Below are 230,686 nucleotides of genomic sequence, written 5' to 3'. Positions count from 1 at the left end.
GAAATAACGCTGAACCACAGCGAAAATGTGTTCACCATTGAATTTGCCGCCATAAATTTCTTTAACCCCAATAAAATAACGCATCAGTATATGATGGAAGGTTTTGATAAAGGGTGGCTTACTGCAAATAATGCTACCCGGAAAGCTACCTATACTAACCTTGACGGAGGCTATTATACTTTTAAGGTACGGGCTATTGGCCAGGAGGGAAAATGGAAACCCAGCTATATAAAATTAAAAATTAAAGTATTGCCCCCGTTCTGGAAATCTACTTTAGCTTATGTTATTTACCTGTTGCTGATAACCGGGACTCTCTTTTTTATACGCCGGCGCGGAATACAAAAAATAAGAAGACAATTCATAGCAGAGAAAGAGAAACAGGAAGCAAAATTGATAATTGAACAGGAGCGGCAGGAGATTAAGCGAATGCAAGATCTTGATCAACTGAAAACTAAATTTTTGACCAACGTAAGTCACGAGTTCAGGACACCGATTTCGCTGATCATGGCACCGGTCGAAAAAATGCTTATCCGCGCTGATCAGGAACAGAAACAACAGTTGGGCATGATTGGAAAAAACGCCAGACGATTGTTGAACATGGTAAACCAGTTGCTTGATTTTAGGAAGATGGAAGTTCAGGAGTTGAAACTACATAGCCAGCCGGGAGATATTGTGAAGTTCATCAACGAGATATACCTTTCATTTACTGATATCGCTGTACAAAAAGAGATTAATTTTATTTTTGATACAACGATTGATTCGCTGTTTACTGATTTTGACCATGATAAGATAGAAAGGATATTGTTTAACCTGTTATCAAATGCCTTTAAATTTACACTGCCTGGCGGCCAGGTAAGCGTTTTGCTTAATGCAGATAGCGAAACTGGAGACACCCCACTTGAAATTAAGGTGATTGATACCGGTATTGGTATTCCGCATGAAAAACAAGATAAAATTTTCGAACGTTTTTTTCAACACGATATTCCGGAGTCGATGATTAACCAGGGCAGTGGCATCGGCCTTGCAATTACGCATGAGTTTGTGAAGATGCATGGGGGAGAAATAACGGTTGAGAGTGAGCCTGATCACGGCAGTTGTTTTATCATTAAACTGCCGTTTGTTATCTATAATGATCGGGATATGAAACTGCCATCAGACGATGATATTGATTACGATAGCGCAAACGAAATTACTAATAATGTGGATAAAACTATCGTCAAACATCCGCTATCAAATAAAAGGCAGGTAGTTCTTTTAGTGGAGGATAACGATGACTTTCGCTTTTACCTGAAAGACAATTTAAAAGATGTATTTTTTTTAATCGAAGCTTCGAACGGGAGGGAAGGCTGGCAAAAGGCGTTATCGCAACACCCGGATATTATTGTAAGTGATATCAGCATGCCTGAAATGACAGGAATTGAATTGTGCAAAAAACTAAAGAATGACAAACGTACCTCGCACATTCCCGTTGTACTGTTAACCGCGTTAACGGGTGACGAAGACCAGATAAAGGGCCTGGAAATTGGCGCGAATGATTACATGACAAAACCATTTAATTTTGAAATATTGATTTCAAAAATCAAAAATATCTTAACCCTTCGGGACACCTATAAACGCACGTACAAAAAGCAGATAGATGTGCAATTGCAGGAAACTCCTTTACAAAATGAAGATGAAAAACTGTTAAGGTGTATTGTTGAATATATAGAATCCAATATAATAAACGAAAGCCTTTCGGTAAAAGAATTAAGCCGCAAGATGAATATGAGCCGGGTATCGCTTTATAAAAAAGTTTTAATGCTTACGGGGAAGTCGCCTGTTGACTTTATCCGTTCTATAAGACTTAAAAAAGCCGTGTATTTGCTTGAAACCAGCCAAATGACGATCAGTCAGATTGGCTATGAAGTTGGCTTTAATTCGCCCAAATATTTTACAAAAGCATTTAAGGATGAGTATAACATCCCTCCCTCCACCTATGTCAGTTCAATTCGTCAACAGAAACTGGAAGAAAAGAACAGTTAATCAAATTTAACCAATTATTGCCAACCCCTTCTTGTCCGCGTTATGACAGCCAATTAGTCCCGATTGTTGTCACTGAAGTCAAAATTTTGCGAAAAAATAAAAGAATCATGAAAGTGGGGTGATTTTTAATAGTTTAAAATACTGATTTTGAGATTGTTGTAAAGTGGTTAACATTTTGGGCTGTATTCATTATCAAATTCGGTATTCCTTTCTTTTTAACAATCATAGTTTCATTCCCCAGAATATAAGTTCAAAGTAATGTGTTTAAAGATGTTGCTTTTAAACAATGTTCCACCAATAACCAATTGGACCAACAGCTAACTTTTTTGAATTAATAAACATGTGTCTGACTGCAACTGAAGTTTTTTAACTGATTGTTCGGGCAGTCGTTTCATGTGAAGAAACTAACAGTAAGTATTTTCCAAAGGTTGTTTTTGGGTATCGGGCTATCTAAAAAGATATGATAACAAAATAAATTATGAATGAGAGAAAAACCAATTAATAACTAACCAAACCAATGAACCAATTATCAAACCTTAAAATCCTTTTAAAAGATGGATAAAAATTTACAAAGAAGAATGAAATACCAGATTTCATTATTTATCACAGGCATGTTTCTTTATTTTTCTGCCCATGCACAAACCGTAAATATTACGGGCAAAATAATAAGCTCCGACGATGGTGTGCCAATACCCGGAGCAAGCATTAAAATTAAAGGGACGGGCCTCGGGTCTATATCCAGTATTGACGGTAGTTATTCCATAGCGGCTGAACCTGGCAAGGTGCTCGTTTTTAACTTTTTAGGCTATTCGCCACAGGAAATAACTGTTAAGCAAGCTGGCGCAATTAATGTCACCCTCAAATCAACATCCAGCAACTTAGACGAGGTTGTTGTTGTTGGCTTTGCTAAGCGAGCAAGAAAAGATATTACTGGCTCCATAAGTTCCATATCGGGTAAAGAATTGAACAAAACCCAACCAACCACGTTTGACCAGGCCCTGCAGGGTAAAGTTGCAGGTGTAGTGGTTCAACAGGTATCGGGCCAGCCCGGTGGCGGCGTATCTATCCAGATACGTGGCGTGTCTTCAATAAGCGGCTCAAATTCGCCATTGTACGTCATAGATGGTGTCATTATTCCACCAGTGAGTGATCCCGGTAGTGGTTCTAATCCATTAAATGCTATCAATCCTGCCGAAATTGAATCGATAGATGTATTGAAAGATGCTTCGGCAACAGCCATATACGGTTCGCAGGCAACCAATGGCGTAGTTGTTATCACTACAAAAAGGGGGAAAGCCGGGGCGCCGCAGATAACTTATGATTTCTATACCGGTTACCAGGAAATACTAAAGCGGTTGCCTGTGGTGAATTTGCAGCAGTTTGCTACTATCATTAATGCCCGGGGCATTGTCTGGGGCTTTGATACCAGGCCCCAATTTGCCAACCCTCAATACCTGGGCTCCGGTACCGACTGGCAAAAAGAATTATTCAGGAAGGCTCCGATGATGAATCACACGATTACAATAAGCGGCGGGGATGCCAGAACCCAATATTTACTATCAACCTCGTATTTTGACCAGGAAGGGATAGCCCTTGGATCTGATTTTAAAAGATACTCGGTAAGGCTGAATTTAGATAACAAAACCACTAATTGGCTAAAAATAGGGACCAGCCTTCAATTGGCGCATGTTAATGAAAGTGTAAATACAACCTCTGGTAATGTAATTGCCACCGCGCTAAGCATTTCCCCTGATGTTCCGGTAAAAAACCCTGATGGTTCCTATGGCGGCGTTACCGACCCCGCTGGTTGGGTAGCACCTATTGCCAACCCGGTGGCATTAGCCCAAATTGTAAAAGACCAAAGAAAGAACGATCAGATATTCGGCAATCTGTACGCCGAAATACAGTTTACTAAAGACCTGACGCTGCGAAATGAACTATCCGGTAATTTCGATTTTAATACGGAAAATAGGTATTCACCAACTTATAGTTTTGGCAAAGGTAGTATCAGCCGTAATTTCGGTTCCTCAAATGCCGGCCAAAATTTTTATATAGCAATACGCAATTTTTTAACTTATAACCATAATTTCAAAAAGCTTCATGTTGATGCCTTAGCGGGGCATGAATCGCAGGAGAGAACTTTTGAATATCTTTACGGCGCACGAAGGAATTTTGCTTCAGACAATGTGCAGGCCATTAATGGCGGAGATGCTACTACGGCCACAAACTCGGGCGATAATTCACAATCAACCCCCACTGGCGGCAATGCACAGGAATCCTGGTTCGGCCGTATCAATTTTTCATGGGATGACAGATACCTGCTCACCGGCAATGTAAGGAACGATGGTTCTTCAAATTTTCCGTCAGATCATCGTTGGGTTACTACCTATTCGGGTGGATTTGCCTGGAAAATTAATAACGAGGCGTTTTTAAAAGGCGTAAAATCTATAAATGAGTTGAAACTGAGGCTTGGTTATGGGCTAACTAATAATCAAGGCATACCGGGCAATACTTTTGTAACCCAACTTACATCGGTGCCTAACAGCTTGTCAGGTACAGCGCAGTTTCAAAACAATTTGGCAAATCCAGATGTGAAGTGGGAAAAAACTGATTATTACAATGCCGGGATCGACGGATCATTCTGGAATGGGCGGTTAGGTTTTTCATTAGATGTTTATGATCGCGAAACAAACGGCCTTTTATTACAGGTGCCGCTTCCGGAATACTCTGGTACCGTAGCGGGTTGGGGGCCGGGGGCTATGCAAGCGCCTTATGCCAACGTCGGCTCGCTAAGCAACAAAGGGGTTGATTTCCAAATCAATTCTACCAATATTATTTCTAAAAATTTCAGTTGGAAATCTACTTTTACCATATCGCGGAATAACAACAAAGTGACCAGTTTAGGTGCAGGTGGAGACCAGGCCAACTTAAGCCAAAAATCGTATACAATTAATGATATCATCGAAAAAACAGTAGTGGGCCAGCCCATTGGCGAATTTTACGGCTATGTATTTGATGGGATATTTTCAAAGCCAAGTGATTTTCAAAACCATGCCCGGCCTACCGACGCTAATGGTAACCCTTATCCAATTTCTTCGGCAGGTGGGGGGATCTGGTACGGCGACCGTATGTTCAAGGATTTGAACGGCGACGGTGTTATCGACTCAAAAGATCAAACCTTTTTGGGCTCCCCGATCCCGAAATTCCAGTATGGTATCAATAATACATTTAACTACAAAAATTTTGACCTGAATATTTTCTTCAGCGGCAGTTATGGCAACAAGGTATTCAATCAAATAGCCATACAGGAAACCGATCCGAGAGGTCAGGCCACTTTTTTCACATCGATGTTGAATTATGCGAAATTGGCCCTGGTAGATCCTAAGGGCTCTGCAACCGATGTTAACAATGTATATGTTACCAACCCCAATACAACGGTTGTAGGACTGAGAAATGATAATACCAATACCAATAACCGACCTAATAGTTTAATGATTGAGGATGGTTCATTCCTGCGATGCAAAAATATCACCTTAGGTTATCGGATACCAGAAAGCCTTTTATCCAAAATATCTGTGCGGTCTGTTAGGGTATATGCCAATGTATCCAACTTATTTATAATTACAAAATATAAAGGCATGGATCCTGAGATAGGTTCGTGGAACCCGCTCCAGGCAGGTTGGGACGTCGGTAATTATCCGCTGCCAAGGGTATTTACTTTTGGTGCAAACATAACCTTGAAATAATAAAACGATCACCGATTAAAAATATTTGTTTATGAAATCAATTAACAAGATTATCACCATCCTGCTATGTGTTGCTGCAATAGCAGGATGTAAAAAGAGTTTTTTGGACCGTCCGTCCAACTCGCAGATCAGTGCTAATACTTTTTACAAAACCACTTCCGAATTACGGCTGGCTACGGCAAGCCTGTACGCCGGTTCAGAGTGGTTTCAATGGAACACACAGGGCTACATACCACTTGGCGACGTATTGGCCGGTTCCGCCAGCTTTCCTTATAATGGCGATTTGATACAGCTTTTTACACGCACTATTACCGCCCAAAATGGCCTTGTGACAAATGGTTGGGTTGGCTTGTACAATGTTATAGCGCAATGTAATGGCGTTATCAACGCCATACAGACCCAGGCTGATCCGTCCATTTCGTCGGCAGACAAAAATGCTGCCATAGCTGAGACAAAATTTATTCGTGCCGTTGCTTATTATCACCTGGCGGTGTATTGGGGGGCTGTGCCCATTGTTGAAGATAACAGCAAACTGATAAAAGATCCGCTGCTTCCTCGCAACATTGTTTCGGATGTGTATAAATTTGTTACTAAAGACCTGACTTACGCAGTGCAATATCTTCCCAAAACAGATGAAAAAGGTCGGGTAACTACCTGGTCGGCGCAGGGAATGCTGGGCAAAGTATATTTAACGATGGCAGGTTTAGGCAAAAGTGGCAGCCGCGACCAGGCCTTGCTGGACAGTGCCAAAAAATATGCGGGCAATGTGTGTAAAAATAGCGGGCTAAATTTGTTTCCCAGCTATTATGATCTTTTCAAGGTGCAAAACAACGATAGCCCTGAATCATTGTTCGCGCTCCAGTGGGCCGGAGGTGTGGGTTATGGTATTGGCAATGCCCTGCAACAATATTTTGCGCCAGATAATATCGTTACTCCTCAACAACAAGGAGGATGGGAGGGCATAGCGCCAAGTTACGATTTATACCGGATGTATTCGGCTAAGGATACGGTAAGGCGTAAAGCCACTATTGTGCTTACCGGAGATTTTTATCCCGAATTGAATCAAGCCGGTGGTGGTTATACGGCAAAAAATACAGGCCTGAAAAAACACATTGTTGGCACCGAAAAAGATAACAACTTGCCCACAATGGATTCTTGGTCATCTCCCGAACATAATGCAATTCTTAGATTGGCCGATGTGTATTTGGTATATGCCGAAGCTATTTTGGGTAACGATGGTACTACAAGCAATGGTGATGCTCTAAAGTATTTCAATGCTGTGCGGGCAAGGGCCGGCGTGGATATTGTGACTGCAATAACCCCGGCTTTACTGCGCACGGAAAGAAGGGTTGAACTTGCTTTTGAAGGACAATATTGGATAGACCTGGTTAGGTATTCTTATTACGATCCTACTAACGCGGTGAAGTTTCTTAATGACCAGGATGCCACTCACGGTCGGATTTCGTTTACTTATGATCCTAAAACGAAGATAGCTAAAAGGGATACTATTGCTCCGCCAGTTACGCTTCCGGCAACTATCGCTTCATTTACGTTGCCAATTCCATCATCAGAGTTGACCACTGACCCTAAATTGGCGCAGCCGCCGGTACCCTATTATTAATTAAAATATTAAAAATATATTGTTATGAAAAAGAAATCATACTTAAGCTTGTATTTTTTGTCACTTCTCTGTATGATAGTGGCCTTACTGCCAGCTTGTAAAAAGAATGCAGATGTTGGCAGCAGTGCTCCTCCGGTTATTACGTCTATTAAAAGTTATGTAGCCTCACCAAATGACACGGTTTTACACAGCGCCGTAGCAATGGGCCAATGGATAGTAATAACCGGGCAAAATTTGCAAAATGCAACACAAATTTATTTTGACGGAGTTTCCGCCCCTTTTAATGGTGCTTTATTTGCCCCCGGCAGTGCTGTTGTGCAAATACCTAACATACAGTATGCAAAAATTGATACTGCCAAACTGTATACAGTGAAATATGTTACAACAGCCGGATCAACAACGTTTTCTTTTAAATTAGGTCCGGCGGCACCTGCAGTTTGGACAATTTCCAATATATATGCCAACCCGGGTGATTCTGTTTATGTTTATGGTGCAAATCTGTTTTTCGTTCGAAGCTTTTCATATAGGGGTACCGCAATCCCCTCGTTTAAATTAGACACTAACGGGACTTCTATCGGATTTTTGATGCCGGCTGCAACGAACAATGATCGGGTATTGGTAACCACCAAAATCGGTGCGGTGAATTTTAAACTAATTGCGACCCCGGTCATAGCAGGTATTTCCAATGAAAATGCCAACCCGGGTGATTCGGTTTATATTTATGGTAGCTATCTTAAAAATATTCAAAAGCTAACTTTTGCCGGTACACCAGTTACTTCTTATAGTTCATCAAAAGATGGGAGTTATGTTGGCTTCGTTTTGCCAACGCTAACGCAAAGCGGGCCGGTATCTGTTACTACAGAGTTTGGCACGGGTACTACGGTGTACAATGTGCACGATCTTGTGCATGGTATAATTGCCAATATGGAAAATGATAAGTGGGGTATGATAGGCTGGGATGGGGGAAGCCAGGTTACTGGCAACCCTGCTAATGCTCAATCGTGGCTGCCATACAATCCTGATTTTCCAGGAAATACTTCAAACTTTGCTGTGCTAAAAACCAATATTTTGCAGCCGGGAGAAGGTTATGGTAATGGTTGGCCGCCTGATTATCAACTTGCCTTTGATAAGGAGCAATGGATACCACAAGCTAATTTGGGCGATTCTATTCAGAACTATGCATTAAAATTTGAAATAAGTATTCCGAAAGCATGGAATGGAGGAGCACTTAATATTGAAGTTAACGGTAATAACACATTTATTTATCGTTGGGAACCATGGAAAAAATCCGGGACTACTACGGTAGCGTATACTACAAAAGGTTGGATGACACTGACGGTTCCTTTTACGGAGTTCCGTAAAACAGATCTTGATCTGGGCGATGGCAAAGGTGTTCCAATGACAAAATTTTCAGATATCCTGGATAGTTCAGGAAATGGTACGTGCTATATATGGTTACATAACTATGGCGGTTTCGCTACAGCAACCGGCTTTTATGGCGCTTTTGATAACTTGAGAGTTGTAAAAATTAAATAAGCTAAAGCCCCGCGGCAGCATATCGCCGTGGGGCTTTTTAACTAATTAAAAAATGAAGAAAAAAATGAAGATTAAGCATTCTTTTAAAATATTGATATCTCTTATTACAGTTATATCTTTACTCTCCTGTAAAAAAGCTAATAATCCCGACCCGCAATTAACAGTTAATGCATCCGCCATAGCCTTTACGGCAGATGGAAGTACCCAGGATATATCCGTTACATCTAATGCAGACTGGAGTATCAGCAATCCTGTTTATTCGTGGTTGCAATTAAACACAACATCAGGCAAAAGCGGCAGCACTGTTATTCATTTAACAACATTATCGCAAAATGCTACTGGGGCAAGCCGCTCTGGTGTTTTATATATAGATTGTTCCAACGGCCAGGCAAGAAGGGTGACGGTTACCCAGGCCCCCTCCTTATACCCCGGTTATAATACATCGCCCATAGCGCCAGACATGACTGGAATGACCAGTAATGCCGTGCAACTGGCTGCAAAAATGGGAACGGGAATGGGCCTAAATTTGGGCAATACCATGGACTCGCCAAACGATGGTGATTGGGTGTCTGGTAAAATTACCGACGCGCAGGTGAAATTTGTAAAAAAATTAGGTTTCAATGCTGTACGGATTCCCTTAAATTGGGTTTGGACTCATTTAAGCGATCGGAAAAAGGCAACAATTGATCCTGCATGGCTTGCGCGGGTGAAACAAGTGGTTGGATATTGTGTGGCTAATGATGTGTATGTGATAATAAATGCTCACGCGGATCTTGGCTGGCTGGAAGATAATGTCAATGCGTTAAAGAAAGATTCCGTTAATGCAATGCAAAAGGCGATCTGGGAGCAGATTGCTACAACCATGCGTGATTTTGATGAGCACCTTATATTTGCCGGCACGAATGAACCTAAGGCTGATAATGCCGAGCAGATGACCATACTCAATGGTTATCACGAAACATTCATCAAAGCAGTTCGCTCTACAGGAGGCAGGAACAGTTACCGGGTGCTGGTTGTGCAGGGGCCTCACGCTGATCCTACAAAAACTGCTAGTTTGATGACTACTATGCCTCACGACCCGGTACCTAACAAGTTGATACTCGAGGTGCACGACTATACGCCTTTTCAATTTACTCTAATGGATGCAGATGCAAGCTGGGGCAAGATGGTTTACTACTGGGGGGCTGGGAATCTTTCTACTATAGAGCCAGACCGCAATGCCCCCCCTGGAACAGACGAGAGTCAGATCACCACTGAGTTCCAAGGGATAAAACAGAATTTTGTTGACAAAGGTATCCCTGTGGTGCTGGGTGAATATTCAACCGCGAGGAGAACTGACCCCAACAAGCCTATGCCTAAGGATACGTTGATGCACAACAGGTCTGTGGATTACTGGACAAAATATGTGACCAAAACGGCTAAAACGAATGGTATGCTGCCATTTTTTTGGGAGGTAGGGCAAATGTTAGACAGGGCTAATAATGTGGTAAAGGACCAGCGAATGTTTAATGCCCTCGTAGCTGGATATAAAAATTAATGTTGGATTAAAAGCATTACTGGAACTGCGGTACTGTGAACGGGTTAGACAGTACCGCTTTCTGCTTGACGTATGTGATTGGTATTGATTGTGAAAAGATAAAATAAAATAACAAAAATGAACAATATAATAATATGAAAAAGGGTCACGGTATATTTTTAGGCCTATTATTCTTGTTTCCATTGCTTTCTTTTTCCTGTAAGAAGAAAGGGATTGAGCCTCAATTCACTGTTTCTTCTGTGCAAATTGTTTTTGAGTCGGAAGGAAGTAATTCTGATGTTTCTATCACTACAAATGGTAATTGGACAGCGACAGCCAACGTCTCATCTCCATGGTTCACCATAAGTCAGTCATCGGGAGGCCCGGGCAATGTTACGCTTAAATTAATTGCGAACGCTAACAACACGGGGGCTGGCCGCGAGGCGATTGTGACTATCATATCCTCGAATGGTGATGCCAGGCAAATTCAAGTTTCACAGCCAGATAATCAAGATCTGGAAGCAAAATTCGCAAAAGTTTCGCCGAAACTTCTCACCAATAATGCGAATCCTTTATTAGATTTTATGTTTACGGCCGACCCAACAGCTATAGTATACAATGGAAGAGTTTATGTGTATGCCACAAATGATCAGCAACAGTATGAGAAGGTAGGAAAAGATGGGAAAAATAGTGCCGAGTCCATCCGTTCACTGGTCATGATGTCTTCCGCTGATATGGTTAACTGGACTTATCATGGCGTCATAAATACAGCAAAGCTGGCGCCATGGACTGCTTCGTCCTGGGCGCCTTCCATTACATCCAGACTGGAAGTAGATGGTAAGACGCACTTCTATTTGTATTACTCCAATAACGCTTTTGGCTCAGCCGTGCTTACTTCCACCTCTCCCGTTGGCCCCTGGAAAGACCCATTAGGAAAGAACATAGTCGACCGCTCTGTCCCCGGTGTGGATGTCAATGTTCCATTCGATCCCGGAGTTGTGATTGACGGCCAAGGTACAGGCTGGCTGGTTTTTGGAGCCGGAACGCCTAAAACAACATATATGCCGGATAATGCCAGAATCGTCAAATTAGGAGCAGATATGATCAGTTTGGCCGGCAATATTTCTAAGATACCCGCTCCTTATTTTAATGAGGCCAGCGACCTTAACTTTATCAATGGAACCTGGGTTTATAGCTATTGTACAAATTGGGATGCACGCACTGTATGGCCTTATAGCAATATTGCTAAACCAACCGCATGCAACATATCTTATATGACGAGTAAAACACCCTTAGATCCGAATAGTTGGCAATATCGCGATAATTACTTTAAGAATCCTGGCGAAAACGTAGGTGATAACGTGGGTCCTTTGACAAACAATCACTCTCACTTATTCAAGTTTAACCAGAAATATTATTTTGCTTACCATGCCATGTATTTACAGGATTATTTTAACACTACGGGTGGTTTTCGTAATGTGGGTATCGAAGAAGCACCGGTGAAGGAAGGCAATGGTGTGAATATCCCCATGGTCAACGCAACTTTTAAAGGTCCGTCACAAACTAACCTATTAAATCCATTCGTTCTGCAGCAAGCAGAAACCACGGCAGGCACTTCGGGGCACATCCAGTTCGATACTGTTGGTATTGTGGGTAATATGGTTGCCAAAGGACAAATAGATAAACAATGTCTTATGGTCCGGGGAGCCGATTTCAGCAAACAGATTCCTGCCAAATTCGAAGCCCGGGTGAAAGGAACAGGTACAATTGATGTTTATGTAAATAATCTTAAAGGCCCGGCTCTTGTTTCCCTTAAATGTGATGCGAAGGACTGGACTACGCTCTCAAAGAAAATAGAACTGAACATACCTAAGGGAGTGGGGAATATCTATTTTGTATTTAATGGGGAGGGGTTTTTGTTTGATGAATGGAAATTTTATTAAGTCCGGTTGCTGGTTTATTGATACTATTTAATTTATAAGTAGATGTTCGATCAAAACGGGCTGTTACTGCCGATTCGTTGAAACCGTTAACCCTTTCTTAAAGCAGGATATAAACAGTAATGTTGGATTAAAGCTTTTTCTGGAATAGTGGTGCTGTGAACATATTAGACAATACCTTTTTCTGGTGAGCTAAACTTCAAAAATTAAATAGGAGAGAGTTTAGTTGTTTATAAGTAGATGCCTGGGGCCTTTACCGAGAGGTCCCGGCACTTTTTTAACTCTGACAATTCTGTTTTCAACATGACGGAAATCAACAGTGATCTATTTGAACGCATGACGATTGCCGCGACAAATGATACCTGGTTAAAAAAAGAGAATATGGAAGATCAAATTATTTCAAAAGCGCCAGAATTAGATGAAAGTGAAATTAAAGCTTTGATAGAGAATTTTGATACGATTGGTATTTTGCTTAAGGAGCACATAACTTTCCTCAGTAACCCTATCGTAACGTCGGAATCGAAAAAAATGTGTAACGAGGGCCTGGTTCTTATTAAGAAGTTCACTCAAAAATGTTTAGAGCATTATGGGATGCGTTACCTTTCAAAATAAGATTTCAACTACAGGTTATGTGGATATGTGTTGAAAATTACGGCCGCAGATAAATAGCATCGACAAAAAGAAAAGAAATAATAATTTATGAAATATACCATTGCCTGTTTTATGGCATTTTTCGTGGCCGGAGGAGTTTCGGCACAAAATAAAAGTGAGCTTGCGCTTAAGACAAAAATCAACAGCATCATCAAAAAAATGACACTCGAAGAAAAAATAGGAATGCTGCATGGCAACGCATTGTTTTCTTCGGCAGGCATGCCACGTTTAGGTATTCCGGAACTCACATGCGATGATGGCCCCTTAGGCGTGCGTGAAGAAATAAAGCGTTTTGATTGGGCTTCAGCTAACTGGACAACTGATTCTGCCATGTTCCTACCCAATGGTTCGGCAATAGCGGCTACCTGGAACCCGGTTATGGCTAACAAATATGGAGTTGTAATAGGGGAGGAAGCTAACGCTCGTAAAAAGAATGTGATGCTTGCGCCTGCTTTTAATATTTGCAGGATGCCCCTTTGTGGCCGTACTTATGAATATTACTCCGAAGATCCTTATTTAAATAGCCAATTGGCTATTCAATCAGTAAAAGGAATTCAAAGCCAGCATGTGGCTGCTTGTATAAAACATTTTGCTGCTAATAACCAGGAACTTGACCGCGACAGCGTAAATACGATTGTTGATGAAAGGGCTTTACGTGAAATCTATCTCCCGGCATTTAAAGCAGCCGTACAGCAGGGGAATGCTTATACTGTTATGTCGGCCTATAATAAGGTGAATGGTTATTGGTGCTCCGAAAATGATTTTTTATTAAATAAGGTACTGAAAAATGAATGGGGCTTTAAAGGCGTGGTCATGTCTGACTGGGCTGGGACACATCATACGGTTGCGGCCGCAAATAATGGGCTGGATATTGAAATGGGATCAAGCGGGCCGTATGATCAATGGTATTTTGCCCAGCCCTTGCTTGCCGCTGTTAAAGCGGGCCAGGTTTCGGTAAAAACGATTGATGATAAAGTGAGCAGGATTTTATGGCTCATGTACCATACCTCCATGAGTACCCATCATCCCAAAGGATCTATTGTTACTCCGGAACACGCGAAAGCCGCTTATGATATCGCCTCAGAATCTATCGTTCTGCTAAAAAACGACAATCATTTATTGCCTTTAAAAACAAGCGCAATCAAACGCATTGCTGTTATCGGAGATAATGCTGTACGGACATTTGCCTTGGGTGGTTACGGCGCGGGTGTAAAGGCCAAATATGAGGTTACCGCATTAGAGGGCATAAAATCAAGATTCGGCAAAACAGCCAGTATCAGTTTTGCGCAAGGTTACAGAGCCAATTACCAGGCCAGTAAAACGGACGAACAAAACCGCGGCTATGATAAACCCGATCAGCACCTGATTGATGAGGCTGTAGCGCTGGCAAAGGCCAGCGATGTGGCTATTTTGTGTATCGGCTCAAATCGTGAATATGAGAGTGAGGGCCATGATCGTAAAAGCCTGGAACTGCCTTTTGGAGAGCAGGCCCTGGTTAATTCGGTAAGCGCCGTTAATCCTAACACCATTATCGTCATTATGGCCGGCGCGCCATATAATCTGAATGAAATTAAAAAATCAAATCATACCGTTGTTTGGTCGTGGTTTAACGGATCAGAAGCCGGTAACGCGCTGGCCGATGTATTAAAGGGTGTTATCAATCCGTCAGGCAAGCTGCCGTTTACCTTCCCGGTTTCGTTACATGATTCACCTGCATTTAACCTGGATACCTATCCGGGTAAAGGCCTGACGGCTGACTATAAAGAAGGTATACTGGTTGGGTATCGCTGGTATGATACTAAAAACATAGAACCGCAATTCCCCTTCGGTTACGGTCTTTCCTACACTGATTTTTCTTTCAGCAATTTTTCGGCAGACAAATCAATCTATAAAAAAGATGAAACAATCCAGGCAAAGGTTACGATTAAAAATACAGGTGACAGATATGGCGCCGAAGTTGTGCAATTGTACGTAAGCGACCCGGTTTGTTCGGTATTGCGCCCTGAAAAAGAGCTTAAAGGTTTTAAAAAGATATTTTTAAAGCCCGGCGAAATAAAGACAGTAGAAATACGAGTGAAAGTTGCTGATCTGGCATTTTACGACGAATTAAAAAAGGCATGGAAAGTTGAAGCCGGTGAATTTGTTCTTCAATTAGGTAATTCATCACGCCATATTTCAAAAACAGTAAAAATCTTGGTTAAATAAAGTCATTTCAGAAGCCGTATGAGGTTTATGGAAAATCTGTGAACCGGACATACAGGCTATCCGGAATACCGATAAACTCCAAAATAATTTTCAATGGAAATGCCCCGTTGATCTTATAAAATAAGTGTAAAGAACACAATAAATAATATTAAATTTCACGATGAAAAAGTTATTACCCATTTCAATTTTATGCCTGTTACTTTTCGCTGCAACAAGCTTAAAAGCGCAAAACCCTAAGCTTACGCTTGATTTAACTAAACCCGGCGCAAATGTAAGTCCACAACTGTATGGTTTGATGACCGAAGAGATCAACCATTCGTACGATGGGGGTTTGTATGCCGAGCTGATCAAAAACAGGATATTTAAAGACAACCCCAATACGCCGGAAGCATGGAGCGTAATCAAGGAAGGTGGGGCGAAGGCTACAATGCAATTAGTTGCCGCAAACCCCAACTATATACCTGCAGATGAGCGGCGCCATGCAATTAATGGCGCGTTAACCACTTGTTTAAGATTATTGGTGGATACCGGCGGTGGCCGGGCCGGTATTGCAAATGAAGGTTATTGGGGCATACCTGTTTTGCCTAATACAACTTATAATGCCTCTTTTTATATTAAAGGTATGGAAAGTAAGCCATTGACCGAGCAATGGGCTCCCGCACCTAAAACTGCAGTTCCGGTAATTGCTGATAACACTGCCGGGCCTATAACCGTAAGTATAGAAAGCAATGACGGTAAAACGGTATATGCTTCGGGGGTTATTAATTTGATAAAAAGCGCCTTTTGGAAAAAATATGAGCTTAAATTAATAACCGGTGCTGATGTTAAACCAACAACTGACGCCCGTTTTGTTATTTCAACAAACCGTACCGGGGTTTACTATTTTAACCTCGTCTCGTTATTTCCGCCAACTTATCATAACCGCCCGAATGGGAACCGGATAGACATAATGAAATTATTGGCTGATATGAAACCCCGTTTTTTACGTTTCCCCGGTGGTAATTTCCTTGAAGGCCCAAAATTGACCGATGCATTTCCGTGGAAGACTACTTTGGGACCGCTTGAGGGGCGGCCCGGTCATACCGGCTCATGGGGTTACCGCCCGACTGACGGAATGGGCTTACTTGAATTTTTAGAATGGTGCGAAGACCTGAAAATGGAACCGCTGCTTGCCGTTTATGCCGGCTATTCACTCGATGGCGACCATGTAGACGCAGGTCCGCTTTTAAAGCCATATGTAGACGATGCGCTTGATGAAATTGAATATGTTACGGGCGATGTACACACGTACTGGGGCGCTAAGCGTGCGGCAGATGGGCACCCGGCGCCTTTTAAACTCAGCTATGTGGAGATTGGTAACGAAGACGGGTTTGACACATCTGGCAGTTACGATGGACGTTTTGCCCAGTTTGTTGATGGTATTAAAGCCGAATACCCCAACCTTCATTGTATTGCAAGCATCGGCGGTAAGGACTGGCTTGGGACCAGGGGTAAATTAACAATTCGCAAGCCCGAAATTGTAGATGAACATTATTATCGCAATGCCTGGGGAATGGAAGAGGATGCGGCACATTATGATAACTACGATCGCAATGGATATAAAGTGTTTGTAGGTGAATGGGCAACAACGGAAGGCAAGCCCACCACCAATTTGAATGCTGCCCTGGGTGATGCCGCCTGGATGACCGGTATGGAACGTAACTCAGACCTCGTTATCCGCTCATGCTACGCGCCTTTATTTGCAAATGTAAATAAGACTACCGCAACCGCGCCGAAAGCATGGCAATGGGAGTCAAACCTGATAGGTTATGATGCATTGACAAGTTTTGGTTCGCCCTCGTACTATGTACAAGTAATGTTTAATAGCTATATCGGCAATAAAGTGGTGCCTATAGCGGGCGCCAATATACCAACCCAAACGCGGCCTGCCACCAAACAGGACAGTGCCGCCAATAAAATGCCCCAACCTATACCAGCCATGTTTTATGTAGCTACCCAGGACACCAAAACGGGAAAACTGTTTCTTAAAGTAGTAAATGCAACAGGAAAGCCGCAAAAGGTTGATATTGATTTGAAGGGGGCCGGAAAGTTTTCTCCCGAAGGTATTATCGTGGTAATAAAAGGTGATAACCCCGAAGATACGAACACGATCAGCGATCCGGTAAAAATAGTTCCGGTTACCTCCAAAATAAAAGTGGCCGGCGCTAAATTTACAAGGACTTTCGATCCATATTCAGTAAGCGTGCTTCAAATAAATACGTTAACTAAGTAATTAAAACCAGGTAAGAATACCAGGATAAAAAAACAAATGTCAATATGAGAAATGCGATTTACAGGTTATGGATGACGGCCTTAATTATCATGCTTATAGCGCCGTGTTTATATGCACAAAAAGCCACTAATCCTATTATTTATGCAGATGTACCAGACATATCAATAGAACGTGTAGGCAATAGCTATTACATGAGCAGCACAACGATGCACATGAGTCCCGGTGTACCGATTATGAAGTCGAACGACCTGGTGACCTGGAAGACGGTGGGTTATGCATATGATACTTTAGGAAACGTTGATGCATTAAATCTCACAAATGGCAAAAACGCATATGGGCAGGGGTCGTGGGCAAGTTCTATTCGTTTCCATAATGGCACCTATTATGTAAGCACATTTTCTGCAAATACCAATAAAACGCACATTTACAGTACTAAAAATATCGAAAAAGGTCCGTGGAAAGCCAGGTCATTTGCCCCCGACCTGGGTGATCACTCCTTGTTTTTTGATGATGATGGAAAAGCGTATATGATTAGCGGGAGCGGAGATTTAAGGTTAGTTGAATTAAAGAACGATCTTTCCGGTATAAAACTCGGCGGAACGGACAAAATTATAATTAAAAAGGCAGGCGAGCCTTCGGGCGGTACCGGCCTCGGTCCCGAGGACTCTCAGCTGTTCAAGATAAACGGCAAATATTACCTTTTCAATATTACATGGCCAAAGGGCAGCATGCGCACTGTTATCATACACCGGGCAGATAAAATCACCGGCCCGTACGAAGGACGAATTGGCCTCCAGGATCTGGGTGTGGCGCAAGGCGGATTGGTCGAAGCGCCAAATGGGGCCTGGTATGCTTATTTGTTTCGCGATTATGGCTCAGTGGGCCGTATTCCCTATTTGGTCCCTGTAAAGTGGGTGGATGGATGGCCCGTTTTGGGTATCAACGGCAAAGTGCCTGAAACACTCGATCTGCCGGCCGGTAAAGGTTTGATCCCGGGCATCGCCGCTTCAGACGAGTTTGCCCGTAAAAAAGGTGAACGTGCATTACCACTGATTTGGCAATGGAACCATAACCCGGATAATAGCTTGTGGTCTGTTACCGCGCGGAAAGGGTATTTACGACTCACCACCGGCAGGATCGATGCCGATTTCCTGACGGCTCGAAATTCATTGACACAACGCACTATCGGCCCGGTATGCTCCGGGACTGTTTCGCTCGACGTTTCTAATATGAAAGATGGTGATTTTGCGGGTTTGGGCCTTTTGCAAAAAAATTACGGGTTGGTAGGTGTCAAAATAACCGGGGATAGCAAAGCTGTCGTGATGATCAATGCAAGCACCGGAAAACCCTTAGAAGCACAGAAAATCCCCTTAAACCAAAAGGTAGTATACTTTAAGGCGGAATGCAATTTTACGAACAGAAAAGACGTGGCAAACTTTTTTTATAGCCTGGACGGGAAAACGTGGATCCCATTGGGTACACAATTAAAAATGGCCTATACCTTCCCGCATTTCATGGGCTATCGTTTTGCTTTGTTTAATTATGCTACAAAAAATATAGGGGGAGCGGCTGACTTTGACTTTTTTCATATAACAGATTCCATTTCCCCGGAAAAATAAGGCGCATTAAATTAACACTTAACCATTTTTTATGAAAAAAACTCTAAATTATATATTAGGCATCCTGACATTAACAGGATGCAGTAAGCAAGAAATTAATGATTTAAGCGTAAAACCAGTTATCACAAACACTAATAAGTCGTTCGATGCAACCAGTTACGTGTTATTTATAATATAAATCTCCGATAGATGACCACAACTTGGAAAATCTTAACTTTTTTAATAGTATTTAGTTTTTGTACATCTGTAAAGGCGCAAAATACGAATGTTGCGCTAACCCCCCCCCCTATGGGATGGAACAGTTACAATTGTTACGGTATGACGGTTCATGAGGATGAGGTAAAAGCAAATGCTGATTACGTTGCGCAAAACCTGAAGGCGCATGGCTGGCAATATATAGTGGTGGATTTTTTATGGTCCTTTGATAGCCGAAGTGGCGACCCGTTTCAAAAAAGACTTAAAGATGGCTCATATAGCCCCTGGCTAACAATGGACCAATGGGGGCGTCTAACCCCTGATACAAATAAGTTTCCGTCGGCATTTGGAGGTAAGGGGTTTAAGCCATTGGCTGACTATGTCCATTCGCTGGGGTTGAAATTTGGTATTCATGTAATGCGTGGCATCCCACGCCAGGCGGTATGGGCAAAATCACCCGTAATGGGCACCAATGGCATAACTGCTGATATGATAGCCGATACTAATTCAAAATGCACCTGGAATAACCACATGTATGGCCTGGATATGGCTAAACCCGGTGCGCAGGCATACCTGAATTCAATATTGAACTTATATGCCGGTTGGGGCGTTGATTTTATTAAGGTCGATGACTTATCAAGGCCTTATAGCACTGCGGAGGTTGAGGGCTACCGCAAAGCAATTGATAATTGCGGCAGGGCCATCGTGTTCAGTACATCACCGGGGGCTACGCCTGTTGATAAAGCTGATAACGTAAAACAAAATGCTAATATGTGGCGGGTGGCCGATGACTTTTGGGACGAGTGGAATGCAGTATTGGAAATGTTTAATTATGGCAAACAATGGGAAGGCGTTGGCGGGCCCGGCCATTGGCCCGATTGTGATATGATACAGATAGGCAAGTTGTCAAAACGGGGCCCTGTAGGTGCCGAACGTTATAGCCGTTTTACAAAAGACGAGGAGTATTCGCACATGACATTTTGGACCATCTTCCGCTCACCATTAATTTTGGGCGGCAACCTGCCCGAAAACAGGGAACAGGAATTGAAACTGTTTACAAACGATGAGGTGATAGCAGTTAACCAATATGGGACTGAACCGCGCCAGTTATACAAAACTAATGATGCAATGGTTTGGTATTCGCACGTGCCCAATAGCAAGGATATTTATGTCGCTTTATTCAACCTGGCGGCACAGCCGCAGGATGTGGAGGTAAACTTTGCCCAACTTGGCCTGAACGGAAGGGTAGCCGTTCGGAACCTTTGGGAAAAAGAAGATGTAGGTGCCTTTAAAAAAGGATATAAAAAAATAATCAATACACACGGGGCCGCTTTGTTAAAACTATCGTTGCTTAATTAAAATTATCTTAGTGGTAATACATGCTCTTGCATTGGGTGCTGGTATTATGATACAGGGTTGTATGAGCACAATGGGCTATCGTTTTGCTTTGTTTAATTATGGTACAAAAAATATAGGGGGAGCGGCTGACTTTGACTTTTTTCCTATAACATATTCCATTTCCCGGGAAAATAAAGCCTAAGGAATTAACGAACAACAATATCAGAGTCACGCTATTCGAATAAAACAATGAAAATAATCAAACGGATATTATTAGTGTTTTTTACACTGTTTCACTTTTTTCAAACATCCGGTTATACCCAGGTAATTTTGCCAAAAGTATTTGGCGATAATATGGTTTTGCAAAGAGGCATAAAAATTCCTGTTTGGGGTAGCGCAACTCCAGGTTCCTTGATTGTTGCAACGCTTGGTAAAGTAGGTGCAAAAGCAAAAACCGATAAAGACGGCAAATGGATGTTGCATTTTTCGAAGTTCAAGGCAGGCGGCCCTTATGATCTCAAGATTTCTGAATCAGGAAAGCCGGAATCCACGATCAAACTAAAGGGGCTCCTTATCGGAGATGTCTGGCTGGCTTCTGGTCAATCTAATATGGAATGGCAGGTACAGCAGGCGCGGGATGCTCCGAATGAAATTGCCAAAGCAGATTTTCCGCAAATTCGCTTTCTTTTGGTAGAACATGATATTAAGTTTACTCCTCAATCTGATTTTTTAGGGGGTAAATGGAAACTATGCGACACAAATAATGTAAAGCAGTTCTCTGCCGTGGCCTATTATTTTGCCCGCAAAATACATAAAGAACAAAACGTTCCAATCGGGATCATTCAAAGTACCTGGGGTGGAACGCCGGTACAGACATGGACAAGCCGGGAAATGCAGCTTACATCGTCTGCTACCAGGGCAAAAATGCTTGCAGGTGATACGCTGACTCAAAATGATGTTGTAAAAGACAGCTTAAATATGATACGGTTTTGGGACATCGTTTATCATCCCCAGGGCAATACCGATAAGACCGTTCCCTTACCGGAATATGATGATTCTGGCTGGACCGCGGTTGAGATGCCCCGCTTGGTTAAGGATTTTGGGATCGGAAAATATGAAGGGATGATTTGGTTACGCAAAAAAATTGTGCTACCCACATCTTTTGCAGGAAAAGAGTTAGTGCTGAATGTTGGTCACCCTGAAATGAATTACTCCCTTTATTTTAATGGTACCGAAATATGTAAAACAATTTGGAATAGCAATTCAAAGCAATCCTATACCATTAGGGCCGGTCTGGTTAAAAACGGGGAAAATACCATTGCCATAAGAATGGCTATGCTGTGGGGCGGCGGCGGATTGAACCCTCCGGCCGAAGATATTTATATTACTGATGGTTATTCTAAGATCTCTTTAGCAGGGAAATGGTTGTATAAAATAAATGTTGAACCGGCCATTCCTAAAATCCACAATTACCAAAATTACCCAGCGGTGCTGTTTAACGCCATGATTAATCCGTTAATTCCTTTTGGGGTCAAAGGGGTTATCTGGTACCAGGGAGAGGCGAATGATTCGGAGGCTTACCGCTATAGGGAATTATTTCCAATGTTGATCAACGACTGGCGACAACGCTGGCATCGGGGTAATCTTCCTTTTTTATATGTTCAGTTGGCAAACTTCAAAAAAGAAGATCCGCTTCCTGCTGAAAGTGAATGGGCTGAATTGAGAGAAGCGCAAACACTAACACTGTTACAACCCAATACAGGTATGGCTTGCATAATAGATATCGGCGATGCAGGCAGTATTCATCCGACAAATAAACAGGAGGTAGGACGCAGGCTGGCGCTGATAGCGAAAAAAAAAGTATATGGGAAAGATGTTATCTCCTCGGGGCCTATGTATAAAAACTTCGTTATCAAAGGGAAAGATATAATTATAAGGTTTACCGATACAGGTTCGGGACTTGCAACCCGCGATGCAGCTTCACTAAAAGGATTTGTGATTGCCGGAGATGATAAAAAATTCTATTGGGCATCGGCCAGGATCGAAGGAGGTAAGGTGATAGTTAGTTCGGATAAGGTAAATATACCCGTAGCCGTACGTTACGCTTGGGCCGACAATCCCGTTTGTAACCTTGTTAACAAAGAAGGCCTGCCGGCCGTGCCCTTCAGAACAGATGAATGGAAGGGAATTACCCAAAAGTGATTTGGTTTACAAACCCCAAAATAGCGGGTTGAGGAAAACAGCAAAGCATTCAATAACATAACAGTAAAAATGCGTGAATGAACAAAATAATGAATTTCATGGCAGTAATGCCATTTATAATGTTGAGTTTTCTGGCATTTGCACAAACTACCCGCGGTAAAAAAGGGGATAGTTATTTTACTAATCCCATCTTTAAGGGAGATTATCCGGATCCAAGTATTTTAAGCGACGGTAGAGGGATATACGAGGAAGGCAGCGATCAGTATAATTATCAACGACGCGGATAAAAGCGGCCTGTAAGCTATGCTGGATGCAGGCGAAGTTGAGGCGATTGAAAAATGTCGTTGATGGGTTACATTTAAACTGGCCATCTGGTCTATTTATTATCGGTATAATACCTGTTACTAAATTTGCAATATGAAAAAAAAAACAATACTTAAAACTATCGTAATCGCCGGCCATTTTATTGCCATTATGCTCATTTGCAAGCCGGCTTTTTCACAATATATCGGCCAGTATCAAATAGAAATGACCAAACGGTCTGAAATTACCGCAAAGGCACAAAGCTTTAATTTACAGGATGTAAGGTTATTAGACAGCCGTTTCAAGCAAAACATGGAACGCGATGCCAAATGGATGTTGAGCATTAGTAACGCAAGCTTATTGCATACCTGGCGGTTAAATGCGGGTATCGCATCTAATGCCAAACCCCTGGGTGGATGGGAATCACCAAATTGTGAGTTACGTGGACATACTATGGGTCATATACTTTCGGGGCTTGCGTTGATGTATGCTTCAACAGGAGAGATAGTTTACAAACAAAAAGCCGATTCGTTGGTGACAGCACTTGCCGAATGCCAGCAGGTTTTGGATGAAGGTGGTTACCTAAGTGCTTTCCCAAAACAATTTGTCAACCGGGCAATTAAGGGTGAGTGGGTGTGGGCACCCTGGTATACGATCCACAAAGTGATGGCAGGGTTGATCGATATGTATCTGTATACAGGCAACAAGCAGGCTTTGGATATTGCAGAAAAGATGAGTGGATGGGCTTTTCATAAACTTGAGCCTTTAACTCCTCAACAATTGGCTACAATGGAAAAAACTGAGTTTGGCGGAATGAGTGAAGTTGCCTATAATTTGTATGCCATAACAGGAAACAAGAACGACAAAAGATTGGCAGAACTTTTTTATCATCACGCTATTCTGGACCCATTGGCAAATAAGGAAGATAAACTCGCGGGGGTTCACGCTAATACCCAAATCCCTAAAATAATAGGTGCGGCGCGCGGATATGAACTTACACACGATGACACGCTAAAAACGATTGCTGAATTTTTTTGGCAGACGGTTATCGATCACCATACGTTTGCAACCGGCGGTAACAGCGATCAGGAATTTTTCTTTACGCCCGATCAAATCTCGAAACATATTACAGCCACCACCACCGAAACCTGCAACACCTACAATATGCTAAAACTGACACGTCACTTGTTTGCCTGGACAGCAGACGTAAAGTATGCAGATTATTATGAGCGCGCTTTATATAACCATATATTGCCATCACAGGAAGCGGAGTCTGGTATGGTAACATATTTACAATCATTAAAGCCTGGTTTGTTCAAGACCTATAGTTCACACGACGACTCCTTTTGGTGTTGTGTTGGCACAAGTTTTGAAAATCATGCTAAATATGCTGAAAGTATTTATTACCATACGGATAATGGTATTTATGTTAACCTGTTTATCCCATCGGAATTGAACTGGGGCGAGAAAGGCTTTAAAATTGTTCAACAAACCCGCTATCCCGAAGAAAGTGTAACTAACCTTACCGTAAAGGAAGCGCCGTCACATATCCCGTTTTCGTTATATATCCGATATCCGCATTGGGCGACGTCTGGTGCGAAGATTACAATAAATGGTAAAGCAGTTAAAATATCAGAAAAACCCGGCAGTTATATTGAGTTAAAAAGAGTATGGAAAACCGGTGATGAAGTGGCTGTTAGTTTTCCTATGTCATTGCGATTGATTCCAGCAAACGATAATGCAAAGGTGGCCGCAATCGCTTACGGCCCATTGTTGCTGGCTGGAGATATGGGTACCGGCGGAATAAACCCGCCTGCACCTTTTGCCAGGGACCAGCTGGAATTTGTAAAATATAATATCCCTGAAGATGTTATCAGTTCGCTAACTGTAAAAAAACGGAAATTGACTGAGTGGCTAACACCATTGGTGGGGAAGCAGCTTACATTCGAAACGAAAGACGTGGCAGCCAGGCCCATTACCCTGATTCCTTATTACCAGATTGATAAACAGCGTTACGTACTCTATTGGAATTTGAAATGACCGAACTACAATTATGAAATGCCGGTCTCCCACTTCTACATTCGCTTGCAATGACAACCAGAAAGAGCTACCATATCATCTATTTACATTCCTCATTCGCCAGTAAAGCAAAGATAGGGCATGGTGGTCGCCAATGCTTTTCTTAACGTGAAAATTCATTAACGGCCGAATTTTTAAACCAGCCCATCCATTGTTATAGCCGCTTTCCCAATAAATTTACCGTTCGGAACCTCGGCGTAAGCTTTTTTAAATGAATTGAAAGGATAAACCTTACTCACCACAATTGCAATCCCGCTTTCTGCATAATCTGCAAGTTCGGCGAGGTATTCTGGAGAGGGTTTAAGCATGAGTAGTTTATATTTTTTACCAGAAATCAAGTTGATGAAAAAAGAGCTGATGATCTCTTTCGGTCCGGGCGCGGTATGTATATAAGCTGACGAATGCTTCATGATTTGTTTTGCTTTACTAAAAGGCATTTTACCTGATAGGTCAATGACAACATCATATTGTTTGTTCCCTTTTAAAACATCTTCGTTACGATAATTGATCACAAAGTCTGCACCCCAATCTTTGCCTGCTTGAATACCACTATCGCCTACTACAGTAGTAACTATGGCACCACCCATTTTTGCGATTTGGGTAGCAAACATCCCGATACCGCCTGAAGCGCCATTGATCAAAACTTCGGTACCTTTTTTCAGATCTACTAAAGTTTTAAATATCTGCAAAGCGGCAGAACCTACAACGGCCATGGTCGCAGCCTGTTCGAAAGAAATACTTTGAGGTTTGACGGTTATATCTTTTTCCTTAACTGTAATATATTCTGATAAGGCTTCGCCCTTAAAAACATCCATTATACCGAATACCTCATCACCTTTAGTGTATTTAGTAGCTGCCGTTCCGGTTTCTTCGACAATGCCTGAAAAATCAATGCCGATGCCTCTTGGGAATTTACTTCCGGACATTAATTTCATTTCCCCATTGCGTATTTTCCAGTCCAGCGGGTTAATGGATACCGCCTTAACTTTGATCAGCAAGCTTGTTTCCTGAACGGCAGGAATAGGGACTTCCGCTATTTGCAATACTTCCGGTCCCCCGAATTTCGAATACATTATCTTTTTCATTTTGTTCTGTTTATGTTGCCGCTGTACATGCCTTCTTTAAATACCCTTGCATTACGATCTGTTACAAATAGTACGATATTGCAGTCCCCGGCAGCTTTAATACGACTTGAATTTAAAGGTTAACATAAAAAAAACGTCTAAAAATAGAAGCCCAAAGCTTCCTTATACACCATAAATTTCGCTGCCAGTATGTGGGAAGTGAGCCATTTTTAGTTTCCGGTATATAACGCCCTGATAATTGCCAATATTACGGAAGTTGGAATCAGCTCCACTTATTTTATATCCTTATATAAATATACATCCGACACTATGTATTAGCTCGGATACAATACGCCAACCGAGATTAAGCATTTGGGAAAGATATTAATCGTCAGATTATTCGTTATAGCCTTTCGTCATATGCGGCAAATAACTGGTAGCAGAGTTCCGCATCTTTATTTTTCGCATCCAATAGGATGCGCACAACCTCATCAGGGCCGTTTTGCGCTTTACTAAGCCCTCGCATCGTTCATTGAAATTTCAATCTGGTTTCATACTGAAACAGATGGTCTTTATTTCTAAAAATTAATAATAAACCAGTTGTAGCTCACTAATTGCAGAAGCATCAATGTAATCGCATAAATTGCAAAAAGGCAGCAAATTACCAAAGATATGAGATGATCGTAAAGAATCAGTGCCTAAGATATCTTTAAAGATTAATTCTTCACAATCACTTTTATTTAAGATCTCAGGAAAGTATTGGTTAGTAAGGGAATAAATTTTAAGCTGTGGAATGATCAGGTTTATATTGGTTGATGACATATATTTCACGGAATTTAACAACTTTATATGATTTCTTGCCTGCTCCTGCCAATACTGGTGAGCGTGATTTTTGCCTGCTATAAAATAGCAGACGGCTAAAAATTCAAAATCGCCTGTTTCCCTTTTTTTAAAATTCTGTTCACCGGCTTTTAATATTTCAGAAACGACTTTAATTGTTTCATACAGTATCGTTTCAACTGTAGGTTCGTTAATTTTCGAGTTTAAGAAATCGCTCAAAAAAGCAATGAGGTGGCCTAAAAACCGGAAATCAATGGGTATTGAATTTTCTTTAAGTTTTTTCAATAAACCATTATCTCCCATTAACTTATCACGAAGCTCATCAGTTAAAACAATCAGGCAGGTTTCATGTGTAATAGTTTTAAACCGGTTGACGTTGGCATTAATACTTTGCATCCTTTTAAAAAAGTACAGCAATTTGCCAAGAGTCCCGTTCCCTAAGGACAAATTATTGTCCGGGGCAAACATTAATGCTTTATATATGGCGTTGTCGACATCTTCCAATATTTCATCGGTATTGGCTTCAAAAAAATTATTTTGCACTAACCATTCAATTACCCATCCAATACCGGCTAACCCATTTGAGAAATTTATCTCATTGATATGAGCAATATTTTCTGTGACGGCATCGAACATATCAAAACCTTTATCAGCAAACGCTTGATCCTTTGTATATTTTGATAGTATAAAATAGGCGAGTCCTAATCCTGTTTTTCCGTTTGTTAGGCCTAAATCATCTGGGGAATGATCATTGTCTTTATAGTTCTTAATTAGTTCAACTAATATTTTTTCCATAGATTTTACTCGGTTAGCGATTTTTTCCAGGGCCAGTTATTAACATAACCCTGCAGATCGTTCTTATGCATACGGCAGACTTTTAAATACTCCTCCATGTAATTCATATAAACAGCGCTATTTAAATAGCTGGAGTTTTCTTTTCTGGTATGATGTAAATGGAATAATGGCCCTTTTATCCTTTTTACTTTATACCCCAAATTTTCCATTCGTTTAACGCGTTCAATATCCTCTGGTCCCCAGCTTTTGAAAAATTCGTTATCTCCTCCAGATGCCGTGTACAAATCTTTTTTTGTAAAAATGGCACCACCCCAGGAACGTTTGGTTGCTGTGTGGAATTTATAACAGTTCTGATAAAATAAATCTGCATCAGTGAGTTTGTTAAAAGCGATCTTAAAAAGATTGTCAACACCCATAAAAGTTCCGTCATAAGGAGAAACCATATCTGCCTCATTATCTCTCAATAATGCAACGCTGTCAATAATTTGTTGTGTGGGTAATACTATATCTGTATCATAAATGGCAATTATATTGGTTCTGGCTCTCTTAATTAATTGATTATTAAGCCATGCATGGTTAAAAAATGTGTTTTCATCTGGAAAGAAAAATAATTGACAATCTTTTGGTAATTTATCTTGTGGTATTTTTTCGACGTTGCCAAATTCGCCAACAATGATATTGGTATCGAAAAATTTATCAAGCCAGCGGGTAACTAATAGTAAATTTTCCAGTCGGTCATCTGAATCTATGCTTACAGGAATCAGGAAGCTGGTGTCTCGTAAATTAATTCTGTCTTTTCGCTGATGTTGTTTGTAATCATTAATTAGTTCCACCATGAACTTACTGCATGTTTGGTCATTTATAGAGCTCAAATCTTCATCATAAGGAGGATATTGCGTGTATTCTACCTTACAAAATGACCTCGGCTTGGCAGATATTGAACCTCCTGTATAATGTAAAATTTTACAATCATGCCATTTTTTTATTCCCTCATCCGGCCAGCAAAAATCTAGTTCATGATCAATTTTAACTTCATACCCATGTAGCAAAGCATTCCATAAAACTGCCCACATATCGGCGCACCATGCTTGTATTCCTTTATGCTCACTTCGTTTTTTACCGGCGGTTGTATACTCTTTTTCAGCATTAGCATTGTTAAAAATGGTTAGTATGGCGAACAACGCCTCACAATCTTTTTCTACTTTACACCAATAATCGTAGGTGACATTTTTTAACAAATATTGCGCTCCCCCCGCATTTGCATTATTTTCCAGGACTGTCTGCGGACTTATGTTTACCGCATTACACATTTCCAAAAACAACTTGCGGCTACCTGAAGAAATGATATAACCGGTATTAATGTAGCTTTTGGTGTCTGAAACAAACCAGCATTGGCCTTCCGTAAGTTTTTGAAAATCGGGTAGTGTCCTGAAAATAATATCTGAATCATGATAAAAAATAACCTCATTTTCCAATTCCGGAAACGCCTGAAAGTGCTGCTTAATGAGATTAGGACGAATGGAGGAGGCATACTTTTTCTCGATTCTTTCATCCGGGTAGGCAAATATTTTAATGTCCGGGTTTTTGAGTATGATGTCTTTGAAGGACTTTCTCAATCCTCTTTTTTGATCATATCCGACCAGGATATGTATGTTTCCAGGCTCAATACCACAACTTTTAAAGTTGAATATTTGCAATTCAATTTGCCAGCTAAAATAAAAATCATCGGGTTGCGCAGAAAGAAAAATCATTTGAAATGGGTTATATCTATAAACAGGACTTTTAAATAAACCTACGCTACCTGATTGTTAATTGGTCTGCATTTCATTTAATGCCTGGATCAACTGTAAACTTTGTTGTAATTGTATTTGCAACAGCTTTAGTTTATCAGTAGGTAGTGAAACCAAATCGGTTATTTGAACCTCATGGTTATTTCCCTTAATGATCGTGACACCATTTATTTCCATCATTAATTCATTTACTTTCACATCTAATTTTTTTGCAAGGCGGAAAAGAAGGTCTGCGCTAGGATGAGATTTTCCGTTTTCTAATTTATTATAAGTAGCCTGCTCAATACAAAGGGCGTCTGCAAGATTTTGTTGTGATAACTGTTTTTGTTTACGTAGCTCTTTAACTCTGCTGGTGTTTACAATAAACATAAATTCTAATCATTTTGATGCGTAAATCATATCTGCTTATATCAAAAATAGATATTAAAAATATGTATACGCTATTTTTAAATTACACAAACGTTTGCGTAAGAAATTATTTAAGTAATTGTTAATCAGAAGATAGGAATAGATCGCTGTTTTTATGTTGGTGTGTTCCGATAATTATTATCTGGAATCATAATATAGGTGATGATCAGTTAAATTGATGGGTAGAAAAGATGCTATGAGTTGATATTCAATTTTTTGCTATGCCAATTAGGAATAAGTTTATGTAAAACGAGAATACTTATATTGTTTTAGACATCATTACTAAAATAAAAAGTAGCAGCGCCTGTCATCAAGTCTGATAATCATTTTTTGAAATACTTATTTCATAAAGTATAATGGTAATTGTAGCATTGCACATGAATTACCTAATCGTGTGCCTTACAGTAAATCTGCAATATGTCAAATCGGAATAAAATATGAGAAATTGTAATAACTTATTAGCCTTATATCGTATTTTAAAATAATAGTTTTAAAGAAAAATATTTTCAACCTTAACTCTAAAATAATGAGAACACTAAAAAAGCTGAATCTACAGCAGTTAGAAACAGAGGCGCAAGTTGTACGTCAACTAGATCAAAGATCAATTTTAGGCGGTACAGGGGTCATGACTACCCTTCCCCATTGTTATTTTGATAATATGCTTTACTACAGCGGCCAGTACGGTACTAATTACACGTTAACTGGTCTTGAAGCACAGTTCGATCAAGCATACGGAGCCGGGGCTCATAATAATGTTTCAGCTGCGCAGGCAACGGCTTTTACAAGCACTTTATTTAATGCCAGCCATATTGATAATAGCCAAATAGGAAGCATGGTTCAGAGTGGCGTATCTGTATCTACTGACTATCAAACCTCCCCGGGGATTAGTCATGCAATTACCTTAACTTATTATGATTCCAATACAGGGAACTACATCGGGATAGACACCTCTAACCATAACTCCACAATAGTTTTATCATCTTCTCAAGTTGGTTACGGAGGATATGCTGAAGCCATATATGGTAAAATTCCAGATTGATAATATTAATGGCAGGCAAAAATTTATTTATGCCTGCCATTTACCATCCAACTCAAATGAAAAAAACACTTCTTTGCTTATTGTTATTTTTTTTAGTCCACACAATATCTTTCTGTCAAAATATAAAGAATTTTCCTGGCTATGCAAAAAGCCTTAAAATTAACTTCACCCCGCCTAAAGGTTTTACTGTGGTGGATTGCGATAGCTATTATCGCCCCGGTAATTCAATGTTACTTAATTCTTTTTTTTATGAACTACAATCCACCAGTGACAGCATGGTTATCAATTTTACTATACTGGATTTATCACATGTAAACGATTCTCTTAAACAACGTGTTTCTCCTTCAAATACTTTTAGTAAAAACCTTGATTTTTTACAAGCCGCTCAGACCGAAGCAGATGTGAAGGAAAATAAGCTTGAATTTTACGCTGACGCGGAGTCGAAAAAAATATTTAATGCCGATAATGCTTTGTCTTTTAAGCTCAGAAATAATAACCCGTATAAAAACAAGTATCCATATTGCCAGGTAATTTTATTGCACAAAAAAGATCGGGCAGACATTTGGATATATTACTGGTATAACGATGGCAATAAACCCAAATTGGAAAGCGCAATAAGGCAAACCAAGGGTATTTTAAAGTTTGTGGAGTAAGATTCTATATAAAGTAAAAGTTTATCGTTTAAACTCAATCGCCAGCAAGTTTAATGAAAAAAATAACCCTAATTCTTATATGTATTTTCACGATTTTTAAAGCCGAGGGGCAGGACACCTTTTCAAGGGCATTTAATGATCGGTTAATGAAGGCAAATATGCTATTTAATCGCCCCGATAGTTTTGTCGCCATACCTGTTATTTCCAATAAACAGGTACTTTATGAGTATGCTGTTAAACATGTTAATAAAAACGTAGAGGTTAGATATATTGTCAATCCATTGGACACGCAATTGAAATCCTATAATGAACTCGTGAAAAACAAAAAGCCAGGTGATGTATTTATTGATCCCAATACATCGTACTTAGCCTATTTCTACTCGCTGTTGAAGAATATATCGAGTAGCCCTCCCGCAAATTTTACTACGATCAATGAGGAACAGACAAAAAATAATTTTCAGGCAGATTGGGCTGCGTTTACTTTTATTAATTTAAATAAAGAATTCGGTCAAAATTATAAGTATTGTTTAGTCGTGGCTTTACATAAAAATAATTTTGGAGATGCTTATTGCATTTATCTTTCGGATGAGAGAAATGGTTTAATTCATTCCGCTTATGCGAATAATTTAAGCTCCCTGAAGTTTAAATAATGATCGTCATTTATCCCCTTTATCATTAATAATATGCTAAAAGCTTTCCCCAATGAGCGTCAGCTTGATATAATGGATTGTGGACCGGCCTGCTTAAAGATTATAGCCAAGCATTATGGTAAGTTTTACAGTTTGCAATATCTGCGGGATAAATGTGGTATTACAAGAGAAGGAGTGTCAATTCTGGACCTTAGCCATGCCGCTGAACAAATTGGTCTGCGCACCCTTTCTGTAAAGGCAGACATCAATTTACTGCAACGTGTGCCCCTGCCCTGTATCATACATTGGGATGATAGTCATTTTATTGTGGTATACAAAACCACATCAAAAAACATTTTTGTTTCTGACCCGGCAAAAGGGCTTTTAAAATATGCTCATCAGCAATTTATCAATGGATGGTATAAAGCAAATGAGCAATTAGGCGTAGTACTTGCCATTGAACCCCAGGCTGATTTTAAACAACGGGAAGCTGACGAGAAATTAGAAAGAGGAAAAACGTTACAGAATATTCTCGGTTATTTCCGTCCTTACAAAAAAAGCCTGATTACACTTTTTTCGGTCATGCTGCTAGTTACGGTGCTTCAAGGTTTTTTACCTTTTATTTCAAAAGCAGTTATTGACGTTGGTATTCAAACACATGATATAAATTTTATCAATTTGGTTTTAATAGCCAATGTGGCCATTGTCGTCAGCGTAATGCTTTGTAATGTTGTCAGAGACTGGATTTTGATGCATATAACCTCAAGATTAAATATTGCTCTGATATCAGATTACCTGATAAAAATAATGAAACTGCCTATTTCATTTTTTGAAACAAAATCGACCGGAGATATTTTGCAGCGGGCCAATGACCATGAACGCATCAGGAGTTTTATCATGAATAACTCCATAAACCTCATCTTTTCTTTGCTCACATTCGGGATTTTCGCTGCTATTTTACTCGTCTATAATACTGCAATATTTTTTATATTTCTAATTGGGAGTATTCTATATGTCGGCTGGGTCTTTTTATTCCTTAATATAAGGAAAAAATTGGATTGGGAATACTTTGAATTGAACAGTAAGAATCAAAGCTATTGGGTCGAGACTATAGAAGGCATTCAGGATATAAAGATCAATAATTATGAGAAGAGTAAACGCTGGAAATGGGAAAATATACAAGCGCGGCTTTATAAGGTAAATTCGTCCGTTTTATCGATTAATAATTTCCAAACCCAGGGTGCTCAGTTTATCGATAATTTAAAAAACCTTCTGATTACTTTTTATTGTGCAAAAGCAGTGATAAATGGGGAGATCACATTTGGTGTGATGATATCAACACAATTTATTATTGGCATGCTCACTGCTCCTGTTATGCAATTTATTCAATTTATTATATCTGCACAATTTGCCAAAATAAGTTTCTTAAGACTAAATGAAATTCATCAATTGAAAGATGAAGATGAAGGGACCGGGGATAATAATATTGATTACCCGGAAGATAAAAGTTTGATTTTAAAAAATGTTTCTTTCCAATATGCTCCCAATGGATCGATGATATTAAAAAATATTCATTTAAAAATTCCTAGCGGGAAAGTGACCGCAATTGTTGGTGATAGTGGTGGCGGGAAATCTACATTACTTAAACTATTACTTAGATTATACAAGCCCAGCTTCGGAGAAATTATGATGGGTAATATGAATATCAACAATATCAGTCTGAAACAATGGCGGGATAACTGTGGGGCGGTAATGCAGGATGGGAAAATATTTAATGATACGATCATCAACAATATTGTATTAGGTGATGAAAAAATAAATCACGAAAGATTAAAAAATGCTATTGTGACAGCAAATATTGCGCAGGAGATTGAACAGCTTCCCTTGGGCTATCAGACAAAGATGGGCGAGCAGGGCAGAGGATTGAGTGGAGGACAGAAGCAGCGGGTTTTAATAGCAAGAGCATTATATAAAAACCCGGATTATCTATTCTTTGATGAGGCAACAAATGCGCTTGACAGTATCAATGAACAAAAAATAGTGAGTGCCCTTGAAAATATTTTTAAAAATAAAACAGTGATAGTAGTAGCCCATAGGCTCAGCACTATTCGTAAAGCCGACCAGATTATAGTTTTACGGAACGGCATGATTGTAGAGTTAGGCGATCATGATACATTATTGAAAAATGAAAACGGACATTATCATCAGTTGGTAAAAACCCAAATGGGAGAAAATATGTATGCCTGATACTTCAATAGATAAAACACTAAACAGCGAACGTACAGAAGAAGTGACAGCTATTATTGAACGCATGCCTACTCGATTTGGTTTTTACGTTCTTCTGATTGTTTTGGGTTTAACATGCTTATTGTTTGCATTTGGCTTTTTGATAAAATATCCCGAAGTACTTTCTGGACAAGTTACGGTTACAACACGTCAGGCACCTATACGTTTAACTTCACCCGGTTCCGGGCGCATACAATTATTGCATGACAATGATGGAACAATAAATGCAGATGAATATATCGCGGTATTGCATAATGCGGCAGACACAAAAGATGTGATATTGATAGATAAATTGTTAAAAAAAATAGAAATTCATGCTCCTGATTATAATGCATATCGTCATTTTTTCCCAGAGAATGTCTCATTGGGTGAAATGAGTAATGTTTATTATACCTTTTTAAATAACTTATACCAGTACCTTGACTATTACCACGAAAAGCTTTTTGATAAACAAAAAGATATCTTGAAAAAACTTACGGTAAGTCAAAGACAATCCTACAATGAATTATGTGAAGAATATGCACGGTTAAAAAATAAATATGATCTCGCGCTCAAGTCATATAAAAGAGATTCGATTTTGTTTGGAGAAAAAGTAACCACAATTGCAGAGTTTGAGAAATCCAAAATGTCTTTAATAAACAGTGAACAAGAGTTTAAATCCTTAAATGTTCAATTGTCAAATAATCGATATGGTATTGAAGATGCAGACAATAAAATTCAGCAGCTTGTTATTCAGCGATTCGAAAAGGATAGGCAACTACAGGTTGATTTATTAAATTCTTATTATGAGATACGGGAAAGTATACGTCAATGGGAACATAAATATGTTTTTATCTCTCCTGTTAATGGAAAAATAGAATTCTTGAGTTTTTGGAAAAATGGGGATTACATACAAACCGGACAAGAAATCTTTTCTGTCATACCAAAAGGGAGTAGTATAATAGGACAAATGCTCTTACCTAACCAAGGGGCTGGTAAAGTGCATGTAGGGCAAGAGGTTATTGTAAAATTGGATGATTATCCATACGAAGAATATGGATCAATTCATGGGGTTGTGAGACGTATATCTGCCGTCACAAATAAACAGACTCCTCCGCTAAACAGTCTGCAACAGATGAATACGTATATGGTAACGCTTGAATTTCCTAACGGGTTGAAAACAAATTATGGATCAATTCTGAATTTTCACTTTGAAGCAAAGGGAACAGCCGAAATTATCACTCATAAAAAGAAGTTAATTGAACGGTTATTTGGAAACCTTAAATATAATGTAAAATAATGCCATACAGGAATGTTAAGGATACCCCGGTTTAGGTAGGGCAAAGAGATTGGATAGCGGTAAAGGGATCTTTTAAAGTAGAGGCTAAGTGAAGTATGGAGATTGTAGTGAACGATAGAAAATGGAGAGAAGGGGGATTTGACAACTTGAAATACGTTGTAAGTAATTAGCTACAACATTATTAAGTTTATGTGAGGCGCTTAACCCTGCATGTTATATTAATTAATTTTGACCGTTTTTCTTTGTGCTTTCATACTGAAGCGACTTTTTGAAGCGGTTTTGAAGGTGAGATTACTTTTTACAGCAATAAGTAACCTGTTTCTCGCACTAGTATTGGAAAGCTGGCTTAAATTATTTTCACTGACTTAATTGATCATTAAACCGCCGACATGGTTAGAAGATTGGCGTTGATAGAATTATTTATTATAGCATGATACAACGTTTGGTTTTTTTACCATGAATTTTCATAGTGTAATGGCCCAATTATCGATAGAGACTTCGGGTTGTTCCTGTAAAAGCGGTCAAAGTAAAAGGGAGTATTGGTTGAATGGGAAAAGAATTTTAATTTGCGGTTATAGCCGATTCGATCCCGTCATCAAGGACTCTCTATTTTCGGAATATGCTATTCGCAATTGTCGCTTTAAACACCCGATAACTTCCTTTGGGGCGACGGAAGAAGCCAAAATAATCGATGATAAAAATTAGATTATTCTGATACACTATGTGCGATTACCAAGCCTGGACACCACCTTTACTTCGCGTCCCGTGGCTTTGTATGAGGACACCATTTATGCCGATCAAACGCATTATTATACCAAATCCGATGTAGACCATGCGTTTAAAACTAATAGTGAAAAAATATAACCGTTGTCGAAAAGGAATATACACGTTATAACACATTGAGCGGTACAGAGCAAAGGCAAGGTGCTGAACAGATGATGGGTTTGTTGTTCGAGGTAGCTTTAAGCAAGAATACCATAACCTTGGAACGACTCAAATATTTCAAAGAAGATTTTCAGACTATCAGTGCGGCCGATCAAGAAATACTGAGCCGATATTTGACCTTATTGTATAAATTATCGAAACCCACATTTACCATTACACGGCTTCCGGTACCCCAAAAATAGACGGCTTTAAATAGATACGGCGTGGTTTAACCGAAAGCGTGTAAAAACATCGCTGTCATGAAATGGCAATTGCAAGATGATTGGTATAGACAAAATATAACCCGCTTGTTGCCCTGCGCCCGCTGAAGGTGTGATGGCGTCTACGACACTTACGAAAATAAAGCTGAGTATACGAACTCCTAATTTAAAATACATCGAAATCTGAGCATGGGATACATGACTGAGCAGAAAAAAATCGCTGACCCGATATTAATATTTCTTTAGGCATCATCTCGATCAAGAATTTTTGCAAAACCGCCTATTTCAACCAATTCATCAACAAAACGGTGCGGATTTTGCACCGTTATCCACCCCAAGCGCCTTTCATGAAAATGAAAGGCGCTTTTTGTTTGTGGTAGTCTGAAGACTACATGCATAGTCGTTCGAAGTTACAAACTTCGAACAGCGGGGCAGAAACAGATTTTTAGTTACATTTTTGGGATTACGATCAGACTCTATGCATGGGTACTGATCGTTTGGATCCGTTAAAAGCCCTGAGAAGTTTAACTTTCTAACAAAGCAAAAAAGACTTTATAGCAAAGCTAAGGAGTATGAATGCAGCTAACTTTGTTTAAAGTCTGGCATCAGGATCTTTCCTGATTAAACCAGTCATTAGCAATGTTATACGACAAGTATCAACTCTATGAAAAAACAGGACGAATGGACAATAGCGGATATCACTCCGCAAATGGGAAAGTATGCCGTTGTTACCGGGGCCTCCGGTGGGCTCGGTTTTGAAATGTCTCTTCAATTGGCAAAGGCAGGTGCTGAAGTCGTTCTGGCAGCCCGGGATCAGTTCAAAGGCGAAGAAGCAATTAAACGTATTTTACAGGAAGTTCCAGGGGCTAAACTTCATTTTGAAAAACTTGACCTGGCAAGTTTGTCTTCAGTGAAGGATTTTACAGACAGGTTAATTGAATATGGTAAACAAATCAGCATTCTGATCAATAATGCCGGCGTTAGTTATGCGGAAAGACAAGTTACCAGCGACGGATTCGAAGCGGACCTTGGAATAAATCACTTGGGGCACTTTGCATTAACAGGCCGTTTGCTGCCTTTACTCAAAGGCGGGGCGCGTGTAGTGGTGGTGACCAGTGGGGCTAATAGAAGAGGGAAGATTAATTTTGATGACCTTCAAAGTGAAAAGAAATTTACATCAATTGGTACTTATGCTCAGTCTAAACTGGCCAATTTGATGTTCGCCATTGAATTGCAACGGAGGAGTGCGGAATATGGCTATGGGTTGCAAGTCATTGCTGCGCATCCGGGCTATGCCCGGACAGAACTGGTCAAAAACAGTTCCGAAAAAATAGCACTTCTTGCACGTCTGGCAATAACCATTCTTAGTTGGTTGGGCCAGTCTGCGGCAGAAGGCGCATGGCCGGCGTTGTTCGCGGCAACCTCACCTAAAGCTTTGGCAGGGGGATATTATGGTCCGGGCGGTTTTGCTCATTTGAGTGGGCCTGTAACAGAAGCGACAATTCCAGACAATGCACAGGATACACAGGTGTCACATAAGTTATGGCAGGTGTCAGAAGAGTTGACTAAGGTAAAATGGCCAATATCTTCCATTTAAAAGCATCTTTTGAATGATCGCGGATACGGAAATGGGTAAAGCCTTAATATATCAGCAATCAGATTAGCAATCAGAATAAGAAAACAATCAAAGCTTACCTAGAAAAATCGCTGCATAACTTTCTTTCCTTTTGGAAGATATTTCTTAGTTTTAAATATGGAACTTCCTACTTTACAGCACTTCGATGGTTTGAAACACAACAAAAATTGGGCGAACGAAGACTTCATACCCGAGCACATATTTGGCTATCAGATCTTTGGATCGACTATAATTGACGATGGGAAAAAGGTATATGAAATCAATGAAGGAACATATTTTTTCAGTAATCGCAACAGTCTGGCCAAAGGGACAAAAAAGTTTTCCCCAACAGAAGGGTATAGTTCAATTTGCATTTGTCTGAGTCAAAAGTTTTTGAAAACCTTTAGCATGACCTGTTTACCGGCAGATGGGCCGGTCCCCGGCAAAGACATGGTCATTGTTTTTCCTGAAACGACATTGTTAACCAACTATTTTCAGTCACTCACACCTTACATTAACAGATCGGAAGAAGATTTTAAAGATTTGATTGATGCAAAGCTAAGGGAAGCAACTCTCATTCTGTTAAAACTCCATCCTGAAATGCGCACAAGGCTTTTCGATTTTGGGAACCCCGGAAAGATTGATTTGAAATCTTATATGGAATCAAACTTTAGATTTAATCTCAGTGTGGAGCGTTTTTCTTACCTCACCGGAAGGAGTCTTTCGAGCTTTAAAAAGGATTTTGAGGAACAGTTTCATGATACTCCAAGCAAATGGCTGGTCAGACGGAGGCTGAAAGAAGCTTACATGCTGATCAAAAGAAACGTAATGCGACCTTCCGAGGTTTATCTCAAAGTTGGCTTTGAGAATTTGTCTCACTTTTCACATGCTTTCAAAAAAGTTTACGGAGTATCACCTTCGGGGATCGTCGAGAGGGTTTCTGGCCCTTGATTTTCAAATATGACGGAATGACATTTATTTTTTATTTGCCTTGAATGTAAACCGGGTCGAAATTAGTATCATAAACGTCGTCAAATCTGTGCTATTTTCTGTAAATCCGCTATAAATTGGTTCGAAACTAGACCCATGATTGCCCCATTAATTTGAAAGCAGTCTGAAATGACTGCTTTTTTTGTTTATAACGGCGACTAATAAGTGATTGTAATTTAAATCAGGCGGGGTTCGATGTTTTTGGTAATAAGACTATGGTTTTATATGAAAAATGTAATTTCAGGTAACCAGTGCTGTTTTGGGAATTCAAGCTCTGCCATGTTTCGTTTTACCAACTGATACCTCAAAATGCTTTTTAGAATTTTTGAGGTATCAATCAATAGTTTCGGTTCAACTTTTTGAAATATAAATTTATTTTTATTTAGATAGAAAAATAATACCATATATCCTGCTGTTTACCCTCCAAAATATTCTGCAGAGTTATTTTCTGTTTCATACAGCCTCACGGAGTGTAGAAAAACACCTTTATTGATTTCTATTGGCGTTTTTAGCTGGTTAAATATCTCCATACAAAGCAGTTCTGTTGTAGCCATTTTTCCTTGCATAAAATCAACGTCCAGGTTCAGGTTCTTGTGGTCGAGCTTTTCAATCGCATTTTCCTGTATAATCGCTTTAAGCTGTTTCAGGTCGATCAGGTAACCATTTGTATAACTAACTTCCCCCTTAACGGTTACAAAAAGATTGTAGTTATGACCGTGCCAATTGGGGTTGGCACATTTACCAAATATTTCTTCATTCTTCTCTGCGCTCCATTCTTCGCGGTACATTCTGTGCGCTGCATTAAATGTTTCCCTGCGCGTAATATGTATGATCATTAATAGCTTTCCTGTTTTAAACAAGAAAGCGGGCACTGAAGCCCGCTTTCCTATAATTAAATTACGCTTTCTGTACTGATCTGCTCTCGTGCTTGTTTGGCGGCGGCCACCATGTTTTCCAAGGCAGCTTTTGTTTCCGGCCATTTACGTGTTTTCAAACCGCAATCCGGATTTACCCATAAGTGTCTGGCCGGTAGCAGGTCAGCTGCTTTAGCCAAAAGAGATACCATTTCTTCGGTGCTTGGCACACGTGGTGAATGGATATCATACACACCGGGGCCAATTTCATTCGGATATTCAAAATGAGCAAATGCCTGTAGCAACTCCATTTGTGAGCGTGATGTTTCGATAGTGATCACATCAGCATCCATGGCGGCAATATGTTCAATGATATCATTAAATTCACTATAGCACATATGGGTATGGATCTGCGTGCGGTCCTGAACACCACCTGCCGTAATTCTGAATGCACCCACTGCCCAATCTAAATAATGTGGACGCTTGGCTTTCCGCAATGGCAAACCTTCACGGATGGCAGCCTCATCTATTTGAACTATGCCGATACCGGCCTGCTCCAGGGCTACTACTTCATCGCGAATAGCAAAAGCGATCTGGTTGGTAGTCACCTCACGTGGCTGATCGTCGCGTACAAATGACCATTGCAAAATAGTTACAGGACCGGTTAACATTCCTTTCATTTGCTTTTGGGTTTGTGCAGCAGCAAATTTGCTCCAACGTACCGTCATATCTTCCGGACGACTTACGTCACCATAAATAACCGGTGGTTTTACGCAACGGCTGCCATAGCTTTGTACCCAACCATTTTTGGTAAATAGAAACCCTTCCAGTTGTTCGCCAAAGTATTCCACCATGTCATTACGCTCAAATTCGCCATGTACCAATACATCGAGGCCTATTTCTTCCTGCCAGCGGATCGCGTCGATAGTGGCTTGTTCGATAGCTTGTTCGTACTGTTCAAGGGTTAGCTCGCCTTTTTTGAATTTAGCGCGTAACTGACGGATATCATCTGTTTGCGGGAACGAACCGATGGTAGTAGTTGGGAATGATGGCAAATTAAAGCGCTCATGCTGTAATTGCTGCCGTACCAGGAAAGCACTCTGACGGGAGCCATCAGCTTCGGTGATCCCCGCAACACGATCCTTCACCGCCTGCTTGTGCACCTTCTGTGATAAACGTCTGCCTTCAATTGCTTTTTTGTTGGCTTCCAACAAATCGCTATTTCCTTCGACTATCTGTTTTAATTCACTTACCTCATTCAATTTTTGCTTAGCAAATGCCATCCAGTTTTTAATTTCCGAATCAATAGCAATTTCTCCGTCAAGATCAATAGGGCTATGCAGCAGTGAACATGACGGAGCAATAATCACTCTGTCTGTTCCTAGTTTTTCAATCGCCTTATTGATCAGATTCAATGATTTTTCGTAATCGTTCTTCCAAACGTTACGTCCGTCAACTACACCCAACGAAAGTTGAAGATGGTCAGGGATCAGCGCAAGTACTTCATCCAGTTGCTCCGGAGCGCGAACCAGGTCAATGTGCAATGCCTTGATAGGAAGGTTTACGGCTAATTCTGTATTATCCAATAACGCTTCAAAATATGTAGCTACTAAAAGCTTAACGCCACTCACCCGGTTGGCAATATAGCGGTACGCAAAGTCAAATGCTTCTTTCTCCTTTTTTGTGAGATCAAGTGCGAGACAAGGCTCATCCAATTGAACCCACTCAGTACCCTGTTGTTTCAGACGGTTGATGATCTCTACATAAACCGGTACGAGCTTTTTAATTAGGTCTATGCGTTCAAATCCCTGCTCTTTCTCTTTGCCCAGCAGCAAATAACTTACCGGACCAACCAGCACTGGTTTGGCTTTTTGCCCGAGCAGTTGTTTGGCGCTGTTGTACTCACCAAATACGTTTTCATGAAAAATACGGAACTCCTGACCAGCTGTAAATTCCGGTACTATATAGTGATAATTGGTATCCAGCCATTTGGTCATTTCCATAGCTGTAATATCCAGACCATCTTTCTGATAGCCACGAGCCATCGCAAAGTAAAGGTCAATTTCGCTATTAGCTTTAACTTGTGACAGCACCGGTGAGTAACGTTGAGGGATAACACCCAGCATCAAACTTGTGTCCAATACCTGATCATAAAAGCTAAAATCGTTACAGGGGATAAGATCGATACCAGCATCAAGCTGGGTTTGCCAGTTGTCTTCCTTAATCTTACGGGCAACCTCTTTCAATTCTTTCTGGTCGATCTTGCCTGCCCAATATTGTTCGCAGGCTTTTTTAAGTTGTCTTTGGCTACCGATTCGCGGATAGCCCAGGTTTTGAGTTAGCATTTCTTTAAAAGATTTAATTAGAAAATGTTAAAAAGCGTTTTTGACAAACTTTACAATGCTTCTCGAAAAAATAGGGCGTACTGAGGGTGTGCAGGCAAACAGATTGTGAGCCAGTAAAACCATCAGATGAAACCATTTGCTTTATTTCGCGAAAGCATTGTCCTTCCAGAACAGGCAGGTATCCTGACTTATAACATTTCAGCCGTCCTTCCCAATCGTCGGTTGGCGATCAGTGGACATTGCTGGCTAAAACTTTTTGTGTTATTTACAGTTGCGCGACAGCCCGTGATTTACACACGGTTCCCTTTTAATTCCCCGTCGGCTGACGGGAAAACCTTTTCCGGTTGATAAAGTAAAGAAAAGAACTATTGTTTATGATCCAGCCTTACAATAGGGCTAAATTCTGAACAAATCTACCAAGAAAGATTTAATCACTGCATTAATGAATTTATTTCAGCATAAAAATCTAAATTTGCCAATTATTAAAGTATATAACACTTTGCGCAGGTCATAATTATTACGATAAAAGAAATTTATTCTATGGAAGACTTAGGTGAGACAGATATCCAGCTATTAAAGTTATTGGGGGAGGATTCCGAGGTAACTATAAAAGAATTAGCAGCTAGGGTGAACCTTTCTCCCTCGCCGGTTTTTGAACGGGTGAAAAGATTGAAGACAAATGGTTATATCAAAAAATATATCGCGTTGATTGATGCCGAAAAGCTCAATTATGGATTAATTGTTTTTTGCAATATCAAGCTTAAACAACATGATAAAAGTATAGGATATCAATTTGTAACTGATATCCTGGCGTTGAAAGAAGTTGTTGAATGCTATAATATCTCCGGAGATTTTGATTTTTTGCTGAAAGTTTATGCGAAGGACATGAAGCATTACCAGGATTTTGTATTTAACAAATTAGGATCAGTAACCAGTATTGGAAGCACGCATAGCACGTTTGTTATGTCCGAGAATAAAAACTCCTATAATATTAATCTTTAGTCTGTTAATCCAACAGGGAAATGCTAAAAACCACGAGCACGGTTTTGGCACCGTGCTCGCAAATATATCAGGCAGTATACTTTGGGCTTATATCACCATCAGATCTACAAATTCATTAACCGGGGTATTTACCAGCGTTTGATAATCCAATGCAATATTTAAAATGTTTCGCTGCTGCTTTTCGGCAAATACTCTGGCCAGGTTAATCTTAAATTTATTCAGCAATTCCGGTATGCCTTCTTCGCGCCTGCGTTTGTGCCCGATAGGGTATTCAACCACTACTTCGTCCAATATCCTGCCGTCATTCAATTCTATGGTTAAGGCATTGGCAATGGAGCGCTTTTCCGGGTCGTGATAATCTTTAGTGAACTGCGGGTCTTCCACACAAGTCATTTTATCCCGCAGTACATCAATCCGTGTATCGGCAGCAATGTTATCTTCATAATCAGCAGCCGTTAATCTTCCATAGATCAAAGGAACAGCAATCATATATTGGATACAATGATCCCTGTCGGCGGGATTGTTTAATGCTCCCTTTTTATCAATAATGCGTATAGCTGCTTCGTGGGTACGGATGATTATTTTCTTGATGTGGTTCGTTGCTATACCGGCATCTTTTAGCTTAGCATGTAAAGTCATTGCGGCTTCTACCGCGGTTTGCGAGTGAAATTCGGCAGGGAATGAAATTTTAAACAATACATGTTCCATGACATAAGAACCATAATCACGCTGGAACTTAAATTCGTTCCCTTTGAACGAAACATCATAGAACCCCCATGTTTTGGCCGTAAGTACAGAAGGATATCCCATTTCGCCAGTTTTGGCAATCAAGGCCAATCGTACAGCTCTTGAAGTAGCATCGCCAGCAGCCCATGATTTACGGCTGCCTGTATTAGGAGAGTGGCGATAGGTACGCAATGCCTGTCCATCAACAAAAGCCAATGATACCGCATTAATTAACTCGTCGCGGGTAAGGCCGATCAGTTTTCCGACTACGGCAACAGAGGCTACTTTTACTAAAAATACGTGATCGAGCCCTACTTTGTTAAATGAGTTTTCTAATGCCAGTACCCCCTGGATCTCGTGCGCTTTAATCATGGCCTCCAGCACATCTTTCATTAACAATGCAGGTTTTCCACTGGCAACAGCTGTTCTGGAAAGCCAATCGGCTGTAGCCAAAATACCACCCAGGTTATCCGATGGATGCCCCCATTCTGCAGCTAACCAAGTATCATTAAAATCCAACCAACGGATAATCGCACCTATATTAAAAGCAGCCTGCACAGGATCAAGCTGAAATGGTGTTCCCGGAACTTTTGCGCCATTAGGCACTATGGTGCCTGGTATAATAGGACCTAATAATTTGGTACAGGCAGGATAGGTTAAGGCTTCCAAACCGCACCCTAAAGTATCCAGCAGGCAATACTGGGCCGTTTTCCAGGCCAGGTCATTTTTAATTTCGTAGTTTAATACATAGTCCACAATGTCTGTTAGCACTTTGTCTGGTTGTGGTCTTTCGTTTGATATATGGGATGACATTATTATTTCAGGTTTTTTGATTATATTATTTAAACTTTCCCTCTGGGATTAATTCCCTTTTTCAGGAGAAAAGTGGGTTTACATGGTTTACACTTTTTATGGTTAACATCGATGTATTTAATTGATTATCAATTTTTTAGTATAAAATACGGCAAATTTATGTAAACCATCTTAATCTGCAAATATTGGCAATATTTGCAGATTATTAGCCTAATTGCTTATCTGATTATTTAAGCTTCTCTACCAGGATTAATTTCTTTTTTCCAGCGGAACAAACTCTTTATTCTCGGGTCCAATGTAATTAGCACTTGGGCGGATGATCTTTCCGTCTTGTCGTTGTTCGATGATATGCGCGCTCCATCCGGTGACCCGTGATACCACAAAAAGAGGGGTAAACATCAAAGTGGGTACCCCCATTAAGTGGTAAGATACCGCAGAGAACCAATCCAGGTTAGGAAACATTTTCTTTTCATCCCACATCAGGGTTTCCAGGCGATCTGCAATGTCATATAGCAACATATCGCCAGATTCTTCCGAAAGTTCTTTTGCAACCTTTTTGATCACCACATTTCTCGGATCGGAGATAGTGTAAACCGGATGCCCGAAACCGATGATCACCTCTTTGTTGGCTAAGCGTTTACGAATGTCCTCTTCTGCATCATCCGGAGAATTATAACGGCTTTGGATATCATAGGCCACCTCATTGGCGCCTCCGTGTTTAGGCCCCCTCAACGCGCCAATGGCTCCGGTAACAGCCGAATAAATATCAGAACCGGTTCCCGCGATTACCCTGCTGGTGAAGGTGGACGCGTTGAATTCATGCTCTGCATATAAGTTCAAAGAGATCTGCATCGCCCGTTCCCAGGATGCTGATGGTTTCTTCCCGTGCAACAGGTGAAGGAAATGTGCGCCAACGGTGTCGTCGTCGGTCTCTACTTCAATGATCCTGCCGTTATGGGCATAATGATACCAGTATAATAATGCCGAACTGAAACATGCCAATAACTTATCTGCAATATCCCGGGCACCTGAAGCATTATGGTCGTCTTTTTCGGGCTGGATACTCCCGAGCACTGAAACCGTAGTGCGCATCACATCCATAGGGTGCGCCGCCGCGGGTATCTGCTGAAGAATGTTTTTTACGGCATTGGGTAAGCCGCGTAATGATTTCAATTTTGTTTTATAATTGACCAGCTGTGACTTGCTGGGCAGCGAGCCATAAATAAGTAAATAGGCTACTTCTTCAAATTCTGCTTTCTCGGCCAAATCAAGAATATTGTAGCCCCGGTAATGCAGGTCATTGCCGCTTTTCCCCACACTGCATAAGGCCGTATTTCCGGCAATAACCCCGGAAAGTGCCACACTTTTTTTAGGTTTGAAGGTACTTTCGGTATTAGTTTCCATTTGGGTTCTTCTTAAAAAGATCGTCTAATTTTTGTTCATAATCGTGATAGCTGATGCTTTTATATAGCTCATCACGGGTTTGCATCGTATCCAAAATGTTTTTCTGCGTACCGTCTTTACGGATATGATTATATACGTTTTGGGCAGCCTTATTGGCCGCACGGAATGCCGACAGCGGGTAAAGAATCAATTCAACACCCGCCTGGGCAAGTTCTTCAACAGTGTACATCGGTATCATGCCAAACTCCGTAATATTAGCCAAAACGGGGATCCCCGTTGCTTCTACAAACTTCCGGTAATAGCTTAGGTCTGGAACGGCTTCGGCAAAAATAAAATCAGCGCCTGCTTCTTTATAAGCCACTGCCCGTTCCAGCGTTTTTTCTAATCCTTCACTGGCAAAAGCATCTGTCCTGGCACCAATCACAAACTGCTCATCCGTTCTGGCATCCACCGCTGCTTTTAAACGATCGGCCATTTCATCTTTGCTTACCAATTCTTTACCCGGACGGTGACCGCAGCGCTTGGCGCCTACCTGATCTTCGATATGAAGCGCGGCCGCACCGGCTTTAATTAAGGATTTTACGGTACGGGCAATATTAAAAGCAGAGGGGCCAAAGCCGGTGTCCACATCTACCAACAGCGGCAGGTCGCATACATTGGTGATTCGTTGAATATCGATCAGTACATCCTCCAGGGTTGTAATACCCAGATCCGGGATTCCTAATGACCCGGCAGCCACTCCGCCGCCCGATAGATAGATGGCGTTAAAACCTGCCTGTTGTGCCAATAAAGCATGATTGGCATTAATAGCACCCACAATTTGTAGTGGTTTCTCATTTCGCTGGGCCTCACGGAACTTTTGACCCGGAGATTTAAGGTTATTTGTTTGCATGGTAAATTGGTCGAAAAATGATCTCTTCTTTAAAAATTCTTCCTAATACAGTACCCGGTAAAAGAAAGTATCCAGCATGAGAGATAAATAAACATCTGTCAAACTAAATACTTCAAGTGCAAAAGCATTGTCCAATCGGAATAGGCAAATCTACTGGTTTATAACAGTTTTATAGCCCCCCTGTTCTGGTGGTAGAACAAAATTTTCTGTTAATTTAAAATTAGTAATGCCTTTTTCGGTTGATGGTATATGTAAAGAACGGTAGGCAAGTTAGAAAATAAATTTTAACAAATATGCTACTTACTTACCCTTGCAGATATCCCTGTATAAAACGTACACCTATAAGCAACCCACACCAATAACCCATAGTATGATCTTAAGAGGGGCGGTTTAACAAGGTAATCAGTCAACCTGATCAGCTTTTTCCATCTATAAATTTTTTAAAATCGATTTATAAGTTATATTAGCCTTTAAAGAATAGCATGATATAGAACCTTGAACGATACTGAATTAATCACCTTACTTAGATCAGGAGATCGGGGAGCTTATACCGAAATTTATCGTCGCTATAAAGGCATCTTACTTATACATGCTTATAAAAAGCTTGGAGATTTTGAAGAGGCGAAAGATATAGTACAGGAAACCTTCTCTTTTTTATGGAAAGACCGAGATGAAATCCCTGATACAAAGAATCTCGCCGGGTTTTTGTATACCGTTGTTCGTAATAAAATATTAAATTACATTGAACATAAAAAGGTTGAATCGAAATATGCTTCTTCGTTTATACAATTTATTGCAGACGAAAATCATTTAACCGACTTTTTAATACGGGAAAAAGAGCTGGTAGCTCTTATAGATAAAGAGATTAATGCTCTTCCTGAAAAAATGAAGGAAGTTTTTGTTTTAAGCAGAAAAGGGAACCTTTCCCATAAAGAAATTGCGGATAAATTAAATATTTCTGTTTTTACCGTAAAAAATCATATCAAAAGCGCCTTGAAAACGCTACGGCCTAAGTTTGAACTGTTAATTATGGTTAGTATTTTGTTGAATTTATACTAAATGTTAAATTTTTATTAAATCCACTAGCCCCTGGGTGGGGATATAACTGTCTTACAGTTATATTTTACACCAATAGGGAATGAATATCGAGGATTTTAAAAAATTATTACACCGATACAACGCCGGAAAATGTACTGAAGCTGAAAAAACCTTGCTTGAATCCTGGTACAGCGAATTTGAATTCCAAAAATTGCCCGAACTGACTAATGATCAATTAGCCGAGATACTTTCTATTCAAACAGCCTTACCTCAACGAAAAATCAAATCCTTGATCCCCTGGATTTCTTCGGCAGCTGCTGTTTTATTACTTTGTTTATCAGTAGGGGGCTATTTTTTATGGCATAAACACTACTTACCACAGGCTGCAGAAAAATATACGTATAATGTTCCGCCAGGAAGTGATAAAGCGATTTTAACGCTTGCAAATGGAAAAAAGATGGTTCTGTCGGCCAATCAGGTTGGGAAGTTGGCAGAGCAAGGTGGCGTAGCCGTGGACAGAACAGCAGATGGAAAAGTGCTTTACACCGCTTCTGAAAAACAAGACCCAACGGTTGCTATGTTATACAACACGCTCAGTACACCGCGGGGTGGTCAATACAGTTTGGTACTGGCTGATGGCACCAAAGTTTGGCTTAACGCGGCTTCTTCCATAAAATACCCTGTAGCTTTTAATGGCGACGAAAGGAAAGTTGAAATTACCGGCGAAGCTTATTTCGAAGTAGTGCACAACGCTGCTAAACCCTTTAGAATTGTAGCCGGAAATCAGGTTATCGAAGATTTAGGCACACAGTTTAATGTAAATAGTTATGTTGATGAACCGCTTACCAAAGTAACTCTGATTGCAGGAAGTGTTAAGATCAGTGGAAATAAAGAAAACATCATCCTCAAACCGGGTCAGCAGTCACAATTTCCAAGTCAGCCAACAAGCCAGGGTTTCAGAATTACAGATAATGCCGATGTGGCGGAGGCCGTAGCCTGGAAAAATGGATTGTTTAAATTTCATAAAGCCAGTTTACAGACTGTGATGCGCCAACTTTCCAGATGGTATAATGTAAATGTGAATTATGAGGGCAAGATACCTGACGTTGAATTTTCTGGTGAAATTACCAGGAATGTTAATATGTCGGAAGTGCTTGACATATTAAGTTATTTAAAGGTGCACTTCAAAATGAAACAGAATAACCAGGATACAACCATAACGGTTACAGAATGATCAATTAATTTATTAAAAACTAAAAAACAGATTATGGAAAAATAACTACCCAAACCTCCTAAAAGGTGATCAAAAAAAACGCAGAAGTGTTAGAGCACTCCTGCGCAATATTTGGATTAACCCTCCCTTACGGGAAAAAGAATTGTTTCGCTATTCCATGTATTAACCCAAACTAAACAAATGTAATGAATTTTTATTCGTTTATTCTTGCTGTGCCGAAGGCATGGTATTTTCGCAAATTTTTAAAAGTTATGAAATTAACCACCTTCATGATGGTTATTACCCTTCTTCAGACGAGCGCCAAGGGATTCAGCCAGATCAACCTGCGGGAAATCAATACCCCGCTCGAAAAGGTCCTGAGATTGGTCAGTGACCAATCGGGTTATCATTTTTTTTATAATGAAAAGGAACTGGCAGATAAAACTATCAGTATCCGTTTAAAAGACGCTACTATTGAAAAGGCTTTACATGACTGCTTCGATAAATTTTCCCTCACCTTTAAAGTTATTGGTAAAAATATTATAGTCACATCCAATACTCCTTTAGTCCAGGATGAGCTAATTACGGTGAAGGGTACAGTGCTTTTGCGACGGCAAAATGGTAAAGATGAGAAAAGTACGGGCGTAACCATCACAGAAAAAGGTTTAAATAACGGAACCCAAACCGATGGTAACGGACAGTTTACACTCCGGGTACACAAGGGGGCCAAACTGCTGTTTTCGATGCTGGGTTATAAGCGGTTAGAAATAGAGGTTTCGACAGAAAATCCAGTACTGTATGTCAGGCTGGAAGAAGATGCTGCCAGCTTAAAAGAGGTAGTAGTAACAGGATATCAAACGCTTGATAAAAATAAATTTACTGGTGCCGCGGCCAGGTTAAAGGCTGAGGATATAAAAATGAACGGTACAACTGATGTGAGCCGTTTGCTGGAGGGTAAAGTGGCGGGTGTTTCCGTGCAAAACGTATCAGGTACATTCGGGTCGGCTCCTAAAATCAGGATCAGAGGGGTTACTTCACTTACCGGAGCCAATAAACCTTTATGGGTTGTAGATGGCGTTGTGCTGGAGGATGTAATCAATGTTACCAATGATCAACTATCCAGTGGTGATGCTTCTACGCTTCTCGGTTCATCTGTTGCCGGTTTAAACGTTAACGATATTGATGATATTTATATTTTAAAGGACGTGGCAGCAGCCTCGCTGTATGGCGCCAGGGCCATGAACGGGGTAGTGGTTATTAATACCAAAAAAGGCAAGGCAGGCCCTCTGCAGGTAAGCTATACTGGTAACTTTAGCTCTTCGTTGCGCCCTAGTTACAGCAACTTTAACATTATGAACTCGGCCGAACAGATGAGCGTTTACTCAGAAATGTATGGAAAAGGGTTGCTCAATGTAGGTGATATCGGCAATAATCCTGATCGGGGTATTTATGGCAAAATGTATGATGCGTTACAGTATGATCCTGCCACAAAAACCTTTGGTTTATTAAATACCCCCGATGCCCGCAACGCTTTTTTAAAACGTTATGCAGAAGCCAATACCAATTGGTTCAAGGTGCTGTTCCGTAATTCTTTAGTGCAAGAGCACGCGCTCAGTTTTTCGGGCGGCTCTGATAAGGCGCAATCCTATACCTCCGTAAGTTTTTTAAATGACAACGGATGGACCATAGCCGATAGGGTAAAGCGGTACACGGTTAACTCGCAAAATAATTACACCATTTCAGATAAGGTTAAAGTGGGCATCATAACCACGGCGTCATTAAGGCAACAGGATGCACCTGGCACAATTAACCGTGCATCTGATCCGGTTTTTGGTCAGTTAACCCGAAGCTTTGATATTAATCCATATAATTTCGCATTAACTACCAGCCGGGCTATCACCCCATACGATAGCCAGGGGAACCTGGAGTATTTTACACGCAATTACGCCCCTTTTAATATTATTAATGAATTGCAGAACAACAAGATCAGGCTTACTGCTTTGGATGTTAAACTGCAAACCAATTTGTCATATCAGATAAGCAAATATTTAAGATATGATCTTTTAGGAGCGTTCAGATACGTAAAAACTACCCAGGAAAACCTGGTAAATGAAAACTCTAATCAGGCCAATGCCTACCGGGCTTATATCAACCCAACTATAGCCCAGGGTAATAGTTTTCTATATAGAGATCCCGATTTTCCTAATAATGAGCCTGTTGTGGTATTGCCGTCAGGCGGTCTTTATAACCGTACAGAAAATTCATTATCAAGTTATGATGTAAGGAATCATTTATCCTATGTCAGAGATTTGGGAAAGAGTAACATTAATATCCTGTTAGGTCAGGAAATAAAATATGCCGAACGACAAAATGCCTTTAACAATGGCTATGGCTATCAGTATGATTATGGAGGCACTGTTTTGGTGGACTCACGCATTATTAAGAAAGGGACCGAGCAAAATGATCCATATTTTGGCATGAGCTATACCTATGATCGTTTTGCATCGTATTATTCAAATATAAATTACACCTATAATGACCGTTACACGCTAACCGGTTCGATACGGTACGACGGTTCCAACCAGTTTGGAATAGGAAGTAACTTGCACTGGCTGCCTACCTGGAGCTTGAGCGGTGCCTGGAATATAGATAAGGAAGACTTTATGCAAAATGTATCCAGCATCAGTCTCCTTAAATTACGGGCAAGTTATGGCTTGTCTGCTGCTCCGGGAGTGGCAACAAATTCTTCGGTTGTTTTGCAAACTCAGAATACACTCAGACAATATACTTCGGATATTGAATCGGGTATTTATATCAAAGATCTCCAAAACTCCGATCTTACCTTCGAAAAACAATATTCGGGCAATATTGGTGTAGATGCCAGCTTTTTTAACGGAAGGCTTACGCTTACCGCCGATGTGTATCGCAAGAGGGGATTTGACCTTATCGGGTTCATCCGTACAAGTGGGATAGGTGGCCAGGAAATAAAACAGGGAAACTATGGCAACCTTAGCTCGCATGGGTATGAGTTTACCATTGGTGGCGATATTATTAAGCAGAAAAAATGGGGATGGAAATCAACTTTTATATTTAGCTACAACACCAATAAAATAACAAATTATAAAAATACCCCTATTATTTTTGATCAACTGGCACCTGCAGGGGCTAATCAGTTAGGCTACCCGGTAAGCTCCCTGTTCTCACTTGATTTTAAGGGGCTCGATCACTACACCGGTATCCCGAAGTTTGTGAACGAAGCCGGACAAACAGGCTACGCTGTTAATTTACAATCAAACGTAACTAAGTACCTGAAATACGAAGGCCCGGTTGATCCGCCTTATACGGGTGGTTTTACCAATAACTTCCGCTACGGCCCTGTTTCGTTAACAGTACAGCTCACCTACCAGGCGGGTAATAAAATACGGTTAAACCCCGCATTTAAATCCAAGTACAGCGATCTGGATGCTTTTCCAAGAGAATTTAACAACAGATGGGAAGTGCCTGGCGATGAAACAAAAACCAATGTACCATCTATACTTGATGCCGAAACTTATTACACTGTAAATCAGGATGCGCACCCTTATAATAATTATAATTTTTCATCAGCAAGGGTAGCAAATGGCGGTTTTGTCAGGGTAAAATATGTGGCTTTCACCTACCAGCTTCCTGTTGATTTTGCCAAACGGATAGGCATGAGTAACGCTTCGGTTACCGCCTCGGGTACAAACCTGTGGCTGCTTTTTGCTGATAAAAATCTTTACGGACAGGATCCTGAATTTTTTAACGCCGGCGGGGTAGCACAGCCATTGCAAAAACAATTGGTACTTTCTTTAAAAGTTGGATTTTAAAAAGACACATCAAACATTATGAAATTAGTTTTAAAACAATATATAACAGCTCATAGAACCGCCGCTGCTGCGTTATCAAAAGCAAGTGGCAATATGTCGATGAGAAGTTTGCCTGTGCTCATTGTTGCATTGGTAAGCACCATGATATTAGCATCATGTAATAAATACCTGGATAAACAACCCGATAACCGTACCACATTGGATAACCCAACCAAAGTGTCGCAGTTACTTACCTCTGCATATCCTGCAGCTGACTACATCAGTTTTTGCGAATCGCTGTCTGATAATAGCGGCGACAGAGGCTATGCCACCCAGGGTTCACTTGATCCGCTTATAAATGAAAATGCCTACAAGTACATTGATTATCCTTCAAATATTTCAGGATCATCAGATAATTACTGGTTGGGGTGTTATAATGCGATAGCTGCTGCTAACCAGGCGCTAGAAGCCTGTAATAAAGCGGCAAACCCGCTGCCCTATCAAGCCTATAAAGGCGAGGCTCTGCTGGCCCGGGCTTACGCGCATTTTATGCTGGTATCGCTTTATGCCAAAACTTATAACCCTGCTACTGCGGCTACCGACCCGGGAATACCTTATGTAACGGAGCCAGAAACCCAATTACTTAAAAAATATGATCGTAAAACGGTAGCCTATGTTTACGACATGATTGAGAAGGATATACTGGCAGGTATACCATTACTGGACGATAATGCTTACCAGGTACCAGCTTTCCGGTTTACAACAACGGCAGCCCATGCCTTTGCCGCCAGGTTTTACCTGTTTAAACAACAGTATGATAAAGTGGTTCAGCAAGCAGACCTGGCTTTTCCGGGTAGTACGACCATTAATTATTTAAGGCCCTGGAACACAGTTTACAAACCTATTACCGACCTGGATTTTCGGGCCATATACACAAAATCAACCCAAAAGGCAAACCTGTTGCTGGCTACTACAGGCTCTACCTGGGCCAGGGATTGGACTGGTTTCAGGTATGGTCTTAACGCAAATATCAGAATTGCAATTGTTAAAATACCAGGAATTGTAAATGGCTCCCTGGCTGTAGATATAAGAAGTTATGGAGCATCCGGACAAATGAAAGGGCTTAATAAATTCTTGGAAAACTTTATCTATGTACAAGGCAGTACCCAAATAGGTAACGCCTATATATATATTCCTTTATTGAGCAGCGGCGAGGTTTTATTTAACAGGGCCGAGGCTTTGGTTATGCAAGGTAATTATGACGCAGCCGTTAGCAGTCTGAATACTTATTTAAGTACAATTATTAATAATTATAACCCTGGTACTAATAATCTTACCATAGCAAAAGCCCTGGCATATTATAATACAAGTTCTACCAAAGATGCCTTGATCAACACCATTCTTGACTTAAAAAGATATGAATATGTAGATGAAGGAATGCGCTGGTTTGATATTTTGAGATACCACCTGCCGGTAACACATACTATACTTGATAATTCGGGCAATGTAGTAGAACACTACGACCTTAAAGCTGACGACCCGCGCAAGGTAATGCAAATTCCGCAAACCTCGCAGAGTCAGGCCGGTCTTGCACCTAACCCGCGTTAATGTTAGGTAATAGGAGTAATCTAATGATGACGCTTAGAACATTAAACAATATTTAATTCTAATAAACAATAGTATTAAGATGAAAGACAGAAAATACTTAGTCCTTTTTTTGCTCGCGATATTTCTCTTTTCGTGTAAAAAGGATAATAAACTGGTATTGCAAGATAATTATTTAGGAAACGAAACTGCCGGTAAAACAGCTATTGACACTTATTTAAATGATCAGTTTGTAAAGCCCTATAACATTGAAGTTAAATACAAATGGGATCAATCATTATTTGACCAGCAATATATTTTGGTACCACCCCAGGAAACTAACATCATGCCTTTTATGGAGGGCGTTAAAAAAGCATGGCTTGATCCATACAATGCCGAAACCGGCAGCGATGTATTCATGAAAATATATACACCCAAACAAATGATCCTGTCCGGAAGTGCCGAAATAAATACCGATGGTACCGAGGTACTGGGTGAAGCTTCAGGAGGGCTCACTATTTTATTGACCAATGTTAATGGTACAGATTTAACAGATGAGGGCGCAGTAACACAATTGGTGCATGTTATTAACCATGAATTTACCCATATCCTTAACCAGAAAAAGGTGATACCTGTTGAGTATGCCAAGGTATCTGCCGGGGATTACAGCGGAAACTGGGCCACCGCCAAGGAGATTCCATTGCAATTGGGCTTTATTTCGGCATATGCAAGGGATAAATATACAGAGGATATTGCCGAAATGGTTTCATGGATGCTTACTTGGGGTAAGGATGGATACGAGGCTTATTTGAACAAAACCATTATTGATCCAACAGATCCGGCTAAGAAACGGCTTATCCCCGATCCGGCTTATGCTGCGGGCATTGCCAAAATGAGGCAAAAAGAAGCCATTGTGGTAGATTATTTTAAGAAGAATTTCAACATTGATTTTTACAGTTTACAAACACGGGTACATGCCTCTATTGCCACCATAAGCAATAATTAGATGATAACCGGTTTAATGACGCGCAAAGCGTTGAGTATAATGTAAAATAAACTAATTAAGACATACAATGAAAAGATATATTTACCCGGCATATTTATTATTACTGCTGATAACAAGTTTATCGGCATGTAAAAAAAATGATCCCGACTATTTTGGCAAAACACCTACCGAGCGAAGCACAGCAGCGCTCAGCAAGTACCAGACGCAATTAACCAGTGCCCCAAATGGCTGGAAAGCTATTTTATATCCCAATGGTGGCGGCATATATTTATTTTCCATAAAGTTTGGAGCCGACAACAGAACAACCATGCTTTCTGATATAGATGCTGAAACATCAACTACCGCAGTGCAAAGCGCCTATAGTATAAAACAACTACTAGCGCCATCATTAGTGTTTGATACTTACTCCTATATACATCTGCTTTCAGACCCTACACCAGCTTTACCTGGCGGTAATCAGGGTTCGGGCTATTCTTCCGATTTTGAGTTTTCGTTTGATAAAATGAGCGGTGATACCATAACCCTGATAGGCAATAAAAATGGAAGCAAACTGACCTTGGTAAAAGCTGCGACAGCAGCCGAATACACCTCTTTTACAACAGGTACCTCAATTGTGTTTGATAAACTGAGCGTACTACGAACTTATTTTAAAAGAATAACAATAGGTGGCATAGATTGCGAACTCAATATTGATAAAGTAAATAAAATACTAAGTCTTTCTTATCTGGATGGTAACACAAATTTTAAAACAGTTTCCAGTAACTTTTATATTGACGGTACAACTAATAACATTGTACTGAGTACCCCTCTTTTAGTCGGCAAAACGTCAATAACAACCATAGAAAAAATAACTGGTGATGCAGTTAATCATACGGTCAATCTAACGGTAAATAGTAATGCTATACAAATAAAAGAGGCTATTGCACCTTTGAAATATGATTTAACTGCTGCTGCTACATTTTTCAATAAACCATCAAATGGAGCATATTGGTCTTCAAATACCGGCTTTACTGTGGATAATGTTTCAGATGCCTATAAGGTAAGCACTATACCAAATTTTGGTTTTTTATTATTTTATCCTGCCTATCGGCCGACATATAGCAGGCTTGGGTTTATTTCTAATAATGCTTATGGGGCCTACGGGCCTGCTCCTGTTGCATCGTTTCCTGCCAATGGAAAAATAGTATTTAACAATTTTGGATCATTCGGAACCGCACCAGCTGCTATAGCGCCAATTGTAAAGGCAACTTCTGATAAGTTTTTTGATCCAAATGGTTACTATGTTATCGCAACTGGCCCCAAAACTTATGACTTAGTTAATGCTACTGATGCCCGGGCATGGATTAGTTTTTATTAGTACCGACAAGCCGTATAATCACTAAGGCTCTATCCTGTAAATGGGGTATCCTTAGTGATATGTATGGTTTAGAGGTTTATTATAAAGTATGCAAACAAGTCCCGCTAATTAGCGGGACTTGTTTGCATTAAAGAGATGATCTAATCCTTTTGCTAATATTTTACATTCATCCCTTACATCAAATTTACATTACCCTGGCGGCATGAAATAACCTGCGTTATGATGGTTTACATAAATTAGTACAAAATAAAATTATATAATTGATTTTCAACTATATAAATCAATGTAAACCATGAAATGTGTAAACCATGTAAACCCACTTTTGTAACGAAATGACCCGCCTGTTCAGCGTAATAGATATTTGTCCAAAAAGATAGCATGAAGAAGGGAATTCGACCGGGAGTTAGTAGCCAAAGAGTTTTACAGTTATCCAGACAAGCCTATTCTCACTAAAAATTAGCGTTTGAACACCAACTCCAGGCGTGTTCATCAGCAAAAAAAAGAAAATCCCGATAATCTTTACTATCATTGGTTACAAATCAGTTTTACCTAAATGATCAACAACCTTTATAAAAACCTACATGCCGAAGCCTTAATAAGTGATGAATCCCTCGAAAGGCTTCGACAAAAAGAAGAAAAGCCTGTATTGTTTTCTGTCCACTGGGAAATCAAAACCTTATTATATGTAGGTGTACTACTGCTTACTGCCGGTTTAGGTGTTTTGATCTATGAAAACATTGACAGCATTGGCCATCAGTTTGTTTTGCTGCTAATAGCGCTCATCTGTATTGGTTGCTTTGCTTATTGCCAAAAAAAGGCTCTACCATTTAATACCGAAAAAGTAAATTCACCTAACGCTTATTTTGATTATATTTTGCTGTTGGGTAGTCTCAGCTTTGTAACCTTTGTCGGTTATCTACAATTCGCTTATGGAGTGTTTGGTACCAATTATGGCATGGCCACATTTGTTCCTATGCTGGTATTATTCTTCATTGCTTATTATTTTGATCATTTGGGTATCCTTAATATGGCCATTGCCAATTTAGCTGTGTGGATGGGTGTATCAGTTACCCCTAAACAACTATTGGCAGATAATAATTTTAACAGTGGAACTATCATTTATACCTACTTGCTTTTAAGCATTTTGCTGCTTACAGGCGCCTGGTTAACACAACATTTCAATTTTAAAAAGCATTTCAAATTCAGCTATCAGCATTACGGCATCCATGTTGCTTACATCACACTGTTAGCCGGTTACTTTCATTATTATGATTCAGGCCTTGCCATGGTATTTATGTTGGGCATATTACTATTATCATTACTGATGTACAGAGATGCCTATAAATCCAAATCATTCTATTTTTTACTCCTGGTGATACTGTACTCTTATATTGCTGTAAGCTCTTTAGCTGTAAGAGTTTTCCTTTCAATGGGTGATACCGCCGGGGCAGTGTATTCGATGCTGATTTACGTTATCGGATCAGGCATTGGCCTTATACTCCTGCTAATCAATCTTAACAAAAAACTTAAAACGGCATGATCATCTATAATAAAACCTGGTTGGCTAATTTGCGATTGCAGGCAACTTTAAAAAAAGACTTGCTGCATGGCTATATCACTCCCGTTGAATTTAAATCAATTACAGAAAAATACCCGGTGGGCTTTTACACGCCTAATTTGTTTGCACGGATTGGGTTATTTATACTAACCTGTATTATTGTTTCATTTGGCGATGGCCTTATAAGTTTGCTGTTTTCAAGCTCAGGATTGATTGATAGTTTTGGATGGTTCTTTTTCTTAGGGCTGGTCAGTTATGTTGGCCTGGAGTTGATGGTGAGCAGCAACCATCATTTCAGATCAGGGGTTGATGACGCTCTTTTATTTATATCAGGATGCTTATTTGTAACAGGGTTTGTTCTGATGTTCTCCCGTCTGGATGATGGCACCCATTACTGGCCCTTGTCAGGAATTGTTTCCTTATTGATGCTTTACCTGAGCATTCGCTTCGCCGATATGTTAACGAGCATTATTTGTTGTATTTCTTTTTTGGCGTTTATGTTTTTCGGGTGGATAAAAATTGTACCTGCTGGTTTATCAACCGCTCCGTTTGCAATGATGCTGGTTTCAGGTGGCATTTATTGGCTTTCCCGTATCAATAGTAAAAAGGAAAAATTCATTAATTATGACAACGTTTTTGTTATTACACAGGTTGTAGGCCTGGTAGCCTTATATGCGGCGGGCAATTATTACGCGATCCAAAAATTGAGCAGTGAAATGGCAAACCATACGGGGCCAATTCCGTTTGGAGCATTCTTCTGGGCATGGACAGTACTATTGCCATTTATTTACATAGTGTTGGGCATCAAGAAAAAAGATGTGATACTGCTGCGTACCGGCTTGCTGCTGATAACTGCTGCTGCGGTGACTTTTCGTAACTATTATCACGTACTGCCCGTTGATATTACCCTTACTATTATAGGAGCGCTGGTACTTGGTATTGTTTATGCCATCACGAAATACCTTAAAATACCAAAGCACGGATTTACCTGTGCCGAAACAGAGGATGGACATCTAATGGATCACCTGAAAATAGAGTCGCTGGTTATTGCCGAAACATTTTCACACGCTCCATCGGCCCCGACAGACGAAGGCGTGAAATTTGGAGGAGGTGATTTTGGCGGAGGCGGATCTGGTGGTGGCTTTTAAAAGTTGAAACAACTTTATAAAGAGAATGTCAGTATTAAAAAACACGCTAAGTGACCCGGGTATTTAAAATATCTTTGCAACCTAAAGGATGAAAAAGGGGGATTACATAAGTAAGATGGGGTTGTGATAATAGCTGATAAGTGTAAACCACGTAAACCCACTTTTGTAATAAAATGGCCGCCCATTTAGCGTAATAGTTTATCAATAGACATTAAATTTCAGATTCGGCATATCTTTTAAAGCCATCTAATACGGCCTGGCAAAAATCTTTTTGCATATCAAGGGGCTGGGTGTTTTCAGGTTCAAAAGTTTCTGTTATTCTTACTCCGTTATCTGTAGTAAAAGTTATTGTTGACTTACGGCCATCGTCAAGTGTATAAGTGATTAGTTCATGGATTTTGATCTCATCATAAGTTCCTTTAAAGTCGAAATGAAAGCTCCCACCTTTTAATTCCATCACAAAAAGGAACCTGCCAGCCGCCTGCAAATCATTTTCCACCTTAGGAGTTCTCCACTCGTCAGTTGGATTATTCCATTGCATAATGTGCTCCGGCTTCGTCCATCGGGCCCAAACTGTTTCAATTGTGGCATCTATTTCTACTTCTGCGGTAATGGTCGTTTTGTTGTTGCTATTCATGATACAAAAGTAACGTGCATACCATGCGCGTAAAACAGGTAGAAACGACAAATTAGGGGTGATTTGCGACAGATTGCATATCGTAGTCTTGAACTGTAAAATTTGTTCGTTAAGTAAAGCAAACGTTTGCGCTGTATTTGTGTATCCCAGGATGCCGAAAATGGGAGGCTGATAACTTAACTTTCGGGTATAATTTATTCTTGTAATAGCAAGGGATAAAACGATCACCAGCGATGAAAAGAAATTTATTGATCATAATTGTTTTGTTGAGTTGCTCTTATGCCAGGCAGACATTTGCCCAGCAGACAGCCACGACAGCGAAAAAGGAAATATCGTTACAGCACGGAGCGCATAGGTTGGGCCGCAGAAATGATGCAGATATGGCCCGATGGAGGGCGTATGGCTTAGGACAGTTTATTCACTGGGGATTGTATTCCATACCTGGGGGCGAATGGAATGGTAAAATCTATAACGGCGCTGCCGAATGGATCAGAACCTGGAAAGAAGTGTCTCCCCAAGCCTATGATTCATTAATTTACCGGTTTAACCCAATAAAGTTTAACCCCGATTCATGGGCTGCTGTGGCTGGCCGGATGGGTGTTAAGTATGTTACTATTACCACTAAGCACCATGATGGTTTTTGTTTGTGGCCTAGTAAGTACACTAATTTCACGGTCGCTCATTCGCCTTACAAAAAGGATATTATAGGCCCGCTGGTAAAAGCTTATAATAAGCAGGGAATAGATGTGATCCTATATTTTTCCATAATGGACTGGCACAATCCCGATTGGCGTTACGACATTAAGACCCGCGATGATAGTATAGCCTTTAACCGGTTTAAGCAATTTACCCGTAACCAGTTGCTTGAATTGCTAACACGCTACCCAACCGCCAAGGGGCTTTGGTTTGATGGTACCTGGGATAATTCATGGGTTAAACAAGCAGCCTTTGCCGATTCGCTTGAAACAGAGATGCGAAAATTGCGCCCAGGCCTTATTATCGGCAGCCGGTTTCGCGCTGATGAATATGGTAAGCGGCATTTCGATTCGAACGGTAACCTCATGGGCGACTATGAACAAGGCTGGGAACGTAAGATTCCCGAAAAAATAGAGGATGTTCACGGAAACGATTGGGATTGCGTGATGACCATTCCGGAAAACCAGTGGGGCTATGCTAAAACATGGAGTGGACATATTAAAACCGCCGATGAACTATTAGAGATGTTGGCGAAATGCGTTTCACTCGATGGTAATTTTGTACTCAATTTTGGCCCCAAACCAGATGGAACCCTCAGGACAGAAGAACAAACCCTGGCCAAAGCCATAGGCGACTGGATGACCGTAAATAAAGAGGCTATCTATAACGGCGAATACGCAGGTTTCGCCAAACAAGATTGGGGATATTTTATAAAAAACACCGGTACTAATAAAACCTATATGGTGATATTTAATGTACCGGTATCGGGCTTATTACGTGTAACTACCCCTTTACATACCGTGATTAATAAGGCTTATGATCTGGGTAACTTAACGCAAACTTATACGCCGGAAGAAATAGGAACATCCACTTATTTTATCCATCTCCATCAACAAACGCCTAAAAAACCTTTTGTTATTGTTTTGGAAACTGGTGAAACAGGTAAAAGCCACGGAACCGGATATGAAAAAGCAAAAACCTAAGTTGGTACTACAAATGAATATGAAATATATGATCCACGTGAGATACACTTTGTTGCTCATGATAGTTGTTTGCGTTAAGGTACAGAGCGGCAACGCGCAACAAGTTCGTTCTGCATCCTCAAGACAAGTTATACCTTTTAATAGCGACTGGCAGTTTAAAAAAGCGGCATATAAAACCAACATTGCATTGGCAACCGCCGATTGGCAAACTGTTTCTGTTCCCCATACCTGGAATAATAAGGATATTCAAAAAGGAAAAGGTTTTTACATGGGCGATGCTTTTTATAAAAAAAATCTTAGAGCAAGCGATTCATGGAAAGGGAAGCGTATTTTTATTCGTTTTGAAGGTGTAGGTACGGTGGCCGATGTCTATGTCAATAATAAATTGATCGGGGAGCATAAAGGCGCTTATGCTGCATTCTGCCTTGATATCAGTAATTCGCTGCGTTACGATACGGTTAATACTATACTGGTAAAAGTTAATAACGAGGAACGCCCGGATGTTATCCCCATCAATAATAAATTGTTTGGGGTATATGGGGGCATCTATCGCCCGGTAAGTTTAATTGTTACGAGTAAGATCAATATCAGTACTACTGATTACGCCTCATCGGGAATTTATATTAAACAGGATGTAAGTGCAAAAAAAGCCAACATAAGCGTAACCGCTAAAGTTGAGAATAAGGAAACACAGATACAGGAGATAACTGTAAAAACGATTATCAGAGATAGGGCTGGCAAAATAGTGAAAGAGGCACAGCAACTGGAAAAAGTAAGACCGCAAGGTATAAATATAATTGCTCAGCAGTTATCGTTAGTCAACCCGCATTTATTGAACGGCAGAAAAGACCCTTATTTATATTCGCTTACTACATCTATTATTAAACAAGGTAAAACCATTGACGAAGTTACCCAGCCTCTTGGGCTCAGGTATTTTTCAATTGTGCCGGGTAAAGGATTTTACCTCAATGGACAACCTTATCGCCTATATGGGGTTTGCCGCCACCAGGAATGGCAGGATTATGGAAGCGCCCTGAGCAATGAACAACACAGGTCTGACCTCGATATGATCTACGAGATAGGGGCAACTTCCATCCGCTTTGCACACTATCAGCAGGCCGACTATATTTATGCCAAATGTGATAGCATGGGTTTTGTAATTTGGGCCGAAATTCCGTTTGTAAATGCGGTGTCGACACAGGAAGGGGACAATGCCAAACAACAGCTTGCCGAATTGATCAGGCAAAATTATAATCATCCTTCTATTTACAATTGGGGGTTACATAATGAAGTTTATTCCAGCTCGGCAGATGGATTCGTGCCGGTTTTAACGCGCGAACTTAATGATATTGCCAAAACGGAAGACTCCGGTAGGTCTACTGCAAGTGTAAGCGGATATGGTGAAATTGACCGTCCGTCAAACCTGGCTGCCGATATACAAGGCATCAACAGGTATTATGGTTGGTATGAAGGGAAAATATCAGATCTGAAAGATTGGGTTACCGGGTTGGAAAAAAACTATCCCGATTATAAAGTGGTACTTTCTGAGTATGGGACTGAGGCCAATATAAATCAGCAGCAGGAAAATGTTGGTGAAACCGGCGATCCGGGCGCGCAGTTTTGGCCGGAAACTTATCAAACCAAATTTCATGAAATACAATGGGGCATTATCGAGAAGCATCCTTACCTGGTTGCCTCATATGTATGGAATATGTTCGATTTTTCGGTGCCGTCTGCCAATGGAGGCGGCGTACCTGCCCGTAACATGAAGGGGTTGGTTACCTATGACCGTAAAGTGAAAAAAGATGCTTTTTACTGGTATAAAGCCAACTGGAGTCAGGATCCTGTACTTCACATTAGTGGCCGCAGAGACTCAGTTCGGGTTGAAGCAATAACAGTGGTAAAAGTGTTCTCCAATTTGCAAAATGTTACCTTGTACCTCAATAATAATAAATTGGGTCAACCTGAAACTGGTACTACTTCGCATGATTTTGTTTTTAAAAACGTGCACCTGCAACAAGGTACCAACGAGTTAAGAGCAGAAGGGAACAGGGATGGTAAAATAATAACAGATCGTATTACCTGGTATTTAAAGAATTAAGTACAAAAAAAGGATATTCATTAATGAATATCCTTTTTTAATTATATAGAAATGAATTGAGCTATCGTCTCATATACTTGCGTGACGTTATTTAACCACGAATATATTATCTGAAATATTGGCGTCCAGAAATACTCCTGTATTTATTTCAACGGCTTTTACGACCCTATCCGTTTTAAAAGTAAAACAGATAAGTTGTGGATTTTGCTCCCATATAGCAGGTGTTTGGTGAATAATTTTGCAGGTTCCATCCAGGCAGGTAATTTTAACATCAAACGGAATATAAAATCCACCGGTATTTTTAATGGTGATGGAATAGCCGTCTTTGCTTTTGTTTACTTTTTGGAGTGACAGATCGATATAACTATTACTGAAGAACCAGTTATTAAAGAACCAATTGAGGTTTCGGCCAGATTTGTCACTCATAGAATTAAAATAATCCCAGGGAACCGGATGTTTATCATGCCAATTGTCCATATAGCCCTTCAATGATTTTTTAAACAGTTCATCGCCCAGTAAATCTTTCAAAGCAAAATGACTTAATGCAGGTTTGCCATATTCATTATTAGAAAGTCCATCTCTCAATTCGCTGGATGGCGTAATGATTGGCAGGTCTTCGGGAGCCGACGGATCACTTATCCATGGCTTCACCCTGAGTTCTGTCCATAGGGCATCCGTGTTTTCCTGGCCTATCTCTGTTGCGCCTATAAGCCGTTCAAATGTTGTTGCCCATCCTTCATCCATAAAACCATAGCGGCTTTCGTTAGTACCCATATAAAAAGGAAACCAGGTATGCGAAATTTCATGATCCAATAAAAGTTGAGCAAAGCTCAGGTCATCTTTGTGGCTGGCGTTAACCATCATAGGGTATTCCATATCGGCATAGCCCTGAAAAATCGTCATTTTGGGGTATGGATAGGGTACACCCGGTAAATTGTTTGAAAACCACTTTAATGCATATTGCCCAAACTTAACCGCTGAGTGAAAATCGGCGGCATTATCCAGGTAAGCCGCCTGGATACTTGCTCTTCTGTGGGTTGAATGATCAACCATTATACTTGCGGCGTCCCAAACATATTGATCGCTTACCCCCACTGCCATGTCGCTGATATTATCTGCTTTCCAGACCCAGGTATTGAGCTTGTTTTTTGTAGTAATGTTCTTTTGGCTAAGATCAGTTGGCGTAACTATATGTATGATAGAGTCGCTGTTTATGGAGCGTTCCAAGCGTTTGGCGTACTCCGGCTGTAATACCTCTTTTGGGTTTTGTAAGGTGCCTGTTGCCCATACTAAAAAATCAGCTGGTGCTTTAACCCGCAGGGTGTAATCATTAAAGTCGTTATAAAATTCCTGAACGTCTAAAAAAGGGAGTTTATCCCAACCGTTATAATCATCATAAACGGCCACCCTCGGATAAAAATAGCCTAAATAAAAGGAGGTGGAATCAATAGCCCCTTCACGACCAGCACCCAGAGCGAGTTCAAAATGCCAGGTAATATCCAATTTTACAGATTGATGTGGCAATAATGGTTTTGGCAAGGCGATAGGTTGATTAGTTGTAGCATCCTCATTATTTACTGCTACAGACTGGCCATCTATTGAAAAACTATCCATTTGAACACCCTGGGTTAAATAGTTGGATTGCGCATTAGCAAAACGGGCAGCTCCTGGTTTGTGTATATTCATGATCAGTTTCATGTTCAACTCCTTCAGCGTATCAGGGCTGTTATTGCTGTAGACGATCTGTTCGGTTCCCCGGATATTTCTGTTTGGGGGCAATACGGTTAAGGTAATGTTGTAACTGCCGTGATTTTGCCAGTAGTTTTTTCCGGGTTTACCATCTATCGACCTGGTTTTGTTTTTGAAGGCTTGTTTCAGATCGCGAGGGTAGTAGAAACATTGCGCACGTAATGGTGCATGTTCAATATGCAGGAGGGCGATTATTAAGGATAGGAGTGATAGGCTCTTTTTGATGAATTTTAAATCTGCTGTTAAATATTTCATGGTAGATGTTTGGAACCATGACACATTTAACAGCAGATTACCCTGACTACAATCTGAAAAATATTATACTTTTATGAAAAGCATAGTCAAATTCAGTGCTTGTTTTTTGTCAGGTTTTGCATTATCGCTTCAGCTACTTCAAAAAAAGTATCCAGTTTTTCTTCGCTGATGCCGGTATTGGCCAATTCATTTACCTCTTTTACTTTTTTTTCGATATAAGGAATTGACAGTAAGGCATGAGGAGATAAAGAGATATAATGCTGACGCCTGTCGGCAGGGTTTGTTTTTACGGTCAGCATTTTTCTTTGTTCCAATGAAAAAACAATGCTCACCACTCTTGATTTATCAACATGTAATAATTCGGCTAATTTATTCTGGGTGATCGGTCCTTTTTGTTGGGCCAAAATTAACAATACCTCAAAATGATGATTTACCTTAATTGATGATAATTCTTTGGCAAGGTTCTTATTGTATAAATAATTGATCAGTCTTAAATTTTCTGATATCAGCTGTGTATTTTTCATAGATCGCTACGCTATTTGTTATGGTCGTTTGCTGCCTGCTTTTCGGAATTGTGTTTTTCATTAGCTTCGGCAATATCGTATTCCAGTTCGGGATCAATATTCTGGGCCTCTACTTTTCGGGCCTTTTCCATTAATTCTTCATGATGCTCCTGCAAATAAGCCAGTTGTTTTTTGCCGTAAGAGAAACGGGTAAATAACACAAAGAGCACAGGCACAATAAATATGGAAATGGTTGACGATGCTATCATCCCCCCTAAAACGGTAATCCCGATAGTATTCCTTGATTCGGCGCCGGCGCCTGTTGCCAAAACAAGCGGTAATACACCTAAAATAAATGCCAGAGAGGTCATAATGATGGGACGCAAACGCAGACGTACAGCTTCCAGTGTCGATTTGATCAATTCCTCTCCACGGTCGACCCTTATTTTAGCAAATTCAACGATGAGGATCGCGTTTTTTGCCGAAAGACCAATCAATGTGATCAATCCTATTTGGGCATATACGTTATTGGTGACCGTAGGCACAACAGTAAGCGCCAGGATGGCACCAAAGGCACTGATGGGAACCGCAAGCATTACCGAAAAAGGTACCGACCAGCTTTCGTACAACGCGGCCAGGAACAGAAATACAAAAACGATAGAAAAGAGAAAGATATAAATGGTGGTTGAACCCGCCTTGATCTCCTCATAACTTAAGCCCGAAAATTCATAGGTATAACCGCGCGGTAACGTTTTTGTCGCTAATGCTTTTAACGCTTCAATAGCCTGACCGCTGCTGTAGCCCGGAGGTATAGAACCATCAACTTCGGCCGAGCGGAAGATATTAAAGTGCGTTATAAGCGGGGCTGCCACTATAGGTTTGTAGCTGATCACGGTACTTAATGGCAGCATTTGTCCAACAGAATTACGCACATAGTATTTGTTCATGTTGGATATAAGTGCACGATAAGCAGTATCCGCTTGCACAACTACGTGGTAGGTTCGGTTATATAAGGTAAAGTTGTTGACAAATAAACTACCCATATAGGCCTGCATGGTTGAGAAAACATCCGAAATATTGATGCCCAGCTTTTCGCATTTCTCGCGGTCAACGTTAAGCTCGTAGCTTGGCGTATGTGCCGAAAAGTAGCTATAAGCGCCTGCTGTGGCAGGATTGGCCTTTGCTGCTGCCACAAACTTTTTAACCACTTTTTCAAAAGCATAAATATCGTCGGTGGTATTTCCCTGCTCAATTTGCATACTGAAGCCGGCCGCCTGACCTATACCCCTGATGGGCGGGGGTTGTGCTACCACTACGTTAGCATTTTTGATGCCCGCTTTGGCGATCTTTTGTTTGATCACATTCATGAGCCCAGGTACCCGCGTATTCGGGGTAGTACGATCATCCCAGGGGGTAAGCATACAAAACATGGATCCGTTATTGGAGTTGGCCCCACCATTAAGTATATTAAAACCAGATATGGCCGTATAATGCAATATACCAGGTGTTGACGCTACTATTTTCATCAGCTTCTCCATCACATTAACTGATTGAATAGTTGATGAAGCCTCTGGTAGTTGGTAGGTTACATATAAACGCCCACCGTCTTCTGCCGGCACAAATCCAGATGGTTTAATCCTGAACATGAGATAGGTACCTACGCAAATACACACCAGTATGATCACAATATACCGGGCCCCTTTAATACTGCGGTGAACACCGTTGGTATATTTCAGGGTGATTTTTTCAAATCTCTTGTTAAAAGCATCAAAGAATTTGGTGAGCCAGTTTGATTTTTCGGTTACTGGGGGAGTTGGCCTTAACAGCAAAGTACAAAGGGCAGGTGTTAATGATAATGCAACAAATGCCGAAAGCATAACCGATATGGCGATGGTGATGGCAAATTGCTGATATAAACGGCCAACAATACCCGGAATAAAGCCCACCGGTACAAATACCGATGCCAGGATCAATGCTATCGCAATTACCGGTGCCGCGATCTCCTTCATGGCCTGATAGGTAGCTTCCTTAGGAGACAACCCCTTTTCATCTATATAATGCTGTACCGCCTCTACCACAATAATGGCGTCATCCACCACAATACCAATGGCCAGCACAAAACCGAACATGGTTAGGGTGTTTATGGTAAATCCTAACGGTATGAAGAATATAAACGTTGCCAGAATGGATACCGGGATGGCCAGTATAGGGATCAACGTTGAGCGCCAGTTTTGAAGGAACAAGAATACCACAATGGCCACTAAAGCTAAGGCTTTAATCAAAGTGCCTATTACCTCCTGCATGGATACCTTAATGATGGTTATCGATTCAAAAGGCACCACATAATCCACATCTTTTGGGAAGGATTTTTTTAGTTTGGCAAGCGCCGCGTAAACATTCTCGGCGGTTTGTAACGCGTTACTTCCCGGCGATTGATATACCTGTATGGTTGATGCCCGGTTTCCGTCAACAAACGCGTTGCTGGAGAAAGTGAATTTACCCAATTCAACCCTGGCCACATCTTTGAGGTAAACTAGTTGCCCGGTTCCGGGGATGCTTTTCACTACAATTTTTTCGTAGTCCGAAACTTTACTCAGCATCCCATTCACCAAAATTCCTGTTTCAAAAGTTTGTGACGATTGTTGAGGCGGAGCTCCGGCAGAACCTGCGGCAACATAAACATTCTGAGCATCCAGTGCAGCTGTAACATCTGCGGGCGTTAAACTGTAAGATGCCATTTTATCCGGATTGAGCCAAATGCGCATACTGAAATTATCAGTACGTGCACTAACATCGCCCACACCAGGAACACGGAGTATGGCATCCTGAATAAAGGTATTCGTATAGTTATCCAGGAAGGTAATGCTGTGCGTATGTTTAGGTGAGTAAATCGCGACCAACATTAATTGATCGGGGTTACTTGCACGTACCGTTAGGCCCAGTTTACTTACAACCGAAGGTAATAAGGGCGTGGCTATGCCAACCCTGTTCTGAACGTTAAGTGCTGCGATGTGTACGTTGGTGCCTATTTTAAAGGTTACTCTTATACCCATGCTGCCACTGTTGGTGTTGGTACTGGTCATATATTCCATGCCCGGTGTGCCATTTACCTGTTCCTCAATGGGGGTAGCTAAATTTTGCTCAACTGTTTGAGCATCCGCGCCGGTATACGATCCGTTTACCGACACGCTTGGCGGTGATATATTAGGATATTGGTCAACCGCCAGATTGAAAAGGCAGATCAATCCCGCTATCATTAGTACCAATGATATAACAATAGCGGTTACCGGCCTTTTTATAAATGTATTTGAAACCATCCTTGTTAGCTTTTATGTAATTCACGGGATTTGGCAATCTCATATTCCAGTTCCGGATCAATGTTCTGAGCTTCAACTTTCCTTGCTTTTTCACGCAGGTTTTCTTTGTGGGCCTGTAAATATTCCAACTTTTCTTTACCGTAGGAGAAGCGGGTTATGAGAACAAAAAGTACAGGGACAATAAATATGGCCAGTGTTGAGGCCGCGATCATGCCACCTAAAACGGTAAAACCGATAGTCCTTCGTGCTACCGCGCCAGCACCTGTTGCCAATACTAAAGGCAATACCCCCAAAACAAAAGCAAGTGAGGTCATGATGATGGGGCGTAAACGAAGGCTCACTGCTTCCAATGTTGATTTGATCAGCTCTTCACCCATATCTACCCTTACTTTGGCAAACTCCACAATCAGGATCGCGTTTTTGGCGGCAAGACCGATTAAGGTGATGAGACCAATTTGAGCGTATACGTTATTGGTTAAACTCGGCACCATTATTAGGGCCAGAATTGCACCCATGGCACCTACCGGTACTGCCAGCAGCACGGAAAAAGGAACTGACCAGCTTTCATACAACGCTGCCAGGAACAAGAATACAAAGGTGATAGAAAACATGAATATATAAATAGTGGTTGAACCAGCCTTTATTTCCTCATAACTCAAACCCGAAAACTCGTACTCATAACCTTGTGGTAAAATCCTTTTGGCCAGATCCTGCATGGCGGCAATAGCTTCGCCACTGCTATGTCCCGGGGCCGAAGATCCATCGACCTCCGCAGTGCGGAAAATGTTAAAGTGCGATATCAGCGGCGGCGCGTCAACAGGTTTATAACTGATGAGTGTACCTAATGGAACCATGTCACCTGCTTGATTACGCACATAGTATTTATCCATATTAGATACTACTTTTCTAAAGGCTGTATCAGCCTGTACCACCACGTGAAATGTTCTGTTGTAGGTAGTAAAATCATTGATGTAAAGGCTACCCATATAAGCCTGGATAGTGGTGAACACATCAGCCACATTTACACCTAATTTTTCGCATTTCTCCCGATCTACCGTTAAACTATAGTTGGGTGTATGTGCGGTGTAAAAGCTGAATGCCTTGCTTATTACTGGGTTTTTATTAGCCTCGGCCACAAAGTTTTTCACTACTTTTTCAAAATCCTGTAGGTTATCGCTGGTGTTACGCTGCTCAATCTGGAGACTAAAGCCTACAGTTGTGCCAATACCCGGAAGAGGCGATGGTTGTATAACTTCTACGTTGGCATCTCTTATACCGGCATCGGCAATACGTTTTTGCAACTCACCAATAATTCCGGGTACCTGCTCGGTAGTTTTGCTACGCTCATCCCAGGGGGCAAGCTGGCAATAAATAGTACCGTTGTTGGAGTTACTGGCGTTAGTTACCACGTTGAGACCCGAGAGGGCAGCATAGTGGGCTACACCCGGCGTAGATCCGATAACTTTCATGAGTTTAGACATCACATCAACGGAGGCAGCCGTAGAAGACGCCGGCGGCAACTGGAAAGTCACATACAGGTTGCCATCATCCTCGGACGGAATAAAGCCCGATGGTTTATTCTGAAATAAGAAGTAAGTGCCAACACAAATACACACCAAAATGATCACCACAAAGCGGGATGCTTTAATACTTTTTCTTACCCCTTCGGTATAACTGGCTGTTACGCGTTCAAACCAACTGTTGAACTTAAAGAACAATTTGTTAATGCCTTTTGCTTCTTTATCAATATGCGATGGTTTTAATAGCAGGGTACACAGCGCTGGGGTTAAAGAAAGCGCTATAAAAGCTGATATGATCACCGATATGGCGATGGTAATAGCAAATTGCTGGTATAAACGCCCCACAATACCCGGAATAAAACCTACCGGAACAAACACCGCAGCTAATATCAACGCGATGGCAATTACCGGCGCCGAGATATCTTTCATGGCCTGGTAGGTAGCCTCTTTAGCCGACATGCCATCATGGTCAATATAATGCTGCACGGCTTCCACCACGATAATGGCATCATCCACTACAATACCTATGGCCAGTACAAAACCAAACATGGTCAGGGTATTGATGGTAAAGCCTAAGGGAATAAAAAAGCAAAATGTACCAAAAATAGATACGGGGATTGCCAACACCGGGATCAATGTTGATCGCCAGTTTTGTAGGAAAACGTATACTACAACAGCAACTAATGCCAGGGTTTTTAATAGCGTTCCTACCACATCTTCCATAGAAACTTTAACTACAGTAACTGACTCAAAAGGTACGCGGTATTCTACATCTGAAGGGAAGTTGGTTTTTAATTTGGCCAGAGCTGCGTATACACCATTGGCTGTTTCCAAAGCGTTACTGCCTGGCGCCTGGTAAATTTGCAGATAGGATGCTTTATGCCCATCGACAAAGGAGTTACTTGAAAAAGTAAATTTTCCTAATTCAACTCGGGCAACATCTTTCAAATAAACCAGTTGACCTGTTGCCGGTACCGTTTTTACAATAACTTTTTCAAATTCAGATACTTTGCTTAGCCGCCCGTTCACCAGGATACCCAACTCATAGGTCTGACTTGATGCCTGTGGCGGCACACCGGCTGTACCGGCTGCTACCTGCACATTTTGTGCATTCAGGGCGGTGATCACGTCCTGCGGTGTTAAGCTATAAGCCGCCATTTTATCCGGATTCATCCAGATACGCATACTGAAATCATCCGTAAAACGGTTGATACTGCCTACACCGGGTACGCGTAATAAAGCGTCCTGTATAAAAATGTTGGTATAGTTATCCAGAAAGGTGATGTTATGCGTTCCTTTTGGAGCATAAATGGCTACCATCATCAGCATACTGGGGTTAACCGCACGTACGGTAAGCCCAAGCCGGCTTACTACGGCCGGTAATAGGGGAGTAGCAATACTCACCCTGTTTTGAACATCAAGTGCGGCAACGTCAATGTCTGTTCCCATTTTAAAGGTCACATTCATGCTCATTTGCCCGTTATTGGTGTTATTACTTTGCATATATTCCATGCCTGGAGTTCCGTTTACCTGTTCTTCAATAGGGGTGGCTACGGTTTGTTCAACGGTTTGCGCATCGGCACCGGTAAACTGACCGTTCACCTGTACAATAGGCGGCGTAATATCCGGATATTGATCTATCGGTAAAAGCAGTATACTCACTGTACCGGTAATAATCAGTACAATAGATATAACTATAGCAGTTACAGGTCTTTTAATGAAGGTATTAGCAATCATACAATACTTTTTCTAAAAATTTCAGATTGTGTTTTTTAGCGACGCTGTTAACGTCCGCCCTTACCACCTGCTGATGGTGCAATCTTATTAGCAGTTGTGATCCGCGCGCCATCATGTAATAGCTGCACACCGTCAACCACAATCCGTTCACCGCTATTAATACCGCTTTTAATGATCATGTTAGGCCCAATGGTCTGACCAACCATAACCTTTTTCTGTACGGCTACCAGTTTCTTTACCTTTTTTATAGCGGAATCGGCGCCGGCTTTAGGATTATTCATCAAGCTATCCTTCGCGGTATACACAAAGTATTCGCCCATTTGCTCAACCACAGCTTTGCCAGGAACCAACAACTGCGGACCTTTCTCCTGGTTGTGAACCCGTACCACGCAGCTCATGCCCACCCTAAGCATACCTTTGGGATTTGGAAACACCAACCTGATAGTAATTGAGCCTGTTTGCGAATTAACCGCACGATCTATAACCGAAATTTTTCCGTTTACCGGGTAAAGTGAGTTGTCGGCCAGTAAAATGGTGAAAAGCGAATCGGTAGTTTGATGTTTGTTTTGCTGTAGCAATTCAAAACGGGGTAGTTGTTTTTCGTTGATCACAAAATCAACAGCCATCGGATCATCGGTAGATATAGTATTCAATATTGTTGATCCGCTTGTAACCACATTACCCAGTTTTACCTGGCTAAAACCTATGGTGCCGTCAAAAGGCGCATATACCGTAGCGTAGTTTAAGTTTGTTTTGGCTGTTTTTACAGCTTGGTCTGCCGATTTAACCTGGCTTTGTGAATTTTGCAGCGTAATTACCGCGTGATCGTAAAGCTGTTTGGCAACCGCGTTATACTTATTTAAATATTCATAACGGTCGGCATCTTGCTGCGACTGTACCAAAGTACCTTCGGTTACCTTGCGGTTTGCTACCGCGGCATCATAGCTGTCCTGGTATATACGTCTGTCGATTTCGTATAACTTCTGACCTTTTTTTACATGAGTACCTTCAGTAAAAAATATACCTGTTACGGCACCCTGAACCTGCGGAAGCAGTGTAACCTGGCTCAGCGCGGCGGTGGTTGAAGGGTATTGATCGTAATACAACACATGCTTCTCCTTAACCTTAAATAGGTTAACTGGAATTTCAGAATTAACGGGTGGTTGCTTTTTATTGCACGCTGCCAGAATAATAAGGCTTATAAAAATGGCATTTAAAAATACTCTTTTCATTGAGTTTGTTTTTTATATTAATAAGTAATATCTCCCATTGCTTTTTCCAGATCAATTTTGCTCGAAAGCAGCTGGAACAGCGCGTTGGTGTAATTTATTTCTGCGGTAATTAAGTTCGTTTCGGCGGTTATAACATTCAGGTAAGCCACAATGCCCTGTTTGTATTGGAGGTCGACCACAAAGTAAACCCGTTTGGCCATGGCCACATTTTTTTGCTGAATATTAAAGTTGTAAAGGTTACTTCTGTAATCGGCTAATCCGGTGGCGTACTCTTTATGTAATTGCAGTTTCAAATCTGCTTCGTCCCAACCAATCAGTTGCTCTTGTAAATGCGATTTGTGCAAATTATGCAAACGGGCAAAACCGGTAAATATGGGTATGCTGATCGATAGGCCCACCAACGAACTTGGGTAGGCTTTGGATAAGAGACTCGGAAAATTATTGTTCGCGAACTGAGCGCTGTAGTTAAAAAATCCGGATACAGTGGGTAAAAACTGATACCTGTAATAGCTGCTTAATTGAAGTTGCAGATCTTTCCGGGTTTTGATCTGTTGATACTCTATACGTTTTTCATATTCTAATTGCCGTGTAGTATCGATCTGGATGTCATTCATCATTTGTACCGTGTCGATACTTACATTGAAATCCTTGGCGGGCTCGTAACCCATGAGCTGTTTTAATGCTGCATATTGAGGGACAATGTTCTCGTTGGCCTGTTTGAGCTGAGCCCTGGAATTGTTGAGGGTAATAGTGGCCTGCAGATAATCTGTTTCGTCTACAATCCCTCCTTTGTATTGATGATAGGTATCACGAAGATTTTTACCCAGGCGGGTGGTGTCTTCTTTTAAAACGTTGATCTGCTGCAAGGTAAGCAATACGTTATAGAACGACTTGCTCACTGCCGATACCAGGTATATTTTAGTACTATCGGTTATTTGCTGGGCCTGTTTAACCAGCAGGGGGGCAGTTTTAGCCGCATATAATAAATTAGGACTTACTATGGCCTGTGTAATGGCCAGTTCAGGGATAAATGTATTGGAATAACTTGACCGGACATTACTGGTTGAGCCGGTGCTTGTACCTGTACTGCCTGTGGTGCTACCGCCAGTACCTACACCTGTTGAAATATTGGCATTGGACTGCTGTATATAATGGATGAGATTGCCATTGGCATTGGCCTGCGGCAACCAAGCCGATAAATTAATAGCGTTGGTTGTTTTGGCGATATCGACATTGATCAGCGATTTATTCAGCGCTGGCTGATGGATCAAAGCGTAATCGATACACTGTTTCAATGTTAGATACTGATCGCCACCGTTGCCTGGGTTTGTAGCATTGGGCATAACAGGAAAGCCAACTTTATTGGTATCCGGGATATTATCCGGAACGGGGAACGATTTGGGTTTCCGTTTACCATTTTGCGCATGGGCGCTTAAAGATAAAAATAACATACCCGCGATTACAACGGAAAGGTTGCGTTTTATATTAAAATGTATTTTATTCATTTTAAAACATATTGTTTGTGCATTTACTAAATGCTTTATTCAGCTATATTTAGTTTTATCAGGAGATGTTTCGGTTGATAATTTTTCCTGCTTGTTTTATGAGCAACAAATTTTAAAAACCAAATGAATGAGTTGAGACAGACACGTTATTTTCCAAAAATGAAAATACGGGCATATCATAAATTGAAATTTCTATCAATCAGATGTTTCAATTAATTATGGGAAGAAATAGCAGGAGTGGATCAAATTCTAAGCGTACACAGTCTCAGATAAGAACTTGGCGATAGAATACCCGGCTGACTTAAATAAGTGTCGCGCTTTTTAATTATGGCCAGCGAGATGAGGCCGCCTAAAAAAAATGATAAAATAAAAACAAAAATCTTATCCGGAGGAGTTATTAAAGCTTTGCGATTGTTTTCGATGCCTCGTTGAAATAGTATCCTTGCATTACCCGCGCTTTGATTTTTATGAAGAAGATCTATACTTGAAGATGACAGGGATTTGTTGATCTGGGTATAGAATCTAGGCATAGACGCGATATGGATCAAAGATGCAGCCTGGTATATCACTAAAAGTGATAAAACAATGTATTGCCTTATGATTTGTTTCCGCGATTTCAAAATACAATTTTAATTGTTGTAAAAATACAGTTTTAACTATAAACTATTTTGTAAATATTTAGATACAAAAAATAATAACTGAAATACAAACAGATTATCCCAATTTCCTGATCAATTCGCCCAGTATCTCAAAACTTCGTCCTACCTCGTCGTCAAAAGGTATCCCAAAGCTGATGCGTATAAAATTGGTGAACCGGGCGTCCGTAGTAAATATTTGCCCCGGGGCAATACTGATGTTTTGAGTTATGGCTGCCTGATAAAGTTCCAATGCGTTAATTTTTTTATTAAGCTCAATCCATAAAGTATAACCTCCCTGGGGCTGGCTTATTTTAATGTCTGCCGGAAAATATGTAGTAATGGCTTGGGTGTACCTTAGGCATTGTGTATGCAGGGCTTTACGAAGTTTGCGCATGTGTAAATCATACCGCCCGGTTTCAAAGAATAAGGCAATAGCTGCCTGTGTAGGCGTGGTTGATGTTACGGTATGCATCATTTTGATATTAATGACCTGATCTTTAAAGCGGCCGGGTATACACCACCCAACCCGGTAACCCGGAGCAATTGACTTGGAAACAGAAGAACAAAGCATTACCCAGCCTTCGGTATCAAAGCTTTTGCAAGTACGGGGTCTGCTCTTACCAAAATAAATCTCTCCGTAAATGTCATCTTCTATCAAAGGTATTTGTTTATTGCTCAGTAGAGTAACCAATTGTTGCTTACGATGGTCGGGTATGCAGCTACCTACCGGATTACTAAAGTTGGGTATAAAAAGGCAGGCTTTAATAGCTACTTTATCTATAGCCTGAGCTAAATAATCTATATCCACACCATTACGCGGATCAACAGGAATCTCCAGTACATGAAGGCCCAGGCTTAGCATCACATTGAATATACCAAAATAAGTAGGGCTTTCTATCGCCACGGTATCGCCCGGCTGGGTAACAGCCCGCAAACAAAATAGCAGGGCTTCCATGCAACCATGAGTGGTTACCACATCATTTTCGGTAACATGGCTACCCCAGTTAAAGGCATTCTTAGCTATCTGTTTACGTAAAGAAATATTTCCCTGACCATACTCATAATTGGTACCGGCAGATGGGTTTTTACGCAGAGCTTCCATCATAGAGCGGCTAAGTTTTGATACAGGTATCAAACTTAAATGAGGTGCAGATTGAGATAAGCGTAAAACACTTTCTTTGGTCATATTGGTATGAACCATGGATATCAGCTCACTTACATTAGTCTGCTCCAGACTTTTTATAGGCGGTTTACTTTCCGGAGCTCTGGTTAATTGCGATGGAGAAAACCGGACATAATAGCCAGATTTTGGCCGGGCCTCAATCATGCCCATGTTTTCCAGTTCAACATAGGCTTTAAAGGCCGTGCTTATACTGATATTTTGTCCCTGGCTTAATGCGCGTACCGAGGGCAGCTTGTCGCCGGTTTTGAGCAGGCCTTCTCTAATCTGTTTTTCAATACGACCGGAGATCCTGGCATATAAAAATTCATTATCGGTAAAAACGGTTGTTGTTCCCATTTAATATAATCTGTTATGTCCAAAATTAATAATTCTGCATCTGTTTTGTTATTAATCTGAGCCATTACTTTGTATGATAAAAATTATTCAATTACTTGCTATGGAAATTACACCATTAAGTCCACAGGAAATACAGCAGTTAAGGGCTGAAACTAAAGGAACTGCCGAAAGAATACACTTCAACAATGCAGGTTCTTCTTTACCACCCGACGTAGTTGTTGAAACAGTGATCAATTACTTACAGGAAGAGGCAACTCATGGCGGTTATGAAACCGAAGATAAGTATGAAAAAGAAATGGAGCATACTTATGATCTGATTGCAAAACTCATCAATGCCAACAGGGATGAAGTTGCGGTTATGGAGAATGCAAGTATGGCCTGGGGTGTGGTATTTAATGGCATTACTTTTAATGCGGGCGATGAGATCATTACTTCGGAGATGGAATATTTGAGCAATTTAATGGGGTTTATAAATGCGCAGAAAACCCATGGTGTAAAGATAATTGTGATACCAACCGATGAGCAGGGTAATTTCCCGGTACAGGCGTTGGAGTACGCTATTTCGCCCAGGACTAAATTGATCGCTATTACACATATAGCATCAACAGCGGGTACCATTATCCCGGTTGTTGAAATAGGGAAGATAGCGCGCAAGCACCAGATATTATATCTGGTTGATGCTTGTCAGAGTATTGGGCAGCTTCCGGTAGATGTACAGGAAATAGATTGTGATATGCTTGCGGTAACCGGGCGAAAATACTTGCGCGCACCCCGTGGAACCGGTTTTTTGTACGTCAGAAAAGAAGTTCAGAATAAATTGAAATTAATACTGATGGATGGTTTCACCGCAGAATGGGTTTCAGAAAATGATTACGAAATAAGAAACGATTGCAGGCGCTTTGAGCTTACAGAAAAGAATAAAGCTGTTTTTTTAGGCTTTAGTAAAGCCATCGAATATATACTAAATATTGGTGTACAGCGTACCTGGCCCCGTATACAGCAGTTGGCCGCCTCCATGCGCAAACAATTAGAGGGAATTGACGGTATAAGAGTTCACGATAAAGGCGATCAGCAATGTGGTATTGTAACCTTTTTAGTACTGGGAATGGATAGCGCAACCGTAAAAAACAAAATGGCCGAAAAGCGGATCAACGTATCAGTAGGTAAAGCCAAATCAACACTTATTTATATGAACAGGTATCAATTAAGCAGTGTAGTAAGAGCTTCGGTACATTATTACAATACAGAAGAAGAGATCGATGCTATGTGCCGGGTATTAATAAATATCATGATAACCGAGGCAGAGAAGAACGAATTATTAAAAGGAGTATTATAGCAGTATAATACTAAAAATAGATATCTGCCCGCCATTCAATATCTGCCTGGTTACTAGTCAATAGTTTCCGGGCTTTTTTGTTGTAATTAACTTTAAGTGATGTTGTTACAGTGTATTTTACGAAAACGATTGCGCAAATAAAATCGGCAAATTGTTGCAATATTATCTTTTAGTTAAATAGTTTTGATAGGATGTTACAGTGCTTATTGCCTGTACTATAATCAATTAACCAAATGGAAGTCAGTACTCATTTGGAGCTTAAACCGCAATAAATACATCAATAAATTATTAATTAAAAATTTAACGGAATTGAAAAAGTAACACATTTCGCAGGGCATTGCCATGCTTGTACATTTCATTTATATCCGCTTTAACCTTACAAAAGCAGATAAATGAGCTTGAGTTTTACAGTTGAAAACCGCTGCAGCAAATCATCAACTTTTAACTATAACCAATTTATCATTTAAAACCTGTATTATGAAAAAGAACGTTTTAAGATCGGGAGCAGCAGCTATCATGCTTATCGGTCTCTCGCTTACCTCCTGCAAAAAGGGAGCGAATGCACCAAACAATGTTAATGACAAACCAGTTGTAAACGGCCCAAACCTGGCTGTAGACGCGGTCAATAGCACCTTTGCGATGGACTGGAACAACCGTACCAACGGCGCTACTTACACTCAGGCGCAAGCCAATGCCGATTTGGGGAACACCAGTTCATGGAATGATCGTGCTTACACTACCAACGGTAAGGATAACACGGTAGGCAGCCGCATTACGCTACTGCCTGGTCAGCTTTCCGGCGCTGGCGGCCTGGTGACTAATACCAGCATTGGTGCAGGTTCAGCCTATGAAATGGACTACGATGTAAAATTCCATAGCCAGTTTAATTGGAGCCGTGGCGGTAAAGTAGGCTTTGGTTTTGGTATTGGCGAACATAACACGGGCGGCGACGCTGCCTGGGACGGTAACGGCGGAACCTTGCGGTTAATGTGGTATTCGCCTGATTCCAATCCAAACCGGGTTTATTTTCAGCCATATCTTTATTATAAGGATATGAATGGTGGCCCGTCATCAGGAAACAACTTTGGCGATACCTTTGGTAAATCATATCCATCAAGCGGCGCCCTGGTTAAAGGCCAATGGTATCATGTACATTTATACATTAAAAGTAATACGGGCAGTAATACCAATGGCCACGCACAGATCGTGATTGACGGTACTGTTGTGCTCGACCAGGATATCCGGTGGACAACCAACGACTCTAAACGAATGATAGACCAGTTAACCTGGCACACATTCAGAGGCGGGAGTCAGGACTATTGGACAGCCAGTACTACTGATTATATCTATTATGATAACCTTAGTGTGCACCGCATAAGCACAAACTAAATTTGAACATTTGGCCCTGCTCCGCTAATTAGTGGGGTAGGGCTATTTTTATAAGAAGATAGTATTACTTCGGCTAGATGTTCCCAGTTGTTGATGACCATATCCAACCCCAGTATCCCTGCTATCATGGTATAAATTTGAGCTGGGGTTTTTCCGATTTGGCGCAGGTAAAGTACAGAAGTTGCCCCAGCCGATTTGGAAAGTTTTTGGCTCAGCTCATCTGTAAGTAAAGGATGATGATAAAAAGTAATATCCAGAAACTCGTTTTTACCCAAAGCCAGTGCTAGTTCGTGCTGGGCCAAAGTAGACGACCAAAGATCCTGCCCGCGGATGATCAGATCAACCCCATAATGCAGATCGTCTATGACTGAAGTAAGCTGATAGGCCGGAAACCCGTCTTTTTTCCGGATCACGAAATTTTGCATATCCGCCGGTAAAATGGTAGTAATGGTTTGTCCGTCGTAGCCTCGAATGCTTAACTCCCGGGTTTTATGAGTATGGAAGCGCCATGCTGCGTCTTTGGTATCCAGGGGGATTTTACGGTCGAAACAAGTGCAGGCTTCTTTTGCAAGCTGTTTGCGGGAGCATGTGCAGGCAAACACTACTCCATTATCCTTTAATTGTTCAATAGCCTCCAGGTAGAGCGACAGCCTGTGTATTTGCGAGTAGCTATCCTTAAACTCTTCGGCATTACGAGGCCCTTCATCCCATGGTATTTCTAAAAAGTGCAGTGTGTCAAAAATGTCCTGTATGTATTTTTCATCAGTTCGGGTCTGATCGATATCGTCAATTCTTAACAACACTTTGGCCCCGTGCTGCTTTGCCAGTGCAGCGGTAAGGGCAAATGACATTATATTACCCAAATGCAAAAAGCCACTTGGCGTAGGTGCTATACGGGTTTTATTAAAATGGATAAGCTGGCCTGACATTTATTTTCTGAACTTTATATACTAACTTCATCCAAAATAATACAAAAACCTGTTCCGGAAAGAAAATATCCATCCCTTATTATTTATTGCAACTATTTGCCAAAATATAACGTCTTCTAAAAAACAATCGAATTATGAAAAGAAAAATCTTTATCCTGTTTGTATCAGCCATGACCATGCTGACTTTAAATAGCTTCGCCCAAAGCGGGCAAACCAGATCCGTATCAGGCTTTAGCAGCATTGAATCGGGTGGCCCTTTTAATGTACATATTAAAATTACCGGTACCGAAAGCGTTCGTCTGGACATTGATGACGATGTAATAAATGACGTTAAAACCGAGGTTGAAGGCGGTGTTTTAAAAATAGGCTTCCGTAATAACTTCTCGTTACGCAATCATAACATTAAACGGGGTGATATTTATGTTACTGCCAAATCGCTCAGCGCATTAGCTAATAGTGGCTCTGGCAACCTGGATCTGGATGGTGTATTAACCGGTCAAAATGTTAAAGTAATACTCAGCGGGTCAGGTAATATGCGTGTTGCCGTAAAAGCATCCACTTTAGAAACGCGCATTAGCGGTTCAGGAGGTATTCACCTTAAAGGCAGTACCAACGAGGCTGAATTTCGTATTAGCGGTTCGGGCGAGATCAATGGCAGGGACTTAACTGCAGAAACCCTTGCGGCTACTATCAGTGGCTCAGGTAGTATTTCTATCATCGCTAACAAAACCGTATCCGCACGTATTACCGGTTCTGGAGGTGTAACCTACTCCGGAAACGCTACCATAGCCGATACCAAATACACCGGCTCGGGCAGGGTGAATAAAGTAAATTAATATCCCTTATTTTATAGAAACAGAAAGACCGTTGGCATGGCGCTAACGGTTTTTCTGTTTTGGGTAAGTCTGCCAAATTAACGGTATGGTTAGTGATTGGCAATTGTCCTAACCTCAACGGTATTTCCTTCTCCCTGTAAAACAGGACAGCCTTTTGCAAATTCAACGGCCTCGTCAACGGTATCAGCTTTTACAATAATGTAGCCCCCTATGGTTTCTTTGATTTCGCCGAAAGGTCCATTGGTAACTGTTTTGTTGGCATGCACAACCCGGGCGTCATCAAAGGGTAACCCGGTGCCGCTTACAAATTTGTTTTTGGCTGCAATGGTGGTTATCCAATCCATGGTTTGTTTCATCCAGATTTGTATTTGCTCCGGTGAGGCCACTTTTTGGCCGTCTTCATGTCTGAAAATTAATGCGTACTCTTTCATTTTTTTTAATTTTTAATGGTTTTCTGATTAATGAATTATACCACCATATCAAGCGGACTTTCACCAATTGGACACCCATTTAGAAAAAAAATAAATTATGAAAATGCAGTACGCTGGGGGCTGTATGATCTCTGGATACAACTTATTTGACCCTGCCCATCGGAAATTTGATGGCGCGTTGTTTCCCTTTGTATGTCCCAGAAATTTCGGCCGCCACGCTGTCTTTGCTCATGCGGTTATACGTGATCTTTTGAGGGAAGTCGTGTTCTGGATTCTCAAAAACAAAACCATCGGCCGATACTGTGGTCATGGTGAAAATTACCGGCTTGCCATCATTTTGATTTTTAACGGTAGGGATATAATACAGGTTACCATGATGCTCTTCCAGGCGGACGTCTTCGGCGGATAAGGTATCCAGCCCACTTAATTGGTAACTTTTACCCAGATAGGTAGAGTCGTTCAGTTTTTTCCAACTCTCCATAGTTATACCCCTTCGTGTTTTGTTTTACCAGTTACCTAATAGCCAGGCAGCTTTTTTAAGCTGAGAATGAGGCGTACCAGTATGCTGTGCGAAGCATAGGTAGGCAGATGATACGTTTGAAATGATGAGGATCAGCAGGAACTTCTTCATATACAGGATGACTTAGGTTATTTCATTTATAAAGATAAGGCGTAATAAGCAATTGTTTAGTCCTTAGTTTATATCAATGATCGTAGCTGATTATCCGGGTAATTTTCCACTCATTGTTTTTGTATTGCCAAACGTGTAAAAATTTCATCAGGCCAACTACTTCTTTTCCATTTTCCATATGGGTGAATCTGTGCATACCCACCTCAATGGCACCATAGTCTTTAATCGGATAAACTTCCAGGCTGCCTTTCACCAGCTCTCTTTTCATACCTGAGACTTTATTTTGAACGAAGATTCTTTCAAAAGCCTGGATGTTTTGCTCATAATTGGTGAGGCCGCCTAAGTCATGATAAAACTCTAAGTTTTCAGAAAATACTTTTTTTAACGTTTGTATATCATGGTTATTATAGGCATCAAAACAAACGCTATCCATATGTAAAATGGTATTGTACAACTGTTGGTCCACATGTTTTTGTGTGGCCTGGGCTTGTACATTATTGCCCCAAAATATGCAGGATAGTAAAAATGCTATAGCTATCAGGAAACGGTATGTCGGTGTTTTCATGGTTTTTATTTTATTGACGCTTGTAGCTGCTTCCCCGTTACAAAAAATCATTGACTGATGAGCAATTTCCGGAAAGCGGTGCTATCACCCCTGAATATATTAAAATCAACTTTTTGATTGATACCATTGATGCGCGCTTTATCAGAATGTTGCCAAAACTGCCAGTTGGTTTTGTTGCTGATATTTAACACCGGCTGATAATAGTGCGCTATCCAAAGTGTATAATCATCAAAATAGCCTTGCAGATAATCCTGGTAAAAGCTGATGTTAGTATAAATAATGGGCTTGACACCTGTTTTATTTTCAATATGATTGATAAAGGACGTCAGTTGCTCGCGCATTTTGGCGGGAGCTGTTCTGTAAAGCTGTTCTACATCAACCACCATGGGCAGATCGCCTTTTTCTATCTTTACGGTTTGCAGAAAGAACCTGGCCTGCCAGACACCACTTTTCTGCGGCAGAAAGTAATGATAGGCTCCGCATATGATCCCGGCTTTAGGTGCTTCGCGCCAGTTACGTTGAAAATAGGGGTCCACACTTAAAACGCCCTCTGTAGCCTTAATAAAGGCAAAAGTGACGTGTACATCATCATCATTCATGGCTTTTACCTTTTGCCAGTTTATTTTGCCCTGGTACGATGATACATCAATACCGTGAACCGTAAAACCTGCCGGGATACGTACATTAAAATTTTTATAGGTGCGATAGCGGGTATCCTGCCCAATATCCAATACCCAGCGCCAGGTGGCGCTAAAACTCCGCAATACATAACCGTAGTAAAAGGGCGAAAGCAGGATGAGCAGTAATCCGGCTATGGCTATTCGCCAGTATATGACATTTTTTTGCTCCTTTTTCTTTTGAGTTGCGGTTTTTCTTTTAGCAGGAGCTTTTTTTTTCACCGGGACAAAGGGGTTTGGGATTTCGGTAACTTTTTTCTCGGTAGGTGACACGCTGCAAATTTACAAAAATGCCCCGATAAGCCCATCACTCCGCTATAATATATTGCGCGGGTTATTTTTGATATGGGCTATTTTGAGCTGAAACATCTGAGCCATTTTACCTGCGCGCCACTTGGCCTCATCTGCTTTTGGTCCCAGAAACAGGCTATCTGCCGTGGCCGAGAACAGGTTAAGCCATGCCTCAAAGTGCTGCTCATCCACCGGTAAGTTGGCATGAGGCGGAAAAGGAGCCCCATTGTAAGTGTATTGCTCCAGCAATACGGTTTGCCAAAAGGTGTACATTTTTTGTAGATGCGGCAGCCAGTGCCCGCCCAGGCGCTCGGTAAATATGGGAGCCAGCAGGGCATCAGCAGCTACCCGGGTATAAAAAGTATCTACCAGTAGTTTGATATCATCCAGGGTGGTTATATCGTGCTTGGGCTTCATGTTTTACGCGCTACAAAAATGTGGTTTTGTGTCGACAAATATTTAACGTCGAAGTAATTTTTGATAGATCTGTTTTTCTGATAATAGGACCGAAAGCCACTTCAAAAACTTTTTAAACCTTAAATTTTAACACTTTTCTGCTCAAAAACGGGGTAAAAGACGTCGAAAACTGCTCGAAAACCCTCATTTTAACACTTTTTAACAAATTTTAACACGATTTTAATACGTTTTGAAAACTTTAAAAAGTATTAAGTATTTGATTGTTAATTTAATACACGAAAAGCGGTCGGTTTTTGGCCTGCTTTTGTCCTTAATAAAACAGCCCGCTGCTCTGGGTAAAAGAGCAGCGGGCTGTGATTTATACAATGTACGAAAATTTATTGGGACACCGGGTGGCGAAGTTTGGTATAGTTAAATGCAGCTATGACCGGGTGAGGTGATAGCCGCTTACTTCAAATACTTATCCAGATACCCACTTTTTTTCAGGAAAACGGTGTAATTCTTAATATTCAGGATGTCATAAATGGCCTGTTTTTTATCCGTAGCCTTAGCGTAATAGTGGGCGGTGATCTGGTAGCCCATCCAGTAGCCCAGGTCGTTGGGGCGGTCGTCTTTTTTGGAAGTTCCGTAAAGCCAATCGTTACGCTCGGTGCCGTTCATGATGGACACAAACTCTTTGCAAAGCCGGTCGGTATGCGCATTCCCATAATTGTTCGCGGCATCGTCGCCACGTGTTCCGGATATCAGTTCGCCTATAAAATCGGCGCTGCCTTCTATTATACTTTGCTGTAACAGGGTTGGGTTTTCGCCAGTTAAATTTTGTTGAAAGTGAATTAGCTCATGGGCTACAATCCCCGGCAGGCCATCAATATTGTTTTGCATTTCGGCACCAATAAATAAACCCTGATCACCGGAAGTTCCGCCCGAATTATATGCCCCGATCACAAAATAAACCGGAGGAAATTTTGCCAGGGGATACAGATATTTTAAAGCATAAAAGGTACTGCGGCATTGTTTTTCCTTTTCTTTTATGCGCAGGGTGCTGGTCCTTACTTTCTCATAATCAGCTTGCCGTTTTTTGACCATTTTGTATAAGTTATCGGCACTTCGGATACGGTAAGGGGTAAAACCCTTTACGCCATCGCTACCGATGTCGATATATTCTTTGCCAAAAGTGTTAATGGAGGTGTCTTTTTTAAAATGATCAAAAGCTTTCCAAAAATTGTCGATATCGCCGGTTACAAAGCGGGCGCTGTCGGGCGAGTTGGAGAAGCCGCTTTGTGCAAAGCTATGTATGTAAAAACCGAGTAGGAGGGAGCTGAGGATAATGGGTTTAAGGTGTTGATGCATGGTGAGATAATAGTTTTGTATGCAAGACGCAACGGAAAAGGGAATGGTTGCATTTTTTGATTGAATTATTTAAGGCTTTTTTTTTCTCAACGCGTCATTGCGAGGAACGAAGCAATGACGCGTTTATTATAGAACTAATTGGGGAAGTTGTCCGTTTCTTTATGACTTTAAGCAGATAAAACAATTTCTACCTTTGTAAGGTAAACTTATAAGTTTACTTAATGAATTATGACAGAGCAAAAAGATACCCTGCTGGCCTCTGAGCTGCGTACCGTGGTAACGCGGCTGATCAAGAAATTGCGGAAACAATCATCCTCGGCCGATAAGCTGTCGCTCACCGAGCGTTCCATCATCGCCCTTTTGGATAAGCACCAGGAATTGCTGCCCAATGAACTGGCTACCATGGAAAAGATCACCACGCAAAGCATGTCGCAAATATTGAGCAAGCTGCAGCAGATGAATCTCATTAAAAGGCGTATTTCTGAAACAGATAAGCGCAAGGTTATTATCAGCCTGTCAGATTCTGGCCGCGACTTGTTATATCAGGTACGCAACGAGCGCAACGAATGGCTCAACAAAGCATTGGATGCTACCTGTACCGCCGAGGAAAAAGAACTGTTAAAACTGGCCATTGCCCCCCTAACCAAATTAGTTGATTTTGATTAAGAGTAGCAAGAAATCACTAATTCACTAATTAGATACCCGATGAATATAAGCACATTTAATGCCTTTAAGAGTCGTAATTACCGGTTGTATTTTGCCGGGCAGTCTATATCATTAGTAGGTACCTGGATGCAGAAAACCGCGGTGAGCTGGGTTATTTACTCGCTTACCCACTCAGAGTTTATGCTGGGACTTACTTTGTTTGCCAGCTTGTTCCCGTCGTTTTTATTCTCGTTTTTGGGTGGTGTAACTGCCGACCGTTATAACCGTTACCGTTTACTGCTGGCTACCCAGGCGGCATCCATGATACAGGCTTTGTTACTTACCGCGTTGATATTCTGGGGGCATTATGTGGTATGGGAGATTATCGCCCTGAGTGCTGTACTGGGTCTTATCAACGCGTTTGATGTACCCGCCCGGCAATCATTGGTGTATGAAATGGTGGATAACAAAGCCGATTTGCCCAATGCCCTGGCACTTAATTCGTCCATGGTTAACCTGTCCAGACTTATTGGTCCGGGGATAGCCGGACTGGTGCTGGAAAAGTTTGGCGATACGGTATGCTTTGGGGCCAATGCCATCAGCTTTATAGCTGTAATAGGTTCCTTACTGATGATGCGCTTACCTAAAATGGAAAGCAAGAAGCACGATAAAAATATCTTTTCGGAGCTCAAGGAGGGTTTTGTATATATCAGCAATACGCCATCCATCAAATCTATACTCATTATGCTGGCCGCTATTAGTTTACTGGTATTGCCCTTTAGTACACTGATACCGGTGTACGCCAAGGATATTTTTAAAGGTACAGCATCCACATTTGGGGTTTTGGATAGTTTGATAGGTTTGGGTGCTTTCTCGGGAGCTATTTACCTGGCCTCGCTTAAACCTGGCCATAACCTTAAAAAGATACTGGCAGTTAACACCCTGATATTTGGCGCCGGACTGGTCATCTTTTCGCATATGCCCAGTTACCCGCTGGCTTTGCTGTTTGCTGCGGTTACCGGTTTCGGGATGATGTCGCAGATCACCATCAGCAATACGCTGATACAAACTACGGTAGCGCCGGATATGCGCGGCCGGGTGATCAGCTTTTACGCCATGGCATTTTTTGGGATGCAGCCGCTAGGTGGTTTGCTGGTAGGTTCCGTATCGCAATGGATAGGTACGGCCGATACCGTAATGCTGGAAGGTATAGTAGCGCTCATCATCGGCCTGCTGCACTTCCGTTTCCTGCGCAAAACCCAGCTTCAGAAAGATACCGTACATACGCTGGAACAACAACCTATTAATACGCTTAGTTGAGTTAGAATCAAGAGTTAAGAATCAAGATATAAGACAAACTTTTGCTACCGCAAGCGTCCCGTTTATGGTATTTAAGATAGTCTAATGTACAGTTACCATCACGATGACCACAAGCGGGACGCTTGCGGCAGCGGGGGGGACTTTAAATACCCATTTTATGCTTCTTTAAATGCTATATAGACGTCAGATCCTCCGTAGAAGGTCATTTTTGCTGCAGTACCGAATTCATCTGGCTCACCAAACTGATATTTGAACACATCAGGATTTTCTCCTTTTATTTCCCAATTTACCGATTGCAAGTCGAATATTTTCTTTATTTTAGCTTTGTCTGTTTCGTAGTTAGCATTAAAATCATTAACAAAGTCAATAACAATTATATAATTGCCAATAAATGACTTTTTGTACTCGTGATAATATAGTCCAAATGCAATATGTTTAAAGCAGTTTTCCAAACGATGATTATCCACCAAACCTAAAAACACCTCGTGAGTTTTTCCATCTGAAAGTTTGATTGCAGCTTTTTGAGGTGCAGTAAGTACCAAATCTTCATAAATAATCCCGCTTTTATCAAGTCCTCTTTTGACTTTGGTTCTTGTATGGTGTAACGCTAAATAATTATTTCCAACAACACCGGCTAAACTGGCCATCAAATATTCATCCTCTTGTGACTTTTTTCCGTTGTGCTTATCACAAGAAGGAATCGTAATCAGATTCTTTCTAAAGTTTAAATTAGGAGTGTCTTTTTCTTCAGGAAATAAACATAACGGAGGAACATGTTCCTTTGAAGTAGCTGGTTCATTGCACATGTAACACGTCTGTTTAGGTTTCATAACTTAGGTTTCATCTGACTCAATAAAGATAATATATTTATAAAAAAATGATGAATAAATTTCCCTCGCCGCGGCAAGCATCCCGCTTGTGGTATTTAAGATAGACTGATTTGCACTTACCATCACGATGACCATAATCGGGACGCTTGCGGTAGCGGATAACACCAGCCACCGGCCAATACCTTAAAAACCGGTACAAATAAATACCAGAATGTAGGTATGGATGCATTGTAGGAACATGTATAATTTTGAACTCCTCCCTAGGACATTTAAATATTATACATCATCCTCATTCATTTACCTATGAAAAATTTCTTAGCTCTATTGTGTTTGCTATCTGCAATGATGGTAATCTCCTGTTCAAAAAGTGATAAAGTAAATCCAAGTCCTCAAGATATTTTAAATAAAAAAATATCGGATATCCTGCCTCAGAAATACATTGATACCTTGGCAAAATTAGGCTTGGTCGTAAACCAGGGTACAACCCCGCCTAATGTAGAGGGCGCTTTTCGTATTGCACCATTAATATTGAAAAATAGTAATATCAAAACCGACTATACCGGTCAGGTTTTTCATGATGCCAGCGTTAAGTTTTTTGAGCAAAGTACCAGCGACTTTGGGATAAAATTAGTTGGGAAATTCTTTCTCAATGCTGCGGATACCAGCATTACAACGGCTATTTCGGGAAGCGGAAATAATTTTACCGTTTACGGAAAGGTAAAGTCAGTTTCTGCCGATAAAAGCAAGTATGCCTATTTTGGGATCCTGCTATCCGGAACAAAAGATGGTACGAGTTTAAAAAACGTTACCTACGGCATCATCAATATCGACAATACAAATGGAACAGGCGTATTTATCAATGAAGGGCAGGGCAGGGTTGCTTATGACCAAGACGGGGTTTCAGAATCCATCAACTTTGATGCTGTTTCGTCCTTTAAAAATGGAGAAAGGGTGTTTCTGACTACACCATCCAAACCGTAATTATTCACCTGTTGTCGAAAGGGTTTATGAACATATTTATTATCCATCAATTAAAAATCAATCAAACCATGAAAAAAATTGCATTAATCACAGCAATATGCTTATTTGTATTTAGCGTATTTTCTTGTAGTAAAAAAAAGGATACCACCCCAGTTACCAACAGCGACAGCAATTGGAAATTTGGAGCCTATACCTATAACAGAGGGGCCTCTTCGCAAACCAGTAACAGTGCTTTTAATGTAATGGTAGTTACCACCACCGATGGCGCGGATAAAGGCGCCTATTCGGGCAGCGCTTTAATTTTTACCTGGAACCCCCTTGGTGCCGGTAAATATACCATAACAACTTCCACCCTTGTATTAAACAGCCCAGGTACTAAACTAATAAATGTGCAATGCCAAATTGGTACAGCAGTTAACACGGGTTCTACCAGATATGATTCAGGCAGCACTACTGCTACAGCAGATGTAACCGTAGACGCAAGCGGGAAATATCATGTCACCATAACCCAACCGGTTGTTTTAACCAAAACATTGACTACAGGAACCGGCGTACAAGGTGCCGCTGATACCTATCCGTTAACGGTGAATAATGGCTATTAAACCTATGTTTATTTCTGTTACGAAGACCTGAAGCAGGATGTTTAAGGTATTCGTAACAGCATTTTTTATCATCTAACGTACTTCTGCTCCTGCCAATTAATTTTTTATATTTATCATACAAAGTTTAACCCCTTAAAAAATGATAAACGGTAAAAAAAATTGGCATCAAAGACATACAGAGTCCATGACCTTCGGCCAGCGCCTGGCTGATTCTGTAGCAACCGGCATGGGTTCATGGCGATTCATCATCATTCAAACCATCATTGTTGTCGTGTGGATGGCGCTCAACGTGGTGGCTATTGTGTCGCACTGGGATCCATATCCCTATATTTTATTAAACTTATTATTCTCTACCCAGGCCGCATACGCTGCTCCGATTATTATGATGGCCCAAAACCGCCAGAATGAACGCGACCGGGTGCAGGCCAATGAAGATTTCAATACCAATGTGGAAGCCAAAAAAGAAATTGAAGAACTACAACTGCGCTTAAACGCTATTGAAGCGGATAAGCTTGATAAAATTCTGGCATTGCTCGAAAAAATGGATAAAAAATAATTGAGTAATCTGCACAGGCTACGGCCGAACCGCCCAGGCCAGGCCATCAGCACCGCGTATATCAATATGGCCGGTTACGGTTAAGGTTTTGAGGTCTATCACGGCTACATAGTTGTCGCCGGTGCAGCCAATAAAGGCGCGTGATCCGTCAGCGTCTACCAGGATACCTGCAGCACCATGCCCGGTGTTCACACGCTTTAATTCCTGGTGCGATGCCGCATCGTAAATAAACAGATCGCCGGTTCTGAGGCTGGTAATCAGTACGCGCTTGCCGTCCGGGGTAAACTGAAGCCGGTTGGCGCCTACGGCTTTCGCGTCGATTTTCCCGATTAATTTTTTGGCGGCGATATCAATGATGGAAATGATTCCGTCGTCGGCACCTGCTGTCCACAATTCACGGCCATCGGGCGATACGTCAAAACCCTCAGAGCCTTTAGCCACCGGAATAATGGTTTGTACCCAGTCACGATGTGCAGGAGGTGTAAATCCTGCCGGATGGGCTGCGGGTTTGAGCAGACTATCTTCCAAAATACTCACCGTTGCTGACGAAACGTTGGTAGTATAAACCTTTTTTCCATTAGGGGTTACATAGATCATGTGCGTTCTGTTCTGGCCGGTTCCCATGGCCCAGTCGAATTTAGCAGTCGCCGGATCATAAGTCCCAACGGCTTTAGAACCCTCTGCGGTGAACCATACTTTACCGTTGGCAAACGTTAATCCATGCGGCCCCATAAGCGGCCTGGTATCCAAAGAGGGCAGGGGCTTTTGAGCAACCAAATCAATCACACTGAGTTCATGCAGGCTCCCGCCGCCATAGATCGAAACATAGGCCGTTTTTCCATCAGCCGAGGCAACAACCTCATGCGGATCGGAACCTACCGGTACGCGTGCGATAACTTTCAGACTAACTGGGTCAATGATGGCCAGGATATGATCGCCTTTGGAAAGCGCAAGCAGCGAGCGTATTGGCGTTGATTGTGCGGCACATCTATTTGCAGCAAAAACTAAGGGTATACATAAAAAGCTTACCGTAAGTAATTTGGTTATGTTGAGTTTTACAATTTTAGAGATCGGGTTGTGCACTGCTTTGTTCATAGGATTCACAGATTGAAGAAACAGGTGATGATTTGTTAATTTATATTAATACTTTCCATTTTATATTTCAAGTTTGAGGGAGTCGCCCTCTACAAACTGTCCCTTTGAAAAGGTAATAGCTATTTTTTGCTCGGGGGTACTGCCAATTGTTTCGCCATCTTTCAAAGTAACATTATGATCAATAACATAGGATGTGATATTCAACATAAAGTTATATAATTCCTCCAAGCCTTGGGCCGAATCAATGATCTCCATTTCCTGTTTCTGGAAATCTTTTAAACCGTAGGTGTAGGCGCAATTTCCTGTATTTAACTTTCTGAGCCCAATGTAAACCCATAACATAACAGGTATATCATTTTTTTCAAGCAGCTCGCTGTAGGATAGGTATTGTGTTCGGGGAATAAGTAACGATTGGCTGCCCTTATATACTGCAACAGCGTTGGATGTATGGAGTATAGAACATAGTACTTTACTTAAAATGCTGAATCTTTCTAAAGAGTTTCCTGATCCTGCCAGGATGGATACTATGGCATGCCCTGTGTGTTCTTTAAGCTCTTCTGTTGCTTTTGACCAGTTGTAGGCATATTGAGCGGTAGCTTCGATATCGGCCCAGGGAATTGGTATAGGCATATGGGCAATGATTACTTTTTCTCCATTGATCCTGAAACTGATAACATTGTCATCACCCTCAATATCCGCGGCATCTAAAGCCCAGTGAGATGCAAGGTCTGCTATTATTTTATTAACATCATAGCCATCGCCATTGTTAAACATGGGCATGGCCAGTAAAATATTACTTTCCTGTTCAGGAAGGTTAGGTTCTTTGGGGCTTTTCTTGAAAAAGTTAAACAGGCTCATTGTCGATATTCGCTGATTGGTATTTACCCGAAAGTTACCAATATTATATGATTTTTAATACCCGTTTTCGTGTAGTGACCAAGCCTATAGTAACGGTTTTGGTATATTAGCTACCTGATTAGTATCGTTTTTATGGATAAAGAAACACTCCTCACGTTTTTGCTGAATACCAACCTGGTTTCGTTATCCTCGGCCCAAGGAATTGCCCAGCAATTTAGCCACAAAGCCATTCCTAAAAATCAATTTCACTTAGCAGCCGGGAAAATAAGTGACCAATACCTGTTCCTTGAAAAAGGCTATATGCGGACATTTGCACACGATACCGAAGGCAATGAGGTTACCACAGGTTTTTGTTCGCCGGGTCAGATCATATTAGAGATTTCCTCTTTTTTTAGCCGTACCCGGTCAAAAGAAAATATCCAGGCGTTAACAGATTGCGAGGGCTGGTATATTACTTACGAGCAGCTCAATCAGCTTTTTCATGCACTGCCAGAGTTTAGGGAATTTGGCAGATGGGTACTGGTGAAAGGGTTTTCGGAGCTGAAAAACCGGATGCTGTTTATGATCACCGAAACAGCCGAAGAACGCTACGTGCATCTGCTAAAAAATAATCCCGAGATATTTCAGCAGGCACCTTTAAAAAGCATAGCCTCGTACCTGGGTATTACCGATACATCGCTCAGCAGGATTCGGAAAGAATTTTCAAAGAAATAGCAAGATGTTCATTTCTTGCCAATTGGCAAGATGGGGCGGTTTTTATTTAGTTTCCTTTGTTTCATAAAATAAATAAACAATGGAACACTTACCAATTGATATCTATATAGTATTCGCGCTTGGCGCTATTACTACTTTGTGGCTGTTATACAAAGCTACTCATTATTCAAAATGGGTAATGATCATTACGCTGTTATGGCTGGCACTACAGGCCGTTGTCAGTTTATCCGGTTTTTATACGGTAACCAGCGGGGTGCCGCCTAGGTTTGCCCTTTTACTGATGCCACCGGCGGTGTTTGTGATTGTGCTGTTTTTTATAAAAAAGAGCCTGAGGGCAATAGACAGCTTTGATGTAAAAATATTAACCCTGCTCCATGTGGTCAGGATACTGGTTGAGCTGGTTTTATATGGGCTGTACCTACACAAAGTGATACCGCAAGTGATGACATTTGAGGGCCGGAACTTTGATATACTTTGCGGATTAACCGCGCCCCTGATTTGGTATTTTGGTTACGTTAAGCTAATGCTCAGCCCAAAAGTACTCCTGGCCTGGAATGTTATCTGTTTATTATTGCTGGCCAATATTGTGGTTACCGCGGTATTATCGGCACCTCTTCCTTTTCAGCAGTTTGCATTTGATCAGCCTAGTGTTGCATTGTTCTATTTCCCTTTTGTATGGCTGCCCGGCTTTATAGTTCCGACTGTGTTTTTCGCTCATTTAGTTACGATAAGACGATTGTTGCAGACTAAAAGTAATTAATTGCAAATTAGTGCAGGATAAAAATAGCCCCTTCGCTACTGTAGACGTTTCGTTTGTAGTAGCGAGGGGCTGCATTAACAACAGGAGTGTACTTAGTTAACCGGTACAACCAAAGGTTTCCCCTTTTCAACTACATAAGTGGCGAGTTCTTTGGCATTGCCAGTGCCTACGTTTTTGGCTGAGTGAACAGTGCCAGCCGGAATGAACAGTACCTCACCAGCCTTCAATGTTACAGGTGGTTTGTCGGCTACCTGATATTCCAGTAAACCTTCCAGTACATAAATGATCTCTTCGCCGGGGTGTTTGTGTTTGATGGCCAGTGCTCCGGGTTCAAAGTCGATACGTGCCTGTACGGTTTCGTACCCGGGGATGCTGAGATCATGACGCTGCAGATCGTTACGTTTAACGCCCTGCTGTTGAGCTGAGGCGGAAGTTGAGATGGTTAATAAGGTCAGTGCAGCTATAATAATGATGCCGGCAAGTATTTCTTTTTTTGTTTCCATGATTTTGTGTTGTTTTATAGTACAAAGTTGTGTTTAATGTGGCCTCCATTCAACCACTAAGTTGGGTAAATGGACAATCAGGAAGCCGAATTGGTCGTTTCCTTGTTTGAATCTGCTCTGTTTCTCTGCAATTGATTCTGTGCCTTAAATTGCAGTTAATTGCAAATAATTGCACATTAATGCAATAATTTGCTTTATATTGCATAATATTGCAATGTAAAATTCAATCACCTTTAAAAACTGAATAATGAGCGATCTTAGAAAAGCCAGAATAGCCAATTCTTTAATGTTTTTAGTTTGCGGTTTGGGTGTGGCCAGTTGGGCGCCGCTGGTACCCTTAGCCAAAGCAAGGCTCGGACTGGATAATGGAAGCCTGGGGCTTTTACTATTGTTTTTTGGTGTAGGTGCTATGATCACCATGCCGCTTACAGGTAAACTGGTTACCCGGTTCGGGAGTAAACGGGTTATCGTGGTTTCGGGCACTTTGATCGCGGCAATACTGCCCTTGTTGTTGATTCTGGATCATACCTATCAAATGAGTATTTGCCTGCTCATCTTCGGGGCATCAACCGGGGGAATTAACGTGGCCATGAATGCGCAGGCCATCAAAGTGCAGCGAGCGTATGGAAAACATATCATGTCGTCTTTTCATGGTTTATATAGTATAGGCGGTTTGGTAGGTTCGCTGGGTTTCGGGCTACTGCTCAAAGCCGGCTTAGATGCTATGAGTACCATCATTTTTATATCTGTTTTACTCGTGCTGATTACTTACTCGCAATTCACCGGGCTAATGAGCGATGACGCAGTAGAAACACAAGATAAGACCCGCAAAAGGTTTACGTTACCCTCGGCTGCCTTATTAATCCTGGGTGCTATCTGTTTTATATCGGCCCTGGCCGAAGGGGCGATGCTGGATTGGAGTGCTGTTTTTTTAACCAATAATCGGCATTTAAGTATCGAATTTGCCGGTGTAGGGTACGCCATGTTCTCGGTATCCATGGCTATCATGCGTTTAACAGGCGATAGTGTAATTGCTGCTGTAGGGCGATTGAAAGTGGTGATATGGGGCAGCATCGTCGCTTCGGTGGGGTTAATTATCGCTGTTTGTTTTCCTTACGTGAGTTTAGCCTTGGTAGGTTTCCTGATGGTGGGACTGGGTTGTGCTAATATCATCCCCATTCTGTTTTCAACGGCGGGTAATATGCCGGGGCTTTCGCCTGCCTACGCGCTCCCGGTGGTTACATCTATGGCTTATGCCGGTATACTGGCAGGGCCAGCACTTATCGGTTTTATAGCCCAGTTACTCACACTGCCGGTGGCCTTGGGTGTTATTGGAGTGTGTATTTTGTTTGCCGGGCTGATCTTTAAAATAAATGATAGCAGGATTAAAAATAGCCCGGTATCCGAAGAGTTCGTGGAAGTATTTTAATGACTAAAACCCGTATATTTATGTTATATAAATAAACCGAATGGATACGCAAGCCATCGCCCTGGATTGGATAGATGCCTGGAACAAACGGGACATTGACCGGATCATGACGCACTACACAGATGATGTTGTGTTTTACTCCCTCACGGTTACCAAACGATGGGGTATTGCTGATGGAAAGATCATCGGGAAAGAAAAGCTAAGGGCGCATTTTTTAAAAGGCCTGGAGCTGGCCCCTAATCTGTATTTTGAGTTTGTAGATATGTTGAGCGGAACCGACGGCATCACCATTATTTACAAACGGGAAACCGGGGCACTGGTGGCCGATGTAGCCGTTCTTGACGAAAATGGCAAGGCTACGCTGGTAAAAGCCTATTACGGGCAGGCGAAGTAAGTGTTGGTTTGTAAAATACCTGTAGCGCTTACACCACCTTCTCATAAAAATTCTCTACCTGCTGCATGGATTGCTTTTGATATTGCAGGGGCGAACAGCCGGCAAATTCTTTGAAGGAGCGTATAAAGTGCGACTGATCGGCATAGTCGTTCGCATAGGCCAGATCGGTAAGGCGGTTATGTTGGCCAAAGCGGATCTGATTTAAGGTAGCCTGGAAACGTGAGATCCTGGAAAATAGCTTGGGCGAAATACCTACATACTGTTTAAACTTACGCTCAAAGCTCCGCTCCGAAAGCTGCAGATATTCCTGTAATTCCTTAAGAGAAATATTTCCTTTGGTTTGAACAATGCGGGTTATGGCAAATTGCATAGCCTCATCTTCAAATCGGGTGTTTTTTTGCAGTTTGAAAAGCAGGTAAGCGCATAATACTTCCATCTGGTGATCTAACGAACCGGCTTCGAGTAATTGTTCTGACAGTAAAAAGCCGTCTTCGCGGGCTACCAGGTCCAGGCAGGTACAATCATCAGTAAGTTCATGGGCATCAAAGCCAAATATGGTTTTGAGCGCGTTGGGGAAAAAACAAATGCCAATGGTGCTGAAAACGTTACCAAACTGGATTTCGGCATGGCGGGTTGATTGTCCGTATATAAAAATATGGGGCAGTTTTTTATCAAACTGGTACATGGGCCCTTTATCGGGCGACTGAAAGATCAACCCAGGGCAACCCTCCGCTATCGTTCTGAATGACCGGGAAAACACATCCGCATCGTCGCTTTCCAGCGTCCAGAAATAGCGGATATAGCTTTTTAGGTAATCGGGCGGTGATAACTGGCGGTAATTCATTATTGTTTTAAGCAGCTGATATACAAATATAAGTAGATTCTTTATCAGAAGCTTATGTGGAGATCTTCTTTTTAGGGAGGAATGGCATCATTACAAATCAATCTTGTCATCCTGAGCGGAGCGAAGGATCTGTTCTTCGGCTGATATGGCGTACACCCGCTCTTGGCCGCGGGAGGGCCAGTCACTTTGTAGTCACAAAGTAACCAAGACCGAGCATAGCGAGATAATGAGCACCAAAAAACAAACAACAGCGAATAACGCTTGTCACCAGAAATGCTTCTTGCGCATAAGGCCTTTGCCCTGCAAAGCTGACAGAACCACGGGCTGCTAAACCTTACCTCTACTTCGTTCGCTCATTCCCCCTGCTTCGGCAAGGTTTGCTAATGCCCTTGCAACCGCACAGTCCACCATTGTTCTGCCCGCTTTCGGCCGAAGCATTGCTGACGGGGAAGAAGAAATCACTAAATCAGTAATTTAATAATTAAAAAGCGCCCTCCGGGAAACCGGAAAGGCGCTTTTAGTTTAGTTAGTAGTTAATCAATTACAAAGTTGCCATATCAATTACAAAGCGATAACGTACGTCGCCTTTCAGCATGCGCTCGTAGGAGGCCGTGATGTCTTTGATATCTATTAGTTCAATATCCGAAACGATATTGTGTTCGGCGCAGAAATCAAGCATTTCCTGAGTTTCAGGAATGCCGCCTATACCAGAACCGGCCATACTTTTACGTCCAGCCAAAAGTGCAAATGGTCTAACAGAATAAGGCTCTGATGGTACACCTACGCCAATCAGCGTGCCATTTGTTCTTAATAACGACAGGTACATGTTCATGTCATGCTCAGCTGAAACGGTATCCAAAATAAAATCAAAGGATCCTTTAACGGCTTTTACCTGCTCCGGATCGGAGGTAACTACAAAGTGATGTGCACCTAAAGCTTTTGCTTCTGCTTCTTTTGATGGTGATGTACTCAGTACAGTTACTTCGGCGCCAAAGGCTGCACCAAATTTAACCCCCATGTGGCCCAGGCCACCTAAGCCTAAAATGGCTAATTTATGGCCTTTGCCTACTTTCCAGTGTTTAAGCGGCGAGTAGGTAGTGATACCTGCGCAAAGCAAAGGAGCGGTTGCGGCCAGTGGTAATTTGTCTGACACGTGCAGCACAAATTCCTCACGAACCACAATAGAATTGGAGTAGCCGCCATAAGTTGGCACTCCGCTTCTGTCCTTATTGTTATAAGTTTGGGTGTTACCTTCCAGGCAATATTGCTCCAGGCCGTCTTTACAGTTCTCGCAAACCTGGCAGGAGTCAACCATACAGCCAACACCGGCAAGCTCGTCTACTTTGAATTTTTTAACGTGATCACCTACTTTAACAATTCTACCCACAATTTCGTGGCCCGGTATCATCGGGAATATACCCGGGAACCAGTCGTTTTTAATTTGGTGAAGATCGGAGTGACATACACCACAGAAAAGTATTTCTATCTGTACATCATGGGCCCCTACCTCACGGCGTTCAAAATCCCATGGCGCCAGATCGGTTTCAGGCGTTTGAGCAGCATACGCTTTTGCTTGTATCATAATACTGTTGATTTTATGTTTTCGTTAAACAAAGTTATGACGGATGGCCCGAACGCCTGCTAAACGTTTCAAAGTAATAATTATACTTTTCAAAGAGTTTTGCGCAAAGCCATAGGGGTAAGTCCTGTATGTTTTTTAAAAAAGTTATTAAAGTATGATGCGTAATCAAAACCGAGACTGCGGGCAATTTCAGCAACGCTCCAGTCGGTATGCGTTAACAGCGATTTTGCTTCGGCCAGTATCCTATCGTTAATATGGGTGGTGGTCGACCGGCCTGTTATTTCGCGTACCGCGGCATTTAGATGATTCACATGTACGGATAGTTTATCGGCATAGTCGCCGGCTTTTTTCAATGCCAGCATGTATCTTGGCGAATCTACCGGGAATTGTTTTTCGAGCAAACTCAAAAATAGTTTAGCTATGCGCGATGCGGCATTCTGCGGTGTGAAGTAAGCAATGGCCGGCTGCATTTTAATGGCCTCGTGAATGATGAGGTTGAGGTGGTTACGCAGTAGTTCGTACCGGTAAGTATACTCACTGTCAAACTCCTGCAGCATACGGTTAAAGATGCCGCGGATGTATTGTATCTGCATTTCGTCCAGGAAATACACCGGGTCGCCGCCTGGTTTAAACAGGGTTGATTCTTCGAGGCTTTCCATCCGGTTGCCGGGTTGTAAAAATTCATCCGTAAAAAGGCAGAAATATCCAACGCTGTGTGCATGGTCGCAATCCCAGGAATATGGCACCAGCGGATTGGTAAATATCAGTGCGGGTTTATCAATGTTGATAGCTCTTTTGGCATAGTTTAATTGGCTGCTGCCGCCCAGCCACAGCGTAATTTTGTAGAAATCGCGACGATTATAAGAACTTAATTCGCAGCTGCTTTGGCAAATTTCTGCAACCCTGAACTGAACAGCCTCGCTGGTAATGGTGTCGTGACTATAAATGATGTTTTGAATTAACTCAGACGTTGACATGTGCAAAGTTAAACATTTCAAAGAAAAAAGCTGGGCGGGCGGGTAACGCACTTCTGCTGGGGCGGCTGCTTCGTATTACGATTGATTTTGCAGTTCCCGTACTTCGGCATAACCGCCAAATTCATAAATAGGGCAGGAGGCTGCTATCTGTGTAGCCTCATCCAAATCATCTGCTTTAAGCAGCAGGTAACCGCCTACTATTTCGGTGCCTATCCGGTGAATATCTGTTATAACACTGCCGTTTTCTTTGATGATGCGGCCTTCCAGGGTTAATCCGCTGCCACCTGCCAGCTTACCTGCTGCACCCCATTGTTTGAACCAGGCGGCCCAATTTTCCTGATGTGCTTTAACAGCTTCGGCCGGATGTTCATCAACACGACCATCAGGCTCCCTGAACAATACGATATAATTTTTCATGACTGTTTTTTAATATTTTACAATTATAAAACGAAATCGATATAAATGCAACGATTTTATAATTAATTGTATATTTGTCCATGCAACCTTTAGTACAACTCATTACCGCCTGGCAGCAATACACCGAGCAGGTACCGAATGCCCGGGTAGAAGGCTTTTGTTATCATTATCTGTCGGCTAATAAAGGACAGGCTTCAAATAATAATCAGGCCGATCTGCAGTTGGCCAAACAGCTGGGCAAAACTAACAGCATCCTGAAAACTTATTATAAACTGGCCCTGCGGCAAATACCCGGATTTGAACTGGAATGGTATTACCTTTTGGAAGCCATAGCGGCGGGACACGAACTCCGTAAAACCGAAATTGTGAGTTTTAACCTCTTGCTGGAGCCTACCACCGGTATCGATATTTTAAACCGGATGCTTAAAGTGGGCATCATCAGCGAACGGGTAGACCCTGCAGATAAAAGGGTACGCTTAATAAAACTAACCAATGAGGGCATTGATCTCCTGAACCATTTAAACGCTTTGTTGGATAAAGTAACTTGGATGGTGCTGGCTCAGGTTGATACAGATGACAAAGTGGTGATTACGCGAGCTTTATCCGGGATAGTCGATAAGCATACCGCTATGTTTCATGAAGGAAAAACTAAAGCGATTGAAAATATGGAACTAGCCATAAAACAGCTGATAGATAAAGGCTGAATAATGACACAGGACAGATCGTTAAATGATGTTTTACTGACTTTTTATCCCATCGGGTTAAAAGATTATTTTTCAAAACGCTTGCATATTTTGTATCATACTTGTTACATTTATGAAAATTATAAACCAAAATGCAAGAACACATCCTGATTGTTTATCTATTGGTTGCCTGTAGTGTTGCTGGTATCCTGTTCACGTCCTTTATTAAAAGCAGATATTTTAAAAAGGGCTAATTTAAAACCTGCAAATGTGCATGCTATCACACATGCACATTTGCAAAAAGATTTTCCTCCTTCTGTTTTTAAGCGCTGTTTTCTGATTATTGTACAGTATAATGTGAGGATAATCCCTGTCTTTCTTTAAGTGTTGGTTGCTCAAAGTAATCAGTCAATTCTAATGAATAAATCACACTGGTAATCTTCCACTTCCCATCCCGTTTTATTAGGCCCAGGTATTTGCCGCCCCAGTTGGTCATTTTATTATCGGCCCAGAAACTGTAATCCATAGTTACCGAGGCAACGGTTCCGTCCTCAACTATTCGTATATTATCAAACTTATCCTGGGTTGATTTATAGCTGAATAAGGCCCGTAAAAAGCCCTTGTAACTTGCCGCGAAATAATTACTCTTTCCCACTTTTGCTCCCTTTTTTTCTGTTTCTTTGGCTTGAGATCTGTCCTTAACGACCCCGCACCAGATAACGGGTCCGTCATTAAACAAACTGTAAAACGTAATGGAATCCTTTGTAATTACGCTTTGTGTGTACTTGGTGATGATGTTGTTTATTTCTTTTTTATTATCTGCTGCCTGCTGTGCATGTGATTGCTGAATAGTTATCAGCAGTATAATGGATAGCAATTTTATAGGTTTCATTACTTTTTTTGATTGTTAATGTATTTATACTCAATAGTTAATCCCTCATAGCCATAAGCATCTGCTTTCATCTCCTGAATGGCGGTATAACTTACCGGGTGGATATTGCCGAGAATAGAGGCTAATGAACAGTGTACGGCATCAATATACTTAGCCTTATTAGCTTTGAGGTTGGTAGAGTCGGAGATTTTGATGTCGAGATGAAAGCTTTTTGTTTTTAATTGAGCTAGTGATACAGAATTAACAAACCAGAGATAATCCGGTACAAATGTTACGGTGACTACTGTAACTTCAGGCTTTTTGTTTAAAATATCTTTTGTAAGACGACTTATAGTTTTGGCGAGTTCTTGCGCTAAAGCGGGATCTTCCTGACCGCTTACTTTTAAATTAATGATGGGCATGCTTCAATATTTAATGAAGTATAAAGCTGCGCCTAAAAAATTCTTTATTTATTGATGTATGTTAAGAGTTTGATCCGGCTCAGGGATTCGGGTTTTACACCCAGGTAAGAAGCGATATGATATTGGGAAACCCGCTGCTCTATGCCCGGATACAGGGAGGATAGCGCTTCGAGCCGTTCTGCTGCTGAATGTTTTAAAAAGGAGGTTTCCCGCTTACATTTCCTGATAAAATAGGTATCAGAAATATATTTAGCCAGCTTCAGAAAGGCGTTGTCTTGGGCAATTAATTTGTTGAGTTTCTCATAACTGATGTAATGCATAGTGCTGTTAGTTAATGCTTCTATATTGCAATTGGTAGGCATCTGCGTTAAAAAGCTGGTGTAAGCACTCACAAAGTCATTCTCAAAATAAAAATCATTGTTAAATTCTTCTTCGTTGTTACGCACATATGACCGGAGCGTTCCGGAAGATACCAATCCGATAAAATTACAAACAGAGCCTTCGCAAATCAGATGCTCTTTCTTTTTTAGGTCTTTTGTCTTCAACTCGCCATAAAATGTTTCAAAATGGTTTCTATCCAGCCCTAGCTTTTCGGTAAATAAGGAAATTAGTGAGTCCATTGTTTCAACTGATTAGTGACACATATCAAAGATAAGTTTTATTTAACGGTGGCTATCGGGATCAAAACACGGGTCTGTAAAGATTTTAAGCGGTTACGGTGTTCATGATTTTAATGAATTTAAAAATAATCGAAAAAAAATCATACAAAAAATTGCGTAGTTAAATAACTACATATATATTTGTAGTCAAATGACTACGCAATGAATTTAAGACGAGACGTATTCCAGGCCATAGCCGACCCAACCCGAAGGGCTATATTGCTGCTGGTAGCTTCGCAAGCCTTAACAGCTGGTGCCATAGCTGCCAACTTTGACACCGCCAGACCAACAGTTTCTAAACACTTGCAAATACTTACTGAGTGCGAATTATTAGAACAAAAACAAAACGGCAGGGAAATTTACTATCATATTAACGCGAAAAAAATGAAAACTGTAGCCGACTTTATTGAACCATTCCGCCAAATGTGGGATGAACGATTTAACAAACTGGAAGCCATTATGAAAAACTATCAAACCAAAAAATAAACCGATATGGAACAAAAAACAAAGATCCATGCCGAAGACGGCAAACAGGAATTAGTGATTACCCGGGAATTTGATTTACCGCTGGAATTGCTTTTTAAAGCCTATGAAGAACCCGAGATTGTAGAACAATGGATGGGGACAAAGGTGCTTAAGCTGGACAATAAAAAGCACGGCGGTTATCAATTTGAAACATCTGATGCTCATGGCAACGTGGTTTTTCGGGCCAATGGAACAATCCACGAGTTTGTTCCTAACCAGAAGATCACCCGGACATTTGAAATGGAGAACACGCCATTTGCCGTTCAGCTGGAGTTTCTGGAATTTGAACAACTCACGGGTGATACTAGTAAACTCACCATGCATATTGTATATAAATCAATAGCGCAAAGAGATCAGGTATTGCAAATGCCATTTGCTCAAGGCATCAATATGGCGCATAACCGCTTACAAAACATCGTAAACAAATTAAAATAATTCAAAATGGAAAAGAAAAAAACGCTTTGGTATTGGATAATTACGGTAGCATTATCCTTCTTTATTTTTTCGGGTGGCTTGGCGCAGGCTCTGCAGGTAGAAGGGGTGGTGAAGGGTTTTAAGCCCCTGGGATATCCTACTTACTTTATTTCGATTATAGGTGTTTGGAAAATGCTGGGTGTAATTGCGATATTGATCCCACGATTTAAATTGCTAAAGGAATGGGCCTATGCAGGTATATTTTTTACAATGACGGGTGCCATAATTTCGCACATAGCCAGTAATGATATCTCTGCCCAAATTGTTGCTCCATTCATGCTGGCTGTTTTTGCTGTTTTATCGTGGTATTTAAGACCTGCGGATAGAAAGATCATTTCGGTTAATTAATAAATTCTAAAAATGGCAGGAAGAGAATGAGAAGACAAAACGGGTATTTGAAATATTTAATTTAACAATGGAGAAATACAAATTAGAAATTACAGGGCATTTGGACATTTTTGTTGCGGATAATGAAGATGAATTTGAAGGTGAAAAAGTGAAATGGCAAAACATATTAATTCACGGTGACCCCGAAGGGCTGAAATCCTTTGCGGAGCTTTTAATAAAAATAGCAGACCTAAATCAAGATGCCGTAAAAGACCTTCCAATTGGAGCGAGAGAACATATTCATTTACGGCCGAATTTGGACATAAGTAAAAGTTCTGTAGAAGTAATTGTAGGTAGAATCGATGCAAAAGGGACAAGTGTTTTTTATGATCGATACATTGAGAAAAATAATGAACATTGACTTTGCTAATTGAAATGTTTTAAAAATCAACATTTTGATCACTGCATTTTTCTTCTATCCGAAAGATTTGCAAAACATAAAGTACAAACAACATGAAAAATAATAAAAAGCAATTGTCGCCAGAACAATATACCGAACTGATCGGCACACTAAAAATACGTTTTGAGAAAAATATGAACCGGCATAAAGGTATAGAGTGGGCCAAAGTGCAGACCAGGCTGGAAGCAAATCCTGAAAAATTATGGATTCTTGATGAAATGGAAATAACCGGTGGTGAACCCGATGTGGTTGACTATGATAAAAAGACCGGCGAATACATATTTTATGATTGCGCGGCCGAAAGTCCTAAAGGTCGGAGAAGTGTTTGTTATGACCATGAAGCCCTGGAGGCCCGCAAAGAACATAAACCAGAAAACAGTGCGGTGCAGATGGCTTATGATATGGGTGTTGAATTATTAACAGAAGAAGAATACCGGACACTGCAGCAGCTTGGACAGTTTGATACCAAAACATCCAGCTGGATAAAAACTCCGGCCGATATCAGGAAATTGGGTGGTGCAGTTTTTTGTGATCGCCGGTATGATACTGTTTTTGTGTACCATAACGGGGCCGAATCTTACTACGCTGCCAGGGGCTTCCGGGGCTCGTTAAAGGTTTGAGTTTCATAAACACATAATTAAAACAATAGCATGAATCCTAAAGTTGATTTTTATTTTAATAAGGCCAAAAAGTGGCAGGAAGAAATGGATCAGTTAAGAATGATCGTATTAGACTGCGGGCTTACGGAAGAATTAAAGTGGGGCTGCCCTTGCTATACCTTTCAGGAAAACAATATCGTTTTAATACATGTGTTTAAAGAGTACTGCGCGCTTTTGTTTTTTAAAGGGGCCTTGTTAAATAATGCGGATGGTCTTTTGATCCAGCAAACGGAAAATGTGCAGGCGGCACGCCAGATGAGGTTTACCAATGTTCTGGAAATTATAGAGCAGAAATCCATTCTGAAGGCCCATGTTTATGAAGCCATAGAAGTGGAAAAAGCCGGTTTAAAGGTAGAACTGAAAAAAACGGAGGAATTCCCCATTCCCGAAGAGTTTCAAAGTAAACTGGCTAAGATCCCTGCCTTGAAAACCGCCTTTGAGGCATTAACGCCGGGACGCCAAAGAGCCTACATCCTCCATTTTTCTCAACCCAAACAATCCAAAACCCGGGAGGCAAGGATCGAAAAATATATGCTGCAAATTCTCAATGGAAAAGGGTTGAATGATTTGTAACTGTTAAATATTATTTCCCCGTTTCTTTTCGCCTTGCATAAACCTCAGCCATATTTTTCGATATGGGGTTTGGTTTGCTCTATAGTCTAGTCTGTATGAAAAGCCACAGATCCGTCAAACCTGTGTAAATAAACCAAACATATATTTTAAACAAATGTTTTAATCAATCGTTTGATTAATTTGTCGAGAAGTTTTATCATTAACTTTTTAGCATTAATCAAATGGCTGAAACCGGATTTAAAAAATGGATCATTACCATTACAGTTATCACAGCATCATTGCTGGAACTGATCGACACCACTATCGTTAACGTTTCTATCCCCCAGATCCAGGGCAACCTGGGTGCCACCATTACCGATGCTGCCTGGGTGGTAACCGGTTACAGTGTGGCCAACGTGATCATCCTGCCCATGTCTGGCTGGCTGGGGAGTTTCTTCGGACGAAAAAATTACTTTTTAGCCTCCATCATTGTATTTACCATAGCTTCCTTTTTATGCGGCAACGCGCAAAGTTTGTCCGAGCTGGTGATGTTCAGGATATTGCAGGGGCTGGCCGGAGCTGGTCTTATTTCTACAGCGCAGGCTATCCTGTTGGAAACCTGGCCGCCTAACCAGGTAGGTACAGCTACCGCCTTATTTGGTTTGGGTGCTATTGTGGGCCCAACCATCGGGCCAACTATAGGTGGTTATATTACCGATCATGCCGCCTGGCGTTGGATATTTTATGTAAATATACCCGTGGGTATCCTGGCAGCGGTGTGCACCTATATGTTTGTGAGGGCTACGCCAAGTGATGGCAAAGGAAAACCCATTGACTGGTGGGGGATAGCTTTACTGGCCATAGCGGTAGGAAGCCTGCAAACCATATTGGAAAAAGGGGAGGATGAAGATTGGTTTGCCACGCCTTACATCACCGTATTAACCGTAACTGCTATTTTTGGTACGTTATTGTTTATTTGGCGCGAGTTGAGTACCGAATACCCCATTATCAATTTTAAGATCATGCGGCACCGGAGTTTCTCGGCCGGTATGGTCACTTCCTTTGTGTTGGGTGTGGGTTTGTATGGTTCCACGTTTGTGTTCCCGGTATTTTGCCAGGGCTTGTTAGGTTTTTCGGCACAGCAAACCGGCGAAATATTATTTCCGGGTGGGATGTTTACCATTATAATGATGCCTTTTGTGGGCATCATGCTCAATAAAGGCGTACCCGCCCAGTTTATGGCCACCATAGGGATGCTATTGTTCTTTGTGTTTTCGGCCATGCTCAGCCACTCTACTTTATCATCCGGTATCGGCGATTTTTTCTGGCCCCTGGCTATACGCGGTGTTGGGTTGTCCCTGCTTTTTGTGCCGCTTACTACAATGGCTATTGGTGGCTTAAAAGGGGCGGAAATTGGGCAGGGTACGGGCTTAAACAATATGATGCGGCAATTGGGCGGTTCATTTGGGATAGCCGGTTTAAATACCATGATCCACATACGGCAGGCGGTACACCGCAATAACCTGCTGGTAAACATTAATAATTACAATCCTTTTTATAACGAGAGGTTTAATGGATATGTACAGGCTTTTGTAGCCAAAGGCAAATCCATTAGCGATGCCACACGCATGGCCTACGGAGCCATAGAAGGCGCGGTACAAAAGCAAAGCACGCTTTTAAGTTATAATGATGCTTATTGGATAGTAGGTATTGTGATGTTATGTGCCATTCCATTGGTTTATTTGGCGCCGTTTGTAAAAGGACAAAAAGCCGTATCCGAGTCGCATTAAGCATTTAATTGTGGCGGTTAATTTGTTGGCTAATGGTTAGCTTTACAACCATTAATGCCAACTATGACGCTAACAGCCGAACTTTCGACAGAAGAAAAAATAAAAGATGCAGCCAGGAGAATTTTCACCAAGAAAGGTTTCCTGGCTACTACCATTAGGGATATTGCCACCGAAGCGGATATCAACGTGGCCTCTATCAATTACTACTTCCGTAGTAAAGAAAACCTGTTTGCCTTTATTATGGACGAAACCATTAAAAAGCTTTTTGATAAGATAGAACCAGTATTGAATAACGAAGATACAGGCATTAATGAAAAAATAGAGATTTGTGTAGGTTACTACATCGATCAGGTACTGGAAAACCCCGACTTTATTTTTTTTATGGTGAGCGAGGTAATGGGTGGTTTAACCAAACTACCCATGATCAATAACATGAGGCTATTGGTTAACTCTCATTTTGCCCAACAACTGCGTGCGTTGAAAACCAACGGCGATATCAATTATCACCCGGTAAACCTGTTTTGGAATATCTCCGGCATGATCATGTCGCCGTTCCTGAGTCGCCCGCACATGCTGCAATCGAATTATTTTACTTCCGATGAGTTTTTTCAGTTGATGCAGGAGCGTAAAAAATTGATCCCGCTTTGGATGAAGCTGATCATCAATGGCTGATGTTATGCACATAGGTATTAATTCTCTACACGTTTTTTTGCGGAAACAATTTACCGGTATTAGCGATGTTAAACATATTGCGGATGGCTGGTGGTCGCAGGTTTTCTCTTTTAAAACAGATGAAGGCTCACGGGTTATCAGAATAAGTAAACATCTTACCGATTTTAGGAAAGATATTTTTGCCTACACCCACTTTAACAGCGCCCAAATACCTGTTCCGGAAATTATAGCTGCCGGGAAATACGATACGCAATTTTTTTACTGTGTTTCCAAATATGTAGATGGCATCCCTTCAGACCAAATTATAGATGCACAAGGATCTAAACCCGATTTACTGTTGACCCAAACCATAGTATGCCAGCTGTCGGCTATTCACCGGCTCAATACCGGTAACCTTAAGGGCTGGGGATATACCAACGAAAACGGGGACGGAATTTTCGGGAGTTGGCAAGAATATCTCCTGGCTATTCACAACGGTAAATACACCATCGCCTGGCAGGAGCTAGCTAAAACCACCTGGCTTAACGGCGAGCTGTTTGCCCGCTTAACAGAGCGTATGCGAACCTATTTTCCGTACCTGCCCAAAGAGAAACACGTATTACATGGCGACTATGGGTACGATAATTTACTGCTGACCGCCGATCATAAAATTGCCGCGGTTATTGACTGGGCAGAAATGCTGCTCGGCGACCCGATGTACGATCTGATCCATATGAATGAACCCTGGGCCGAATCCGCGCAGTTAAATTACATGGATATATGGAAACAGGATATAAAAAATGATCCGAAGGCACTGATCCATTTTGAGCAACGCCTGCAATGCTACACTATTCACTACACTTTATTTCATTTACATATCCACACCATTAGGGGCGAACGGGAGGATTATGAATATATTGAGCATTGGGCAAATCAAAATTTATAATTAGTTAAGCCAAACACGCACAAGTTGATCCTGTTTGGATGAAATTGATCGTCAATGGATAAAATGATGTTTGTATCATTCTGTCACCCAAGTAAACCCCTCATTGTGCTTTTCAATATACCCAAATCCGGGCCAGGGCAAATGATACCCGAAAACGCGTTGTTTAGACAAGGCAAATTTTTCAAGGATCCTTTGGCGGGTACGAACTGCTAAATCAAAATCAATGTCGAAGATGGTACCCCATTCTGGTTTGGCGAACAGCACGATCTCATCATGAAAAATATCGGCCATATGAACAAATTTTTCGTTGCCAGAGGTTATAGTGAACATGCAATGGCCGGGTGTGTGCCCTGGCGTAAGTATAGGCTGCAAAAAATCAAATAGCGGCTCATCAGTATGGAATAGCTGTAGCTTTCCGCTTATCTGCGAGAAGAAAAATTTAACCTCTTGCTGGAGTGACTGAAGTGAAGCTCGTGAATTTTTACTTTTAGAGAAATCAGCGTCATCATCCTGCCAAAAATCAAATTCTTTTTGATGCATATGGATCTTTGCATTTGGAAAAACCAGTTGGCCACTATCGCTCATCAAGCCGTTGAAATGATCGGGGTGAGCATGGCTCAATACAATGTCGGTCAGGTCATCGGGTTTAATCCCTGCTGCGTGTAGATTGCTTACCAATTTGCCTGCACCAGGTCTGGCTTTGTGTCCATTGCCGGCATCAATCATTACTATACGATCTGCTGAAATAATCACCAGGATATTATGAGTGAGCATAAAGTGCGGTGATAAGATATGGTGATTCTCCCTGATTTGTTTCAACTTGGTTTGATGTATATCAGGAGCAAAGCAGCTACTGTCATATTCAACATTGCCATCGGTAATAGCCAATAGGTTAAAGGTTTCAAAATGATAGTTTACAACACCGGGAGCCTGGTTTAATTTTATAGCTCCTGTATCTGGATTATTGATCATATTATTAGTTTTTTTTCATTGGTAAATGTCTCCTGTTTTTGCCAATCCTTTACAAAAGACTATATTTATATACTTAGGCAATAATTTTAGACTAATGGCAAAATCAATAGCCCGGAAGACAAAAGATTTTAATCCTACCAATTGCGCGGTAACCTATTGTATGAACATTATAGGGGGCAAATGGAAACCGGTGATTATACATCTGATCAGGAATGGAACCAACAGGTACAGTTTAATGCAAAAAGCTATCACCGAAATAAGCAAACAAACGCTCACCAACCAATTGCGGGAGCTGGAGGTGGATGGCGTATTGGAAAGAATAGTTTTTGCCGAAGTACCACCCAGGGTGGAATATCAAATAACCCAGCATGGCCAAACTTTATTGCCCATCATTGATGCCATGAAAGCATGGGGGCGTGAGAATATGCCGAAATAGGCATACATTACAGATTAACCCAGGCTGCGTTTTGAAGCCCAGAAAATAACCTGAAACACAGGCGGTACTGGTGGATATGAAACAGGTTGTAAAACAACTTCGTCAGTTAGTTGTAGAAACAACAGTTTCCTGACCATTAAAAACAGGCAATTTCCGTATAATTGCCTGTTTTTTGAAGAATTTTAGTATTTATGAAGTTAAAGAGCAGCGCAGTTATTACGGGTATTGGTGGTTATGTTCCAGATAGTATCCTGAGTAACAGTGATTTAGAAAAAATGGTTGATACTAACAGCGAATGGATAGTATCAAGAACCGGGATAAAGGAACGAAGAATTTTAACCGATAAAACGCTCGCTACTTCTGATATGGCCACCTGGGCCATCAAAAATTTATTAGATAGTACTAAAGTTTCTGCCGATGAAATTGACTGTGTGATCATCGCCACATCAACTCCCGATCATTTGCTGTTATCAACCGCCAGTATTGTTTGTGATAAAGTAGGTATGACCAACGCCTGGGCAACGGATGTTAACGCGGCCTGTAGCGGATTTTTATATGCTTACACCCTCGGATCAAGCTTGGTTGAAGGTGGCCGTTATAAAAAAGTGATCGTGGTAGGTGCCGATCAAAACAGCGCTATCATCAATTATAAAGACAGGAATACCTGTATACTTTTTGGCGATGGTGCAGGAGCAGTTTTAATTGAACCCACTACTGATGGCACCGGCCTAATTGACAGTGTTTTTAAAACCGAAGGTAAAGGCCGGGAGCATTTACTGGTACCGGGCGGGGGCTCCAAAGTTCCGGCAACGGCGGAAAGTGTTGCTGCCAACAAACATTTTATACACCAGGATGGCCGGGTAGTTTTTAAAGCTGCTATTAACGGTATGACCGATACTTGTAAAGCGGTGCTGGAGCGTAACCATATGACCATTAATGATATCAATTGGTTGATACCACATCAGGCCAATTACCGGATCATACATGCCGTTGGTGACCATTTAGGTTTACCAGCCGATCGTGTAAAGGTGAATATTGAAAGATACGGAAACACAACTGCTGCTACTATACCACTTTGTCTTTGGGATTTTAAAAATGATTTTAAACATAACGACAACATGATACTAACCGCCTTCGGGGCCGGTTTTTCATGGGGCGCCACCCTGCTAAAATGGGGTAAGCTGAGAACTGCGTAAAACGCCTCCGTTAAATACCCCGCTTATGTAGTGCTTCCACACAGGCTATAAAATTACTATTAAACGCGTCATTGCTGTAAGGTATGAAGCAAAAGCCTCTCTCAACCCTCCCCGGAAGGGGGGGCTCTAAAACATTTTCCAAAAGTCTCCCCTACCGGGGGAGATTTAGAGGGCGCTTTTGTTGTTTTAGTCTTTAATGCAGTCCCTTACGTTTGAGTAAGCCGCCCGTAGTATCATCAATACTTTGCTGCACAATAAAAGCCTTAGGATCGATACCCAAAATGGTTTGTTTAAGCGAGGGAATCTCGAGGCGGGTGGCTACTGTAAAAACGATATCCCGTGCATCATTGATGTACCCATCTTTACCATAACCGCTTTTGCCCTGGTAAATGGTAACGCCACGACCCAGGGTTTCGGTAATGGCCTTACGGATAGCTTCGCTATGGGTAGATATCACGGTAATGCCCGAGTATTGCTCAATACCATTCAAAATAAAATCGATCATTTTGGCAGCAGCCATGTAGGTGAGTATAGAATACATAGCGGGTTCCACACCTAAGAAAAAGGCGGCCATACTAAATATCAATACATTGAGCAACAGAATAAAATCGCTCACTTTGAGTAGTTGCGTTTTCTTGCTCACTAGTACGGCAGCAATTTCGGTACCATCAAGTACAGCTCCTCCACGCATAGCCAAACCACTGCCAGTGCCTATAAAAACACCGCCAAAAACAGCAGTAAGTAACTTATCGTGTGTAACATCCGGAAACTGCACAATGGCGACAACTATGGAAAGTAAACCAATGGCGAGTGTGCTTTTGATAGCAAACTGCAAGCCCAGCTTTTTATAGCCTAACCACAAAAACGGTACATTGATAATAAAGATAAGGAGTGAGATAGAGACGTGTGAGATGTCAGATATCAACATGGCTATACCGGTAGCTCCTCCATCAATAAAATGACTCGATAATAAAAAGCCTTTTAAGCCAAATCCGGCAGATAATATTCCAAGTCCGATCGTTATTGCATCTTTTACTGTCTTTATAGCGTCCATGGCCAAATATAGCCGTTTGAGGCTAAAGGGAGGCATATTTGCGGGAACAGATTTCGGATTTCGGATGTTCGATTTCGGAATTGACAAACAAGTGATAAAAAAGCGAAGCTTTCCTAAAGCATATTTCGGATTCGAATATCCGAAATCCGAAATAATTTTAACTACTTCACCACCACTTGCGCGGTGTTCCTGCTTACTTGTTCCAGTAATACAGTTTTTCCTTGGGTTAGTTCCTTCAGCGCGTTTTCTGCATGATGCCTGATGGTGATGAGCGTTAAGCCGGTATTGTATTTTACCTTAAAATTCTGCTGCAAACTGTTGAGCAGCTTTTCAAAGCGCTCTTCATAAAAGTCAAAACAAACAGAAAAGCTCAGTGCCGATGTTTGCATTACATTTACTTTGACCTGATTTTGGGCAAACAGACCAAAAATATCGCTCAGGTGATCTTCGGTAACGAAGGAATAATCTTTAGATGATACCGACAGCAGTACCTGGTTTTGTTTCAAGATGATGACCGGTTTTACAAATGTATTTACACCATCTTCCTTAATAACAGTGCCTGGTGCCGAAGGATCGGTAAAGGGTTTAACCAGCAGGGGGATATGTGCGTTTTGCAGCGGTTTGATAGTTTTTGGGTGGATAACGCTTGCCCCGTAATAAGTCATTTCGATAGCTTCGGAATAGGAAAGCTCATCAAACTTTACAGTATCGGTAAAAAACTTAGGATCGGCGTTCAGGATGCCCGGTACATCTTTCCAGGTGGTTACCGATTGGGCATTGAGGCAAGCCGCAAAAATGGATGCGGTGTAGTCAGATCCTTCACGTCCCAGCGTGGTGGTGAAATTTTCGGATGTGCCGCCTAGAAATCCCTGGGTTACTACGATACCTTTATCCAGTAAGGCAGGGATATCCCGGGTAATACTTTCGCAGGTTTTGTCCCATTGCACAACACCTTCACGGTAAGTGTTATCGGTATGGATATAACCACGCACATCCAGCCACTGATTTTTTAAATCTTCTTTATTTAAATAAGCGCTAATGATGCGGGTTGATACCAGTTCACCGATAGATACCAGCTGGTCATAAATGAAATCGTAATCATCCTGTGGCTCATCCTCAATCATCCAGTCAATTTCCACAAAGGTGTTCGCTATCTCGTCAAATACGGAGTGCTTGGGTTCAAACAGCTCGTGCAGGATATCAAAATGATATTGTTTAATGCCCTCGTAAATGAGGTGCATATTGTCTGACTGATCAACATAAGCACGGGTAAGGCTTTCCAGTGCGTTGGTGGTTTTGCCCATGGCCGATACCACTATAAGTAACTGATTTCCTGTGTATTTTTTAACAACGCTGGCCAGGTTAATAATGCCACCGGCATCCTTAACAGACGCACCTCCGAATTTAAAAACAAGCATTTATTTGATGTATTTGGACACAACCGAACCCGGTCGTAATAATGATTTAATGGATGAATAGGGGATGATGAGGGTTGTTGTACCAGCCGCGTAAGGTTTGATCTCGTAGGAATTGTAAAAGAATTTTAATCCGACAGGGCTGATCAGGAAGTTATCATTCAGCGCGAATTTATTATCCTTGAAAAAATAATCATTGGCCAGCGAAGCGGTAGGGCTCAGTTTTTCGTCTTTTCTGAAAATGCCTTCGGCAATAAGCCTTAGCTTATCTTCATAACCAGCTGCGAAAATATCATCCAGCGAAAGGTCTTTATTAGCTTTAGTATCCCAATTGATAAAGAATGTAGCAGCCGCGCCGTGCGCGCCGCCCTGATAAGTGTCGCCTCCAACCTCCAATGTTGTTAAACTTGAATCCTGGATTATCACCTTGGCATAGCTGCTCAGCTTATAATACATAGCTAGTTTGGGCTCTGTTTTCTTCAAATCATTGTACGATTTAAAGAAAGCCTTATTCATGAGCTCGATGGTGCTATCAGGGTGGCCATCCATGGCAAACAGGTTTCTTATCTTTCGGGTAATTGAGTCATTTAGCTTTTTCTGACCGGTAAAAACAGGATATTTGATAGTTATAACCGCACAAGCGCTATCGGGTTTGTTGCCGCAATCTGCCGCCCGTTCATGTATATTTTTAAAGGTATAGGAAAGGGTGTCAATACTGGTAGTATCCTTTTGCTTTGCCGGAACACCCCACTGGCATGATCCGAAAGCGAAACTAACGGCGATAAAACAAAACAGGTAGCTGGTTTTCATGGCTTAATAGTTTAAAAACTGTTCTTTTGACAACGAGGCATTAAGCCACCCGGCTTCCATACTGGCCTCGTATTTTTTATAAAAATTGATAGCGGGTTCGTTCCAGTCGAGCACCTGCCATACCATACCGCTAAAGCCTAATTCTTTAGCTTCGGCAATCAGCACGTTAAACAACAATTTACCAACACCTTTACCGCGGTATTGTTCTGTAACTATCAGATCTTCCAGGTACAGGCGACAGCCTTTCCAGGTAGAGTAGCGTACATAATAAACCGCGAAGCCAACTATTTGCCCTTCCGCTTCGGCAACAAAGGCTTTCCATATTGGTTTAGGGCCAAAGCCGGCATCCTCAAACTCCTGTAAGCTCACGGTCACTTCTTCGGGCGCTTTTTCAAAAAGGGCCAGTTCATGTACCAGCTCCATTAAACGTGGGCAATCTTCGCGTTGGGCAACTCTTATATTTATGCTCATTTTTTTATTGTCATTAATCATTCGCTGTGGGTCATTAAGTCATTGGAATTTAAATCCGATATCGAATATCCGATATCCGAAATCAAAAATCAATTATTTTTCCAGTGTTTAATAACGCGGTTGCCAAAAATAGTGCTGCCTACCCGTACCATGTTGCTGCCCTGTTCAATGGCCAGTTTATAGTCAGACGACATACCCATCGACAGCGTATCAAAAGTATCTATCTTGCGGAAATAGCTTTGCTTAATACCATCAAAAAATGTCTTCAGCTCGTAATATTCATCCCTGATTTGTTTTTCGTTATCAGTATTGGTGGCAATACCCATCAGTCCGCGAATGTGTACATTGTTTAAGGTTGCAAATTCATCTGAACGCAGTAGTTCAATGGCTTCGTCAAAACCCAATCCGTATTTGGTTTCTTCGTCGGCAATATATATTTGCAGCAGGCAATCTATGATACGGCCTGTTTTTTCGGCATGTTTGTTAATTTCATGCAGCAGTTTCAGGCTATCGACAGATTGTATCATGCTCACAAAAGGGGCAATATATTTAACCTTGTTAGTTTGCAGGTGCCCTATCAGGTGCCATTCAATGTCTTTAGGTAGTTGTTCATATTTCTCTACCATTTCCTGCACGGTGTTTTCGCCAAACAGGCGCTGACCGGCGTCATAGGCCTCCTGCAGGTCTGCGGCAGGTTTAGTTTTCGACACCGCCAATAAAGTTACCCCTGACCCCGTTTCTTTTTTTAAGCTTTTGATGTTATCTGCAATGCTCATTTATCCGTAAATTTGCTTAATTAATTAGCCGCTAAATTACAGAATGCATAAATATTTAACCTTGTTTTTTTCAGTATCACTATTTTTATGTGCCTGTAAAAACAATAAAGTCCCTGCTGGACTCATAAAACCCGATGCCATGGCCGGCTTACTAACCGAAATTCACATCATCGACGGACGCTTATATACCGGTTTACAAACTCCCGATAGCTTGTATAAATACGGTATGGGTAATTACCTGGCCGCTTTTGAACGGTTCCATACCGATTCTGGCACGTTTAAAAAGAGCCTGAATTACTATGCCAAATACCCGGATAAGTTGACGGATATATATGATAAGGTTGATGACCGGATTAAAGCCCTGGCCGATTCGGTTAACAAGATATCGGCCCAAAAACGCAAGGACGATTTAAAAGCCGATTCTATTAAAATGGCCCACAAGGCCGATTCTATTAAAAAAGCTGCGCAAAAGCCTGCAAAGGCCATCAACAAGGCTGATTCTCTAAAAAAGTTAAAACAAAAACATCCTGATGCTTTACCCAAAAAATAGTGTTGATAAGCTGGGGTTTACCGAGGTAAAAGAATTAATAAAAGCACATTGCCTGAGCGAAATGGGTCAACAAATGGTTGACAAGATACAGGTGATGAGTAATTACGATCTGATATACAAGTTCCTGAACCAGGCCAACGAGTTTAAGAATATCCTGGTTAATGATGCTGCCTTACCCATTCATCACTTTTTCGATATAAAAACCTTAGCCAATAAAGCCCGTATCGAGGGTGTATTTTTATCTGAGGAAGAATTTTACCAGGTGCAGGCCTCCCTGCAAACTGTATTCGCGGTGATCGCTTATTTCAGCGAACGTGAAGGGCTATATCCCAATCTTGAAGCTTTATTTGAACACCTGCCTATTGAAAAGGCTATCCTCAAAAAGATAGATGCCGTTATTGATGCCAAGGGCAAGATGAGGCCCAACGCCTCGCGCGAGCTGAATGAAATTACCATGGGTATTGCCAAAGCCGAGCAGGAAGCCCGCAAAAAGATAGACCAGATATTTAAAGCGGCATCCGGCAGCGGTTGGACAGCTGATGGCTCCCTCACGGTGCGTGATGGGCGCTTGTGTATCCCGTTACTGGCCGAAAATAAGCGCAAGCTCAAAGGCTTTATTCATGATGAATCCGCATCGGGTCAAACCGTTTATATGGAGCCCGAGGAGGTATTTACCTTAAATAACCGTGTACGCGACCTTGAATTTGAACGCCGCCGCGAGGTAGTTAAAATACTGACCGCCCTTACGGATGAATTGCGGCCTTATACGCCGCTTTTGCTATCGTACCACAGCTTATTAACCAAGCTTGATTTTGTACGCGCCAAGGCTCTGTTTGCCATTGATATAGAGGCTGAAATGCCACAGGTAGTTAACGAAGCCCGTTTAAAACTATACAATGCACGTCATCCGCTGTTGTTCCTGAATTTTAAGGCCGAACAAAAAACCGTGGTTCCACTTAATGTACATATTGATGAAGGTACTCGCATCATTGTGGTATCGGGGCCAAATGCCGGCGGTAAGTCGGTTTGTATGAAAACCGTAGGCTTGCTGCAAATGATGGTGCAGGCCGGTTTGCTGATCCCTGCTGCCGAAGCGAGTGTGGTTGGGGTGTTTAAGCAGCTTTTTGTTGATATTGGCGATGACCAGTCGATCGAGAGTGACTTGAGTACCTACAGCGCGCATTTATCCAAAATGAAAACTTTTGTGGAGGACGCCAACGGAAAAACGCTGATCCTGATTGATGAGTTTGGTACAGGAACCGATCCTCAGTTTGGCGGCCCTATTGCCGAGGCTGTGCTGGAGTCGTTGAACCAAAAAAAGGTGAGGGGTATGGTCACCACACACTACTCCAACCTAAAAATATTTGCCAGTAATACCGAGGGAATCGAAAATGCTTCGATGCTGTTTAACAACGTGGAGATGAAACCGCTTTACCAATTGGAAATTGGTAAGCCCGGCAGTTCTTACGCGTTTGAGATTGCTCAAAAAATAGGTTTACCCGTTAATGTGCTCAACCTGGCCAAAAATAAAATAAGCGAAGGGCAGAAAAAAGTAGATACGCTCCTGGTTGACCTGGAACGCGAAAAACGCGAGATATTTGAAACCAAACAAAAGCTGGACAAGCAGCAGCGCCGGGTAAACGAGCTGCAAACAGAAAATGAAAAGCTGAAAAGCTACCTGGATGAAAATAAAAAAGTGCTGATCAAAGAGGCTAAAGATCAGGCGAAAAATATCATCCTGAATGCCAATAAGCTGGTAGAGAATACCATATCCGAAATAAAAAGCAGTAATGCCGATAAAGAAGTTACTCGTAATCTGCGCGAAAACCTAAACATCGAACTTAAAAAGAATACCGTTAAGGTTGAACCAGTAAAACCCAGCCCTACAGCTGACGAGGAGTTAAAACCCGGCGATTGGGTAAAACTAACTGACTCGGAAACTACCGGGCAGGTGATCGAGCTGATCAAGGACAATGTAGTAATTGCTATTGGCGACCTGCGCACCGTGGCCAAAAGGAAACGGGTGATCAAAGTTTCTAAATCGTCGGTGCCGAAAGATATCCGCAGGAACTTTAACTCGCATACCAATGATCTGGCCAGTTTTAGTCCGGAGATTGACGTGCGTGGTATGCGCACCGAAGATGCCCTGCATGCTATTGAAAAACTGTTTGACCGTGCCCTGATGATGGGCTTCAATAACCTCAAGATCATCCACGGCAAGGGCGATGGTATCCTGCGTAAAATGATCAGGCAATACCTTAAAAAATACGACCAGGTTGACCGTTTGGAAGATGAACACGCTGACCGGGGTGGAGATGGTATAACATATGCATATTTAAAGTAAATTAGCTGTTTGGATCAAGAATTAGGGGACTATGGGACTTTGAGATTATGGGACTATTGGATTAGGGATTAAAACCCAAATCTTTTATTCAATTATCTTTGCTCTCTGGTCTCAAAGTCCCCTAATCCAATAGTCCCATAATCTAAAAATCACATAGTCCAAAAAAGATGGCATTAAAAAGTATCACTCCTATGTTATATACGCTTCGTGTTAAGGAAAGCGTTGATTTTTATGTTAGTAATCTGGGTTTTACCTGCGTTGGTTTTGATGAGGACTGGGGCTGGGCAACCGTGAACAGGGATGATATTGAAATCATGATAGCACTCCCCAATGAGCACGAAACTTTTACTGTGCCTAAATTCACAGGCTCGTTTTACATCCGCACCAATAATGTAGACGAGATTTGGAACGAGTTGAAGGAAAAAGCCGTGATCTGCTATCCCATAGAAAATTTTAGCTATGGTATGCGGGAGTTCGCGGTTTTTGATAACAATGCCTATATATTGCAGTTCGGTACCCCTTTGGACTGATGCTGTGGTCATTGATGAATTGACGTTTAGCTAATGATATTTATACCCCAAAAACATGGTTTACACTTTTTGGGGGAATTAAGATGTAAGTATTTAATTATCATGTATTTATATGAATGTTAACCATGAAAAGTGTAAACCATGTAAACCATCTTTTTGTTAATTGAGTCAACCCATGTGTAAGATCTGCTCTGTAATTCTGTTCTTCATTTTTGCTGCCGGTTTAAGCTGCTCTAATGCTCAAATCGCGGTATTTAAAAGTAAAGATTCACATATCCGTTATACCGGTCGTATCAACATGACCGACGAGGCTGCAGAGCTTTACTGGACTGGCTCATCGGTTAAAATTAACTTTACAGGTACCGGCGCATCGGCTTTGCTACAGGATGAACGCGGCGAAAACTATTTTACCGTAATTGTTGATGGTAAGGTGATCAACACCATCCACCTGGATAATACTAAAAGAATTTATACACTTGCCGAAGGTTTACCAGCAGGTTCGCACAGCCTGGAATTATTTAAACGTACAGAGTGGGAAATGGGCAAAACCATTTTTTGCCAATTTATATTGGCTAAAGAGGCTACAGTTTTACCTGCGCCATCCGCTAAAAAACGGCACATAGAGTTTTTTGGCAATTCCATTACCTGCGGTTACGCGGTTGAGGATACCACCGGGAAGGACAGGGGCACAGCTCCTTATGAAAATGGCTATATCAGCTATGCTGCTATTACCGCCCGCCACTTTGATGCAGATTATGTGTGTACCTCCAAAAGTGGCATCGGTGTTCTGGTAAGCTGGTTCCCGCTTATCATGCCCGAAATGTATAACCGGCTCGATCCTACGGATCCGACCAGTTTGTGGAGTTTTTCGAAATATACGCCGGAGTTGGTGGTTATCAATCTGTTTCAGAACGACTCCTGGATAGTTCAGCAGCCCAACAACCAGCAGTTTAAAGAACGTTTTGGTACCAAAGCTCCCGAACCCGAGCAAATCATCAAAGCCTACCGGGAGTTTGTGAAAAATATTCGAAAAAAATACCCCAAGACGCAGATTATTTGCGCCCTGGGCAGTATGGATGCTACCAAAGCTGGTTCGCCATGGCCGGGTTATATCGAAAAGGCGGTAGCCTCACTGAACGATAAAGCTATCTATACGCATTTTTTCCCTTTCAAAAATACCCCGGGACATCCCAGTGCCAAAGAACAGCAGGCCATGGCCGATGATCTGATCGGCTTTATTGATAAGCAGGTGAAGTGGTAAAATACGATTAACAGGATTGGGATTTAAAACTATGCCATTGCGAGTTGGAGCCCCACCCAACCCTCCCCGGAGGGGAGGGCTTTTAAATATTTTCCAAAAGTCTCCCCTTCCGGGGGAGATTTAGAGGGGGCCTATTGCCGCGTTATCGCTCGCAATGGCATGTTCGTTTTGTGGCCTAAAAATTATCTTAATTCTTACCTCTTATATCCTTACTCTCGACTCTTATATCTAAATTTGACCAACCAATTATTGAACATGAATAAAGTAGTTAGTGGTGCCGATGAGGCCATCCGCGATATTCAGGATGGCATGACTTTAATGCTGGGTGGCTTTGGCCTTTGCGGGCTGCCCGAAAATTGTATAACCGCACTGGTGAAACAGGGACGGAAAGAATTAACCTGTATCTCCAACAATGCCGGGGTTGATGATTTTGGTATCGGACTGATGTTGAAACAGCGCCAGGTAAAAAAAATGATCTCTTCCTACGTTGGCGAAAATGCTGAATTTGAACGTCAATTACTCAGCGGCGAGCTGGAAGTAGAGCTGTTGCCCCAGGGCACGCTGGCTACCCGCTGTATGGCTGCCGGTTATGGTATGCCAGCCATTTTTACCCCAGCCGGTGTAGGCACTGAGGTGGCTGAGGGTAAGGAAACCCGCAATTTTGATGGTAAGGATTACCTGATGGAAATGGCCTTTGATGCTGATTTTGCCATTGTAAAAGCCTGGAAGGGGGATACCATGGGCAACCTCGTATACCGGTCGACCGCGCGTAACTTTAACCCTGTTATGGCTATGGCCGGCAAAATAACCATTGCCGAGGTAGAAGAGTTAGTACAACCCGGCGAACTTGATCCCGATCATGTACACACTCCCGGTATATATGTACACCGTATTTTTCAGGGGAAAGATTATGAGAAAAGGATAGAGCAAAGGACGGTGAGGGCGAAGGAATAAGGATAAAGGGAGTAAGAATGGGAAGGAGCAAGGATAGAAGGAGTAAAGAACAAAGAACCTGAACTAAAACCGCGCGTCATTGCGAGGAACGAAGCAGGAGCGAATTATACACCCATTTGTCATCCTGAGGAACGAAGGATCTATTCGGCGATTAGATTCTTCGCTACGCTCAGAATGACAAGGGGAAATAAATAAGAAATTATGTTGGATAAAACAGGAATAGCAAAGCGAATAGCTAAAGAAATAAAAGACGGTTATTATGTTAACCTGGGTATTGGTATCCCAACATTAGTAGCCAATTATATACCCGAAACCATGGATGTGGTGTTACAGTCAGAAAATGGACTGCTGGGGATGGGGCCATTTCCGTTTGAAGGGGAGGAAGACCCGGATGTGATCAACGCGGGTAAGCAAACCATTACCATGCTGCCGGGCTCGGCCATATTTGATTCGGCAATGAGCTTTGGGATGATCCGTGCCAAAAAGGTAAACCTCACCATATTGGGTGCCATGGAAGTATCCGAAAACGGCGACATAGCCAACTGGAAGATTCCCGGTAAAATGGTAAAAGGCATGGGCGGCGCGATGGACCTGGTGGCATCAGCCGAAAATATCATCGTAGCTATGCAGCATGTAAACAAAGCCGGCGAATCAAAACTATTACCTAAATGTACCCTGCCACTTACCGGTGTTCATTGCGTAAAAAAAATAGTGACGGAACTGGGTGTATTTGATGTATTACCCGAAGGCGGCTTTAAACTTTTGGAACGTGCTCCGGGTGTAAGCGTTGAGGAAATAAAAAATGCTACTGCCGGTAAGTTGATAGTTGAGGGAGAGATTCCGGAGATAGTTATTTGATCATAGTTAACGGTTCATAGATCATAGATCATAGTAGTGCCATTAACCATTAACTATGATCTATGAACCGTTAAAATAACTTCTCCCGCAAGCCTTCCGATATTTCTTTGGTTACGGCAATAATATCTTTGGCAACGTGGCTGTTGTTGGTGATCACCCGGTCACATTCGTCTTTGTATGGTAACAGGAATTCTTTATAGGCTGGTACCACATGGTTTACCCATTTATACATAGCATCATCGCGCGAATAGCCGCGCTCTATCAGATCGCGTTTCAGGCGACGTTCCATGGCAACTTCTTCGTCGGCTTCAATAAAAATTTTCATGTCCAGCATATCGGCAATATCCCTGAAATGCAGGATAAACAAACCCTCCACAATTAAAATAGGTGCTGGTTTTATTTCCAGCATTTTGGGCACCACATTAGGGTTGTTAAAAGTATACTCGGGCTTAATAACGGTTTCATTATTAAGAAGTCTACTGATATCCTGCTGAAAATGCTCATGGTCAATGGTGGATGGCAGATCAAAATTATAAACTTTATTTTCTTCTGACGTCATCTTATGAGCCACGCGAAAATAATAGTCATCCTGCGATACCAGGCACACCTCGTCGGCAGTAAAATGCTCCAGGAAACTTTTCAAGAAAAAGGTTTTGCCAGATCCACTACCACCGGCAATTCCAATAATATAAGGTTTATTCATTCGGGTTCGGACTGCCGTAGCTGATGTTTACGTGAATGCGTTTATCTAAAGCACCTAATGCGTCGGCTGTGTTTTTGGTCATTACAATAAGTACGTCCTTGGTAGCCTCGCTGTCAGTAAATCTGCCTACAACTTTAGCGTAGGTGGTATGGTTGTTCATGGGATTGGTGATCTTAATCACGGTACCGATAGGGGCGGTACGGTGTAATACCAATTCTTTTTTAGGGTCAAGGCTGGTATCATCAATCCAGGTGGCTACGCCGGTTTCATTTTTTTCATATAGGCCAAAACGATTGGCTTTTAACTTATTGCTCGCGCTGTCAATAGCCGCAACGGTCGAATCCTGGGTAGTTACTACAGCATCTTGTTTAGCTACAGGTCTTTCTTCCGGTGGCATGCCCGAACGTACTTTGACGATCTGGTTAGGGGTAAGCGTGCTGGAGGTTAATCCGTTTAATTTGGTGATATCTTCAACAGAAGTACCAAAACGTTTAGCTATAGAATAAAGCGTTTCGCCTGCAGATACTTTGTACTGCTGTATATTATCCATGTTCAATGGTTTGGCAGGTGTGGTATCGGCTGGTGGGGTCGTTGTAGCTACTGTTGTTGCCGGTGCCTGTTGTTGAACTACCGGTTGCTGTGTTTGTGGTTTTGGCTGTTGAACAACTGGTTGTTGTACCTGTGGTTTTGGTTGCTGAACCGGTGGCTGCACTTGTGGCTTGTTTTGTTGAACAGATGCAGGTGTAGTTGCTGCAGTTTGGGTAAACGACTGCTCAGTAGGTACTTTTATAATGCCGCCAATTTTAAGTGCTGCATTGTTATTGAATTGTATAATAGCCTTTGGGCTTACATTATAACGGCGACCGATAGAGTAGTAATTATCTTTAGGATCAAGTTTGTGTAGTACAACTTTTTTTCCGTTCAGGTTTTCTACTCCAATAGAGTCTACAACCGGGTTTGCAAAAATGGATATGGACAGGGTAAGTAGGGGAGCGATGACTAATAAAATCTTTACTTTCATAATGAATTATAATACAGTAACTTATAAGTTTAAAACTATTAATGCTGATCGTTCTTTTAAATAGATCAGGTTATTCTTATGTATTACAAACGCCTCGGGTTGCAATTTTTGTATGTTGCTGTTTAATAAATCGCGGTAAACAATTACACCTTCGCTGTTAATAATATATAAGTGCTGTTTTATTTTTTCCTGAAAAAACGTGTGCAAAGATACAATTCTGCAGCTATTGTGCTCCAAATAATGCAGGGTATTTGCATATGGTTCGGCAGGTAAGGGTAATTCTTTTAAAAGCTCTGCCGGGAGCATCTGTGGCACAACAATATGGTTGTATAATGGGGTATCTATCACCGGTTGATGGGCCCGTAAAAGCTCTCCGGTTTTCATATCAACTAAAAATAATTTCTTAGGTTGTATCTGACTATTATAAACCATCGGGCCGTTTGCAGACAGATGATCAAATGCCAAAGTATAATTGCTCCACAAGGCTTGCCCGCTTATGCCCTCAATAGCTATCAAGCCTTTATGGATAGGGCCATTTGCCGATTGGTAGTTGTGCACCAATAGTACGCCATCATAAGCGGCTTCAATACCTGTGAGCCATCGTTCGGGTGTGGTTACATCCTTAAAATAGACCTTGCCGTTAAGTAGGCTAACCGCGCCAAAAGCTACTTTTTTGTCTTCGCTGTTACGTAATTCAACAAACAAAGTGGAGTTGATATTATCAATTTCCATACGCCAGATGGGCCAGTCAAATTGCTCGTTAATAAAAGGTAGCATCTGTGTCATAAAGTGTGTAAATATGGGCAATAAAATCAAATCTGTTTATATTTACCAAACATTGCTGCCAAGCAAATGTTAAACATAAAAATCACTATTTATATATGAACGCAAAAGAAATTAGTCTGGAAGAAGGTAAAGTAAAACCTGTTGTTGACCACTTAAATGACCTTTTGGCCAACTATCATATCTACTACCAAAAAGTACGCGGCTGCCACTGGAACATCAAAGGGCAAAACTTTTTTACCCTACACTTAAAGTTCGAAGAGCTATACACCGCCGCGTTAACCACCATTGACGAGCTTGCCGAAAGGATACTAACCCTGGGTAAATCACCATACAGCACTTTTCATGATTACATCGAAAAATCGGCCATCAAAGAGATCCAAACTATTGGCTTAAAAGATACCAAAATGGTAAAGGCCGTTATTGAAGACCTTGCTGTTTTAATTTCTAAAGAAAGAGAGATCCTGGACATTACCGCCGAGGCTGGCGACGATGGCTCAAACGATATGGTAAACCGCTTTATGCAGTTTAACGAAAAAAATACCTGGATGCTGCGTTCATTTGTGAACGAGGACTAATATACACCGGTCAAGTATCATTTTTAAGGCCGCTGATATTTTATGTCAGCGGCTTTTTTGTTGCTTTTATGTTAACAAAGATCCTCAGCGCAAACGTTTGAGTAGAATAAAGGGCCGAATACTTTTGATTTAAAAAAGATACGTTGTAGAATTGCCCTACCAAATCATAAAGCCTTGAAAGTAATACATAGCGTACACCCCGAAGATTTTAAAAGTTATCAAACCGCACAAATAAGAGAACGTTTTTTAATTGACCAATTGGTACAGGCCGATAAACTGAATTGTACTTATACCCATTACGATCGCATGATCGTTGGTGCCGCACATCCGGTAACTCAGTCGGTAGAGCTGGAAAATTACCCTAACCTGCGTGCCGATTATTTTTTAGAGCGTCGCGAGATAGGTGTCATTAACGTGGCCGGCGATGGCGAGGTTACAGCCGATGGACAAACCTTCCAGGTAAATAAGCTCGATTGCCTTTATATAGGTAAGGGTGTTAAAAGTGTAAAATTTACCAGTAAAAATAGCGCGCAGCCAGCGGTATTCTATCTGCTTTCGGCTCCGGCACATGCAGTATATCCTACTACATTAATGACTAATGAGGATGCGGCCAAAGTACACACTGGTTCTATCGAAACAGCCAACAAACGTACCATCAATAAATACATTCACCTGGAGGGTATCAAAAGCTGCCAGCTGGTAATGGGCTTAACCATACTGCATGATGGTAGTGTGTGGAATACTATGCCGGCGCACGTGCATGATCGCCGTATGGAGGCATACTTTTATTTTGATGTACCTGCAGGACAAAGAGTATTTCATTATATGGGTGAGGGGCAGGAAACCCGTCATATCCTGATGGGTAATTATGATGCTGTAGTGTCGCCACCATGGAGCATACACTCGGGCAGCGGCACAGCCAGCTATAGTTTTATATGGGGTATGGCAGGTGAAAACCTCGATTATACCGATATGGATGCTATTGCTATACCTGATATCAGATAAAGATCAATTGATTAATAAAATATAAAAGACATTGGAAAATTCATTTTCATTAGCCGGTAAAGTTATTGTAGTAACCGGCGGTACCGGCATCCTGGGCGATGCGTTTGTAAACGCTATTGTGGAAGCCGGAGGTGCGGTAGGCATACTGGGTCGTAAAAAAGAAGTGGCCGAAGAGCGTGCCGAAGCCATCAGCAAAAATGGCGGCAAAGCCATAGCACTAGTAGCCGATGTGCTGAACGAGGAAGAACTGATAGCCGCTAAAAATAAAATTGTAGCTGCTTTTGGTAAAGTTGATGGCCTGGTGAACGGAGCCGGTGGTAACATGCCCGAAGGCGTACTGGCCCCCGAAGAGGATATTTTTAAAATGAACATTGCAGGAATGAAAAGAGTAATGGACCTGAATACCTGGGGGACTATCATTCCAACACAGATATTTGGCGAGGCCATTGCTACAACCGCCGGTAAAGGAAGTATCGTGAATGTATCATCTATGAACTCTAAGCGTGCTATCACCAAAGTATTGGGTTACAATATAGGTAAGGCCGCGGTTGATTGCTACAACCAATGGTTTGCGGTTGAGCTGGCTAACCGTTATGGCGATAAGATCAGGATGAACGCTTTAGCACCCGGCTTTTTCCTGACCGAGCAAAACCGTAACCTGCTAACCAAACCCGAAGGTGGCTATACCCAACGTGGTGAACTGGTGATCAAGCAAACGCCATTTAAACGTTTCGGCCATGCCGATGAGTTGAAAGGCGCATTGACCTGGCTGCTGAGCGATGCTTCGGCATTTGTAACCGGTTCGATGATCTGCGTTGATGGCGGTTTCTCGATATTTGGTGGGGTATAAGAACAAAGAATAAGCTCGCCTGTTGGTAAACAGATAATATCGAACATCGAATGCTGAATGTCCAATAATGATTGATTTTACTGTTCGAAATTCATTATTGGATGTTCGGTGTTCAATATTAACAAGTGTTCAATAAATTATAAATACATTTTTATGAAACTGAAATTAACTATAGTAGCCTTGTTGATGAGTGCCGGCTTAGCAGCCAGCGCACAAACCGTTACGCTCGATTATTATTTTAACCACGAAGTACATAAAAATAAGGCCGGGCAGCAGGAGCGTTTCCATTATTTGTGGGGAGAGAAACAAAATTCAGGCTTTTCTACATTCGGCGCTTCTTTTACAACTGCCGGGGCACAGTTGGATTCGCTCGATCAGGCACCTACTGCGGATAATCTCAAAAACACGGCTATCTATATCATAGTTGATCCGGATACAAAAAAAGAAAACCCTAATCCCAACTACATTCAGCCAAAGGATGTGGAGGAAATTACCAAATGGGTAAAAAAAGGTGGTGTACTTTTAATGATGGCTAATGACAGCGCTAATGTAGAGTTGCCTCATTTTAACACGCTGGCGGCCAAATTTGGTATGCACTTTAATGACGATCTGCAAAATCATGTGATTGATGATAATCATTTTGAAGATGGAGCTGTAAAAACCACCGGCAACCCGGTATTTGCCACGTCCAATAAAATATTTATGAAGGATGTATGTTCCATCGGTCTTACAGGACCGGCAACGTCTGTTTTGAAAAACAGCAATGGCGCTACCATTATAGCCAGCGCTAAATATGGTAAAGGTACAGTGGTTGCCGTAGGCGACCCCTGGTTGTATAACGAATACGTAAATGGCAGGCTACCAGCTGGCTTTGAAAACGACAAGGCAGCTAATGATCTGGTACATTGGTTGTTGCAATTAGCTATCGGTAAATAAACTAACTGGCAATAACAGATATAACGCAAGGCTGACAAGTACCTGTTGGTTAATGGAGCGGTATGTATTATATTTGCCTATATTTTCCTGTGGTGTAATGGTAACACTTCTGATTCTGGTTCAGACGATCGTGGTTCGAGCCCATGCGGGAAAACAAAAGGTCTTAGCAATTTGCTAAGACCTTTTGTTTTAGGCCCCCTCAGGGTCTCCTGAAAGGGACCCTGAGGGGATTACAAATGGTGCTTTTTGAAATTTCTGCATTTAATAGAATGTGTCCTTTCATTCTAACAAAATTCCAACAATATCAATGACAACACTTTCAGGGACAAAATGCCCGATTACACCGTACAACTTTAAGAGCGTCTTTCAACTTTAACGTGCTAAAATAGGGGCATGCCGTGCGCTGTTATAGGATAGAAAAAGGTGTAGATTTGAGTAATTAAACTAAATCACCATGTTTAACTGGCTTAAGGAAAACATTCAAATAAGCGTTAGCGGCTTTTTTCAAATTATAGCATTGCTGTTAGCTGGCATATTAAGTACGCTTGCCCTAGCTGCGGGTTTTAAGGCAAAGAGATTATATATTAAAAAGAATGCTAAACGAAGTCGACTTGTAATAGTTTTTATGACTTTAATATCAATTATAGGCGTTCTTTTTTCGGGGTTTGAAAGTAAAAAAGCTACTCTCGCATTAAATGATAGCTTAAGAAGTGCCCACGGTAGAATTGACACCTTGAAACGAAAACTGGATAGTTCCCGTAGCGAAAACGTAATTGGTTTCAAAAGTCAAAGCAATTTGATAATAAAGAAGCAAAGAGAGTCTTCAGACCAACTAGCATTATCAGCAACTAAGTTGAGTGATCTAATAGGCGGAACCGATAGTGTGCCAATTTTTCGATTTATTGTTTTTTCTCCTAAAAAAATCATCGGAGGGTTGATAAACCTTAATTCTAAGCCAGCTTTCAATGTAGAAGGTTATATAGCAAATTATGATAGCCTAATAGCTTGTAAGCAGAGTCGGATATTATTGCGTGATAAAAAGTTGTATAATGCCATAGATCAAGATTGTTGGAAGCGCAGCCTCTTGCCTATCGGCGCTACAGTATTACGCCCTGGTGAAAAAGGCACGATTGATCCTCTTCCCCTAGCACCGAGCTACCCTTGCTCGCATCGATATATCGTTATGTTAACTTTTAAAGACAAAGTTTATGAAGAAGAGTGTTATTTTGATTATGTCAATGGTGCATTCTTTCAATCCGTCAGAATAATCGAAACCAAGAATAACAAATTACTAAGATCTTGGATATATCAGGTAAATGATGATTTTCCCGAAAAGAACCTTAAAGTGGACTGGGATAAAGAGTTTCCTTTAAAAATCTACAACACGTTCCGATGGCAGTTTTAGTATGCTCATTTAAGCGCTTTTAGAAGCCTTTTTTCGACTCAGTGTCCATGTATGTCTTTAATTTATGATAAATTTACGTCCCCTCAGGGTCTCCTGAAAGGGGCCCTTGGGTTGCTTCTGCCCCAATTTTATACCTCAGGGTCCTCTATGAGAGACCCTGAGGGGACTGTAAATTGCTTGGGCCTTTTTTATTTTTATTAAATTAATATTACTGTAATAATTGAATCGCAGTTTTACGGCCGCTGCCAACATTTTCAGAAGACGCAGCGGTTAATTGAAATGATATATGATAAGTTCTGGAAGAGGTTTTACTATTGCTTTATTTGCAACCCTGGCTACACAAACGGTGAGTGCGCAAAAAACGACTAGAATTGACAGTCTGGTTAATCAGTTGCACAATCCATCAGATAAACACGTCATGGTTACCGCTCACCGGGGCGACTGGCGCAACGCGCCGGAAAACTCCTTACAGGGTTTTAAAAATGCTATCGCTTTGGGGGTGGATGTTATCGAACTCGATTTGAACAAAACCAAGGATGGCGTTATCGTGATTATGCACGACCAAACCATTGACAGAACCACCAACGGAAAAGGTAAACCCAGTGATTTTACGCTGAACGAACTCAAGCAATTTCATTTGCGCAATGGCCTGGGCCGGGTTACCAACCATACCATACCCACATTGGAAGAAGTCATGTTATTGGTAAAAGGCAAAGTGCTCATTAATCTGGATAAGAGCTACCCTTATTATAATGAAGCCTACCAGGTATTAAAAAATACCGGAACCCTTAGGCAGGCTATTTTTAAAACAGATGCGGTTTATGATGCAGTAAAAAGTAAATACCCCGAAATTTTGGATAGCATTACTTTTATGGCGGTAGTTGATCTGGATAAACCTGATGCCAAACAAATTATCAAGGATTACCAGCAAAATATGAAGCCGGTGGCATTTGAACTTAATTTTAAAACGGACACTTCTGCTGTTTTATCTGATAATCATTTTATCAATCAGCACGGATCAAAAATATGGATCAACTCCCTGTGGGCAAGCCTCAATGCCGGGCATGATGATGATACAGCCGTAGATGACGGAAATACAAAAGACAGCTGGGACTGGCTGATTGCACATGGAGCAACCATTATACAAACAGACCGGCCCAAAGAGCTTTTAAATTATTTGCGTAAAAGATCATTACATCGTTAACACGCTTTACTGATTTGAAGATTCTTCAATCTTTTTGATGCCACGCCTTGGTCATGAGGGAGTTATCTGTTTGAGGAAATCCTGAATGGCTTAGGTATTGTTTTTTCTTGGCCGGAAAGTACATCATAAAATAAATCTTCGATGTATTACTCGCTTAACAGTAAGGTAATATTTTAATCCGTATTTTGTGCTTGGATGGCAGCAGTACATACGCTTACGGATCTGGAACTGGTAGCTTTATTAAAGCAAGACCATGAGGCGGCTTTTACAGAAATTTACCTGAGATACTGGAGTTTATTGTATACCACCGCGAATAACATACTCGGGGATACCGAATTGGCGAAAGATACCATTCAAACGGTTTTTATAAGCATCTGGCAGCGCCGGTCCGAATTGGACATCCAAAATTTAAAGGCTTATCTGCACCAGGCGGTACGTTTTGCAGTTTTTAAAGTGATCAGGGAGCAGAAAGTAAATGACGCGTTTTATGAGCGCCTGGCGCAAGTTACTGTAGAGATCATTCATGACCACCCTTTGTTATACAAGGAGCAGCAAGAATTGCTCAATAAGCTGATAAATACACTGCCACAGGATTGCCGGGAAGCTTACCATTTAAGCCGGGAAGAAAATCTGACTTACAAACAAATCGCTTTTCAATTAAGCATCTCCGAAAAGACCGTCGAAAAACGGCTATCCAAATCCTTGAATCATATTCGAAACGGCTTAAGTGTAGGTACCTGTGTAGCCGTAATTATGCTCACTTTTTAATTGATTTAACTTTTTTACAAAAAAAACTCTTTTAGCGTAGGGTATACCGCTGCTTTTGGTACTTAGTATTAAAGCAGCATGGAACAACATTCTTTTTTTGAACTTATTGATAAATATCTTGCCGGAAAAGCTACCCGGGAAGAACAGAGCCTCCTGGAAGAATATTATAAAAGACTGGATAAAAACAATCAATCCACATTAACTCCCGAACAAGAACAGGCGTTACGACAATTGATGTTGCAAAACATACGCAGGGAAATACATCATATCCCATCCATTACCCCTGTTAAACGAATCAATTATTTTACTCGTTATGCTGCTGCCGCAGTTGTTTTGATTGCTTTTGGCATTAGTGCCTATTTGTATTTCGGGGCGGCGAAACCCGAAACAGTAGCATCTGTTAAAAAAGATATTGCTCCGGGTGGTAATAAAGCGGTACTTACATTAGGTAATGGCCGTCAGATTACTTTGGAAGGCGCTAAAAATGGCGATCTGGCTCAACAAGGAGCCACCACGGTTCATAAAACGGATAACAGTCTTGTTGCCTATCAGGTTGATAAATCGGATAATGATGCAGTAGCAAATGAATTCAATACTATTACTACACCCCGTGGTGGTCAATATCAGGTAATCCTTCCCGATGGTACGCATGCATGGCTTAATGCCGCTTCGTCTATTCGTTTTCCGGTGACTTTTAGCGGCAAGGTGCGTAACGTGGAAACGACCGGCGAAGTTTATTTTGAAGTAGCCAAAGATGCCCATAAGCCATTTAATGTTATTAGTGCCGGGCAAACTATAACGGTTTTAGGTACGCATTTCAATATTATGGCCTATCCGGAAGAAAGCAGCGTTATTACCACTTTACTGGAAGGCTCTGTAAAAATTACCAAAAACAATGTAAGTAAAATATTAAAGCCCGGAGAGCAGGCTCTTGTTAATCAGGATATAAAAATTATGCCAGCTGATGTAGATGATGCGGTGGCCTGGAAAAATGGAATTACTTCTTTTAATGATGCTGATATTAAAAGTATTATGCGGAAGGTTTCCAGATGGTATGATGTTGATGTGGAGTACCAGGGACAGATTTCCAGTCGGCTGTTTACTGGGTCTATCTCCAGAAAATCAAACCTTTCCGGTCTGTTGAAAATATTAGCCCTGAACCATATCCAGTTTTCTGTTGAAGGAAAACGACTAATAGTAAAGCAATAACTAAATCTTTAACTCCCTAATTAATTAATTGACATGAAGCAACAATAACCTTTTCAGGTAACTCATAAAAAAGCCGGAAGTGGTACGAACACTGCCGGCAAATGTTGGGTTAACCTCTCGCCAAAGCGAAAAAAAAATCTTGTAACGGACTTATTGCATTAAACCCAAACTCAACAAAAGTATGAATTTTTATACGCTCCCCGGTCTTCTGCGTATTAATCGAAGACAATTAATTAAAACTTTCCTGATTATGAAAATCACGATATTTTTAATAATCCTTTTTTGCCTGCGCGCATCGGCCAATACAGATGCTCAAACTATCAGTTTATCAGAAAAAAATGTATCTATTGAAAAAGTAATCACTAAGATAAAGCACCAAAGCGGTTACGTATTTTGGTACGAGAGTAAACTGTTAAAAAATGTTCCTGCTGTAAGTATCAATCTTCAGAACGCAACCATTCAGCAGGCGCTGGACATGCTTTTTAAAGATCAGCCGCTGGTTTATACCATTGTGGATAACACGATAGTTATCGATGAAAAACCAAAATCATCAAACCAGTTACCACTGCTTCAAAATATAACCGGTAAGGTAACAGATGATAAAGGTGTTCCTGTTCCTGGTGTAAATGTTACCGTAAAAGGCGCCCAAAAAGGTACCATTACGGATATCAATGGCCTTTACAGGCTGCCAGTAGAGCGCGGCGAGATTATCGTTTTCTCCTTTGTTGGTTTTAAAAAGCAGGAGGTTGTTGTTAAAGAACAAAAAGAAATTAATGTAACTCTTGAACAGGATCAATCCAAATTAAATGACGTTGTGGTGGTTGGTTATGGCAGTCAGAAAAAAGTAAATCTAACTGGTGCGGTTGGTACCATAAGCGGAAGCGTGTTAGAAGATAGGCCGCTCTCTACCGTTGGCCGAGGTTTGCAGGGGCAACTGCCTGGGTTGAACATTAATTCTGATAACGGGCAGCCTGGCAGAGGGGCTACTTTTAATATCCGGGGTTTTACATCTATTAATGGTGGCAGCCCTTTGATATTGGTTGACGGTATCACCACCGACATTAATAATATCAATCCGGATGATATTGCAAGCGCTACGATATTGAAAGATGCCGCTGCAGCGGCGGTTTATGGTTCAAGAGCGGCTTTTGGGGTGATATTGATTACTACTAAAACCGGGCAAACAGGTAGCAGTCCAAAAGTAAGCTACAATATGAATTATGCGATACACAAGATTGCTAATTTACCCGATGTAGTAACAGACCCGGCTACGGTGGTTGATTATAAGAACCAGGCCTATTCTGGTTATTATGGCGTAAATTTATACAATACAACCTTTGTTGACTATGCCAAAAAGCGGTCGCAAAACCCCAGTTTGCCTGCTGCTATTCCTAATCCTGCAGATCCTACTTCTTATATGTATGTAGGCAATACCAATTGGTTCGATGAGTTATATAAGCCTGATAATGCCAGCCAAAACCACAACCTGAGTGTGAGTGGCGGAAGCGACAGAATCACTTATTATTTTTCGGCCGATTATAATACACAAACAGGGGTGTTTCGATATAATCCGGATAAGTACGACAGGATCAACATGCGTGCGAAACTGGATTTTAAAGTAACCGACTGGCTGCATATTTATACCAATACATCCTATAATCGTACGGTTTACAATGAGCCTTCGCTATGGACCTCTGATTATACCTCTGGCGATTTATACCACGAGGTTGGACGTATTGGAACTTTAGGTATACCTAAAAATCCTGATGGCTCCTGGACGTCATCCGGTGTTGATATAGGGTTTTTGCAACAAGGTGGTCGTGCAAATACGGTAACCAATCAGCCACAAAATACGGTTGGGTTCAGTACTTCATTCTTTAATAATACCTGGAGAATAAAAGGAGATTATACCTTTCGTGCCACTAATGATTATTACCAGAGTTATCGGGTAGCCATCCCCTATGAAGTGGGACCTAATCAGCAAATATCCTATGCCGGTCATAGTGAGGCTTCTGCACATGCCGATGATAATTCATACCAGGCTATCAATATATACTCGGAGTATGAGCGAACCTTTGGCAAACATTATTTCAAAGGGATGATTGGCTTTAACCAGGAGCTGAACAAATACAATTACTTTGAAGCGCAAAATAATGATCTGATCAGTAGTAACGTAGGGTATCTGGATCAAACAACCGGCACCACACCTTCGGTAGGAGGTAATGGTTATCAATGGGCTGTAAGGGGTATATTTTCCCGTTTAAACTACTCTTATAATAATAAATACCTGGTAGAGGTAGATGCGCGGTACGATGGGTCTTCCCGTTTCCCACTGAATAATCATTACGGATTTTTTCCATCAGCTTCGGCAGGTTGGCGGGTATCCGAAGAACCTTTCTTTAAAAGTCTAAGCAGTGTAGTAACAAACTTTAAACTTCGTGCTTCGTATGGTTCTTTGGGGAATGATCAGAGTTTGGGTAATTATGATTTTATACCTAAACTACCTTCCGGGAAGATCAGTAATATATTAGGTGGTACACAGCCGACCATCGTATATCCGGCCACATTGGTATCTCCAAATATTACCTGGGAAAAGGTATATAGCAGGGATGGTGGTGTGGATATCACGCTGTTTGGTAAGTTAGATGCCACTTTCGACTGGTATCAGCGAGATACTAAAGACATGATCACCAAAGGTTTTCAATTACCGGCTGTATTAGGGGCTATTCAACCAAAAGAAAACGCTGCTGACCTTCGGACACGTGGTTGGGAGTTAAATCTTTCTTATAATGATCAGTTTCAGCTAGCCGGCAAACCCTTTAAATATAGTGTACGGGCAAACCTTTGGGATAGCAAAACAATCATTACCCGTTACAATAACCCTAATAAATACTGGTTTGGAGGCGATTATTATGAAGGCGAGCAAATAGGTGATATCTGGGGACTAACCACAATGGGCATATTTCAATCAGACGCTGCCGCAAAAGGCAAGCCTGATCAATCCAAACTACAAGGATATTATGCCTGGAACAAAGCAGGCGAAATACAATATGCCGATAGGAATGGCGATGGTAAAATTGACTATGGCGACGGTACAGTGGGTAACCCTGGCGACGCTCATGTGATTGGTAATACTTCACCTCGTTATAATTTTGGTTTCGGCGGAAATTTTGCCTGGAATAATTTTGATTTCAGTATTTTTTTTCAGGGGATAGGGAAGGCCACTTTTAACCCTCAAACAACCGGATATTATTGGAGCATGTTTTTTGCTCCCTGGGAAAATGTATATAAAAATATAGTGGGCAATACCTGGACACCGGAAAATCCCAATGCCTTTTTTCCTAGTCTGAAAGGCTGGAGGGCGGGAGATGCCGGAGCCTGGAAAGATCTAGCCGTTCCTCAAACCAGGTATATGTACAGTGCGGCCTATATACGATTGAAAAATTTAAGCGTAGGATATTCCTTTAACCTGTCGTTCCTGCGTAAGATAGGGGTTGACCGCCTGCGGATTTACTTCAGCGGCGAAGATCTTTGGGAATCAGACCACCTGCCGCAGGGATTTGACCCCGAAGGCTTAAACCATGTGCCCGGTTCAGTGGTAGGCCAATTTGGTGCCGGTAAAATATACCCTTTCCAGCGCGGATACTCATTCGGACTTAATGTGAAGTTTTAATGTTCAAACAAAATTTATAACAATGAAAAAGATATATATAATGATGCTGTCTTGTTTAACGATAAGCGCATTATTACTAAGCTCCTGCAAAAAGGATAGCTTTTTAACCCGCTTACCGGTATCGGATCTTACCCAGCAAAACTTTTTTGCTAATGCCAATGACCTCAATACTTACTGCAATGGTTTTTACCCTTCTCTTCCGGGTGTTACTTCGGTAGCTTTAGATGATCAGCAAAGTGATAATTACGAAAACAACCCTTTTAATAAAATAGTAGCCGGTCAGCTTATCGCCCCTACCGCGGCCACGGATAATAATGGTCAACCAAAATGGCAATGGGATTCTTTACGTCATGTAAACTATTTTTTAGAGAATTATCAAAAAGCAAACGCTCCGCAGACTGTAAAAAACCATTATGTGGGCGTGGCCCGGTTTTTCAGGGCTTGGTTTTATTTTCGCATGGTAAAGGCCTATGGCGATGTCCCCTGGTATGGTAAAACTATTCAGCCCAATGATGTAGCTTCTTTAAACAAGGCAAGGGATCCGCGGCAATTGGTGATGGATTCTGTTATGGCCGATCTGAATTTTGCAGTTAATAATATCAACCCGACCGGCCCGACCGGTACCATTACCAAATGGGTGGCGCTGGCTTTTCAGGCGAGGGTGGCCCTGCACGAAGGTACATTCAGAAAATACCATGGCATTGCAGGCTGGGAACCTTTTTTACAAACTGCCAGTACCGCCGCTCTTGCGGTGATGCAAAGCGGGAACTTTAAATTGTATACTACGGGAAACCCTAACAAAGATTATCTGAATTTATTCCTGTTCTACGCGCCTTCTGACCTACAGAATACCGAAGTAATCTTAGGCTATTATTATAGCAGCACGCTTCATGTTACCACACCGCTTGATGGTTATATGACGGCATACGGATACAGTTTAACAAAGGGCTTAATGAATACCTATTTGACCAAAGCAGGTACTCCTTTTACCGCTTTGCCGGGTTATGATACCCAAATGATCAAGGATGAATTAGCCAACCGTGATCCGAGGTTGACGCAGACCGTTTTAGCTCCTGCGGTAACTTATGGCAACCTCATCGGTTCCAAGAGATTAGGAACAACACCTACTGGATATCAGCAGATAAAATATTATGATCCTGCTACACCTACCTGGAATACTAATTATAATGCCGGTATTATATTTCGTTACGGTGAAATGCTATTAGATTATGCCGAGTCAAAAGCCGAATTAGCAAGCTCCGGGACAGGCAGCTTTTCACAGGGCGACCTGGATATGTCTGTTAATTTACTTCGCGACAGGGTAGGCATGCCGCATCTGTTAATGAGCGTGCCGCTAGATCCGGTATTGGCTGCAACCTATCCTAATGTATCTGGTTCATTGCAAAATGTATTGCTGGAGATCCGTCGGGAACGTAGGGTAGAATTAGCCTGCGAAGGTTTTCGTTATGATGACCTGATGAGGTGGAAAAGCGGTCCGCTGCTGGTACAGCGTTTTCTGGGTATGTATTTTCCTGGCTTAGGAACTTATGACCTGGATGGTGACGGGCAGCCGGATGTTGCACTGGTAACAGCCAAACCGGCTAGCCCTTTAGCAAACGTTTCCTATTTTGTAGTAGGTCAAGATATTTATTTAAGTAATGGCAACAGTGGCAATGTAGTGGTTAATCCCACACTGGTTAAAACCTTTACCGATCCTAAAAACTATTATTTTCCTATACCAACTACGGAGTTGTTACTCAATAAAAATTTAACACAAAACCCGGGTTGGTAAAAAGAAACTACAACCTAAATTAAACAATATGAAAAGAAGAGATGTGTTAAAAAAAGCAGGCATACTGGCAGCGGCGGGTTTAATAACACGTGGCAATAATGCGGTGGCTGCAGAAGAAAGTTCAAAAAATAAGCTGGTATTAAAAATTGCCCATATAACCGATGTACACATCCGGCCCGATATTGATGCGCCTCAAAAGTTCAAAAGATGCCTGGAAACTATTAAAAGCGAAAAGGTAGACTTTTTTCTGAATGGTGGCGATTCCATTTTTGATGCTTCTTATGATAGCGTAAAACGGGAAAGGGTTACCGAACTATGGAATTTATGGGATGATTGCCTTAAAGGTTTAAAAGGTTATGAAGTATACAGCTGTATCGGTAATCACGATACCTGGTGGGCCGCCCCTAGTAAAACTGACGAAATGTACGGCAAAGATTATGTAGTAAAACGCCTGGGGATACCTAATCGTTACTATAGCTTTAGCAAAGCCGGCTGGCATTTTATCATTTTAGATGGTAATAATCCTTCTATTACTTTAGATGATCAGCAATTTGATTGGTTAAAAAAGGAGCTGGAGCAATTACCGGCAAATCAGCCCGTTTTAATAATGTCGCATTACCCGATATTGGGTGTAACACCATTTTGGGAAGGAGGGATGCACTCAGATTATAAAAAACTGAAAGCGTTATTCTATCAACACCGGGATAAAGTAAAAGTATGCTTAAGCGGGCATAACCATTTGCTGGATACTGCTTCTTACAACGGCACACAATATTTTTGTAATGGCGCTATGAGCGGTTTTTGGTGGGGTAAGGGGGATGATAAATCAGCCGGTGATGGCTATTACGAAGAAACACCTCCGGGTTATGCTATATTGGAATTATACCAGGATGGTACTGTTAAAAACACATACAAGCCGCACGCGTTTTAAGCTGCTGATTATTTTATCAGCATAATTTAAAAGCCTTATGAACAAAGTTCATAAGGCTTTTTCGTGCCAGGGCTACTATATGCTAAGTACTTAAGCCTGCAACCTCACCTATAATAATAATTGCGGGATGCGTTAGCTGTTGCGAGTCTGTCATTTGGCGCAGGTCCTTAACCAGACCGCGGGCTACTTTTTGCTGGGGCAGCGAGGCATGCTGTATAATGGCCGCAGGTGTATTGCCCCTGCCTTCGGATATATAGGTTTCGGCAATGGCATCTACTTGTTTCATCCCCATATAAATGGCCACGGTGGCATTGCTTTGCATGGCCAGTTTTAAATCGGCAGATAAAGAGCCATCTTTTTTAGTACCGGTAATGATCCATACCCCTTCGCTTATAGCCCGGTGAGTTAATGGTATGTCTAAAAAACCGGAAGCTTGTACACTGGTAATACCAGGAATGTAATGTGTTTTAATGCCTTGTTCCCGCGCGTACATAATCTCTTCAAAGCCACGGCCAAATATAAAAGGATCGCCGCCTTTTAGTCTTACAACACTCCCTTTGGTAAAGGCATAGTGCTTTATCATCTCCAGGATGGTTTCCTGTGGGGTATAACTTCCATAGGGATGTTTGCCTACATAAATTTTTTCGCAGTCGGGTTTAGCTATATCCAATAAAGCTTTGTTGGCCAGGTTGTCATATAATATCACATCGGCCTGTTGTAAAATTTTATATCCCTTTACAGTGATCAGTTCCGGATCGCCGGGACCGGCACCCAGTATAAATAGCTCGGGAATGGGGGTACTTTGTGACATGCTTTGATGAAGAAATTCATCAATTATAGTCTATTTTATTCGTAATTGATGCAGGGTATAAAATAGTTTAAAAGTTTATAGGATTAGCAGATGATTTAAACAAAAACGATGTCTTGTGCCAGTTTCAAAAGTTCAGCGCGGTTAATAAGACGGATGCTTTTACCCGACAGGCTGATCAGCTTGTCATTTACCAATTCGTTCATCATCCGGAACACAGTTTCGTAAGTAGCGCCGGCATAAGAGGCCAGATCCTGCCGGCTCAGGTCGATATTGATAAAACCATCTGCAGTAGTGCCAAATTGGTTTTGCAGGGATATTAATGCCTCAGCAACGCGTCCTTTAACGGGCATGTGCGCCAGGTTACGCATTTTTCTTTCAGATTGCTTTAATTCTTCTGTCATAAACGTTAGCAACTGGTAGGTAAAATTGGGGTTTACTTTCAATGTGGCTTCAAAAAAGGCTGTGTCTACGTAACAAACAACAGTTGGCTGCAGTGCTGTTGCAGATATGGGATAAAAACCTTCATTACCTGAACCCCTGTGACCGAACAGAGAACCTTCCCGGGCAAAGCGTACAATGAGCTCTTTATCCTTATCCCATTTTTTATAAACCTTTACACTGCCGGAGTTTACAAAATAAATACCCGTTGCAGGATCGCCTTCTTTGAAAATGATTTCGCCTTTTTTTACTTTGTAGATTGTTTTATGTGCAGAAATTGCCGGCTTCCACTCGTCAAGGCAATTTATGTGTAAAAAACAACTCTTTGAATCGTATATATTTTGACTTTTTTTCATTTTAATCTATTTTATCTGTTTTTAAAACAGTATTTACAATGCTAATTAATAATTATCATAATTTATGCATGTAAAAAACATTATAAATGTCATTATTTTTAATGTTTTTATAAAATTTAATAAAAATAAAATTATAAATCAAAATTTAAATGTAATAAAATTTAAATAGTATAATTTAAAAATTAAAAACTACTTTAATTTTATTTTATAATAGCTTTTAGTGATTTTTAGATGCGATAATGGTTTATTAGTGGTTGTTTTTGTTTGATTTATAGTGTTTTTGATGTTTTTTTGGTGTTAATTGATGTGTTTGTGAAAGTAAAAAATCATAAATTGAATAATTTTAATTAATTACCCATGGGTTCGTTCATTTAAATGCAAGAAAAGGCTATTAAAGAAGTTGTATTTGTTTATTAATGCAAAACATTAAATTCGCGCCTTTATTAAGCAATAGAATATACTATGGAAAAGTTTAAAGCATTACAGGATTTAGTAGCCGCTACAGAAAAAGAAGCTGCCGCATTTTATGAAAAAGGAAACAAGGCAGCCGGAACACGTTTAAGAAACGCAATGCAACAATTGAAAGTTGTGGCTACCGATATCCGTAAAGAAGTAACCGAAAAGAAAAACGCATAATTCTTTTAATTAAAGCTACTTTGGATAGAAAGCCTGATCTCCGGATCAGGCTTTCTTGTTTTAAAGGGTAAGCTCCCTAGGCATGTTCCTGCCTTCTCTTCTAGCGGTCAGGCCCTGGCAAATTGCTCCCTGAGAATACTTTGATTGCTTATCCCCCAATTATTACCCCTTTAGTACCCCTTGATAAAGGCTGTTATCACCCTGTTTAAAAATACCCCCTCCCTATAGCTTTGACTATCGGAAAATGAATATTCGGACAGTAGATCAGGATAGGTAACACTAACCTGAATTTGCATCCTCCTTTTATTTATTGGCCGGATCAGTTATAAAAGCTTAGTCAAAAACAACCTAAACAAATCAAAAATGGAAAACACCTTAATTTTTAATCAGTACGATATGGTTATCTCCTTTACAGAAGATGCCATTAATGCAGAGCTGAAAAAGCTGGCATATGAAGGAACTATCAAACAGGAAATAGTTCTTTACCGGGTATTAAATGCCCAAGGTATTTATGATTACACCATTGCAAATTCCAACAGCGATGTTCCACAGGGAGCGGAGTATATTGACGGTATGGTTATTCCGGGTATACGGATAGATCACTCTGGCAGTAATGTGGTATTAGTGCTCAATTTCATATCGGGCAAAGGCTATTTTGCCGATAAGAATGGCTTTGGTCCCCTGGCCAAACTGCAGGAATATAATATGAGCAACTGGAAGTATGGCTTTAATGTAAATCTTGACCTTACCTCCTATAAAGATGATGGTACACATAAGCCATCGCCGGCAGTGGAACAGCAATTGAAAAACTTTAATGCCGGCAATTTGTCTATCGACTGCCTTTTTCTGGATTTTGTATCATCTGATCTGAAAACCACTATTCCGGCAGAAACTTCCTGCCCTGCAGAGATGATCGAGTTCATGAGCTTTTACTTTATGCACTTGAACAGCACCGGTAACCCTTACATTTTGGGTTATAGCGCAAATGCAAGTGGCAGCAGTTCATTTTCGCAAGATGTTCCGCCACAGCTTAAACCTGTTGGTACAGATTATACCATGTTTTCGGATCCTAACTATCCGGGTTTAAGCAACCTGAACTATACGCTGGTTACCCAGGGCGGTCATGGTGCAATTTCGGGTTCTCCGGCTACACTGGATAGTAACTGGTTTAACCAAAATAGCGCACCGGCTGGCAAAATGATCATCTCGAGCCAATGTTTACTGGAAGCTTTAATCCTGCGACCTTTTTATAATAACCTTCAGCAGCAAACCATTGCGCAGGTATCTCAGCATGTTAATGTTGGGGCAGGCAACTCATACGATGCGGCTAAATCTGTACAGGGTAATGCCTGGTCATTTAATATATCCAATGTTAGTGATGGCGACGATCAGTACGTGAATAATTTTGCCGTGGTATTACAAAATGCGGGCGGCGTTATAAGCCTGGAATTTAACGGGGGAGTACACATCTACAAAGAGGTCTCTAAAAATTGTTTTTTCTGCACTGCCAGGGCTCATGCCAGTGCCGATATCCAGTGGAAGGGTGTAGTTAACATCAGCATTGCTAACGGACAACTGCAACTTAATAAATCTTTTAACATAACCGGTCAAAATTCAGATCATGATACCAACAGTTGTGCGGATGCATTTAGCTGGATGGGCGCCATCATCGGCGGAATTTTAGATGTGTTTACCTTTTGGACAGATAATGGCATGTTCTCCAATCTCTTGTCCGATGCCTTAAGCATCAACCTGCCAGGTATTGGCGATTTGACTATCGGGTTGGATAATTTTTCGAACTCCATCAACAACATGGTTTTAACCCCAACAGGGTCAAAGTATAACTTAAGCACCTCAGGTAACTCGCCGGCTATTGATCAAAAGGGCGATATATACCTTGATCTTTCCCTTAATTAATCAATAATCAATTTCATATCACCTTAATTCCTAAATCTTATTTTTATGAAAAATACCTTCATTTTTAATCAGTTTGACATGGTTGTTTCCATGAGCCAGCAAACTATTAATGACCAGCTTACCCATTTATTAAGAACGGGTACCATCCATTCCTCATTTATCCTTGCACAGGTTATTGAGAACAATAATTACGTGTACAAGGTATTGGATGATGAAAGCCAAATTCCACCCAACTCGGCTTATATCAATGCCAGTATTTTACCGCAGGTAAATATTTCAAGCAGTGGTTTGGATATCACTTTTGTATTGAACATGCTTTCTGGCACCGCGGCGTTCTGGATTGGAAACGGGCCACTGTCAAGACTAACCACTTTTGATATCGATAACTGGAGCTATGGTATCGATGTGAACATGGATCTTTTTAAACTGGAACAGGACGATATCGGTAAAAAAATAACCGTTCCGCCATTAGTGGAAGACCAATTGAAAAACTTTACCGACAAGATGTTTTCGGTGAACTCGCTTTTAATGGACTTTGAATCGGTTGATCTGATCCAGTTTAACCCTACGCATACCAATGCCGGAAAATCTGGCGATGTGGGAATTGAGCAAATGGTGCTCTTTATGCAGTTTTACCTCAAATGGCTCATTGCTTCGGGTAACCCTTATGTATTGGGTTACGCCATCAATCAGACCGATCAAAGCGAGGTGCCGACCAATGAAGTGGTACCCGATCCGCTTAAACCGGTAGGCACAACTTACTCCATGTATTCCGATGCCGTGAACCCGGCAAAAAGTAATCTGAATTTTGTTTTGGCTACCAAGGGTGGTTTCGGGCACATCTCCGGCTCACCGGGTACATTTGATACCAACTGGATAGGCGATAATGAAGATATCAATGCCAAAATGATCATTTCGCACACCGACCTGGTAGAGTCGCTGATCCTTAAACCCCTTTATGAGAGTCTGCAAACCAGTGTGTTCAGTCAGATTAACGGTAATATTGATGTATCCAGCGGTAATAGTTATGAAAACGGTAAAGCTTTAACTGCAACTGGTATTTCCTATACCATCTCTAACGTGAACAGCGGTGACGATCAATATGTAAACACGATGAATGTTACCCTCAATAACCAGGCAACCAGTGTAGATATTGTTGTTAAAGGGCATATTCAGCTTTATAAAGAGGTGGATAAAAATATGGGCTTTTGCACCGCTAAAGCACACGCCGGAGGTACGGTTGATTGGACAGGTAAATTTAGTATTGAATCGACCAAGGACGAACTGGGGAATCCTACTTTAAAACTTACCCAAAGTACCACCATAGATAATTGCACCTCCGATTCGGATAAGAATGATTGCGCCAAGGCATTTGAATGGATAGGTAAAATCCTGGGAACTATCCTTGACCTCATTACCCTTGGCCTGGATCAGGGATTCTTCACCAAACTGTTTGATGATCTGATGGATCTGCATATACCTAACATAGGTAATATCGGGGCCGCGTTCGGAAACATCTCTAATGCCGTTCGTACTACCATTTTGCTGCCGGGTGGCCAGGTGTTTTATTTCAAAACGCCATCTATTGATACCGAAGGTAACTTCTACCTGCAGCTTACCTACAAATCAGAGAATTAACGGCTTACGGCCCTTTTAGTTTAACCAGTATTTAAAAGAAAATATTTTATGGAAAATCATTTAAATGATGTGCTTTCCCTGCCGGCTGCGGGTTTACCCAATGTAAATTCAGTTCAGCTGCTGGTATCATGCGAGTTGATGAAAAATCAGCTTAAAGCCTCACCTATTGAACCTAATGATAATATCCTGGTGGCCCAGGATAATAATGGACAGCCGCTGATATTTACCATCGGTACCGATGGCGTTTTCAGATTGCTCCGCTTTACCAACGGATCTGCCGATGGATATACTTCCCTGGATCTGCTTGCCAGTCTTACCGACTATGTACAGACTGTAACTTTTGATCTGTCTGAAGATATTAAGGGAAGGGTGTCTATTGCTTTTGCTCTGAAACGCAAAGACAATGGTTTTACTGATCTCTTTGTGGCCGAAAACCTCCCGGGCGATTTTGACTGGACAACGTTTGTCGCTTCCTGCAAAAAAGTGCAGGGCATTGATGCTGCTTTTACCGCCGATCATATCCGCTTGGGTACAACAGATATCAACAATAACGCGCTGATCCTGGTTTCGGGCAGCATTAACAGCAATGAGTATTATTACCAGATCAACGGTACGGACTATACTGCTGTGAAATTAGAGCTACCCGAAAATGTACACCAGCCTACAGAAATAGAAACCGGTTTTGCGTATGGCCAAAAAGGCAAATTTTTCCTGTATAACATCGGCGGTTCGCAAACGCTGGAATGTACCACTATTGCCGATAAATTTCAGGGCAGTATAACGTATGATTTTAGTCCGGGTAATACCAATATACCTCAAAAATATAGGCAGCTCACCTATAATTGCATGGCTACAGCTCAGGGTATGCAAACAAACCCGATGCTTATTTCATCCGACCTGTATGTGGGTACAGACCAGGGTATTATCCTGTTCAACGGGTGCAAGATATCAAACGGTGGTTTTCAGGTAGTTACCGATCAAATTAAAGATGTTCATCAGTTGTATATAACTGAGGATGCCGGTAATATTTCGGTATGGGCTATGGCCAGCCCCAGCAGGCTATATTATATATACGGTAAAAGGGCAAAAGGTGGCTACACCTGGAATGATGCTATTCTTTTTAATTCGGGAATTATACACATTGCACCTATAAGGAATAAGGTCTCGCTGGCTAATGAACTGTTCCTGGTTGATCAGAGCGAAAACCTGATCCATTGCTGGCAGGATCCTACTTCAACTGTATGGAGCCAGCGCACGCTGAATACCAAGAGTGATGCATTCCTGCTTAATTTTGATTCCTTTACTACCCAAATCAGTATGACTGATCAGGATGGCAAGATCCTGCCTGCGCAAAATGTGTCCATTACTTCTTCTGAGTGGTTATTTGCTACCATCAATGGTAAAGTATATAGTCTTGACAAGGATAACCCAGCTATTGTGCCCACAGACTCCCGCGGGATGATCAACATCATCCAGATGACGGATCATATCGCGGCTCCCATTTTTCACCTGGAAGCCGACTTTTTGGATAAAACCATCAACATCTATCCAAACGGAAAAATTCAAAAAGGACTTTCGGAGATCAGTTCGGGCGATGATATTAAAAATGCCAAAGATGCTGACGGAAAACCGGTATTAACCACCGATCAATCCGCAGATACATTGGATGGAGTGGCCGGGGATTTAGGGCAGCTTACAACAGCCACCGCCGCGCATAAAATAGGTGTGGTGCAGGACGGGCATTTGTTTATTTCGCTTACCGATAAAGGAACTAAAGAAACGGGTAGACTTAGCCTGGACCATATAGCCGACAATTTAATGATAGGCATGAAGCTGGAGAATGGGGCCTGGGTACCACATACAGATACAACAGGCTTTATCAAAGCGGGTGGTGTGTTTGATGACTTCCTGATTTTTGCCGGCGACGCATTTCAATGGTTGGAAAACGCTTTTGTTGATGGTATTAAATTGATAGATAAAGGCATAACTTATTTGAAAGATGGCGTAAGCTTTATAGTTAAAAAAGTAGGTGATGTGCTGCATTTTGTGCTTACGCTGGCCGATAGGATACTGACCATTGTACTGGATACTATGTTAACGGTTTTTAAAGCCATTAACTGGGTGTTAAAATTAATCGGGATTGATCTGCAGGCTATTTTACGCTGGTTGGGGCATTTATTGGGGCTTGATGCTGTATGGGAAACCCATAAGGTTATTGCCGAATTAATGAAAAATGCGGTTATCTACGGTACCAATCAGTTAGAAGATAAGCTGGATGATCTGCAGGCATTTTTGAGTAAAACCTTCAATAATGCCGAGGATATGATATTGAAGCAGGTTTTACCAGCCAATATCGGCAGTCAGAGCCTTAGCCAGGGTGGATCGTTTGATAATCCCTTAAGTTCATCAGCTGGAAGTTGGATCTTTTCGCAGATCTTTAATAATGATCTGTTTGGTGGCGGCTCGTCGGGTTCTGTAAGTCATAACCCGTTTGAGCAGTTTGTAAATGATATTATCGAGCCCACGGTATTGGGTCTGGCTGCCGATCTGGAAAATGTGTTTAAAGATTTTACGGGTATTTTATCCGGAAATATCAGCGATGCCTATAAAATGATCGGCGATCTGATCAAACTGGTTATCGATCCTATAAAAACCATCATTTTAGGGGTCATCAAATTTTTGAAAGACCTCACCGGCGATTTTCAGGTATTACTTACCGAGAGTTTGGATATTCCTTTCCTCACCACCATGTACAAATTCTTTTGCGCACTGATGGGCGAGGATGAGGATCTGACCATTGTAAATGCCATAGCCTTTATTATAGCTATCCCTTACACATTTGTAAGTAAGATAATTACTGGTTCGGCTCCTTTTGCTGATAGTGATTATGGAATGAAAGATGCCGGTTATTATGCCAATTTGTTTGGTAACCAGGTCTCGCCATTTACCCTGGCAGGCAGTTCCTCCGGGGCCCTGGCCTATTCTAAAATTGGTGGTTCCATTGCGTCGGTATCAGCCATACCTGCAAGTGTTTTAAGCCTGATCGCTTTTGCTGAAGATGGCGATGAGCCGGGCCTGAGTACATTGGATAAAATATCTTTAGGGTTTTCGCTGGTCACAGCAGCGCTGAGCTTTCCGATAAAAAAGGATGATCAAAATGATGATTCTTATATCTTAAAAACCACCACCTGGGTATTGGCCGTTATTAAGGATATCGCCTTTAAATTTATTCCTGTTAAAAAGATATCCGCAGGGGCCGAGTCTATTGTTGATATTATCATTTTCTGCATGGCGATGCCTGCCGATTCGCTTAATAACGAAAGTGGATGGGCATATACCCAGGATACACTATCCAACATCGGCGGCTCGGCAGCGGCGGGAGGTATGGCGTTTAAAGATACCGAGGCCGGCCCAGTAATAGGCGCGATAGGTGCTGGTATAGCCTATATCGGAGCTATTATTGGTATGCTCAATTGTCTGCGGTCGGATGATATTGTTCATGTGGTTAACCCTGGTGGTTGATTCCGCAACGGTTACCGTTAACAAAAGAACAGGCTGTACGCAGCCTGTTCTTTTAATTAAAACTCTATGCAAGCCAGTATTCTATTTTCAGTAGAAAAAAACTTTACAGATCATATCCGGGATTTATCATTAGGGCCTCAACAAACTGATGAAAAATTGCCGGAAGGATATCGTTTTAATTCTCCGGAATCATTTATCCGCTTTACTTTTCGTCCGGCAGTTAAAAAAACAATGTACCTGTTATTGCGCTACCAAGCCATAGCCAAAAAGAATGGCAGGAACGGCGCTTTGAACATCTTGCTCAACCAACAATGGTTAGGGCAGATGGAGATTAGTCATGACGGAAATAATAATTTAAATATGCTGGCCATCGATCCCAATAAATTACAATCAGGCAGTAACGAATTGCTGATTCGCATGGCCGGCAATCATTGGATAGTATCTATACAAGAGCTATGGATAAGTGATTATATGATCGACAGGCAATTGCAAAGTAATTGGTGCTGGGCGGCAGTAACAGCCAGTTTGGCCCGTTTTTACCAAAAGGATCATTTCGGAGATCAGGCTAAATTGGTTTCCGGGATTTTTAACAAAGAATATTGTTGTAATGGCAAAGGGTGCGGTACGTGCAATCGCCCCTGGTACGTAGGCGAGGCGCTTGACCATGCGGGTATATTACAAAGGGCGATACCTAATCCCGTTTCCCAGGAAGCGTTGATGACAGAACTGACCTGTAACCGGCCGGTGGTTGTTGTTATAAAGTGGCGGCAATCAGCTACCGGGCATATATTGGTTGTGAGTGGTTTTACCCATAGCCGTCAATTTTTAACCTGGGATTCCCGTGGGCAGCGCATGCGTTTGCTATCGTTTAATGATCTGAGTAAAGGATATGAAGGTAAATCGGTATGGGTAAATACCTTTTTTACGGGTCTGTCATAAAATCAGGTAGAAAGGGTGAAATCACCCTTAAAATAACCCCCTAATTCCCTGTTTGCATTGCGCGGTTGCTGTTAATTTTGAATAGTTAAGTTATCGTATAAATAGTTTAATCAAATCAACAAAACGAGACGGTTTTCGTCAGTTTTATTTAATATTTTAGTAAAAACTCTAAATCACTATTCACATGAAAATTACCAGATCCCTACTTGGTTTAATGCTATTAATTATTTGTTTTAACGCATGTAAACAAAAATCAGACTCCCCCGTAAATGTTGCTTTAAATGATACTATTCCCAGTCAGGATACCATCAGTATTGAGGTTGCTAAACAATACGTACATAATTACGCCAAATATGCAACCGCGGATAGCGTGCAGGATAAGGCGATCAAGAAAAAACAACCCAATACGCGCTGTATATGGTTCAGTTTAAAAAGGCTGCAAATGCTTATCAATAAAGTGAATAAAGAAGGCGGCGACGGTGTACGGTTTTATCTGGCCGCTTATGATACTACTTACAAAAAGAATTTTCCAAACACGCCTGATAGTTTATACTGGGGGCATAACACGTTATTGATGGTTTCTACCTATCGTATAAATGCCAAGATCCATCAGGATTATTATTTCAACGGACCTGCGCCTGATCCCAAATTTAACATAGGCTCCATTTTGATGGTAAACCCCGAGAATAGAGGAGAATTATGCCCGCCACCCAACCCATGTACAGGAGCCACATTACTTAGCGTGCAGTAGGCAATGTTAAAATACTTCACCATTAATACAGTAAGTGAGCTCATTTGCTTCGGTGTAGCGCTGTTTTGCTTGTTTAAGGACAAAAGCAATGCATGGCGGTTTTTCATCGTATACCTGCTGGTTACTTGTATAGTAGAAATATTAGGCATCCAATGCCGTAAAGTATGGCATACTTCCAATTTTATGTTGTACAATATTTTTGTGGTGTTGGAGTGTACTACCATAAGTTGTTTTTTTTATTACCTGTATAAACAATATCAATACAAACCCATATGGCTGATTATCTGGTTGGTCGTCTTTTTTGTTTGTTACGGAACAGAAATGATTGCGGAGAAGTTTAGCAATTTTGTTTTTGAAACAACTACGCTGATGTCCATCATATTTGTATTGGCCAGTCTGAATTTTTATTATCTGATATTGAAGGACGAACAATTTAGGCAGCTGAGTAATTATGCTCCCTTTTGGTGGGTTAATGGCGTTTTGTTTTTTTATTTTGGCAGTACCGCATGCAATATATTTTTTGATTATTTTATGGAAGATAAAAGTCTGATATCAGGATCTGTTCGATACATGATTTTTAACATCATAGATATCATCTTATATTGTTGCTGGTCATATAGTTTTATATGCAGATATCGACAAAGGACGTTGCAACGCTTATCATACTGACCTCAATAGTCTTTCTGATTGCGCCCCTGTTTTTAATCATTTACATTGGTTGGTATAACCGGCGTAAAAAGAAACATGCGGAGGAGAAAATATGGTTGCGTAAGACGTTTGACAGCGAACTGTTAAAAACGCAAATGGAGGTGCAGGAACAAACGCTGCAGACCGTTGCTTATGATCTGCACGACAATATTGGGCAAATACTGAGTCTTACGGCTATTACGCTCACTTCTATAGATATTGATGACCGGCCGATGCTTTCCCATAAAATAGAAGATGCCGGAGAGCTGATCAAACGATCGATCGCCGAGCTGCGGCAGTTGTCGCGTTTATTGCATGGCGAGGAGCTGGTGAAAAAAGGGTTGGTAAGCGCGGTTGAATTTGAGTTGGAATGGCTCAATAAGTCCGAGCGGTATCAGCTTTCTTTTGTAAATGATGGTTTTGTTTCCGTAGCTGGTCAGCGCGATAACGAGACCATCATTTTTCGCCTTTTTCAGGAGATCATCAATAATGCTATTCGGCATGCTAATGCTACGGTAATTCATGTGGCTATTGTTCAGATAGAGAAATCATTGACCTTAACCATTACAGATAATGGTAAAGGGTTTGACGTAGCGGAGGCCTTAAAACAACAAGGTGGAATGGGTTTGCATAATATACAAAAAAGAACAGCCATGTTAAATGGTTCGGCACAATTTGATTCGACCCCGGGAACGGGCACTGCGGTTCAGATCATTATACCTTATCCAATATATGTTAAGTGAAAAAATAAATATTGCTATTGTGGACGATCATACCCTGTTTAGGCAGGGGGTATCCCGCTTGCTTTCGGAGTTTGAAGATATTCATATTGTTTTTGATGCCGGGAATGGGGCAGAAATGATAGAAAGAATAAAGGCAAATACGCTTCCCCAGGTGGTTATTATGGATATTACCATGCCTGTGATGGATGGTTATGAAGCAACCCTATGGCTAAAAACGCATTACCCGGATGTTCATGTGCTGGCACTCAGTATGTTTGAAGACGAAAAGCCTATTATAAAAATGCTAAGGAACGGAGCCGGTGGTTACATGTTGAAGGAATCCAAAACTACCGACCTGGTGAATGCCATCAAAACCATTGCTCAACAGGGTTTTTTTATCAATGATAATGTTACCGGTAAATTGCTGCGTGCTATTCAAAGTAATAATTTGTCCCGCGACCCGGTGATGAACATCAGCGCCAATGAACAGCGGTTCCTGGAACTTTGTTGTTTAGAACTCACCTATAAAGAAATTGCCGATAAGATGAATTTAAGTCCGCATACCATTGATAATTACCGGGAAGCTTTGTTCCAAAGGTTTGATATTAAGTCGCGGACGGGATTAGTTCTTTTTGCGATAAAGCATGAACTGATCAAAATTTGAGCTGTCGCGTGGTTGGTTTCAGGTCAATAATAAATGAATACCTGTTTAATTATTAAGGTATTAAGAGCGGCTAATCAGGATAAGAGCACTCACCTGGAGAGCTAAAAATGGACAAGCGTGGATGAATTTCATGGGTTGTCCATTTTTATTTTACCCGTATTTTATCCGGTTGCCCGGTAGGTGTTTACACCCATTAGGTCTGGAGTTGTATTTTCTGTAAAAACTATCTTGAGTTAATTTAAATGAACTATAACGTTGATTTTTTATAGTTATTATACGGGTATATTTTTTTGCTAAATTTTAATTTTAATGATAATATTTGCTTTTGTATTTATCAAATCAAAAATTAATGTCGTTGTATTTTAATATATTTATAATCATAAACAACAAGCTGGCCGGCTGTTAACATGTTTGTTTTAAATTATTTCTAACTATTAACAAAATTAGAGTACCGACAAATGAAAAAACAACTCTTGCTAAAAATGGGGGTATGCATTGTATGTGCATCTTCATTACTAACTGCTTGTACTAAAAACAACCAAGGCGCCGACAAAAAAGCCACTCCTAAAACTGCTATCTCCGCAGATGTTGCGCAAAAAATTAAAAACCTGGGTTTTAGTGCAGATAATGTGCGTAAAATGGGCAGCAATTACATCGTAGAAGGTGATATTATGCTCACTCCGGCCAATCTTTCTGAAGCCAACACTACCAGTCCTGTTCTTAGGGTTGCCGAAACAGAGCAGTACCAAACACACAACCTGGTAAAAAACCTGCCAAGAACCATTACCGTTTCAGTTTCCAATTTGCCAACTGTTTATGCTACAGCTACAGCTAACGCGGTTGCACGCTACAACGCGTTAAACCTTACACTTCAATTTCAGGTAGTAAGCAGCGGTGGTGATATGGTTATTACCGGTTTTGATGAAGGTGTTGATTCTGATGGCTTTATCACTTTAGGCTATTCAGGCTTCCCAACCGCGTCTGGCGATCCATATAACGCCATTGGTATGAACACTAATGCCGATGCATATGGAAGCAACCCTGATGTAGGGTACCTTACTTCTGTTATCCAGCATGAAATGGGGCATTGTATAGGTATGCGCCACACAGATTATTTTAACAGGAATCTGAGCTGCGGCGTAAACGGAGGGGGTAATGAAGGAAGTACTTACAGCAGCAGCGATCCTCAGGATTATCCAGGTGCTGTACATATTCCGGGTACACCTACCAAAACATTTGATGCCGGCTCATGGATGTTAGCCTGCTCAAGTGGTACCGACCGTACATTTAATGCCAATGATAAAATAGCATTGAATTATTTGTACTAAAAAACTTTATCGCGTTTATCGTATTGCTCCTTATTGATCAATGAAGTAATGTTATTGATAAAGGGGAATGTATGAATTCTCCTTTATTCTTTAATATGCAGTATGAAAAAAATACGTGGATTATAGCTATTGGAGCTATAACACGGATGTGCATGGTCCGCGAGCGATAAAATAATTGTTGATTTATGATATAATATATATAGTTATTACATGTATTGATACAATTTTATATTATATGTGTAATATGAATTAATTATTGGCAAAATATTTTTTAATGTTTAGTTAATTTTTTAATATAATTTAATATTTTTATCATATAAACAACGGGCTGGCCAGCTGTACATTGTTTTAAATATAATTAACTATTAACACAATTAAAGTACCGACAAATGAAAAAACAACTCTTGCTAAAAATGGGGTTATGCATTGTATGTGCATCATCCTTACTAACCGCTTGTACCAAAAACAACAACCAAGGCGCCGACAAAAAGGTTGATCAATCTGCACAAATCTCTGCAGATGTAAGCAGTAAAATTACAGCACTTGGTTTTAGTACTGATAATGCACGTAAAGTGGGCGATAATTACCTGGTAGAAGGTGATATTATGCTAACCCCGGCTAATCTTTCTGAAACCAGCACCAGCCCAACACTTAGAATTGCTGAAGTTGAGCAATACCGGACAACCAACTTGGTAAAAAATTTACCAAGAACTGTTACTGTTTCAGTTTCGAACCTGCCAACAGTTTACGCAACAGCTACAGCTAATGCCGTGGCACGTTACAATGCGTTAAACCTTACGCTTAAATTTCAGGTAGTAAGCAGTGGCGGTGCTATCCAGATCATTGGTTTTAACCAAGGTCCAAGCGGTGGCTACATTACCTTAGGCTCTTCAGGTTTTCCAACTTCGGCAGGAAACCCTTATAGCCAGATCCAGATGAATACCAATGCAGCTGCTTACGGAAGTAATCCTGACCTGGGTTATGTTACTTCGGTTATTCAGCATGAAATGGGTCACTGTATCGGTATGCGTCATACCGATTACTTTAACCGTGCTTTCAGCTGCGGCGGAACTGCAACTAACGAAGGCACTGCAGGTGTTGGGGCGATTAACATTCCGGGTACACCAACAACTGCTGATGCAGCTTCATGGATGCTGGCCTGCTCAAATGGGTCTGATCGTACCTTCAACGCAAATGATAAAATAGCGCTGAACTATTTGTACTAAAAAACTTTATCATATTGCTTCTTATTGATCAATCAAGTAGTTTTACAAATAAAGGGGAGCATAACTCCCCTTTATTTTTTTAATATACAGTATGGTTAAAAAATTACCCTGTTTTATACTGATATTTTTATGTTTTAAATGCTCCTGGGGCCAAAATCCAACGAGCGATAAAACCATGACCGTGCTTTACAAAGCAGCGCCTACTTCCCGGCCATTGAACGGGAACAACACGCTTAAATATTACCTGGTTAAATTTAAAGAACCGGATAAAGTCGACATTAAAAAACTTCGCCCGGTAAAACGGGTATCCTATAATTTTTACGTAGTAGCTACTGCTGCAGATATATCAACCGACGCCAATATTCAGGAGGTTACACCAGCAAACGCCTTGTGGAAGGCCACTGATAATTTAGTGCAGCTTTTGCAAAAACATCCTTCTGGTAAGCAATCGGTAGACCTGTCAATCACTTCCCATAGCGATTCGGTGATCAGTGATATAAAAAAATACGGTGAAATAACCGCTCAAACCGAAAATACGGTCACCCTGAATATTTCGTTACAACGCCTTACCGATCTGTTACAACAACCTTATGTTACTTTTGCCAATGTTACCCGGAAAGCACATGCCGAACTGGTGATCAATGATATTGACTTGGGTATTAACCAGATTTCGGCTATTGCCGATAATTTTCCGGGCATCGATGGTAGTGGCATCAATGTGGCTATTAAAGAAGAGCGTTATGACAATGACCTCGATCTGCTGGGGCGCACCTTTACTTCGTTCCCGGCGGCAACTATTACCTCGGGGCATGCTACCATTATGGCTACTTTGATAGGTGGCAATGGTAATTCATTTATCAGGGGATTGGGGAGTGCACCAAAAGTGAGGTTCACTTCTTCAGATTTTGCCCGTTTACTGCCCGATAGTACCGCCATTTTTAAAGCTTTTGATATTGGCGTTGAAAATCACTCCTACGGTACCGGCATCGAAAACTATTATGGGGTTGAAGCGGTAGCCTACGATCAACAGGTGATGGCGAACGATTCCATTATCCATGTGTTCTCCTCGGGTAATATTGGTACTACGGCACCCACAACAGGTTTATATAATGGTATAGCGAATGTGGCCAACCTTTCGGGAACTTTTAAGCAGGCCAAAAATGTATTGGTTATTGGCGGTACAGACCAAACCGGCGTGCCGGCAGGTTTGAGCTCGGCCGGGCCGGCTTATGATGGCCGGGTAAAACCGGAGCTGGTATCCAATGGCGAAGATGGTACATCCGGCGCTGCGGCCCTGGTTTCGGGAACGGTGGCCCTGTTACAACAGGCCTACAAAAAGCAATTTAGTCAGTTACCTTCGGCCGCGTTAATCAAAAGTATACTCATCAATTCGGCAGATGATATTGGTTTGCCCAATGTAGATCATAAAACAGGCTATGGGCAGCTGAATGCCCTGGAAGCTTTGCGGGCACTTACTGATAACCGCTTTAAAAAAGGAACCGTAAGTAACCAGCAACAAGTCGACTATGCCATCAACGTTCCGGCAGGCAGCAGCCTGTTTAAAGTATCATTAGCCTGGAACGATCTGCCGGCGGCGCTGAATGCCCCCAAGGCGCTTATAAACGATCTTGACCTGTCGGTTACCACGCCCGATGGCCAAAACCTGCTGCCATGGAGCTTGAGCGCTTATCCCTCCACAGATTCTTTAACAAAACCTGCTGTTCGCCGTAAGGATACCCTGAATAATACCGAACAGGTTACTTTGCAAAATCCGGTAGCGGGTAATTATATTATTCATGTAAAGGGAAGTAAAATAGCCTCCGGCACGCAAACTTTTTATATAGCACATGGAGCTACAGTAGCAAATCGTTTTGAATGGACTTATCCATCGGGACAGAACCAGCTTTTTGCAGCTGGTGAAAACTACCTGCGCTGGCAAAGTTCGTTCAGTGCTACATCCGGCCAGCTGAGTGTAAGCTATGACCATGGTGCCACCTGGAAAGCCATCAGCAGTGTTACCCTGAAAGACAGGTATTACGACTGGACAGCCCCTGATGTTTTTACTACCGCCATGCTTAAAATGGATATTGGCAGCCAGTCATTCATCAGCAAGGGCTTTGTGCTTTCCCAACCTCTTAGTCTGCAGGTTGGCTACAATTGTACCGATGGCACACTGCTGCACTGGAAAGCGCAGCCAGGTAGTAAAGGTTACGTTGTTTATACCGTAAAGGATAATTTACTGCAAAAGCTAAGTACCGTTACCGATACCACCATTATAATACCTGCCGCGCTACAAACCTCCTCTTATTTTGCGGTAAGCGCGCAAGGCGATGGTTTTGAAGGGTTAAAAAGCCTTACTATCGATGTTAATAACCAGGGAGTAGGATGTTATGTGAAAACCCTGCTAGCCAATGTGGTGAATAGTACAATTGTGCTTAATCTGCAAATAGGTAGTGTAGTCAATCTTAAATCCATCACCTGGCAAAAACAAACCGGCTCCAATGCTTATGCTAACCTGGGCACAACCACGGTAGGCTCAGCTTTGGCTTACCAGTTTACAGATGCCAATCCCAAAAACGGTATTCAATATTACCGGGTAGAGCTCCAGACTAACGACGGCAAGATCACTTACTCCAATCTGGCCAGTGCCACGTTTTTACAGGCCAGCCAATTTACGCTTTATCCTAACCCGGTAAGTACCCAACTTAATATTCTTAGTGGTGATATCAATACGTATGATTTTAAGCTGTATGACGCCGTTGGGCATGTACGCCTGGAGCAGACCATTACTCAGTTGCAAAACACTTTTCAATTGAACCTTAGTCCCGGGGTATATATTTATGTGATCATGTTTAAAGGGAAGATTCTTACACGGGGTAAGCTGATCAAGGTTTAAGCCACTTGGACGCGGGTGTCATGAGGAACCCGTCGAAGCATGGTGAGTAGGCCTCTACACGCGCCTTTCGACAGGCTCAGGATGGCAGGCCACCCACCAACAAAAAAGCATTACCTCGTTAAAGGTAATGCTTGTATTGAGGCCGGTCAGGACCATTTAACTAAGCATATCACCAACAATATACTTAATCTTTTTTGCACTTTCTCAGGGTGCTTTTCATAGGTGGTATTCTTGATATACTCCCCTAAGGAAGTATGATATATTCGTAAACAACGCGATGAATGATTTAAGGTGTGGTACCAACCCCCAATTGGGATGTAAACCACTCACCATGGCATTCATCATTTGATAATCTGGGCGTTGCACTAAAATTGCCATCAGCAGGATAAAAAAAATAAGTACTTTATCAGTTAACCTTAGTTTCATTATCAGCGGTTTTAGTAAAACCCGTTAATACAAATGTAAGTAGAGTTATAAGTCGCCGCAATCCGTGAAAACACCGTATTTTCAAAAATAAAATTAGCGGTGTTTTAGCTTGTTATAAACCTGTTTTCCGAAGTAAGATGTCTGTATTTCAGGGCTTAAGCTAGTATAAAGATGAGAAAGTTGAGATAGATTGCCTCCGAAGGATGCGAGTGCGAAGGCGCTAATGTATGAGTGTGGATGTTTAAGGGTGTAGACGCTGGCTAATTCCCCAAGCTTGGCGTTGGTTGCGGCTTCTGAATCATGTGCCCCATATATCTGTCCGGTTAATTTTTGAAACTGCTGAAACTCTGTTGCTATCCGGCTGCCTTTAAATAGAACGCCGACATCAGTGAGGGAATCTTTAGACGCTTGAAGCGTTAACCGGCCTTTCATCAGGAAAAACCCGAAGTAATAATTTTTAACCCCATTTGCCGATAGCCCAAAATTGCAAAACTCCGGCGCACTTGCTTTACCTCGAATAGTGAAGGTGCTGTTTACTATCTGGCCTGAATCCGTAACTCCCGTTTGCCGATGCAAAACAAAGACCCAACCTTGATCAACTCCTTTAATTTTGCCGTTTAACGAATAAGTCTGCGCAAAGGTTTGCGTAGATAAAGTGCCAAACACAAATACTACTAAAAAGATAAGGATTACTCTGAAATTGCTCACCGGATTGGAATTTTAATGAAGATAAGCAAAAAAGGCACTCTCCGTCAGTTCAAACGTCCACGCTCATGTTAAATGCTGACCGTGTGAGCGTGGACGATCACCTGCTATACATTTAAGCGCAGGCGCTTAAATAGGCAAAAGGGGGCAGTATACCAAGCTGATTAATGGGTTTACATAAATTGACTCTGATTATTTTTAACTGTTTGATTATAAGTTTATTGTGCCTGTGTTAACCATAAAATGTGTAAACCATGTAAACCCACTTTTTATCCCTCTGTTGTTCAAATGCCCTCACTTGAAGGGTCGAAAATAAAAAAGCCACCCCGAGTACAGGGATGGCCTATAAAAATGCAAACTCTTTTATCTTACTTCCTGACTCTCTTACTTCTACAGTTTAATCTTCACAAAGTAAATGCGGTTATGATCAACTGTATTGGTAGCCGGTAGTGTTTTGGCTGCGAAACCGCCTTTGCTATTATCAACTACTCCAAAATCGTCGTCGTTAGAGATAGCCAGGATATTACCCGGTAACAGGGCCAGACCTTCGGCTTTATCATGCGGATAAACGGTTGGTAGATCTTTCAATAAATCGAGTACTAGCGTTTTTGATACCGGGATAATACCAGCGCCCTGCAGGCCAGCCTGGTTGTTCAGTTCTTCTACGGTTTTATCACCGTAAAGCTTGCCGTTAGCACCATTTGCGGGGTCAGATATGTCGGTGGCGTTGTCAAGACTTATCTTGAATACTTTTTTAAACGCAGCAGTGTTGGTTGGCGCACCGCCGTATAGACCATCGCGCTCAACGGTTAAAAATGTAGTAGCGTTAACGGCTACAATATCACTTACTCCGGTAAGTGATTTATCTTCCATTACATATGCGTACTGTTTGGTAGCACCCGATGCAATATCAAAAGTTAAGATACGCAGTATAGTTGAATTGCTAACAGCCGATTTGCTGCGGTTAAGCATGGGTGATTGCATCATGCCTACCAGTGTTTTGCCATCGGGGGTAATGGCCAAACCTTCCATACCGCGGTTGGGTTTGCGTTTGGCAAACACCAACGGTATTTTACGACCACCGGTGCCTGTTCCAAAGGGATTAATGCGTTCAATAGTACGACCTGTAGCATCAAAATGCACAATGTGAGGGCCGTACTCATCGCTGATCCAAAAGGTACCGTCGGAGGCTAAAACCATGCCTTCTGAGTCAATGCCATCGGCGCTTGGTGCAATTTGCTTGCCACTCAAATCAAAAGCAATTTCCCCGGTAGAGCCTTGTCCGTCAGGGTTGGGTAAACCGTTTAAGTTTTGCCCCGCGGCATTTTTAAGCTGAATAGTTTGCTCCAATACCAGCTTGCCATCTTTCAACCGGAATTTACCTATCTCAGGGGTAAAGTCGGCTTTGCCAAATATGATGGCATTATCAACAGAACCTGCAGCATTGGGTCCACGATCAGTAAGCAGGTAAAATACATTAGGGTCGTTATGGTCGGCAGCTATAGCCGAACCAAAGCCGCCATTGTATACTTTTACACCATCGGCAGTGGTCATCAAAATGGCAGGATCAGCCGCTTCGGCCATATCCGGGTACGAGGGAGCTATAGTTACTTTGTGGTCTTTGTGGCAGGCACTAAGTACTATAGCACTAAAAGTGAACAGGGTTAATAAAGTTTTTTTCATGGATAACAGGATTGGTGTAATAATTTGCCACAAAGTAAACCCCGGCCTGTAAAGGAATTGTTAACTTAAAAATAATTGATTGGGTAGTGGGGTTTGAGCAAAAGTTTTAGAGACGTTTAGGACCTCACTGCTAAGCAATACATAATTATCTTATAGACTTCCACCGAATTAAAGTTTTAAAGTAAAACACCGCGATAGATTTTGGCGAACTGTTTTTTAACGCCTGTTTTAATGCCGTTTTATTTCGAATATATAAATCATTTAAATAGTCGGATAGCTTTTGCTCGTCGTAAAGCTTAAATTTTTTGTTTGCGTTGATTAACTTATCAATCCAGGTCTTCATTTTGGGCAGGTAGTCATAGGACAGTATTGCGGATGCGAAAAACATGTGATCATGTATCCGCATTTCCGCTTCCGTTGGCGTAATACCGAGCCAGCTAAGCTGATCTTTAATTACCTCAAATTTCCGCTCTCTTTGAACTTGATTTTTTGTATTTGAGATTTGATTATCACTAAGCCTGTATTTCAAAACCTGATCTTGAATATTTGCGATCAGGTGATTCTTTGATAGAGACACCCACAGTTTATAATCTTCTGCCGGGTCAAAATAGGATTCATACTTTAATCCGGTTTCCTTTAACGTGCTGCTTCTTATCATAACGGTAGGCTGGCAAATAGCACCATCAAACAACAAATTAATTTTAACCATTTCCGGATCGGTTTCCGTTACCCAGTTAAAATTTAATACAGAGTTTTTATTGCCAAATGGTGTAAAAAAGCCCCCACACATAACTATGTCCCTGTTGCTTTCCAGGTAGTCAAACTGCTTTTGCAACCTATCGGGAGTTGCAATATCATCGCTATCCATAATAGCTAAATACTTGCCCTGCGAAATCTCTATACCTTTGTTACGAATATGGGCTAAGCCTACATTTATTTTGCCATCGTAAAATATTATTCGTGGGTCATTATAGCTCAATATAATTTCTTTGGAGTTATCGGTTGAGCCATCATTTAAGATAACAAATTCAAAATCAGTAAATGATTGGGTTAAAATGCTGTCCATAGCCTCTCTTAAAAACGAAGCACTATTATAAACAGGCATTGTAACGGAGATAGCAGGAGTCATTGAGCTGTATTTAAGCGATTGGAAAAATCGTAAAAAAAAGTTACAAATAGTTCTATTTTTAGGATATGTTTTATGCGCCAATTTTTAGGCAGACAAGCGTTAATATTTTACCTTAAAGTTTTACTTCTATCCACTTCAAAATGAATACAAAACTTACCTTATTATTATCCGCCGGATTACTGATGGCCTCTGCAGGTTACGCGCAGCAAAGCAATCCCGACACCGGGAAAAATAAACCGACTGTCGTTGCCAAAGAAGATCTACGTGATGATTGGGCCGCCTTGTCGCACTATGCAAGGGAAAATAAACAGGTAGGTGACCCCAAACCCGGCGAAAATCGGGTGGTTTTTTTAGGAAGCTCTATTTTTGAAAGATGGAAAACCACTGTACCTGAGTTTTTTAAAGACAGACCTTACCTGGACCGGGGTGTGAGCGGACAAATCTCGGGACAACTGTTGATCCGTTTTCGCCAGGATGTGATCGACCTGAAACCTAAGGCGGTTATTATACTTGCGGGTAGTAATGATATCGCATCTAATTATGGTCATTTAACCAATGAGTACATCATGAATAACATCCGCTCCATGGTGGAGTTGGCTAAACTTCATCATATCAAGGTGATACTGTGCGCCTATCTACCCGTGTTCGATTATCCATGGCGTAAAGGCATTGAGCCTGCCGGTAAGATCATGGCGCTCAATAAATTGATCAAAGCCTACGCTGCCGAAAATAACCTGATCCTGCTGGACTATTTTACCCCCCTGGTTGATGAACGCAATGGCCAAAAGCCAGAACTCACTACCGATGGGGTTCACCCCAACGCGGCCGGTTATCGGATTATGGCAACAGTTACGGAACAGGCTATTGCCAAAGCTTTAAAATAGTTACGACTGTACTGGCTGATAGGCCGCGTTGTTCTGTTTTCGAAAGGATGAAGGGTTAATGCCCTTGTGCTTTTTGAACATACGGTTCAGGTGGCTTTCGTCCGTAAAGCCCAGCTCTCGTACAATCTCGTTAATACGCATATCGCTGTGCTGCAGGCGGGTTTCAACCAGTTTAAGTTTGTAGTTAGAAATGTACTGCTGCAAACTTTCGCCGGTATGTTTTTTAAAGTAACGGCCCAGGTAGGCCTGCGCTATCCCAAAATGATCGCTGATAAGTTCGGTGCGTAGTTTTTCGGGCTCGTAGATGTTTTCTTGTATGTAGCGGATAATATCTACAGCGGGCTCGTTGCTCAGACCTGTGATCTGGCAAGAGGTGGAAGGCATCATGGTCATGTTGCGAGCTACAATGGTAAGCATAGTATTCACCAGCTGTTTAATCAATTCAGTATAATGAGCTTCGCGGTTTACCTGTTCGCGGATAATGCTTTCAACCAGCATTTTTACCAATGGCCTGTCACCATTATTGCACAATAAACAACCCGGCTGGTGGCTGGCATGCTGCAAAATAAATTCCATTTGCTGCAGCCAATCGTTCTTGGCTTTACGGTCCTGCTGCTGGTTGCGGATATAGATATCATTAAACCGGATAAAGAAAAAACGGGTAGTGGTTTTAACCTCAAAGGAATGGCAGTCTTGCGGGGTTATTAAAAATAGATGCTCCCCGTGATAATCGAAACTGTTTTTGTTAATGCATTGTGTACCCGTGCCGCTTATAATATAGATCAATTCAAAAAAACTATGCTGATGCGCTTTTAGAGGGCTTTCGTTGAGCTCTTTATAAACTATCTCAAATTCCTGGTGTAAGTTTTCCTGGTACATGTACACAAATGTACAGCATTTGGTGTTATTTGTACAAATATTAACCTGTATGATCTGTATAATTTTGTATCATGAAATTTAAAAAGATCATGAAAGCGATAATATTAAAAGGATTTGGAGGTGCTGATGATTTACAGACCATCGAACTGCCGGTTCCCGAAATAGCAGATAACGAAGTATTGGTACAGGTAAAAGCCATCAGCATAAACCCTGTGGATGTAAAAACAACTATCGGTAAAGGTATGTCGGGCCGCTTAAAAGATGAAGACCCCCTTATTCTGGGTTGGGACATATCTGGTGTGGTAACCAAAAAAGGGAGAGCGGTTACGGAGTTTGAGGTAGGCGATGCTGTATTTGGCATGGTGAATTTTCCGGGCCACGGTAAAGCTTATGCAGAATATGTAGCCGCCCCGGCCAATCATCTGGCACTAAAACCAGCCAATATCAGTCACGAAGAAGCCGCTGCCGCAACCCTGGCTGCGCTTACAGCTTTACAGGGTTTAACCCATAAAGCCAATGTACAACGAGGTCAAAAAGTACTGGTGCATGCGGCAGCTGGCGGGGTTGGAAATTATGTGGTGCAGATAGCCAAACACCTGGGTGCTTATGTCATCGGTACTTCGTCTGCCGGCAATAAAGATTTTGTGCTGAGCCTGGGCGCCGATGAACATGTAGACTATAAAGCGGTACGTTTTGAAGAGGTACTGCATGATATCGACCTGGTATTTGATACCATTGGCGGTGATAATATCGATCGTTCTCTCGAGGTAACCAAAAAAGGGGGTACAGTGATCAGTATACCATCGGGTATAGGCGAAACCGTAACGGAAAAAGCGAAGGCAAAAGGGGTACATGGCTATTTTTTCCTGGTAGAATCCAATGGCCATGATATGAAACAATTGGCCCAATGGCTGGAGCAGGGTGTCATTAAATCGCATGTATCACAGGTATTTCCGTTTGATCAGATGGCAGCGGCCCATCAGCAAATTGCCAGCGGTAAAACCCGGGGTAAAGTGGTGGTGACCGTTTAATGGAAATGTTTTAAATCAAATAAATGAAAATTTTAGTACTCATAACCGTGCTGTTTGGCAGCGCGGTTATGGCTCAAACCAAACCACAGCTGATATCTGTAGCCAGTTCATCTACGCAAGTATGGAACGGGGTAACCACAACCAGCAATGGCAGAATATTTGTATGTTTCCCGCGCCTGGAAGGCGAAAGTGGTGTGAGTATTGGCGAAGTAGTTAAAAATGGAAACATTATACCTTACCCATCCAAAAGCTGGAACAACTGGGCAAAAGGCGAAGCCACGGCGCAAAAATTTATCCGTACCAACTCCCTGAGAATAGGACCCGATGGCAACCTTTGGGTGATGGATACCGGCTCGCCAAAGCTGGGAGAACAAGCTCTGCCGGGAGGCACTAAAATTGTGGTGATCAGTGTGAAAAGCAATCAGGTTATCCGTATCATCCCACTGGATGGCGTCATGAAACCCAATAGTTTTATGGATGATCTGCGTATTTACGGCTCACATATTTACATTACTGATGCCGGCGAACCTGGCTTGGTAATATTAGATAAACAAACCGGCAAGGGCAGGAGGGTACTGGAAAAGCACTGGTCCACCACCGATAGTAAAGCCCTTGTGGCAGAGGGTAAAGTGATACACCTGAAAAATGGCAGGGAGTTAAGGGTAAATGCCGATCAGTTAGGGATATCGCCAGATGGTAAATATTTCTATTTTCAACCGGTGTCTGGTCCGCTGGCCAGAGTGGAGACAACATATCTCAACGATGCCAAATTAAGCGCAGCTCAATTGGCTGGTCATGTAACTAAATACTATACTTCGCCTACAACCGGCGGTACCGCAATGGATGCTGATGGTAATATCTATCTATCAGATGTTGACCACCTGCGCATCATCAAAATAAAGCCCAATGGTACAAGCGAGCTTATTATAGAGGACAAAAGGCTGTTATGGGCCGATGCGCTTTGGATAGATGACAAAGGTTTTTTATGGATACCCGCGGGGCAGGTTAACCGGCTGGCAGCTTTTCAAAACGGTCAATCGCGGGTTAAATTCCCTGTTTATATTTATAAGCTCCAGGTTCATGCCCGGGCTTTTAAAAGCTAACTTATACCACTTAAGGGATCGGAAGTTTGAAACCTCAATTTACAATGGCTATTAACCGACCGGAAACGAACAATACGTTGTATCAAAAAAGCACATGTTGAATTGTTGTTTATTTTAATATATTGATAGTCAAGTAAATATAACGATGGCACTTGCTTTGATATCAATATTGCAGCAGGTAGATTATTATGAAACAGCGCAAATATTTGGAGCGGCGTACGTTTAACCAGGATCGTTTTGATATTTTAATAAAACGACAAAAAAGCGGTAAAGCCACCTTTAGCGAGCTTACGGAACTGGACGCGATTGTGAACCGTGATCCTACCATACGTGAAAGTATTTTGGAGGAAATGCAAGGGGGCAACGATCTTCCGGATGAACCCACACAAGAGGATATATTATTAATCACTCCCGTAAAAACTCAAACCCTGCTGGATAAAATAGCGTCCTTTTTTAGGCGTTTGTTTACTCATACATGCGATCCAAACCCTGCCTTAATGGTTTAAAATAATGATTTATGGTGTGGAACGAATCTTTTTGCGGTACTCATTAGGCGAGCTTCCCATCAACTTGGTAAACATTCTGGAAAAATAATACTGATCTTCGATGCCCAGGCTAATAGCTATGCTTTTGATTGACATAGCTGTAAACGAAATATACTGACACGCTTTCTGTACCTTGAGCTGATTAAAATATTCAATAGGGGCATAACCTGTTTTAGCTCTGAAAAGCGCAGAAAAATGCGAGGTTGATAAATTGGCAAAGGCCGCAAAATCATCAAGGCGGAGGATCTTGCTCATGTTATCCTGCATAAAGCTAATGGTTTTCTCCACTACATTGCTATCCGTTTTTTCTTCCAGGTGATTAAATTTATCTTCATAAATCAATGAGGATAAAAAATGCGAAAATATCATGTTTACATAGCGTAAGGTATCATCGCTGTAACCTTTTTCAAGGTTGTAGCAAATGTCCTCGAATAGTTTTATACGGTCTTCATTATAAGATAAATAGGGTTTGTAATTTTCTGAGTTTTGAAGGATAAGGTCGATAACAAAAGCCGATATCTCGCCCTTAAAGTGTATCCAGTAAATAGTCCAGGGTTTGTTTGTGTTGGCGGCATACTTGTGAGGGGTATTGGCCGGTATAGCTATAAACTGTGATGGTGAAACCCCTACCTTTTTTTTATTGATCTCCAACCAACCATAACCCTCTGTGCAATAAATGATAATATGCTGGTTGATACCATTGGGGCGTTCGGCATAATGATGGCTGGCTTTGGGATAATATCCTATATCAGTTATGTATGTCTGTTTGGTAACCGGATCCTTACTTAAAAAGTTGATAATGATCTTTTTTGGTAATACAATAAGCTTTTGTCCTTCAAAACCTTCCCGCCGTCTTAACGTTGTGCTTTTTGTCATTTTTTACGGGGGAATATGTGTGTTATAATTGGTTTGAAATATGGTGCACAACGTTACTCAAAAAAATAAAAATAGCATAAAATATTTCATTTTACAATAGTTGCGATTGTGCGAATAATAAATGATGAGAGCTATTTTATATATCAAAAAGCAGGAAATTAGTGAAATAAAGGATAAATGGTTATTCCATGTTAATTATAATAGTTGTCGTAAAAAAATCCATCATTATCATAACATTCACTATTTTTTAATCTATTTTAATCCTTGAGATTTACATCGTAACCAATTGAACGTATTATTCATATTTAAGAGTAACTGTACTGCCGTATTATAAATTACGGCTTGCCTGCTCATGATTGATAATATGATTTACCGGTATTAAACTATGATGAAAATATTAATCGGCCCGTTTACTGTTGCTGTTTTATTATTAGCTGGTCAGCGAACATTTGCACAAAAAGTTATTACCACGGTGGATAAGTTGGAAGTGACCACCAGTCATATTACTATTAAACTGGATGCACATACCGGTATGGTGAATTATGTGTTCCCGAACGGAATCAGGATTGAAAATACAGTTGCCTACATTAATGACTTAAAATCAGGCATTACCTCAACGGCCGATTTTACCGATCATCAATATACTACGGTTAAGATTCACGACAATATTGGCATAGGTCGGCAGTTGATCATTACGCACAGCGACCATAAGCATCGGTTTATATTAGAACAGCGTTTTACCAATTATGAAGGGCGTCCTTATATCCTAATCAGTTTAACCGCGAAAAATAAAGACTCAAAAGCGGCGCCTTTAGAAACCCGTGATATTAGCCCGATAGCCATATTGCCCCAATATAAAGGCCGGTTATACATTCCCGGTACCGAACCCCGCATACTGGATGTGCCCTTTGATAATGACGATTGGACACCTACATTAGAAAGGAGTTGGCCCAAAGCAGGTTCACCTAAAACTACGGGGATCACTTATGAGTTCGCGGCTATTTATGATATGCTGAAAAATTCGGGACTGGTTATCGGCAGTGTAAAGCACGATTTCTGGAAAACTGGCCTGGCTTATCAAACCTCCACCGAATTGGGTTATGTGGATTCCCTCAAAGTTTTTGGTGGTGCATCTACCCCCGATGACTCTAAACTCCCCCCGGCCTATGGCGGTAACGACGGTACGCATGACCTGGTGGCGCATGGTACCGCAATAGGACAGTCAGTAAGTTCGCCCCCTATATTTTTATGCGCGATGGACGATCTGCACGAGGCTTTTACACAATATGGATTGGTAAACTCGGCCATCAATGGTAAACGTATATGGAGTGGTTATGCCCCTGTATACTGGAACAGCTTTGGGGTAGAAGGGGTGTTGGGTTACGAGGGTGTGATGATGCCACCCGCGGTTGAAAAGATTTCCGATTTTGTGCATACACTTCATAATTTCAGCGGCTACTCCAAACCAGTCATGAGTATCGACTCTTATGATCAGGGTATTTATTCAAACGAAGTACTGGCCAGTTTGGGTAAATATTTTGCTAAGAACGATCAGCAAATGGGCTTTTATTTTATCCCTTTTGCTATGTGGAGCTGGAAAGACGATATCGACAATAAAAAAATACCGGGATCAAATTATGCTTTAAAAGATGTACTGCTGCATGATAACGAGGGTAAACCCATTATGTATAAAGATGGCAAGTGGGGAGCCTATGCGATGGATCCCACACATCCTGCCGTTCGCCTGTATGTCATTCAGCAATTAAAAAAAGCCAAAGCTATTAACGCTAAATTCCTGAAGATCGACTTTCTGACCGGCGGGGCGCTGGAAAGTACAACCCGCTACAACAAAAATATACGCACAGGCATGCAGGCCTATGATTATGGTATGCGGACACTGCGCCACCTGGTTGATTCTATCATTGGTAAAGATATTTTTATTACACAGGCCATTTCGCCTATGTTTCCGCATCAGTATGCCCACACCCGTTTTATATCAACCGATGTGTATTCGCACTTGCGGGATGATCAGCCGGGTTTTCCGCATTATGGCAGTACCGGGGCTTCGCTGGCTACCGGTTCGCATATGGGCTGGATGCAGGGTACACTGTTCCCGTATACCAATCTGGACGTGACCATCATGAAAAACTTTCAGAAAAATCCCGACCTGAGTGAGCAGGATGTCAAAGTACGTTTATACGCGTTGATGGTGATGGGGAGCATACTGGGCGACGGGTCTGATTTCAGGCAGCCACTGGCGGCATCCCGTGCGCAGACGTTTTTAAACAATAGGCAGATAGCCGCGTTTTTTAGTCACCCTAAGGCCTTTATCCCGTTGAAAGCTGCCGATGGCGAAACGTTCGATCAGCAGATGTCATTTTACCTGCCGGGGGACAATACCTTACTGGCCCTGTTCAATTTCGACAGGCAAAAGAAATTTGAACAGGTTTTAAGCCGCACGGCCCTGCACCTGGATGCAGGCAAAACTTATCAGTTTAAAGATATGTTGACCGATGCTGTAGTGGGCGAATTAAAAAAGGGCGATATGAAATTTAAATTGATTACCGCGCCTGCCGACGCGGTAATGATAAAATTAGTCGCTGTGAAGGAATAAGCGACCAAATACCGATATTATGCTTAAACCAATAAAACATATCCTGAAAAATGAGTAGTTCAAAAACTTTTAACAGCCGGTATATTATCGGGATTTCCTTTATTTCGGCCCTGGGCGGATACCTTTTCGGGTTCGACTTTGCGGTGATATCGGGCGCTTTACCATTTCTGCGTACTCAATTTGGGCTCGACCCGGTGTGGGAAGGCTTTTTGACCGGCTCATTAGCTTTAGGATGTATCGTTGGCTGCCTCATTGCCGGTAACCTGGCCGATAAATATGGCCGTAAACCCGGGCTGATGGTGGCCGCTTTGATCTTCGCGGTATCATCCATCGGTATCGCCTTTGCGCAAACGCTTACTTATTTCATTGTACTGCGTTTTGCAGCGGGTATTGGCGTAGGCATGGCTTCCATGCTTTGCCCCATGTATATTGCCGAAGTTTCCCCGGCCGAAGTGCGTGGGCGTAATGTAGCTATCAACCAGCTTACGGTGGTTATTGGCATATTGATCACCAACCTGGTCAATTATTTTCTGGCCGATCATGGCCATGATGCCTGGCGCTGGATGTTTGGTTTGGGTGCTGTGCCCTCTGCCGTGTTCCTGATCGGGGTTACCTGGCTGCCAGAGAGCCCAAGATGGTTGATGAAATCGGGCCAGGTAGCTAAAGCCCAGCAGGTACTTAACAAAATAGGATCGGTAGATTTTGTTGATACTACGATGAAGGCCATTGAAAAATCATTGGCAGGAAGCACAGCCAAACAATCCTACAAAATGGTATTTGAGAAAGCCGTTCGCCCGGCAGTTGTGGTGGGTATCACGCTGGCTGTGTTTCAGCAGTTTTGCGGTATCAATGTGGTATTTAACTATACCTCAACCATATTTGAGTCGGTAGGGGCCAACCTGAACCGTCAGCTTTTGGAAACGGTTTCCATTGGCGTGGTGAACCTGGTATTTACCTTATTGGCCATGTGGCAGGTAGATAAGCTGGGCCGCCGCCCATTGATGCTGGTGGGCTCGCTCGGTTTATCCATTATGTATATTGTACTGGCTGTAGCCTTACAAAACCATTTCCCTGCCGGACTGGTATCCATATTTGTGTTGCTGGCTATCAGTACCTATGCCATTTCGCTGGCCCCGGTTACCTGGGTGCTTATTTCAGAGATATTTCCAAATAAGATCAGGGGTGTAGCCTCGTCGGTAGCCATTGTATCGCTATGGGGTGCTTATTTCATATTGGTTTTTACGTTCCCCATACTGGCCAAAAAATTAGGTACCTACGGACCTTTTTACCTGTACGCGGCTATCTGTTTCCTGGGTTTTCTGTTTGTGAAAGCGCGTGTTAAAGAAACCAAGGGACAAACCCTGGAAGAACTTGAAGAGAATTTAATCAGACATTAATCATCAGCAGAAGAATTAATATATTATGAATCAGTCTAATGTATCCGTTTGGGAAGAGAAAGTTGTGATCCCTACGTATGGTGTGGGCAAGCCCGATAAAAACCCCATGTTTTTTGAAAAGCGTGTTTACCAGGGCAGCAGCGGTGTAGTATACCCCAACCCGGTGATCGAAAAAATTGCCGACGAAAAAGAAGATAAAGAATACACTGGTTTATTCCTGGAGAACAAGTACCTGAAAATAATGATCCTGCCAGAGTTGGGCGGTCGCATCCAGATGGCTTTTGACAAGATCAAACAACGTCATTTTATATATTATAACCAGGTGATCAAACCGGCACTGGTAGGTTTAACCGGTCCTTGGATCTCGGGCGGTATCGAGTTTAACTGGCCGCAGCACCATCGCCCAAGCACATTTGATCCGGTTGACTATACCTTAGAAGAGCACGCCGATGGCAGTAAAACCGTTTGGGTGAACGAGGTAGAGCGCATGTTTCATACTAAGGGGATGGCTGGTTTTACGCTTAGGCCTGATGCGGCTTACATCGAGATCAAAGCCAAATTGTTTAACCGTTCCTCGTTGCCGCAAACTTTCCTGTGGTGGGCAAACCCGGCGGTAAAGGTTAATGATTATTACCAGTCGGTTTTTCCGCCTGATGTGAACGCTGTATTTGATCATGGCAAACGCGATGTATCTGATTTCCCTATTGCTACGGGCACTTATTACAAGGTAGATTATTCGCCGGGTACCGATATTTCGATGTATAAGAATATTCCTGTACCAACCTCCTACATGGCTATCAACTCCGATTATGATTTTGTGGGTGGTTATGAACATGACTCACAGGGCGGTTTGCTGCATGTGGCCAATCATCATGTATCGCCCGGTAAAAAACAGTGGACCTGGGGCCACAGCGATTTCGGCCAGGCCTGGGACAGAAATTTGACCGACGAGGACGGTCCGTACATAGAACTGATGACCGGTGTGTTCACCGATAATCAGCCCGATTTTAGCTGGCTGATGCCTTACGAGGAGAAAACTTTTACGCAATACTTTTTACCCTACCGTGAATTAGGCATGGTGAAAAATGCTACGAAAGATATCCTGCTGGCGCTAAGCAAGCACGGCGATAAAGTAACCATCAAAGTGCAGGTAACATCGGTACAAAATGGTTTGAATATCGGGCTGAACTACAAAGGAGAAATATTATTTACCCAGACGACGGATATTAATCCTGAACAAGTTTTTATACAGGAAGTAGCTGTTAAACCCAATCTGAGCGAAAATGAATTATTGCTGATCATCACCAACAGCAGCAAGCAGGAAGTACTGCGTTACGAACCCGCAAAAAACAAAAAAAACGAGATGCCTCTACCGGCAAAACCGGCCCTGGCCCCAGCTGATGTAGAAAGTGTGGAGCAGCTGTTTTTAACTGCTCAGCACCTGGAACAATATCGCCACGCTACGTATAGTCCTGTTCAGTATTACGAAGAAGCACTGCGTCGTGAGCCTACCGATGTACGTAACAATAACGCGCTGGGTAAATGGTATATTCGTAAAGGGCAGTTTACCAAGGCAGAATCTTATTTACGCCAGGCGGTAGACACCAGTATCCAACGCAACCCAAATCCGTATGATAGCGAGCCTTATTACAACCTGGGCTTGTGCTTAAAGTATTTAGGTCGGGCCGATGAGGCGTACACCGTATTTTACAAAGCCACCTGGAGCAATGCCTGGAAAGATACCGGCTTTTTCTGCGTGGCGCAGCTGGATATGGCCCGCGGCCATTATGCGCTGGCGCTGGATCATATTAATCAATCGTTGGATAGGAACGCCAGCAACAGCAAATCGTACGTGATCAAGGCGGCGGCTTACCGTAAATTGAACCAGGTAGATAAAGCGTTGGCTACTGTTGAGACTGCTTTGGAACGTGATGGCTTTAACCTGGGGGCACTATTTGAAAAAGTATTGGCTTACCGGATAAGCAATGATACAGATAGGATAGAGGAGAGCCTGAATCGCCTGTTAACGCTTTCACGTTATGACGACCAGAATTTTATAGAGTATGCCCTGGATTACGCCGCTGCAGGTTTGTATGACGAAGCATCGCAATTACTGCAATTGGTTGTAAAAACTGCTGAATCAAACCCGATAGTTTATTATACATTAGGTTGGCTGAGCCATCAAAGCGGCCGTAAAGTGGAGGCTGCCGAATGGCTGGCTAAAGCTGCCAAAGCAGATCCATACCTGTGTTTCCCTAACCGTTTGGATGAGATCGGTATTCTTGAATTAGCTATTGAACTTAACCCAACCGATGCCAAAGCACCTTATTATTTAGGTAACCTGTTTTATGATAAGCGCCAGTATACCGATGCGGTAAGTTACTGGGAAAGCTCAGCAAAGCTGGATGATAAATTCCCGACTGTTTTCCGTAATCTCGCCATTGCGTATTTCAATAAACAACATAACGAGCAAAAAGCGCTGGAGTATTTTGAAAAAGCTTTTGCGCTCGATAAAACCGATGCCCGCGTACTCATGGAGCTTGACCAGTTGTATAAAAGACTAAACAGGTCGCCGGAGGAACGTTTGAAACTCCTGGAAGATAATCTGGAGGTGGCCAACCAGCGCGATGATGTTTACCTGGAAAGGGTAACACTATACAATCTTTTGGGCGATCATGAAATAGCTTTGAACCTGTTGAATGCACGCCAGTTCCATCCATGGGAAGGGGGCGAAGGTAAGGCATCCGGTCAGTATGTATTTAGTCTGATTGCACTGGCTAAGAAATATATAGAAGAAGATCTGCACGAAAAAGCTATTACTTACCTCCGTAATGGCAAAACTTACCCGCATAATTTGGGTGAGGGCAAACTGTATGGAACCCAGGAAAACGATATCGATTACTGGATAGGTTGTGCTTACGAAGCAGCCGGTGAGCCCGAACAGGCCAAAAAATACTTTGAGCAGGCTACTGTTGGGTTAGATGAGCCATCGGCCGCGGTGTTTTATAACGATCAGCAGCCCGATAAGATCTTTTACCAGGGACTGGCCTGGAAAAAGCTGGGCAACACAGAGCGGGCCAACAGCATATTTAAAAAGTTGGTTAACTACGGGGCACTGCACGCCAATGATGAAGTGAAGATTGATTATTTCGCTGTATCGCTACCCAATCTGCTCATATTTGATGACGATCTGAACCTGCGCAACCGAATTCATACCAGCTTCTTACAGGGCCTGGGCGCATTAGGCTTGCAGGAGCTCGATGCCGCGCAAAAAATGTTAAACCATGTGCTGGGACTCGATGCTACGCATGCAGCAAGCAAGATTCATCTGGATATGGCAAAGCATTCCCTAAATATCCAGGACTGAGTAATGAATAAAAGTACTACTCAAATAACCCATCAGGAATGGGGCCAGCATGCCGGTGAGCCAGTATATCTATTTAAAATGGAGAACACTCATGGCGCCTATGTGGAGTTAACTAATTACGGAGCAACATTGGTTTCGGTCGTAGTACCCGATGCTCGTGGCGTTTATAGTAACGTGGTTTTGGGTTTCCCATCATTACAAGGCTATTTGGATGACAGCTGTTATATCGGTTCAACCATTGGTCGTTACGCTAACAGGATAGGAGGGGCCAGTTTTAAGCTCGACAGCGCTACATGGCAACTGGAAAATAACGATGGTGAAAATACTAACCATGGTGGTAACCATGGTTTTAATACCCGGGTTTTTAAATATGCCATCACAGCTGAGGGTTTATTTTTTATCCTCCAAAGCCCCGATGGAGAGGGGGGATATCCCGGTAACCTCGAACTTACGGTACATTATCAGTGGAGGGATCTGAATGAGCTTGCCATCACTTATTACGCGTCTACAGATAAACGAACCATCGCCAATTTTACTAATCATGCCTACTTTAACTTGTCAAATAACGGGGCTAAAATATTCGACCATACACTTACTGTGCATGCAGGTAGTATGCTGCAAAATGGCACGGGCTATATTCCCACAGGACTTATTGAGCCCGTGGGGAGCAGAAAGTTTTCGAATACTGCCATCCGAAGTAAAATGCTGGTAAACGAAACCTATATTACCGGTTTAAATGATTGTTATATATTAGACGAACAGCCCGGCACTTACCATAAACTGGCGGCCGAGCTAACCGAAAAAAAGTCGGGGCGTAAACTGGAAATATTTACGACCTGTCCCTCCCTCATAGTTTATACAGGCGATTATTTACTAAGCGAACATTCGGGCCATAGGGGTGAGCGGTATAGCCCCTTTGATGGCATGTGTTTGGAATGTCAGTATTATCCGGACAGCCCTACTCATCCCAACTTCCCTTCAACAGTATTAAATCCCGGCGATACTTACCGGGAAAGTATCATTTATAAGTTTGGGACTATAGTTGTTTAAGGGGCGCATTTATACGAGCTGGTATACCAGAAATATTTACTTTAGGTCCGTTAAACTAATCCACCATGAAAACTGATAACCCAAATAACAATCTACCAACAGACAACGAAAAACTTGCCCTGGCCAATATTTTTGTTACCTCGCTAAAGAGTAATGACTGGGATACCATGCGATCCATATTGGCCGCCGATGCCAGCTGGACATTGCCGGGAACAAGTTTGCTATCCGGTCCGGCAAATGGTGCCGAAGCCATTATCAAACGGGCACAGGGCCTGAAACATTTCGGGGTTAATTTTGATCTGAAATATATCCTGATTGGCCTTACCGGTTTCACCTTGTCATTGCATAACACGGCCAGCAGGGGGGAACTGATACTGGACGAACAGGTAGCCATTGTTTTTGAAGTAAACGGTGGCAAAATAGTAAGTATGGCTACTTATCTTTCTGATGTACCAGGTATCAATGCTTTTTTTATTGCGGGGATATAAAGTATCTTGCCGCAAAATTAAAACACATGGCTGATTATAAACTGGAGGCTGCCAAAGCCGCGTTTAAATTTATAAAAACAGGACAAACAATTGGCCTGGGTGCAGGCACAACGGTTTTGCACCTGGCTAATATGATTGGACAGGATGTGGATCTGGCCCGGTCTGTTGTTTTGGTATCATCGTCATTCAAAACTAACAGCTACCTGCAGGAGCAGGGTTTAAATGTAAAGTCCGCATCTGCTGTAAAACACCTGGACATCTACTTTGATGGTTGCGATCAGTTCGACCAGCAATTGAATGCTCTTAAAAGTGGCGGCGGTATCCACACTACCGAAAAAATACTGGCCTCCATGGCTGCCGAATTCATTTTAATAGGTGATGACACTAAATTTGTACCGCGGCTGAATACTACCTATCCGCTGGTGATCGAGATTTTGCCCCAGGCTTTACAGATTGTGTTGGCTAAGCTCCGGTCGGCCGCCTATCCTGATGCCGAGATCAAATTACGCATGGGCGATCAGAAAGATGGAACTGTTATTTCTGATAACGGTAACCTGCTGGCTGATATTCGCTTTGACCATACGCCGCAATGGCAGCAACTTAACATCGATGTAAAAATGATTCCCGGAATTGTGGAGCATTCCCTGTTTTATGGCATGGCTACCAAAGCTATTATTGCCGGCGAAAATGGGATAAGGTTCATCACACCCGAACAATAGTACTTGCTTATACTATGCAGGAAATATTAAGGAGACATATAGAAAAAATAGTACCGCTCAGCGATGAAGAGTTTGCATTTGTATGGGCGCATTTTACAGCCAAAAAATATAAGAAACACCAATTCCTGATACAGGAAGGCGAAGCAGTAAAGTATCACTATTTTGTACTCTCCGGGCTTTTAAAATTGGTGTATACCGATGAGGCGGGAAAAGAGCACATTGTTTCTTTTGCGATGGAAGACTGGTGGGAAAGCGATTTTTATGCCTTTTACACGCAAACTAAAGCTACCATGTCCTTGGAGTGCCTGGAAGATACCAAAGTGCTCTGCCTTTCGCTCGATGACTACAAAAAGCTGTGCGATGGTCTCCAAAAAATGGTGCGTTTTTTCCTGGAAAAAGCCAATTTTGGTTTTATCGGATCACAGCGCCGCATCATATCCTGGCTAACCTTAAGCTCCAAAGAACGCTATGAACAGCTGCTTAAACAATACCCTTCCCTTATTCAGCGGGTGCCCAAAAGCCTGCTGGCCGCCTATCTGGGTGTTTCCCGCGAAACACTGAGCAGGTTATCTTCATAGCGTGACATTCCTCACAGAATAATCGTGAGGTTTGTCAACAGTCCATCCCGGGTGTTATGCGCAGTTTTGCCTTATGAATTTTTGACAGAGATCATGAAAAAAATAGCAAAACTTTTAGCATTACTATCAATAACTACGGTGCCTGCTTTGGCACAAACTCAAACCCCCAATAAGATGGAAAAAAGAATCATTAACCCCTGGCAATGGCAGGATAAGCGAAGCTATGTACAGGCCGTTGAAGTAAAACACGTGGAAAGTACTTTATACATTTCGGGGCAAACAGCTATCAGCGCCGATGGCATATCCAGTAACGACGACATGAAAACTCAATTAGTTAAAGCCCTGCAAAACCTGGAACAAGTGATCGGTGAGGCCGGGTACAAACCAGAAGGTATCGTGAGGTTAAATATCTACACAACCTCTACCGCGGAGCTTTGGCCCAATTTCCAAATTTTTCAGGATTGGGTGGCTAAACATGGTATTAAACAATCGCTTACCCTGTTAGAAGTGAAAAGTCTTTTTGAAACACTAAAAGTAGAACTGGAAGCTACAGTGGTAAAGTAAATAGGAGGCAAAGCTTTCAGGCAAAATATTTTATCTTTAAAGCCTAACCTAAAAATACCTGAAATGATTACCCAGTTAAAATCCAAACGCTCCTGGTTACTGTTATTGTTTTTGATGCCCGGTATAAAAACCTATGCCACGGGGCCGGTGGTTAAACCTGATTCCCTGCTGCAAAAAGCATATATCTTAAATATCATGCACCGGGTGGCCGACTGGCAGATCAATGACTGGAATACCAATGGTTTTAAACACGCCAAGGTCGATTGGACAAACGCCGCCTGTTATACCGGTATTTATGCGCTGGGATCTATCAAAAACAACGAGAAATATTTAACCACGCTGGTGAACATAGGTAATGACCTGGGCTGGAATACCGGGCGCGATCGTTTTATGGCCGATGATTATTGTATAGGGCAAACCTACTCCTTGTTATATACCAAATACAAGGACAAGAAAATGATAGCGCCCTTTACTTTACTGGCCGATAGCATTGTGAATAAGCAGCATGACGAACCATTGGAATGGAAAAATCATATAGCTTCGAGAGAATGGGCCTGGTGCGATGCCCTGTTTATGGGCCCTACGGCTTTAAGCTATTTGAGTACAGCTACCAGCAATCCTCAATATCTAGATACCGCTGCCAAACTCTGGTGGAAAACAACCGACTATCTGTACGACCCAGCCGAACACCTATACTTTAGAGACGGCAGTTACCTGGATAAAAAAGAAAAGAACGGCAAAAAGGTATTCTGGGCAAGAGGCAACGGATGGGTGCTGGCAGGTTTAGTAAGGGTGATGGAAAACATGCCAGCCAATTATCCCGACAAAAAGAAGTTTGAAAAATTATATCGTGATATGGCCGCCAGGGTAGCCTCGCTGCAACAGCCGGATGGCAGTTGGCACGCTTCCCTGCTCGATCCGGAAAGCTACCCGGTTAAAGAAACAAGCGGTACCGGCTTTTATTGTTATGCCTTGCTATGGGGCCTTAACCATGGTCTGCTGGATAACAAAACCTACTGGCCTGTTGTAAAAAAGGCCTGGGCAGCACTGGCAACTTCGGTTCATGCTGATGGGATGCTGGGTTATGTTCAGCGTATAGGTGCCAGTCCCGATGCGGTTACTGAAAATAGTACCGAAGTGTACGGGGTAGGTGCGTTCCTGCTTACAGGAACCCAGCTATATCAGTATTTGAATACCCATCCGGTGGCTGCAAAAAACTAAAACGAAATATTCTTATAAAACGCAAAAGGGAGACATTAGTCTCCTTTTTGCGTTTTATTCCCCGCTATCATCTACACCTATCATCAGGTATTTAGTCTGTTTGGCGGCCTACGATCATCTATTGAAAAATCACTGTTTTCTGCGATTGTCCGGTCTGTTTGATTTGAGGAATATTGCAAATGAAATATTACTTGAAAAATTATTAATACTAACGACAATTTTTTAAGCGCTGTTTTTTACAAAGTTTCTGGATATATGGATATGAAGAAAATTAATTACGCATTACTAATATTAACAGCAGCTATCATGCTGTTTACGATCTCTTGCGGCAAGGACGGTGCTGCAGGGCCTAAAGGTGATACCGGCGATAAAGGCTCAACTGGGGCAGTTGGGCCCGCCGGTCCAGCCGGGGCAAATGGCACAGCAGGCAGTATGATTTACAGCGGCACTACCGCCCCTGTAGCTACTAAAGGCGCTGTTGGCGATTATTATTTAAATACCACTATAGGCTTATTATATGGCCCAAAAACTAGTGCAGGCTGGGGAAGTGGACTCTCATTAAAAGGTGCTACCGGTGCAACGGGTGCTGCCGGAAGCACTACCTTAAGCGGGGCAGGTACGCCTGCCCCAAGCTTGGGTAACAATGGCGATTATTACCTGGATAAAATCAACTACCTATTATACGGCCCTAAATCTGGCTCGGGGTGGGGGGCTCCCGTAAACTTACGGGGCCCCGCAGGGCCGCAGGGGCCTGAAGGGAATGCCAATGTTAAGGTAGATACTTTTACAGTAAAAAGCGAAGACTGGAGATATACAGACGACAGCAATAATAATTATTATTATGAGATTGACGCCAATAGCTATTATAAAGTTAAATGTGTTGAGCATTCTAACTCGTTGATTACTGCTAGTTTATTAAATACAGGGCTGGTATTGGTGTATTTTCAAACAGATACAAATGCCAATGGGTTTCAATGGCAGCCTCTTCCGTATTCGTATATTTCGGCATTTTCTTATAATTGGGTTTATGAAACTTACGAAGGTAAAGTAAGACTGTATTTTTACATTGGTCAGGTAAATCCAAATTCAGTTCCTCCAGATCTTGAGACCTACCAGGTCTCTACAAAAAAATATAAGATAGTGATGATATCAGGGTCTATTGCCAGCTCATTACAGCAAAACCACATTAACGTTAACAAATATGATGAGGTAAGCAAGTTTCTGAATATCAAATAACGAGACTTCAAATTTTGAAATACCGGTTTTTAATACCCTGTAAAATCTATTTACATGAAGAATTTTAATAGTGCATTGCTATTATTAGCAGCAGTGACCATGCTGTTCACGGCCTCATGCAGTAAAGACGGCACTGCAGGTCCCAAGGGCGACACCGGCGATAAGGGCTCAATTGGTGCTGTTGGGCCTGCCGGTCCAGCCGGGACAAATGGTGCAGCAGGCAGTATGATCTACAGTGGTACTACCGTTCCGCCAGCTACTAAAGGTATTGCGGGCGACTATTACCTGGATACCACTACCGGCTTATTGTATGGCCCCAAAACCGCTGCAGGTTGGGGAAGCGGACTGTCATTAAAAGGTGCTACCGGTGCAACGGGTGCTGCCGGAAGCGCTACCTTAAGCGGGGCAGGTACGCCTGCCCCAAGCTTGGGTAACAACGGCGATTATTATCTGGACAAAACCAACTACCTGTTATATGGGCCTAAAACAAGTGGAGGATGGGGGACACCTGTAAATTTACGGGGTCCATCAGGTAATTCCGATCTTAATTCAGTTGTTTTTACCGTAAATACCGCGGACTGGAACCAAAACATTTATAACGTTAATTTTAATATAGCAGGTGATAGTGTTATAACTCGTTATGCAAAAGGAGTGGAGTATAATAGCCCATTACTTACAGCCGGTATGTTAGAAAGGGGGCTGGTATTAGTATATTTTCAACCCAACCCAAACGTAACACAATGGCAGCCCTTGCCATATTCGTTCCCAAGTGTTTATGATGAATATAACTATAATTACGCGTACGAAACTTTTGTAGGTAAAGTACGTCTGTACTTTTACTTTACCAGAATAACCACAGATGGCCCATTCCTTGATAGCTATCAGGTACCTGCAACAAAATTCAGGATAGTAGTAGCATCAGGGAACATGGCTAATTCTATACACCAAAACCATATTAATATTAATAAATACGAGGAGGTAAGCCGATTTTTGAACATAAAGTAAGCGTAGCAATTCGCGTAAAAACCACATAGTAATACCGTAGTATCACTGCTGACATTGTTAACCAGGCCATATATCTTTGACATTATAAAACCTCTAAGAAATAAATAGTGGTTGCAAATAGATACGCTGATGAATTCAATGCGCAAAAACCATACTAATGTAAACAATCACCGGGAGGTAAGTATAATCCCTTAAAAGGGATAAAGATAATAAGTTATAAATTAGGGATAATAACTTAGAGACAGCCGTCTACAGCAATGTAGCGGCTGTTGTTGGTTTATGGCTGATTTTTTTAAAGCGTTGACTGGTGCGATTCCCTCCGAACGGGAGGGGTTTATTCGTTGTGTCTATTGTATAAACCCCTCCCTGCCACAAGTCACGCCATCGCATCCCTCCCGTGAGGAGTGAACCTTGTTCACTCTGGGGCTTTTACGGAGACAAAATAAAAAAGGCAAGTGATACCCCGAGCTTCGTCGAAAGGTGTAAATTCTCTGTAATCTGTACCAGAATAATATTTATAATACTCTCCATTTAAATATTCCTTATAAAATAATTGCATATTTTTCTAATAATATAAAAACGTATAATTATTTTATTAATTTGGTATTTATAATCCAGATTATAGATTAATTATTGATAGTATTAAAAAATATGAACTAATGATTCATAAAGCTATGGATCATGTATGGATCAATTTTCTTCAAAAACTAACGATTTATGGATCAATACACGAATTTCTTATAACCCTGTCTTATGAATATTTGAAATATCTTAAATAATAAATCATAATTAATCTATCACCCATGAAAACAACAAACCTCCTGCTCATCTCCCTGGCCCTGCTGGCTGTCTCGGGATGTAAAAAAAACAACAATGAAGAAACTGTGCCGCAAAAAAGCGCCGTAGCAAAAGAAACGCTTTACGCCGATTTTAGCTGTCAAATGAAAACCGTAACGGGAGGCCCTGTTACCGAAAGCTGGGGGCCTAACAACAAATTATGGACAAACGGCCGTACCATCAAAGTGCGCTTTATTAGTGGCGAAGGAACATCATTTGTACGCGGAAAAGTGCAGCAATATGCCAAGAGCTGGGAAAGCAGCGCTAACCTGGTATTTCAGTTTGTGGCTGATAATGCGGCTGCCGATTTGACCGTTGGCTTTAAACACAATGGCGACGCGGGCTCATGGGCCTATGTAGGTACCGATGGCCGTGGCCAAACCCAATCGGTTAACTTTGGATGGTTTGACAACAATACTTCTGACGAAGAATTCAGAAGAACCACCACCCATGAGTTTGGTCACGTGTTGGGTTTACAGCATGAGCAGGCACACCCCGATGCCAACATCCCATGGAACACAGATGCCGTGTATGCTTATTATGAAGGCTCCCCTAACTTCTGGACTAAAGATCAAATAGATTTTAATGTATTGTGGGTTGGCCCCAGAGCCGGAAGCAACCTGCTGGCCTATGATAAATCATCCATTATGCACTACCCGGTTCCGGCCAGGTTTACAACAAATAATGTAGCCATAGCTGCTAATAATACCACCATTACGGCTACCGATGCCGCCTATATGAAAAAGTATTATCCGGGTAAATAGTATAAAGGCTTTTACTAAGAAACGCGTCATTGCGAGGTACGAAGCAATGACGCGTTTCTTATATCTGATAAATCCACTTTTATTCTCCTCAATAACAATAATTTAACAAAAAAATGGCATAGGGGTTGTATATTAGTTGCTAAAAATATTAGTATTTTAGCGCTGTATTTACAGCAATCAACATGACAACCCTGGCCGACCGTCGTTTTATATCGCATCTGGATCTGGATACTTTTTTTGTGAGCGTGGCCCGGTTGGATAACAGCAAGCTGATAGGCAGGCCTGTTATTGTCGGTGGATTGAGCGACAGGGGCATTGTGGCTTCCTGTAGTTATGAAACCCGTGCCTTCGGCGTACACACCGCCATGCCCATGAAAATAGCCCGGCGCCTTTGTCCGGCTGCCGAAATTGTAAGCGGTGATTTTGATCGCTATAGTCAGCTCTCCCGCGATGTTACTGAGGTCATCCGCGAGCAGGTCCCTTTATATGAGAAAACAGGTATCGATGAGTTTTATGCCGACCTCACCGGGATGGACCGCTACTTTGGCTGTAGCCTGTTTATGAGCGAACTGAAACAACGAATCAACAAGCAGATAGGTTTACCTATATCGTATGCTCTGGCTTCCAATAAACTGATATCAAAAGTAGCCACTAACGAAAACAAGCCCAACGGCCATAAAGAAGTGCCTTTTGGTACCGAGCGGGAATACCTGGCCCCGCTGGTGGTACAGAAACTGCCGGGTGTGGGCGAAAAAACATCGTCGCTGCTGAGGCAGATGGGGGTAACCACCATTAAAATTTTAAGTGAGATACCACAGCCCATGATGCAGAGCCGTTTTGGTAAGCCGGGTATCGAAATGCATCGCCGCTCGCATGGTATTGATGAAAGTCCGGTGATACCTTATTCCGAGCAAAAAAGTATCGGCACCGAAGAGATCTTTGAGAACGATACCATCGATATCCAGTTTTTACACCGCGAATTGGTACGGATGACGGAGAAAGTAAGCTTTCAGCTCCGGCAGCAAAAAAAGCTGTGTGGCTGCGTTACCATCAAGCTGCGTTACTCGGATTTTAATACCGAAACCAAACAGGCGGTGATCAGTTATACCTCGTCTGATGATGTGCTGCTGCAAACCGCCAAAGAGCTTTTTAAAAAAGTGTACGACCGCCGCCAGCTGGTTCGCTTGCTGGGGGTGCGCTTAAGTCACCTGGTGCAGGGGCAATACCAGATTAACCTGTTTAATGATACGGTAGAAAATATCCGGCTTTACCAGGCCATGGATCATATCCGCAACCGCTTTGGCGAGGATGCTGTGCACCGCTCCATAGCCCAGCAGCTCAACGCCATAGAAAAGGAGCGTTATGTACGTTAATTGCAAAACATGGTTCAGCTACCGCTATGGCACCTACAAAACACGGGAGCTCATAGCGCAGGCACAGGCAATGGGTATTGGCTCGCTGGCCCTCACCAATATTAACGGCAACCCCGATGCCTGGGACTTTGTACATTACTGCCGCGAAGCGGGTATCAAACCCATTTTAGGCTGCGAAATTCATAACGATAAGCGCTTCTGTTACCTGCTGATAGCCCGTAATGACCAGGGACTAATGCAGATTAACCGTTTTGTTTCCCGGTATAAAATGGCCGATCAACCCTTTCCTGCACGGCCTGTTTTTGATGAGGATGTTTTTATTATTTATGCCCTGGGCACATTGCAGCCCTATGAATTGAAGGATAATGAATTGATTGGTGTGCGGGCAAACGAGGTGAACAAGTTGTTTAGTGTACGGGTAAAAGATCATCCCGGAAAATTCATCATTCGCCAGCCGGTAACTTTTCAGGATAAAAAGAACTTTAACCTGCACCGGCTTTTAAGGGCCATCGATGAGAATACGCTGCTATCAAAATTATCACCGGATGAGGTAGCATCGCCCGATGAAATGCTGATGGCTGAAGAGGAACTGATGGACAAATTTAGCAGCTACCCGGCTATCATCAACCGCACATTACAGTTAATAGCAGCCTGCGGTACAGCGATGGTCATCGACCCAAAATCCGACAAAAACAAACAAACCTATACCCCGTCGTTAGAAGAAGATCGCCTGCTTTTGGAGCACCTGGCTTTAACCGGGATGAAAGAGCGCTACCCCGATGATCCGGTAATTGAAGCCAGGGTGCAAAAGGAATTAAAAGTGGTTAACGACCTCCGGTTTAACGCCTACTTTTTAATTGTGTGGGATGTGGTGAATTTTGCCCGCGAAAAAGGTTTTTACTATGTAGGCCGGGGGAGCGGCGCCAATTCCATCATCGCCTATAATTTAAAAATAACCGATGTCGATCCCATCAAACTGGATCTCTACTTTGAGCGTTTCCTGAATAAATTCCGCACCTCACCGCCCGATTTTGATATGGATTTTAGTCATAAGGACAGGAACGAGATCATCAGTTATATTTTTGAAAAATACGGTGAAAATCATGTGGCTTTGCTGGGCATGCACGGTACTTTTCAACGGCGGGCCGCCATCCGCGAATTGGGTAAAGTGCTGGGGCTGCCTAAAGAAGAAATAGATACCCTGGTAAAAAACCGGAATGCCACTTTGAAGGAAGATAGCATACAAAAAGTTATCCTGAAATATGCCGCCCTCATGCAGGATTTTCCGAACCACCTGAGCATACATGCCGGGGGGATGCTGATATCCGAAGAACCCATCTACCAATATACCGCGTTGGAAATGCCGCCAAAAGGTTTTGCGACCTCGCAGATCGATATGTTTGGTGCCGAGCGGGTGGGGCTTATTAAGTTGGATATATTGAGTCAGCGGGGATTGGGACACATTAAGGATACCATACAACTGGTTAAACAAAATAAAGGTATCGATATAGATATTACCCGGGTTGATGATTTTATGAAAGACCCGCTGGTGGCCGACAGGATTCGCCGGGCCGATACCATAGGCTGCTTTTATATCGAAAGCCCGGCCATGCGCCAGTTGCTCATGAAGCTGGAGTGTGGTGATTATCTCACGCTGGTGGCAGCCAGTTCTATCATCAGGCCGGGTGTGTCGCAATCGGGTATGATGAAGGCCTATATTTACAATTACCACAACCAGGATAAAGTACAATACCTGCATCCCAAAATGGAAGAGCTGCTGAAAGAAACCTTTGGCATTATGGTGTACCAGGAAGATGTGATCAAGATAGCGCACCACTTTGGCGGTCTGGATATGGCCGAAGCGGATATCCTGCGCAGGGCCATGTCGGGCAAGTACCGGGGTAATGAAGAAATGATCAGGATCGAGGGTAAGTTCTTTAGTAACTGTAAAGAGAAAGGTTATCCGGCTCACATCAGCAGGGAGGTTTGGCGGCAGATAGCCAGCTTTAGCGGTTATTCGTTCAGCAAGGCGCATTCGGCTAGTTTCGCGGTGGAGAGCTACCAGAGCCTTTACCTCAAAACCTATTTCCCGATGGAGTTTATGGTAGGGGTGATCAATAACTTTGGTGGCTTTTACCGTACCCCCTTCTATTTTCACGAGTTAAAACGAACCGGCGCGCACCTGCATGCACCCTGCGTAAACCAAAGCGATACTTATACCAATATTAAAGGTACAGATGTGTATGTTGGCCTGGTGCATATTGAACGACTAACCGCCAGCTTGCTGGAGGCCATTATTACCGAACGCCAACATCATGGCCCATACCTCACGATGGAAGATTTTATGGAACGCACCCAACCCGGCATGGAGCAGCTGAATATCCTGATCCGGATTGGAGCGCTGCGTTTTACCGGCACCAGCAAACAGGAATTGCTGTGGCGTGCCAACTTTTTTCAGAAACAACAGGAAGAGCAGCCCGTTACCGTGGCCCTGTTTCATGAGCCTGTGGCTGATTTTAAATTGCCTGCGTTGAGCAGTCGCCCGCTGCAGGATGCTTTTGACGAGATAGAAATCCTGGGTTTTGCGCTTACAGATATCTTTCCGATGGTTGATGACGATCAGCAGGGCCTCACTTATGTAAAAGACTTGCCCAACAAGCTAGGGCAAACGGTGAAGATACTGGGGCAACTGGTGGCTATCAAAGAATCAAACACCATTAAGCACGAGATCATGAATTTTGGTACTTTCCTTGACCCCCACGGTGATTGGCTCGACACCGTACACTGGCCCGAATCATTAAAGCGCTATACTTTCCAGGGCGACGGATTTTACCGGATGACCGGCAAAGTAGTGGAAGAATTTGGCGTGTACGCCGTTGAGGTATGGGAAATGCACAAAATAGGCTTCAAAATGGAAATGCTACAATGGGGGTAGGGGGAAAGAGGTTAGAATCAAGAGATAAGAGTCAGGAATCAAGAAAAAAGAAAAAGACCGGTCATGCCGAACTTGTTTCGGCATCCCATATGCTAAGTATGCAACATGATAGTTAACCTGTCCTATGGGATCCTGAAACAAGTTCAGGATGACTTCTTATTGCTCTGCATTGCTGCCGCGAGTTTAGCGCAGCGTAACTCGTGGTGTAGCATGGAGTAAGCTTCCAGCTTACGAAACCAAATCAGCCCATTAAAACAATGTCAATCAACCCTCTGCCTCCGGCATAATCCCTTGCACTGCTATAAAGGTAATGCTCAGACTCCTCAACCCAGCCCGCAGTTACGGGATTATTATGCAGATAATCAAGTTTTTGATTAATGGCCTCATTACTCCATAACTCAATAGGATGATTGCCTTGTTGCCAAAATTGATATTGTTCATTATTTGAATTCGCTTTACCTGCCCGTCCAAAAAGCCAAAGCATCCATTCGCGTCTGCTTTCCTGAATATTTTCGTCGATGGCTTTTATGAGGGTTTTTGAGGTGTGCCTTTTTATATCTCTTAAAATATCCTGCATCGGTTTATCATTTGTACCGATGATCAAGTGAATATGATTGCTCATGATCACCCATGCGTATAATTGAAGTCCTTTATGTGCGATGCAGTATTTGAGGCTGTCGATAATGATCTCTTTATATTCTCGTCTTGTAAATCGTCTATCCATCTTATTACAGTAAAAGTCACAAAATAAGGTCGTTCCTGATCGTGGAATTTATAATTGCTGCTCATTGGGGAGTTAAGATAGTAAAGTTGGGGTAAAGCTGAAAGCTTTACCATGTTATACCACGAGTTACACTGCGTTAAACTCGCGGTAGCTCTGTTAGTTCCGAAAGATTAGAGCAAATACTTCGCATTTAAGCAAATGTGAAATTAAATTCAGCTTATTTTTTAATTTTTCGCAATCGATTGTTAAAAATAATTATCTTGGCATTACCAGTATAAGTCGGGTACCATTATACCCCATAGTCAATAAACCATATTATATTAAAAATCGATGGATTGCTTTAATCAATTTCCTAAACTATCCGGCCGGAAAAAGTTTTGGATAGTGTGTTTTTGCCTGTTGGGTTACCAGCAACTCAGGGCGCAAAACGTGGTATCTCTTAATGATCTTTCTTTTTTCGATAACCCCTCATCAAATTGGAAAGTTGCAGCCGGTGCACAGGCCGATATGGTGCAGGATGAAGTTTTAACTGTTAAAGATGGTACCGGAATCTTGGTGAACCTGCCAGGCAAAAAGGGCGCGAAAGACCTGTTTACCAAAACTGTTTATGGTGATGCCGATCTGGAGCTTGATTATATGATGGCCAAAGGATCAAACTCCGGCATCTATTTGCAGGGCCGTTATGAAATTCAGCTTTTGGATAGCTGGGGAACAGTAAATCCTAAATCGGGTGATAACGGTGGTATTTATGAGCGCTGGGATGATAGCAAACCAGATGGGCAGCAAGGTTATGATGGCCATGCGCCAAGGCAAAATGCCAGTCGCGCACCGGGTTTGTGGCAACATATGAAAATTTCGTTCCAGGCACCGCGCTTTGACGGCAAGGGGCAAAAGATTGCCAATGCCAAAGTGCTTTACGTTTGGCTGAATGGTGTTTTGATCCAGGACAATGTAGAACTGAGCGGGCCAACCCGGGGTGCTTTTGATAAGGGGGAAACTGCAACTGGTCCGCTGCGTTTGCAGGGTGATCACGGCGCGGTGGCTTTCCGTAATATCAGGATAATCAATTATGATAAACCGCAGCCTATGCTTTCGAACCTGAAATATTGGGTTTACAAAGGCGGGGATATTACCATGGATGAATATAAGAAGCTAAAGCCCGAGTCGGAAGGCACTTCGCCTGTACTGTCATCAAATCAGAGTAAACTGAATAATGATTTTTTACTGCGGTACACTGGTAATATCCAGGTTAAGGAAGCTGGTGTGTATGCTTTTAAATTGAGTGTGCCGGGGGGAAAGGGTATATTTCGTATCAACGGTACCGATGTTGTCGCATTGAGCGAAAACGCGGGACAAGGTAAAGTACAACTGCAAGCCGGGGATCATCCGTTTGAGTTATTCTATTCAAAAACTGTGGATTGGGCTAAACCAGCCCTGGGACTTACTATAGCTGGCCCGGGCGTACGCGAGTATTTGCTAAGCGATGCCAACGTAAGTAACAATGACCCGGTTGATCCTATTATAATAAGCGCTGCTTCAAACACTATAGTTCGCAGTTTCTCTGATCTGCCGGGAGGTATCAGGGTTACCCATGGCGTAAATGTAGGCAGCCCAGGATTGCTGCATTATACTTACGACCTGGATAAAGGGATGATCGTACAGATATGGCGCGGCGGCTTTTTGGATGCGACACCGATGTGGCATGACAGGGGCGATGGCTCATCCCGTCCGGCCGGTTCTGTTCAATATCTTGGTAAGCCGGTACCCGCTATCGAAAAACTCCATGATGCCAATGCCGCCTGGGGTTTGGATACCGCGGGCACAGGTTATAAACCTAAAGGCTATGTATTAAACGCCGACGATGTGCCTGCCTTTAAATACCTAATTTATGGAATACCAGTAAATGATGCGAGTACATTGATGGATAAGGGACAGGGCATCCACCGGGAAATAACGCTGGCAAATGGTGTAGATGGCCTGTTTTATCACCTGGCTTCGGGTAATATCGAAACACTTGGAAACGGATTATATGCTATTGATGACAAATCTTACTACATCCGTATTGATGACGCGGGCGGGGCTAAACCCCTTGTTCGTGATGCCAACGGCAAGCAGGAACTCATCATTCCTATTCAAAAAAAATTAACCTATTCTATCATCCTTTAAGCTGCCTTGATCATGGATAATACTTTAAAACAAATGATAAAAAGGAGCGCGTTTTTATGTACGCTTGTCATTATCGCGCTGTTAAGCGATATCAAAAATACCTTTGCCCAGGCCGAATCGCCTAAAGAGGATGATTTTTTTAAGATCATGAAAGTGCCCGCGCCCGAAGGTACCATATTGGAGGTTGGCGGTTTGTGTACCCTGCCTAATGGTACTTTGGCGGTAACCACGCGTCGCGGGGATATTTTCATGGTCGAAAATCCTACTGGCCAGCATCCTTTTTTTCGCAAGTTTGCTTCTGATTTGCATGAGGTGTTGGGTGCTGCCTGGAAAGATGGCGCTTTATACGTTGTGCAACGCGGTGAATTGACCAAACTGGTGGATACCAATATGGATGGCAAGGCCGATGTTTTTGAAACTATTTATGCGTGGCCCTTATCGGGCAATTACCACGAATACAGTTTCGGACCTAAAATTGCTCCTGATGGTTCATTTTTTGTAACCCTGAACCTGGGTTTCCCTCCCGATTGGTGGCACCCTAAAAGTTTTGTACCATGGCGTGGCTGGGCCTTAAATATTAAGGAGGATGGTACGGTTACACCATGGGCGGCCGGATTTCGTTCGCCCTGTGGTATCAGTATGATCGATGGCGAACTTTGGTATGCCGATAACCAAGGCGATTGGGTTGGATCGGGCAGTATTATGCCCATCAAAAAAGGGGCTTTCATGGGGCACCCTTCCAGTCTGGTTTGGACAGGCCTACCTAATTCACCGCTAAAATTGACGCCCGATCAATTCTTCGCCAAAAACAATCCGCGAATTGAAGTTGATAAAAACGGACAACCTGTAAAACCGCAGGATGTAGTTAATGAAAAGTTCAAAACCGAGTTTGAGGCTAAAAAAGAATTTCCGGAGTTGCAACTGCCTGCGGTTTGGTTACCTCATGGTATCTTAGGGATCTCCAACTCCGAAATTGTTAAGATACCGGAAGGTGCATTTGGCCCGTTTTCGGGGCAACTACTCATCTGCGACCAGGGGCAAAGTATGATCGACCGGATCTTTTTGGAAAAAGTTAACGGCGAATACCAGGGCGCGGCCTGGGCTTTCCGAAGCGGTTTTCAATCGGGCATAGTAAGACTGGCCTGGCTGCCCGACGGTTCATTGGCTGCCGGCGAAACTAACCGCGGCTGGGGATCGGCAGGAGAGGCCACCATGGGCTTGCAGCGTTTGGTATGGAATAACCGGGTACCATTTGAGATGCGTGCCATCAGAGCCATGCCCGATGGTTTTGAAATAGAATTTACCAAACCGGTTGATAAAAAGGTAGCGGCCGACATTGCATCCTACTCCATAGAAAGCTTTATTTATAAATATCATGGCGTATATGGAAGTCCGCCGGTGAATACCGAAAAATGCCCGATAGCAGGTGTTAAGGTATCTGAAGATGGCTTAAAAGCAAGGCTTATCGTTAATAATTTACGCAGGTATTATATCCATACCATTACGCTTGCCGCCGTCCGCGATAAGGAGAGTTATTTTAACCTGGTGCATCCCACCGCCTATTACACCTTGAACAATATCCCCGAAGGGCAAAAGCTTTCCATGAGTGAAGTGAGTACGGTAAACTCGGCTAAGACAGCGGCTTCGGCAGGTGTTAAAAAAGTGGGGGGCGTTAAAAAAGCTGCAGCGGTAAAATCCGGAACATTGGTAAACGCTATTCCTACCTATGCCGATGTGCAGCCCCTTTTACTGAAAAACACCTGTCTATCGTGCCATAATGCTACAAAAAGGCAGGTTGGCCCGGCATATATGGATGTAGCTAAACGGAAATACAGTGTGGCTGAATTGATACAGCTGATCCATAACCCTAAACCCGAGCATTGGCCCGATTATTCCACACCGATGCCGCCGATGCCACAGGTACCTAAAGAAGATGCGCGCAAGATAGCCCTGTGGATCAAATCGCTGGCTAAATAAATGTTTGGTCCCGCACTCCGTGCTTAAACTGCCGACTTAAATGCGTATATTTGTATATACAAACAGCCCGGTTTTCCTGATCAAAAAAGGAGAACCGGGCTGTTTGGTTAAGGGAAAATACCACCCCAAAACCGACCGTTTGGTATGCAGTTATTTGATAGCCAATAAATTAATACTTTTTAAAGTTTTAAAAACATGCTAAAACCGCGTTGAAATTTGTTAAAAAGTGTTAAAATCGATTTTTTTCAATCATTTTTCAGCTGTTTTTAGCCCGTTTTGAGCAGAAAAGTGTTAAAATTTAAGGTTTAAAAAGTTTTTTGGGATGGAGATCAGACCCGGGCATGCCCCAAAGTAAATTGTAAAGGTCTTATGTCTTGATTCTCATCTCTTGATTCTACCTCCCGCCCCTACATCACCTCTCATGTCCGGTTTTGATGCACGCGGTATATAAAAATCATTTAGTTTTATGGCTCTAACCAAAACCAATTTTTAAACCATGATCAGCCGTACAGATCTCCGGAAAATTGCAGCACTGGCCATTGCTACATGTGCTGTATGTTTTAGTTTGTATAGTGCCAAGGCGCAAGGCACCAAGCCGAAATTTAAGGTAATAGCCTTTTATACAGGTCGTAACGATAAGGCGCATATCAGCTTTATGCACGAGGCTAACCGGTGGTTCCCGGCTATGGCCAAAAAGTACAATTTCGCCTATGACTCTACCAATAACTGGAGCAACATGAATCCGGAGTTTCTGGCCAAATACCAGGTAGTGATATTTTTAGATACCCGTGCCGATGACCCTGCACAAAGGGCTGCCTTTGAGCAATATATGAAAAAGGGGGGCGGCTGGATGGGTTTTCACTTCTCTGCATTCGCGCTTACGCCATCAGATTATCCTCAAAACTGGGACTGGTACCATAATGAGTTCCTGGGATCGGGCCAATATAAAAGCAATACCTGGCACCCCACCTCGGCTATTTTACGGGTAGAGGATAGTAAACATTCGGTTACTAAAGGTTTACCCGTTACCTTCAAAGCATCGCCAAATGAGTGGTACCGCTGGGAAAAGGATCTCCGCACCAACCCGGATATTAAAATATTGCTGTCTATCGATTCTACCAGCTTTCCGCTGGGCACAGGGCCAAAACCGTATGAAATATGGCACAGCGGCTATTACCCGGTAGTATGGACAAACAAAAACTACCGCATGGTCTACTTTAATATGGGGCACAATGCTATTGATTATGATGGCGGTACCAACAAGGAGCAATCACAAACCTTTGATAACGATATTCAAAACAAGCTGATCCTGAATACGCTGCTATGGCTGGGAAGCGGTAAAAAATAGAGTTCTTTAATTTTCGTAATGGTGTCATATTTTTAGAAAGTCGCCTTTTACAGGGCGACTTTTTGCGGCCGGTTTATACCTTTGGGATACCAATCTGTACCTATGAAGAAAATAAAAGAAATTTTTACCCGGGTAAAGGAACTGCAACATGGTGATAACGAAGATGTAACTGATCTGATTTGGCAGTTGATCTGTTATTCACCTAAATTCCCGCTAAGGTTACAGCAGCAACAACTAATCGATGAGGCAGCGCCATTTACACTGGAGGTTGACGACCCTCATTTTAGTCAATCCATATTAAAATTTAATGGTTTTATATGGGGGAACGGTAACCGTAAAGTGCTGATCACCCATGGCTGGAGTTCTAAAGGAGCCGATTTTATTGACCTGATTACCGCGCTCCGAACTATTGATAATCTACAGATTATTGCTTTTGATGCGCCGGGGAATGGCAGTTCAGAAGGTGAATTATCCAACCTGATACTGTTTGCCAAGTCAACGGAAGCAGTGATTAAAACTTATGGCGCGCCTGATGTAATGATTGGTCATTCTCTGGGTGTAATGGCCAATATTATAGCTATTCAGCAAACAGGTATTAAACCTTCGTTACTGATCAGTATAACGCCAATGGTAAAACTAAGGGAAAACTTTATAACTACTATGAACAGTGCCGATGTGCCGAAAGCTGCACAGGATAGGTTCTTTGAGCGTTTTAATGAAATATTTAATGTGCCTACATCTTATTTTAACCTGGCTGATATGTATCAGGACGAAATCGCGGTAAAACATTGGCTTGCTTATGATCAGGAGGATAAAATGGCGCCTTTCCCTTACACGCAGGAGCTTTTAAATAGGCATCCCATTATTGGATTTAAGGAATATCCGGATGCCACCCATGAAAGGATCATCAAGGATCCCAGGCTGATAGAGGATGTTTTGGAGTTGATTAGGAACCAGATAAACTAATTTGTCATTCTGAGCGCAGCGAAGAATCTATTGTGCGATAGATATTGCGAAGAAGATGCTTCCCTCCGTTCAGCATGACAAAATTTCCTCTATTTTAAAGTCGCGTCACTCTGCACCCCCGAATAATATTTCAATTCGATAAGGTCATGTGGCAATGGTTTGGTGTTCCAGGCCTGGTGGATGGCCAGCGCGGTACCTACAGCTGTGGCTTGTGCCATGGATGCGGCATAAACTTCCTGATTTGGAAAGGCGAATGCCAGCAGGTGCATAAATACGGTGTTTTTACTAAAGCCGCCATCTACAAATATTCGTTGTACTTTGCAGCCCTGTAATACATATCCGGTTGAGATGGCTTGCTGTTGTATAATATCCATCATCAGCTGATGATACGCTTCGATATCTGTTTTAAAATCATGCAGATCGCGCTGTTCAAAAACTGATTTTTGTAGTTCGCCGTCCTGGGGGTGAACCTGTAAAGCTGTTTGAGTTTGTAGTTGTGTAACAATAGCCGGTTCAAAAGTCATAGTGCGGTACCTGATCGCATCCTGGTTAAAATGGATGGCGATGCGTTTTACCTGCTGTTCATAATCGTAACCACTAAATAAACGCGACGCTTTAACCGGGCTGCCTTTGTATTGCAGATAGTTGAGACAATCGTGCTTCAGTTCATCTTCAGTAAGTGGTGTTTGATTAAAAGGGTTCAGGCTGATAGACCAGGTGCCGGTTGATATCAGCACAAAGGGCATATTGAAGTTCACCAGGTAGGGGATAAGTGCTGCGGAGCTATCATGCAGCCCGATACCCACGCTGTAGGTACTCCCCGGAAATATCGCCGGAAGCGCCGCATCTGAAGGTTTAAGGGGCGCCATTTTAGGCAGGATGCCTTCCTTTTCAACCCAGTTGTGATAGTTGTTTTTGCTGAAATCCCAAAGGGCTGTATGGCAGCCGATACTGGTGAGGTCGGTTATCATCTGGCCACTGAGCAGGTAGCTCATGTACTGCGGCAGATGCAGCGCGTATTTTATCTTTTTAAACACCTCTGGCTGTTGGTATTTAAGCCGGTAAAGCTGCAAGCCTGAGTTCAGATTGCCTAAAACAGGTGAGGCGGTTTCACGCGCAAACCGGACTTCATCACCGTAGGTCTCATAAAACTGCCTGCCTAATTCAGGCGGATATGGTTTAAGATAATTATACAAAGGGGTAAGCGGGTTGCCGCTGTCATCAACATATACAAAACTGGCTCCGTAGGTGGAGAAATTGACTGCTTTGAGGTCAAATTCTTTATGCTTGAATATCTCGCGCAAGGAATCAAATACCGATAACCGTAGGCTGTCCAGGTTTTCGCAGGCATCTCCATCCTCGTCATGTGTTTCGGTAAAGCGGGCCGTTCTTTCAAAAACTATTTTATAGTTCTCGTCAAAAAGGAATAACTTTTTATTGGTTTTACCCACATCAAAAACAGCTATAACGGGTATCGGCGCCATATTATAAACCTGTTGATACGGCTAACGCGCCACGTTCGTTGATCAGCTGTTTACGTACTGCTTGTTGCCGGTATACGTCAAGTGGTTGCAACGCACCACCAGCCCTTAAGCGCGATTCGGCCAGCAGCGGGCGTACATCCGTGCGGTAGGCATGTTGTAAAATTTCCTGGGCCAGTACCACATCATTTTGTTGCTGAGCCTGTTTTAATGCTTGCTGATCAACTAATAATGCCTGCGTATAGGCTATTTTAATGGCTTCAACAGATTGCAGCAGGTCCTCCACCGGATCTTTGATATTGTGCGAAGCGTCAATCATCCAGCCAATGCCGGTAGCGTGGTTCATGCCGCGCGCATCCATACCTTCTACCAATTCATTAAATATCAGGAACAATTGGTATGGGTTTATGCTGCCCACGGTAAGGTCGTCATCACCGTATTTAGAGTCATTGAAATGAAAACCTGCCAGTTTGCCTTCCATCAGTAAAAGGGATACAATTTGCTCGATATTGGCGCCTTGTAAATGATGACCCAGATCAACCAGCGTTTGCGCTTGATTGCCCAATTTGGATGCCAAAAGATATGATTGTCCCCAATCGCCAATGGTGGTCGAGTAAAAATTAGGCTCATATGGTTTATATTCTATCCAAAGCTTCCAGTCGGCAGGCAGGGCCTCATAAATTTCCTGTAGGCTCTTTAGGGTACGTTCAAACGCTCCGCGCATATTGAGTTGTCCCGGGAAGTTTGATCCGTCTGACAGCCAAAGCGATAAAGCTTTAGAATGCAGTTCGATACCATAGTTGATTACCTCTATATTATGCTCAACGGCTTGCTTGCGCACTGCTTTATCTACATGGTGCAAGGAACCGTATTTATAACTATGTTGCTGGGAGGATTGATCCTGGAAAGTATTGGAGTTTACGGCATCAAAATGTAAACCAAGCTGGGCGGCCAGCGCTTTGACGGAAGTTGCATTGTCGGGTATGTCCCAGGGGATATGCAGGGATATGGAGTTACTGCTTTTGTTTAAAGCATGTATTAAACCTACGTCTTCTATCTTTTCTTCCAGGCTGCGGGGTTCACCACCGCCCGAGAAACGACCGAAGCGTGTACCTCCGGTACCTAATGCCCAACTCGGTATAGCTATCTGAAAATTGCCCAGTTTTTTGAGGATGATATCCAAGTCTTTTATATCGGCAGCCACAAAATCAAACCTTCGCTGGTGCGCGGCTTGTTGTTTGTGGTTGGCGTCGTCAATTATGCTCTTCTCTAATTGCATGATTATTGGTTTGTAATAATGTATTGTTAGAACCATGTCATTGCGAGGAACGACGAACCAATCTCCTCCCTCGCTTACAAACAAGTGAGGAGATTGCCACGCTTCGCTCGCAATGACATGGTTGGTTTTATCTCTCTACCTCACAAAAGCCATCGCCACACCGCCATCGACATTCAATACATTGCCTGTTGATTTGCTGAGCAGGCCGCCGGTAAAGGCAAAGCAGGCATCGGCAATATCGGCTGGCAATATGATTTGGTTTAACAGGGTACGTTTGGCATAGTAAGCTGGTAATTCTTCCACAGTAATACCATAAGCTTTAGCCCTGCCTTCGGCCCATCCGCCGGCCCATATATTGCTGTCGCTGATCACCGCATCAGGGTTCACCACATTTACGCGTATCCCATCAGTACCCAGTTCAGCAGCATTCAGCCTGCTCAGATGCAGTTGTGCGGCTTTCGCCGAGCCATAGCCCGCATTGTTAGGACCGCTTACCAGGGCATTCTTACTTACTATATTGATAACATCACCGCCAATATCCTGTTTTTTCATTACGGCCACAGCGGCCTGGGTAATAAAAAACTGACCTTTCACCAGCACATCATATAATAGATCCCAGTCTTGCTCGGTATGGTCGGCAATAGATTTGGATATGGACAGGCCTGCGTTGTTCACCACAATATCAACTCCGCCAAAAGCTAAGGCCGCAGTTTCTAAAGCGGCATTGATCTGCTCGCTTTTGGTCACATTCAGCACAGTAGTAGTGTAGGAGTCTTTACCGTATTGCTTTTTAAATTCTTCGGCAGCAGCTTCCATGCGTTCGGTGTTGATATCGTTGAGGATCACCACGGCGCCTTCGTCTACAAACTTTTTGGCTATGGCTTTGCCAATACCGCCGGCGCTGCCTGTAATCAGGGCTATTTTGCCGGATAAGGCTTTTGGCTTCGGCATCCGTTGTAGTTTCGCTTCTTCCAATAACCAGTATTCTATATCAAAAGCTTCCTGGCGCGGTAATGAAGTATATTCAGAAATAGCTTCGGCACCTTTCATTACGTTGATGGCATTGGTATAAAACTCGGCGGCTACACGTGCGGTTTGTTTGTCTTTAGAGAACGAGAATAAACCCACACCCGGGTAAAGGATGATCACGGGGTTGGTATCCCTGATAGTCGGACTGTTATCATGCTTGCAGGTATTGTAATAGTCGGTATACATTTGGCGATAGGCAGCAAATGCAGGTGCCAGGCGTGCCTGTAATGCCTTTACATCACTCAAGTCCTCGTTGGGTTGAAGATCCAACACCAGTGGACTGATCTTGGTGCGCAAAAAATGATCCGGACAACTGGTTCCTAAAGGAGCCAAACGGGCAAGGTCATGGGAGTTGATAAACTCCAATACACGGGCATCGTCCGTGAAATGACCGATCATATGTTTTTCGCTTGAACAAAAACCACGTAGGATAGGTGCAATAGCTGCAGTCTGCTTTTTACGGTTTGCCTCATCCAGACTTTGTATCTTTTGTCCGCCAAATATCGTGGTTTTTTTACCGTAGTTTTCTTCCAGGTATTCGGCACAGCGTTCTATAACTTCCAGCGTGTTCATGTAGCTTTCATAAGCGGTATCGCCCCAGGTAAATAACCCGTGCGACCCCAGCATAATACCACGGATTCCCGGATTTTCGTCAAGGCATTGTTTGAGTTGTAAGCCGAGCTCAAAGCCCGGTTTTTTCCACTCCACCCAGCCAATAGTGCCGTTAAATAGCTCCTGGGTTATTTTCTTGCCATCTTTAGCCGCTGCAATAGCGATGGCTGCATCGGGGTGCAGGTGATCGATATGTTTAAAAGGTAAAAAGCCATGCAGCGGGGTATCAATAGATGGCGCTTTGGAAGCCAGGTCATATATGCAATGGTTAAAAAGTTCTACCATTTCATCCTCATGTTCTACTCCGCGGTAAACGTTTTTAAGGCTGCGCAGGCGGTCGACGTACAATGCTGCCAGTCCACTTTTTTTGAGTGTGCCGATGTCGCCACCCGAGCCTTTGATCCACATCACCTCTACCTCGCTACCGGTGAGCGGATCTTTTGAAATGACCTTGCAGGAGGTATTACCCCCGCCGTAATTGGTAAGTCGCAGATCGGCCCCTAACAGGTTCGACCGATATATTAACAGGGCAACTTCATCCCCCGCCAACCTGGCGGCTTCGGCATCATCCCACAGATAGCTTACGTGTTTGAATGGTGTTGTTCTGACAGACATATATTTTAATTGTTGAATTATTGAGTTAATGAATTAATAATTTGGATTACTGAATGTTTTGATTACTTGATTGAGTTGCCATAGCCAACTACCAATACCGATAGTATAATGACCGCTATGCCGGCTATTACGGTGGCAAAAGCTCTTTTGCTTACGCCTTTCCATTCTTTTAATATAAGCCCCCACATGTTGGCTATCAGGATAATGAAGGCCATATGCAGTATCCAGGAGCTGGCACCGTTGCCCATTTTACTTTCGCCCATGCCATAAAAAAAGAACTGTAAGAACCAGGTAGTACCAGCCAATGCCGCAAACAGGTAGTTTTTAAGCAAGGGCGTTTTTTTATCGGTGTAATTGCCGAAGGTTTTGTTACGGGCATTTAATACCATACACCATATAAAGTTGGTAGTTAAGCCGCCCCACAGTATAATAATGTAGGTAACGTTATTCTGGAACAGAAAATTACCCTGTGCCGGATGCGAAGCCTGCCAAAGTTGATTGGCGGTATCGGCCATACTTTTACCAGCCTCTATACCAAAATTAAAACAGGCACTCAATACGCCGGATACAATAGCCACCAGTATGCCTAGGCCAAAGCGGTAATCTTTATTTTCTTGTGCTATACTTCCATTAGCAGATAGTTCTTTCTCCTTCATCATACCGGCTTTACCACATATTACAATGCCCACCACGCATAGCAGAACGCCCAGCAGTACCATTTGCCCCCAGGACGAATGTAGCATCATGCTAAAAGTATCCTTGCCAGCTTTTGGGAAAAAATCGTAATAAACTGACGGTATCAACGCGCCAAAAACGGAGCAAAGACCCAATATAATGGTGCTACCAAGAGACACTCCTAGATATCGTACCCCTAAGCCATAGGTGAGGCCACCGACACCCCAGAGCAGGCCCATGAGGTATGTCCATCCGATGACAGAACCTTCGGTATGGCCAATGATATCTGCAAAACCCGGAATGGTTAACCAGGCTGCCAGCGGAGGCACAATAAACCACGAAAAAATTCCACCCACTATCCAGTAGCTTTCCCAGGCCCAACCCTTAATTTTTTTATAAGGGATATAAAAGCTCCCCGAGGCAAAGCCGCCGATAAAATGGAAGAAAACTCCAAAGATGATTTGCATATACGAACAGGTTTATATTGGTAAAGCTAATTTATGGAATAAATAAGCTGAAACTGTCATGGACTGTCATGGGAGCCTCAACCCGGCCATCTCCAAAGGAGCGCAAGTGCGATGAAAAAGAACGAGAGATGGTGCGATTCTCCTCAAGAGGGGAGCTTGATCGATAAAATAACCTCTTGCCAGCACCGAGGGGCTCCCGGCCGGGAGCAGGTATAAAAAGTGGGTTTACATGGTTTACACTTTTTATGGTTAATATTTATTTATTTAATTGATATTCAGATATTTGTGTTGATTTTAATGGTGAAATGTGTAAACCCACTTTATAGACTTTTTGGCGTCCCCAAATTTGTTGGTTACAAACCATTTATCTTTTCGTCCTTTATCTTTTTATCCTAATTTAGGACTTGATATGCAACCATACATTTTAGGTATAGATATTGGTACAGGCAGCACCAAAGCGGTGGCCGTAGCTTTAACCGGGAAAGCTTTGGGTTTGGTACAAAATCATTATCCCATTAATAGTCCCGAGCCCGGTTACAGTGAGCAGGATCCGCTATTGATATGGCAGGCTTTTGTAAAATGCATGCAGGAAATTACAGATCAGATAGGTTATGCACCTGCCGCGGTAAGTTTTAGCAGCGCCATGCACAGTATTATCCCTGTAGATGAAAGAGGAGCGCCTCTATCGCCCATGATCACCTGGGCCGACTCGAGAAGTGAGCATATTGCACAGGAACTGAGGGTTTCGGCTCAAGGATCTGAAATATATCGTATCACAGGTACACCGATTCATGCTATGTCGCCCTTGTGTAAGCTCATTTGGCTGCGTACCCATAAACCGGAGGTATTTATACCAACGGATAAATTTATATCGATCAAGGAGTTTATTTGGTTCAAGCTTTTTGGAAGTTTTGAAATTGATTATTCCATTGCTTCGGCTACAGGCCTGTTTGATATATTAAAACTGGATTGGAGTACCGAAGCCTGCGCTTTGGCTGGTATCTCAGCTAATAAATTGTCAATTCCCAGAAATACCACCTACTATCGTGACGATCTGAACAGGGATACAGCTGCTTTGCTGAATATCTCGCCACAAACCAGCTTTGTTATTGGCGCGAGCGACGGATGTTGCGCCAATTTGGGTAGTCAGACCACCGGACCGGGCATCGCGGCGCTTACCATTGGCACCAGTGGTGCGGTACGCATTACCAGTCCCAAACCGGTATACAATTTCGCGGGCATGACCTTTAACTATTTACTTAACCAGGATACTTTTGTATGTGGCGGCGCGGTAAACAACGGAGGCATAACCATAAACTGGCTGCTGCAAAACTTTCTGCAAAAGGAAAAACTAGCCCCGGCAGATTACGACGAATTATTTGCGACAATTGATACCATCCCTGCCGCAAGCAATGGATTGATATTTTTACCTTATTTATATGGTGAACGTGCACCACTTTGGGATACCCAGACCAGCGGCGCGTTTTTAAATATAAAACCCGCCCACACTCGTGCCCATTTTTTAAGGGCGACGCTGGAAGGGGTTTGTTTTGCCTTGTACGATGTATTGAAAACAGTAGAGGATGCCTCGGTGAATATTACCCAGGTAAACATTAGCGGCGGCTTTGTAAGTTCAGCTACCTGGACACAGATTCTGGCCGATATTACCGGTAAAAGACTGGTGGTATTGCAACCGGAAGATGCATCGGCGGTAGGTGCCATTTACCTCGCCGTGCAGGTACTGCACCCTGAAAGCTATGAACAGCTAACACATATAGATAATCAGACAGTTATTGAACCCAGTGCTCAAAACCATGAGCGGTACAGCAAATTATTTCCGACGTTTAAAAAGCTGTACCGTGATCTCATGGATTCAATGCACCGACTGCATGAATTGGATATTTAAAAAGGGGGATTTATTGGTTAAAAGGATCGGCGAAGGCTTTTCCAGCTAAAAGGTCCAGAAATTCGGCATCGGTGATCAGGCAATTGTTTAGCTCTTGTGTTAATTCTTCTTTATTTAAGTGCTCGCCTATAAAAACCAGTTCGTTATGGCGATCGCCGAATTCTTTCGACCAGTTTTTTTCAATCAGCTCCCGGTTCTCTACAAAGTCGTGAAACTTAATACGTTTTTGATAAGGCATGCTGGCCCACCAAACACCGGCATTCTCCAGGCGCGACGAGCCTCCTGCCTGCGAAAAATTCAAGGCATCATCAGGAGCTGAAGCAATCCAGAACAAACCTTTGGAGCGGATAATGTTTTGCGGGAAATCATGGTGCAGGTAATGATAAAATCTTTCGGGGTGAAACGGCTTTTTTGATCGGAATACGGTTGAGCTTATACCATATTCCTCGGTTTCGGGCGTGTGCTCACCGTTCAGTTCTTTGATCCATCCGGCCGATTGTGATGCTTTATCAAAATCAAATAGTCCGGTGTTCAGGATCTCCACAGGATCGATTTTTCCAAATTGGGTATACAATATTTTAGCGCCGGGGTTTAGTTTGGTGATCACGGCTTCCAATACTTTTACCTCTTTGGATGATACCAAATCGGTTTTGTTGAGCAGGATCACATCGGCAAATTCAATTTGATCGGTAAGCAGGTTAACGATGGTACGGCGATCGTTGGGATCATCTACCAAATCGCGGTTTAGTAATAGTTCAGAGCTGCCAAAATCTTTATAAAAATTAAAGCAATCCACTACAGTAACCATGGTATCCAGCACCGAAAAACGACTCAGATCGATGCCTGCTTCTTCATCAGCAAAATTAAACGTTTGGGCAATGGGTATGGGTTCGGAGATACCTGTACTTTCAATTAGCAAGTAATCAAACCTGCCTTCTTTGGCCAATTTTTCTACCTCAATCATCAAATCCTCGCGCAGGGTACAGCAAATACAACCATTGCTCATTTCTACCAGCTTTTCTTCGGTGCGAGATAGTGTTTTTTGATTGGCCACCAGTTGAGCATCAATATTTACCTCGCTCATATCATTAACTATAACAGCTACTTTCAGGTTTTGCTTGTTATGCAGTATATGATTGAGTAGGGTTGTTTTGCCGCTGCCTAAAAAACCGCTGAGAACGGTTACCGGTAATTTCTTTTCCATCGCTTATTATTTGAGGCAAATATAAGTGATTTAAATTTAAATGCAATTATGTTGCATTTAAAAAAAGAAACATAAATTATCTGTAAAGAATAGAATTTCTAATAATTACAGGTCAAAAGCCCGGGCAAAGCGGTAGCAACAGTAAACTATTACCGGAGCGGCCAATACATCCATAGTGTAATGGATGTGTTGTACAAGTAGTAGTGCCATTACAATTAAAGCTGCAATAAGCGCGATGATTTTATCCCGTTTTTTTTCAAGGTGAAGGAAAATGAGTACCATGGTGGAGGTGTGCCCCGAAAAGAAGAGGTCCTTGGTGATAGCGGCATGCCCATAAAAATAGCTGGTAAGCGGATCAACCAGGGGAACGAGGCCCGCAGGAGGATCAAGTTTTACCAACGTGAGTGATATGAAACGGGCAATACAAACAAAAATCATCGTCCAGATGTAGGTAGTGCAGATGGCTGGTTTATAAAAAGCTCTTACAGCCATCAGGATACCCATGCCCCATATAAGGGCAAAAATAGGTATCGAAACATCATAAGCAGGTAAATGGGTAAGCACCCAGTCATTAAGTACTATGCCATTACGGTCTTCAATTCCTCTGAAAAAACCAGGCATAATATTAATAATAGCCGTTATGAGGATACTGCCAATGAGTAGCTTCACTTGCTTTAAGCTGGTGTCATAAGCGGTTAACCAGTTTTGTTTTAATCTATATAGAGCGGTATTGGGCACAGTTTATATATGGATAATGTGTTCAAAAATAACTTATTGACGTCAATATTAAGTACTTGTTACTAAATAGTTAAAATAAATCCTGTAAAAATATGAAATTAAACTGATGCAATGATGTTGCGTTTTGTTTTATATTTGCGCATGAATATTCCCAAAAATGCGTCCCGGCTTGATCATATCGGAATAACAGCATCAACTTTGTGTGCCATACATTGCGCTATAGTACCGGTGCTGTTTACCAGCTTGCCGCTGTTAGGTTTGGGGTTTTTGGCTAATGTTTGGATAGAATGGGGGATGATCCTGCTGGCGTTAACTATCGGAACGTACTCTATAGGCTTGTCTTACCTGCGCATACACAAACGATTATTACCCTTATGCTTACTGATAGCAGGTTTTGCCATTATTTTGTTGGGACATGTGTTTGTACATGGCTGGCCCGAAGTAATTATAGTACCAACCGGTGGATTGCTGATTACAGCTGCACATTTTATAAATTATAAATATACCGGTACCTGCAAATATTTAATAAAATAAAAAGGTTAAATTCCTGTATGTGAGTGATATAGGTTATAGCCGTGAACTTTTAGCATTTAACCAAACCTTATTTTAAACCATTAGTTATTCTTGTTAAATTTGTACTCTTTATATTATCCCTAAGTAAATGGCACAAACCCGCAATAATTTTCATTTTGAAGATTTGCTCAACAAGCATCATTTAAAAAAGACCGCGCCGAGGCTCAGGGTTTTATCCATGATGTCGTCGAGAAGTGCAGCTACTTCCCAGCCGGATCTGGAAAGTGTGATGAGCGACATTGACCGTGTTACGCTCTATCGCATCCTGAACGCCTTTGAAGAAAAGGGGATTATCCATAAGGTATTTGATTTAAATGGTACGGCTAATTATGCACTGTGTACTTCCAATTGCGACGAAGGTCATCACCACGATGACCACCTGCATTTTAATTGTACCAATTGTAAAAACGTTTATTGTCTGGACGAACTGCATCTGCCAACAATAACTCTCCCCCCTGGATTTGAACCCACAGGTTTTACCCTATATGCTACCGGCTTATGCCCAAAATGCAGTAAAAAAGCGGTTAAAAAATGATCCTTAATAAAAAGCTTTTCTACATCAGTATCAACTGCGGGCTATTATTTTTACTTCTTAGCCTTTGTTCGTTTACCCCTGGCAGGGACACTATTCCATCTACTTCTACTTTTAAATTTAAAACCATTATTATTGATGCCGGTCACGGTGGTAAAGATCCAGGTGCCCGCGGATCATACTCTAATGAAAAAACAGTAACACTGGCCATCGCCAAAAGATTAAAGGCAGCTATTGATTCGCAGATCACCAGCGTTAAAACCATCATGACGCGTACTGATGATACTTTTATTCCGCTCAATCAACGATCAGCCATTGCCAATCAGAATCATGGTAACCTGTTCATCTCTATACACTGTAATTCATCGCCTGAAGGCAACGCAGCCATAGCACACAAAAGAAAGGGCGTATTATTACTGGTTTATGGTTTCCACCGCTTAAAAGAGCAGGAAGAAGCGGTGCGTGAAAACTCCTCCATATTTATTGAAAAAGATTACAAGCAAAATTATGAGAGCTATGACGAAAGCGATCCGTCCAACCTCATCATCCTCAATGCTTATATTCAAAAATACCGCAAGCAAAGCATCCTTTTTGGCGATTTGCTGAATACCGAGTTTGTAGATACCAATGGCCGCGAAAGTAACGGTGTAAAGGAGCAAGGCGTATTGGTATTGGCCCACAGCGCTATGCCAGCCGTGCTCATCGAAACAGGTTTTATCAATAATCCCGAGGAAGAGGATTATCTGAATTCACCCGAGGGGCAAAATGAGATCGTTCAGTCCATCATCAGGGCTATTAACAACTATAAGAAAGCGATAGGGGCTTTTTAGGGGGTGAGAGTTTATGATCAGACATTGATCAAATTTGAGTGGCCATAGCATGAAGTATAGTCAACTCACCCGATCTACGCTTCGCTGGACCACCCTCTCTTCGGCTTCGCCGGAAAGAGGGTATAAAAAAATAAAAGTGTAAAATCCCCTCTCGCCAATGTTGGTGTTGTCACCAACATTCTACTGCTCGGTCAGTGATAATAAGTTGTTGGTGACAACACCAACATTGGCGAGAGGGGTGACAAGCGCAGCGACGTTGGGGGGAGTCAATACCGTCCTGTAATCAGATTAAAATATCACCATAAACAACTATATTCGGCTTTAACAACTCTACGCCGATGATCAATACCTGCACTGCCATTTTTAAAAATATTTGTTATACGCTATGCCTTTGTTTACTGATGAGTGCAGTACATGCCCAGATCAAAGAGCAGGGTATTATACCTCAGCCTTATCAGATACAAAAAAATGGTGCAGCATTCAGGTTTTCACCCACAGAGACTATAGGTATCGGAGAAGGTATTAGTCCAGACAATTTGACCTTTTTTAACCAATACTTTCATCAACTGGCAGGGTATAGCTTATCATTCAAAAAAACGACTGCTCCATCCATCCAATTAAATATCGACTCTAGTAAGATTACAGAGCCAGAAGGCTATCACTTAGCCGTAACTTCAAAACGGATCAGCATTATCGGGCATGACCAGGCAGGCGTGTTTTATGGTTTGCAATCACTGGTGCAATTGCTGCATCAATCAAACGGAAGGGTAACCGTACAAGGGTGTACCATCGAGGATCGTCCGCGGTTTGCTTACCGGGGGATGCATCTGGATGTGTGCCGTCATTTTTTTAAAGTAGATGCCATTAAAAAATGGATCGATATGTTGGCTCTCTACAAGATCAATACTTTTCACTGGCACCTCACCGACGATCAGGGTTGGCGTATCGAGATCAAAAAATACCCTCTGCTGCAAAGTATTTCGGCCTATCGTGATGAAACCATTATTGGTCATAAAAAGGATAGCCCGCACCGGTTTGATGGTAAACGTTATGGCGGTTACTACACCCAGGATGAAGTAAAAGCTGTAGTTGCTTACGCCGCACAAAGACATATCAGCATTATCCCTGAAATAGAAATGCCGGGCCACGCGCTGGCAGCACTGGCTGCTTATCCCGAATTGGGCTGTACCGGAGGGCCTTACAAAACAGCCACTTATTGGGGTATTTTTGATGATGTGTATTGTGCCGGCAACGAGCAAACATTTACCTTTTTGCAAAATGTGCTGGATGAAGTTTTGCCGCTATTTCCATCAAAATATATTCATATTGGTGGAGATGAATGCCCTAAAACAAAATGGAAAACCTGCCCTAAATGCCAGCGGCGTATTAAAGACGAGCATTTGAAAGATGAGCATGAGTTGCAAAGCTATTTTATCGGTCGGATGGAAAAGTACCTGAACAGCAAAGGCCGCCAGATTATTGGCTGGGACGAGATACTGGAAGGCGGACTTGCCCCGGGCGCCACCGTAATGAGCTGGACAGGTGAGGAGGGAGGCATTGCTGCGGCCAAGCTTCATCATAATGCTATCATGACACCCGAAAAATACGTTTACCTGGATTATTATCAGTCCTTGTACCCGAGTGAGCCATTGGCCGGAGGAGGTTATACACCTTTGAGTAAAGTTTATAATTACGAGCCCATAACCAAAGAATTGAGCGGTGACGAAGCCAAATATATTAAAGGTGTGCAAGCCAACGCCTGGAGCGAATACCTGGCCAGCACAGCACAAGCCGAACACCAGATATTTCCGCGGATACTGGCTTTAGCCGAAATTGGGTGGACAGCGAAGCAAAATAAAAGCTATCCGAATTTTTTGAAACGGCTGCGCTACGAACAACCATTACTCAAACAATTAAATATCAATGCTGCTGATACTTTTGACGAAATTACTGATAGCGTAACCGAATCGGCAGATCATCAGGTACAACTTGCACTGATAAGTACTTTACCCAGCGGCCAAATCTATTATACCATCGATGGGACTGTGCCTGGGTTAAAAAGCAAAAGGTATAATAAGCCGTTTATAGTATCCACATCAGGCCAAATAAAGGCAGTCGTATTTAACGGAGCAAAGCAATACGGGCGTGTTTATGAAAAAGATTTTCATCTTCATAAAGCCATTGGTAAAACGGTAACGCTGGTCAATCAACCACAAGGTGGTTATAATCCCGGCAACACATTTGGCCTGGTGAACGGAGTTTTTGGCAGTAAACTGTATAATGACGGGCAATGGTATGGTTTCAATGGCGATGATCTGGAGGCGGTGGTTGATTTAGGCAAAGTTCAGTCTGTATCACAACTGGGTATCAATATTTTAAAATATCACTGGCAAAAAATGTGGGAGCCTACGCTGCTCACCTTTGAAACATCGGCCGATGGCAAAACCTATACTGAAGCTTATCGCCAAACTACTTTTAATGATAATGGGATCAATGCGGTAAGGGCGAATTTAAAACCTACAAAAGCCAGGTACATCCGGGTAAAAGGGATCAATAAAGGCATTATTCCGCCAGGCGAATACATTGCCGGTGCTAAAGCCTGGCTAATGGTGGATGAATTGATGGTGAAGTAGATGTGCACATCTGCACATCAATCCCCCCATCCACATTTTTTTTCCTAATTTTATACCAAACACTAATGCGTGCGTTATGTTGAAATAATATAATGTTTATTATGAAGTTATTTTACACCGAAAGCACCGCGAGGACAACTACTCCATGAGCAAAGTATTTACAATAACCGAGGGTTTGGAGAATATGGGCGCTTTACGAACGGGCGGCCAGGGTTCAGTTTACAAAGGCAGGCGTTACGGCCCTATCATTACCGCGGTAAAGTTATTACCTACCCCTATCCATACCGAAAGTACCGACGATAAGAATTTTCGTAATTTTCAAAACGAGGTTGAAAAGTTAAAAAAGGTAAATGAAGAACCCAACCCTAATGTAGTTAAGATATTAAACTCAGGTATTACAGAAAGTGGCTCGTTCCCATTTATCGAAATGGAATTTATTGATGGCCCCGATTTGGAGGACCTGCTGAAACCACCGCACGAGCCCATCTTTACCATCAAAGAGATCATAAAACTGGCTGATCAATTGGCCAATGCACTCTCTCACTGTCATAAGGTTTCCGTAAAGCATGGCGATATCAAGAGCAATAATGTAAAGTTCAATATCCACACCGGTAATTATGTGCTATTGGATTTTGGTCTTTCGGCCATGTCTGATGATCAGCGCCGTACCAGTATCCGTCACGCCGGAGCCATCGAATTTATGGCGCCCGAGCAAAACGAAGGACTGATGTATTTTCAGACGGATGTGTACAGTTATGGCGTTATCCTGTATGAACTGATAGCTGGTCAAGTGCCGTTCCCGCTGCGTGATAATGGCGAAACCTCACGTAATGCCGTGATGTTGGCTCATATGGAATCGCCGGTGCCCGATGTGATGGAGCTGCGTAAAAACAACCTGCCAGAAAGCTGGACGGAGAAGAAAAAAGAGCACGAAATGCTGGTGCCTGCCTGGTTGCTGCAAATAGTGGCCAAGTGCCTTAAAAAAGATCCGGATGATAGGTTTGCTGATGGTATTGAGCTGCAAGAAACCCTGATGCACAGTAGTATATCGGCAGTAAGCAATAACCAGGGCGATGATACCTGGAATTCGTCCGTATTACTCAAAGAGAACGAGCGTTTGCAGGGCCTGCTTTTATATTACCAGGAAGCTGAGAATAATAAAGCTGTTCAGCCGGTGATCACTGAGGGGGCCGCAAAACCTGTAGACGATGGGAAGCAGGTGCGCATGTCGAAACCAATTTTTATATTGTTTATGTTCATGCTGTGCGGGTTTACCGTGTTTTCGGCAGTGGTGTTAAGCAAATATGGCGACAAGATATATCATGGGGTTTATAGCCGCCTTTTTAAATCGTCAAAAAAGCCGGTAGATTCTACTAAGAATGTTATCCTACCTCAAAAAAAGGAACCGGAAAAGCAACAGGATACAACAACCCCTGCTAATGATGAATCGGGTATACCGCCAGAGGTTGATTCGCAGGCCGACTCGATACTTAAGGGTATGAAATATAAGAAGTCGGGAAAAGAGGAACCCCAGTTTTATCGCGATAGCGCCAAAACCAAGGATACCTCCAATTTAAATTTTTAGCTTTCAATAGATCAAGGATTTAGAGAGTAAAGATCAAGGATTTAGAATTTACAGTTTAGTATTTAGAATTACATAAAGAATGGAACCAAAATCTACATTCTGGCAAAAGATAGGGCTGCAGGATTGGTTTTTACCAAACGGGAAACCAGCCAATGCGGCGGCCGAAACTATAAAAGCGCTTACACCCGATGATGTTTATTTATACATTATCGAAAAATTTAAAGAATCTATCGGTCAGCTTTCATTTGCTGATCGCGTAGTGTTTTACCACGAATTTATCATCAGCTTTAACGAAGAAGATTACCAGGAGTTTATCAACAACCGCTCTGGTCTTTTTGGTATCATCGTTAATGAATCGGTAAAAAAATTCTACGAGCTGCTGCGCGAGTATCAGGAAGTAGGTAAAAAGGTGGAACCCTCCAGCTCCAAATGGGTATTCCGGCTGGTTTCGCATCCCGATTATGCCAAAGGCGATAAAGGTTTTATCGGCAAGTTGTTACCCGGCAGTGATAAAAAAGAAGAAAACTTGCGGGTAACATTCATCCCCCGCCATACCGGTGTGGCCCAAACATTGGATATCAGTAATGATATACTCAAAGGCTTTACTTATTATAGCGAAGGTTATTATGAACTGCCTTACGCTTATGATCTAAACCATAAAGAAAAAGAAATTGACCGGCCCGGCGATAAGATATTAGCACGACTGGATACCATTATGCCCGATAAACAGTTTGTGGGCCGCAAAGTGGAGTTCCTGATAATGGATGACGATATTGTAGTATCAGGCAACGAAGAAAGCCGCGAAGAGCGCGCCATATTTAAAGTGCCAAGTGATTGGGTAAATACTCCGCACCTGCGTGTCAGATTGAACAAGGCCGATGGTAAATTTTACCTGGCTTCCTTTGGCGAGCTTACCTTAATTAACGAGAAGGAGGTGCCCCGCAGCGATGTAAACGCGCCGCAGTGGGTAGATCTTCCTTTTAACTCAAAAATATTGTTGAACGGCATCATTGGCATCAACTTATTTAAACCCGAAGTATAATGTCACAAATATTATCATTCGGGCTGTTGGCAATAGGCGTTTTATTATTAATGGCCCATTTTATCGACATCAAAAATTCCAGTAAAAACCATGGCAAATAATTTTTTCGGAATAACAGATATTGGCCGGCAGCGGGATAATAATGAGGATACCTTTATTGCCCAAAAATCCGGCGACGGCAATTTTATTATTGCCTGCGTAATTGATGGCGTAGGTGGTTACGTGGGGGGCGAAGTGGCAGCCGATATAGCACGCGAGTGTATCCTGGAACAGTTATCTTATATTGCTGGTGATGTGGTGCCTCTGCTGGTAAATACCATCAATATAGCCAACCAAAAAATATACGACAAAAAGAAAACGGACAAGCAATTAGAGAACATGGCTTGTGTGCTTACGCTGGCTGTTATCGATATTCAGAACAACCAGTTTTACTATGCACATGTAGGCGATACTCGTTTATATCTGCTCCGCGATCATACGCTCATTAAGATATCTAAAGACCATTCGTTCGTAGGCTTTCTGGAAGATTCCGGGCGATTGACGGAAGAAGCGGCCATGGATCACCCTAAACGGAACGAGATCAATAAGGCGCTTGGGTTTAATCCCGAAATATCCAAAGATCCGGATTTTGTAGAGACCGGGCATTCACCCTTTCTTCCCGGTGATACCCTGCTGGTTTGCAGTGATGGTTTGACCGACCTGGTGGACAAAAGCCTTATTACCGCTATACTGACGGGTAGTGACTCTATTGAAGAGAAAGGCAAAAGGTTGATAGACGCCGCCAATAGCAAAGGCGGAAAAGACAATGTTACCGTAGCCCTGGTTCAAAATGACAAGGCCCCGCGGCAGCATAGTGCAACTCGTCCGGCAACGGCAGTCGCGAAAGTTACCGATGAGATCGTCGACCCATTGGCACAACCCAAATTACCCGACGGCCCTGCTACCATACCGGTAAGGCAAAAAAGCAACCGAGGTAGCATGATCGTGCTTTTTATATTACTTGCACTGGCTTTAGCAGGTTTTTTATGGCAGTTTTGGCTTAATTATCAGTTGAAGCAAAATCCCGTGAAAACGTATGTAACACACGTTAAAGTAAAAAATGCACAGGAAATCAAACTGCAGGATACTATCAACAAATTGAAAGGCAAAACGCTCATATTGTCTGCTGCTGATTACCCAGAGCCTATTGTTTTAACCGATAGCCTGCATATTGATGGCGACAGTCTGTATATTAAAGCCAAAGGAAACATACTGTTTAAACGCGATTCCTTATATCACGGACCTGCGCTTACATTGGCGGCTACCTGTAAGTTTATCGTGCTGGATAGCGTAGCTTTTGAAGGGTTCAAAATAACAATTACTACGCATAACGATGCCCTGGTATTAAAACACGTGGTATTTAATAATTGTGAAGCACCTGTGCAAACATCGTACAGCTTCCCTGCCAATAAACAGGTTTCAGGCAGATTGTTTGGAGGCATGTTCAAAATAGACAGCTTACCGGGAAGCAAGAATCAAGAATCAGGAATCAAGAAAAAATAATAGTATGATGAGATATTTTCTTTACTCTAATTCCAAAATATTAGCTCTTGACTCTTGGTTCTTGACTCTTGATTCTAACTTTAATTCTCAAAATGGATAAGTCACCTGGAAGGGGAATGGAGCGGTTGTTTTTATTGCTGACGGGTATTATACTGGTTATGCTTTTTGGCAAGCTTTATTTTGTGCTGCAACAGAAATTTGTTGATGTGGATAAGCGGCTTCAGGATGGCACTATTGTTAATCTCAACACACCTAACACCGCCCGTAATGTGGCCGCCCTGTTACAAAAGGGTTATTATTTTGATGATCCTAAAGATGTTGACTACATCCGCGCCACCATTGCTTCCAAAGTAAATGCAGGTGAAGTGATCGATAACGCAGGCGAGTTGAACAAACGCCGGTATTATGTAAATGCCGATGATGCTTTTATCAATGGTGGCGAATCTTTCAAAAAAAGGGTGCTCGTATCCCGTTCTTTATTGGGTTATACTGGTGATGATTCTGCACGGTTTACGCAGGAGCGTATTCATCCACCACAATTATCAGCACAAACTGATCTGGGTTTGGGTGAATATAGCATATCAGGAACTATTCATCACAAAGAACAACCCATTGGTGGCGTACTGGTAAGGTTAAACATGATACTACCGCAGGACAGTATCTATACCGATGAAGAAACCACGTCAAGGGGGGCAACCACGCAAGCATCACCCGCTTATAAAAAAACTTATGTGATCAATGCAGATAAAAAACGCCAGCTGCAGTCACTAACAGCCTTTGCCCGTACCGATGCTGAAGGCCATTATGCATTTAAAAACTTGCCCACGGGTAAAGCCTTTGAATTGTTGCCGTTGCAGCCCGGTTTTGAATTTGGCCGCTCACAGGGTGTGGTGGAACTGGATAAAGATAAAATACTCAATTTTACTCAAGCTCCGCATACTATAAAACTATTATCTACCCGCGATTTTAATATCCTGAAAAAAGAGGGCGCCTTCATTGTACGTACCCATGAGGAGTTTAATGAATGGTACTGGATCATCGTAGGAAGCTTTCTTGCAGGTTTCGTGATCGTACATCTGTTGCTCAGCAGTCGTTATCCACAGGCCGATCAATTGATTTTGCCGCTGATCATGCTGCTCACCGGTATTTCCATACTCACCTTACTGAGTTTGCAAGATCCTTTGCGCGATCGTTTTTTGGCTAAAGATACCTTAATGTATTTAGGTATCGGCATAGCTGGTATCTGTATCCTGCAATTCTTCAACCTACGCCGTTTTAATGCCGATTCAACGCTATACCGTTTACTATTTTTTAAAGGCGCGCGCAGCGCGGCTAATGGCTGGCCCTGGGCGTTGGTAGCTATGGCTTTATTGTTCGGCACTATTTTATTTGGTACCGGTCCCGAAGGTAGCGGGGTAAAGGTGAACCTGTTGGGGGTGCAGCCCAGCGAGATTGTGAAATACCTGATCATGATATTCCTGGCCGGCTTTTTTGCCGCTAATGAGAAATTTATTAGTCAATATGCCAGTTGGGGTAAGCGCTGGGCGTTTTTTTCCTTCGCTCTTATCGCTACGGTGATTATCTTGCTGCTGTTTTTGGTACTGGGCGATTTAGGCCCTGCGATGGTGATCTGCTTTACGTTCATTATCCTGTTCTCCTTTTCGCGCGGCGATTTTATGTACATGGCCGCTTACGTAATATTATTTGTACTGGCCACCTGGCTTTTTGAAAATGTGTGGATTAGTGCGGCCATCACCTTTGGCGTATGGGGTATTATAGGTTTCTTAAAACCCCGCTTACTGAGCGAATCGTCATTTATGGCTTTGATCGTGATCACTGCGTTTTTAACTATCGATAAAATACCAGGTCTGGACAAGATCATTCCCGGCCCTGTAGAACGATTAACAGAACGCAAAGCCATCTGGCAGGATCCCTGGAACAATGAAGTATATGGCGGCGACCAGGTCGCTAACGGACTTTGGGCCATGGCCAGTGGTGGCTTAAGCGGTACTGGTGTAGGGCAGGGTTTTGCCAAAACTATTCCCGAGGCACATACCGATATGATATTGCCATCTATTGGCGAAGAGTTTGGCTGGGCAGGTATGGCCGCTATATTTATATTATTCCTGGTCTACTTGCATCGGTCTATCATTATAGGTCGGCAAACAGGTACACCGCTGTTGTTTTATCTCAGCGCGGGTATAGGTGTTTGTAGTTTTGTGCAGTTCATTCTTATAGCCGGCGGCTCGATCGGGGCGCTGCCTTTGTCTGGGGTATCTCTGCCGTTTGAAAGTTATGGCGGATCATCACTTGTGATCAATATGGTGGCGGCAGGATTTCTGCTGTCCGTATCTTCCGTAAAAGGCACGCAGGTGCAAATGAGCTTTATCACCAAACAGCAGGATAAAAACCTGGTGCCCGCCCTTACGGCTGCTTTGGCTGCGGTGGTCTTGCTCACCGTAAATGTATCACGCTACAGCGCCGATAATAAACATTGGGTAGTAAAACCGGCATTGGTTGCCGATAAAAGTGGCTTGAGGATGTTCAGCTATAATCCGCGTATTGCCATTTTGATGAATAAACTACAGGCAGGCTCATTGTTGGATCGTAATGGATTGATACTGGCTACCAGCAAACCGGAACTGATAGAAAAGCAAAAAGAAAAACTGGCTGCTACAGGCATCATGCATTATGATCTGGATTCTGCTATGCACAAGCGTTTGGAGCGGTATTATCCCTTTGAAGAAAATATGTTCTTCTGGACGGGTGACGAAAATACGGGCGTATTCAACGGCAGCACCAACGGCTACTTTGCCGAATACGAGCACGCTGCCGAGCTACGCGGATTTAAGATGCCCATCACCAGCTATAATGTAAAGGCGTCCCACTACCAGGAGGATCGCTTTTTACCCCGTGGCATGAAAGAGATGACGGTGAGTAAGCGCGATTACAGTGCATTGGCTCCGCTGTTGCTGGCTGATATTAACGGCCCGGAAATAGCAGCCTTTAAAAACAAGAATCGCGATGTGCAGCTTACGGTAGATGCCGAGCTGCAAACCGGCATACAGCAGGCCATAGCCGCCGATACGTCGTTACAGGATAACCGGGTTTCGGTGGTGGTGATGGAAGCCAATACTGGTGATGTGCTGGCTTCGGCGGTGTATCCATTACCACCGGTGCATAACTGGGATCAATTGACCATGTCGCAGGCTGATCAGAATAAACTGGCTACCTGGATGACCACGACTGATCTGGGTTTTACTTATGCCTCGCAACCAGGATCAACAGCGAAGGTGCTCACGGCTATGTCGGCATTTAATAAGCTGGGTATTGGCGCTGCCGATGTGGTGTACCATGTAAGTACCGAAGAACGCATCCGTACCAAAGGTATTGAACCCGATGAAACAGGGATGATTACCATGGCAAGGGCCATTGCCAAATCAAACAACGTGTATTTTATCAAACTGGCCAATCAGCAACACCTGGAAGAGTATATGGGGAACCTGTACTTAAAAACAGGTATGTTTTTACATGGCGTAGGCGGCTATTACTATAATAAACCGCCAGAAAATGCCGATCAGGAAGAGAAATGGCGCAGCTTGTGGCGTAAAACCGAATTTAATACCAGGCCGCGCTATGACCCTAACAATATCCATAAAACCAGGGCCAAGGGTATATCGGGTATGGCCTGGGGGCAAGGGGAGCTGATCGCAACACCGGCAGCTGTAGCCAGACTAATATCGGGTGTGGCTAATGAGGGAATGCTGCACCCCAACCGTTTTGTACTCAAGATCAATGATACGGCAATAGCTGTAAAGCCCGCCTTTAAACTGGCCGAAAAACCAGAGTATGCCGCTTTGCTGAAACAATATATGATAGCACAAAGTGCACCGAAAGTGCCTATATTGCATATAGCAGTGGCCGGTAAAAGCGGTACGCCCGAGCGGATTGTGAAAAACAAAAGCGTAAATGATGGCTGGTATGTGTTTTTTGCACCAGAGGCTAAAGGCACAGGTAATATGGTGGTTTGTATCCGTATCGAATCTACACGGGGCTCGTCAGATGCGGTGCGGCTAGCGGGTAATCACATCATCCCGCTTTTATTGAAAAAAGGCTATATGAAAAGTCTCGACCCTGAAAAAGCAGTGGTTCGTGAGAAAGTACAACCATCGGAGGAAATAAATTTCCCGGAGGATACCACGCAGTAAAGGGAGCAAAGATTTTTGGATTTTCAGATAAAGGACTTTTGGACTAAGGGACAAGGATTTGGAGAGTAAGGAGCAAGGATATATGAAAACAGTTTCTTAGAATTTAGAGTTTCTCTTTTAGAGGTTAAAATTTAACAAATGGCATTTAAATTATTCAAAAATAAGGGCGAAAAACGCGATTGGGATGTGAAAAGTCTACGCGATGCCCTTTTGCGTTTTATCAAAGAAGCATTGCAAAAAATAGAAGGCGGCGAGGGTGGTCATATCAAGGAACTGTTGCTTTATATAGCGGCCAGTCCTGAAGATAAGCACCTGTATGAGGGGGCTGTTTATGTGCACGATAAAGAAAAGTTCAGGAACGAAGTACAAAAAATAGCCGACGATTATGCACTTGATTTGCCGTCTGATTGGACAATTGAAGTAGATTTTGTTGATGAGCTTCCATTGGAAGCATCCCCGATCCCTGATCTGGATGCTGCTTTCCTGATGCACACCCGTCGGCAGGTAATGCATAATGCTTCATCGGCAGTGGCTTATATCCGGATATTGAACGGAGAGGCTGAGCAGGGAGAATACATGATCAAAGCTACCGACGATAAAATAAACATCGGGCGCGATAAAAAAGCGGTTACGGATAACGGATCATACAGGTTAAACAAACTGGTTTTTCCGGCAGACAGTAAGGATGAGAGCAATAAATTCATTAGCCGCCAGCATGCTCATATTGAGTGGAATAAAGACTCGGAGTGCTTTATGATATTTGCCGATGAAGGCGGTGTGCCTCCACGTAACAAAACCAAGATCCACATTGCCGCAGATGGTAAAATGATCAAGCTGAACTCCACGCAGATCGGCCATCCCATGAATGAAGGCGACCAGGTGATCCTGGGTGAATCGGCGGTATTCTTATTTAGTACAAAGGCAGAGGGATAAATGGCCGTCATCAGATCATTACTTATTTTTATACTGGCCGGGCTGTTTGAAATAGGCGGCGGTTACCTGGTTTGGCAATGGCTAAAAGAAGGCAAACCGCTGTGGTATGGCTTATTGGGTGGTGTAATCCTAGCCCTTTACGGTGTTGTAGCCACCTGGCAAACCGCCAACTTTGGCAGGGTATACGCTACCTACGGTGGTATATTTATCGTATTGGCCTTGCTATGGGCCTGGAAAGTTGATGGTTTCCGCCCGGATAAATATGACATCATTGGCGCTGCTATGGCCTTGATCGGAGCCTGTATTATTATCTTCTACATGCCCAGGAACGCGGTGTAGACTTTTGGAGTAAAGAGCAAAGATTTTGGGAACAAAGACATAACGTTAAAGGGCCTGAATATATATCCAAATTAGTTTGAATACAATTTTTGCTCTTTGTTCCCCTAATCCTTACTCCCAAGAAAAATCCTTGTTCCAACTCCCCCCTTTTATTTCTTATCCTACATCAAGTGTAAACCCTGTTTTACACGGTAACTTTGAATCATCAATTAAAACAATTATTAATTTTTGATCACGAAAGGACAACAATGGAAAATACAATAAACGGCATCCACCACATTACTGCTATTGCAGGTAACGCCAAAAAGAACTATGATTTTTATACCCGTGTTTTAGGTTTAAGGCTGGTTAAAAAAACAGTGAATTTTGATGATCCGCAAACTTATCACCTGTATTATGGCGATAAATTTGGTACACCTGGCACTATCCTTACGTTTTTTCCATGGGAAGGTATTACAGCCGGTAGAAGAGGTGCACGTCAGGCTACCGAAATTGGCTACAGCGTACCCGAAGGGAGTTTGGATTTTTGGTTAAAAAGATTGGAAGCCAATAATGTGCTGTATAACAAACCGGCCGAAAAATTTGGCGAGCAATATCTTACTTTATTGGATCCCGATGGCTTAAAGCTGGAACTGATAGTACCCAAGGGTGCCGATAAAAGACTCCCCTGGGAAACTACAGAGGTTAAAGCAGAAAATGCTACCCGTGGTTTCCACAACATCACTATAACTACCAATAAGATAGATGCTACCGCTAAAATACTAACCGATGTGTTTGGCTATAAATTACTGGAACAGCATGTAAACCGTTTCCGTTTTGTAACTGATGCGGTTGATAACGCGGCCATAGTTGACCTGGTTGAAGTGGCGGGTGAGGTTGCTGGCCATGTAGCCGGAGGTTCGGTACACCACGTAGCGTTCCGGGTTAAAAACGAGGAGATATTGATGCAATACCGCGAAAAGATAGCCGCGCTTGGTTTACATATCACCGATAAGATAGACAGGAATTACTTTTACTCCTTGTATTTCCGCGAACCAGGTGGTGTATTGTTTGAACTGGCTACTGATAACCCGGGTTTTTCTGTTGATGAGCCGGTTGAGCAATTGGGCAGCGGTTTAAAATTGCCTGCACAATATGAGAATATACGCGAGGATCTTGAAAAATCGTTACCTTCATTAATATAACGTCATGTACACACATCGTAAACAGATAGTTACAGCGGGAGTTCCCGCAGATCAGGCTAAAAAAGCTATGATCATGCTGCATGGTCGCGGAGCATCGGCAGTAAGTATCCTTACTTTGAAAGATCACCTGCAGTTGGATGATTATGCCATTTTTGCACCACAGGCTACAGAACATAGCTGGTACCCCTATAGCTTTATGGCACCGGTTAGTAATAACCAGCCTGCTTTGGATTCGGCACTGGAGATGATCGGTAGTTTGGTAGAGGATATAAAACAGCAGGGCATCTTGCAGGAGAACATCTATTTCCTCGGTTTTTCCCAGGGAGCCTGTTTAACGCTTGAGTATGTGACCCGTAATGCCGGCAGGTATGGAGGTGTGATAGCTTTTACCGGGGGATTAATTGGTGAAAAGCTGATGAACGAAAATTACCAGGGCGATTTTAATCAAACACCGATACTCATTACCACCGGCGATCCTGATCCGCATGTGCCCGTGAGCCGCGTAAACGAAACCGTGAGTCTGATAAAAAAGCTCAACGCCAACGTTACCCTGAAAATATATAAGGGTCGGCAGCACACGGTAACTGCCGAAGAACTGGCTTTGGCCAACGGCATTTTATCATAAATATATCTCCAATAAGTAACAAAGGGGCCGCTGAAAAGCGGCCCCTTTTGTTTTGGATAGTTATTTAACTGAATTTTAAATTCATTTTAATTTAACGCAACCAATCCGGATAAAATTTGTTGAAAATGTAACTGATTGTGCTACAGGTGGATTTTGTGGTGGAGTTATTTAAATGTATATTCAGTTAATGTAAACTCAATTTAGCTTATGGTTTAACTTTTAGCCCTTGTTATAAATATGCCTGCCAAAATAGCTTTAAGCGATATACAGCTGATAGATCGTCTGAAACTGGATGACGAAACTGCATTAGCACTTATTTATAAAAGATATTGGGAGCTATTATACACTTCGGCCTATCATGTTTTAAAAGATAGTCATGCCTGTGAGGATATTATCCAGGAACTGTTTATCAAGCTTTGGAATAACCGCCATCAATTGCAGATCATGTTTTCGCTTAGAGCTTATCTGTATGCCTGTATTCGTTACGAGGTTTACCGGCAGATACGCAAGGGGCCAATTCGGGCGGATATTTTTGATGAGGCTTTAAGCTATATCCGTAGTCCCGATGCTTATGACAGCATGGAGTATAAAGAGTTGAGCACCAGGGTAAGCGCTATCGTAAATAACCTTCCCGAAAAATGCAGGGAAGTATACAAGCTAAGTCGTGAAGATTGCTTAAGCCACAAAGAAATAGCATCGCAACTAAATATATCTACCAAAACCGTCGAAAATCACCTCACTAAGGCATTACGGTATCTGCGCACTTCCATGGGAGGCATATTGCCACTGTTATTGTATTTTTTTATTAAAAAATAGGGGTGTGACCTAACAGATCAGGCTTTCCGGGGTTTTAATCAATTCATCTTTCTCCATTAAGCAGGCACCTTGCACCGTTGCACCAATAACTACACCCGCCGATAACAGTACCAGGTTCTTGATGATGTACTGCCCTAGTAAAGTAGGTACAAAAATATTGGCTGTCCAGGTATCATGCGGAAAAAAGAACAGAGGCAGCATAGTTCCAGCCATTTGAAAATAGAGCAGTAATAAAGTAAAGCTGAGCCATCGTTTAAATATCAACCCTAAACCTATGGTGCACTCCCAACAGGCCAATATAGGTAGCGCTACAATGGGTTTTACAAGTCCAAAGGTTAATTTATAAATGGTTTTCCCGGCAATTACCTCGGCCGCGCTTAGCCCGTGGAAAAACTTGATGGCCCCAAACCAGATAAAAACGATGCCTAAAGAAACCCGCAATATGCTAAGGCCGTTTTTTACTTTCCATTTAACCAGAGAACTTTCTGTGGCTATTGCAAAATTAATGAACCTGCGTACCATAAAAGGAAGTTTAGATAGATGTGTACCACAGATACGGGAAAAATACCACCACAGGTTTACGATTTCGAGAAATAACTTACACCATATAGCTATTATTCAGTATAATACACGCATTTCTTCAATTTATTAATATTATTTAACCGCCAATTAACCGGTGAAATTTTTTTACTGATGGAGTAGGGGATGTATCGCTTTTTACACTCTCCCTTAAAAACCAAATCCGCGTGCAGCAACAGGAATTACTACAATTGATTGATAAGTACCTGAACGGACAAGCCTCTGCCGAAGAAGAACAGTTATTGCTGAATCTTTTCGAAAGTTTTCAACCCAATCAAAATCAATGGGATGAATCGATGCTGGGTGTAAAAGAGCAGCTCGAAAACAAAATGCTGAACCGTTTACAACAGGCCGTACGTGAACAGCAAAAAGCAAAAGTTCGACATTTTCTTACATTCCGTAAGGTAGCTGCTGTAGCCATCATATTAATTTTTATTGGGGTTGGAGCATATTACTATGCGCATAAACAAACACTCCAGGCAGAAGATTCCCGGCTAGCTAAACATGATGCCGAGCCCGGGAATAACAAAGCCATACTTACACTCGAAAATGGAACCAAACTGGTGCTCGACTCTGCTAAGATTGGAACCCTGGCCAGAAAAGGATATATCAGTATTCAAAAAACCAGAGACGGGCAACTCCAGTACACCGCGGATAAAGGTGATGGGCAAACAGAAAATGAACCCCTCTCCTGGAATACCATCAGCACTCCGCGGGGAGGCCAATACCAGGTAATTCTTCCCGATGGTACCAAAGTATGGTTAAACGCGGCATCGTCATTAAAATTTCCTACCGCTTTTGCAGGCAATAACCGTAATGTGGAGCTCATGGGTGAGGCTTATTTTGAAGTTGCAAAAAGTACTTCCCGTCCCTTTACCGTTAAGGTTGGTCATATGCAGGTGAAGGTTTTAGGGACTCATTTTAACATAATGGCCTATCAGGACGAACCCGCTATAAAAACAACCCTGCTGGAGGGAGCTGTTCAACTCCATGACGGCAACTCGAATAGCTTGCTTAAGCCCGGGCAGCAGGGTATAGTAAAAGGGGATAACATACAGATAGCAGAAGTTGATGTAGCGCAGACGATTGCCTGGAAAAATGGCTTTTTTGAGTTTAAACGGGCAAGCATCTATGATATCATGAAACAGATAAGTCGCTGGTATGATGTTGAAGTAGTATATGAAGGTAAAATACCCAATGATGAGTTTGTAGGTAAAATTGAACGTAATGTAAAGCTATCGCAGGTGCTGCATATACTGCAGCTTAACCACGTGCATTTTAAGGTAGAGAATAAAAAAATAACAGTAACCCCATAATTAACCAAATTTTAAACAGCAATAAAATAATATGATGATCAACCACCAACCCAGCCAATAACAGTCTCCCCATCTTGATCATTCATAAAAAAACCGGAAGTGCGGCAACACTCCCGGCGTAAAAGATTGGATCAAGTTTACTGAGTTTCATTAACAGACACATTAACCCAAACACGACGAAGTTATGCAATTAAACTTTAGGGGTAAAGTATTTTACGTGCCCCGTACATCAACCTCAAAACTGTTTTTGACCATGAAGTTAACGGTCTTATTAGTTATTATCGGCTGCTTGCAGCTTAGCGCCAAAAGCTTCTCGCAAACCATTACGCTAAGTATCAGCAATACGGCAATTGAAAAGGTATTTAAGGCTATTGAAAAGCAAAGCGGGTACTATTTCTTTTACAAATATCATGATATTAAAGGAGCCAGGCCCGTTACTTTATCCTTAAAGGATGTCTCGTTAGAAGAGGCACTTCAACAGTGCTTTAAAAATGAACCATTAACCTATACCATTGACAATAAAACCATCATTGTCAACAAAAAAGAGGCGGTTATTATGGTTAGTCCGGCGCAAGCGCCCATAACCATAACTGGCCAGGTAAAGGATTCCCAAAATCAGCCGTTGCCGGGCGTTAATGTGAAAATAAAAGGAACAAACATAGGGGCAATCACAGGTATCGATGGCAAATTTAGTTTACAGGCTGATGATAACGCGGTATTGGAATTTACTTTTGTAGGTTTCAGAACTAAGGAAGAACCCGTAAATAAACGAACCTCTATCGATGTGATATTAGAAGAGGATAAAACGCAGTTAAACGAAGTGGTGGTGGTAGGCTATGGTAATCAGGAAAGAAAAGATGTAACCGGCGCTGTAGGGACAGTTAAAATGTCTAACATTAAAGAGATTAAAGCAGCCAGTGTTGATCTGAAACTGGCAGGGCAACTGGCTGGTGTAACCGTGAACCAGGTAACAGGTACTCCGGGTGGTGGCGTTTCTATCAATATTCGCGGAGCTGGCTCTGTTGGTGCTGGCGACGATCCGCTATATGTGATCGATGGTTTTCCCATCTCTCCGGGCTTTGACCAGTATTCTAATCCGCTGAGCACCATCAATCCCGATGATATCGAAAATATTAGTGTGTTAAAAGATGCTGCGTCTACAGCTATATATGGTTCTCGCGGGGCAAATGGCGTTATACTGATCACCACGAAGAGGGCTAAAAAAGGCGAATCGTCAGTTACCGTAAATACATCTACAGGTATACAGACCATATTGCCAAAAACCAAACTCAAAATGATGACCGCCTCTCAGTTTGCGCAATGGCGTACGGAGGCTATACAGGACGCCAATAAGATTAATGGCACCAATGATCCCATACCAGATGCTTATAAAAATCCGGCATCACTGGGCAAAGGTACCGATTGGTTTGATGCGGTTACCCGGGTGGCCCCAATGCAAAATTATGATGTGACTATTGCCAATGGAACAGATAAGGTTAGATCGCTATTTTCATTAGGTTATTTTGACCAGGAAGGTACGGTGCTGAATACCGGTTTTAAAAGATATTCTCTAAAAGGGAATATGGATGCTGAAGTGGCCAAAAATGTAACAGTTGGCCTAAGCATTGCTCCTACCTACAGCCTTCGGAATTTACAGGAAACAGATGGTCACTTTCTTTCTGGGGTATTGAGTCAGGCTTATCTGGAAAGTCCGCTGGTACCTGTAAAGCAGCCCGATGGTTCGTATACCAATGTAGTGGGTTCGCCCGGTACATTTCAAAATGCCAACCCGGTAAGCGAACTGGTAAATACCACTAATAAACGAAACGAATTTCGTGTACTAGCCAATACCTATGCAGAGTGGCAGATCATTCCGGGTTTAACCGCCAGATCAACCTTTGGGGTTGATTACCAAACCAAATCACAGGATTATTTCAGACCATCGTTCCTGGGAGGATTCAATAATCATAATATTGATGGTACACAGGCTAAGGCAATTGGCTCAGTTACCTCTGTAAATTCTCTTAACTGGCTTAATGAAAATTCCGTTAACTATAAAAAAACATGGGGTAATCATACTTTAACCGTATTTGGCGATTATTCCATTCAACAGGAAACGGATCAGAACCGTTTTACCTTCGGAACTGGTTACCCGGATGATGTTGTCAAGTCAATTGGGGCTGCAACCATTATAACAGCACCAAAGGATGCTAATAATGATCAGGACTGGCGGTTATTATCACTCATCGCCCGCGTAAATTATGCTTATAAAGATAAATACTTGTTAAGCGGATCTATCCGGCGTGATGGTTCTTCCAGGTTTGCCCCGGGACACCGATGGGGTACATTCCCTTCGGTATCTGGTGGATGGCGTATCTCTGACGAATCCTTCTTTCCAAAAATACCGGCTATTGAACAGGTGAAATTCACGGCCAGTTATGGTCTTGCCGGTAATAATAATGTAGGTAACTATGATTACATCGGATCAATTGATCAAACCAATTACACCTTTGGCGGTGGCCTTGCACCAGGCCAATCCATAACTACATTGGGCAATGCAGACCTGGGCTGGGAAACTACCAGACAATTGGATATAGGCATGGATCTTTCGCTGCTGAAAGGCCGTATCTATTTAATTGCCGAGTATTATAACCGCTATACCCAGCGAATGCTGCAATATATTCCGGTACCTATAGTATCGGGCTATGGCTACGCTTTATCAAACGTGGGCAACGTACGTAACCGGGGTTGGGAGTTTACTTTAACCACCAAAAATATTGTGGGCAGCGGGTTTAATTGGAGTACAGATATGAATATATCTTTTAACCGTAATAAGGTATTGAGTTTGGGTCCAACACAACAAATATATGATGCCCCTGCCAATGATAACCCAACCAATATAACTAAGGTAGGGTTACCACTTGGGCAGTTTTACGGTTATATATTCCAGGGAATATTTCAGAACCAGGCCGAATTGGACAAATACCCGCATTTTGATGGCGAACAGGTGGGCAATATCCGGTACAAGGATGTAAATGGTGATGGGGTGATTGATGGTAAGGATCAAACCACTATAGGCAATCCCTGGCCAAAATTCACCTTTGGCTTTAACAACCACCTGTCATACAAAAGGTTCGATATGAATATCATTTCGGCTGGTTCTGTAGGCGGTCATGTGTTTGACGTATACAAACAATTTACTACCAATCTGGATGGGGTATTTAATGTGGAGCAATCTGTTATACAGCGTTGGCGCTCTGCCAGTCAGCCAGGTGCTGGGCTTTTACCAACAACGGTATCCAATACTAATCTGGCCCGCGATTATTATCCCTCTTACTGGGTGGAAAGCAACTCTTACCTCATGGTGAAGAATATTGACTTTGGATACAACTTTAAAACCAAGTTTAGTAAAAATTTCAGGGTTTATTTCAGCGCTCAAAATACTATCCTGATTACCGGCTACAGAGGTGGTAATCCCGAGGTGGGTATCGATGGCCAGGAAGGGAACAGATCGCTTTCACCGAATGTGAATTTTACCGGTTACCCGGTTTCGGCTGTATATACAGTGGGCTGTAATGTAACCTTTTAGAGGATTATTGGAACAAAGAGCAAAGATTTCTAAACCAATAAACTAATGAACCAATAAACTAATGAACTAACACTGAAGTCATGAAGAAAAATATATATCTTTTTTTGATCCTTACCGCTGCCGGGATAGCCGGTTGCAAAAAGGATTATTTGGACCGTCAGCCTACTTCGACCCAAAACGCCGAAAGTTTTTATAAAACACCCGCCCAGTTTACCCAGGCTGTCAATGGAGCTTATGCCCCGTTACAGGGACTATATAATGGTACTTTTTGGGCCATGGGCGAAATGCGGTCAGACAATACCTCCTATGAATTTGACCCGGACGATCGCTCTGGTACCAATAAGGAGGAGATAGACGAGTTCAGGGAACTGAATAATAATGATATGGTAGGTGCTTTTTTTGAGTCCAGCTATACCGGTATAGGTCGTTGTAATGTGATCTTGGCCCGGTTACCCGCAGCTAAATTGCCTGCTGCGATATCCGATACTATAGGTGGCCAGGCCAGTTTTTTACGCGCCTTTAATTATTTTAACGTAGTGCGTATATTTGGCGATGTACCACTGGTGTTAACAGAAACCCAATCGGTAGGAGATGCCTATAAAGTAGCTACCAAAGCGCACGCTGCCGATGTGTACACACAAATCATAGCCGATGCTACTGACGCAATAGCCAAGTTGCCGCTTAGTTATTCGGGTTTAGGCAATAAGGGGCGGGTTACCAAAGGCACAGCCGAAACCCTGTTGGCTGAAGTATACATGACCCAGAAAAAATTTGATCTGGCTGTGCCGCTGCTACGTGCTATTATCGCTTCGAATGTTTACAGTTTAAACGCTAATTACGCCGATAATTTTGACCTCACCAAAGAGAACGGCCCCGAATCGATATTTGAGATCCAGTATATTGAGGGGCCTAATGGTTTAGGCAGCGATTTTATTGACACGTTTGCACCCTGGGATGTATATGATACGTCGGTAACTGGGCATACATTGGATAATGGTGCCCAAAACGGCTGGAACATACCAACTCAGGACTTACTGGATGCCTATGAGCCCGATGATAAAAGAAGAGCCGCTTCGGTTGATGAAACCTTTACATCAGACCAATATGGTATCATCATGCCTTACATTAAAAAATACCAGAGTGTAGGTGCGGTTAAAGGTATCACCGGTAATAATTTCCCGGTATACCGTTACTCCGATGTTTACCTGATGCTGGCCGAATGTTTAAATGAGCAAGGCTTTGCAGGCGGCGGTGATGCGTTTAGATATTTAAACCTGGTAAGGGAACGTGCCGGCTTACCTGATAAAAGCGCCGGTAATACCGATGCTACGCTGAACGTGGCTAACCAGGAAGATTTTCGTACGGCTGTGGCGCATGAAAGGCAAATTGAACTATGCTTCGAAAACCACCGCTGGTTTGATCTCCTGCGTACC

At 42.2% G+C, this 230,686-nt stretch carries 185 protein-coding genes and 1 riboswitch (2 of these 186 running past the window's edge); of the genes, 125 read left to right on the top strand and 60 right to left on the bottom strand.

Annotated features, from left to right (window positions below):
- The 14 genes from BW976_RS09440 to BW976_RS09375 all read left to right on the top strand — a co-directional run.
- A protein-coding gene (locus BW976_RS09440) for a hybrid sensor histidine kinase/response regulator transcription factor (RefSeq protein ID WP_076372726.1) crosses the window boundary here: on the top strand, positions 1 to 2,022 show its 3' portion. Its footprint begins 2,163 nt before the window's first position; only the last 2,022 of its 4,185 coding nucleotides appear in the window; its start codon lies off the left edge, out of view; it ends in the stop codon at positions 2,020 to 2,022.
- 554 nt (positions 2,023 to 2,576) lie between these two features.
- Positions 2,577 to 5,768 carry a SusC/RagA family TonB-linked outer membrane protein gene (locus BW976_RS09435; RefSeq protein ID WP_076372725.1) on the top strand — a complete coding sequence of 1,064 codons (3,192 nt, stop codon included), beginning with the start codon at positions 2,577 to 2,579 and terminating at the stop codon, positions 5,766 to 5,768.
- A gap of 31 nt (positions 5,769 to 5,799) precedes the next feature.
- Positions 5,800 to 7,389, top strand: coding sequence for a RagB/SusD family nutrient uptake outer membrane protein (locus BW976_RS09430; RefSeq protein WP_076372724.1), 1,590 nt, complete (start codon positions 5,800 to 5,802; stop codon positions 7,387 to 7,389).
- A 24-nt stretch (positions 7,390 to 7,413) separates the two neighbouring features.
- Positions 7,414 to 8,925 carry a glycan-binding surface protein gene (locus BW976_RS09425; RefSeq protein ID WP_139332259.1) on the top strand — a complete coding sequence of 504 codons (1,512 nt, stop codon included), beginning with the start codon at positions 7,414 to 7,416 and terminating at the stop codon, positions 8,923 to 8,925.
- 52 nt (positions 8,926 to 8,977) lie between these two features.
- Positions 8,978 to 10,462, top strand: coding sequence for a cellulase family glycosylhydrolase (locus BW976_RS09420; RefSeq protein ID WP_221283294.1), 1,485 nt, complete (start codon positions 8,978 to 8,980; stop codon positions 10,460 to 10,462).
- A 134-nt stretch (positions 10,463 to 10,596) separates the two neighbouring features.
- Positions 10,597 to 12,384: a family 43 glycosylhydrolase gene (locus BW976_RS09415; protein ID WP_084192134.1), complete on the top strand. Its 1,788-nt coding sequence runs from the start codon at positions 10,597 to 10,599 to the stop codon at positions 12,382 to 12,384.
- 300 nt (positions 12,385 to 12,684) lie between these two features.
- Entirely contained in the window at positions 12,685 to 12,993 is a 309-nt protein-coding gene (locus tag BW976_RS09410) for a hypothetical protein (protein ID WP_076372722.1), read from the top strand.
- Between the two features lie 87 nt (positions 12,994 to 13,080).
- On the top strand, positions 13,081 to 15,237 hold the full coding sequence (locus BW976_RS09405; RefSeq protein ID WP_076372721.1) for a glycoside hydrolase family 3 C-terminal domain-containing protein: 2,157 nt from the start codon (positions 13,081 to 13,083) through the stop codon (positions 15,235 to 15,237).
- 160 nt (positions 15,238 to 15,397) lie between these two features.
- The gene (locus tag BW976_RS09400) at positions 15,398 to 17,509 is read left to right on the top strand and encodes an alpha-L-arabinofuranosidase C-terminal domain-containing protein (protein ID WP_076372720.1); all 2,112 of its coding nucleotides are present in this window, start codon (positions 15,398 to 15,400) and stop codon (positions 17,507 to 17,509) included.
- A gap of 44 nt (positions 17,510 to 17,553) precedes the next feature.
- Positions 17,554 to 19,128 carry a glycoside hydrolase family 43 protein gene (locus BW976_RS09395; RefSeq protein ID WP_076372719.1) on the top strand — a complete coding sequence of 525 codons (1,575 nt, stop codon included), beginning with the start codon at positions 17,554 to 17,556 and terminating at the stop codon, positions 19,126 to 19,128.
- Between the two features lie 288 nt (positions 19,129 to 19,416).
- The gene (locus BW976_RS09390; RefSeq protein ID WP_076372848.1) at positions 19,417 to 20,682 is read left to right on the top strand and encodes a glycoside hydrolase family 27 protein; all 1,266 of its coding nucleotides are present in this window, start codon (positions 19,417 to 19,419) and stop codon (positions 20,680 to 20,682) included.
- Between the two features lie 228 nt (positions 20,683 to 20,910).
- Complete coding sequence (locus tag BW976_RS09385; RefSeq protein ID WP_076372718.1) at positions 20,911 to 22,863, top strand: sialate O-acetylesterase; 1,953 nt, start codon at positions 20,911 to 20,913, stop codon at positions 22,861 to 22,863.
- Between the two features lie 77 nt (positions 22,864 to 22,940).
- Positions 22,941 to 23,150, top strand: a complete 210-nt coding sequence (locus tag BW976_RS09380) for a hypothetical protein (RefSeq protein WP_076372717.1) — start codon at positions 22,941 to 22,943, stop codon at positions 23,148 to 23,150.
- 130 nt (positions 23,151 to 23,280) lie between these two features.
- The gene (locus tag BW976_RS09375) at positions 23,281 to 25,206 is read left to right on the top strand and encodes a glycoside hydrolase family 127 protein (protein WP_076372715.1); all 1,926 of its coding nucleotides are present in this window, start codon (positions 23,281 to 23,283) and stop codon (positions 25,204 to 25,206) included.
- Positions 25,207 to 25,379: 173 nt separating this feature from the next.
- On the opposite strand, the gene BW976_RS09370 is transcribed toward BW976_RS09375, so the two are convergent.
- The 3 genes from BW976_RS09370 to BW976_RS09360 all read right to left on the bottom strand — a co-directional run bounded on the left by BW976_RS09370 (position 25,380) and on the right by BW976_RS09360 (position 29,419).
- Entirely contained in the window at positions 25,380 to 26,330 is a 951-nt protein-coding gene (locus BW976_RS09370) for an NAD(P)-dependent alcohol dehydrogenase (protein ID WP_076372713.1), read from the bottom strand.
- Between the two features lie 564 nt (positions 26,331 to 26,894).
- Positions 26,895 to 27,944: a lanthionine synthetase LanC family protein gene (locus BW976_RS09365; protein ID WP_076372711.1), complete on the bottom strand. Its 1,050-nt coding sequence runs from the start codon at positions 27,942 to 27,944 to the stop codon at positions 26,895 to 26,897.
- A gap of 5 nt (positions 27,945 to 27,949) precedes the next feature.
- Positions 27,950 to 29,419, bottom strand: coding sequence for a galactosyltransferase-related protein (locus tag BW976_RS09360; RefSeq protein WP_175614084.1), 1,470 nt, complete (start codon positions 29,417 to 29,419; stop codon positions 27,950 to 27,952).
- On the opposite strand from BW976_RS09360, the gene BW976_RS29320 reads away from it, so the two are divergent.
- Positions 29,393 to 29,734: a hypothetical protein gene (locus tag BW976_RS29320; RefSeq protein WP_175614083.1), complete on the top strand. Its 342-nt coding sequence runs from the start codon at positions 29,393 to 29,395 to the stop codon at positions 29,732 to 29,734. The genes BW976_RS09360 and BW976_RS29320 overlap by 27 nt on opposite strands.
- A gap of 18 nt (positions 29,735 to 29,752) precedes the next feature.
- Here BW976_RS29320 and BW976_RS09355 read toward each other — a convergent pair whose 3' ends face one another.
- Positions 29,753 to 30,103 (bottom strand): helix-turn-helix domain-containing protein, encoded by a 351-nt coding sequence (locus BW976_RS09355; RefSeq protein WP_076372707.1) that lies wholly within the window; start codon positions 30,101 to 30,103, stop codon positions 29,753 to 29,755.
- 565 nt (positions 30,104 to 30,668) lie between these two features.
- Here BW976_RS09355 and BW976_RS09350 point away from each other — a divergent pair.
- The 7 genes from BW976_RS09350 to BW976_RS09310 all read left to right on the top strand — a co-directional run bounded on the left by BW976_RS09350 (position 30,669) and on the right by BW976_RS09310 (position 39,739).
- Entirely contained in the window at positions 30,669 to 31,181 is a 513-nt protein-coding gene (locus BW976_RS09350) for a hypothetical protein (protein ID WP_076372705.1), read from the top strand.
- 275 nt (positions 31,182 to 31,456) lie between these two features.
- Positions 31,457 to 31,834, top strand: a complete 378-nt coding sequence (locus tag BW976_RS09345) for a hypothetical protein (protein WP_175614082.1) — start codon at positions 31,457 to 31,459, stop codon at positions 31,832 to 31,834.
- Positions 31,835 to 31,887: 53 nt separating this feature from the next.
- A complete protein-coding gene (locus tag BW976_RS09340) occupies positions 31,888 to 32,484 on the top strand; it encodes a hypothetical protein (RefSeq protein ID WP_076372701.1) in 597 nt (198 codons plus the stop codon).
- 33 nt (positions 32,485 to 32,517) lie between these two features.
- On the top strand, positions 32,518 to 34,710 hold the full coding sequence (locus BW976_RS09335; RefSeq protein ID WP_076372699.1) for a peptidase domain-containing ABC transporter: 2,193 nt from the start codon (positions 32,518 to 32,520) through the stop codon (positions 34,708 to 34,710).
- Positions 34,703 to 36,028, top strand: coding sequence for an HlyD family secretion protein (locus BW976_RS09330; protein ID WP_076372697.1), 1,326 nt, complete (start codon positions 34,703 to 34,705; stop codon positions 36,026 to 36,028). Before BW976_RS09335 ends, BW976_RS09330 begins: the two co-directional genes overlap by 8 nt.
- Before the next feature lie 1,809 nt (positions 36,029 to 37,837).
- Positions 37,838 to 38,770 (top strand): SDR family oxidoreductase, encoded by a 933-nt coding sequence (locus BW976_RS09315; protein ID WP_076372691.1) that lies wholly within the window; start codon positions 37,838 to 37,840, stop codon positions 38,768 to 38,770.
- Between the two features lie 156 nt (positions 38,771 to 38,926).
- Positions 38,927 to 39,739: a helix-turn-helix domain-containing protein gene (locus BW976_RS09310; RefSeq protein ID WP_076372689.1), complete on the top strand. Its 813-nt coding sequence runs from the start codon at positions 38,927 to 38,929 to the stop codon at positions 39,737 to 39,739.
- Between the two features lie 455 nt (positions 39,740 to 40,194).
- On the opposite strand, the gene BW976_RS09300 is transcribed toward BW976_RS09310, so the two are convergent.
- Together BW976_RS09300 and metE are read right to left on the bottom strand one after the other, a co-directional pair.
- Positions 40,195 to 40,611: a 6-pyruvoyl trahydropterin synthase family protein gene (locus tag BW976_RS09300; RefSeq protein ID WP_076372846.1), complete on the bottom strand. Its 417-nt coding sequence runs from the start codon at positions 40,609 to 40,611 to the stop codon at positions 40,195 to 40,197.
- 59 nt (positions 40,612 to 40,670) lie between these two features.
- Positions 40,671 to 42,977: a 5-methyltetrahydropteroyltriglutamate--homocysteine S-methyltransferase gene (gene metE / locus BW976_RS09295; protein WP_076372685.1), complete on the bottom strand. Its 2,307-nt coding sequence runs from the start codon at positions 42,975 to 42,977 to the stop codon at positions 40,671 to 40,673.
- Positions 42,978 to 43,133: 156 nt separating this feature from the next.
- Positions 43,134 to 43,331, bottom strand: a riboswitch (cobalamin riboswitch).
- Positions 43,332 to 43,517: 186 nt separating this feature from the next.
- Between metE and BW976_RS09290 the strand changes: the two genes are divergently transcribed.
- Positions 43,518 to 43,979 carry an Lrp/AsnC family transcriptional regulator gene (locus BW976_RS09290; RefSeq protein ID WP_076372683.1) on the top strand — a complete coding sequence of 154 codons (462 nt, stop codon included), beginning with the start codon at positions 43,518 to 43,520 and terminating at the stop codon, positions 43,977 to 43,979.
- An 87-nt stretch (positions 43,980 to 44,066) separates the two neighbouring features.
- On the opposite strand, the gene BW976_RS09285 is transcribed toward BW976_RS09290, so the two are convergent.
- From BW976_RS09285 to prpB, 3 genes are all read right to left on the bottom strand, one after another.
- The gene (locus BW976_RS09285) at positions 44,067 to 45,518 is read right to left on the bottom strand and encodes a bifunctional 2-methylcitrate dehydratase/aconitate hydratase (protein ID WP_076372681.1); all 1,452 of its coding nucleotides are present in this window, start codon (positions 45,516 to 45,518) and stop codon (positions 44,067 to 44,069) included.
- Positions 45,519 to 45,767: 249 nt separating this feature from the next.
- A complete protein-coding gene (gene prpC / locus BW976_RS09280; RefSeq protein ID WP_076372679.1) occupies positions 45,768 to 46,922 on the bottom strand; it encodes a bifunctional 2-methylcitrate synthase/citrate synthase in 1,155 nt (384 codons plus the stop codon).
- Complete coding sequence (gene prpB / locus BW976_RS09275) at positions 46,912 to 47,814, bottom strand: methylisocitrate lyase (RefSeq protein ID WP_076372677.1); 903 nt, start codon at positions 47,812 to 47,814, stop codon at positions 46,912 to 46,914. The genes prpC and prpB overlap by 11 nt, the downstream gene beginning before the upstream one ends.
- Positions 47,815 to 48,309: 495 nt before the next feature.
- Here prpB and BW976_RS09270 point away from each other — a divergent pair, with 495 nt between their 5' ends.
- The 8 genes from BW976_RS09270 to BW976_RS09235 all read left to right on the top strand — a co-directional run bounded on the left by BW976_RS09270 (position 48,310) and on the right by BW976_RS09235 (position 60,545).
- Positions 48,310 to 48,873: an RNA polymerase sigma factor gene (locus BW976_RS09270; protein WP_076372675.1), complete on the top strand. Its 564-nt coding sequence runs from the start codon at positions 48,310 to 48,312 to the stop codon at positions 48,871 to 48,873.
- A 79-nt stretch (positions 48,874 to 48,952) separates the two neighbouring features.
- Complete coding sequence (locus tag BW976_RS09265; RefSeq protein WP_076372673.1) at positions 48,953 to 50,086, top strand: FecR family protein; 1,134 nt, start codon at positions 48,953 to 48,955, stop codon at positions 50,084 to 50,086.
- Positions 50,087 to 50,337: 251 nt separating this feature from the next.
- On the top strand, positions 50,338 to 53,913 hold the full coding sequence (locus tag BW976_RS09260; protein ID WP_076372844.1) for a SusC/RagA family TonB-linked outer membrane protein: 3,576 nt from the start codon (positions 50,338 to 50,340) through the stop codon (positions 53,911 to 53,913).
- 18 nt (positions 53,914 to 53,931) lie between these two features.
- Positions 53,932 to 55,500: a RagB/SusD family nutrient uptake outer membrane protein gene (locus BW976_RS09255; protein WP_217696225.1), complete on the top strand. Its 1,569-nt coding sequence runs from the start codon at positions 53,932 to 53,934 to the stop codon at positions 55,498 to 55,500.
- Positions 55,501 to 55,579: 79 nt separating this feature from the next.
- Entirely contained in the window at positions 55,580 to 56,482 is a 903-nt protein-coding gene (locus BW976_RS09250; RefSeq protein WP_076372671.1) for a substrate import-associated zinc metallohydrolase lipoprotein, read from the top strand.
- Between the two features lie 67 nt (positions 56,483 to 56,549).
- On the top strand, positions 56,550 to 57,839 hold the full coding sequence (locus BW976_RS09245) for a DUF4302 domain-containing protein (protein WP_076372669.1): 1,290 nt from the start codon (positions 56,550 to 56,552) through the stop codon (positions 57,837 to 57,839).
- Positions 57,840 to 58,392: 553 nt separating this feature from the next.
- Positions 58,393 to 59,379 carry a DUF2157 domain-containing protein gene (locus tag BW976_RS09240; RefSeq protein ID WP_076372667.1) on the top strand — a complete coding sequence of 329 codons (987 nt, stop codon included), beginning with the start codon at positions 58,393 to 58,395 and terminating at the stop codon, positions 59,377 to 59,379.
- On the top strand, positions 59,376 to 60,545 hold the full coding sequence (locus BW976_RS09235) for a hypothetical protein (RefSeq protein WP_076372665.1): 1,170 nt from the start codon (positions 59,376 to 59,378) through the stop codon (positions 60,543 to 60,545). The genes BW976_RS09240 and BW976_RS09235 overlap by 4 nt, the downstream gene beginning before the upstream one ends.
- Before the next feature lie 211 nt (positions 60,546 to 60,756).
- On the opposite strand, the gene BW976_RS09230 is transcribed toward BW976_RS09235, so the two are convergent.
- Positions 60,757 to 61,182 carry an SRPBCC domain-containing protein gene (locus BW976_RS09230; RefSeq protein ID WP_076372663.1) on the bottom strand — a complete coding sequence of 142 codons (426 nt, stop codon included), beginning with the start codon at positions 61,180 to 61,182 and terminating at the stop codon, positions 60,757 to 60,759.
- A 233-nt stretch (positions 61,183 to 61,415) separates the two neighbouring features.
- On the opposite strand from BW976_RS09230, the gene BW976_RS09225 reads away from it, so the two are divergent.
- Together BW976_RS09225 and BW976_RS09220 are read left to right on the top strand one after the other, a co-directional pair.
- Complete coding sequence (locus BW976_RS09225) at positions 61,416 to 62,861, top strand: alpha-L-fucosidase (protein WP_076372661.1); 1,446 nt, start codon at positions 61,416 to 61,418, stop codon at positions 62,859 to 62,861.
- Positions 62,842 to 64,962: a glycoside hydrolase family 2 protein gene (locus BW976_RS09220; RefSeq protein WP_217696224.1), complete on the top strand. Its 2,121-nt coding sequence runs from the start codon at positions 62,842 to 62,844 to the stop codon at positions 64,960 to 64,962. Before BW976_RS09225 ends, BW976_RS09220 begins: the two co-directional genes overlap by 20 nt.
- Before the next feature lie 87 nt (positions 64,963 to 65,049).
- On the opposite strand, the gene BW976_RS09215 is transcribed toward BW976_RS09220, so the two are convergent.
- The 7 genes from BW976_RS09215 to BW976_RS09180 all read right to left on the bottom strand — a co-directional run bounded on the left by BW976_RS09215 (position 65,050) and on the right by BW976_RS09180 (position 78,937).
- Positions 65,050 to 66,966: a M1 family metallopeptidase gene (locus tag BW976_RS09215; protein ID WP_076372659.1), complete on the bottom strand. Its 1,917-nt coding sequence runs from the start codon at positions 66,964 to 66,966 to the stop codon at positions 65,050 to 65,052.
- A gap of 92 nt (positions 66,967 to 67,058) precedes the next feature.
- Positions 67,059 to 67,490 (bottom strand): MarR family winged helix-turn-helix transcriptional regulator, encoded by a 432-nt coding sequence (locus BW976_RS09210; protein WP_076372657.1) that lies wholly within the window; start codon positions 67,488 to 67,490, stop codon positions 67,059 to 67,061.
- An 11-nt stretch (positions 67,491 to 67,501) separates the two neighbouring features.
- Positions 67,502 to 70,786 carry an efflux RND transporter permease subunit gene (locus tag BW976_RS09205; RefSeq protein ID WP_076372655.1) on the bottom strand — a complete coding sequence of 1,095 codons (3,285 nt, stop codon included), beginning with the start codon at positions 70,784 to 70,786 and terminating at the stop codon, positions 67,502 to 67,504.
- 5 nt (positions 70,787 to 70,791) lie between these two features.
- Positions 70,792 to 74,043, bottom strand: coding sequence for an efflux RND transporter permease subunit (locus BW976_RS09200; RefSeq protein ID WP_076372653.1), 3,252 nt, complete (start codon positions 74,041 to 74,043; stop codon positions 70,792 to 70,794).
- Between the two features lie 47 nt (positions 74,044 to 74,090).
- Complete coding sequence (locus tag BW976_RS09195; protein ID WP_076372651.1) at positions 74,091 to 75,275, bottom strand: efflux RND transporter periplasmic adaptor subunit; 1,185 nt, start codon at positions 75,273 to 75,275, stop codon at positions 74,091 to 74,093.
- A 17-nt stretch (positions 75,276 to 75,292) separates the two neighbouring features.
- Complete coding sequence (locus tag BW976_RS09190) at positions 75,293 to 76,780, bottom strand: TolC family protein (protein WP_076372649.1); 1,488 nt, start codon at positions 76,778 to 76,780, stop codon at positions 75,293 to 75,295.
- A gap of 714 nt (positions 76,781 to 77,494) precedes the next feature.
- The gene (locus BW976_RS09180; protein WP_076372645.1) at positions 77,495 to 78,937 is read right to left on the bottom strand and encodes an aminotransferase-like domain-containing protein; all 1,443 of its coding nucleotides are present in this window, start codon (positions 78,935 to 78,937) and stop codon (positions 77,495 to 77,497) included.
- A 73-nt stretch (positions 78,938 to 79,010) separates the two neighbouring features.
- On the opposite strand from BW976_RS09180, the gene BW976_RS09175 reads away from it, so the two are divergent.
- The gene (locus BW976_RS09175; RefSeq protein ID WP_245834669.1) at positions 79,011 to 80,273 is read left to right on the top strand and encodes an aminotransferase class V-fold PLP-dependent enzyme; all 1,263 of its coding nucleotides are present in this window, start codon (positions 79,011 to 79,013) and stop codon (positions 80,271 to 80,273) included.
- 477 nt (positions 80,274 to 80,750) lie between these two features.
- The gene (locus BW976_RS09170; RefSeq protein ID WP_139332256.1) at positions 80,751 to 81,662 is read left to right on the top strand and encodes a polysaccharide lyase; all 912 of its coding nucleotides are present in this window, start codon (positions 80,751 to 80,753) and stop codon (positions 81,660 to 81,662) included.
- On the opposite strand, the gene BW976_RS09165 is transcribed toward BW976_RS09170, so the two are convergent.
- Positions 81,659 to 82,591 carry a glutamate--tRNA ligase family protein gene (locus BW976_RS09165; protein ID WP_076372641.1) on the bottom strand — a complete coding sequence of 311 codons (933 nt, stop codon included), beginning with the start codon at positions 82,589 to 82,591 and terminating at the stop codon, positions 81,659 to 81,661. The genes BW976_RS09170 and BW976_RS09165 overlap by 4 nt on opposite strands.
- Before the next feature lie 134 nt (positions 82,592 to 82,725).
- On the opposite strand from BW976_RS09165, the gene BW976_RS09160 reads away from it, so the two are divergent.
- The gene (locus BW976_RS09160) at positions 82,726 to 83,427 is read left to right on the top strand and encodes a head GIN domain-containing protein (protein WP_076372639.1); all 702 of its coding nucleotides are present in this window, start codon (positions 82,726 to 82,728) and stop codon (positions 83,425 to 83,427) included.
- Positions 83,428 to 83,516: 89 nt separating this feature from the next.
- Here BW976_RS09160 and BW976_RS09155 read toward each other — a convergent pair whose 3' ends face one another.
- From BW976_RS09155 to BW976_RS09125, 7 genes are all read right to left on the bottom strand, one after another.
- A complete protein-coding gene (locus BW976_RS09155) occupies positions 83,517 to 83,858 on the bottom strand; it encodes a YciI family protein (RefSeq protein ID WP_076372637.1) in 342 nt (113 codons plus the stop codon).
- Between the two features lie 142 nt (positions 83,859 to 84,000).
- Complete coding sequence (locus BW976_RS09150) at positions 84,001 to 84,339, bottom strand: DUF6265 family protein (protein WP_084192132.1); 339 nt, start codon at positions 84,337 to 84,339, stop codon at positions 84,001 to 84,003.
- A 24-nt stretch (positions 84,340 to 84,363) separates the two neighbouring features.
- On the bottom strand, positions 84,364 to 84,489 hold the full coding sequence (locus BW976_RS29885; RefSeq protein WP_260170823.1) for a hypothetical protein: 126 nt from the start codon (positions 84,487 to 84,489) through the stop codon (positions 84,364 to 84,366).
- A 73-nt stretch (positions 84,490 to 84,562) separates the two neighbouring features.
- On the bottom strand, positions 84,563 to 85,054 hold the full coding sequence (locus BW976_RS09145) for a nuclear transport factor 2 family protein (protein ID WP_076372836.1): 492 nt from the start codon (positions 85,052 to 85,054) through the stop codon (positions 84,563 to 84,565).
- A gap of 47 nt (positions 85,055 to 85,101) precedes the next feature.
- Entirely contained in the window at positions 85,102 to 86,004 is a 903-nt protein-coding gene (locus BW976_RS09140) for a glycoside hydrolase family 25 protein (RefSeq protein WP_245834668.1), read from the bottom strand.
- A 42-nt stretch (positions 86,005 to 86,046) separates the two neighbouring features.
- On the bottom strand, positions 86,047 to 86,439 hold the full coding sequence (locus BW976_RS09135; protein WP_076372635.1) for a group III truncated hemoglobin: 393 nt from the start codon (positions 86,437 to 86,439) through the stop codon (positions 86,047 to 86,049).
- A 447-nt stretch (positions 86,440 to 86,886) separates the two neighbouring features.
- Positions 86,887 to 87,789 carry a DUF2268 domain-containing putative Zn-dependent protease gene (locus BW976_RS09125; protein ID WP_076372631.1) on the bottom strand — a complete coding sequence of 301 codons (903 nt, stop codon included), beginning with the start codon at positions 87,787 to 87,789 and terminating at the stop codon, positions 86,887 to 86,889.
- A 228-nt stretch (positions 87,790 to 88,017) separates the two neighbouring features.
- Here BW976_RS09125 and BW976_RS09120 point away from each other — a divergent pair, with 228 nt between their 5' ends.
- Positions 88,018 to 88,455: a MarR family winged helix-turn-helix transcriptional regulator gene (locus BW976_RS09120; RefSeq protein WP_076372629.1), complete on the top strand. Its 438-nt coding sequence runs from the start codon at positions 88,018 to 88,020 to the stop codon at positions 88,453 to 88,455.
- 39 nt (positions 88,456 to 88,494) lie between these two features.
- Complete coding sequence (locus BW976_RS09115; protein ID WP_076372627.1) at positions 88,495 to 89,754, top strand: MFS transporter; 1,260 nt, start codon at positions 88,495 to 88,497, stop codon at positions 89,752 to 89,754.
- Between the two features lie 155 nt (positions 89,755 to 89,909).
- Here the strand turns inward: BW976_RS09115 and BW976_RS09110 are convergent, their stop codons facing one another.
- Positions 89,910 to 90,584, bottom strand: coding sequence for a hypothetical protein (locus BW976_RS09110; protein WP_076372625.1), 675 nt, complete (start codon positions 90,582 to 90,584; stop codon positions 89,910 to 89,912).
- A 303-nt stretch (positions 90,585 to 90,887) separates the two neighbouring features.
- Between BW976_RS09110 and BW976_RS09105 the strand changes: the two genes are divergently transcribed.
- The 3 genes from BW976_RS09105 (at position 90,888) to BW976_RS09095 (ending at position 92,723) form a co-directional block, all read left to right on the top strand.
- Complete coding sequence (locus tag BW976_RS09105) at positions 90,888 to 91,565, top strand: hypothetical protein (RefSeq protein ID WP_139332254.1); 678 nt, start codon at positions 90,888 to 90,890, stop codon at positions 91,563 to 91,565.
- Between the two features lie 68 nt (positions 91,566 to 91,633).
- On the top strand, positions 91,634 to 92,167 hold the full coding sequence (locus BW976_RS09100; RefSeq protein WP_139332253.1) for a hypothetical protein: 534 nt from the start codon (positions 91,634 to 91,636) through the stop codon (positions 92,165 to 92,167).
- Positions 92,168 to 92,306: 139 nt separating this feature from the next.
- Positions 92,307 to 92,723, top strand: coding sequence for a DUF1003 domain-containing protein (locus BW976_RS09095; RefSeq protein WP_076372619.1), 417 nt, complete (start codon positions 92,307 to 92,309; stop codon positions 92,721 to 92,723).
- A gap of 18 nt (positions 92,724 to 92,741) precedes the next feature.
- On the opposite strand, the gene BW976_RS09090 is transcribed toward BW976_RS09095, so the two are convergent.
- Both BW976_RS09090 and BW976_RS09085 read right to left on the bottom strand, forming a co-directional pair.
- Positions 92,742 to 93,818 carry a YncE family protein gene (locus BW976_RS09090; RefSeq protein ID WP_217696223.1) on the bottom strand — a complete coding sequence of 359 codons (1,077 nt, stop codon included), beginning with the start codon at positions 93,816 to 93,818 and terminating at the stop codon, positions 92,742 to 92,744.
- Between the two features lie 60 nt (positions 93,819 to 93,878).
- The gene (locus BW976_RS09085) at positions 93,879 to 94,676 is read right to left on the bottom strand and encodes a DUF4261 domain-containing protein (protein WP_076372617.1); all 798 of its coding nucleotides are present in this window, start codon (positions 94,674 to 94,676) and stop codon (positions 93,879 to 93,881) included.
- Positions 94,677 to 94,808: 132 nt separating this feature from the next.
- On the opposite strand from BW976_RS09085, the gene BW976_RS09080 reads away from it, so the two are divergent.
- Together BW976_RS09080 and BW976_RS09075 are read left to right on the top strand one after the other, a co-directional pair.
- Positions 94,809 to 95,390, top strand: a complete 582-nt coding sequence (locus tag BW976_RS09080; protein WP_076372615.1) for a Crp/Fnr family transcriptional regulator — start codon at positions 94,809 to 94,811, stop codon at positions 95,388 to 95,390.
- A gap of 79 nt (positions 95,391 to 95,469) precedes the next feature.
- Entirely contained in the window at positions 95,470 to 96,150 is a 681-nt protein-coding gene (locus BW976_RS09075) for a hypothetical protein (protein ID WP_076372613.1), read from the top strand.
- A 92-nt stretch (positions 96,151 to 96,242) separates the two neighbouring features.
- Here BW976_RS09075 and BW976_RS09070 read toward each other — a convergent pair whose 3' ends face one another.
- The gene (locus tag BW976_RS09070; protein ID WP_076372611.1) at positions 96,243 to 96,653 is read right to left on the bottom strand and encodes a cupin domain-containing protein; all 411 of its coding nucleotides are present in this window, start codon (positions 96,651 to 96,653) and stop codon (positions 96,243 to 96,245) included.
- Between the two features lie 247 nt (positions 96,654 to 96,900).
- Here BW976_RS09070 and BW976_RS09065 point away from each other — a divergent pair, with 247 nt between their 5' ends.
- Both BW976_RS09065 and BW976_RS09060 read left to right on the top strand, forming a co-directional pair.
- Positions 96,901 to 98,082, top strand: a complete 1,182-nt coding sequence (locus BW976_RS09065; protein WP_076372609.1) for an MFS transporter — start codon at positions 96,901 to 96,903, stop codon at positions 98,080 to 98,082.
- Between the two features lie 40 nt (positions 98,083 to 98,122).
- Positions 98,123 to 98,476: a nuclear transport factor 2 family protein gene (locus BW976_RS09060; RefSeq protein WP_076372607.1), complete on the top strand. Its 354-nt coding sequence runs from the start codon at positions 98,123 to 98,125 to the stop codon at positions 98,474 to 98,476.
- 28 nt (positions 98,477 to 98,504) lie between these two features.
- On the opposite strand, the gene BW976_RS09055 is transcribed toward BW976_RS09060, so the two are convergent.
- From BW976_RS09055 to BW976_RS09040, 4 genes are all read right to left on the bottom strand, one after another.
- The gene (locus BW976_RS09055; RefSeq protein ID WP_076372605.1) at positions 98,505 to 99,320 is read right to left on the bottom strand and encodes a helix-turn-helix domain-containing protein; all 816 of its coding nucleotides are present in this window, start codon (positions 99,318 to 99,320) and stop codon (positions 98,505 to 98,507) included.
- 541 nt (positions 99,321 to 99,861) lie between these two features.
- The gene (locus BW976_RS09050) at positions 99,862 to 100,902 is read right to left on the bottom strand and encodes an NAD(P)-dependent alcohol dehydrogenase (RefSeq protein WP_076372603.1); all 1,041 of its coding nucleotides are present in this window, start codon (positions 100,900 to 100,902) and stop codon (positions 99,862 to 99,864) included.
- 89 nt (positions 100,903 to 100,991) lie between these two features.
- Positions 100,992 to 101,879, bottom strand: a complete 888-nt coding sequence (locus BW976_RS09045) for a helix-turn-helix domain-containing protein (RefSeq protein ID WP_084192131.1) — start codon at positions 101,877 to 101,879, stop codon at positions 100,992 to 100,994.
- 75 nt (positions 101,880 to 101,954) lie between these two features.
- Positions 101,955 to 102,296, bottom strand: coding sequence for a YciI family protein (locus BW976_RS09040; protein ID WP_076372601.1), 342 nt, complete (start codon positions 102,294 to 102,296; stop codon positions 101,955 to 101,957).
- Between the two features lie 80 nt (positions 102,297 to 102,376).
- Between BW976_RS09040 and BW976_RS09035 the strand changes: the two genes are divergently transcribed.
- The gene (locus BW976_RS09035; protein WP_076372599.1) at positions 102,377 to 103,000 is read left to right on the top strand and encodes a MarR family winged helix-turn-helix transcriptional regulator; all 624 of its coding nucleotides are present in this window, start codon (positions 102,377 to 102,379) and stop codon (positions 102,998 to 103,000) included.
- 319 nt (positions 103,001 to 103,319) lie between these two features.
- On the opposite strand, the gene BW976_RS09030 is transcribed toward BW976_RS09035, so the two are convergent.
- From BW976_RS09030 to BW976_RS09020, 3 genes are read right to left on the bottom strand one after another with little or no spacing between them, the layout of a single operon-like run.
- Positions 103,320 to 103,871 carry a Cif family virulence factor gene (locus BW976_RS09030; RefSeq protein ID WP_076372597.1) on the bottom strand — a complete coding sequence of 184 codons (552 nt, stop codon included), beginning with the start codon at positions 103,869 to 103,871 and terminating at the stop codon, positions 103,320 to 103,322.
- A complete protein-coding gene (locus BW976_RS09025; protein ID WP_076372595.1) occupies positions 103,871 to 104,272 on the bottom strand; it encodes a tautomerase family protein in 402 nt (133 codons plus the stop codon). The genes BW976_RS09030 and BW976_RS09025 overlap by 1 nt, the downstream gene beginning before the upstream one ends.
- A 44-nt stretch (positions 104,273 to 104,316) precedes the next feature.
- On the bottom strand, positions 104,317 to 104,892 hold the full coding sequence (locus BW976_RS09020) for a Crp/Fnr family transcriptional regulator (protein ID WP_076372593.1): 576 nt from the start codon (positions 104,890 to 104,892) through the stop codon (positions 104,317 to 104,319).
- 201 nt (positions 104,893 to 105,093) lie between these two features.
- Between BW976_RS09020 and BW976_RS09015 the strand changes: the two genes are divergently transcribed.
- The 9 genes from BW976_RS09015 (at position 105,094) to BW976_RS08975 (ending at position 111,315) form a co-directional block, all read left to right on the top strand.
- The gene (locus tag BW976_RS09015; protein WP_076372591.1) at positions 105,094 to 105,417 is read left to right on the top strand and encodes an ArsR/SmtB family transcription factor; all 324 of its coding nucleotides are present in this window, start codon (positions 105,094 to 105,096) and stop codon (positions 105,415 to 105,417) included.
- Positions 105,418 to 105,423: 6 nt separating this feature from the next.
- Entirely contained in the window at positions 105,424 to 105,891 is a 468-nt protein-coding gene (locus BW976_RS09010; protein ID WP_076372589.1) for an SRPBCC family protein, read from the top strand.
- A 6-nt stretch (positions 105,892 to 105,897) separates the two neighbouring features.
- Positions 105,898 to 106,278, top strand: coding sequence for a DoxX family protein (locus BW976_RS09005; protein WP_076372587.1), 381 nt, complete (start codon positions 105,898 to 105,900; stop codon positions 106,276 to 106,278).
- Positions 106,279 to 106,345: 67 nt separating this feature from the next.
- Complete coding sequence (locus tag BW976_RS09000; RefSeq protein ID WP_076372585.1) at positions 106,346 to 106,678, top strand: Imm32 family immunity protein; 333 nt, start codon at positions 106,346 to 106,348, stop codon at positions 106,676 to 106,678.
- A 92-nt stretch (positions 106,679 to 106,770) separates the two neighbouring features.
- Positions 106,771 to 107,337, top strand: a complete 567-nt coding sequence (locus BW976_RS08995) for a DUF4256 domain-containing protein (RefSeq protein ID WP_076372583.1) — start codon at positions 106,771 to 106,773, stop codon at positions 107,335 to 107,337.
- Between the two features lie 30 nt (positions 107,338 to 107,367).
- The gene (locus BW976_RS08990; RefSeq protein WP_076372581.1) at positions 107,368 to 107,949 is read left to right on the top strand and encodes a YdeI/OmpD-associated family protein; all 582 of its coding nucleotides are present in this window, start codon (positions 107,368 to 107,370) and stop codon (positions 107,947 to 107,949) included.
- Positions 107,950 to 108,170: 221 nt separating this feature from the next.
- Complete coding sequence (locus BW976_RS08985) at positions 108,171 to 109,718, top strand: DHA2 family efflux MFS transporter permease subunit (RefSeq protein WP_076372579.1); 1,548 nt, start codon at positions 108,171 to 108,173, stop codon at positions 109,716 to 109,718.
- A 63-nt stretch (positions 109,719 to 109,781) separates the two neighbouring features.
- Entirely contained in the window at positions 109,782 to 110,390 is a 609-nt protein-coding gene (locus BW976_RS08980; RefSeq protein ID WP_175614081.1) for a TetR/AcrR family transcriptional regulator, read from the top strand.
- 37 nt (positions 110,391 to 110,427) lie between these two features.
- Positions 110,428 to 111,315: a phosphotransferase family protein gene (locus tag BW976_RS08975; RefSeq protein WP_175614080.1), complete on the top strand. Its 888-nt coding sequence runs from the start codon at positions 110,428 to 110,430 to the stop codon at positions 111,313 to 111,315.
- A 75-nt stretch (positions 111,316 to 111,390) separates the two neighbouring features.
- Here the strand turns inward: BW976_RS08975 and BW976_RS08970 are convergent, their stop codons facing one another.
- Complete coding sequence (locus tag BW976_RS08970) at positions 111,391 to 112,287, bottom strand: MBL fold metallo-hydrolase (protein ID WP_076372573.1); 897 nt, start codon at positions 112,285 to 112,287, stop codon at positions 111,391 to 111,393.
- Between the two features lie 94 nt (positions 112,288 to 112,381).
- Between BW976_RS08970 and BW976_RS08965 the strand changes: the two genes are divergently transcribed.
- Both BW976_RS08965 and BW976_RS08960 read left to right on the top strand, forming a co-directional pair.
- The gene (locus BW976_RS08965; protein ID WP_076372571.1) at positions 112,382 to 112,723 is read left to right on the top strand and encodes a winged helix-turn-helix transcriptional regulator; all 342 of its coding nucleotides are present in this window, start codon (positions 112,382 to 112,384) and stop codon (positions 112,721 to 112,723) included.
- A 191-nt stretch (positions 112,724 to 112,914) separates the two neighbouring features.
- A complete protein-coding gene (locus BW976_RS08960; RefSeq protein WP_076372569.1) occupies positions 112,915 to 113,919 on the top strand; it encodes a beta-ketoacyl-ACP synthase III in 1,005 nt (334 codons plus the stop codon).
- Between the two features lie 193 nt (positions 113,920 to 114,112).
- Here the strand turns inward: BW976_RS08960 and BW976_RS08955 are convergent, their stop codons facing one another.
- The 5 genes from BW976_RS08955 to BW976_RS08935 form a co-directional block, all read right to left on the bottom strand.
- Positions 114,113 to 114,973: a YitT family protein gene (locus BW976_RS08955; protein WP_076372567.1), complete on the bottom strand. Its 861-nt coding sequence runs from the start codon at positions 114,971 to 114,973 to the stop codon at positions 114,113 to 114,115.
- A gap of 161 nt (positions 114,974 to 115,134) precedes the next feature.
- The gene (locus BW976_RS08950) at positions 115,135 to 116,391 is read right to left on the bottom strand and encodes an aspartate kinase (protein WP_076372565.1); all 1,257 of its coding nucleotides are present in this window, start codon (positions 116,389 to 116,391) and stop codon (positions 115,135 to 115,137) included.
- On the bottom strand, positions 116,392 to 117,198 hold the full coding sequence (locus tag BW976_RS08945; protein WP_076372563.1) for a DUF3298 and DUF4163 domain-containing protein: 807 nt from the start codon (positions 117,196 to 117,198) through the stop codon (positions 116,392 to 116,394). It lies immediately after the preceding gene.
- A 3-nt stretch (positions 117,199 to 117,201) separates the two neighbouring features.
- Positions 117,202 to 117,669: a GNAT family N-acetyltransferase gene (locus tag BW976_RS08940; protein ID WP_076372828.1), complete on the bottom strand. Its 468-nt coding sequence runs from the start codon at positions 117,667 to 117,669 to the stop codon at positions 117,202 to 117,204.
- A gap of 89 nt (positions 117,670 to 117,758) precedes the next feature.
- The gene (locus BW976_RS08935; RefSeq protein WP_076372561.1) at positions 117,759 to 118,445 is read right to left on the bottom strand and encodes a YggS family pyridoxal phosphate-dependent enzyme; all 687 of its coding nucleotides are present in this window, start codon (positions 118,443 to 118,445) and stop codon (positions 117,759 to 117,761) included.
- Positions 118,446 to 118,488: 43 nt separating this feature from the next.
- On the opposite strand from BW976_RS08935, the gene BW976_RS08930 reads away from it, so the two are divergent.
- From BW976_RS08930 to BW976_RS08905, 6 genes are all read left to right on the top strand, one after another.
- Entirely contained in the window at positions 118,489 to 118,995 is a 507-nt protein-coding gene (locus BW976_RS08930) for a DUF4296 domain-containing protein (RefSeq protein ID WP_076372559.1), read from the top strand.
- Complete coding sequence (locus BW976_RS08925; protein ID WP_076372557.1) at positions 118,976 to 121,339, top strand: endonuclease MutS2; 2,364 nt, start codon at positions 118,976 to 118,978, stop codon at positions 121,337 to 121,339. The genes BW976_RS08930 and BW976_RS08925 overlap by 20 nt, the downstream gene beginning before the upstream one ends.
- 167 nt (positions 121,340 to 121,506) lie before the next feature.
- On the top strand, positions 121,507 to 121,869 hold the full coding sequence (locus tag BW976_RS08920; protein ID WP_076372555.1) for a VOC family protein: 363 nt from the start codon (positions 121,507 to 121,509) through the stop codon (positions 121,867 to 121,869).
- Between the two features lie 175 nt (positions 121,870 to 122,044).
- Complete coding sequence (locus BW976_RS08915) at positions 122,045 to 123,130, top strand: SGNH/GDSL hydrolase family protein (RefSeq protein ID WP_076372553.1); 1,086 nt, start codon at positions 122,045 to 122,047, stop codon at positions 123,128 to 123,130.
- A 255-nt stretch (positions 123,131 to 123,385) separates the two neighbouring features.
- Positions 123,386 to 124,084, top strand: coding sequence for a CoA transferase subunit A (locus BW976_RS08910; RefSeq protein ID WP_076372551.1), 699 nt, complete (start codon positions 123,386 to 123,388; stop codon positions 124,082 to 124,084).
- Positions 124,085 to 124,285: 201 nt separating this feature from the next.
- Entirely contained in the window at positions 124,286 to 124,942 is a 657-nt protein-coding gene (locus BW976_RS08905; RefSeq protein ID WP_076372550.1) for a 3-oxoacid CoA-transferase subunit B, read from the top strand.
- Between the two features lie 70 nt (positions 124,943 to 125,012).
- Here BW976_RS08905 and BW976_RS08900 read toward each other — a convergent pair whose 3' ends face one another.
- The 3 genes from BW976_RS08900 to BW976_RS08890 are packed head-to-tail and all read right to left on the bottom strand — an operon-like array spanning position 125,013 to position 127,452.
- Complete coding sequence (locus BW976_RS08900) at positions 125,013 to 125,645, bottom strand: uridine kinase family protein (protein ID WP_076372548.1); 633 nt, start codon at positions 125,643 to 125,645, stop codon at positions 125,013 to 125,015.
- Positions 125,638 to 126,666, bottom strand: coding sequence for a LysM peptidoglycan-binding domain-containing protein (locus BW976_RS08895; RefSeq protein WP_076372546.1), 1,029 nt, complete (start codon positions 126,664 to 126,666; stop codon positions 125,638 to 125,640). Before BW976_RS08895 ends, BW976_RS08900 begins: the two co-directional genes overlap by 8 nt.
- Positions 126,667 to 126,687: 21 nt before the next feature.
- On the bottom strand, positions 126,688 to 127,452 hold the full coding sequence (locus BW976_RS08890; RefSeq protein ID WP_076372544.1) for a DUF4905 domain-containing protein: 765 nt from the start codon (positions 127,450 to 127,452) through the stop codon (positions 126,688 to 126,690).
- Between the two features lie 95 nt (positions 127,453 to 127,547).
- Here BW976_RS08890 and BW976_RS08885 point away from each other — a divergent pair, with 95 nt between their 5' ends.
- From BW976_RS08885 to BW976_RS08830, 11 genes are all read left to right on the top strand, one after another.
- Complete coding sequence (locus tag BW976_RS08885; RefSeq protein ID WP_076372542.1) at positions 127,548 to 128,027, top strand: Dps family protein; 480 nt, start codon at positions 127,548 to 127,550, stop codon at positions 128,025 to 128,027.
- A 174-nt stretch (positions 128,028 to 128,201) separates the two neighbouring features.
- Entirely contained in the window at positions 128,202 to 129,032 is an 831-nt protein-coding gene (gene kduI, locus BW976_RS08880) for a 5-dehydro-4-deoxy-D-glucuronate isomerase (protein WP_076372540.1), read from the top strand.
- A gap of 31 nt (positions 129,033 to 129,063) precedes the next feature.
- Positions 129,064 to 129,882, top strand: a complete 819-nt coding sequence (locus BW976_RS08875) for an SDR family oxidoreductase (protein WP_076372538.1) — start codon at positions 129,064 to 129,066, stop codon at positions 129,880 to 129,882.
- Between the two features lie 153 nt (positions 129,883 to 130,035).
- The gene (locus BW976_RS08870) at positions 130,036 to 130,818 is read left to right on the top strand and encodes a DUF4350 domain-containing protein (protein ID WP_076372536.1); all 783 of its coding nucleotides are present in this window, start codon (positions 130,036 to 130,038) and stop codon (positions 130,816 to 130,818) included.
- A 454-nt stretch (positions 130,819 to 131,272) separates the two neighbouring features.
- A complete protein-coding gene (locus tag BW976_RS08860) occupies positions 131,273 to 132,223 on the top strand; it encodes a hypothetical protein (protein WP_076372534.1) in 951 nt (316 codons plus the stop codon).
- 286 nt (positions 132,224 to 132,509) lie between these two features.
- Positions 132,510 to 133,427 (top strand): glycerophosphodiester phosphodiesterase family protein, encoded by a 918-nt coding sequence (locus tag BW976_RS08855; protein ID WP_076372532.1) that lies wholly within the window; start codon positions 132,510 to 132,512, stop codon positions 133,425 to 133,427.
- Positions 133,428 to 133,622: 195 nt separating this feature from the next.
- Complete coding sequence (locus BW976_RS08850) at positions 133,623 to 134,195, top strand: sigma-70 family RNA polymerase sigma factor (RefSeq protein ID WP_076372530.1); 573 nt, start codon at positions 133,623 to 133,625, stop codon at positions 134,193 to 134,195.
- A 78-nt stretch (positions 134,196 to 134,273) separates the two neighbouring features.
- A complete protein-coding gene (locus BW976_RS08845; protein ID WP_076372528.1) occupies positions 134,274 to 135,404 on the top strand; it encodes a FecR family protein in 1,131 nt (376 codons plus the stop codon).
- Positions 135,405 to 135,654: 250 nt separating this feature from the next.
- Positions 135,655 to 139,077 (top strand): TonB-dependent receptor, encoded by a 3,423-nt coding sequence (locus tag BW976_RS08840; protein WP_175614078.1) that lies wholly within the window; start codon positions 135,655 to 135,657, stop codon positions 139,075 to 139,077.
- Positions 139,078 to 139,099: 22 nt separating this feature from the next.
- Positions 139,100 to 140,869 carry a RagB/SusD family nutrient uptake outer membrane protein gene (locus BW976_RS08835; RefSeq protein WP_076372524.1) on the top strand — a complete coding sequence of 590 codons (1,770 nt, stop codon included), beginning with the start codon at positions 139,100 to 139,102 and terminating at the stop codon, positions 140,867 to 140,869.
- Positions 140,870 to 140,897: 28 nt separating this feature from the next.
- Positions 140,898 to 141,800 carry a metallophosphoesterase family protein gene (locus BW976_RS08830; protein ID WP_076372522.1) on the top strand — a complete coding sequence of 301 codons (903 nt, stop codon included), beginning with the start codon at positions 140,898 to 140,900 and terminating at the stop codon, positions 141,798 to 141,800.
- A gap of 82 nt (positions 141,801 to 141,882) precedes the next feature.
- Here BW976_RS08830 and cobA read toward each other — a convergent pair whose 3' ends face one another.
- Both cobA and BW976_RS08820 read right to left on the bottom strand, forming a co-directional pair.
- Positions 141,883 to 142,611: a uroporphyrinogen-III C-methyltransferase gene (gene cobA, locus BW976_RS08825; protein WP_076372520.1), complete on the bottom strand. Its 729-nt coding sequence runs from the start codon at positions 142,609 to 142,611 to the stop codon at positions 141,883 to 141,885.
- Positions 142,612 to 142,706: 95 nt separating this feature from the next.
- Positions 142,707 to 143,405, bottom strand: a complete 699-nt coding sequence (locus BW976_RS08820) for a Crp/Fnr family transcriptional regulator (protein ID WP_076372518.1) — start codon at positions 143,403 to 143,405, stop codon at positions 142,707 to 142,709.
- A 462-nt stretch (positions 143,406 to 143,867) separates the two neighbouring features.
- On the opposite strand from BW976_RS08820, the gene BW976_RS08815 reads away from it, so the two are divergent.
- The 12 genes from BW976_RS08815 (at position 143,868) to BW976_RS08760 (ending at position 160,331) form a co-directional block, all read left to right on the top strand.
- The gene (locus BW976_RS08815) at positions 143,868 to 144,041 is read left to right on the top strand and encodes a histone H1 (protein ID WP_076372516.1); all 174 of its coding nucleotides are present in this window, start codon (positions 143,868 to 143,870) and stop codon (positions 144,039 to 144,041) included.
- 363 nt (positions 144,042 to 144,404) lie between these two features.
- Positions 144,405 to 145,958 carry a hypothetical protein gene (locus BW976_RS08810; RefSeq protein ID WP_076372514.1) on the top strand — a complete coding sequence of 518 codons (1,554 nt, stop codon included), beginning with the start codon at positions 144,405 to 144,407 and terminating at the stop codon, positions 145,956 to 145,958.
- 45 nt (positions 145,959 to 146,003) lie between these two features.
- On the top strand, positions 146,004 to 147,596 hold the full coding sequence (locus tag BW976_RS08805) for a hypothetical protein (protein ID WP_076372512.1): 1,593 nt from the start codon (positions 146,004 to 146,006) through the stop codon (positions 147,594 to 147,596).
- A 48-nt stretch (positions 147,597 to 147,644) separates the two neighbouring features.
- Complete coding sequence (locus BW976_RS08800; RefSeq protein WP_076372510.1) at positions 147,645 to 151,118, top strand: hypothetical protein; 3,474 nt, start codon at positions 147,645 to 147,647, stop codon at positions 151,116 to 151,118.
- 66 nt (positions 151,119 to 151,184) lie between these two features.
- Entirely contained in the window at positions 151,185 to 152,057 is an 873-nt protein-coding gene (locus BW976_RS08795) for a papain-like cysteine protease family protein (protein WP_076372508.1), read from the top strand.
- A gap of 184 nt (positions 152,058 to 152,241) precedes the next feature.
- Positions 152,242 to 152,808 carry a hypothetical protein gene (locus tag BW976_RS08790; RefSeq protein ID WP_076372506.1) on the top strand — a complete coding sequence of 189 codons (567 nt, stop codon included), beginning with the start codon at positions 152,242 to 152,244 and terminating at the stop codon, positions 152,806 to 152,808.
- Positions 152,809 to 152,811: 3 nt separating this feature from the next.
- Positions 152,812 to 153,477, top strand: coding sequence for a hypothetical protein (locus tag BW976_RS08785; RefSeq protein WP_076372504.1), 666 nt, complete (start codon positions 152,812 to 152,814; stop codon positions 153,475 to 153,477).
- Positions 153,435 to 154,238 carry a sensor histidine kinase gene (locus BW976_RS08780; RefSeq protein ID WP_076372502.1) on the top strand — a complete coding sequence of 268 codons (804 nt, stop codon included), beginning with the start codon at positions 153,435 to 153,437 and terminating at the stop codon, positions 154,236 to 154,238. The genes BW976_RS08785 and BW976_RS08780 overlap by 43 nt, the downstream gene beginning before the upstream one ends.
- Positions 154,228 to 154,881, top strand: a complete 654-nt coding sequence (locus BW976_RS08775; protein ID WP_076372500.1) for a response regulator transcription factor — start codon at positions 154,228 to 154,230, stop codon at positions 154,879 to 154,881. Before BW976_RS08780 ends, BW976_RS08775 begins: the two co-directional genes overlap by 11 nt.
- A gap of 458 nt (positions 154,882 to 155,339) precedes the next feature.
- On the top strand, positions 155,340 to 156,209 hold the full coding sequence (locus tag BW976_RS08770) for a M57 family metalloprotease (RefSeq protein WP_076372498.1): 870 nt from the start codon (positions 155,340 to 155,342) through the stop codon (positions 156,207 to 156,209).
- Positions 156,210 to 156,598: 389 nt separating this feature from the next.
- Positions 156,599 to 157,435, top strand: a complete 837-nt coding sequence (locus BW976_RS08765; protein ID WP_076372496.1) for a M57 family metalloprotease — start codon at positions 156,599 to 156,601, stop codon at positions 157,433 to 157,435.
- 91 nt (positions 157,436 to 157,526) lie between these two features.
- Complete coding sequence (locus tag BW976_RS08760) at positions 157,527 to 160,331, top strand: S8 family peptidase (RefSeq protein ID WP_076372494.1); 2,805 nt, start codon at positions 157,527 to 157,529, stop codon at positions 160,329 to 160,331.
- 519 nt (positions 160,332 to 160,850) lie between these two features.
- Here BW976_RS08760 and BW976_RS08750 read toward each other — a convergent pair.
- The 3 genes from BW976_RS08750 to BW976_RS08740 form a co-directional block, all read right to left on the bottom strand.
- Entirely contained in the window at positions 160,851 to 161,465 is a 615-nt protein-coding gene (locus BW976_RS08750; protein WP_076372490.1) for a DUF4369 domain-containing protein, read from the bottom strand.
- Between the two features lie 387 nt (positions 161,466 to 161,852).
- Positions 161,853 to 163,145, bottom strand: coding sequence for an esterase-like activity of phytase family protein (locus tag BW976_RS08745; RefSeq protein ID WP_076372488.1), 1,293 nt, complete (start codon positions 163,143 to 163,145; stop codon positions 161,853 to 161,855).
- A gap of 145 nt (positions 163,146 to 163,290) precedes the next feature.
- Positions 163,291 to 164,274, bottom strand: coding sequence for a glycosyltransferase family 2 protein (locus BW976_RS08740; protein WP_084192129.1), 984 nt, complete (start codon positions 164,272 to 164,274; stop codon positions 163,291 to 163,293).
- Between the two features lie 140 nt (positions 164,275 to 164,414).
- Between BW976_RS08740 and BW976_RS08735 the strand changes: the two genes are divergently transcribed.
- Complete coding sequence (locus BW976_RS08735) at positions 164,415 to 165,158, top strand: SGNH/GDSL hydrolase family protein (protein WP_076372484.1); 744 nt, start codon at positions 164,415 to 164,417, stop codon at positions 165,156 to 165,158.
- Here the strand turns inward: BW976_RS08735 and BW976_RS08730 are convergent, their stop codons facing one another.
- A complete protein-coding gene (locus tag BW976_RS08730; protein WP_076372482.1) occupies positions 165,159 to 166,037 on the bottom strand; it encodes an AraC family transcriptional regulator in 879 nt (292 codons plus the stop codon).
- A gap of 71 nt (positions 166,038 to 166,108) precedes the next feature.
- Here BW976_RS08730 and BW976_RS08725 point away from each other — a divergent pair, with 71 nt between their 5' ends.
- The 3 genes from BW976_RS08725 (at position 166,109) to BW976_RS08715 (ending at position 168,677) form a co-directional block, all read left to right on the top strand.
- A complete protein-coding gene (locus BW976_RS08725) occupies positions 166,109 to 167,068 on the top strand; it encodes an NADP-dependent oxidoreductase (protein WP_217696222.1) in 960 nt (319 codons plus the stop codon).
- A 23-nt stretch (positions 167,069 to 167,091) separates the two neighbouring features.
- A complete protein-coding gene (locus BW976_RS08720; protein ID WP_076372480.1) occupies positions 167,092 to 168,171 on the top strand; it encodes an L-dopachrome tautomerase-related protein in 1,080 nt (359 codons plus the stop codon).
- Positions 168,172 to 168,359: 188 nt separating this feature from the next.
- The gene (locus BW976_RS08715) at positions 168,360 to 168,677 is read left to right on the top strand and encodes a hypothetical protein (protein WP_076372478.1); all 318 of its coding nucleotides are present in this window, start codon (positions 168,360 to 168,362) and stop codon (positions 168,675 to 168,677) included.
- Positions 168,678 to 168,686: 9 nt separating this feature from the next.
- Here the strand turns inward: BW976_RS08715 and BW976_RS08710 are convergent, their stop codons facing one another.
- Complete coding sequence (locus tag BW976_RS08710) at positions 168,687 to 169,592, bottom strand: AraC family transcriptional regulator (RefSeq protein ID WP_076372476.1); 906 nt, start codon at positions 169,590 to 169,592, stop codon at positions 168,687 to 168,689.
- A gap of 385 nt (positions 169,593 to 169,977) precedes the next feature.
- Between BW976_RS08710 and BW976_RS08705 the strand changes: the two genes are divergently transcribed.
- The 14 genes from BW976_RS08705 to BW976_RS08640 all read left to right on the top strand — a co-directional run bounded on the left by BW976_RS08705 (position 169,978) and on the right by BW976_RS08640 (position 189,740).
- On the top strand, positions 169,978 to 172,206 hold the full coding sequence (locus BW976_RS08705) for an alpha-amylase family protein (RefSeq protein ID WP_139332252.1): 2,229 nt from the start codon (positions 169,978 to 169,980) through the stop codon (positions 172,204 to 172,206).
- A gap of 50 nt (positions 172,207 to 172,256) precedes the next feature.
- Positions 172,257 to 173,603 carry a sugar porter family MFS transporter gene (locus BW976_RS08700; RefSeq protein ID WP_076372472.1) on the top strand — a complete coding sequence of 449 codons (1,347 nt, stop codon included), beginning with the start codon at positions 172,257 to 172,259 and terminating at the stop codon, positions 173,601 to 173,603.
- Between the two features lie 25 nt (positions 173,604 to 173,628).
- The gene (locus BW976_RS08695) at positions 173,629 to 176,970 is read left to right on the top strand and encodes a DUF5107 domain-containing protein (RefSeq protein WP_076372470.1); all 3,342 of its coding nucleotides are present in this window, start codon (positions 173,629 to 173,631) and stop codon (positions 176,968 to 176,970) included.
- Positions 176,971 to 176,973: 3 nt separating this feature from the next.
- Positions 176,974 to 178,020 carry an aldose epimerase family protein gene (locus tag BW976_RS08690; RefSeq protein ID WP_076372468.1) on the top strand — a complete coding sequence of 349 codons (1,047 nt, stop codon included), beginning with the start codon at positions 176,974 to 176,976 and terminating at the stop codon, positions 178,018 to 178,020.
- Between the two features lie 65 nt (positions 178,021 to 178,085).
- Positions 178,086 to 178,508: a nuclear transport factor 2 family protein gene (locus BW976_RS08685; protein ID WP_076372466.1), complete on the top strand. Its 423-nt coding sequence runs from the start codon at positions 178,086 to 178,088 to the stop codon at positions 178,506 to 178,508.
- Between the two features lie 26 nt (positions 178,509 to 178,534).
- Positions 178,535 to 179,227 (top strand): ribose 5-phosphate isomerase A, encoded by a 693-nt coding sequence (gene rpiA, locus BW976_RS08680; protein WP_076372464.1) that lies wholly within the window; start codon positions 178,535 to 178,537, stop codon positions 179,225 to 179,227.
- A gap of 14 nt (positions 179,228 to 179,241) precedes the next feature.
- The gene (locus BW976_RS08675; RefSeq protein WP_076372462.1) at positions 179,242 to 179,805 is read left to right on the top strand and encodes a Crp/Fnr family transcriptional regulator; all 564 of its coding nucleotides are present in this window, start codon (positions 179,242 to 179,244) and stop codon (positions 179,803 to 179,805) included.
- A 93-nt stretch (positions 179,806 to 179,898) separates the two neighbouring features.
- Positions 179,899 to 180,369 (top strand): RidA family protein, encoded by a 471-nt coding sequence (locus tag BW976_RS08670; protein WP_245834665.1) that lies wholly within the window; start codon positions 179,899 to 179,901, stop codon positions 180,367 to 180,369.
- Positions 180,370 to 180,432: 63 nt separating this feature from the next.
- Complete coding sequence (locus BW976_RS08665) at positions 180,433 to 181,590, top strand: glycoside hydrolase family 88/105 protein (RefSeq protein ID WP_076372460.1); 1,158 nt, start codon at positions 180,433 to 180,435, stop codon at positions 181,588 to 181,590.
- Positions 181,591 to 181,851: 261 nt separating this feature from the next.
- The gene (locus BW976_RS08660; RefSeq protein ID WP_139332251.1) at positions 181,852 to 182,826 is read left to right on the top strand and encodes a collagen-like domain-containing protein; all 975 of its coding nucleotides are present in this window, start codon (positions 181,852 to 181,854) and stop codon (positions 182,824 to 182,826) included.
- Positions 182,827 to 182,880: 54 nt separating this feature from the next.
- Complete coding sequence (locus BW976_RS08655) at positions 182,881 to 183,831, top strand: collagen-like protein (RefSeq protein ID WP_076372456.1); 951 nt, start codon at positions 182,881 to 182,883, stop codon at positions 183,829 to 183,831.
- Between the two features lie 803 nt (positions 183,832 to 184,634).
- Positions 184,635 to 185,432 (top strand): M12 family metallopeptidase, encoded by a 798-nt coding sequence (locus BW976_RS08650; protein ID WP_076372454.1) that lies wholly within the window; start codon positions 184,635 to 184,637, stop codon positions 185,430 to 185,432.
- Between the two features lie 182 nt (positions 185,433 to 185,614).
- On the top strand, positions 185,615 to 186,805 hold the full coding sequence (gene dinB, locus BW976_RS08645) for a DNA polymerase IV (protein WP_076372452.1): 1,191 nt from the start codon (positions 185,615 to 185,617) through the stop codon (positions 186,803 to 186,805).
- Positions 186,795 to 189,740 carry a DNA polymerase III subunit alpha gene (locus tag BW976_RS08640; RefSeq protein WP_076372450.1) on the top strand — a complete coding sequence of 982 codons (2,946 nt, stop codon included), beginning with the start codon at positions 186,795 to 186,797 and terminating at the stop codon, positions 189,738 to 189,740. The genes dinB and BW976_RS08640 overlap by 11 nt, the downstream gene beginning before the upstream one ends.
- 241 nt (positions 189,741 to 189,981) lie before the next feature.
- Here the strand turns inward: BW976_RS08640 and BW976_RS08635 are convergent, their stop codons facing one another.
- Positions 189,982 to 190,464, bottom strand: coding sequence for an REP-associated tyrosine transposase (locus tag BW976_RS08635; protein ID WP_245834663.1), 483 nt, complete (start codon positions 190,462 to 190,464; stop codon positions 189,982 to 189,984).
- A gap of 330 nt (positions 190,465 to 190,794) precedes the next feature.
- Here BW976_RS08635 and BW976_RS08630 point away from each other — a divergent pair, with 330 nt between their 5' ends.
- The 4 genes from BW976_RS08630 to BW976_RS08615 all read left to right on the top strand — a co-directional run bounded on the left by BW976_RS08630 (position 190,795) and on the right by BW976_RS08615 (position 196,921).
- Complete coding sequence (locus BW976_RS08630) at positions 190,795 to 192,630, top strand: 3-keto-alpha-glucoside-1,2-lyase-like domain-containing protein (RefSeq protein WP_084192128.1); 1,836 nt, start codon at positions 190,795 to 190,797, stop codon at positions 192,628 to 192,630.
- Between the two features lie 12 nt (positions 192,631 to 192,642).
- Positions 192,643 to 194,607, top strand: coding sequence for a c-type cytochrome (locus BW976_RS08625; protein ID WP_076372448.1), 1,965 nt, complete (start codon positions 192,643 to 192,645; stop codon positions 194,605 to 194,607).
- Between the two features lie 496 nt (positions 194,608 to 195,103).
- Complete coding sequence (locus tag BW976_RS08620) at positions 195,104 to 195,955, top strand: ThuA domain-containing protein (RefSeq protein ID WP_084192127.1); 852 nt, start codon at positions 195,104 to 195,106, stop codon at positions 195,953 to 195,955.
- A 102-nt stretch (positions 195,956 to 196,057) separates the two neighbouring features.
- Positions 196,058 to 196,921: an alpha/beta fold hydrolase gene (locus BW976_RS08615; RefSeq protein ID WP_076372446.1), complete on the top strand. Its 864-nt coding sequence runs from the start codon at positions 196,058 to 196,060 to the stop codon at positions 196,919 to 196,921.
- Between the two features lie 89 nt (positions 196,922 to 197,010).
- Here BW976_RS08615 and BW976_RS08610 read toward each other — a convergent pair whose 3' ends face one another.
- The 4 genes from BW976_RS08610 to rhaT form a co-directional block, all read right to left on the bottom strand.
- Positions 197,011 to 198,405 carry an FGGY-family carbohydrate kinase gene (locus BW976_RS08610; RefSeq protein ID WP_076372444.1) on the bottom strand — a complete coding sequence of 465 codons (1,395 nt, stop codon included), beginning with the start codon at positions 198,403 to 198,405 and terminating at the stop codon, positions 197,011 to 197,013.
- Position 198,406: 1 nt separating this feature from the next.
- A complete protein-coding gene (locus BW976_RS08605; protein ID WP_076372442.1) occupies positions 198,407 to 199,681 on the bottom strand; it encodes a sugar isomerase in 1,275 nt (424 codons plus the stop codon).
- Positions 199,682 to 199,816: 135 nt separating this feature from the next.
- On the bottom strand, positions 199,817 to 201,937 hold the full coding sequence (locus tag BW976_RS08600) for a bifunctional aldolase/short-chain dehydrogenase (protein ID WP_076372440.1): 2,121 nt from the start codon (positions 201,935 to 201,937) through the stop codon (positions 199,817 to 199,819).
- 62 nt (positions 201,938 to 201,999) lie between these two features.
- Positions 202,000 to 203,079 carry an L-rhamnose/proton symporter RhaT gene (gene rhaT / locus BW976_RS08595; protein ID WP_076372438.1) on the bottom strand — a complete coding sequence of 360 codons (1,080 nt, stop codon included), beginning with the start codon at positions 203,077 to 203,079 and terminating at the stop codon, positions 202,000 to 202,002.
- A gap of 409 nt (positions 203,080 to 203,488) precedes the next feature.
- On the opposite strand from rhaT, the gene BW976_RS08590 reads away from it, so the two are divergent.
- Complete coding sequence (locus BW976_RS08590) at positions 203,489 to 204,985, top strand: gluconokinase (RefSeq protein WP_076372436.1); 1,497 nt, start codon at positions 203,489 to 203,491, stop codon at positions 204,983 to 204,985.
- Between the two features lie 10 nt (positions 204,986 to 204,995).
- Here BW976_RS08590 and BW976_RS08585 read toward each other — a convergent pair whose 3' ends face one another.
- Together BW976_RS08585 and BW976_RS08580 are read right to left on the bottom strand one after the other, a co-directional pair.
- Positions 204,996 to 206,189, bottom strand: coding sequence for a GTP-binding protein (locus BW976_RS08585; protein WP_076372434.1), 1,194 nt, complete (start codon positions 206,187 to 206,189; stop codon positions 204,996 to 204,998).
- A 105-nt stretch (positions 206,190 to 206,294) separates the two neighbouring features.
- A complete protein-coding gene (locus BW976_RS08580; RefSeq protein WP_076372432.1) occupies positions 206,295 to 206,927 on the bottom strand; it encodes a phosphatase PAP2-related protein in 633 nt (210 codons plus the stop codon).
- A gap of 141 nt (positions 206,928 to 207,068) precedes the next feature.
- On the opposite strand from BW976_RS08580, the gene BW976_RS08575 reads away from it, so the two are divergent.
- The 13 genes from BW976_RS08575 to BW976_RS08515 all read left to right on the top strand — a co-directional run bounded on the left by BW976_RS08575 (position 207,069) and on the right by BW976_RS08515 (position 223,769).
- Entirely contained in the window at positions 207,069 to 207,461 is a 393-nt protein-coding gene (locus tag BW976_RS08575; RefSeq protein ID WP_076372818.1) for a MerC domain-containing protein, read from the top strand.
- A 127-nt stretch (positions 207,462 to 207,588) separates the two neighbouring features.
- Complete coding sequence (locus BW976_RS08570) at positions 207,589 to 208,035, top strand: Fur family transcriptional regulator (RefSeq protein ID WP_076372430.1); 447 nt, start codon at positions 207,589 to 207,591, stop codon at positions 208,033 to 208,035.
- Entirely contained in the window at positions 208,032 to 208,862 is an 831-nt protein-coding gene (locus BW976_RS08565) for an N-acetylmuramoyl-L-alanine amidase family protein (RefSeq protein ID WP_076372428.1), read from the top strand. Before BW976_RS08570 ends, BW976_RS08565 begins: the two co-directional genes overlap by 4 nt.
- A gap of 338 nt (positions 208,863 to 209,200) precedes the next feature.
- Positions 209,201 to 211,495, top strand: a complete 2,295-nt coding sequence (locus tag BW976_RS08560) for a glycoside hydrolase family 20 protein (RefSeq protein ID WP_076372426.1) — start codon at positions 209,201 to 209,203, stop codon at positions 211,493 to 211,495.
- A gap of 145 nt (positions 211,496 to 211,640) precedes the next feature.
- A complete protein-coding gene (locus tag BW976_RS08555; protein WP_084192126.1) occupies positions 211,641 to 213,080 on the top strand; it encodes a serine/threonine protein kinase in 1,440 nt (479 codons plus the stop codon).
- A 79-nt stretch (positions 213,081 to 213,159) separates the two neighbouring features.
- Positions 213,160 to 214,122 carry a hypothetical protein gene (locus BW976_RS08550; protein WP_076372424.1) on the top strand — a complete coding sequence of 321 codons (963 nt, stop codon included), beginning with the start codon at positions 213,160 to 213,162 and terminating at the stop codon, positions 214,120 to 214,122.
- A gap of 90 nt (positions 214,123 to 214,212) precedes the next feature.
- Entirely contained in the window at positions 214,213 to 215,664 is a 1,452-nt protein-coding gene (locus tag BW976_RS08545) for a PP2C family protein-serine/threonine phosphatase (protein WP_076372422.1), read from the top strand.
- Between the two features lie 92 nt (positions 215,665 to 215,756).
- Entirely contained in the window at positions 215,757 to 219,872 is a 4,116-nt protein-coding gene (locus tag BW976_RS08540; protein WP_076372420.1) for an FtsW/RodA/SpoVE family cell cycle protein, read from the top strand.
- Between the two features lie 138 nt (positions 219,873 to 220,010).
- A complete protein-coding gene (locus BW976_RS08535) occupies positions 220,011 to 220,805 on the top strand; it encodes an FHA domain-containing protein (RefSeq protein ID WP_076372418.1) in 795 nt (264 codons plus the stop codon).
- The gene (locus tag BW976_RS08530; RefSeq protein ID WP_076372416.1) at positions 220,806 to 221,144 is read left to right on the top strand and encodes a YnfA family protein; all 339 of its coding nucleotides are present in this window, start codon (positions 220,806 to 220,808) and stop codon (positions 221,142 to 221,144) included. It abuts the gene before it with no gap.
- A 248-nt stretch (positions 221,145 to 221,392) separates the two neighbouring features.
- Positions 221,393 to 222,328 carry a ring-cleaving dioxygenase gene (locus BW976_RS08525; protein ID WP_076372414.1) on the top strand — a complete coding sequence of 312 codons (936 nt, stop codon included), beginning with the start codon at positions 221,393 to 221,395 and terminating at the stop codon, positions 222,326 to 222,328.
- Between the two features lie 4 nt (positions 222,329 to 222,332).
- Positions 222,333 to 222,953: an alpha/beta hydrolase gene (locus tag BW976_RS08520; protein WP_076372412.1), complete on the top strand. Its 621-nt coding sequence runs from the start codon at positions 222,333 to 222,335 to the stop codon at positions 222,951 to 222,953.
- A gap of 237 nt (positions 222,954 to 223,190) precedes the next feature.
- Positions 223,191 to 223,769, top strand: coding sequence for an RNA polymerase sigma factor (locus BW976_RS08515; protein WP_084192125.1), 579 nt, complete (start codon positions 223,191 to 223,193; stop codon positions 223,767 to 223,769).
- 9 nt (positions 223,770 to 223,778) lie between these two features.
- Here the strand turns inward: BW976_RS08515 and BW976_RS08510 are convergent, their stop codons facing one another.
- Positions 223,779 to 224,291, bottom strand: coding sequence for a DoxX family membrane protein (locus BW976_RS08510; RefSeq protein ID WP_076372408.1), 513 nt, complete (start codon positions 224,289 to 224,291; stop codon positions 223,779 to 223,781).
- Positions 224,292 to 224,515: 224 nt separating this feature from the next.
- Here BW976_RS08510 and BW976_RS08505 point away from each other — a divergent pair, with 224 nt between their 5' ends.
- The 3 genes from BW976_RS08505 to BW976_RS08495 form a co-directional block, all read left to right on the top strand.
- The gene (locus tag BW976_RS08505) at positions 224,516 to 225,664 is read left to right on the top strand and encodes a FecR family protein (protein WP_084192124.1); all 1,149 of its coding nucleotides are present in this window, start codon (positions 224,516 to 224,518) and stop codon (positions 225,662 to 225,664) included.
- 253 nt (positions 225,665 to 225,917) lie between these two features.
- On the top strand, positions 225,918 to 229,253 hold the full coding sequence (locus BW976_RS08500) for a TonB-dependent receptor (RefSeq protein WP_175614077.1): 3,336 nt from the start codon (positions 225,918 to 225,920) through the stop codon (positions 229,251 to 229,253).
- Between the two features lie 80 nt (positions 229,254 to 229,333).
- A protein-coding gene (locus BW976_RS08495; protein ID WP_076372404.1) for a RagB/SusD family nutrient uptake outer membrane protein crosses the window boundary here: on the top strand, positions 229,334 to 230,686 show its 5' portion. It continues 144 nt past the right edge of the window; only the first 1,353 of its 1,497 coding nucleotides appear in the window; it begins with the start codon at positions 229,334 to 229,336; its stop codon lies off the right edge, out of view.

It is taken from the genome of Mucilaginibacter lappiensis, assembly GCF_900155965.1.
GTDB lineage: Bacteria > Bacteroidota > Bacteroidia > Sphingobacteriales > Sphingobacteriaceae > Mucilaginibacter > Mucilaginibacter lappiensis.
Note: the sequence above shows the minus strand (reverse complement) of the source record. Positions and strands in the feature narration are given on the sequence as shown.

Coding starts and splice junctions, on each gene's coding strand:
- BW976_RS09435 (WP_076372725.1), top strand. CDS start 2,577: ATGGATAAAAATTTACAAAGAAGAATGAAATACCAGATTTCATTATTT.
- BW976_RS09430 (WP_076372724.1), top strand. CDS start 5,800: ATGAAATCAATTAACAAGATTATCACCATCCTGCTATGTGTTGCTGCA.
- BW976_RS09425 (WP_139332259.1), top strand. CDS start 7,414: ATGAAAAAGAAATCATACTTAAGCTTGTATTTTTTGTCACTTCTCTGT.
- BW976_RS09420 (WP_221283294.1), top strand. CDS start 8,978: ATGAAGAAAAAAATGAAGATTAAGCATTCTTTTAAAATATTGATATCT.
- BW976_RS09415 (WP_084192134.1), top strand. CDS start 10,597: ATGAAAAAGGGTCACGGTATATTTTTAGGCCTATTATTCTTGTTTCCA.
- BW976_RS09410 (WP_076372722.1), top strand. CDS start 12,685: ATGACGGAAATCAACAGTGATCTATTTGAACGCATGACGATTGCCGCG.
- BW976_RS09405 (WP_076372721.1), top strand. CDS start 13,081: ATGAAATATACCATTGCCTGTTTTATGGCATTTTTCGTGGCCGGAGGA.
- BW976_RS09400 (WP_076372720.1), top strand. CDS start 15,398: ATGAAAAAGTTATTACCCATTTCAATTTTATGCCTGTTACTTTTCGCT.
- BW976_RS09395 (WP_076372719.1), top strand. CDS start 17,554: ATGAGAAATGCGATTTACAGGTTATGGATGACGGCCTTAATTATCATG.
- BW976_RS09390 (WP_076372848.1), top strand. CDS start 19,417: ATGGGATGGAACAGTTACAATTGTTACGGTATGACGGTTCATGAGGAT.
- BW976_RS09385 (WP_076372718.1), top strand. CDS start 20,911: ATGAAAATAATCAAACGGATATTATTAGTGTTTTTTACACTGTTTCAC.
- BW976_RS09380 (WP_076372717.1), top strand. CDS start 22,941: ATGAACAAAATAATGAATTTCATGGCAGTAATGCCATTTATAATGTTG.
- BW976_RS09375 (WP_076372715.1), top strand. CDS start 23,281: ATGAAAAAAAAAACAATACTTAAAACTATCGTAATCGCCGGCCATTTT.
- BW976_RS09370 (WP_076372713.1), bottom strand. CDS start 26,330: ATGAAAAAGATAATGTATTCGAAATTCGGGGGACCGGAAGTATTGCAA.
- BW976_RS09365 (WP_076372711.1), bottom strand. CDS start 27,944: ATGGAAAAAATATTAGTTGAACTAATTAAGAACTATAAAGACAATGAT.
- BW976_RS29320 (WP_175614083.1), top strand. CDS start 29,393: ATGATAAAAAATAACCTCATTTTCCAATTCCGGAAACGCCTGAAAGTG.
- BW976_RS09355 (WP_076372707.1), bottom strand. CDS start 30,103: ATGTTTATTGTAAACACCAGCAGAGTTAAAGAGCTACGTAAACAAAAA.
- BW976_RS09350 (WP_076372705.1), top strand. CDS start 30,669: ATGAGAACACTAAAAAAGCTGAATCTACAGCAGTTAGAAACAGAGGCG.
- BW976_RS09345 (WP_175614082.1), top strand. CDS start 31,457: ATGGTTATCAATTTTACTATACTGGATTTATCACATGTAAACGATTCT.
- BW976_RS09340 (WP_076372701.1), top strand. CDS start 31,888: ATGAAAAAAATAACCCTAATTCTTATATGTATTTTCACGATTTTTAAA.
- BW976_RS09335 (WP_076372699.1), top strand. CDS start 32,518: ATGCTAAAAGCTTTCCCCAATGAGCGTCAGCTTGATATAATGGATTGT.
- BW976_RS09330 (WP_076372697.1), top strand. CDS start 34,703: ATGCCTGATACTTCAATAGATAAAACACTAAACAGCGAACGTACAGAA.
- BW976_RS09315 (WP_076372691.1), top strand. CDS start 37,838: ATGAAAAAACAGGACGAATGGACAATAGCGGATATCACTCCGCAAATG.
- BW976_RS09310 (WP_076372689.1), top strand. CDS start 38,927: ATGGAACTTCCTACTTTACAGCACTTCGATGGTTTGAAACACAACAAA.
- metE (WP_076372685.1), bottom strand. CDS start 42,977: ATGCTAACTCAAAACCTGGGCTATCCGCGAATCGGTAGCCAAAGACAA.
- BW976_RS09290 (WP_076372683.1), top strand. CDS start 43,518: ATGGAAGACTTAGGTGAGACAGATATCCAGCTATTAAAGTTATTGGGG.
- BW976_RS09285 (WP_076372681.1), bottom strand. CDS start 45,518: ATGTCATCCCATATATCAAACGAAAGACCACAACCAGACAAAGTGCTA.
- prpC (WP_076372679.1), bottom strand. CDS start 46,922: ATGGAAACTAATACCGAAAGTACCTTCAAACCTAAAAAAAGTGTGGCA.
- prpB (WP_076372677.1), bottom strand. CDS start 47,814: ATGCAAACAAATAACCTTAAATCTCCGGGTCAAAAGTTCCGTGAGGCC.
- BW976_RS09265 (WP_076372673.1), top strand. CDS start 48,953: ATGAATATCGAGGATTTTAAAAAATTATTACACCGATACAACGCCGGA.
- BW976_RS09260 (WP_076372844.1), top strand. CDS start 50,338: ATGAAATTAACCACCTTCATGATGGTTATTACCCTTCTTCAGACGAGC.
- BW976_RS09255 (WP_217696225.1), top strand. CDS start 53,932: ATGAAATTAGTTTTAAAACAATATATAACAGCTCATAGAACCGCCGCT.
- BW976_RS09250 (WP_076372671.1), top strand. CDS start 55,580: ATGAAAGACAGAAAATACTTAGTCCTTTTTTTGCTCGCGATATTTCTC.
- BW976_RS09245 (WP_076372669.1), top strand. CDS start 56,550: ATGAAAAGATATATTTACCCGGCATATTTATTATTACTGCTGATAACA.
- BW976_RS09240 (WP_076372667.1), top strand. CDS start 58,393: ATGATCAACAACCTTTATAAAAACCTACATGCCGAAGCCTTAATAAGT.
- BW976_RS09235 (WP_076372665.1), top strand. CDS start 59,376: ATGATCATCTATAATAAAACCTGGTTGGCTAATTTGCGATTGCAGGCA.
- BW976_RS09230 (WP_076372663.1), bottom strand. CDS start 61,182: ATGAATAGCAACAACAAAACGACCATTACCGCAGAAGTAGAAATAGAT.
- BW976_RS09225 (WP_076372661.1), top strand. CDS start 61,416: ATGAAAAGAAATTTATTGATCATAATTGTTTTGTTGAGTTGCTCTTAT.
- BW976_RS09220 (WP_217696224.1), top strand. CDS start 62,842: ATGAAAAAGCAAAAACCTAAGTTGGTACTACAAATGAATATGAAATAT.
- BW976_RS09215 (WP_076372659.1), bottom strand. CDS start 66,966: ATGAAATATTTAACAGCAGATTTAAAATTCATCAAAAAGAGCCTATCA.
- BW976_RS09210 (WP_076372657.1), bottom strand. CDS start 67,490: ATGAAAAATACACAGCTGATATCAGAAAATTTAAGACTGATCAATTAT.
- BW976_RS09205 (WP_076372655.1), bottom strand. CDS start 70,786: ATGGTTTCAAATACATTTATAAAAAGGCCGGTAACCGCTATTGTTATA.
- BW976_RS09200 (WP_076372653.1), bottom strand. CDS start 74,043: ATGATTGCTAATACCTTCATTAAAAGACCTGTAACTGCTATAGTTATA.
- BW976_RS09195 (WP_076372651.1), bottom strand. CDS start 75,275: ATGAAAAGAGTATTTTTAAATGCCATTTTTATAAGCCTTATTATTCTG.
- BW976_RS09190 (WP_076372649.1), bottom strand. CDS start 76,780: ATGAATAAAATACATTTTAATATAAAACGCAACCTTTCCGTTGTAATC.
- BW976_RS09180 (WP_076372645.1), bottom strand. CDS start 78,937: ATGGGAACAACAACCGTTTTTACCGATAATGAATTTTTATATGCCAGG.
- BW976_RS09175 (WP_245834669.1), top strand. CDS start 79,011: ATGATAAAAATTATTCAATTACTTGCTATGGAAATTACACCATTAAGT.
- BW976_RS09170 (WP_139332256.1), top strand. CDS start 80,751: ATGAAAAAGAACGTTTTAAGATCGGGAGCAGCAGCTATCATGCTTATC.
- BW976_RS09165 (WP_076372641.1), bottom strand. CDS start 82,591: ATGTCAGGCCAGCTTATCCATTTTAATAAAACCCGTATAGCACCTACG.
- BW976_RS09160 (WP_076372639.1), top strand. CDS start 82,726: ATGAAAAGAAAAATCTTTATCCTGTTTGTATCAGCCATGACCATGCTG.
- BW976_RS09155 (WP_076372637.1), bottom strand. CDS start 83,858: ATGAAAGAGTACGCATTAATTTTCAGACATGAAGACGGCCAAAAAGTG.
- BW976_RS09150 (WP_084192132.1), bottom strand. CDS start 84,339: ATGGAGAGTTGGAAAAAACTGAACGACTCTACCTATCTGGGTAAAAGT.
- BW976_RS29885 (WP_260170823.1), bottom strand. CDS start 84,489: ATGAAGAAGTTCCTGCTGATCCTCATCATTTCAAACGTATCATCTGCC.
- BW976_RS09145 (WP_076372836.1), bottom strand. CDS start 85,054: ATGAAAACACCGACATACCGTTTCCTGATAGCTATAGCATTTTTACTA.
- BW976_RS09135 (WP_076372635.1), bottom strand. CDS start 86,439: ATGAAGCCCAAGCACGATATAACCACCCTGGATGATATCAAACTACTG.
- BW976_RS09125 (WP_076372631.1), bottom strand. CDS start 87,789: ATGCATCAACACCTTAAACCCATTATCCTCAGCTCCCTCCTACTCGGT.
- BW976_RS09120 (WP_076372629.1), top strand. CDS start 88,018: ATGACAGAGCAAAAAGATACCCTGCTGGCCTCTGAGCTGCGTACCGTG.
- BW976_RS09115 (WP_076372627.1), top strand. CDS start 88,495: ATGAATATAAGCACATTTAATGCCTTTAAGAGTCGTAATTACCGGTTG.
- BW976_RS09110 (WP_076372625.1), bottom strand. CDS start 90,584: ATGAAACCTAAACAGACGTGTTACATGTGCAATGAACCAGCTACTTCA.
- BW976_RS09105 (WP_139332254.1), top strand. CDS start 90,888: ATGAAAAATTTCTTAGCTCTATTGTGTTTGCTATCTGCAATGATGGTA.
- BW976_RS09100 (WP_139332253.1), top strand. CDS start 91,634: ATGAAAAAAATTGCATTAATCACAGCAATATGCTTATTTGTATTTAGC.
- BW976_RS09095 (WP_076372619.1), top strand. CDS start 92,307: ATGATAAACGGTAAAAAAAATTGGCATCAAAGACATACAGAGTCCATG.
- BW976_RS09090 (WP_217696223.1), bottom strand. CDS start 93,818: ATGAACAAAGCAGTGCACAACCCGATCTCTAAAATTGTAAAACTCAAC.
- BW976_RS09085 (WP_076372617.1), bottom strand. CDS start 94,676: ATGAGCCTGTTTAACTTTTTCAAGAAAAGCCCCAAAGAACCTAACCTT.
- BW976_RS09080 (WP_076372615.1), top strand. CDS start 94,809: ATGGATAAAGAAACACTCCTCACGTTTTTGCTGAATACCAACCTGGTT.
- BW976_RS09075 (WP_076372613.1), top strand. CDS start 95,470: ATGGAACACTTACCAATTGATATCTATATAGTATTCGCGCTTGGCGCT.
- BW976_RS09070 (WP_076372611.1), bottom strand. CDS start 96,653: ATGGAAACAAAAAAAGAAATACTTGCCGGCATCATTATTATAGCTGCA.
- BW976_RS09065 (WP_076372609.1), top strand. CDS start 96,901: ATGAGCGATCTTAGAAAAGCCAGAATAGCCAATTCTTTAATGTTTTTA.
- BW976_RS09060 (WP_076372607.1), top strand. CDS start 98,123: ATGGATACGCAAGCCATCGCCCTGGATTGGATAGATGCCTGGAACAAA.
- BW976_RS09055 (WP_076372605.1), bottom strand. CDS start 99,320: ATGAATTACCGCCAGTTATCACCGCCCGATTACCTAAAAAGCTATATC.
- BW976_RS09050 (WP_076372603.1), bottom strand. CDS start 100,902: ATGATACAAGCAAAAGCGTATGCTGCTCAAACGCCTGAAACCGATCTG.
- BW976_RS09045 (WP_084192131.1), bottom strand. CDS start 101,879: ATGTCAACGTCTGAGTTAATTCAAAACATCATTTATAGTCACGACACC.
- BW976_RS09040 (WP_076372601.1), bottom strand. CDS start 102,296: ATGAAAAATTATATCGTATTGTTCAGGGAGCCTGATGGTCGTGTTGAT.
- BW976_RS09035 (WP_076372599.1), top strand. CDS start 102,377: ATGCAACCTTTAGTACAACTCATTACCGCCTGGCAGCAATACACCGAG.
- BW976_RS09030 (WP_076372597.1), bottom strand. CDS start 103,871: ATGAAACCTATAAAATTGCTATCCATTATACTGCTGATAACTATTCAG.
- BW976_RS09025 (WP_076372595.1), bottom strand. CDS start 104,272: ATGCCCATCATTAATTTAAAAGTAAGCGGTCAGGAAGATCCCGCTTTA.
- BW976_RS09020 (WP_076372593.1), bottom strand. CDS start 104,892: ATGGACTCACTAATTTCCTTATTTACCGAAAAGCTAGGGCTGGATAGA.
- BW976_RS09015 (WP_076372591.1), top strand. CDS start 105,094: ATGAATTTAAGACGAGACGTATTCCAGGCCATAGCCGACCCAACCCGA.
- BW976_RS09010 (WP_076372589.1), top strand. CDS start 105,424: ATGGAACAAAAAACAAAGATCCATGCCGAAGACGGCAAACAGGAATTA.
- BW976_RS09005 (WP_076372587.1), top strand. CDS start 105,898: ATGGAAAAGAAAAAAACGCTTTGGTATTGGATAATTACGGTAGCATTA.
- BW976_RS09000 (WP_076372585.1), top strand. CDS start 106,346: ATGGAGAAATACAAATTAGAAATTACAGGGCATTTGGACATTTTTGTT.
- BW976_RS08995 (WP_076372583.1), top strand. CDS start 106,771: ATGAAAAATAATAAAAAGCAATTGTCGCCAGAACAATATACCGAACTG.
- BW976_RS08990 (WP_076372581.1), top strand. CDS start 107,368: ATGAATCCTAAAGTTGATTTTTATTTTAATAAGGCCAAAAAGTGGCAG.
- BW976_RS08985 (WP_076372579.1), top strand. CDS start 108,171: ATGGCTGAAACCGGATTTAAAAAATGGATCATTACCATTACAGTTATC.
- BW976_RS08980 (WP_175614081.1), top strand. CDS start 109,782: ATGACGCTAACAGCCGAACTTTCGACAGAAGAAAAAATAAAAGATGCA.
- BW976_RS08970 (WP_076372573.1), bottom strand. CDS start 112,287: ATGATCAATAATCCAGATACAGGAGCTATAAAATTAAACCAGGCTCCC.
- BW976_RS08965 (WP_076372571.1), top strand. CDS start 112,382: ATGGCAAAATCAATAGCCCGGAAGACAAAAGATTTTAATCCTACCAAT.
- BW976_RS08960 (WP_076372569.1), top strand. CDS start 112,915: ATGAAGTTAAAGAGCAGCGCAGTTATTACGGGTATTGGTGGTTATGTT.
- BW976_RS08955 (WP_076372567.1), bottom strand. CDS start 114,973: ATGGACGCTATAAAGACAGTAAAAGATGCAATAACGATCGGACTTGGA.
- BW976_RS08950 (WP_076372565.1), bottom strand. CDS start 116,391: ATGCTTGTTTTTAAATTCGGAGGTGCGTCTGTTAAGGATGCCGGTGGC.
- BW976_RS08945 (WP_076372563.1), bottom strand. CDS start 117,198: ATGAAAACCAGCTACCTGTTTTGTTTTATCGCCGTTAGTTTCGCTTTC.
- BW976_RS08940 (WP_076372828.1), bottom strand. CDS start 117,669: ATGAGCATAAATATAAGAGTTGCCCAACGCGAAGATTGCCCACGTTTA.
- BW976_RS08935 (WP_076372561.1), bottom strand. CDS start 118,445: ATGAGCATTGCAGATAACATCAAAAGCTTAAAAAAAGAAACGGGGTCA.
- BW976_RS08930 (WP_076372559.1), top strand. CDS start 118,489: ATGCATAAATATTTAACCTTGTTTTTTTCAGTATCACTATTTTTATGT.
- BW976_RS08925 (WP_076372557.1), top strand. CDS start 118,976: ATGCTTTACCCAAAAAATAGTGTTGATAAGCTGGGGTTTACCGAGGTA.
- BW976_RS08920 (WP_076372555.1), top strand. CDS start 121,507: ATGGCATTAAAAAGTATCACTCCTATGTTATATACGCTTCGTGTTAAG.
- BW976_RS08915 (WP_076372553.1), top strand. CDS start 122,045: ATGTGTAAGATCTGCTCTGTAATTCTGTTCTTCATTTTTGCTGCCGGT.
- BW976_RS08910 (WP_076372551.1), top strand. CDS start 123,386: ATGAATAAAGTAGTTAGTGGTGCCGATGAGGCCATCCGCGATATTCAG.
- BW976_RS08905 (WP_076372550.1), top strand. CDS start 124,286: ATGTTGGATAAAACAGGAATAGCAAAGCGAATAGCTAAAGAAATAAAA.
- BW976_RS08900 (WP_076372548.1), bottom strand. CDS start 125,645: ATGAATAAACCTTATATTATTGGAATTGCCGGTGGTAGTGGATCTGGC.
- BW976_RS08895 (WP_076372546.1), bottom strand. CDS start 126,666: ATGAAAGTAAAGATTTTATTAGTCATCGCTCCCCTACTTACCCTGTCC.
- BW976_RS08890 (WP_076372544.1), bottom strand. CDS start 127,452: ATGACACAGATGCTACCTTTTATTAACGAGCAATTTGACTGGCCCATC.
- BW976_RS08885 (WP_076372542.1), top strand. CDS start 127,548: ATGAACGCAAAAGAAATTAGTCTGGAAGAAGGTAAAGTAAAACCTGTT.
- BW976_RS08870 (WP_076372536.1), top strand. CDS start 130,036: ATGAAACTGAAATTAACTATAGTAGCCTTGTTGATGAGTGCCGGCTTA.
- BW976_RS08860 (WP_076372534.1), top strand. CDS start 131,273: ATGTTTAACTGGCTTAAGGAAAACATTCAAATAAGCGTTAGCGGCTTT.
- BW976_RS08855 (WP_076372532.1), top strand. CDS start 132,510: ATGATAAGTTCTGGAAGAGGTTTTACTATTGCTTTATTTGCAACCCTG.
- BW976_RS08850 (WP_076372530.1), top strand. CDS start 133,623: ATGGCAGCAGTACATACGCTTACGGATCTGGAACTGGTAGCTTTATTA.
- BW976_RS08845 (WP_076372528.1), top strand. CDS start 134,274: ATGGAACAACATTCTTTTTTTGAACTTATTGATAAATATCTTGCCGGA.
- BW976_RS08840 (WP_175614078.1), top strand. CDS start 135,655: ATGAAAATCACGATATTTTTAATAATCCTTTTTTGCCTGCGCGCATCG.
- BW976_RS08835 (WP_076372524.1), top strand. CDS start 139,100: ATGAAAAAGATATATATAATGATGCTGTCTTGTTTAACGATAAGCGCA.
- BW976_RS08830 (WP_076372522.1), top strand. CDS start 140,898: ATGAAAAGAAGAGATGTGTTAAAAAAAGCAGGCATACTGGCAGCGGCG.
- cobA (WP_076372520.1), bottom strand. CDS start 142,611: ATGTCACAAAGTACCCCCATTCCCGAGCTATTTATACTGGGTGCCGGT.
- BW976_RS08820 (WP_076372518.1), bottom strand. CDS start 143,405: ATGAAAAAAAGTCAAAATATATACGATTCAAAGAGTTGTTTTTTACAC.
- BW976_RS08815 (WP_076372516.1), top strand. CDS start 143,868: ATGGAAAAGTTTAAAGCATTACAGGATTTAGTAGCCGCTACAGAAAAA.
- BW976_RS08810 (WP_076372514.1), top strand. CDS start 144,405: ATGGAAAACACCTTAATTTTTAATCAGTACGATATGGTTATCTCCTTT.
- BW976_RS08805 (WP_076372512.1), top strand. CDS start 146,004: ATGAAAAATACCTTCATTTTTAATCAGTTTGACATGGTTGTTTCCATG.
- BW976_RS08800 (WP_076372510.1), top strand. CDS start 147,645: ATGGAAAATCATTTAAATGATGTGCTTTCCCTGCCGGCTGCGGGTTTA.
- BW976_RS08795 (WP_076372508.1), top strand. CDS start 151,185: ATGCAAGCCAGTATTCTATTTTCAGTAGAAAAAAACTTTACAGATCAT.
- BW976_RS08790 (WP_076372506.1), top strand. CDS start 152,242: ATGAAAATTACCAGATCCCTACTTGGTTTAATGCTATTAATTATTTGT.
- BW976_RS08785 (WP_076372504.1), top strand. CDS start 152,812: ATGTTAAAATACTTCACCATTAATACAGTAAGTGAGCTCATTTGCTTC.
- BW976_RS08780 (WP_076372502.1), top strand. CDS start 153,435: ATGCAGATATCGACAAAGGACGTTGCAACGCTTATCATACTGACCTCA.
- BW976_RS08775 (WP_076372500.1), top strand. CDS start 154,228: ATGTTAAGTGAAAAAATAAATATTGCTATTGTGGACGATCATACCCTG.
- BW976_RS08770 (WP_076372498.1), top strand. CDS start 155,340: ATGAAAAAACAACTCTTGCTAAAAATGGGGGTATGCATTGTATGTGCA.
- BW976_RS08765 (WP_076372496.1), top strand. CDS start 156,599: ATGAAAAAACAACTCTTGCTAAAAATGGGGTTATGCATTGTATGTGCA.
- BW976_RS08760 (WP_076372494.1), top strand. CDS start 157,527: ATGGTTAAAAAATTACCCTGTTTTATACTGATATTTTTATGTTTTAAA.
- BW976_RS08745 (WP_076372488.1), bottom strand. CDS start 163,145: ATGAAAAAAACTTTATTAACCCTGTTCACTTTTAGTGCTATAGTACTT.
- BW976_RS08740 (WP_084192129.1), bottom strand. CDS start 164,274: ATGACTCCTGCTATCTCCGTTACAATGCCTGTTTATAATAGTGCTTCG.
- BW976_RS08735 (WP_076372484.1), top strand. CDS start 164,415: ATGAATACAAAACTTACCTTATTATTATCCGCCGGATTACTGATGGCC.
- BW976_RS08730 (WP_076372482.1), bottom strand. CDS start 166,037: ATGTACCAGGAAAACTTACACCAGGAATTTGAGATAGTTTATAAAGAG.
- BW976_RS08725 (WP_217696222.1), top strand. CDS start 166,109: ATGAAATTTAAAAAGATCATGAAAGCGATAATATTAAAAGGATTTGGA.
- BW976_RS08720 (WP_076372480.1), top strand. CDS start 167,092: ATGAAAATTTTAGTACTCATAACCGTGCTGTTTGGCAGCGCGGTTATG.
- BW976_RS08715 (WP_076372478.1), top strand. CDS start 168,360: ATGAAACAGCGCAAATATTTGGAGCGGCGTACGTTTAACCAGGATCGT.
- BW976_RS08710 (WP_076372476.1), bottom strand. CDS start 169,592: ATGACAAAAAGCACAACGTTAAGACGGCGGGAAGGTTTTGAAGGACAA.
- BW976_RS08705 (WP_139332252.1), top strand. CDS start 169,978: ATGATGAAAATATTAATCGGCCCGTTTACTGTTGCTGTTTTATTATTA.
- BW976_RS08700 (WP_076372472.1), top strand. CDS start 172,257: ATGAGTAGTTCAAAAACTTTTAACAGCCGGTATATTATCGGGATTTCC.
- BW976_RS08695 (WP_076372470.1), top strand. CDS start 173,629: ATGAATCAGTCTAATGTATCCGTTTGGGAAGAGAAAGTTGTGATCCCT.
- BW976_RS08690 (WP_076372468.1), top strand. CDS start 176,974: ATGAATAAAAGTACTACTCAAATAACCCATCAGGAATGGGGCCAGCAT.
- BW976_RS08685 (WP_076372466.1), top strand. CDS start 178,086: ATGAAAACTGATAACCCAAATAACAATCTACCAACAGACAACGAAAAA.
- rpiA (WP_076372464.1), top strand. CDS start 178,535: ATGGCTGATTATAAACTGGAGGCTGCCAAAGCCGCGTTTAAATTTATA.
- BW976_RS08675 (WP_076372462.1), top strand. CDS start 179,242: ATGCAGGAAATATTAAGGAGACATATAGAAAAAATAGTACCGCTCAGC.
- BW976_RS08670 (WP_245834665.1), top strand. CDS start 179,899: ATGAAAAAAATAGCAAAACTTTTAGCATTACTATCAATAACTACGGTG.
- BW976_RS08665 (WP_076372460.1), top strand. CDS start 180,433: ATGATTACCCAGTTAAAATCCAAACGCTCCTGGTTACTGTTATTGTTT.
- BW976_RS08660 (WP_139332251.1), top strand. CDS start 181,852: ATGAAGAAAATTAATTACGCATTACTAATATTAACAGCAGCTATCATG.
- BW976_RS08655 (WP_076372456.1), top strand. CDS start 182,881: ATGAAGAATTTTAATAGTGCATTGCTATTATTAGCAGCAGTGACCATG.
- BW976_RS08650 (WP_076372454.1), top strand. CDS start 184,635: ATGAAAACAACAAACCTCCTGCTCATCTCCCTGGCCCTGCTGGCTGTC.
- dinB (WP_076372452.1), top strand. CDS start 185,615: ATGACAACCCTGGCCGACCGTCGTTTTATATCGCATCTGGATCTGGAT.
- BW976_RS08640 (WP_076372450.1), top strand. CDS start 186,795: ATGTACGTTAATTGCAAAACATGGTTCAGCTACCGCTATGGCACCTAC.
- BW976_RS08635 (WP_245834663.1), bottom strand. CDS start 190,464: ATGGATAGACGATTTACAAGACGAGAATATAAAGAGATCATTATCGAC.
- BW976_RS08630 (WP_084192128.1), top strand. CDS start 190,795: ATGGATTGCTTTAATCAATTTCCTAAACTATCCGGCCGGAAAAAGTTT.
- BW976_RS08625 (WP_076372448.1), top strand. CDS start 192,643: ATGGATAATACTTTAAAACAAATGATAAAAAGGAGCGCGTTTTTATGT.
- BW976_RS08620 (WP_084192127.1), top strand. CDS start 195,104: ATGATCAGCCGTACAGATCTCCGGAAAATTGCAGCACTGGCCATTGCT.
- BW976_RS08615 (WP_076372446.1), top strand. CDS start 196,058: ATGAAGAAAATAAAAGAAATTTTTACCCGGGTAAAGGAACTGCAACAT.
- BW976_RS08610 (WP_076372444.1), bottom strand. CDS start 198,405: ATGGCGCCGATACCCGTTATAGCTGTTTTTGATGTGGGTAAAACCAAT.
- BW976_RS08605 (WP_076372442.1), bottom strand. CDS start 199,681: ATGCAATTAGAGAAGAGCATAATTGACGACGCCAACCACAAACAACAA.
- BW976_RS08600 (WP_076372440.1), bottom strand. CDS start 201,937: ATGTCTGTCAGAACAACACCATTCAAACACGTAAGCTATCTGTGGGAT.
- rhaT (WP_076372438.1), bottom strand. CDS start 203,079: ATGCAAATCATCTTTGGAGTTTTCTTCCATTTTATCGGCGGCTTTGCC.
- BW976_RS08590 (WP_076372436.1), top strand. CDS start 203,489: ATGCAACCATACATTTTAGGTATAGATATTGGTACAGGCAGCACCAAA.
- BW976_RS08585 (WP_076372434.1), bottom strand. CDS start 206,189: ATGGAAAAGAAATTACCGGTAACCGTTCTCAGCGGTTTTTTAGGCAGC.
- BW976_RS08575 (WP_076372818.1), top strand. CDS start 207,069: ATGAATATTCCCAAAAATGCGTCCCGGCTTGATCATATCGGAATAACA.
- BW976_RS08570 (WP_076372430.1), top strand. CDS start 207,589: ATGGCACAAACCCGCAATAATTTTCATTTTGAAGATTTGCTCAACAAG.
- BW976_RS08565 (WP_076372428.1), top strand. CDS start 208,032: ATGATCCTTAATAAAAAGCTTTTCTACATCAGTATCAACTGCGGGCTA.
- BW976_RS08560 (WP_076372426.1), top strand. CDS start 209,201: ATGATCAATACCTGCACTGCCATTTTTAAAAATATTTGTTATACGCTA.
- BW976_RS08555 (WP_084192126.1), top strand. CDS start 211,641: ATGAGCAAAGTATTTACAATAACCGAGGGTTTGGAGAATATGGGCGCT.
- BW976_RS08550 (WP_076372424.1), top strand. CDS start 213,160: ATGGAACCAAAATCTACATTCTGGCAAAAGATAGGGCTGCAGGATTGG.
- BW976_RS08545 (WP_076372422.1), top strand. CDS start 214,213: ATGGCAAATAATTTTTTCGGAATAACAGATATTGGCCGGCAGCGGGAT.
- BW976_RS08540 (WP_076372420.1), top strand. CDS start 215,757: ATGGATAAGTCACCTGGAAGGGGAATGGAGCGGTTGTTTTTATTGCTG.
- BW976_RS08535 (WP_076372418.1), top strand. CDS start 220,011: ATGGCATTTAAATTATTCAAAAATAAGGGCGAAAAACGCGATTGGGAT.
- BW976_RS08530 (WP_076372416.1), top strand. CDS start 220,806: ATGGCCGTCATCAGATCATTACTTATTTTTATACTGGCCGGGCTGTTT.
- BW976_RS08525 (WP_076372414.1), top strand. CDS start 221,393: ATGGAAAATACAATAAACGGCATCCACCACATTACTGCTATTGCAGGT.
- BW976_RS08520 (WP_076372412.1), top strand. CDS start 222,333: ATGTACACACATCGTAAACAGATAGTTACAGCGGGAGTTCCCGCAGAT.
- BW976_RS08515 (WP_084192125.1), top strand. CDS start 223,191: ATGCCTGCCAAAATAGCTTTAAGCGATATACAGCTGATAGATCGTCTG.
- BW976_RS08510 (WP_076372408.1), bottom strand. CDS start 224,291: ATGGTACGCAGGTTCATTAATTTTGCAATAGCCACAGAAAGTTCTCTG.
- BW976_RS08500 (WP_175614077.1), top strand. CDS start 225,918: ATGAAGTTAACGGTCTTATTAGTTATTATCGGCTGCTTGCAGCTTAGC.